Genomic DNA, 230686 nt, shown 5'->3' with positions numbered 1-230686 from the left:
CGCATAGGTCGCGACCGCAGCAGAGAGGACACGTCATGACACAGGCCCCGCACTATCCGATGTACATCGACGGCGAATGGGTCGATGCGGCAGAACGATTCGAGATCATCGATCCGGCCACCGATGAACTCGTCGCCACCACGGCAAAGGGCATCGTCGCCGATGCCGACCGCGCCGTTGCCGCGGCACTGCGCGCGCACCGGCGGGGCGACTGGCGCAACATGTCGCCCGACGAGCGCGCGGCGATCATGTCGCGCATCGTCGAACGTCTCAACGAGAAGATGGACGAACTGGTCGATCTGCACATCGCCGAGAACGGAGTCACCCGCAAACAAGCGATGGCTTTCCATGTCGGGTATTCGATCTCGCATCTTCAGTACTTCGCCGACCTTGCCCGCACATACGAGTTCGAGCACACCGGGCCCGTGCTGAGCTATCCGACCTCCGCGGTCGGGGTCGTCCGGCGCGAGCCGATCGGCGTCGTCGCCGGCATCGTGCCGTGGAATTTCCCGCTGCTGCTCGCGGTGTGGAAACTGGGCCCCGCCTTGGCAGCAGGCAACTGCATCGTCCTCAAGCCCGACGAGAAGACACCCCTCACCTTGCTCGAACTTGCCAAGGCAGCCGACGAAGCGGGCCTGCCCCCGGGTGTTCTCAACATCGTCACCGGCCCGGGCGAAACGGTCGGCGCTCGCCTCGCCGCGCACCCGGACGTGCGGAAGGTCGCGTTCACCGGCTCGACCGCAGTCGGCAAAGAGATCAGCAAACTCGCCGCGGAAAACGTCAAGAAAGTCACGCTCGAACTCGGCGGCAAGGGCCCGAACATCGTCCTCGCCGACGCCGATATCGAACAGGCCGTCGACGGTGCACTGTTCGCGTTCTGTCTCTACGCCGGCCAGGCGTGCGAATCAGGTACGCGCCTGCTGCTGCCGGAATCGCGCTACGACGAGTTCATGGACCGGTTGACCGCCCGTGCGGCGCAGATTCGCGTCGGCGACCCCAACGACTTCGATACCGACATGGGTCCGATCATCTCGAGCGAACAGAAACAACGCATCGAGCACTACATCGAGCTCGGTCAGAAGGAAGGCGCGACACTGGCGTTTGGCGGAAAGCCGCTCACCGGTGAACAATTCGAGCAGGGCAACTGGGTAGGTCCGACAATTCTGGGCGACGTCGACAACTCGATGACAGTTGCACAAGAGGAGATCTTCGGCCCGGTCCTCGTGGTCATCAAGTACAAGACCGTCGCCGAAGCGATTGCGATCGCCAACGACACCGAGTACGGACTGTCCGCGGGCGTGTGGAGCGTGGACATCGACGCAGCGCTGGATGTCGCACGGCAGATCGAATCCGGAACGGTGTGGATCAACGACTGGCATATGGTCAACGCCCTTTACCCGTTCGGTGGCTACAAGCAGAGCGGCAACGGCCGCGAACTCGGCCCGCACGCACTCGACGAATACACCGAGCAGAAATTCGTGCACATCGATCTCGCCCGTAAGCGAGAGAACAAGGTGTTCGACATGATGCTCCCTGAGTACGGAGAATGATCATGAAATCAGCATTGCTTCGGGAGTACGACGGCCCCCTGACCATAGAAGACGTCGAACCGAACGGCATACAGGCCGACGAAGTGTTGGTCCGAATCGTCGGCGTCGGGTTGTGCCACACCGATCTCACCGCAATCAAAGGTGATGTGCCACTTCCCCTTCCGGCCGTGATTGGCCATGAGGGCGCCGGCGTGATCGAGGCGGTGGGCGACGAGGTCACCACCCTTGCGGTCGGCGATCACGTGGTGCTCAGCTTCGATTCCTGTCGCGAGTGTGCGGCCTGCAAGTCGGGACATCCCGCGTACTGCCAACTGTTTGCCGCAATGAACTACTTCGGCACCCGTCTCGACGGAAGCCCGACGCTGCAGCAGGGGTCCGACGACGTCCACGGCAGTTGGTTCGGGCAATCGTCCTTTGGCACGCACGCGGTCGCGAGTGCCCGCAACGCGGTCAAGGTCGACAAGGACCTCCCGCTGGAACTGCTCGGACCGCTCGGGTGCGGCCTGCTCACCGGCGCCGGTGCGGTGCTCAACGTGCTGCGGCCGCAACCCGGCCAGAGCATCGGTGTGTGGGGACTCGGGACCGTCGGCCTCGCCGCCGTGATGGCGGCAAAGGCAGCCGGGTGCGAAACGATCGTCGCCGTCGACATGAACTTCGATCGTCTCGCGATCGCCAAAGAATTAGGTGCCACACACGTTTTCGATCCCACCGAGCACACCGACCTCGTATGGGAGATCAGTGAGCAAGTCGGCGGTCTCGACTACACCGTCGAAGCGGTAGGCCTGGGCTCTGTGATCCGGCAGGCGCTGGAAACACTGCGCTCCCCCGGCACTTGCGCCACGCTCGGCCTCCAAACGCTGGAGAACGAGATCACTGTCGACCAGGGTCACCTCCTGATCGGGCGGACCCTGACCGGTGTGATCGAAGGCGACGCCGACCCGCACACCTTCATCCCTGAACTGATCGAACTCTGGCGTGCGGGCAAGTTCCCGTTCGACAAACTGATCCAGACTTTCCCGCTGAACAAGATCAACGACGCCATCGACAGCTTCCGCTCGGGGCTGGTCGTCAAGCCCGTCCTACTCACTGTTGAGGAAACCAAATGAGCTCTAGCAGAAAAGAATTCATCGTCGACTTCTTCGCCCACGTCGACGCACTCGATTTCGAGTGGATGCAGGAAAATCTGACGACCGACTGCCGAATCGAGGCACCCGGCTTCAGTGAGACCGGAGGCGAGATTGTCGCCCTATGGATGGCGGGCTTCTTCGCCACATTCCCCGATCTCAAGCATCGGCCGCATCGCATCCTGGCGACCGACGCGGAGGCAGCACTCCTCGTGCACGTCACCGGTACGCACACCGAGGAACTCGGCTTGCCCAACGGCGACGTCGTCCCGCCCACCGGGCGGCCACTGGACATCACACTCGCCGAATTCTGGCAGTTCACCGACGGCAAAGTCAGTGAGTACCGAGTGGTCTACGACCAGGCCGACTTTCTCACCCAACTCGGCCTGCTCGACCTGCCGGCCTGACCTCAGTACCGAACTCTTGGAGCGACGAAATGACGACAACCGAGACCGCAGCATCTGCACTGGACATTCGTACCGTCCCGATCCGGGGCGGAGTCGAACTCGAAGTCGGCGAGATCGGCACCGGCGATCCGCTGGTCCTGGTCTGCGGCACCACCCAGGATCTCCGCTTGTGGGCTCCGCTGGTTCCGGCACTCAGCGCGTCTCGCCGCGTGATCCTCTACAACCACCGCGGTATCGGCGCCTCCACTCGCGGAGCCGGGACACTGAGCGTCCGCTCTCTCGCAGATGATCTCGATGCACTTCTGGAGGCCCTGGCGATCGAGCACGCCGATATCCTCGGTTGGTCCCTCGGCACCGCGGTGGCGCAAGAGCTAGTCCTCGCCCATCCTGACCGAGCGCGCTCGCTGGTGCTGGCCGCGACCTGGGGACGCACAACCCCGTTCCAGCAGGCTGTGATCACCGCGCTGGCCCACCCGTGGAGGACAGGAGACTGGGCAGCGGCACTAGCCGCAATGGCGATCTCATTCTCCGAAGAATTCGTCAATTCCCCTGGCTTCGCTCCGACGATGGCGGCGCTGGCTCCGCTGTTCCCGTCGACCGACGCCCAGATGTCGGCAGTCGTCGAACAATTCGACGCCGACCTGGCCCACGACACCCTCGACCGACTCGGCACCATCACAGTCCCCACGCTCGTGATCGCCGGTGAGAAGGATCTGCTCACCCCGCCGGCGGAGGGACAGACTGTCGCGAATGCAATCCCCGGTGCCCGCTTCGAATTGTTCACCGGACCGGGCGCCAGTCACGCGGTCATGCTCGAGCGGTCCGCGGAGTTCCTTGCGGTGGTCACCGGCTTCCTCGACGAGGTCCATGCCGGCCACTGAAATCAACCGCAAACGACTCCTGCCAGGATCACCTGTACCGACCCAGACGCCCGCTTCCCTCAACTCAGCAGCGCCCGGGACCGGGCGGCTCAATTGCCGCACTGAGATAACCCGCGGGACCAACGAATGGCGTTGTCACCAACGCGCACTTTCGATTTGACCAACCGTTGGGTCAAGGGGCGGATGAAAGACCTCGGACCTGTTCCATCCGAGGTCGATCACGCTTACTGCTGGCCGTTGAGCACGAGAATTTCGGGTGGTGCGGGTGGCGTGCGTTCATAGGCCACGGGTCGATTCAGTTCTCGCCACAGCCGTTCGGCATCGGACTCGCCGGGCGGCGGGACGAAGCCCTGCACCGTCCACATGTCGACCGGCGTCTGATTGATATGGACTTCCCATTCGTAACCCCTGTCCCTCGTATAGGGAATCAGCATGGCGTCGATTTGATTCATCCAGTACTCGCGCATCCATTCGCGGGAGTAGGTCCCAGCCGGTAGGCCTTCCACTACAGTGGTGTCGCTCATCTCGCGAGCGATCTGTTCGATTCGGAGGCGAATGAATTTTCCGGTCGCTACTCCCCCCATGAAGATATTCTTGGCCGGCAGGTCGTGATAGATCACGTCTACGTAAAAGCGGGGCAAGTGAACCGATTGATAGGCGTCGGTGATCGTCGTGGCGAGCGCTTCCTTGTCTTCGTCACTGAACGCACCTTCCGGCGCAAAGAATTCCCATAGTGGCATTTTTTTCCCTTTCCAGATCGAGACGATGATGTCTTTTCTTGATGCATCTCACTTTGAATTTGAGAGATGTAATAGCAAACCGCATTGAATGATGGCGACCATCCCGTTGCTCTTCCGCGAGACAACTCACCCAATTAGTGTTTTCAAATAATCGGCTCGCGGAACCGCCGTCGACGGTCAAGGACTGCCAGTCGATTATCTGAGCAGAGCACGAGGCCCTTGCTCGAACGCGTCCCGCTTCGTGTGTTTGGTGGCCGGACTGCTCCCTGTCCCCGAGGGGGCGAAGGCGTTCTCGGCTGTGACGATCTTCTAGTCCGGCATTTGTAGCTCCTACTGATTGATCAGTGCGGCAGGACTTTTTGCCGCAATGGCGATTGTTTCGGTGTGGTGATGGTCCGGCTGGGCGTTCGCGCCCGTGGCAGCGGAAGGTGGCTACGCCAGGGCGCGGACGAAGTGCTCGCGAGCAGCCTTTGACGACGTCTCGAATGCCGAGCCGGTGTAGACGTCGAAGTGGCCACAAGACAACACGACCAACTGCTTGGGCTCCAGCGCCCGTTCGTAGGCCTCGAACGCGAGTTCTGCATAGGCACTGATGTCTTGGTCAGCCACGATCATCAGCAACGGGGACGGTGAGATTCGATGGATTCCATCGCCTGGCTCGAACTCTATGATCCGCTCCAACGAACTGAGGGTCACCTCGTTGCGCCATGATGGAGCCCTGTCCTGAGCGGCTGTGGTGAAGAACTCCCAGGATTCGGCGCTGGACATCAGCGCGGGAGCCAGCGGATCGGCGGCGACGGCCGGCATGAGCGTGGGCTCCCCGCCGTGGAAGATGTTGCGTCGTTCGCTGTCCAGCTGGGTCCGCACCGTTGGCAGGAAGTCGGGACGAACGAGCCGCTTCAGCTGGCCAGATCCGCTGATGAACGGGACCTGGGCGACAACGGCGCGCACCCGACGATCGACCGCAGCCACGCTCAGCACCAGGCCGCCGCCATGGCTCGATCCCCAGATGCCGACACGGTCGGGGTCGACGTCTTCGCGCTCAGTCGCATACGTGATGGCGTGGCGAAGGTCGCGGGCCTGGACAATCGAATCGATGTGCTGGCGCGGAGCGCCGTCACTCGCGCCGAAATTTCGGTGGTCATAAACCAGAACATTCAGTCCCGCTCGGGAAAACGACTCGGCGTATTCGTCGAGATACATTTCCTTGACAGCGGACAGTCCATGAACCATCACTATTACTGGGGCCCGGGTATCAACCCCTTCGGCGGGATAGAACCACCCACGCAAAGTGACATTGTCCGCTGAGAATTCAATATCCTCACGAGGCATTAGCGATCCTTCCGTAATTCGTCTGCTAGGGCTAAAGCTAGTGGTGTGGAGGACATTCGTTAAGGGACGCTCATGCCCACTTCGGGTACACGTCCGCCGCATGCGGTTTGCCGTTCCCTCGGGGAACAAAAACCAACGACATCCGGTTCGCGGGTGCTCAACCCGTCAGCCGACGCACAATTCCCCACCACGGATCAAGTCAGGTGGTTTCCCCATTTCGAAAACCTTCGCAGCACGCCTTATTTGATCTACGCCGTAGGGGTTGCGCCCACAATGCGGAGGGATATTTCTGCGTAGCGCTGAGCGAGTAGGCCCGCATGCGAGTATGCGTTGGAGGGAAACCAACGGCTGACATCCACACCCAATGAAGTAATCGCGAGCACCGCAGCGTCTTTGTCCGTCGCCTGAAATTCACCGCTCAGCTCGCCAGCTTTGATGATGTCAGCGAATTCACCGGAAGTTGCGCGTCTGACGTCGGCAACCTCTTTGAAATGTTCAGGCGCGAGTGATCTCAGTTCATATTGCACGACTCTCGCGAGGGCATGATTCTCAGCGTGCCACCTTACATAGGCGGCGACGGTCGAACTCAATCTGGCAGTGGCCGAATCGGTAGGCGCATTCGCCTGCCTCACGACCTCCAACGCTGCCCGATGGCCTTCCAAACTGATGGCGAACAGCAACGATTCCTTGGTCTTGTAGTGGGGGTACACCGCTCCTGGACTTAGATCCAAGCTTGCCGCGATCTCCCGTGTGGTTGTCGTCCCGTATCCCTTGGCGGCGAAAAGATCGATCGCTGCAGCCAGGATGCGCGCGGCAGCCTTGGACGTTCCCGCACCGCTGACGAAATCGCGCACGGGCGTGCTCGGCATACCGGTGACATCGCGTCCAGGTGGGGTTGACATGCAGGCCACCCTACCGTAGAACTATGCGTACGCATAGTAAATATGCGTTCGCATATTTTCCATCGCCGTCACGCACAGCGCTGAACCCATCCGTCGCGCGACTGCAAGACCGGCCTAACAGGAGTCGACCTATGCCCCAAGCCGTCATCGTTTCAGTCGCCCGTTCGCCGATCGGTCGCGCCGTGAAAGGGTCTCTCAGACAGTTGCGCCCGGACGACCTCGCCGCGCAGATGGTGCAGGCGGCCCTCGACAAGGTGCCCGCCCTCGACCCGACCGACATCAACGACCTGATCCTGGGCTGCGGACTTCCGGGCGGTGAGCAGGGCTTCAATATGGGCCGCAACGTGGCCGTTCAGCTGGGCTATGACTTCATCCCAGGCACCACCATCACCCGGTACTGCTCATCGTCGCTGCAGACCACCCGGATGGCGCTGCATGCAATCAAGGCCGGCGAGGGTGACGTCTTCATCTCCGCCGGTGTGGAGACGGTGTCCCGGTTCGTCAAGGGCAGCTCCGACTCACTGCCCGACACCCAGAACCCGCTCTACGCGGACGCGCAGGCCCGCACCGAGAAGCTCGCGCAGGGTGGCCAGCAGTGGGTTGATCCGCGCGAGGACGGCCAAATGCCCGACACCTACATCGCGATGGGCCAGACCGCCGAGAACGTCGCCCAGATCACCGGCATCACGCGGGAAGAGCAGGACCGGTGGGCGGTCCGCTCGCAGAACCGGGCCGAGAAGGCCATCAACAGCGGCTTCTTCGCCCGGGAAATCACCCCGGTCACCCTGCCCGACGGGACAGTCGTGTCCACCGACGACGGCCCCCGCGCCGGCACCACCTACGAGGCGGTCAGCCAGCTGAAGCCGGTGTTCCGCCCGGACGGCACCGTCACCGCCGGTAACGCGTGCCCGCTCAACGACGGTGCCGCCGCACTGGTGATTATGTCCGACGCCAAGGCCAAGGAACTGGGGTTGACCCCGCTCGCCCGGATCGTGTCCACCGGGGTGTCCGGTCTGTCGCCGGAGATCATGGGACTCGGTCCGATCGAGGCCACGACACGAGCTCTGGCGATCGCCGGCCTGGGTATCGGTGACATCGACTTGTTCGAGATCAACGAGGCGTTCGCAGTCCAGGTGCTCGGCGCAGCGCGGGAGCTCGGGATCGACGAGGACACGCTGAATGTCTCCGGTGGCGCCATCGCTCTCGGTCACCCGTTCGGCATGACCGGTGCCCGCATCACCGCCACGCTGCTCAACAACCTGACCACCCACGACAAGCAGTTCGGCCTCGAAACCATGTGTGTCGGAGGCGGTATGGGCATGGCCATGGTCCTCGAACGCCTCAGCTGACAAGACCGACAGGAAACCCCAATGGGCAACATCACCTACGACTTCACCGGCAAATCGGTCATCGTCACCGGCGCCGCCCGCGGCATCGGCCTGGCCCTCGCCCGCCACTTCGCCGAGGCCAAGGCGACAGTGTTCATGGTGGACTTCGACAAGGACGAGCTCGACAAGGCCGCCCGCGAGGTCGGCGCCGTCGGCATCCCCGCCGACGTCAGCGACACCGGTGACGTCGAGAACGTTGTCTCCACCGTGATCGCCGAGACCGCGCGGGTGGACATTCTGATCAACAATGCCGGGATCCTGCGCGACAAGGTGCTGTGGAAGCTGACCGACGAGGACTGGGACCAGGTCCTGAATGTTCACGCGGGCGGCACATTTCGGTTCACTCGGGCATGTGTGCCGCACTTCCGGAGCCAGGAATTCGGGCGGGTCGTCAACATCACCTCCTACACCGGCCTGCACGGCAATCGCGGCCAGGCCAACTACGCCACCGCTAAGGCCGGGATCATCGGATTCACCAAGACCGCAGCGAAGGAACTCGCCGCCTTTGGGGTCACCGTGAATGCGATCTCCCCGAACGCCGCGACCCGGATGACCGCCTCCATCCCGAAGGAGAAGATCGCCGAAGTCACCGGTCCGATCTCACGGTTCGCTGATCCCGGCGAGATGGCCGACGCCGTCTGCTTCCTTGCGTCCGAGGAAGCCGGCTACGTCACCGGAGTAGTCCTCCCGGTCGACGGCGGCATCTCCATCTGAGCGAACCCACCTTCTGAACGGAACCGATCCTCATGACTGATGTACTTTCTCGCCGCGATCTCGATTTCCTGCTGTACGAGTGGCTCGACGTGGTCGCATTGACCGCGCGGAAACGATTCGCCGAACACTCGAAGGACACGTTCGACGCAGTCCTCGACCTCAGCGCGGACCTTGCGCACAAGCATTTCGCCCCCCACAACAAGACGGCCGACGCGAACGAGCCGACCATGCGCGCGGACGGCACGGTCGAGATGATCCCGCAGGTCAAAACGGCGCTCGACGCTTACGCGGCTGCCGGTTTGATCGCGGGATCATTCGACGAGAGCGTCGGCGGGATGCAGCTGCCCACGACGGTGGCGCGGGCGGCGATGGCCTGGTTTCAGGCGGCCAACGCCAGCACCTCGTCCTATCCGTTCCTGACGATCGCCAACGCGAATTTGCTCGCCGAGTACGGCACAGAGCAGCAGATCGACGACTATGTCCGTCCGATGATCGAGGGCCGCTGGTTCGGCACCATGTGCCTGTCCGAGCCGCAGGCCGGATCGTCGTTGGCGGACATCACCACCCGCGCGGTGCGTCAGGACGATGGCAGCTACCGGGTTACCGGAACCAAGATGTGGATTTCCGGCGGTGACCATGAGCTCACCGAGAATATTGTGCATCTGGTCCTGGCCAAGTCCGCCGGCGGCGGCCCCGGCGTCAAGGGCATCTCGCTGTTCATCGTTCCGAAGGTGCTGCCCGCCGCTGACGGCGGACTCGGCGACCGTAACGATGTGACCCTGGCAGGGCTCAACCACAAGATGGGCAACCGCGGCACCACCAACACCCTGCTCGCTTTCGGCGACGGCACCCACACCCCCGGTGGGAAATCGGGTGCTGTCGGTTTCCTGGTCGGTGAAGAACACCGCGGCCTGTTCTACATGTTCCGCATGATGAACGAAGCCCGGATCGGCGTCGGGTTCCTCGCAATCGCCCTTGGTTACGTGGGCTACCGCAAATCACTCGAATACGCAATGGTGCGGACGCAGGGCCGCCCACTTGGCGTCAATGACCCTGCCGCCCAACCGATTCCGATCATCGACCATCCCGACGTCCGCCGAATGCTGTTGGCGCAGAAGTCCTATGTCGAAGGCGCCCTTTCCTTGGGCTTGTACTGCGCTCGCTTGATGGACGAGCAGGAAACCGCAGAAGATACGGCCACCCGCGACCAGGCGATGTTGCTTCTCGACGTGCTGACCCCAATCGCGAAAAGCTGGCCATCGCAGTGGTGTCTCGAGGCGAACAACCTCGCGATCCAGGTGCACGGCGGTTACGGCTATACCCGCGACTACGACGTCGAACAGCACTACCGCGACAACCGATTGAATCCGATCCACGAGGGCACGCACGGGATCCAGGCGCTCGATCTACTTGGCCGTAAGGTCACCATGCACAACGGTGCCGGGCTGCAGTTACTCGGATCGAAGATTGCCGCGACAATCGCGCGGGGGCGGTCTCTCGGTGGCGATGCCACCGGTTACGCCGACGCCCTAGACACCGTCTGGAGCCGGATCGTCGACGTTACCGCCTGCTTGTGGGCGGCCGATGACGCGGCGGCGGCGCTGGCGAACGCGTCGGTCTATTTGGAAGCGTTCGGGCACACGGTTCTCGCGTGGATGTGGCTCGAGCAGCTCATCGCCACCGAAGGTAAGCGTGGTGACTTCTACGACGGAAAACGCATGGCAGCCCGCTACTTCTACACCCACGAGCTACCCAAGGTCGGCCCGCAACTCAATCTGTTGGCCAGCGGAGACCGGACCACTCTCGACATCAACCCCAGCTGGTTCTGACCCAGGAGGCATCACATGAGTGTGCTCGACAAATTTCGTCTCGACGGCCGCGTCGCCATTGTCACCGGCGCCTCGTCCGGGCTCGGTGTGGCCTTCGCTCAGGCCCTCGCCGAGGCCGGCGCGGACGTCGTCCTCGCGGCTCGTCGCGTCGACAAACTCGGCGACACAGCCGCACTTGTCCGCGCCACCGGCCGGCGGGCACTGCCCGTGTCCACCGACATCGCTGATCCGGATCAGTGCACCGCTCTCGTCGACGCGACAATGACCGAGTTCGGCCGTGTCGATATTCTCGTCAACAACGCCGGCGTCGCCACTGCCCACCCTGCCACCCGCGAAACCCCGGACCAGTTTCGTTCGGTGCTGGACATCAACCTGTCCGGCTCCTACTGGACCGCCCAAGCGTGCGGGAAGGTCATGCAACCTGGCAGTTCCATCGTCAACATTTCCAGTGTCCTCGGGATCACCACCGCCGGTCTGCCGCAGGCCGCATACAGTGCCAGTAAGGCCGGCATCGGGGGTTTGACCCGAGATCTCGCCCAACAGTGGGGAATCCGCAAGGGAATTCGCGTCAACGCACTCGCCCCGGGCTTCTTCGCCTCCGAGATGACCGACCAGTATCACGACGGCTACCTCGAGGGATTGGCCTCGCGGATGGTGCTCGGGCGCACAGGCGATCCCGCCGAGCTCGCCGCCACCCTCGTCTGGCTCGTGTCCGACGCCGCGGGCTACGTCACTGGACAGACTGTCGCGGTCGACGGCGGCGTCACCATCACTTGATAATTCCGCCGACCGCCGCACCGCCGAGCTCTTCACTCCTCGCGAAATCTAGCTTCGACATGGTTGGAGTGCCCGCCTGTACCAGCGACAAACTCGCGAGCACACGACCGAGCCGGCGGCCACCGGACGAACTAGAGATGCGGTCGTCGTCAGGGCACCACGACGGCCTCCTTGGCTCGCGCGGCGCCGGCGCGCTGCGTGACCCGCTGCATGGCGCCCATCAACGGATTCATCCGATCGTCGCCTCAACGACGCCGATCTTGGCCGACTCCGCGGCGATGATCAGGTCGCATGCCAGCGCGACCTCCAGGCCGCCGCCGACGCATACACCGTGCACCGACGCGAGGACCGAAGGGGCAGCTCCTCGAACGCCCGCAGGAGCACCGTGACGTCTTCGTCGGGGCGACCCCGTCTTATGCGGTCGCGAACAAGCTCAACATCAGCGCAGGCACAGAAGTGGCGCAGCGCGCTGCGCAGCACCGCTGCGCGAGCCTCGTGCGCCTGCGCCCATCGGATTCCTTCAAAGAGGCTCTCCATCAGCGCGAGGCCCAGGAAGTTGTGCGGGCGGATCTGCATGATCAGATGCGCGGCCTGTCCGTCCATCTCGTGGCGGCACGGCACGGGTGTCCTCGACGGGCAGCTGTTCGGGGCTCGTTGGCGGTGAGCCCGTCCTTGATGCGTGCGTAATCACGGCCCACCGCTTCTCTGCGTTGCAGCGGCCTCACCATCCGTTCGGCTAAGTGATCGTGATTCCGCCGTCGACGGCGACCGTCTGTCCGGTCACATATCCAGAGGCATCCGAAGCGAGCCAGATTGCGCTGGCCGCGAGCTCATCCGGATTACCGATCCGTCCCAGCACCATGCGTGGCGTCATGCGGTCGAGATAGCCGTCCGGATATTCGTCCGTCATCTCCGATTCGAAGAACCCGGGCGCAAGGGCATTGACCCGAATGCCTTTGCGAGTTCCCCACTGCTGCGCGAGGTCGCGGGTCAAACCGATCAGCCCGGCCTTGCTTGCCGAATAGGCGGCCTGCGGGAGGTTCGCAGTGGTCAGCCCGAGGGCGCTTGAGATGTTGACGATGGTGCTGCCCGGCCGCATCACCCTGGCGCAGGCCTGCGCGGCCCAATACGCGCCGTTTAAGTTGACGTCGATCACCTGGCGGAACTGCTCAGGTGCTTCGCGAGTGGCAGGAATTGCGGATGCGACGCCGGCATTGTTGATCAGGGTATCGATCTTGCCGAACTGCGTCATCGCAGCCTCGACCATGTGCTGCACCTGAGCGGGATCGGCGATGTCGGTCGGCACGCATAGCGCGGAGCGGCCGGCAGCCCGCACAATCGCCGCCGTCTGCTGCAGTCGGTCCGGCCGTCGGGCCGCAAGCACCACATCGGCGCCTGCCTCGGCGAATGCGCGGGCAAACGCCACACCGAGTCCTGCCGACGCGCCCGTCACCACCGCAACACGATCATCAAGCCTGAACCTGTCGAGAATCGCCACGGTCACACATCCCTTCGAGTTGCGGTCGCTGGTCTTCTGCCCTGCTGACTCGACGGCGGAGCAGATTCGAGTTCACGGAGGCTGTGTTCGAGATCGTCGAGAAGCCGTTGCAGATGAGGGATGCTGCGTCGGCAGCCGATCAACCCGAATTCGATATTGTCGGCATAGCTGACGACAGTGATGTTGACCGCATTACCCTCTGTCGGTATCGATACCGGATACCACCCGACTGCGCGGGCTCCGTTCCAATACAGGGTGCTGCGCGGTCCCGGGACATTGGAGATGACAAGGTTGAACGCTGGCCGCGCGCGACCGGCAAAGCCCGGCAGGAGATTTGCTGCCGTAGGCCCAGTCGCAGTGGCAAGCCCAAACAGGGAGATCTGCAGCGCGCTGCGGCCGGCCATCACGTTCTTGGCGGCCAGCATCGACGTGTGAATCCGGCGCAGCCGCTCATGCGGATCGTCGATGTCAGTTGCCAAGCTGCACAGCACCATCGTGACGGCGTTGCCGCCATCAGTGTCGCGATCCACCGGCAGCGCGACTGGTATGGCGGCGACCAAGGATTCCCCTGGAAGTGCGTCGGCGTCAAGCAGGTAACGACGCAACGCGCCTGAGCACATAGCGAGCAGAACGTCGTTGAGCGTCGCCCCGTGCGCCTTCCCGACCGCGCGCATGCGCTGGAAGGACCAGGACTGCGCGGCGTAACGTCGCGCTCCGCTCAACGGCACGTTAAGCATCGATTTAGGAGCCTGGAATGGCAAAGCGGTGTCATCCCTGCGCAGCCCGTCAGCAAGCAGGCGCGCCAGAGTCGGTGTCAGTCCAACGGCTTCACCGATGCTATGCAGCACGCTCGGTATCTCGCCGACCGCGTTCGCGAGCTGACGACCGATTGACCGTTTGACGGCGATCGACGACGGTGATCCCGCAGGATTCCGTTCGGCCCAGATCGGGGGTGGTAACGGTGCCGTCGGTTCAGCGGAGAGCATTTGCGATATCTGACGGGTGGAGTTGACGCCGTCCACCAGCGCATGGTGAACCTTGAAGTAAACCGCGAATCGGGAGTCGGCGAGGCCTTCAATGAGATGGAACTCCCACAGCGGTCGGTGCCGATCAAGCAACGTACCGTGGAGCCGCGAGACGAGAGTGAGCAGCTCTCGGGTACTGCCCGGCCGCGGTAGCGCGGAAAGCCGCACGTGATAATCCAGATCGACGTCTTGGTCGTCATACCAGCGCATCGCGCCTATTAGTGGACCCGGTGTTGCGGGCCGCCGGCGAAACAACGGACCAACCCGATCCCAGGTGAGCAGGCGCCGGTACAGGTCACCGACAAAGTCCGAACCTGCCCCGTCAGGCTGTTCGAATAGAAGTAACGCGCCCACATGCATTGGGTGTTCGCGTGTCTCGCTGATGAGGAACGCTGCGTCGAGGGGAGTGATTAACATTATCGTCCTTTGCTCTGCCAGGTGGAGGGGCCGACGGCGGGAAGTTCGGGGGTGATAAGTCCCATGGAAAGTCTCGTTTTGTTGAACGTTGTTGGATGCAGCGGTTATTCGGCGGGCATGGCCGATGTCGGCTCACGCTCTTTCTAGTTAGCCATTGGTTGGCCGCACGGCTCCTTGGTCTTGTCGATGTCCGTTAGCGTGGCCGGCGTCGGCGAGGTCGTGTGAGACCGTTGGCCCGCCACGAGTCGATCATCGAGAAGTTGGCCGACGTCGTTTGCATGTCGCGGGTTTCGTACAGGCGCGTCGCCTCGTCGAGCACAAGACGGTCAGCCGAGCGTGAGTCGTCCGTCGTTGCAGTCCGAATGATGCGCTTGGTCTAGGCGTGCGCCCGACCCACTGCGCTACGCCGTGATGTTCGCCGCTGACGCACCATTTCCCGCGCAGCATTATTGCGCCGATCGCTGAGAATTGCAGGGTCCGGTGGTTGCCGTGATACGGATACTTCGCCGTCATGGCGGAGACCAGCCCGTCGGCATCCTTTGCGACCTCTTATGCGGCCGCGAAATCGTTGATGTACGAGCGGGTCTGCGCAATCATCCGCTCGGTCGCGTAGTCGTCCCCGTAGGGCCTGGGGTGCCCGGCCACAATCATCCGAGGCTTGAGGCTCTCCACGACGTCGACCGTCTCGAGCCAGTCCTGCCACTCTGCCGGCGTAGACAATCCGAGCATCGCGTGGATTCGTTGTAGATGGAGTCGCCGGCCACCACGACACCGATTTCGGGTATGTGGACGATGGTTGTGGATGGACGTCAGCCTGCTTGACCTCGATGATATTCAGTGGCGAACCGTCGACGAATAGCGTGTAGCCGTCCATCGGTTCAGGCACCGGTCCAGCCGTTACGCACGGGTCGCCGAGCATCATCTTCGACTGCTCGGTCTGCATGTCCATGGTGTCCTTTATCGCCTCGATCACATGTGACAGCGCAACACATTTCGCACCAGGAAACCGCTCGAATTGACTTGACCAACCGTTGGGTCAATGGGCGTCTGAAAGACCTCGGACCTGTTCCATCCGAGGTCGATCACAATTACTACTGGCCGTTGTGCACGAGAATTTCAGGTGGTGCGGGTGGCGTGCGTTCATAGGCCACGGGTCGATTCAGTTCTCGCCACAGCCGTTCGGCATCAGACTCGCCAGGGGGAGGGACGAAGCCCTGCACTGTCCACATGTCCACGGGCGTCTGATTGATATGGACTTCCCATTCGTAACCTCTGTCCCTCGTATAGGGAATCAGCATGGCGTCGATTTGATTCATCCAGTACTCGCGCATCCATTCGCGGGAGTAGGTCCCAGCCGGCAGGCCTTCCACTACAGTGGTGTCGCTCATCTCGCGAGCGATCTGTTCGATTCGGAGTCGAATGAATTGTCCGGTCGCTACTCCCCCCATGTAGATGTTCTTGGGCGGCAGGTCGTGATAAATCACGTCTACGTAAAAGCGGGGCAGGTGAACCGATTGATAGGCGTCGGTGATCGTCGTGGCGAGCGCTTCCTTGTCTTCGTCACTGAACGCACCTTCCGGCGCAAAGAACTCCCAAAGTGGCATGGTTTTCCCTTTCAAGGTCGAGAAGATGATGTGTTTCCAATGCAGTTTTAATTCAAGAGATGCAACAGCGAACCGAATTAAATTTGGGCGAACATCGGGTTGTATTTCCGCGACACAACTCGCCCACTGTATTTTTCAGAACAATTGGCTCGTGAAACCGCCGTCGACGGTCAAAGAACTGCCGGTGATCATCGAAGCCTGGTCCGAAGTGAGGAACAAAGCCGCATCTGCGATGTCCTCTGGGGATATCAACCGTCCCTGCTTCTGGTCGATTATCTGAGCGAAACCGCCAGGGGCGAGACCCATGGTCGACTCCCAAACCGGGACTTCAGAGTCAATGAGCGGAGTATTGACATAGCCGGGCACCAGAGCGTTGACTCGGACATTCTGTGCTCTGAGTTCTCCTGCAGCGGTTGCGGTGAGGTTACGCACTGCCGCTTTCGACGCTCCATAAGCCGCTGCGAGAGGTGTGCCCCCGGTCCCCGAGATGGACGAGAGGGTGAGGATCGATCCGCCACCGGAATTCGCAATTGCCGCCGCGCTGTGCTTGATGGTCAGGAAGACACCGTCAAGGTTCACCGACATGGTCGATCGCCAAACATCAAGCGGCGTCTCCGCAATGGGATGCGATGCGCGGATTACTCCAGCGTTGGCGACCACGTGATGCAACGCGCTGTGCGCTTCGAGAGTGCGTTCTATCAGCGCAGAAACGTCCTGCTCGGAGGTCACGTCAGCCGGGATTGCGATCGCACCGGAGATGCGGGAAGCAACTGCCTCCGCGGCTCCGCGGTCTCGGTCGGAGACGATAACGCGAGCGCCTTCCTTCGCGAACCGGGCGGCGATCACAGCGCCGATTCCGCCGCCCGATCCAGTGACGATCACGACTTTATCTTCAAGGGTTGCGGACATGGCAACTCCCCTTTCTGTTCGACGATGTGGTGCCCGTTGTTGTCAAATCCGGTGCACCGACCTGAATGTTTGGATGATGTTTGGTTTGGCGCAGTTGATGATTGGCTTCCGCCCCGGCCGAGTCCGCGTGCTTCGGACCCGAGGCAGCGGCGGTGGCTACGCCAGGGCGCGGACGAAGTGCTCGCGAGCAGCCTTTGACGACGTCTCGAACGCCGAGCCGGTGTAGACGTCGAAGTGGCCACAAGACAGCGCGACCAACTGCTTGGGCTGCAGCGCCCGTTCGTAGGCCTCGAACGCGAGTTCTGCATAGGCACTGATGTCTTGGTCAGCCACGATCATCAGCAACGGGGACGGTGAGATTCGATGGATTCCATCGCCTGGCTCGAACTCTATGATCCGCTCCAACGAACTGAGGGTCACCTCGTTGCGCCATGATGGAGCCCTGTCCTGAGCGGCTGTGGTGAAGAACTCCCAGGATTCGGCGCTGGACATCAGCGCGGGAGCCAGCGGATCGGCGGCGACGGCCGGCATGAGCGTGGGCTCCCCGCCGTGGAAGATGTTGCGTCGTTCGCTGTCCAGTTGGGTCCGCACCGTGGGCAGGAAGTCGGGACGAACGAGCCGCTTCAGCTGGCCAGATCCGCTGATGAACGGGACTTGGGCGACAACGGCGCGCACCCGACGATCGACCGCAGCCACGCTCAGCACCAGGCCGCCGCCATGGCTCGATCCCCAGATGCCGACGCGGTCGGGGTCGACGTCTTCGCGCTCAGTCGCATACGTGATGGCGTGGCGAAGGTCGCGGGCCTGGACAATCGAATCGATGTGCTGGCGCGGAGCGCCGTCACTCGCGCCGAAATTTCGGTGGTCATAAACCAGAACATTCAGTCCCGCTCGGGAAAACGACTCGGCGTATTCGTCGAGATACATTTCCTTGACAGCGGACAGTCCATGAACCATCACTATTACTGGGGCCCGGGTATCAACCCCTTCGGCGGGATAGAACCACCCACGCAAAGTGACATTGTCCGCTGAGAATTCAATATCCTCACGAGGCATTAGCGATCCTTCCGTAATTCGTCTGCTAGGGCCAAAGCTAGTGGTGTGGAGGACATTCGTTAAGGGACGCTCATGCCCACTTCGGGTACACGTCCGCCGCATGCGGTTTGCAGTTCCCCCGGCGACGAAAAAGCGTCCATGGGATGCGCAACCTGTCAGCAGTCAGGTAATTCCTCAGCTTTCAGGGGTTGTCCGTCACGTAATTTCCTCACCTGCCGTCACGTAATTCCCACCGGCACATCGACGCCGACCGCATCGGCACGATCGAGTTCAGTTTTGGTGGCTACTGGTCGGCCCGAATGGCTGCGGTCGAACCCCGGTTGAAGTCGACGAGATCTCTGTACGACCACCTGCGACCCGGACGTCGAGGTCGCACACTGAACGGACCCGACAACTGCACCTCGGATGCGGCGAACCCTGCACGCACCGACAAATAGTTAGATGGTGAGGCGTTACGGCACTGACCAATGTCTGCGTTGGCGGTTCCCTCGAATGTCCCTGCGGCGTTCATCCCCTGAATATCATTGCCACACAACGAAATATCTGCATTGGCGACCTGGATCCGGCCTGCCCTGTCGCCATCGCCGAAGATCTCACCGCGCAGAGCCGCATCCCGGCGAGCCAACGGTCGTAGTCAGATCCCTTGCGCCGGTAGTACTCGAGCACCTCGGGATGCGGGAGGACCAAGAAGGTCTCCTCCTCGATCGCCGCCAGAGTGATGGCGGCGACGTTCTGGGGCTCCAGCACCCTGGCGGCCTTGGCCACGACGTTCGCCCCGAGCTGCGACGCCTCGTCGTCTGCGGCGAGCGCGTTGTGGTGGATGGCGGTGTTGACCCCCATCGGGCAGATGCAGCTCACCCGGACCCCCTGGTCTCCGTAGGTGACCGACAGCCACTCGCTGAAGCCGACGGCAGCGTGCTTGGTGATTGAGTACGGCCCGGCGGCAATTCGGGTGTCCGGCGTTGGCGAAGAACAGGTCCACTGGACCGAAGTTGGTCTCGGCGGTAGCGATGATCTCTTTCAGCACCTCGACCCGGGACGCATCCCCGGCCACCGCGATTCCGCCCACCGCGGCAGCGACCTGGCCAGTGCGCACGGGATCGAGATCCGCGACCACGACGTGAGCGCCCTGCTGCGCGAGTCCGGCAGCAAGGGCTGCCCCGATACCTCCGCCGCCACCGGTCACGATCGCGACTTTGCCCGATAGCTTCACGCCCGGCTCCCCGTCACCCGACGAGGCCCGACACACGGGCGACAGCCCGTCGAGCATCGGCGATGATCTTCCCAACGACGTCATCCACCGGGTCGACTTCGTGAATGAGCCCTTGCGTCTGGCCTGCCCACCACATGCCGTCCTCCATGTCACCCTGGTCCAACACCTTGGCCCTGCCACGGACACCTGATGCGAGTGCTGCGACATCGGCGAAGGTTGCGCCAGGACGGCTGCCGATTTCCGCGACTCGCTCAGATACGGAGTTCTTCGCCACTCGCGCGCTGTTCTTGAACTGACGAAACACCACGACCGTGTCCCGCTCCGTATTCGCCACGATCTGCGCCTTCACGTTCGGATGAATCGGAGCTTCAGTGGTCGCCATGAAACGGGTCCCCATGTTGACGGCATCGGCACCAAGGGCCAATGCGGCGGCGAGTCCTTCACCTGTGGCGATGCCGCCGCTGGCAATGACGGGGACCGAGAGTGCGCGCACCGCCGCTGGAATGAGGACCAGTCCGGGCACGTCATCCTCGCCCGGATGGCCAGCACACTCGAAGCCATCGATGCTGATCGCGTCGACACCCTTACGCTCCGCCGAAAGTGCGTGCCGCACAGATGTCGCCTTATGGATTACTTTCACCCCGGCCCCATGAAAGTCCGGTAGATGCGGCTCAGGGCTCGAGCGCCTACTCCGGCCGCCAACAGTGGGGGACTCTGATTGCGGTTCACCCCGGAGGACAGTCATCCGGGGTGAACCGAGCTTGCGGGGTCAGTCCCTACCGATCTCGCCACTGGTGATCGAAATCGGTCCTGGGCCGGCTACTTCCACTTGTCCGCTACGCGCTCGAGCCTTGCGGCAGAACGTCCGCCGCGGTAGTACCTGCGTCTCGTAGTTGGATCGCGCTCATGGCCGAGAATTGCAAGGTCCAGAGGTTTCCATGCCCCGGGTACTTCGCCGACATGATGCGCACCAGGTCCTCAGCATCGTTTGCAACCTCGTAGGCGGCCGCGAAATCATGGATGTAGGCACGTGTTTCGGCGATCATGGACTCGACGGCGTGGTCGTCGCCGTCGGGCCGGCGGTGGCCGGCGACGATCACCTTAGGTGCCAGCTTCTCCACCAGGTCCACAGTCTCGAGCCAGTCTTGCCATTCCTCTGGCGTCGACAGACCGAGCATCGGGTGGATCTCGTTGTAGATCGAGTCACCGGCAACGACGACATCGATCTGTGGGATGTGCACGATCGTCGTGGGATGGATGTCGGCCTGCTTCACCTCGACGATGTTGAGGGGCGAGCCGTCGACGTAGAGCGTTGTGTCGTCGATCGGGTCAGGGAGCGAATCACTGACGACGCAGGCGTCGCCGAACAGCATCCCCCACTGCTGTCGCTGCATTTCCATGGATTCCTTCATGGCTTCGACCACGTGGGGCAGCGCAACGCACTTCGCGTCCGGAAACCGCTCCATCAGAGGACCGATTCCCAGGTAGTGATCGGCGTGGGCGTGCGTCACGTAGATCGTCGTGAGTCGCTTCCCCGTGCGCTCGATCAGGTCCCCCAGGTCCCGGACGTCATCCTTCAAGTACTGGGCGTCGATGAGCACAGCTTCGGTCGGACCGCTGACGAGTGTCGCGGTGGTAGGTGAGAACTTGCCGCGGGGAATCTCAGGAAAGTCGCCTGCGGGGATCTCGGGCCAGCGACCGACGTACACGGTCGCTCGGATCGGCGAGGCGGCAGTTGCCGGCGGGCGGATATCGGTATTCATGATGTACCTCCAGGTTGGGTGTTTCGGTCTTGGGCATGCGGGTGGGGCGGCAGCACGAGTGGCTGCGTATCGGGCAAAGGTCTCCAGCAGGGACGGGTCGTCGATCGACCGTGCTTCGGCGACCGCGGCGACGTCGTTCCCTTGCAGGATTCGCTTGACCGGGACTTCGAGCTTCTTGCCAGTTCGGGTGTGCGGGATCGCCCTGACGACGATCACGTCGTCCGGCACGACTCGGGACGAGACCGCCTCGCGGATCCGCCGCAAAATGCGTTCGCGGAGCGCGTCATCGAGATCGGCGTGATCGGACAGCGCGACGAACAGCGGCATCCAGTACTCACCGTTCTCCTGCTCCGCGCCGATGACGAGGGCTTCCTCCACCTCTGGGAGTTCCTCGACGACGCGATAGATGTCGGCGGTTCCGAATCGGACACCGTTACGGTTCAGCGTGGAATCAGAGCGTCCGTGGACGATCACGGTGTTCCGTTCAGTGATGGTGATCCAGTCACCGTGCCGCCAAACGCCGGGGTAACTCTCGAAATAGGCCTCGCGGTACCGGACCCCGTCGCCGTCGTCCCAGAATCGGGTCGGCATGGACGGCATCGGCTGGGTGACCACCAGCTCCCCCACTGTGTCACGGAGGCTTCGGCCGTCGGCGCCCCAGGAGTCAAGGGCCACGCCCAGGTACGCGGATGTGATCTCCCCGGCCCGCACCGGCAGGATCGGCACGAAGCCCGCGAATCCGCTGGCGACATCGGTGCCCCCTGTCACCGACGCGAGCGGCACGTCGCGTCCGACGTGATCGGCGACCCAGGAGTGCTGCTCCGGAGGCACAACCGAGCCGGTGGCCCCGATGACTCTGAGCCGATGCAGATCGTGGTCGGCGCCGGGCGATCGGCCTGCTCGGGCACAGGCCTGGAGGTAGGCCGGGCTAGTACCCAGGACGGTGACCTCGTGCCGGGCTGCGAGAGCCCACAGCGCGTCGTCGGTCGGGTGCGACGGGCTTCCGTCATAGCAAACGATCGTGGCGCCGACGAGCAGTCCGCTCACGAGGGAATTCCAGACCATCCAGCTCGGCGAGGTGTACCACAGGTACGTATCCGACGGCCCTAGGTCGAGATGAAGAGCCAATGCTTTCAGGTGCTCGAGCACGATTCCGCCGTGTCCGTGAACAAACCCCTTCGGCTTCCCGGTCGTACCCGAGGAGAACAGGACCCAGAGTGGGTGGTCGAAACGCACGTGCGCGGGAGTCATTGCGACCCCATCCCCACTGACTGCATCCACCCACGGCGTGGTGCCTGCGGGAAGGCTCGTACCAGCGTGAAGTCGACCGACCACAAGCACCTCCCGCAGCGTCGGCATCCCAGCCTGGAGCGCTGGCAGCGCCGCGAGCCGGTCGACCTCACGCCCGCCGAAGCGGTAGCCGTCGGCCATAACGAGAACCACTGGTCCCAGCTGTCCGAGGCGGTCGATCACGGCTTCGGGTTGATAGTCCTGTCCGCAGCACGACCAGGTCGCTCCGACGCTCGCGGTGGCGAGGAAGGCGATTACCGCCTCGGCAACGTTGGGGAGGTAGCCGACCACACAGTCGCCCTCACCGACGCCCCGGTCGCGCAGCCAGCTCGACAGCGCGGACACCTGGCGGGCGAGTTCGGTCCAGGAAATCGTCCGCGGCCCAGGACCCCCCGGTTCGGAATCGTCGATGATCGCCGGGCGCGACGACTGGGCGTGGCTGAGCACTGTGTCCACATAATTGAGCCGCCTGCCGGGAAACCATTCGGCAAAGGGCATCTCCCGTGTTGCCAGCACCGGGCCGACGCCGGTCATGCGGACCCCGAAGTATTCCTTCAACGACGCCCAGAATTCCTCCGAACTGGTCACCGACCAGTCCCACAAGGCCTGGTAGGAGGTCGCTTCGAAGCGGCCAGTGGCTTGAAGCCAGTCGATGAAGTCGCTGATCCGGGCGCTGGCGATCCGTTCTGCCGACGGCGACCAAGCGACGTCCCCAGGTCCGATCGAACTCAACTCCAAAGTCGCGTCCATTCCGATATCCATATCTGCACCCTTCTTCACGCGTTGCTGGTCGGAACGGTCATCAGCAGCCGTGGCTTTCCCGGTACTCGCTCGGTGAGACGCCGTAGCAGCGGTGGAACTCCCGGCGAAGATGGCTGGCGTCGTAATAGCACCATCGGTTGGCGATGGTCGCGATCGTCATGTTGGAGTTCACTAGCTCCTCGCGCACCGCGGCCATACGCCGTGCACGCACTACCGCGCTCATGGTGTCCCCAGTCAGCGAGAAGGCCCGGTGAATGGTTCGTGTCGAAACGTTGTGGGTTGCAGCGAGATCCTCGATATGGATCGGACCGCTACGAAGATTTCGAGTGATCCAGTTGTCAATCTGTGCGCGCAAAGCAGCCAAAGCCGATCGACTGGTGACTGAACCGGTCTCTGCGCGGATGATGCCGGCAGTCAGTGCGACCAGCGCCCGGCGGGTCGCCTCGATCTCCGAGGGATGCATTGCTGGTAGCCCGCTCGAGACCTGGTCGAGGACCGTAAACAAGACGCCGACCAGCGGCCGGTCCTGCTCGAGCATGAGGCAGCCAGGAACGTTCGCGTCGCAGCCAGCTGCCAGAAGCGCGGCGCGCGGCAGGGTCAGTGTTATTTTCCTGACCCGCTTCTGTACCGGGACGCCGAAAGAAGGCCGCTCCTCGCGCCGTTCACCTGCGACGACCACGACGACCTCGCGCTCGGCGTCACGAGCGTTGCCGAGCGACAGCACGTTGTGCAGGGGTGGGCAGTCCCAGTCCGCCAGTTGGAGGTCGCCGATCTCGCGCGCATGCAAGCGGATGGCATTGCCCCGCCTCGTGCCGTGTGGCACCGTCGTGGGCCCCGAGCCACTGCGGACCGCAGTCTCCCAGCGGTCCTCGGACCCGGCCGCCACGAAGTCGAGAACATCGATTTCGGTGGCTGCGGTCACGGTCATCGGGGCCTCCCTGAGCAGTCGACTACGTTGGTGTGCCTGTACAGCCTGCTTGTGGACCGCCATCGGGGGCATTGTGTGAATCACGTATCTCATTACCTATTCGGGTTCCACGCCGACCCATTCCCCCGTCGAGGGCGCGAGGGCTAGGGTGGCTGCACAATGACGTCACGGTCGGCCAAGCAGTCGGACAACCTGCCCGCGGATCTGACGAGCTTCGTGGGCCGTCGATCCGAGGCAGGCGCGGTCCGGCAGCTCCTCTCCGCCGACCGGCTCGTAACTCTGACCGGCGTGGGCGGGGTCGGTAAGACCAGGCTCGCGCTGCGAGTGGCCCATGATCTTCGGCGAGCGTTCCCGGATGGGGTTTGCCTGGTCGAGCTGGCATCCTTGAAGGACCCGGACCTGCTCCCCCACACTGTGATAGACGCACTCGGAATTCGCGAGCAGTCGGCGAATGCTGCGTCGGTCCTCGCCGACTATTTGCGCTCCCGGCACACCTTGTTGGTCCTCGACAACTGCGAGCACATGCTCGTGGAAACCGCGACCCTGGTGGACCGGCTACTTCGGGCGGCGCCGAAACTGCGAATATTGGCCACGAGCAGGCAGGCGCTGATGATCGCGGGCGAGCACGTGTACCCGGTTCCAACGCTGCCTGTGCCGGATCTAGATGTGCGTCTCGCTCCTGGTGTGGCAACGCAATTCGCGGCCGTCAACCTGTTCGCGGCTCGGGCTGCTGCGGTGGTTCCCGGCTTCGAGATCAACCCTGACAACGAACAGGCGGTCATCAGGCTCTGCCAGCGGCTGGAGGGGATCCCGTTGGCGATCGAATTGGCAGCGGTCAGGTTGCGCGTACTCACGGTAGAGGAGCTTGCGGATCGGCTGGATAGTCGGTTCGAACTGCTCCGGGAAGGTAGTCGCAACTTGCCGGAGCGGCATCAGACGCTTCGGGCACTCATCGACTGGAGCTACGAGCTGTGCACTCCGGCGGAGCAGACCTTGTGGGCGCGCGCATCAGTGTTCGCTGGCGGGTTCGGTTTCGACGCGCTCGCGGCTGTCTGCGCGGACGAGTCTCTTGCCGAAGAGGTCATTCTCGACACGGTCGCCGGGCTCACCGACAAGTCGATCCTGATCCGAGGCGAGCATGGCGGGCGTGTCAGGTTCCGCATGTTGGAGACTATCCGGGAGTACGGCCAGGCCCGCCTACGAGAGTACGGCTCCGAAGCGAAAGTGCAGCGCACGCACAGAGATTGGTATTGGCGGCTGATCGAAAAGGCTGCCGCCGAGTGGTTCGGTCCCTCGCAGGAGGACTGGGCGGCCCTGCTCCGTGTGGAGCATCCGAACGTGCGCGCGGCGCTCGAGTTCTGCCTCGCGCGGCCAGAGGAGGTACGCGTCGGACTGCGTATGGTCGGCTTGCCCTGGTTTCTCTGGGTTGCGCTCGGCTTCATGACCGAAGGCCGCCTGTGGCTTGATCGGGCCTTGGCAATGGATCAAGAACCGAGTCTAGATCGGGTCTGGGCGCTGGGCACCGCCGCTGACATCGCTGTCTTCCAGGGCGATGAGGCTGCTGCGACTGCCCTGACCGACGCCGTCCACGATCTTGCGCGCCGACTGGGCGACCCAAAGGGCCTGGCTTACGCAACCCACATGCTCGGACTACGCGAACTGGGTACCGACCCGAGCGCTGCGATTCCACTGTTGGTTGAAGCGCTTGAGCGATATGGGCGCGTCGACGTGCCCGCCGACTACCCCAACAGCCTGCGGCCTGCACTGACCATGGCCTACATGGATTGCGGCGAGCTCGACAGAGCCGCCGCCATGGTCGAGGAGACGTGCGAGCAATGCAAGCAGGCCGGGGAACGATGGCTGTTGTCCTACACCATGTGGGCGAAGGGGGTGTTGAGTCTTCTGCAGGGCGAGCTCGAGCGGGCCGAAGCCAACTTGCGCGAGGCGCTCCAGCTCAAACGGTTCACCCAGGACAGTCTGGGCTTGGCCTTCATCCTGGACGCTCTCGCCTGGACAGCCGCTGCGAGCGGCGACTGCGAACGAGCCGCGGTGCTCCTCGGCGCATCGGACCAGGTCTGGCAGACCGTTGGCGTCCCGCTGTTCGGAGCGAAATACCTCCTCGCGCGGCGCGAGCACTTCGAAGGCGTGGCTCGCCAGGCGATGGGCAACGCTCGCTTCGACACCGCGTTTGCGCGCGGCGGCCAACTCATGGTGGAAGACATGGTGACCTTCGCACTTCGGGAGCGCCGCGCATCCTCGATCGAGCCCCGCCAGGTCGACAGCGTGCTCACAGCTCGAGAGCGCGAGGTCGCGAACCTGGTGGCTCAGGGAATGTCGAACAAGGACGTGGCAGCCAAGCTGGTCATCTCCCGACGTACGGTCGACGTCCACGTCGAGCACATCTTCGCGAAATTTGGGTTCAACTCCCGCACTCAGATCGCGACCTGGGTGGCACAACAGCGCGCGCTGGAATCGCAAGATCGGTAGAACTGCGTCGACTATCGCCGACACGCGTCGACGCCGACGAAGTCGGTCCTATTGCCGTGTGTGGCCGGTTGCGTACGAACGCCACCGTCGCCACCGCCCCCACCCCGAATGCCGCAGCAATGATCCAGAGCGAAGCGTGCACGCCCGAGGTGAACGCCGAACCGATTGCCGCGCTGTCGTTCTCACTGACATTTCCGTCGAGTGACCGCCCAGATGTCACCGCGCTTACGACATCCTCACGCACCGGCATCGCGACCCCGCGGGCGACGTATGACGCCATCGAATCAAAGAACACTCTTGGTGGCGGTTCACCCCGGAGATAGAACACCCGGGGTGAACCGAGCTTGGCGTCAGCGTCGGTTTTCGCCGAGCTGAGCAACATTGGCGCGTCATCGCGAAGCGGACAGCTTCCTTCGCGTTCACGCAATCGCGCGGCCGCGGAGCAAACGCAATGAATGTTCGTGCGCCTCAACGGCTAACGCGCTTTCGCGTGCCCTGTCGGCAGCGCTTTCGACAGCCAGGTGCTCGTGAAGGCGCGCCTTCGCCTCGAACCACGCCGCAAGCTGCTCGGAGTCAGCACAGCTGGCGGAACGGCTGATTGACAGGGCGGTCATTTCGATCAAGACGTTCATGCCGGGCCTAGCCCTCCGATCACCGATGCCACTCGAGGCCCGGCCGTTTCTGTTGGTTGCACTACCAACCTTCGCAATGTCGGCTCGCCGGCACATCCGTATATTCACGGGTCCGTATACGTGCATCGCAAAAACAAGTAGCTGCAGACTTCGCTCGGTCGACGGCCGAGCATCTAGCTAGCCAACCCAACAACAGCCCTGCCGCACGCCGCGACGAACGAGTGAAAGCCCGTCTTTCGACGACTGCCGCGCACACGGCGGACCGCACACCGGCTGCTGAAGGATCGGAACGACTCTGACCCGCCACATACGTTCCTCACCCCGACAGGTGGCGAGAAGAGCTCCGCGCATCGCGCTGCGGCGGTAGAGCCGAGGCCTGCTTGCGCGTGCTGTCGGCCGTCTGTGTCGACAGCGTTCTTGATTCATACGCGGAACTAGTGGCCGCCCCGAGCAGTTCGTGATCTGGGTGACCTGGACCCGGCCCGCCTTGTCGACGGCGCTACCGCGTCCCGAGTCTCCTGCCCAGCGTGGCTAGGACGCTCCGAGCGCGCAGTGGTCGATCGTCGATCGGATCGACCCGCCCGAGCCGCTGGCGTAGCTCTGGCGGTACTCGCCGGCTGAGAGCCCGAAGACCTCACGAAACTCTCGGCCGAGGTGGCTCGCGTCGTAGTAATGCCAACGGTGGGCGATCCTCTCGATCGTCAGGTTGGTATCGAGCAGGTCTTGGCGTACCGCGGCAAGCCGCTGCGCGCGGACGACCGACTTCATGGTGTCACCGGTGAGTGCGAAAGCCCGGTAGATGGTGCGGGTAGAGACACAGTGATCGGCCGCCAAATCTTCGAGGCGGATGGGTCCTTGCCTCAGTCGCTCTGCGATCGATTTATCCAACTGCGCCCGGAGCGCCGGGAGAGTGGACTGGTCGTTGACGTCGACCCCCTCCGATCGAATGATGCCCGCGATCAGCGCGATCACCGCCGTCCGTGTCGCTTCTCTTTCAGCGGCAATCATGTTGGGAAGTCCGGTCCACACCTGGTCCAGGAAGGTGTGGAAGATGTTGACCAAGGGACGATCTGGCCCCAGGGCGAGTGACTTGGGCATCTTGAGGCCGCTTCCCGCGGCCCTCAGAGCGGGACCAGGAAGCACCAGCGTTCGCTTTCGCAGACTCCGCCGCACGCTGAAGCTGCCTCTGCCCACCCCCTCACCGCTTGTGATGAGAAGCGCTCCCTGGCCGAATAGCGTGTCGGTACCGCCGAACGACTGACGTTCCTCACCGCCGTATCCCGCCATCACCACGACGACGTCGCGGTCCAGCTCTCCGTTCGCATTTCTTGGCAGGTATCCGTCCATCGCCGGGCAGTCCCAGTCCGTCAACAGCAGGTCCGCCAGGTCGGCCGACTGCACCTTCCCGGGCCCACAGTCCTCGCGTGAGAGCCGGATCTCCATCGGGCACAACCGTTCTCGCATTGCCTGTTCCCACAGCTCTTCGCGCTCGTCCAACAGTTGCTGCCGTCCGACGGCCTGGTCGACGGAGTACAACGCCGTCAAGGTTGTAGCCACTCCTTCGGGTCGAACAGCTGCCATAGCGGGCATGAAGGTGCTCCTTTATTCAACGGGCAGATGCGTGGGCCGAATCACAATGCGCTCTGGGTCGAGCATGACGCTGCGCTTGCTGCGACGCACGCGGGTATATACGTCTGTAGGTACCTGTTCGGGGCCCACACGCATCACCCACTCACGGACCCCTTGAGCGGTCAGGGTCAGTGGGCGTCGTTGGTCGATGCGAAACGCTGCGGTGCCAACCAGCTCACGATCTGCGCACGGGACGTGAAGCCCAGCTTGGTCAGGATGTGTTCCACATGTCCTTCGGCGGTGCGCGGCGAAATGAAGAGCCGTGCGGCGATCTCACCGTTTGTCAATCCGTCCGTCACCAGTTCGGCGACCTCACGCTGGCGCCGGGTAAGCGCGTTGGGGTCTGGCGCCGGTTCGGAACGGCCCGCGCCGGCCTGTTGCCGCTCGCCGAGGGGTTCGCGCAAGGCGAATGCCATCGCAGCGTTTCCGTCTAGTTCGCGTCCGCGATTGAACGCACTGTCGAACGCGTCGTTACCGATCGCCTTTCTGGCGGTGGCCTCGAATTGTCGGCGCCCGGCCTGGAGTTGGATTGATCCGAACAACGGCGCACCGACAGTCTCCCAGTGAGTATTGGCGACGCCCAGAATCACCGCTGCGCGTGTGCAGTCACCCTTCGCAACGGTGACCCAGCCAAGGAAGTCCAACGCCATCGCACGAAAGAAGTTGTCGTGGAAGGGCTGCCGGCTTCTCAGTGCATCAAGCAGAAGGATCTCTGCTTGCGTTTGTCGGCCACTCAGTAAGTCGAGGAAGGCGCGGACACATTTCGCATACGAGCGGAGCCAGCGTTCGCCTGCCCCGTCGCACAGCCGATCGAGTTCGTCGACCACGGCCGAGGCCTTGTCCAACTCGCCCAACAGCAGGTACGTGAGAGCAAGTGGAATGCGAACTGAGTTGGGGTAGTCCTGGGATACGTCGACGGCGGCGTAGCCTTCCAGGGCTTCGATGAAAAGTGGAATCCCGGCTGCGAGATCGCCAGTGAAGTTGCCCTGCATTCCGAGCAAGTGCTTCGCGTAGGCGCGAGCGGCATCGTCATCAAGTTCGACCGCAAGCCGATGAGCCTCCCCTAGAAGCGCTTTGGCTTCCGTATCCCCCTGGAGGGTTGCGATGTAACCGCAGGTTGCCAAGGCCCAGGCACGGTCATGGCTGGGCGTCTTGTCTGCGTCGAGGGCTCGTTCGATCCAGTGCCGACCCTCGGTCATGAATCCGAGAGCGATCCACATGAACCAAGGAAGGCTAGCTAAACGAAGGGCGACGACGCTCTCGCCTGCCTCCGTGAGGGAGTATTCGAGTGCGCCACGCAGGTTCGCGTGCTCGTGCTGAAGAACACTCGCCCAGTCCTCCTGCCGCGGGCCGAACCATTCGGCGGCGGCGTGCTCCACCAGTTGGAGGCACCAGTCTCTATGACGGCGGCGAAACACCGGTTCGGATCCGCTCTCACGCAACCGAGCGTGCCCGTACTCCCGAATGGTCTCGAGCATGCGGAAACGGACGCGTCCCCCATGCTCCTCGCGCACGAAGATCGACTTTTCGGTCAAGTCGGCAACCGTGTCGAGGACGGTCTCGAAGGGAATTTGTTCGTCGGCACAGACGGCTTCGAGGGCAGGGAGCCCGAAGCCGTTTGCGAAGACTGCCGCACGCGCCCACAATTCCTGCTCGCGCGCGGTACAGAGGTCGTAGCTCCAGTCGATCAGTGCTTTCAAGGTCTGGTGCCGTTTCGGTGCACTCCTGCTCCCAGCAAGAAGTAACTCGAACCTGCTGTCGAGCCGGTTGGCAAGGTCTGAGACGTCCAGCACGCGCAGCCTGACCGCGGCCAGCTCTATTGCGAGCGGGATGCCTTCCAGCCTGTGACAAAGGCGAATGACCGCCGCTTCGTTGGCGGGATTGATGGTGAAACCGGGCACTACCGACGAGGCTCGGTCCGCGAAAAGAGAAACTGCGGGAGAGCCGGTAGCCGTGCCGGGTGTATACGGAGCTTTCGGGTCTGGGATTGGGAGAGGCGGGACAAGATAAATGTGCTCGCCGGTGATCCGGAGGGCTTGCCGGCTGGTAATGAGAATCTTCAGTTCCGGTGCCATCTTGAGTAGAAGGTCAGTGAGGTCGGCGACAGCCTGCAGCAAGTGCTCGCAATTGTCGATGATCAGGAGCATCTGCCGACCGCGTAGATAGTCCGACAGGACGGTTGTGGGAGGCCTCGTGGATTGCTCCAGCAACTCGAGTGAATTCAACACGGTGTGCGGCAATAGTGCTGCATCCTTCAAGGCTGCCAGTTCGACCAGGCAGACCCCGTCTGCGAAGGCGCGGCGGACGTCGCTTGCCACCCGCAGCGCTAGCCGTGTCTTACCGACGCCACCTACGCCGACGAGACTCACCAGCCGCGCAGCCGATAGGAGTGTCCGTACCTCGGCAGCCTCCGTCCGGCGGCCGACGAAACTGGTCATCTCTGCTGGAACACCGGACGGTCTCTTCTCAGACCGTACTGCCATGACCCACTCCACTCGCACAGTCTCAGCAACGGCCAGGCCGGTCACGTTCCCCGCGTATTGTCGCGTCGACAACGCGGCTCACTGACGTGGCAGACCAGGCTGACGTGGCCTTCACAGTACTCGCCGCGAGCGCGTCCCCCGTGGCGACCCGACTCTGACGCGGTCAACGATTCCGGGTCGAACAAGGCAGCACGACCTTGGCTTCGAACGCGCGTTGAAGTTAGAGATGCTGGGCGCCGACGATCCGCAGGGCCATGTCTGCGTACCGGTCGGCAATGTCTTTAGGCTTCCACGCACCCTCCTCGCGATACCAGCGAGCCAGGTCGATGCCGAGCGAGAGCAGGGCGACGGAGGACACGCGGGCGTGCGGCGTTTCGAAATCACCGCTCGCGACACCGGACTCGACCAGTTCGCGGACTTCGGCGTCGATCTCCCTCCTGATTTTGCGGATCTCCACGAGGTGTACAGGGCTGAGCGCTGCGAGCTCGTAGTTGACGATCCGCGACTCCGTATGCCGCTCCGCGTGATGGACCGCAAAATCGTGGACCACGCGGCGCAATTTCTCGGCCGGGGTGCCGCCGACCGCGATGGCATTCCGCACCAGTGTGAGCGTCCGCTCATGACCGGCGCGAGAGATCATGTACAGCAACTCCTCTTTCGACCGGTGGTGCACATAGAGCGCGGCTGGGCTCATACCGGCCGCGGCGGCGATGTCGCGGGTCGTCGTGCCGTGGAAACCTTTCTCCGCGAAGGCGGCGATCGCAGCCACCATCAGGCGGGCCCGGGTCGCCTCTGCTCGCGAGGTAGCCGCCACCTCTCTGGTCTCCGTCATGGTCCGCCATCTTCTCACTCGACTGTGCGTGACGTGGCCGATGCCGGTCGGTGTCGACTCGTCTGCCATGGCTGTGGCTACTGGGCGTAGAGCTCCGCGATCTCCTCGGCGTACTTGACGTCGATGCTCCTGCGCTTGACCTTCATCGTGGGCGTGAGTACCTCGCTCCCCGGCAGCCACTCCTCGGCGACTACCTTGAACTTCTTGATCTGCTCGACGCGTGACAGCTGAGCGTTCGCACGTTCCACACCGGCCGCGACCTCGTCGATCGTGACGGGGTCGTCCACCGACCTCCCGGCGGCGCCATCGGGATCGAGCGTAATCAGCGCAACGTTGTACGGTCGGCCATCGCCGATACACACCGCCTGGCCAATCAAGGGGCTGGAAGACTTCAGCCAGGTCTCGATGTTGGCCGGTGACATGTTCTTGCCGGCCGAGTTGATGATGATCTCCTTCTTGCGGTCGACCAGCCGCACGTAACCCTCGTCATCGATCGTCCCGATGTCACCGGTATGCAGCCACCCCGCGGAATCGATTGCCTCGGCGGTCTGTTCGGGCTTGTTGCGATAGCCCCTCATGACCGTCGCGCCACGCACGAGCAACTCTCCGTCGTCAGCTATCTTGACCTCTAGGCCTGGGATCGGTAGTCCCACCGTGCCCACTCGTATGCGGTCTTGCGGGTTGACGGTCATGACGCAAGACGTCTCACTCATGGCCCAGATCTCGCAGATTGGGATCCCCGCGGCCGCGAAGAACTCGAACACGTCGCGAGGCGTGGGCGCCGCTCCGGTGAGGAACCACTCGGCCTGCTCCACTCCGAGCTTGCGGCGGATCTTCGAGCCGACGAACGCCTTGGCGACCTTTGCCTGTAGCTGACGAATCGGGCTCGCGGGCTGGCCCGCCTGTACGGCGCGGAAGTTCTTCATCCCGGTGTCGATTGCCCAGCGCATCAGCGTGCCGCGGGCGCCGGGCTCCGTTGCGATCTCTGCCTCCAGGCCCGCCTTCGCCTTCTCCCACATGCGCGGCACTGGCAGGAACACCGTCGGGCGAACCTGCTGCACGACCTCCATCACGTTGCGCGGGTCCGCACACGACGTGACGGTGAAGCCCCAGACCCCCAGCGGCGAATAGTGTCCGCTCCAACGATCACCGATATGCGCCGCGGGCAGGAACGAGACAGTGCGGCCGCCCGGCGTGACGGGCAACGCCTGCTGTAGGCCGCGGATCTTGCTCATCATGTTGCCGTGCTCGAGTTCCACACCCTTGGGTGAGCCGGTCGTGCCGGAGGTGTAGATCAACGTGAGGAGGTCGTCGGGCGCGACTGCCGACCAGGTTGCCTCGAAGTCGAACTGTGCGTCGCCGAGCGTCTCCACCTGATCGAGGCTGAGTACGCCGTCCGACTCGCCGTCGACAACCACGATGCGATCGATCGGCGTTCCGGCCTCGCGCACAGCCGTGAGGCGCTCGAGGAACGCCCGTTCGGTGATGACGATTCTGTTGCCGGCATCGGCGAAGACGTACTCGATCTGCCCCTGCGCCGACGTGTTGTAGACGGAGAACGCGACGGCACCCAAGTGCATGACAGCAAGGTCCACAATGTGGAACTCCGGCCGGTTCGTGAGCATGATGCCCACTGTGTCCCCGCGCTCGACGCCCAGCGCCGCGAGACCAGCCGCGACCCGCCGCACCCGCTCGGCGAGGGCGCCGTAGGTCAGCGACACGCTGCCATCGGGAGTCCGTACAGCAACCTGCTCCGCCCGGGCGGACGCGGTGATCTGGAAAGCCTCACACACTGTCTGCGCGTGCAGCGCACGATCGAACGCCTCGTCAGCGGCAGCAGTAGTGGTGGTGCTGGTGGCCTGCATGTGGTGCCTAACCTTCCTCGTCCGGTAGAGCGTTTTCTTTACCGTCAAAACCAGAACTCACCCCTGTAGAAGGTGTGACTCCACGCTCGCATGCACTTGACGTCGACTACATGTACAAACCCGCCAAGTTCCCGGACTCGCTCCCCCAGAAACAGTTCCGTGACGTCAGAGACCGAGGTCGCGGCCGATGATCTCTTTCATGATTTCGTTGGATCCGGCCCAGATCTTGGTGACCCGGGCGTCTTTCCATGCCTGTGCAACTCGGTACTCGTTCATATATCCGTAGCCGCCATGCAGTTGTAGGCAGGTGTCCAGAATTTTGTTTTGTATTTCCGCCGTCCACCATTTCGCTTTCGCGGCGTCGACCGCCGTGAGTTCACCGACTCTGTGCGCCTGTACCGCGGCGTCGACGTAACTTTGGGTGACGTCGATGGTGGTTGTAAGTTCAGCGAGAGTGAACTTGTTGTACTGAAATGACCCGATCGGTTGGCCGAAGGCTCGTCGCTGACTTACGTAATCGAGTGTTTCCTCGAAAATCTGGCGCGCATGCGCGAGATTGGATACTGCTGCGCCGATGCGTTCCTGGGGCAACATCGACATCATGTGTATGAAACCGCGATCAATCTCGCCTATCACGTTGGCCGCTGGTATGCGGACGTCGGTGAAGAAGAGTTCGGCGGTGTCCGCTTCGGGCTGGCCGACCTTATCTAGCTTGCGGCCACGTTCGAAACCTGGCGTTCCCGCCTCGACGCCGAACAGGGTTATTCCTTTGGCGCCTCTTTCCGGCGACGTCGATGCAGCGACAACAACGAGGTCGGCGTTGAAGCCATTGGTGATGAAGGTCTTGGCGCCGTTCAATATCCAGTCGGAACCGTCCGGTTTCGCTGTTGTCCTCAGTGCCGCAAGATCCGATCCACCTGAAGGCTCGGTCATTGCTATGGCGGTGAGCAATTCTCCCGAACAGAATTTCGGAAGCCACCGTTGCTTTTGCTCAGCGGTGCCTAGATCCACCAAGTACGGTGCCACGACGTCATAGTGAATACTGAACGACGACGCAAGCGCTGCAGTCGATCTGGCGAGTTGCTCGGTGAGAACCGTATTGAAGCGGTAGTCCGACGCCTCACTTCCCCCGTACTCCTCCGGCACCTCCAATCCGAGGAAATCTGCTTTTCCAGCTTCGAGCCAAATATCTCGATCGATGAATCGTTGCTCGACGATTTTTTCATGCCGTGGTTCGATATAACGTTCGAGAAATGAACGTACTGAACCTTCGAAAGCCTTATGATCATCGTCGAATAGCGTCCTGAACATTATTTTCCAATCCGAGCTGTGCAAAGTTCACGATGAGTAGAACGCGTCGACAAAATGGTCACAAGACGGCGAGGATGTCGTCGACTCGTTGCTTCGCATCGCCGAACAGCATCTGGCTGTTGTCCCGGAAGAACAATGGGTTCTGTACTCCGGCATAACCGGTGGCCATCGAACGCTTGAACACGATGACGTCCTTGGCATTCCACACCTCGAGCACCGGCATTCCGGCAATCGGGGAACTAGGGTCCTCGGCCGCGGCCGGGTTAACCGTGTCGTTGGCACCGATCACAAGAACGACGTCGGTGCTCGGCAGGTCGTCGTTGATTTCGTCCATCTCCAGCACGATGTCGTAGGGCACTTTGGCCTCTGCAAGCAGAACGTTCATGTGGCCGGGAAGCCGCCCGGCGACCGGATGGATGCCGAAGCGGACGTCGATACCCTTGGCCCGCAGCTTGGTAGTCAGATCAGCAACCGCGTATTGAGCCTGAGCGACCGCCATGCCGTAGCCGGGCGTGATGACAATCGACTGCGCGTCGGAGAGCAATTCCGCCACCGCATCGGCCTGAATCTCGCGGTGCTCACCGTAATCGACGTCCAACGACGGTCCGACCGCGCCGAAACCGCCGGCGATGACGGATATGAAGGAGCGGTTCATCGCCTTGCACATGATGTAGGACAGGTAGGCACCGGAAGAGCCGACCAGTGCGCCGACGATGATCAGCAGGTTGTTGTTGAGCAGGAACCCGGAAGCCGCCGCGGCCCAGCCCGAGTAGCTGTTGAGCATGGAGACGACGACCGGCATGTCGCCGCCACCGATGGATGCCACGAGGTGCCAGCCGAGAGCGAGCGCGACGATGGTGACGACGATCAACAACCACAGCTGCGGCTCGACGACAAACCACACGGTCAGGGCCGCGAAGGCAACCAGAGTGCCGACGTTGATCACGTTCTTGCCCGGCAACACCAGCGGGGCGGACTTCATCTTCGCCGAGAGCTTGAGATTGGCGACGATCGAGCCTGTGAAGGTGACCGCGCCGATAAACACGCCGATGAAGATCTCGGCACTGTGGATGCCGAGCAGGCCGCCCGCCTCGAGCACAGCCGCCTCGTGGCCGTGAGCATTGTTCTCGACGTGCAGGAAGCCGTTCCAGCCGACGAGCACGGCGGCCAGACCGACGAAACTGTGCAGCAAGGCGATCAGTTCGGGCATGCCCGTCATCTCGACACGGCGGGACAGGGTGATGCCGATTGCGGCGCCGAGGATCACTGCAACCACCAGCAGAACAGTTCCGAGGCTGTCGACACCGCCATCGAAGGCCAACGCGCTGGTCGCGACCAGCGCGACGGTCATTCCGAGGATGCCGAAGTAGTTGCCAAGTTTGGCGGACTCGTGGCGAGAGAGCCCCGCGAGTGTAAGCACGAAGAGCAGCGCTGCCACGAGATAGGCCGCAACCGATACAGAAGTTGTATTCATGTGCCGGTCAGCTCCTGGTGAACATGGCGAGCATGCGCCGCGTGACCGCGAACCCGCCGAAGATGTTGATGCTGGCCAGCAGCACTGCCACGAACGAGATGATCGTGACTACGGTGCCTCCGCTGCCGATCTGCAGCAGAGCGCCGACGACGATGATCCCGGAGATCGCATTGGTCACCGACATGAGCGGGGTGTGCAACGCGTGGTGCACGTGCCCGATCACGTAGTACCCGATCACGATCGCCAGCGCGAACACAGTCAGATTCAGCTGGAGCTGCCCCGGTGCGAGGCCGACCAGCAGAAACAGAACCGCAGCCGCTGCAGAGACCACACCGAGCCGCTTACCCGGGCTCATCGGCGCCTTCGGCTCGGCGGCAGGGCCGGTCGTCGCGGCCGATGCCTGCGGTACGGCCGAGACCTGCACGGGCGGCGGTGGCCAGGTCGACTCACCGTCTCGCACAACGGTGATGCCGCGCTGCACGACATCCTCGAAGTCGAGAACGAGCTCGCCGTTCCTGTCCGGCGTGAGCAGCTTGAGCAGGTTGACGATGTTGGTGCCGTACAACTGCGACGCCTGGGCGGCGAGTCGGCCTGCTAGATCCGTGTAGCCGAGGATTCGTACACCGTTGTCGGTGACAACGCGCTCGCCGGTCCGTGTCAATGCGGCGTTGCCGCCGTTGGCCGCTGCCATGTCGACAATCACCGAGCCGTTGCTCATTGCGGCAATGGTCTCCTCGGTGATCAGCTTCGGAGCCGGACGACCCGGGATGAGCGCTGTGGTGATGACGATGTCGGCCGCACGCGCCTCGGCGTCGTACAGCGCCGCGGTGGCGACCTCCTGCTCGGAAGTCATTTCCTTGGCGTAACCGTCGGAGCTGACCTCGGCGTCGAAGTCGACCTTCACGAACTCCGCGCCCATCGACGCGACTTGCTCGGCGACTTCGGGGCGTACGTCGAAAGCACGCACGATCGCGCCCATGGCGGAGGCGGCACCGATTGCGGCGAGTCCGGCGACGCCGGCACCGACGACGAAGACGCGCGCGGGCGGGATCTTGCCGGCCGCGGTGACCTGGCCGGTGAACATCCGGCCGAACTCGTGGGCGGCCTCCACGACGGCGCGGTATCCGGCGACGTTTGCCATGGAGGACAGCACGTCCATCGACTGTGCGCGTGAGATCCGCGGCACGGCGTCCATCGACAGCGCCGTGATCGGGCGCTGCGACAGGTCCGCGACGATCTCCGCATCCAGCCGCGGGTTGAGCATCGCGATCAGCGTGGCACCCGGCTTCAGGCGGTCACGCTGGGCGAGAGTCGGCGCGTTCACGCCGATGACGATGTCCGCCGCCAGCGCGTCGCCCAGCTCGGCGCCCGAACCGGCGTACGCGTCGTCGGTAAAGCCGGCCGGCTCGCCGGCACCGGACTGGATCACCACTTCGTAGCCGAGCTTCTGCAGCGCGGCGACGGTCGTCGGCGTCGCCGCCACCCGCGTCTCGCCCGCACGCGCTTCCTGGAGCACGCCGACGATCACTGCGCCTCCACCTTGAGCTCGAGGGTTCCGTCCAGCGGGGAACGCATTGCGTCGACGTTGGCTTTACGTGACATGGAACCAGGCCGGATTCATATCGAGCGTCGTTCGATCTCGAGTTGCCAGGAGGGCGAACTGCGGCACCGTCGCGGGTAGCTCGTACCGGAAGAAGTAGCGGGCAGCTTGGCGCTTTCCGGCGTAGAAATCGCCCTCCTTCTGTGCTGCCACTAGGAATTGCTCGAGCCAGATCCACGCGAGGACAACATGGCCCACCGCTTCGAGATAGATCGAGGAATTCGCGAGTGCCTCCGCCCGATCCGGGGCCTGGACCAGCGATCTGGTGACATCCCGAACCTGCTCGGTGGCCTCGTCGAGACGCTTGGCCAGTTCCGATGCTTCACCACCGGTGTGCCGCGCTCGGTCGACAGTGGACTGAATCGTCGAGACGAGCGCCTCAAGACCGGCGCCATCCTGCATGGACATCTTGCGTCCGAGCAGGTCGAGACCTTGGATGCCGTGTGTGCCCTCGTGGATCGGGTTGAGCCGGTTGTCCCGATAGAACTGTTCGACGTCGTAGTCCCGGGTGTATCCGTAGCCACCGAGGACTTGGATGGCGAGGTCGTTCGCTCGCAGGCACCACTGCGACGGCCAGCTCTTCGCAATGGGGGTGAGGACGTCGAGCAGCAGGGTCTTATAGTCCCGAATCTGCGGGTCCTCGGCAGTGTCGTGCTCGTCGACAAGTTTCGAGCAGTACAGCCCGAGTGCCAAAGCGCCTTCGACATAGGATTTTTGGGCGAGCAACATCCGTTTGACGTCGGCGTGGTCGATGATCGGAATCTGTTTGTCGGTGCGACCGGTCGCAGCTTGGCTTCGTCCCTGGGTGCGGGTTTGCGCATACTCCACTGATTGCAGGAAGCCGGCGTAGCCGAGCGCGGTGGCCAGAAATCCGACACCGATACGGGCCTCGTTCATCATGTGGAACATGTACGACAACCCACGGTGCGGCAGTCCGACGAGGTATCCGACGGCACCGGCGCGGCCGCCGGGCATGAAGCTGCCGTCACCGAAATTCAGCAGGGCGTTCGTGATGCCGCGATTGCCCATCTTGTGGTTGAGTCCGACCAGTGCCACATCGTTGCGTTCGTCCGGATTGCCTGCATCGTCGAGAAGGTACTTGGGCACAATGAAGAGTGAAATGCCCTTGACACCGGAGGGTCCGCCAGGGATTTTGGCCAAAACGAGGTGCACGATGTTGTCGCTGATCTCATGGTCTCCGCCCGAAATCCACATCTTCGTCCCGCTCAACCGGTAGCTTCCGTCCTCTTGCTCGATGGCCTTTGTGCTGATATCGGCGAGGGACGATCCGGCCTGCGGTTCCGAAAGGCACATGGTGCCGAAGAAGCGTCCCTCGAGCATGGGGCGGACGAACGCGTCGATCTGCTCCTGGCTGGCGTGCGCTACCAGCAGATTCGCGTTCGCGACTGTCAAGAAGGGGTACCCGGTGGTTCCGGCGTTCGCTGCTTGGAACCAGGCGATCGACGCGCGCATGACCGACGTCGGGAGCTGCATTCCGCCGAGGTCTTCGTCGAATGAACCGGCAAACAGTCCGGCCCGCGCGAACACCTCCAGGGCCTTCTTGGTTTCCGGGATGGTGATGACCTTCCCGTCAGGGCCTACCGTGGGCTCGGTTGCGTCCGCGGTTTTGTTGTGAGGGGCGAAATGCTTCGTGGCGATGTCGGCGCTCAGGGCGAGTACCGCGTCGAAGGTGTCGCGTGAATGTTCCTTGAAACGTCCACGGGTGGTTAGTGTCTCGATGTCGAGCCATTCGTACAGCAGGAACTCGAGGTCGCGTCGCGACAGTAGTAATGCGTCGGCGGCCATCAGTCGTACTCCTTCACTGCGGTCAGGCCCGCGTCCAGCAGCGGGTGGACCGTCTCGCCGATCCGGTCGAAGCCGTCGCCGACGGTCTGGCCGTGCAGATAGCGGTAGTGGATGCCCTCGAGGATCGCGGCGAGCTTGAACGCCGCAAGGCCGAGGTAGAAGCCGAAACCGGAAAGGTCACGGTCGCTGCCGCGCGAGTACCGCTCGATGACTGCGCGCTCGTCGAGGAAGCCGGGCGCAGTCGCCACGTTGCTGCCCTCATCTGCATCGAGACGGAAGTAGACGAGCATCAGCGCGAGGTCGGTCAGCGGGTCGCCGAGGGTAGCCATCTCCCAGTCCAGGACGGCGGTCACCTGGTCGGCGTCGTCGATCAAGACGTTGTCGAGCCGGAAGTCTCCGTGCACGATGCCGGCGGCAGACTCGGCCGGCACCGACTGCGCAAGCTTTCGGTGGAGCTCGTCGGCGGCGGGCAGATCCCTGGTGTGCGACGCGTCGAGCTGCTTCTTCCAGCGTCCGACCTGGCGACCGAGGAACCCCTGCGGGCGGCCGAAGTCCCCGAGACCGACCGACGTCGGCTCGACCGCGTGCAGTACGGCGAGCGTATCCACGAGGCGTTCGGAGATCGTGCGGGTCCGCTCGGGGCCGAGCAGTTCGAGCTCGGCCGCGGTCCGATACGGCGTACCGGCGCACCGCTCCATGACGTAGAAGTCCGCGCCCAGCACCGCGGAATCGGTGCACATGGCGAAGGTCCGCGGGACCGGCACCCCAGTGCTTTGAAGCGCCGACATGACACGGTGCTCGCGGGCCATGTCGTGGGCGGTCGCGAGCACATGACCGAGCGGCGGCCGCCGGACGATCCACTCGTGCGAGCCGTCGGTCACGACATACGTCAGGTTGGACCTCCCGCCCGCGATCAGGGTCGCACGTATTTCGTCGCCCGCCCCAGGGATATGGGCGGCGAACCACCGGCCGAGCACGTCGAGGTCCAGGTCGAGGCCCGGGGTCGCTTCTCCGGTCGTCATCACGGCACCACGACCGCGAGCATGTCGACGACGCAGGCCGGCTTGTCGCCGCCGTCGCGCTCGATCGTCACCCGGAGGCCGACTTGGTAGCCGGCCGTGTTCGGCGTGACCGAAGTCAGGTCCACGCCCGCTCGGACGCGCGACCCGACCGGCACCGGTGCGGGAAAGCGGAGCTTGTCTGCGCCGTAGTTCACGGCCATCGTGACGCCCTCGATCGTGTAAACCTGCCAGGTGAGCATCGGCACCAGGCTCAGCGTGAGAAAGCCGTGCGCGACGGTCGATCCGAACGGCCCCGCGGCCGCCTTCTCCGGGTCTACGTGGATCCACTGACGGTCACCTGTTGCCGCCGCGAAGGCGTCGATCTGGTCTTGGTCGATCGTGTGCCACTCGGAGTGACCGAGGTGCGTGCCGACGGCCTCTTCAAGCTCGGCGATGCCGTTGAAGACCCTCATGCCTTCGGCCCTCCCGCGAGGTAGAGCACCTGACCGGACACGAAGCCTGCGCCCTCGCTGGCGAAGAACGACACAGCGTGCGCGACGTCGGCCGGTCGGCCGCCGCGCCCGACCGGGATGTCCTTGATCACGACGGCTTTGAAGTCGTCGAACGACACGCCCATCCGCTGCGCGGTGGCCATGGTCATCTCGGTCTCGATGAACCCGGGCGCGATGGCGTTGGCGGTCACGCCGTACTTGCCGAGCTCGACCGCCACCGTCTTGGTGAAGCCCTGGATCCCGGCCTTGGCTGCGGCGTAGTTGGCCTGGCCGCGGTTGCCGAGCGCGGAGGTGCTCGACAGGTTCACGATGCGACCCCAGTTCGCCTTGGTCATGTAGCCCTGCACCGCACGGGTCATGAGGAAAGCACCACGCAGGTGCACGTTCATCACCGTGTCCCACTCGGTCGCGGTCATCTTGAAGAGCAGGTTGTCGCGGATGACGCCGGCGTTGTTGACCAGCACGGTCGGCTCGCCAAGCTCGGCGGCAACCCGCTCGACCGCGGCGCGGACCGCGTCTTCGTCGGCGACGTCGGCGCCGACCGCGAGTGCCCGGCCCCCCGCGGCCTCGATCTCCGCTACGACGGCCTTGCAGGCGACCTCGTCGAGGTCGAGGACGGCGACGGCCAAACCGTCGGCGGCCAGGCGCTGCGCGACGCCGGCGCCGATGCCGCGTGCCGCTCCGGTCACGATGGAGGTCCGGGTCGTTGTGACGGTCATGCGGTGACTCCTGTGGGGTGGGGTTTGAGGTGGGGCGCCAACTCGGCCACGGCGGCACGGGTCGACGGATGGTCGAGATGCAACAGCGCCTGCAGGCCTACTGCCCGCGCGCCGAGCACGTTGGGCTCGGCGTCGTCGATGAACAGCACCCGGTCGGCGGGCACGCCGAGTTTGTCGACTGCCAGTTCGTAGATGGCGGCGTGCGGTTTGCGCAGTCCCACCTCGCCGGAGATCACGACCGGATCGAACAGTTCGTCGATCTGTGCGCGCGGGTAGGTATTACCCCAGCTGTTGGAGAGCAGGCCGACCGCGAGACCGGCTTCGCGCAGGTCCTCGGCCAGTTCGAACATCGCCGAATCGGCGCGCATGCCGGCGAACAGCCGGCGGAGCATCCCGTCCGGCGTCACTGCGCGGCCGTCGACCGTCCGCAGCTCGGCGGCAAGCAGTGCTTCGAAGTCAGGGATGGTCAGCTCACCGGTCTCCAGCCGATGGACCGGCGTACCGTCCGCGACGTCGCGCGACAGCCACGCCCGCAACGTGCGCGAAAACGACTCGGGCTCGATCGCATCGGCGGCCAGCCAGGCGGCGATCGAGTGCTTCACCGGACTAGTAAGTACGCCGCCGTAGTCGAAGAGCACCGCATCGATCGTTTGCACTTGGTTCACTCCCCCGCGGCGGAGAGGCTGACGCCGCCATCGACGATGACGGTCTGCCCGGTGAGCCACGCAGCATCGTCGGAAAGCAGGAAGGCGACGACGCCGCCGATGTCCTCCGGCACGCCGAGCCGCCCGAGAGGGTATGCGGCGGTGACCTCGTCCTCGCGGCCCTCGTACAGCTTGGTGGCGAACCGTGTCTTCACCACCGCCGGAGCGACCCCGTTGATCCGGATGTCGGGGCCGAGCTCGACCGCCATCAACTCGGTGAGCGAATTCAGCATCGCCTTGCTGGCGCCGTAGAACCCGATGCCCGGCGCCGTACGGATGCTGGAAAGCGAGGAGACGTTGACGATTACGCCGCCATGCTCCTTCATCCAGGCCTTGTGCACCTGCTGGACCCACGAAACCGCGGCAATGCAGTTCACTTCGACGATCTTGCGAGCAGCCGACAAGTCGAGGTCGACGAGCGGCCCGTACACCGGGTTGATCCCAGTGTTGTTGACCAGGAAGTCGATGCTGCCGAAGGACTCGATCGCCTGCCGAACTACGTCGGCCTGGTGATCGGCGTCGTCGGCGCGGCCCGCGACGGCGAGCGCCACGTCCGGACCGCCGAGGTGGGCGACCGCGTCGTCCAACGCCTCCTTCTTGCGCGCAGTGATAACGACGCGGGCACCGTCGGCAACCAGCCGCTCGGCGATAGCGAGCCCGATACCCCGGCTCGCTCCGGTGACGATCGCGGTCTTGCCCTCGAAACGCTTGCTCATGTCTGTCCTCTCAGCTCAGTCGCTCGATGACCATGGCCATGCCCATACCGCCGCCGACACACATGGACTCGACGCCGAACTGCTTGTCGTGCCATCGCAGCGAGTTGATGAGCGTGGCCGCGATCCGGGCCCCGGTCATCCCGAACGGGTGACCGACGGCGATCGCACCGCCGTTGACGTTGAGCTTGTCCAGCGGGATACCGAGCTGCTGCGCGGATCCGAGCGCCTGGACCGCGAACGCCTCGTTGATCTCGAACAGGTCGATGTCGGCCAGGCCCATCCCTGCGTTGCGCAGTGCGGCGGGGATCGCCTCGACCGGGCCGAGGCCCATGATCTCGGGCGAGAGGCCGGTGACCGCGGTGGAGACGATCCGCGCCAGCGGCGTGAGCCCGAGCTCCTTGGCTTTCGTGTCGCTCATGACGACCAGCGCGGCGGCACCGTCGTTGAGCGGGCACGCGTTGGCCGCCGTCACCGTGCCGTCGGGTCGGAAAGCCGGCTTCAGCTTGCCGACTCCCTCCAGGGTGGTGCCGGGCCGCGGGCCGTCGTCGGCGGACACGACGCTTCCATCAGGCAGCGTGACCGGCACGATCTCGCGGGCCCAGAAGCCTTCCTCGACGCGTTGGCACGCCAGGTTCTGACTTCGCACAGCGAATTCGTCCTGCTCCTGACGTGACATGCCGAGGACCTGTGCGACGTTCTCCGCCGTCTGGCCCATCGCGATGTACAGGTCTGGGAGTTCCCCCGTGCTTCGAGGGTCGACCCAGGTCTGCGCGCCGCCGCCCGCGCGCTTGTCGGTCAGCGCCTGAGAATCTGCGAAGACCGGGTTCTGCCCCGCGGGATCGTCTGCCCAGCCGTTGCCGAACCGGCTCACCGTCTCGACGCCTACCGAGATGTAGGCGTCACCCTCGCCGGCCTTGATCGCATGGAAAGCCATCCGCGTGGTCTGCAGACTGCTCGAGCAATACCGATTGACGGTGACGCCCGGCAAGTGATCCATCCCGCTCAGAACGGCGACCGCACGGCCCAGATTGTTGCCCGACTCCCCCGCCGGCTGGCCCACGCCCAGAATCAGGTCGACCACTTCGGCCGGGTCGAGCTCGGGCACCTGGCGAAGGGCCGCCCGGACCATTTGAACAGCCAGCTCGTCGGGACGCATGTCTTTCAACGAGCCCTTGCCGGCCCGGCCGATCGGGGAGCGGGCGGTGGAGACGATGACGGCTTGGGGCATTGGTGAAGCCTCTCTTTGTGACTAAGCGCTTGCTTAATTTTGGGCACGGCGAGGTGAGCCCTCGCATTCGCTGCAATCTCAGGACGGGTCGGCGACGTGAATCATGCGTTTGCCGACGTTGGTCCCGTTGAGGACGCCAATAAGGCCCTCTGGCGCGTTCTCGAGACCTTCGAGGATGTCCTCCGTCACCGTCAGGGAGCCGTCCGCTAGCCAGCCCTGCAAAGCGTGGAGTCCCTCGTCGGAGCGATCGGAATAGTCGGTGTACAAGAAGCCCCGCATCGTGATGCTCTTCACGATCAGGACACCGGGGGTGCCACGAACGCCCCGCGAGGGGTTGGTCGTGTCGTACTGGGAGACGACGCCGCAGCACACGACGCGGCCGCGGTGGGCCATCACACTGAGTGCGGTGTCCAGCGTCACGCCGCCCACGTTGTCGAAAAAGACATCGATGCCATCGGGACAGGCGTCTTTCAGCGACTTGCGGAAATGGTCATCGCGATAGCTGACCGCCGCGTCGAACCCGAGCTCGTCGGTGAGCCACTTCTGTTTCTCTGGGCTGCCGCAGATGCCGACGACGCGACATCCCTGCAGCTTGGCAATCTGCCCCACGAGTGCGCCTGTAGCGCCGGCGGCCCCCGAGACGACGACGGTCTCCCCGGGCTTTGCCTGACCGACGTCGAGTAGGCCGAAATACGCAGTCAGGCCGGTGATGCCCAACACGCTGAGGTAGTAGGAAAGCTTCTCGGTGGGAACGAGCCGTTGCAGGTCGTCCGGTTCGACCACCGCGTAGTCCTGCCAGCCGAGATGTCCAGTGACGATGTCACCGACCGCGAAGTCGTCGCTGTGGCTCTCGACCACTTGACCGATAGCGAACGCCGGCATCGTGTCGCCGACCTGGATGGCACTGCGATACGTTGCGCCCTGGAACCACGCTCGTTGTGCGGCGTCGATAGAGATCCACAGCACCCGGCACTTGACCTGTCCATCAAGCACTTCCGGCAGATCGACGGTTTCCAGGTCAAAGTGCGAGGTCTCGAGATGCTCGGTGGGCATCGCCGCGACTCGCCACCTCCGGTTGGATGTAGTCACGAGACAACCACGCCATCGATTGCCGGTAGAAACTTCCGAAGGCCCTCGTAGTGCATGACCTTGAGGGTGTCGAGGTACTCGAAGACCTCGACGATTTTGCCGTCGCGTCCCCGCACTAGGAGCACGTACTCGTTCTCGTAGGTCTCGTCGGTCGCAGTGACGGTTGCGCGAGTAGTGAAGCGGGCGACGCTGAAATCACCCGCGCCGGACTCGTCGTGGATGTCGACCTTCATCCCCGCCGACTTGCTGTAGGGCCCGAGGGACACCTTGTTGAACCCGACCACGGCGTCCTTGCCGTCGTGGGTTCCGCCGATGCGGCCCAGGGTTACGGGCAGCGTCCAGCTGATGTCGTCGGCGTACAGTTGCTGCATCGCGGCGACATCGCCCAACGCGCGCGCCAAATCTCCTGCAAGCGTGCTCATGTGCGTTATTTCTCCTTATAGATGTGTTGGATTCGTCTGGTCCGCGCTTCCGGACCCTTCTCAGGCCGGTGCCGGGACCTTGTTTGACAAATGCTCGAGGAAGAACTCGCGTGCCGCGCCCGACGAGAGCTCGAACGAGTGACCTGTGTATGCGTCGAAGTGGCCGCCGGGGATCGAGACGTGACGTTTGGGTTCTGCCGCGGTGTCGTAGGCTTCCTTGGCCCAATCGGCCGGCGTCACGATGTTGTCGTCCTCGGCGATCACCATCAGCAGCGGTGTGGGAGCGACGAACTTGAGGAACTCGCCTGCCTCGTAGCCCAGCTCCGTCGAGCGCAGCGTGACCTCGTTGCGCCACGCTGTCCCCTCGTAGGCCGAGAAGAACGCGTAGGCATCGGGCGTCGGCATGACTGCCGGCTGCGTCGGGTCGGCGGTGACCACGGGGATCATCGCGGGCGCCTCTCCGCGGGCTCGTGCCAGGCGGTCGGCTGCCTGCCCGTCCCACGCCATCTGCCAGAACTCTTTCGGAACGTTCGTTTCGAAGGTGCGGCGCCCGGCGACCGCCGGGACCTGGCCGCACACGGCTTTGACGCGTCGGTCGATCGCCGCTACCACGAAGCTGTTGCCGCCCGCGTAACTCGAGCCCCATACTCCGATCCGGGAGGCGTCGACGTCGGGCCGGCTCTGCGCGTAGGTGATGGCGTGCTGGTAGTCGTGGATCTGGTCCCACGGATCGATCTCCAGCCGCGGCTTGCCCAGTGCCGCATCCGAGGCGCCGAATCCCCGGTTGTCGTAGACCACGCAGGCAAGACCCGCGGCGCTGAACGCGTCGGCGTAGGGCTCGAGGCCCATCTCCTTGGTGCACGAAAAGCCGTGCGTCATAACGACACAAGGCACTTCGCCGGATGCATTGTCAGGCTTGTAGAACCAGCCGCGCAGCGTCACACCCTCAGCGTCGAACTCGATGTCTTCGCGCATCGGTTTCTCCATTCAGTAAATGTCATGCAAATGCTTCGCCGGACCTCGAGGTCTCAATCACGTTGTTGCGTATGACGGGGCTGTCGCCGCCCGTGGGTCGTTGATTCCCTGTTCGTCACACTCAACCTATGAGCGGGCGCCGTCAGCGACGTAGGTCGAACCCGCCGAACATCGGTAAAGAATTGACAACCACCGGCCCGCAACAAGTTGACTGAAGTTCGGTTCGAGATCTCGAACCATTCGTCTTATTTCCGCGTCAGCCCAAGGCTCACTGGAACGGCGGCGACCGACACCACTGCAATCATCACTTCGACAGCGGTGAGCGCTCCGCCTTGCCCCCAACTGGTGCCGGCGAGAATCAGGAAGAGCGTGCCGACGGTCGCGGCGCCAAGCGAGAAGCACGTTTGCTGTGTGGTGATCAGAATCCCGCTACCGAGGCCGGCCTGCTCTTGCGGCACCTGCGCCATCACGATCCCGAACAACGGCATCATCACCAGCCCCGCGCCGAGCCCGATCACGAACATCGGAATCGCCGTAGTGAGCGGACCTACGTCGGGCCACCGCGCAGCGACGACGGCAGCACATGCCAGATAGCCGACGGCCTGGATCGCCCAGCCACGAGCGATGATGCTCGGACCGAACCGCTCCTGCAGTTTGGCGTTGTAGATCGACACGGCCATGCAGCTGATCGCGAGCGGAAGGTAAGTCATCCCGCCCTCCAGTGCAGTCATACCAGCTTCGCCCTGCGTGGCAATTGCGAAGACGAACATGAAGCCGCCGAATGTTGTGAAGAACGCGACGCCGATGATCAAACCGATCCGCATGCCGCGCAATCGAAGTACCGAAGGTGGAACCAATGCGGCCCTGCCCGAGTGCTCGGTCCGGCGTTGGTGCATTCCAAGAACGACGAGGAGCGGAATCACTGCGAGCAGCATTGCCCAGGTCCAGATCGGCCAGCCGAGTGCGCGGCCTTCCGTCAGTGGCAACAGCAGCATCACTAGGGTGGTGCCGAGCAAGAGCGCTCCGATGCCGTCGACCGGAAGGCGGACCGATGCTTTCGTTTCGGGAATCACTCGATAGGCAGCGATGAATACGACGACGCACACCGGAATGTTGACGAAAAAGACTGTGCGCCAACCGAGTCCAGCGATATCTGCCGACACCAATACGCCGCCCAAGATCTGACCGACCGCTGCACCGACGCCGCCCGCCGCCCCGAACATGCCCACCGCGCGGATTCGGCTCGCGCCGGTCAGCACGGCGGCAATAGTCGCGAGTACCTGGGGCGTCATCAATGCGGCAAGCGCGCCTTGGCCGACGCGGAAAGCCAACAGCATCAACACATTCGGAGCGAGGCCGCACAGCAGCGAAAAGATAGTGAACCCTGCCATGCCAACGAGGAACAGGCGCCGCCGACCGAACGCGTCACCCAGCCGACCGCCGACCACGACCAGCGTCGCGTTCGCAATTCCGTAGGTGCCGACTACGAGTTGCAAACCGGCTTTGGAAGCCTCGAGATCCGTGCCTATGGACGGCAGCGCGACGTTGATGACGAAAAACGAAAGAATCGGCACGAAGGCTCCGCCGATGAGCGTGATCACCGCGATGGTGGACAGCTCTGTCGGCAACTTCGCCGAGGTCGGGGCGTCGTTCGTCAGGTTTTGCGTCATGAGTCGAAAGCCTTTTCTGCTGTTGATCCTGTTAGTCTGCTTCGCGCGCGTCGAGAAGATCGCCGGTGAGCACGTACCGCTGGGAGTTGCCCCACCCCACGCGAAGCGGCCACCGTACCGAGCCGCCACCGAAGGGCGAAGATTCCGCGTTGCGCTTCGGGTTGGCCCGACTTCGTAGCTTGTTCCGCCACGATGATGTCCGCCGGCGCGCGCCAGTTTTGAGGTCAGCGCCTGCGCAGAACGCCTTTCCGTGCCCGAACAAGACAGCACATCGCAGCGCGTCGCTCGACTCGTAAGACGAGTACACCTCTCCCAGGCGGCCCAACAGACCCGGTGTCAGCGCATTCCGTTTAGCCGGCCGGTCGATGCGGATGAGTAGGACGCCCCCGTCCTTCTTCATGATTGCGCCGTCGCCAGCATCGAGGGACCGCTCTGCGTGCGCAGTGCACATCGTGGATGCTCCATGACGCGGTAGCCGGGCCGGTCCGCAGCGACCGGCGCCGTCGTCACCGAACGGGATCTGCCTCTGAGCTACTCCGCGTCGCGCGCCGCGAACGCAGCGAAGGCGGAGAACTCCAGCGTCCAAATTTGACCGTGGTATGGGAACTTCTCCGTCATGATGGCAGTCAGTTCCTTGGCGTCCTTCGCAACCCGGTACGCGGCTGCGAACTGCTGGATATAGGCGCGGGTCTCCGCGATCATGGTGTCGACCGCGTAATCGTCGCCATCAGGCCTGCGATGCCCGGCCACGAGCATGCGGGGGTTCAAACTCTCCACGAGGTCCACGGTCTCGAGCCAGTCCGACCATTCCTCCGGTGTGGAGAGCCCGAGCATCGGGTGGATCTCGTTATAAATGGCGTCACCGGCGATCACGAGGTCGATCTCGGGAACGTGCACGATCGTGGTGGGATGGACGTCGGCCTGCTTGACCTCGATGATCTTCAGCGGGGAGCCGTCGACGTAGAACGTGTCGCCCTCGAACGGGTCGGGAAGCGCGCCGTAGGGAACGCTGGTGTCGCCGAACATCATCTCCCACAGGTCGGCATATTCGGCCATGGCTCCTGGGATCGCCTCGACGACATGTGGCAGCGCGATGCACTTCGCTTCGGGGAACCGCTCCTTCAACGGACCAATGCCCAGGTAGTGATCAGGGTGCGCATGCGTGATGTAGATAGTGGTGAGGGCCTTTCCTGTGCGTTCGATCAGGTCACCGAGTTCTCGAACGTCGTCCTTGAGGTACTGGGCGTCGATGAGAACTGCCTCGGTCGGGCCGCTCACGATCGTGGAAGAGGAGGGCGGAAAAGTCCCGGTCTCTATCCCGGGATACGGAGCCCGGATCTCCGGCCACCGGCCGTTGAACACCGTTGCGCGGATCTTCGGTTTGGCCGGCGTCGACTCCGAGCTTGCGTCCAACGATTTGGCGTCAGTATCCACTGAGATTCCTCCAGGTTTCGGGGCGGGCTGCGATCTATTCCCAACGTATGAGCAGGGGACGTCGACGACGTAGGTCGAATTCGCCCAACACCGGTAAAGAAATGACACGAAACCGCAGACACGCACTGGGCACGCCGGTCGCAGAGTTGGCTACGGCCAACCGGAGGTCCTGAATACCCACTCACTACGCACGGCCTTCGCGCGCCGGTCGATCGCCGCGACCGCGAAGGCGTTGCCGGCCGCGTAGCTCGAAGCCCTACACCCCGCCGCATCCGAGGCACCCAATCCCCCGGTGGTCACAGACCACGCAAGCGAACCCCGCGGCGCTGCACACCTCAGCGAAGGGCTTCAGACCGATCTCCTTGGTGCACGAAAAGCCATGCGCCATGACCACGCACGGCACTTCACCGGACACGTCCTCAGGCTGGGCGAACCAGCCGCGCAGCGTCCACCCTCAGCATCGAACTCGATATCTTCGCGCATCGGCTTTTCAGTGAACAGCCTGGGGAATGCTCGGCCATCCTCAGGCCTTAGTGCAGGTTGGCGGTGTGGCGGTGCCTGTTTCAGCCAGTGGCCACCAGCACGTCGCTGATCAATTCCTCGAGTCGGCTGCCTGCCCGTCCCACGCCACCTGCCAGAACTCTTTCGGAACGTTCGTCTCGAAACGTACGGCGCCCTGCGAGCGCCGAGGCGTCGACGTCCGGCCGGCCCTGCTGTGGGTGTCGGTGTTGACCCCTCGGGCCAATGCAGCTCACCCGTTCGCTCCGGTCTCCGTAGGCGACCGACAGCCACTCGTGAAGCCGACGGGAGCGTGCTCGGTGAGCGAGAACGGCGCTTTGTCAATTTGGGCGAGCAGTCGGGCGGCCGAGGCCGTCGATATGAAGTATCCCGAAAGCCTATTCGTGATTTTGCGTCCGCCTGTCGGACAGAATGGGACAGAGCCACCGAAGACCAAGCGGCAGAACGAAACTGCGCTTCTCGAGTTCGGAGTCACCAATGGCACGACTCGTTCGTCGACGGGTGTTCGTGCTATCAGCGTCCGGGCACGTTTATGTCGAATAGAGGTCGTCGATCTGAGTGGCGTACTTTGTCGTGACATTCCTGCGTTTGACCTTCATCGTGGGTGTGAGCTCGTCACTTCCGGGCAGCCAATAATCGTCGAGCACCGTGAATTTCTTGATCTGCTCGACCCTCGAAAGTTGAGAGTTCGCAAGATCGACCCCGGCTGCCACCTCGGCGATAACGGCCGGATCACTTGCCGATCTCCCAGCAGCTGCGTCGGGGTCGAGGGTGATCAACGCGACGTTGTACAGCCGGCCGTCCCCGATACAGGCGACCTGACCGATCAGCGGGCTGCTCGACCGCAACCGTGACTCGATATTCGCTGGGGACATGTTCTTACCGGCTGCATTGATGATGATCTCCTTCTTGCGATCGACAATCCGCACGTAACCGTCCTCGTCGACCGTCCCGATGTCACCGGTATGGAGCCACCCGTCCGAATCGATCGCCTCAGCGGTCTGGCCGGGCTTATTCCGGTAGCCACGCATGACTGTCGCTCCACGGACGAGCATCTCCCCGTCCTCGGCGACTTTCACCTCGATTCCGGGCAGGGGTAGCCCCACCGTGCCCTCCCGGATGGCGTCGCGCGGATTGATGGTTATGGCAAGGGACGTTTCGCTCATGCCCCACACTTCGCAGATGGGGATACCGATTGCCGAGAAGAACTCGAACACTTCGCGTGGAGTCGGGGCCGATCCAGACAGGACCCAGTCGATTTTCTCCAAGCCCAGCATTCGACGGAACCGGTCACCGATGAGCGCGGCCGCGACCGATGCCTGAAGGTCGAAGATCATGCCGAGAGAACGGTTGTCGCGTGCGGCCTGTGTCTTCTTGATCCCGGTGTCGATGGCCCAGCGCAGCAGCGCGCGCCGTGCAGAGTTGGGGTCGGCCTCAAGCTGAGCCTCCAGTTTGGCCTTGGCTTTCTCCCAGATACGGGGCACTGGCTGGAACACCGTCGGGCGCACCTGTTCCACGACATCCAGAACCTCGCCGCCGACCGGATGTGGCGTGACTGTGAATCCCCAGATCATCAGAGCGCAATAGTGCGCACCCCACCGATCACCGATGTGCGCGGAGGGAAGGAACGAGACGAAGCGACCGCCCGGTGTGGTGGGCATTGCCTGTTGGAGCGCGCGAACTTGGCTCATCAGGTTGTGGTGAGTGAGTTCGACACCCTTGGGTGGGCCTGTGGTTCCAGAGGTGTAGATGAGTGTCAGGACGTCATCAGGACTGACCGCCGACCACGCTGCGTCGAAATCGAAGTCCGGGTCGCCGTGGGCTTCAATTTCCTCGAGGCTGAGCGTCCCCTCCGGTGCGCCGTCGACCACGACGATCATGTCGAGCGGAGTGCCGCCATCGCGCACGGCCACGACGCGGTCGACGAACGCTCGCTCGGTGATCACGATCCGGTTTCCGGCATCGCTGAACAAGTATTCGATCTGATTGTGTGCGGAGGTGTTGTAAATCGAGAACGGCAAGGCACCGAGGTGCATGGCCGCCAGGTCGACGATGTGAAATTCTGGCCGATTCGTGAGCATGATGCCGACGGTGTCGCCAGGCCGAACGCCCAGCGCTGCCAAGCCGGCCGTCAGGCGTCGGACTCGCTCCGAGAGCGCGGCGAACGTCAGTGAGATGTCTCCGTCGACAGTGCGCAGAGCGACTTGGTCGGCTCTCGCGGCGGCCGTGATCTGGAACGCCTCGCACAGGGTCGTGGCCTGTAATGCGCGAGTAAACGCCTCGCCGGGATTGTTGGCGACTTCGAGTACGTGCATGAGTGATTTCTGTCTCTCCGTGTTGTCGCTCGCTTCAGTAGCGAGCGATCCCTGCCATTTCACTGCCACAATGTCTTTCGTCTGCGACGCCGGCTACTGCTGAGAAGACGGGCCTCGCGAGATCCGCCGAGTTCCTCGACGGCCGTGCTGAGCGTGTCCGCATTTCGACCGAAGAACCGAGGGCCCGGGTCTCTGGGTGGCACAGAGACCCGGGCCGGGATGACAGAGCGTTAGTCAGACTGTGGGTCGCTAGGTATTCAGCCCCTGGGATCGACCAACCCCACGATCTGGCCATCCGCGTTAAGACCGACCGTTTCGGTCCAGTCGTACGGGGATGATTTGTTGTCGCTCATCCACCGCTTCTCCGCCGGTGAGCGGAACGGCGGCGGAGTGAACCCGTCGACCCTCCACAGCTCGGCCGGCATCTCCCCGATGCTTATTTCCCAATCGTGCCCGCGACCGTCGAGCCACGGTCTGATGGTCTCGGTCAGCAAGTCCATGATGAACTGCTGCATCACCTGGCCGTCTATCGCTCGTGCGATGTGTTCCACCTGGAGGCGAACAAAGTTGTCGACGGCCTCGCCACCCCTGAACGCGTTCCTTTTCTCCACCTCGTAGAAGAACACGTCGCAGTAGAAGGCCGGCATTTCTGCCGCGTAGCGAGCTGTGATGGCCTTCGCGAAGTCCTCCTTGTCCTGATCGGTGTAGGCCCCAACAGGGTGGTGGATTCTCCAAAACGGCATGACTATTTCTCCTTTTGATTGTGAAACGAGTGCTCACACTTTTGATGGCACGCCCGGATCGGACGAGACTTGTTAGTTCGACTGGGTCCGCCGTGGTGGACCCAGAGCTCAGACCGGTGCTGGGGCGACCTTCTGCGCCAGGTGCTCGAGGAACCATTCGCGTGCCGCGCCCGACGAGAGCTCGAACGGGTGACCGGTGTATGCGTCGAAATGGCCGCCGGGGATCGTGACGAGACGCTTGGGCTCGACCGCGGTCTCGTACGCCTCCTTGGCCCACTCGGCCGGCGTCACGATGGTGTCGCCCTCGGCAACCACCATCAGAAGCGGGGTTGGAGCAACGAACTTGAGAAACTCGCCTGGCTCGTAGCCCTGCTCCAACGAGCGCATCGTCACCTCGTTGCGCCACGCGGTCCCCTCGTAGGGAGAGAAGAACGCGTAGGCATCGGGTGTCGGCAGGGCTGCCGGCTGGGTGGGGTCCGCGGTGACTACAGGAATCATCGCGGGTGCCTCTCCTCGGGCTCTTGCAAGCCGATCGGCTGCCTGCCCGTCCCAGATTTCCTGCCAGAACTCCTTCGGAACGCCAGCCTCGAAGGTGCGCCGCATAGAAACTCCAGGCACCTGCCCGCACACGGCCTTGACGCGGCGGTCGATCGCCGCGACCACAAACGCGTTGCCGCCCGAGTAGCTCGAACCCCACACCCCGATGCGCGACGCGTCGACATCGGGCCGGCCCTGCGCGTAGGTGATCGCGTGCTGGCAGTCGTGGATCTGGTCCCACGGGTCGAGCTCCAGCCGCGGCTTACCCGGAGCCGTGTCCGAGGCACCGAACCCCCGGTGGTCATAGACCACGCAAGCGAACCCCGCGGCGGTGAACGCCTCGGCGAAGGGTTCGAGACCCATCTCCTTGGTACACGAGAACCCGTGCGTCAGGATGATGCACGGCACTTCGCCGGACGCGTCGTCAGGTTTGTAGAACCAGCCGCGTAGCGTCACTCCCTCAGCGTCGAACTCGATATCTTCGCGCATCGGCTTCTCCCTCAATGACTTTCGTGTGGATTGCTTGGTCAGGTTGGTAGGTGAGGCGGTGCCTGTTTCAGACAGTCGCGACCCGCGGGTCGTTGCTCAGTTCTTCGGCGTTGTACGGCGAGCTCCGGTTCTCCTCGAACCAGCGCCGCTCTGCCACGGAATGGGGAGCCGGCGGCACCATGCCGTCGATCTGCCAGGTTTCGAACGGCGCGGTTTCGACGTGGAACTCCACCTCGTAGCCGCGGTCGGCGATGTACGGCTTGAGTAAACCGTTGACCTTCTCGAAGTACCGCCGGAGGATCTCCTCGACAGTGATGCCCGCGAGGGCGGCGGCCCCCTCGTTCGTACGGGCGATGTGGACGACCTCGATTTGGACGAACTTGTCACGCGCCTCACCGCCGACGTAGAACGAGTCCGCCTTGATCTCGTGGAAGACCACTGAGGTGTAGAACCGCGGCAGCTCGAAGCCGAAATTCTCCCGCGCCCAGTCAGACGAGTAGATGTTGGTGATTTTGCTCGCCAGATCAGCCTTCTCTTCGGATGTGAACGCATTCTCTGGGGTGAACAGCTGCCACAGTGGCATCGGGTACTCCTTTTATTTGATGGGTGAATTAGTGCAGAACGGCTAGGTCGCCAGCACCGGCCCGAACGCTCGGCTGTATGAATTCGCCTCACGGATCGCGCCGAACCTCCAGGTTTCGACTTGGTCAGTCGCACGAGTAGACGTGTTGTCGGTCACATTCAACGTACGAGCGCAGGGCGTCGGCGACGTAGGTAGAACCTGCCGTACACCGGGAAAGAATTGACACGAACCCAGCGCGACGGCCAGGCACGCAAATCCCAGAGCTGTACCCCGGTCGACGGCAGTGCGCTGCCACGTGGGGCGCTCCGGATCGGGTTCACAATCGATCAAGAAGTCGTCTCGGTCTCATGGACCTGTAACCCAATCGGGTCAGGTACGACCGGCACGCCGCCGGGCAAAGGCGGTGGAGAGGGTGACCGCAACGAGCAGCGCCGCACCATTGAAGGTGGGCTCAACCCAGTCAGCAGCTCCAGACAGGACCAGGCCGTTGACGCTTACGGCAACGAAAAGGACGCCGAGCAGTGTGCCGAACACGTTGAAAGTTCCCGGACGGATTGCTGTCGCGCCGAGGAACGCCGCAGACAAAGCTGCGAGGGTGAATCCTGGCCCGACCTGCGGGTTCGCCGTGCCAGCACGGGCCAGCAGCAGGACGCCCGCAATGCCGGAAAGCGCTCCGGAGAGCACGAAGCTGGACAGGATCATCCGGGGCACGTTCAAACCCACCAGGCGCGCCGACGTCGGGCTGGCGCCCACGGAGGCGAGGTAGCGGCCATACGGCGTATGGCGCAGCAGGTAGTAGACGATAGCTGCGATCAGAGCCACCGCGTAGAGCGTTTGGGGCACGCCCAGTAGCCGTACCGTGCCGAAGTTGGTCAAGCTCTCGGGGATGCCCACACTGACCACCTGGTTCTCGGTGTACAGGCTCACCAGTCCGGCGACCAAGGTTGACGTGCCGAGCGTTGCTATCAGTGCATTGACGCCGCGGTAGGCCACGAGCCAGCCGTTGAACGTACCGACCACGGCGCCAACCAGAACGCCGACGGCCACCGCAACGGGTACTGGGAGCCCGTGCGTGGCGGCCGCTGTACCCGCTACGACGGAGGAGAGCCCGAGCACGGCTCCGACGGACAGGTCGAACTGGCCACAGGTGAGCGGCACGATCGAGGCAAGTGCCGCGACAGCGACGACCGACTCGCTGCCGAGAATATTGCGGATGTTTGCCAGCGAGGTGAACGTCTCGGCGGTCGATCCATACATCGAGAAGAACAAGCACAGGAGTGCCAGCATCGCGGCCAGCGCGTACCTCTCGACGAATGCCAGCAGTTCCGGACGCCGGCGCGGCGGCGCCGTACCCGCCTCGCTCCCGAGCGTGCGATTGGTCGTTGTGGTCATGTCTAGGTCTCCTTGATTAGGTACGACAGTTCGGTCAACCGGTGCGGGTCGAGGTCTGCGCCGTGGACCTCAACAGCGACGCGGCCTTCTCGGAGGACCACCGCTCGATCGGCCATGTGGGCCAACTCGTCGAAGTCCGACGTAACCAGTAGGACGGCGGTCCCTGCGGCGGCCGCTTGCCGGACGTGCTCGTAGATATCGGCACGAGCCTGGACGTCGACGCCCTGAGTCGGCTCGTCCAGCAGGAGCACGACAGGGTCGCGTCGCAACCACCGGGCAATGACGACCTTCTGCTGGTTGCCGCCCGACAGAGTCCCAGCGATCGGCAGATCACTTGCCGGCCGAACCCCGTAGGCACTGACCAATTGGCGGGCGTCGGCGCGCTCACGCCGGTGCTGGAGCCGTGCACGTGACCAATAGCGGGACACGACCGAGGCAGAGAAATTCTCACGCACCGATAGCGAGGCGAAAAGGCCTTCCGTGCCGCGGTCTTCCGGCACCAGAGCGATCCCAGCCTTCATGGCCCGCGCCGGGCGGGAGGGCCGGTAAGGCTTGCCCGCCAAGCGAATCCCGCCGGCGGTCACGGGCAGATCCCCGAAGATGGCCCGCAGCAGGGCAGTACGGCCAGAACCGAGCAGACCCGCGACGCCGAGAATCTCACCGCGGTGCAGATCCAGGTCGACTCCCCGCAACGGGCCGGCGGCGAGTCCGCGCACCGACATCACCACGTCCTGACCCACTGCTCCGTGCCGCTCGGGAAAAACCCCGTCCAGCTTGCGCCCGGCAATGAGTTCGACAAGCCCTTCCTCAGTCAGGTCGCACGTGTCCCGGGTCGTCACTTGGGCACCGTCGCGCAGCACGGTGACACGGTCCGCGAGCTCGAGTACCTCGGAAAGTCGGTGACTCACGTACACGATGGTTTGACCGGCGGCCGCATACTTGCGAAGCGCCGCAAGCAGGATTGCGACCTCCCCGGCGGGCAGTGACGCGGTGGGCTCGTCGAGGACCAGAACTCCGTCGTGCGCCCCTTCTTGGTCTTGCAGAGCGCGTGCGATGGCCAGCATCGTGCGGTCGGCCGGACGCAAAGCAGCGACCGGGGTGTCCGGCGACACTTCCAAGGAGAATCGCTCGAGGACCTCGGCGGTACGGCGCAGGGTTGCGGACCAGTCGATCCGGCCTCCGACGCCGCGGACGAAACCGCGACCGATGGCCAGGTTCTCCGCAACGGTGAGCGTGGGGAACACCGCGGGATCCTGGTGGACGAAGTGCAGCCCGGCGGAGCGCGCCACCGTCGGCGACCATTCGTCGGCCGACGAGGAGACGCCCTGTACCTGGATCCGCCCGCCGGGGTCCGCGTGGTAGACGCCGGCGAGGAGTTTGATCAGGGTCGACTTCCCCGAACCGTTACCGCCGAGGAGGGCGTGGACCTCGCCTCGTCGCACCTCGAGGTGGGCCGCTCGCAGGACCGTGGTTCCCGCGAACGTCTTGCTCAGTGCGGTGGTGCGCAGGACGACGTCCTGTGCACCACCGCGGACCTCGGTCAAGAGCCACTCCAGATGTTCTTATAGTGGGCTTGGTAGTCCACCTTGGGGTTGCCCTTGGCGTCGATGTTGCCGTCGTAGTACGTCGTCTTCGCGAGCAAGGGTCCGTCGCGATCGAGCGTCTGCAAACCAATGCCTGCGTCGACCTGCGGTTGCCCCTGGAGCAACCGGTTCACGCCGTCGACCGCAGCCCAACCCAACCAGTTCGCCGGAGAGCCGATGATGGAGTCCTGGCCCTTGTTGTCTCGCACGAAGCCGATGTTCGGGCTCAGACCCTCTCCGCCGGGCACCAGCAGGTCGTCGTTCCGGCCCGAAGCGATAACGGCCTGCGAGATGCCCAGGATCAGCGCACTGTCGTAAAGGCCGTACAAGACGTTCGCCTGGGGGTACCGGGTCAGCGCCGCCGCGGCCTTGGCCTGCAGGTTGCCGCTGATCAGATCGTTGAACGTGATGGGCACCTCGGCAACGATCGTGCAGCCGGAGCAGTCCTTGATTCGGGCTTCGAAACCCTTGCCGAGGTGCTTGGCGATGAGAGCGTCGTCCTGGGTGAACTCGATGATCTGGGCTTCACCATCGGTCTTGGCGATGACGTAGTCCGCGAGGCTGCGGATGAACGGGCCCTCGGCGTACTCCCCGAAGCTCATTCCCCCCTCGTAAGTGAGTTCGGCGTCGAACAAGGACTCGCCGCCACCCGCCAGCGCATCGTCGCAATCCATGGAGAAGATTCCGTAGATCTTTACGCCTGCCTGATGGGCCTCTTGCAGTGCGCTCTTGACGGCGACGCAGTCCACGGCGTCGAGAATGATCGCGTCCGCCTTGGCGGCGATCGCCGAGCGGATTCCACTCGCGAAGACGTCCGGGCTGCCCTTGCCATCGAACACGGTCATCTGCCAACCGATGACCTGACCGGCCTCCTGCGCTCCGGCTGCGGGCCTCGAACACCCCTCCGCCGCTTGGGAACAGGAGATGACCCAGACGTTCTTGCCCGCTTGCGGCTTCGGCGCGCTCGTTGGCAACGCACGGTCAGTGCCCTGCCGGTTCGCGGCTACGGCTGCCTTCGCCTCCGCGACCACCTCAGGAGCAGAGGTCCCGGCATTGGTGCCCGCGGATTCTCCGCAGGCGGACGCGAGAAACAACATCGTCCCTATCGCCAGTAACACGACCGCGTGCCGTCCCCGCTCAGCCGGCGAAGACCGGGGGTTAGCCGCCGCTCTGGACTGGACGAAATGTGTTCGCATACTCATGCTGGTTCTCCTCGTGCTCCTGGACGTGATCTGGCTGTGAGTTCGACTTGGTAGTTGCACGAGTGAACGTGCTCCCGGTCACACTCAAAGTACGAAGGTGAGATGTCCGTCACGTAGGTCGAACTCGCCTGAAACCGGTAAAAAAGACACGAAGCCCGGCTCAAGGGAAGGCGTCAGCAAGTCCCACGCTCGGCGCGGCGTGGGACCGGCGAGCCTACGGTCATAGTCAGATCCCTTGCGCCGGTACGGCTCTCGCGCAGCTAGGGATGCGGGAGGACCAAGCAGGCCTCTTCCTCGATCGCCGACAGATGATGGCGGCGACCTGCTGCAAGCTAGCTAGTTGGCGAAAAAAGATTCGCCGCGACCGGAGTTGGTCAGTAGGTCCGGTGCAGCGTCGGAGCGCTTCAGACCGAGTCGGAACCGCGTCGAAGATCGGGTGGCGCTGCTACCTCACAGGCGCCGAATGGGAACCCGGGCCCGTCACCCAGTCGTTGTAGAAGTCGGGCATCGTGGACGCCCGTCCTTGAAAGTCGGGCTTCCGCTTCTCCAAAAAGGCCGCCACGCCTTCCTTGCCATCGCCGACGCTGGTCCAGAACATGGCGAGCGAGTCGATCCGGTGCGCCTCGCTCGGGTGCGCCAAGGTGCCGTTGCGCCGAACCATCTGGCGACTCAGGGCAACCGCAACGGGCGAGCGCCCCCGAGTCCAAGAGTCGGCGACCGCTACGGCCTGAGTCATCAGGTCCTCGCCGGGGTGGACCTCGTCGACCAGCCCCACCGCGAGAGCCGCCTCGGCGTCGAGGATGTCGGCGCGCAGGACCAGGTCCAGCGCCGCAGACGGGCCGACGAGCCTGGGCAGGTACCACGTCGAACAGGCCTCCGGCACAATGCCGATCCGGCCGAAGACCAACCCGATTCGCGCGGAGGCGGACATCAGGCGACGGTCCATCGCCAGCGTCATCGTGGCGCCGATTCCTACGGCCGCGCCGTTGATGGCCGCGATAATTGGCTTGCGGCAGTCGTGAATGGCTAACGTGCAACGCCCACCTGTGTCGCGCACCGCGGCGATGGCCGGATCGTCGAGGTCGGCCATGTCGCCGAGGCCCGGGGTGAGCTCCTCGTCGAGCCCGAACACGTTCCCCTTACGGCTGAGGTCCATGCCAGCGCAGAACGCACGGTCCGCTCCGGTCACGATCACGGCGCGGACGGAGTCCTTGTCATTGACTGCGCGAAACGAGTGCTCGAGCTCCTCGGCCATCGTGACTGTGAACGCGTTCAGTTGCTCTGGTCGGTTCAATGTGATCGTCAAGATTCCATCGTTGAGATCGTGCCGGATCGTCTGGAACTCCATTTTCATTTCTCCTGGGATGCGGGTGTCGCATGCTGCCGAAAAGGCGCGGACTCGACGAGGACGGCCTGGCCGCGCCTCTGCGGGTTCAGGCGCGCACGAAATCGACGCCGGCGATGGTGGCGTCGGCCTCGAGCCCCTCGACGTGAAAGGCCGCGATGCCGTCGCGCTCTCCCGCGACGAAGTGCAGCTCGCCGCCGTCCAGGGCGATCCGGTCACCGTCGGCTTCGACGCCGAGGGCGGCTGCCCATGTGCTCGCCAGCATCCTCGGCTCGTGGGCAGTCAGGGTTGCTCCAGTAACTCGGAGCGGACCAATCTTGTTCGGCGCCTTCGCAATCCAATCCGGGCCGGCCCAGCGCCACGACTCCGGCTGCTCCATGCGGTCGACCGCGACGATCGCGCCAGGCACGTCGGCCGGGTGAAGATGGATGTCCGTATCGCCGTCGCGGTCTAGCTCGTAGATGACGCGCAAACCGAGCCGTTGGATTCGAGCGCGGGCGGCGGCGATGTCGTCGACCTGAAACATCGTCATGTAACCGCCGTCCCCGCCCAGCCGGTCGAGGTGGCGGCCGGCCGCCGTACCTTCTTCGACCGGCGAAATGACTTCGACGAACGTGTCACCGAGTGGCATGACGGCGTTTTGCAGGCCGAACTGGGCGACCTCCGGGTCGTTAAATGGATCACCGAGCGGAAGCGTCGCCCGCAGCGCGCCCACGACGCTATCGCGGTCGCGCGCCACGAGGACGGCCTGTCGGATGCGGGGCAAACGTGTTGGTGTCATTGGTGTTACGGGGCGCGGTGCCCGCCTGGCGGACCCGAATCCCATCCCCTTTCGATTCGTGCGTGCGGTTTCGCACATGGCTAACTGATGATGATGACGCTGGATCTCATACTTCGGCCGGCTCGACGTCCGCCGCTGTCTTGCCGGTCTCGCGGTACAGGAGTGCACCCCCGGCGGAGAACTGCAAGCTCCAGAGATTGCCGTGATAGGGGTACTTCGCGACCATGGTCGTCACCAGATCCTCGACGTCCTTGGCGACCTCATAGGCCGCGGCAAAGTCCTGAATGTAGGAACGCGTCTGGGCGATCATGGTTTCGACCGCGTAGTCATCGCCATCGGGCCTACGATGTCCCGCCACGATCATCCGCGGATTCAGGCTCTCCACCAGGGCCACGGTCTCGAGCCAGTCCGACCATTCCTCGGGCGTGGAAAGGCCGAGCATCGGATGGATTTCGTTGTAGATGGCGTCACCGGCAACCACGACATCGATCTCGGGCACGTGCACCACCGAGGTCGGATGGATGTCGGCTTGCTTGACCTCGATGATGTTCACCGGCGACCCATCGACGAAGAGGGTGTGTCCCTCGATCGGTTCGGGGAGCCGCGCTGACTTCACGCAGCTATCGCCGAAGAGCAGCTCCCACTGCCGCTCCATCAGCTCCATCGATTCCTTCATGGCTTCGATCACGTTGGGCATCGCCACACACTTTGCGCCCGGGAATCGCTCGAGAAGCGGACCGAACCCCAGGAAGTGATCGGGATGGGCGTGGGTGATGAAGATCGTCGTCAAAGACTTCCCGGTGCGCTCGATGAGATCCCCAAGCTCTCGCACGTCGTCCTTCAGGTACAGCGCATCGATCAGAATCGCCTCGGTCGGACCGCTGATCAGCGTCGCACTGGTGGGCGAAAAGGTACCGGTCGGCATCTCAGGCCAATCACCCACTGGGACGTCCGGCCACCGGCCGACATGGACCGTGGCGCGGATCGGCGGCGCGGCTACGGGCGATCGATTGTCAAGATTCATGATGTACGTACCTCCTGGTTTCGACTTGTAAGCTGCACGACTGAAACGTGCTGCCGGTCACACCAAACGTACGAAGATGCAGCGTCCGTCACGTAGGTCGAACCCGCCCAACCCCGGTAAAGAAAAGACACGGAGCCAGCGAGCTTCACTGAGGTCCTGGGACACCCCTGGGTGTACAACTCTTGGTCGAATGCGGCGCACACTAGCGCTGACCGGGTTGAAAATGACGTCGAGAATGCGCTGGTCTTCGCGCGGCACACTGAGCGAGGTTGCGACTGGGACCTAGTTCTTTACCCAGTCGGGTCCGCTGGCGTACGTCGCAGATCGCTGGTCCATTGACGAGCGCGCCTTCAGGAGAAGGCGGCCAGCTCATGCACTTTTCGCGCCTCGGATCTGGTAGTCCGAGGCGCGATGGGGTGCTGTGCCAGCACGGTGCTCAGCCGACGGCGACGGCCTCTCGCATCCGCGCGAGCTCGACTCGCGCAATGGTTCGCTTGTGAACCTCGTCAGGTCCATCCGCGAGCCGGAGGGTCCGCTGGTGCGCATAGAAACTCGCCAGTGGGAAGTCGTCCGTCACTCCCCCGCCGCCGTGAACCTGGATCGCGCGGTCGATGATTTTCAGAGCCATCTGGGGACCGGCGACTTTGATTGCGGCAATCTCGATGCGTGCCTTCCGATTGCCCACGGTGTCCATGAGCCAGGCCGTCTTGAGAGTGAGAAGGCGGACCATCTCGATTTCGATACGCGCCTCCGCAATCCAGTCCTGGATGTTCGAGCGATTGGCAATCGGCTCACCGAAGGTGACGCGACTCTGGGCCCGCTGGATCATCAAGTCGAGGGCGCGCTCGGCCATGCCGATGGAGCGCATGCAGTGGTGGATCCGTCCGGGACCAAGGCGCGCCTGGGCGATCGCGAAGCCATCGCCCTCACCTGACAGCAGAGCAGTGGCGGGGACACGGACGTCCTGAAAGTCGATCTCCGCATGTCCCTCGCGATCCATGTAACCGAAAACCGGCACGCCTCGGAGGATCGTGACCCCGGGAGTGTCGATCGGGACAACCATCATCGACTGCTGCCGGTGCGTCGGCGCCTCGAAGTCGGTCTTGCCCATGACGATGAGCACCTTGCAATTGGCGTGCAGAGCGTTCGAGGCGAACCATTTGCGGCCGTTGAGGACGTACTCGTCTCCGTCACGCACCATCGCAAGCTGGACGTTTGTGGCATCCGAGCTGGCCACCGCTGGTTCAGTCATGCAGAAGGCCGAAGCGATCTCCCCGGCGAGAAGCGGCTTCAGCCACTTCTCCTTGTGCTCCTCAGTGCCGAAGAGCTGCAGCACTTCCATGTTTCCTGTATCCGGCGCATTGCAGTTGCACGCCTCCGGGGCAAGCACTGGGCTGCGGCCCATGATCTCGGCGAGCGGCGCGTAGTCGAGGTTGCTGAGACCCGGGGACCCCCACGCCTCGTCCTGGTGCGGGTGGAAGAGGTTCCACAGACCACGCTTGCGCGCCTCGGTTTTGAGCTCCTCGAGGATTGGAGGATGGAAGTTGGGGTTGCCGGACTCAGCCATCTGTGCGGCGTACACCCCTTCCGCCGGGTAGATGTGCTCGTCCATGAAGGTGAGCAGCTCCTCCCGGTATTCCTTGCAGCGGTCCGAAAACTCGAACTCCATGTCAGTTCCTCATCTCATCGTTGGGCAAATTCGTGGTGTCCTGCTCGACGTCGTTCGTTCCAGCGGGTGCCCGTCTCGCGGGATCAAGTCCGGGCTGCGTCATGCTGTAAGCGGCGCATCCCGGCAAGCCAACGGTCGTAGTCAGATCCCTTGCGCCGGTAGTACTCGAGCACCTCGGGATGCGGGAGGACCAAGAAGGTCTCCTCTTCGATCGCAGCCAGAGTGATGGCGGCGACATCCTCGGGCTCCAGCACCCTGCCAGCCTTCGCCACGACGTTCGCCCCGAGCTGCGACGCCGCGTCGTCTGCGGCGAGCGCGTTGTGGTGGATGGCGGTGTTGACCCCCATCGGGCAGATGCAGCTCACCCGGACCCCCCGGTCTCCGTAGGTGACCGACAGCCACTCGCTGAAGCCGACCGCAGCATGCTTGGTAACCGAGTACGGCCCGGCGGCAATCTGGGTGAGCAGCCCGGCGGCCGAGGCCGTCGATACGAAGTATCCCGAGCCTCGTTCGATCCAGCCCGGCACCAGTAGGCGAGCCGCCCGTATGTGGGCAAGCAGATTGATGTCGAGGATGCGCTGCCACTCCTCATCGCTCTCCCCGATGCCAGCCTCCCCGCCGATCCCGGCGTTGGCGAAGAACAGGTCTACCGGACCGAAGTTGGCCTCGGCGGCAGTGATCATCTCCTTCAACACCTCGACCCGGGACGCATCCCCGGCTACCGCGATTCCGCCCACCGCGGCAGCGACCTGGCCAGTGCGCACGGGATCGAGATCCGCGACCACGACGTGAGCGCCCTGCTGCGCGAGTCCGGCAGCAAGGGCTGCCCCGATACCTCCGCCCCCGCCGGTCACGATCGCGACTTTGCCCGATAGCTTCACGCCCGGCTCCCCGTCACCCGACGAGGCCCGACACACGGGCGACAGCCCGTCGAGCATCGGCGATGATTTTCCTGACGACGTCATCCACCGGGTCGACTTCGTGAATGAGCCCTTGCGTCTGGCCTGCCCACCACATGCCGTCCTCCATGTCACCCTGGTCCAACACCTTGGCCCTGCCACGGACACCTGATGCGAGTGCTGCGACATCGGCGAAGGTTGCGCCAGGACGGCTGCCGATTTCCGCGACTCGCTCAGATACGGAGTTCTTCGCCACTCGCGCGCTGTTCTTGAACTGACGGAACACCACGACCGTGTCCCGCTCCGTATTCGCCACGATCTGCGCCTTCACGTTCGGATGAATCGGGGCTTCGTTGGTCGCCATGAAGCGGGTCCCCATGTTGACGGCATCGGCACCAAGGGCCAATGCGGCGGCGAGTCCTTCACCTGTGGCTATGCCGCCGCTGGCAATGACGGGGACTGAGAGTGCGCGCACCGCTGCAGGAATGAGGACCAGTCCGGGCACGTCATCCTCGCCCGGATGGCCAGCACACTCGAAGCCATCGATGCTGATCGCGTCGACACCCTTACGCTCCGCCGAAAGTGCGTGGCGCACAGAGGTCGCCTTATGGATTACTTTCACCCCGGCCCCATGAAAGTCCGGTAGATGCGGCTCGGGGCTCGAGCCGGCGGTCTCGACGACAGAGATGCCCGCTTCGATAATCGCGGCGCGGTACTCGTCGTAAGGAACCGGGTTGATGGTTGGCAGGATGGTGAGGTTGACCCCGAATGGCTTGTCCGTCAGCTCGCGCGTCCTGCGGATCTCCTCGATCAAGGCCTCAGGCGAGGGTTGGGTGAGCGCCGTGAGGAATCCGAGCGCACCGGCGTTCGCGACCGCGGAGATGAGCTGCGCGGTGCCCAGCCCAGTCATCCCGCCGCAGACAATAGGGTGCTCAACGCCGAACTGCTCAGTGAACCGGGTGCGGAACATCAGTTTCTCTTCTCTCTTTCCGGTGAACGCGTGAAATGCGCTCCAACCTTTTGGAAGCGGGACTCTGGTTGCGGTTCACCCCGGAGAAACAGTCATCCGGGGCGAACCGAGATCGCGCCATGTGCCTTCGACTTGTGTGCGGCGTCGTTCGTCGGGCACGTGGCTTAGCGTGGGTAAGCCACCGACCGACGCACGCGGTCGCTCGTTGGCGGAGCAGTCGCGGCGTGTCGGCGAGTGTCGGTATCCACGACGTACCTCCAGGTTGGGTGTGTTGGTGAGCGGAATCCGGGTGCGGCGGATCGATCCGCGACCGCTAGCTCAACGGTAGGAGCGCGTGATATCGAAGACCTAGGTTGAATGTGCCGGGCACTGGTACGCGATCGCCACACTTCCGCCGTCAGCGCGGAACGCCGGACTTTTCGTCGAGCGGCTCAGATCGCGGCGCTGGGGAAGTTTGTCCTGTGGCCGTGTGTGGCCGGTTGCGTACGAACGCCACCGTCGCCACCGCCCCCACACCGAATGCCGCAGCAATGATCCAGAGCGAAGCGTGCACACCCGAGGTGAACGCCGAACCGATTGCCGCGCTGACGTTCTCACTGAGATTTCCGTCGAGTGACCGCCCAGATGTCACCGCGCTGACAACATCCTCACGCACCGGCATCGCGACCCCGCGGGCGGTCAATTCGCTCGGCAAGTGTCCGATCAGAGTGCTGGTGAGCACCGCACCCAGCGTCGACGAGCCGAGGACCGACCCGATCTGACGAGCGGCGTTCACGGCGCCCGACGCCATGCCGGTGCGCGCGACATCGACGCTGACCATCGCGGCGGCCGTACTGGGCGCGGCAACCAGCCCGACGCCCGCACCGAAGAGCACGAACCAGAACCAGACTGCGCCGAAGTCCGTCGTTGCACTCTGAGTCAGCAGACCGAGGGCCGCGGCCGCTCCCATGAGAAGTCCACCCGCAAGCGGCAGGACGAAGCCGGTGAACCGCACCAACCGGCCAGCGACCGCCCCCACCACGACGTAGGCGCCGAACATCACGACCACCCGCACACCGGCACCGAGCGCATCGAGCTGCTGTGCCCGCTCGTAGAACAACACCTGCACTACTGCCAAGCCGGTGAAGCCGAACAAGGCGACGGCCGCGACGACACTGATGGTGGCGAACGACGCAGAACGGAAAAGTCGCACGTCGAGCATCGGCGTGTCCACCCGCAGTTCGACGACGACGAAAGCGACCAGCGCGGCAAGCGATACAGCCCAGGCGACGACGACACGCTCGTTGCTATAGCCCGCGCCGCCGCCCTCGATCAGCCCGTAAACCAGGGCAGCGATTGCGGCGGTCCCCAACAGCAAACCCGCCGGATCGAGTTGCGTCGCTGGCTGTTTCGACTCTGGAACCCCGCCGAAAGTGAATCCGAACGCTACAGCGCCGAGTACGACGGCCGGAATGAACGCGTAATTCCAGGCGAGGTGATCGAGCAGAATGCCCGACACTATCGGCCCCACCGCCAAGCCGATCCCCGACGACGCCGCCCAGAGCGTGATCAGCTCGGTGCGCCGATGCGGGTCAGGCGAAGACGCCGCAACGATAGCCAGGCTGTTGGGCAAAATCAGAGCGCCACCGACACCGGCGACGAGCTGTCCGGTGATGACCATGGAAAGGGAATCGGCAACGACGATCACCATGGCCCCCAGCGCGAGCACGACCGCGCCCAAGCGGAACAGCCGCCGGCGCCCGAACAGGTTGCCCAGCGTTCCGGCGGACAGCACCAACGCTGCCACCGCCAGTGTGTAGGCACTCGGCACCCAGACCAGAGTCGCAGGTGCGACGTGCAACGCACGACCAACTGCCCCGAGCGAAGACACCGACGCCGTGATCTGCAGAAACGTCACCATCGAGCCGATACACATCGCGATCACCGTGACGATCAGCCCTCGCTCGCCACCGTCTCGATTCGCTCGCGTAGATTCCACTTCACTCTCCTGACTTCTTATTTGACTAGTCAGATGAACGTATCGGCTGACTAGTCGTTTAACAAGTCAGCTGCTACAGTTCTCCTATGCCCGACCTCCTTCTCGACCGTGCCGAGTTGACTCTCACCAACTGCTCGATCGCCAACGCACTCGACGTGATCGGCAACCGGATCTGCTTGTTGCTGCTGCGTGAAGCGTTCCTGGGGACCCGCCGTTTCGACGACTTCGCCGAGCGCGTCGGGGTCTCGGAATCGGCCGCAGCCAAACGGCTCGCCGAACTGACCGCGGCCAACATTTTCGAGCGCCGGCCCTATCGCGAAGAGGGACAACGCGAACGGCACGAATACCGGTTGACCCAAAAAGGTGCCGAACTCCGAGTCGTGCTGTCGGCCCTGCGGGACTGGGGTGACCGATGGGAATCGGGCGAACCAGGTCCACCCCTTCACACCGTTCATCGCGGGTGTGACGCACCCGTGCACGCCGAACTGCGTTGCACCAAAGGACATCTCGTCCCCAGATCGGAGACTGCCCTGGCCCTCGGCCCAGCCCCCGACACCACCTACCCTTCGGCGGGACCAGCGGGCGGACTCCGATGAACCGGGAACGCGCGTACGCATGGGAGGACCCGATCGCGCTCGCCGCCGCCGCTAGGGTCAGCACCGGACTCGACTTCCTCACCCGAATCGGCAACGGAGAGTTGCCGATACCGCCGGTCAGCGCGACCACCGGCATCATGCCGATCGAGGTGGGAGACGGCTGGGCCATCTTCCAACTCGAGCCCGGCGAGTGGCACTACAACCCGATCGGCTCGGTTCACGGCGGCATCCTCTCCACCCTCGCCGACAGCGCTTTGGGATGCGCCGTCCATACGAAGCTCCCAGCCGGGACCGGCTATACGTCGCTGGACCTGACCATCAAGTTCACCCGAGCAGCCACTACCGACAGCGGGCTGCTTACCTGCGAAGGGCGCGTTGTGACGATCGGCCGACGCACCGCCACCGCCGAGGCAACAATCACCGACAGCAACGACAAGCTCATCGCCCACGCGGTCGCAACCTGCATGCTGCTGCCAATGGCGCCTTCGCCGCCTGCATGATGGTGGTAGGCGTGAGTCATGGTCTATCGCCGAGGAATCCGACGAGAGCTACCCGCCGGTGTCCACCGACCCTTAGCACGGCGTGCCGATCGCGAGTGCGATCCTGAGTGCCAAGCCCGACGAGGACGCGAAGGCGGACAGCGCACCGGTCGCCGACGCCACGAAGATCGCGGTGCATGCCATCCATTGAGCTGGCCGTGTGTGTGACGATTATGGAATGCGATTGGGATTGCATGCCCTAGGTATCGGTACCGGCGCTCAGCGAGGTGTGATCGACGCGGTCGCGGCTGCCGCCGAAAGCAACGGATTCGCGACGTTGTGGTCGGGCGAGCACGTGGTGATGGTGGACAAGTCAGCGTCGCGATACCCGTATGCAGACGACGGTCAGATCGCCGTGCCTGCTGTTGCGGACTGGCTCGACCCGATGATCGGTCTGAGTTTCGCGGCGGCGGCCACGAGCACAATCGGCATTGCGACCGGCGTGCTCCTGCTACCCGAGCACAACCCGGTGCTCGTCGCCAAGCAGGCCGCGACGCTCGATCGGATGAGCGGCGGCCGTCTGACGCTCGGCGTTGGCGTCGGCTGGTCCAAGGAAGAGTTCGACGCGCTCGGTGTTCCGTTCGCACGCCGCGGTGCCCGCACCGACGAGTACGTCGCCGCTATTCGAGCGCTGTGGTCTGACGATGTCGCGTCGTTCGATGGCGAGTTCGTCAGGTTCGACTCGGTGCGTGTCAATCCCAAGCCCGTCCGTGACCGACGCGTGCCGATCGTCGTCGGCGGCAACAGCGATGCCGCGCTGCGACGCGTCGCGGGCTGGGGAGACGGGTGGTACGGGTTCAATCTCGCCGGCGTCGACGAGGTCGGTGAGCGGATCGGGGTCCTGCGCGATCTGTGCCGCGAAAAGGCTCGCCACCTCAACGAGTTGCGGCTGGCCGTCGCGCTGCGCGAAGTCGAACCTAGCGACGTCGCCGCCCTAGCGGCATTGGGCGTCGACGAACTGGTGCTCGTCGAAGCACCACCGGAGGATCCCAGTGCAGCGGTCGAGTGGGTCGCGACCGTCGCGCGACTCTGGATGCCTGCCGTTCGCTAAGGATCGCGCGGACCACCGTGCTGCCATCCATCGGCAAGGCGGTGTTGGCGCGGGTGCCACCGACGCGGGAGCACCCGGCTTGGTCAAAGGTGATGATTCTCAGTTGGCGACGAGCGCTTGACCGTACACCTGTTGCCCGGCAAGGAAAGTCGCGCGGACCTCCAGGTTCTGAATGTCCTCCGGTGGGATGGTTCGCGGATCCGTCGCCAGGACGACCAGGTCGGCGTACTTGCCGACTTCGATCGATCCGATGATGTCGTCGGCGAATAGTTGCCAGGCCGCGTCGATGGTCTGGGCGCGGATCGCTTGATCGACGGTCAACCGCTGTTCGGGCGCGAGCACCCGACCGCTCGGAGCGGTGCGAGTCGTCGCGACGCTGATATTCCGCAGCGGCTCCTCCGGAGTCACCGGCGGGTCATTGTGCAGCGATATTTTCATTCCTGCAGCCACTGCCGAGCCCGTCGCCATCCACTGTGAGCCACGCTCTTCACCGAAAAGCCCGTCGACGAGAACGTCGCCCCAATAGTGGATCTGATCGACGAAGAAGCTGCAGGTAACCCCAAGCTTGACGGCGCGTTCGAGTTGGTCCGGTCGCATGGTCGAACAGTGTTCGAGCCGCAGTCGGTGATCGTCGCGCGGATGGCTCGCGAGCACTTCTTCGTATATATCGAGCACCGTGTCCACTCCGGCATCGCCCATGACATGGCACGCCATGGGCCATCCGAGCGGAAAATATGCAAATACGATCTCTCGGAGTTCCTCTGCGGTGTAGTTGGCGTGCCCGCATGAGCCAGGCGTGATCCCCATACTCCGCACTTCGGGGGTGTCGAGGTAAGGAAAAGACAGATCGATATTGCCGATCCACGGCGATCCGTCGAACCAGATTTTGATTCCCACCTGAGCTAGCATGTCGTCCCCGTTGACCGGAGCCATGTCGGTCTTCATCTCGTCATTGCAGATCTCGTAGGTGCGGAACCTAACGGTCAGCAAACCCGCGTCGTTCAGTCCGTTGAGCACCGGGTTGAACGTCGGAGTGAACGCCATTTCCGAACACGTCGTGAGCCCCGCCTTGTTCAAGCGGGCGCACTCGGCGAGAAACATCGCCGGGTATTCCTTCCCATCGCCGAGCACCGGCGCAAGGAGTGGGAAGATCGCACCTGACTCTTCGGCCTTGCCGTTGAGTTCACCATTGGCATCTCGACCGTAGAGTGCGCCCTTGGGATTGACCGTGTCTCGGGTCACGCCGGCACCCCGGGCGCTCGCGGAGTTGAAGTATGCCAAGTGCCCAGAGTTATGCAGGATGACGAGCGGTGTTTCCGGAGCCATCGAATCGAGCCACGCCAGCGTGACCTCCGGCAATCCAACCTGCAACAGTGGATCCCAGCCCTGCAAGTAGGCACCAGAAGCGCCTCGCTTGGCGACCTCGTTTGCGACCGCTGCGACCACATCGTCGGGACTTCGCATGGTGACCGGCCTAATGTCAGCCATACTGTCCGAAAGGACGAGGGCCTCCATGAGCGGATGTCCATGTGCCTCAATCAAACCCGGCATGACGCACGCGTCGCCGAGCTCATGCACTTGTGTGTTCGGACCGATCCAACTCTCCACGTCGGAGCGCTTCCCTACTGCGACGATCCGGCCGTCCGCGACTGCAAGGGCTTCAGCAGTGGGTTGCGAATCATCGACGGTCAGAACCGTGCCGATTATTACGAGATCAGCAGAAGACATCGCACCTCCAGAAATGGGCTCACCACAATCGTCGCAACGCGCTCAGATCCCGCCCCGGGCAGAAAGAGCAAATCGAGTATGCGCCTCGTGCTCCAGCAAGATCGTCTTTACTGCGAGCTTTCGCATCAACAATTTCGAAAGTCGCGGTAGTCACCTCAGCCGTCGTTGTCATTCACTCGCATCGCTAAGCCGAAATAGGCCGCGCAGCATGCTGTCTGTTACAGCATTTCCGATCAGCCGTGTCGTTTGCGATATTCCCGTTCGGCCCCCGGGTGCAGGGGGACGCTGCCGGTCATGACGAGTGATCGGGCGTCGAGAAATTGGCTCCCGATCGCCTGCCCGGGAACGAGAGCAGCCGACTGGTCGAGAAGCAGGCCCACCAGTGCCGCGACAACGCCGTCCGGCACCGCGGGGTGTGCCAACATCAGATTCGGAATTCCTACTGTCGTCACCTTCGCGTGTTTGCCGTACACGTCGGCGGGAATCGGCACCGACTCGTAGGCGGTGCCGAAAGAACTCCGCAGGTTCGCCACGACTTCACCCAGATCGAGCAAGCGGATGGCGGTACGAGCATCGGCAAACGCTGGAGTCGGTAGCCCGCCCGCCCACATCACGGCGTCGACCTCGTTGTTGGACAGGGCTTCTGCCGCAGAGCGCATCGACAACTGGACCTGCTGCACTGCACCGGGATCCCCCAAACCCGCTGCGTCGAAGATTCGTTGCGAAACCACGGCCGCACCGGACCCCGGGGCACCGATACTGACGCGCAAGCCCCGCAGATCCGCGACTGCCTCGATGGCCGAGTCCGCACGCACTGCGACCTGGAAGTAATTCTCGTAGACGCACCCGACCGCCGCCAGATTCGAACTCCGGTGGCTGTAGGCGGCGTCGATGAGCGTCATCGCCAGGTCAGCTCGCCCGGAATCCAATGCTTGGAGATTGTCGATGGAACCAGCGGTCGTGAGCGGAATAATCTCCGCTGCATCGGTTTTCGCGGCAGCGGCGGAGAGCAGGCCTGCAAACTCCCAAAAGAACCCGCCCACTTCGCCTGCTGCGAAACGTAGTTGCGGCGCCGGGGCCGATGCACAGGAACCCACCGCAGTAGCCCCGAGTGTCAACAAACAAGCCCGCAGCGTCGCTCTCCTGGAGAGCAACGCTGCGGGCTTGGCCATGTCAGTCACTGTAAGCGTGGCGTCCTACTGAAATGCTCGGCCCTGCTCGCGGTCGAGGACGGTCTCTGCCTTGTTCCGTAGAACGAAGATGTAGACCAACAGAGATATCCCGATCACGACCGTCACGTAGAAGATGAACCACGAAACATGGCCACCGCTCTTCGCCGCCTGGTAGATCAGCGGTGCGGTACCACCGAACGCAGAGTTGGCGAGCGCGTAACCGAGACCGACACCGAGTGCACGGACGTGCGAGGGGAACAACTCAGCCTTCACGATCGCATTGATCGAGGTGTAACCGGTCAGGATGACGTAACCGACGCATACCAGGGCGAGCGACTGGACCACCGAGGTTGCCGTCGGCAGGTATGTGATGAGCACGTACGTGTACAGCACGCCGCCGATTCCGAAGAAGACGAGGAGCGGCTTGCGACCCACCTTGTCGCTGATCAGTCCTCCGATGGGCTGCAGCAGCATAAGGAAGATCAAACCGAAGAGGTTGATCCATGTGCCGGTCATTCCCCGGTCGTCGTATGCGGTCTTGATCATCGAGGGCGCGTTGACACTGTAGGTGTAGAAAGCGATGGTGCCACCGGCCGTCACCAGGAAGCAGATCAGCAGCGCTCGCCAATATTTGCCGATGAGTTCTTTTATCGAACCGGAGGCTTGGTCGGCTCCGCTGCGTACGGCGTCGAGCTGATCCTTCGTCAGCGATTCGTCCATGCTGCGGCGCAGCCAGAACACAACTACCGCCGCGACGCCACCGATGAAGAAGGCTATGCGCCAACCGAATTCCTCGAGCTGCCCACGGTCGAGGAATACCTGCATCAGCAGCAGGGTCACCTGTGCGAGAACATGCCCGCCGATCAGGGTGACGTACTGGAACGACGAGAAGAAACCACGACGCTCGCGAGTGGCGGCCTCGGACATGTAAGTCGCCGATGCGCCGTATTCTCCACCGGTCGCGAAGCCCTGGACCAGACGGCTCAGGACGAGGATCACCGCCGCCCATACGCCGATGCTCTCCCGTCCGGGGGTGAGGGCGATGACCAGCGAACACGCGGCCATCAGGGAGACACTGAACGTCAGCGCTGCACGGCGCCCGTTGCGATCGGCGTAGCGGCCGAAGAACCACGATCCGACCGGCCGCATCAAGAAGGTGACGGCGAAGATGGCGTAGACGTAGAGCGTCGAATTCTTTTCCGCCGAGTCGAAGAACTGGTTCTCGAAGTACGTTGCGAAGACGGTGTAGACGTAGACGTCGTACCACTCGACAAGATTGCCCGACGACCCTCGCAGCGTGTTGAGCACTGCGCGACGAGTCGCAGCCGGCGAGGAGATAGTCGGAGGGGTTGGCGGCGATTCGGCTGTCGAGGTGGCCTCGTTGGCCATGGGTAGTCCTTCCAAAAGGGGCTGATGCGGGTTGCCGGACGGTGCGCAGCAACCGAAGCCCTCCTACTGTGACCGCCGGCACACCCCATAACCAAGCTGTTTCGGATTTCCTAACACTCCCTTAGGAAAGCGCGTCGGTCCTCGGCAGCTGGAGTTCGATCCGTAGTCCTGATGGTCGACGCCCACTGACCTGGAGACTTCCGCCTGCCCGCTCAGTCAGCGCGTGGACAATCGACAGACCGAGACCGGTGCCTGTGCCCGGGGCGCTCGCGGCCCGGTAGAACCGGTCGACGATGTTCGGCAGCTCCTCGGCGGGCACGCCGGGTCCGGTATCGGAAACGAAGATCGCGACCTCATGTTCGAGCGATCGGTAGCCGATCTCGACCTCCGCACCGGCACCGGCGTACTTGGTCGCGTTGCTCAGTAGCGCGTCGAGAATTCGGATCAGGTCGTCTTGCGGGAGTGCAGCGAGGTGGGTTTCATCGGACCCTGCGATCCTCGGGGTTATCCCGGCCACCGTCATTGCACTCGACCAGAATTCGACTCGCTCTGCTACCGCCGCGCCCACATCGCATCCGGCGGACTGGGTGTGGGCGGGTGTCTCGGCAGCGGCCAGGACAAGCAGATCTTCGACGATGGTAGTCAGCCGATCGACCTCCAGAGTCGTCTTCAAATGTGCCGAAGCTGCCGAGTCCGGCACCCTCATCCCTAGGATGTCAAGCCGAATCCGCAACGCTGCCAGCGGGTTACGGAGAGCGTGGGCCGTGTCGGCCACCAGCCGTCGCTGCGCGGTCGTTGCCGACTCGACGTCTTCTGCCATCGCGTCGAATGCGCCGGACAGTTCTCGAACCTCGGGCGGCCCGTCATATGCGGGCGGCTCGGGACTTCGAGACTCTTCGATCGACACCTGGTCGTGGAATTTGTCCCCGAACGTATGGACACGCGACGACAGTGCAGTCAGCGGACGAACCACCCAGCGCGACAACGCCGCGGCGATCACCGCAACGGTGACCAAAATCAGCAGGGCACTGCCAGCAATAACCATCCAGGCCAGCGCGACGTCCCTGCGTGCAGGACCGGTCGAAGCCGCAATCACCACGGCGCCGTCGACTTGCGTTCCGCCACCGACCGGTGCTGCAAACAACACCGAAGGCTGCGACCACGGCGTCAAACCCGAAGGGACGAAACCACGTTGGTTACGCAAAGCCCCCGCGATGGCCTGCTGCACGTCAGCTCGCTCGACGTTCAGGCCCGCCGAAGCACGGACAGCCCCGGTTCGGTCGACGATCGCTATCCCCTCGTCGTACAGGCTGTTGTAGCGCTGCACGGACTCTTGGATCCGAGGTATGCCGGATTCGTCCTCACGCGAACTCAACTCGGCGAAGAACGTTGCTGCCGCGGCACGGGTTTCGCTGAAACGCTGCACTCTTTCCCGTCCGACGAGAACTGCCAAGGGCACCGACAGCGCGAGCACGACAATGGTGGAGTAGATCATGAGCACCACCAGCACACGGCGTCGCACGTCAGGTAACCCAGCGGTAGCCGAAGCCGCGGATGGTCACGATGGTGCCCGGTCGGTCGAGTTTCGAGCGCAGCGCCGTCATGTGCACGTCCAGGGTCCGCGAAATTGCGACGTATGCGTCACCCCAAATTGCGTCCATCAACTGCTCCCGACTGACTGCTTCACCACGCCGGGTGACCAGATTAGCCAGCAGCTCGAATTCCTTGGTTGTCAGCGCCGCACGCCGCCCGTTCACTTCTACGCTGCGGCCGACGAGATCGACGACGATATCGCCGAGCACGAGCTTGTCGGCAGCGGAATCGCTCGTCGTATGGCGACGCCGGGCGGCAACCTGGAGTCGCGCGTGTAACTCCCCAAGTCGAGCTGGTTTGACGACGTAGTCGTCCGCGCCGCCGCGTAATGCCCGGACCACCGAGCGCTCGTCGTCCCGGGCGGTCAGCACCACCACCGGAACCGAACTCAAGGTCCGTAGTTTGCGCAGGACCTCGAGGCCGTCCATGTCCGGCAATCCGAGATCCAGTAGTACGACGTCCATCTCGTGGTGCCCGAGCAGAACATCGGTGCCGCGGCGCATACGGACAGGCTCATGCCCCACCTCGGTCAACGCATCCACTAGCGCGTCCCCGACGCCGTCGTCGTCTTCCACCACCGCTATGCGCATCGGTCTCGAGTCACCTCGCATGGGTCAATGACTACCGGGGCGAGCACGGCGGTACCGGTTACCGGCCGCCTACGACACGCAGCTGTCCGAACGATTGATTACACCACCTGCAGCTCCCGTCGACGTAGTGGTGACCGTCTTCACGTTCGCACTCGTCGGATGCGCATCCGCTGCTGCACGTGAGCATTTGGCCACATCGACACCGCTCACCGTCACAGCCCGGGTGGTCCCGCTCCAGCAGATCGTCTTGCCGAGCGTCGCCACTCTTCTGTTGCCGCCCTCCCGCTGATCGTGCGTCCGCTACCAATCTGCCCAAAAACTCATCCAGCGTGGCGATCGAGGAATCGATCGATGACCGCCATGACGTCGGCCGTGATGGCGTGACCGGTATTCGGAACAACCGACAGCTCGCCATTCGGCAAGGCGCGAAACGTGGCTACCCCGTCCTCGGCCGTGCAGAAGTCGTCGCGGTCACCAAACACGACCAACGTCGGGACAGTGATCGACCGAAGGTCGTCATAGGCGTAGCCGGGCCAATGGGCAGTTCGTTCGAAGGCCTGCCTCAAGTACTCGCGCCAGTGCCCTGTCCCTTGTGCGCCGTCTTGGTCCGCGACCATCATGTCGAAGAACGAACCCATCCCCGACGTTTCGAAGAACAGTGCGGCCGCATCGGGATCGCCGGACGTTGCATCCGGAGCGCCGCCAAGCATCTGCCGCATTATGGGGAACGAGTGCGAGTCCGGGTTGAGCAGATCGTGGCCTGCATCGTTGACGATCGCTCGCACCGAACCTGGGTGGCGAATCCCGACAACCGTCGCCGTCGTTCCGCCTTCGCTGAACCCACACACCGTCGGCCGGTCCAGATCGAGCTCGCCGATCAAGGCGGCGACGTCGTCGGCCAGGGTCGAGAACGAGACCGATCCACCCCGATGAATTGTCCGCCCACTACCGCGAGTGTCAGGGGCGATGACGCGGAAACGCTCGGCCAGCGACGGCAGGAACGACCCGAACGATATGGGTGTCCGATCCCATAAAGGATTTGTGGAGACCAAACCACCGTGAAGAAGGACGACTGGTTCGCCCGCACCTATTTCGGTGTAGTGAATGTCGATCCCGTTCGCGCGAACATAGTGCGCTGCAACGTCCGTCGTAGTCATGACGCCACCGCGTAGCCGACTGAAAGCGCGCCCATGGGTTTCGGCGTCGCCGCCTGATAGAACTGGTCGAGTTCCTTGATCACAAATCCCGCGTCTGTGAGTAGTTGAGGAATGTTGCGCGTGAGATGGCAACCGCCGAAGATCGCTTTCTCCATTGGATCGAGCCGACGTTGCCACCGTTGCACGCCTTCGTCCGGAGCGTGGCCGTGCTCGGCGAAGTGCAGTGCACCATCGGGTTTCAGCACGCGACGGAGTTCGAGCAAGGCCGACGCGACGTCCGGAATGGTGCACATTGTCCAGGTCGACAGTGCGCAATCGAAGGACGCGTCAGCGAAGGGCAGTTTCTGTCCGTCGAGTCCGGCCCGCTCGATGGGAACAGGCGAATCGGCAATTCGCTTCGACGCGAGATTCCACGCGACATCGGAGGGTTCGACGGCACTCACCTGTTCGACCTCCGATCCGTAGAACACGATGTTGTGGCCCGACCCGAATCCGATTTCGACGACACGCCCGCGCAAGCCTCTGCACGCTTTGTCTCGAATAGGACGAGTGTCCTTTGTCCCACAGGCAACATCGATCAGTCGAGGTAATAGTTGCGAACTGTAGATACCCATCGCGAGACTCCTTGCGCCGCATGCCGGTTTGGTTCGGAATCGACATTACGAGTGCTTCGTTGTCGCCACATGAGGCGTTAACCCCATTTATTCGCCCGACTACTCGGGCAGTAGTCCGTTCTGCATTGCGAAGAGCCCCGCGGCGGCGCGACTGTTCGCATCGATCTTTGTGTAGACGTGCTCGACATGGTTACCAACGGTCTTCTTCGAAATCACAAGCTCGTCGGCGATCTGCTTGTTCGACAATCCGCGGGCGACGAGCCTGAGCACTTCGATTTCACGGGCCGTAAGCCCAGCAGGACCCTCGATTCGGCGTCGTGTGCGATGTCCCGCGGCCCCGAGCACGGCCTCGACTGCATCCGGGTCGAATCGACCTGCCGCAGTCTCAGCTCGCAGGTTCTGTGCGGCCAATTCCGGGGTCATTGCCGATCGATGCGGGCGAGGTTCACACATCGCCTGATAGGAATCGGCAGCCGCGAGAATGCGCGCGTGGGTCGAGATCGCCGATCCCGCAAGTCCGCGCGGGTAACCAGAGCCGTCCATGCGCTCTCGGAATTGTGCCGCAACTCTGCCCAGCGGCGCGAGAACGTCCGAACGCGCGAGCATTCGCTCGGTCAGATACGGATGCATGCGGACCCGCTCCCACTCACCCATCCCGAGTGGACCGGCCTTGTCCCAGATCGCGTTGGAAATGCCGAGACGGCCGAACCCGCTGATGAGCCCTGCCCGGAATAGCGACCGAACATCATCGGAAGGCACCCCGAGTCGTTCGCCCGCATTCGATGCGAGTTCGGCAACCGCCCGCGAATGGCCAAGTGTGTAAGGCGATTTCAAATCGACGAAGTCAGCGATCGCGACAAGCGTGCTGTCGAACTGCTCCGGTGACAGCACGACGGCAAGTGCCGGCTCGGATTCGATGACCGAATCCCATGTGTGGACCGTGTCCAGTCCAGACGAGATATGTTCTCCCGCTGTGCAAATCAACCTCGACAGCGCTGGGTCGAACTGCTTCCCACCGCGCCTGTTTGCCATTTCGGTCGCCGCTGCGAGGCCACCGGTGCGCAAGGCGACCTCGATGAATTCCGCGATCTGCACAATTCGCGCTTCGATCGGAATCTGCTCGCCCGCAAGGTCGCCGGGTGTTCCGCGGCCGTCCCACTGCTCGTAGCACGCACCGAGCGCGTTGATTACGCTGGCAGGCAACGACAATCGCTGAGCAAAGACCTGGGCCAACTGGGCATGATGGCTGATCATGGCACTGATTTCACGTGCACCCGATACTGCGAATTCCAGGCCGACGCGGATCCGTTGCAGCGGAGGATTCCCAGCCCCTATTAGTCGCAACCCGGCCGCGACCTCGCGCAGGGTGCCGATCTCGTGGTCGTACTTGCCCGATTTGAGCGCGATATCGTCCCCGAACCATTTCGCCTGCTCATGAGCATCCGTGTGACAGCCCACGTTGACCAGCAACGACGAATAATAGACCGCCGCACGATCGGTCTCGTCCAGTCCCATCCGCTCGGCCAACGCGAGCGCGATCAGCGTTTGACGCAAGACATGCTCCATCGGCTGCCCGAATCCGAGATCGATTCCGAGGGACAACGCGGCAACCAATTCGGCAAGACGAACGCCGCCATGCTTCACAGTCACGTGCCAAGCCTATCGGCGACGCATTGCACCGAGGCGGCATTAGGCGGACGATTGAGCAGGTCGGGGACGGTACCGAGGAGACACCATGTCCACCCTGACGTCACGCAACTTCGACTCCCCCGACGAAACCCGCACACCGGACAAAACCAGGATCGACGTTGTCGATCTCGGCGGCCCGAAGGCGGCGCGCTTGACCGCACAACCGGGTTGGCGGTGGTCGGAATGCATCAAACCCGTTGTCGGCGGAGACAGCTGCCAGACGCGGCACCTCGGAGTGGTCGTCTCCGGGCGCATCCACGTAGCGCATGAGGACGGAACCGAGGCTGAGGTCGGTTCTGGCGACGCTTATGCCATCGAACCTGGTCACGACGCGTGGGTGGTTGGCGATGAGCCGTTCGTCGCCTATGAGTTCGATACGACCGCAGCTAGCACGTATGCGCGTCCGTCCTAGCGGGCGGGTGCGAGCCTGTGCCAGCACCTGATTCGTAGGCGGACTGCATCGCTGCATAGTCGAACGTGCCCCGGCGCGCGATGTGGCTTGTTCTGAAGGCGCGTCGCGTAATAAATCGCGGCCCAACTGGGTATTCGAACCATGTGACTCGCACCGGGCCCCTCCGAATACTCCCGCCTATGTTTCCAAGCTCGCACTCGGTCGTCGTTCCTTCGCGGGATCGGCCGGATCGCCCAGTCCCGCGGCCTGCCCGAAGCGGCTGTTACAGAAGAGCGCGGTTGAGGAAACAGCCTCGCGGTGACCGACGATCCGAGTGCCGCGCTGTCGCATTTGGTTATTGGAAGCTGCAGAGTTCGATCATCGTGGCGACGTAATGTCCGGCAAACCCGAGGTGGACCTGGACATCAGGTCGCCGACTATGGGGGTCGAGGAAGAGTTTCACATCGTCGACGCCACCACTCGACGATTAGCCCCGCGTGCGCCGGAGTTGTTGAGCGGACTTCCTGAGGGCTACGTCGCGGAGCTGCAACGGTGTGTCATCGAAATAAACACCGGTGTATCCGACAGCCTCGAATCGTTGCGTGCAGATCTGCAGAACCGCAGGTCGGTGCTGGTAGAGGCTGCGTCGAGGCTCGGACTCAGCATTGTCGCTGCGGGCGCCGTTCCATTGTCGGTACCTGCGGAGATGCTGGTGACGCCGACCGCGCGGTATCGTCGCATGCTCGCCGACTACCAACTGCTCGCGCGCGAACAGCTGATATGCGGCACTCAGGTGCACGTCGGTGTCGCCGATCGTGACGAGGCCGTCGCGGTGGCCGGTCGAGTTGCACCTGATTTGCCGATCCTGCTGGCACTGAGTACCAGCTCACCGTTCTGGGCGGACGGATCCGACACCGGCTATTCGAGCGCTCGTACCTTGATCTGGCAGCGCTGGCCGACGACCGGTCTTGCTGCCCCTGCGCAGACGGCCGCGGAATACGACGCGTTGGTTGACGACTTGGTCTCCAGTGGGGTGATAGCCGATGCGGGAATGGTGTATTTCGATGTTCGGCCGTCCAACTCTGCGCCGACGGTCGAACTACGGGTATGTGACAGTTGCCCTTTGGTCGACACCATCGTGTTGGTTGCAGGACTATTTCGCGCGCTGGTCACCCGTGAACTCGCTGCGCTACGCGCTGGAATCCCGCCGCGCGGCCTCACTCCCCCGCTAGGTCGCGCAGCTCTCTGGCGTGCGGCTCGCTCCGGCTTGGAGGGTGACCTCGTCGACCTGACCGGTCCGGTCAGCCGACCGGCGTCCGAGGTCGTGTGGCAGCTGGTCCACTCGGTACGACCGCAGCTCGAGGCTGCCGGCGATTGGGACGTGGTATCGGAACTGACAAGGCAGGCGCTTCAGGCTGGCACATCGGCAGCACGACAAAGGACGGCTCTGCGTCGCCGCGGCCGATTGACCGACGTCGTCGACCAGCTGATCGCCGAGACAGCCGGACGGGCGCCGAGTCCTCCTTCCGCGAGCGAGAAGGACCGCACGCTGCTGGTTGGGTATCACCCCACATCGTCCGGCGATTCCGCCGGCTTCGACGAGGCGATCGATCATGCGGGCAACCCTCGGCCCGCGTACCGGGAGCTTCTTGCCGCGATCGCCCGGCTCGACGTTCCCGCGCTGCGCGAGCGAGAGAACAACATCGAACATGAGCAGCGTGCCGAGGGCATCATGTTTCGCGTTTCCGGACAGGACCGCGCCCAAGTCTTTCCGATCGATCTGGTCCCGCGCATCATCTCCGCGAACGAATGGAGCCATATCGCGCACGGCGTCGAGCAGCGGGTCAGGGCGCTCGATGCATTTTTGCGCGACGTCTACACCGAGCAGGCAATCGTGTCCGACGGCGTCGTCCCGCTCCAAGCACTCGATCGGGCGTCCGGGTTTCGCTCTACCGGTCGACTCGTAGGAAACGCCCTGCGCGCTCATGTCGCGGGAGTCGATCTGGTCTGCGATCGTGCCGGGAATTGGCTGGTGCTGGAAGACAATCTGCGTGTTCCATCGGGCGTTGCCTATGCAATCGCCAATCGTCGCCTGCTCTGCGAGCATGCCCCGGAACTGGCTTCTCCTGCCGACGTTGCCGACTTGGGCCACGTGGCGGAGATGCTGCGGGAGACATTGCGCGCGGCGGCACCGTTGCATAGCCAGGACAATCCTGAAGTGATTCTGCTCAGCGCCGGCTGGGAAGACTCGGCGTGGTACGAACATTCCTTTCTCGCCGATCAGATGGGGATCGAGGTAGTGCGACCGTCGGATCTATCGGTCCGCGACGGAAAGTTGTTCCGCCACCGCAATTCCGAAGCCATCGCTGTCGACGTCGTCTACGCCCGCATGGACGAGGACATGCTGCTCTCGACCTCGGATCACTCGGGTGCGCCACTGCGACAGGGCATTCGTGAGGCACTCGTGTCGAAGAAGTTGTCGATCGTCAACGCGCTTGGCAACGGCATCGGCGACGACAAGGCAATCTATCCATATGTGCCCGACATGATTGCGTACTACCTGGGTGAAGAGTCGGTGCTCGAGCAAGTACGCACGTGGATATGTGCCGAACGCGACCAACGCGACTACGTCCTCGACCATCTCGGCGATCTGGTCGTCAAGCCGGTCGACGGTCTGGGAGGACGGGGTGTCGTCATCGGACCCGATGCGAGTGACGCGGCCATCGAAGAACGTCGACGTGAGCTGCTGACTCAACCGGAACGCTTTGTCGCACAAGAAATGATCGCGCTGTCCACGCATCCGACGTTCGAAGGAGACGGGTTGTATCCCCATCACGTCGACTTACGGGCCTTTGTTCATCTGCGCCCCAGTACGACCGGGCCTGTTGCCCATGTGGTGCCTGCCGCTCTGACCCGGGTCGCGGCGCGAGGCACGCGCATCGTCAACTCCGCATCGGGCGGTGGGAGCAAAGACACCTGGATCATGAGGGAGTAACGCATGTGCGGAATCTGTGGCGAATTGCGCTGGGACGGCGGGGCAGCCGACGTTGCGGCGGTCGACAGGATGACCGGCGCAATGTCAACGCGCGGACCGGATTCGGCAGGAATCGTTGCCCACGGCCGGGTCGCTTTCGGGCATCGGCGACTGGCGATCATCGACCTGTCCAGTCGCGGCTGCCAGCCGATGGTCGACAGCGACCTCGGCCTCACTCTCGTATTCAACGGCTGCATCTACAACTACAAGGAGCTTCGAAAGGCCCTGGAAGGCTTCGGGTATCGCTTCTTTTCCAATGCAGACAGCGAAGTCGTCATCAAGGCGTTTCATCGCTGGGGATCCCGATGCGTGGAGCGTTTCAAGGGAATGTTCGCATTCGCCATAGCCGATCGCGATTCTGGTGTGGTGACGCTCGCTCGCGACCGACTCGGAATCAAACCGCTATATCTCGCCGAATCGGCGGGGCGACTGCGCTTCGCCTCGACCTTGCGTGCTTTGTTGGACGCGGGTGGTGTCGACACCGAAATCGATCGGCGAGCGCTGCATCACTACCTGAGCTTTCACTCCGTCGTACCCGCGCCGCTGACGATGTATCGCGGTATCCGCAAGCTGCCGCCGGCAACAGTGCGAGTGTTCCAAGCCGACGGCACCGCCACCGACACCGTGTATTGGACGCCGGACTTCAGCCGAAACCCCGCGCACGCCGCCTGGACCGCGGTGGACTGGCAAGAAGCGATGATGGACTCCCTTCGCACGGCCGTGTCGAGGCGGATGGTTGCCGACGTAGGGGTCGGTGTGCTGCTGTCCGGTGGCATCGACTCGAGCATTGTCGTTGCCCTGCTCGCCGAGCAGGGCCAGCGCGACCTCGCGACCTTCAGCATCGGGTTCGATTCTGCCAGCGGCGAATCCGGCGACGAGTATCCCTATTCGGATCTGGTTGCCAAGACTTTCGACACCGACCACCACCGTATCCATATCGAGTCCGAGCGTCTGCTGCCGGCAGTGCCGAAAACGATTGCGGCAATGAGCGAACCGATGGTCAGCCATGACTGTGTGGCGTTCTACCTGCTTTCCGAAGAGGTCAGCAAATCGGTCAAAGTCGTGCAGTCCGGTCAAGGCGCAGACGAAATCCTCGCCGGCTACGACTGGTACCCGCCACTGGCCAACGTCGCCCGAGAACAGACGACCGAGGCTTATGCGAAGGTCTTCTTCGACCGCACACATGCCGACGTGCTGGCCATACTGCAGCCGGAATACGCGCTCGATTACGACGCGAGCTGGGCGTTCGCCGCACAGCATCAGGCCGCTGCCGGCGCCGAGACTGCAGTCGATGCCGCGTTGCGACTCGACACCACGGTCATGCTCGTCGATGACCCGGTCAAACGGGTCGACACGATGACCATGGCGTGGGGTTTGGAAGCACGCGTGCCGTTTCTTGATCATGAATTCGTCGAACTTGTTGCGTCATGTCCGCCGGAACTGAAACTGGCATCCGGAGGTAAAGGCGTCCTGAAGGACGCGTCGCGTGGATTGCTGCCCTCCGAAGTAATCGATCGGACCAAGGGATACTTTCCTGTGCCCGGGATCCGTCACCTGCACGGGCCAGTACTCGACATGGTCTACGACGCACTCACCAACGAGAGTGCGCGAAACCGCGGACTCTATCGAGCTGACACCGTGACGGCGTTGTTGTCGGCTCCCAACGACACACGCACAACCCTTGGCGCTAACGAACTGTGGCAACTCGCGGTATTGGAAATGTGGCTCCAAAGTACGGAGGTGACCTGAGCGGTGGTCGAGGACCGCGCTACCTACGGCGCGTCGCTGTCACCCGATGCGACGGCATTTGCCCACATCGTCGACGACGGTGGGTATCCCCGTGCGGTCCAACGGTTTCTGCGAGGGTGGCGCGCAAGTTCGTCTCGAGACGTCGAACTCCCCGTCGACGGTCCGGTCACGCGGATCATTCATTCGGCCGACGGGCATTGGCTCGCTTGCCAAGTCGCACCAGGGGGTGGGAACCGGTCGCAGATCTGGGTCGTCACAACCGATCCCGACGACCGTGCTGCGCGCCGGATCGACCCCGCCGAGAACGGCACGGCTGAGCTGATCGGCTGGGACGGAACTCTCGTTGCCGTCACCGTCACCGGCGAAGACGGAGTCGGGCATTCCTGCCTCATCGACCCAGCAACCCGCGACACCACAGTGCTCGACCGTCGGTCCGGCGGACATCTCGTCGATGCCTGGGCCGGCTCGGCGTTGATCCGGATCGGACCCCGCGGCTATCGCGAACTCAACCTCCTTCGGGGCTCGACCGAAATAGGTCTATTGCCATGGGATCCCGGATCCACCACCGACGCTGGAGTCATCCTCGACGACCACGCCGTCCGGAGGATAAAGCACGCCGACGGCGGCAATACCTGGCGCTTCTACCGCCCCTCACGCTCATACGGATTCGGAAGTGCCGAAGGATATGTGCGTGCGATGGTTCGCAGCGACAACGGCTGCGAATATGCTCGACTGCTGGAGGTGACCGTGAGCCAGGACGGGGTCTCGTACCACGTCGTGGCCGAGCGCCCCGACTGCGATCTGGACGAGTTCGCCGTCAGCGACGACCTGAGCACCGTTGCACTGCTGTGGAATAGGCACGGCTACAGCGAATTACAAATTCTCGAATTAATCGACGAAACCCTGGAAGATCCGATTCCGCTACCGGGACTGGTAGCCAGCGAACTCAGCATCAGCGCAGGCGGCTCCATGATCGCGCTGACCGTCCAGGCTCCCGGACAGCCCCGAACGGTCGAATTGGTCGATCCCCGATCGCGCACCTGGGAGCCGATCGAACGGGCCCCGAACCGCTTCGCGGGATCGTCGCATCCATCGCTGGTCACCATCGAGGCGCGTGACGGCACCGTCTTGCATTCGTGGTTGTACGAACCCATCGACCGAACTGACCGTGCCGGGGCGCTGGTGTATCTGCACGGCGGCCCCGAAGGTCAGGAACGACCTGGATACAGCGAACTCTTCCCACCGCTGCTCGCCGCTGGCATCACGGTGCTCGCCCCGAACGTTCGCGGTTCGGGCGGATTCGGCAAGACCTTCGTCCACGCCGACGACAAAGAACGTCGATTTGCCGCCATCGACGACGTAGCCGATTGCGTGCAATTCTTGATCGACAACTCCTACGCCGACGCCCACCGAATCGGCTGCGCCGGTTGGTCTTACGGCGGATACCTCACCCTCGCCGCCCTGACATTCCATCCAAATCTGTTCGCCGCGGGCGTCAGTATTTGCGGAATGAGTGATCTCGAAAACTTCTACCACCACACCGAACCGTGGATCGCCGCCGCCGCATACCCCAAGTACGGCCATCCCATCCACGATCGGGCTCTGCTCGAACAGCTATCTCCCCTACGCAGGATCAGCTCACTGTCTGCGCCGTTGCTTGTCGTCCACGGTGCCCACGACACCAACGTCCCCGTCAACGAATCCGAACAACTCGTCGCAGCGGTCCGCGACCTCGGCGGAATCGTCGACTACATCATGTTCCCCGACGAAGGTCACCACATCGTGAAACCTTCCAATCGGGCGAAGCTGAGCGCAGCGGTCACCGACTGGCTCTCGGCCGCCTTCGAGTGAATCGAATTGCCACAGAACTGACACGTCGCCCGATAACGTGATCTTCGGGAGGTGCGGCGACGATGGACATCGACGACGACCAGGTGATCGACTGGCGGCGAGACCTGCACACTCACCCCGAGCTCGCCTTCGACGAACACCGAACGACGAAAACTGTCCGCACGCATCTCGAGCAGCTCGGCCTCACTCCCACCGTCTTGCCGCACGGCACCGGCCTCTGGTGCGACATCGGACCCGACGATGGTGCGCGCGTTGGCCTTCGAGCCGACCTGGACGCACTCCCCCTTACGGAGACGACCGGGCTTCCATTCGCGTCGACGAACCCCGGCGTGACACACGCGTGTGGCCACGACGCCCACGCGGCTATGTTGCTGGGAGCGGCGACCGTAATTGCCGGATCGGAACGGCCGCCGCCGGTCCGGCTGATATTTCAGCCCGCAGAGGAGACCATCCCAGGGGGCGCACTGAAGGTGATCGAAGCTGGTGGCTTGACAGGCGTATCGAAAATCTTTGCGTTGCATTGTGATCCACATCTAGAAGTCGGAAAGCTCGCGACTCGCGTCGGACCGATCACCTCGTCGAACGCCTCGGTCACGGTGCGACTGACCTCCTCAGGCGGCCACACTGCGCGCCCCCACCTGACCGGCGACCTCATCCATGCCACAGCGGTACTGATTACTGGCTTGGCGTCGGTGTTGGATCGTCGATTGGATGCCCGCACGGCGACGGTGCTGACCTGGGGCAAAGTCGCCGCCGGCAACGTAGGGAACTCAGTGCCCGAATCCGGTGAGCTCGTCGGCACCTTGCGCAGTGCGTCACACGAGACGTGGAAGACGCTGGAGTCACTTGTTCGAAATACCATCGAACAACTGCTCGCACCATACGACGTACCGCACGAGGTCATCTATCAGCAAGGCGTTCCACCGGTCACGAACAGCCCCGAATGCGCCGCCGAGCTGCGAACCGCGATCGAGTCGGTCGTCGGCGCCGGAAATTTAGTGGAGGCCCAACAATCCAGTGGCGGTGAGGATTTCGGCTGGTACCTCGAACATATCCCCGGCGCCATGGCACGCCTCGGAGTCTGGGACGGGACGAGCCCGGTTCAAGACCTACATCAACCGAACTTTCTACTCGACGAACGTTGTCTGGCCTACGGTGTTCGCACACTCGTCGCTCTCGCCGATGCTGGACGACATTCGAATGCCGTATAACCGCTCGTTGTCAGCCTGACTGTCGCCGGCCGGGCAGGACTTACCCGACGCGGCGACGGATGCGGTTTAGGGCATCTGAACTGGGGGAACCCTATCTGCAGTGCAGCCACCTTGGCTCGCACACAAGGAAGAGGTCGTCATGATCGTGCTCGGTATCGTTCTGCTGCTGGTCGGTTTCGTGGCCAAAATATCGATCTTGTGGACGATCGGAATCGTTCTCATCGTAGTTGGTTTGGTACTGGTTCTACTCGGCCGGACCGGTCGACCAGTAGGCGGGCGAGCCCACTACTTCTAAAAACCGCCCCGCTGCGCGGCGGGACCAAAACTCAGTCTCGGCCATCCGTGTGGCCTCCGGCGTCGACGGCGAGCGCGCGCAGCGTCTGCGACTCCGGGCGCCCCACGGAGTGCTCCATGACTTGCCCTGACGGGTCGGAATCGGTGGCCATTCGACGCATCTCGACCCAAAAAAGAACGACGATCATCAGCACGCCGAGCACAGCGAGGACAGGGATGGCTGCAACGAGCACAAATAGCTCCACGTCGCTGCCTCCTGATCAGTAGGTCGTCCCTTCGATTACATATCGGCTCCGCCACAACGGAAATAGACTGAGACCAACGCCACGGTGCTGTCGACAACCATCGAAGAGGCCGAGGAAATGAACGCGTCGCATCCTGTGGCCTCCTGCAGTAGGGCATGCGGTATTAGGACGCGGTGTCGCCGTCGTCTGCGTGCCAGCCAGCGAACCTTAGCGTCGAGCTAGTCAGCGAGGTTGCTCCGTTGGCGATCCCGCCGCCGAGCACATGGCCGCGGCTCGAGCGCGCGCGAGCTCGCTTTGTGATGGACACGCCATCGAATCAGCAGGTACGCCGCGATGCTGTCTGGTTGGTCACCGGCGGGGGCTTCGGTGGCGGCGCTATCGCCGTCTCCGTTGGCGGTGGTTCTGGTGGCGGCGCGATAGTCGTCGGGACAGTCGGCGGCGGATTGGGCGGCGGCGGATTGGTCGGCGGTGGTGGCATCGGCGGCGGCGCGATATATGTGTCGAACGTCGTCGTCGGTGTCGGTGGCGGCTCGATCACGGTGATCGGCACCGTCGTGGTCGTGGTGGTGGTCGTCGTCGTTGTCGTCTCCACGGAAGCTGGCGGTGGCTCGACAGAAGCTGGCGGTGGCTCGACGGGGACTTGTGGCGGGCTCCCGGGGGCTAGAGGTGCATCTACTGTCGTCAGTGGCGCGAGCGATGCATTCATTGGTGTCGGGATCGGGGCCGGCACAACGGTTCCGTTGGTCGATGTCGTCGCAGACGTCGCCGCTTGCGCAACCAAATCGCATTCTTCATCTGCTGCGACATCCTTCGAGTTCACCTCCTCGTTGCTAGAGCAGCCCGCGACGATACCGAGCAACGCGATCGCGCCAACAAGCGCGGGAACGCGGCGCCGACGACTCTTCCGCGGCCTCGGGCGTTCACGCAGCGGGCCCATCGCCAGGACCAGCAATAGGACGATGATGACAGTCCCAACAGCGCTCACGCGAGAATGAAAGCACGCCGACCGGCACTTCCGGTCACGATCGACAACAAGAGTGCATCTTCGATAACGGACGACTCGCCCCCGAATAGGCCCGGTCGATTAGCAATAAGGTGCACCTCCACCGAGGTGTCGTGAGCTACTTTCGTGCCGTGTCGAATTCGAAGGCGACTGCGCAGGTCGCCGTCATCTCCGGTCCCGGCGTGATCACCAACCCATGATCGGCAAGCGCAGGAAATGGCGCGCCTCATCGAACGGGTCCATGGGCAAAACAAACCCCAAAACGCCCAACATCATTGTGGTGCTATATGAATTGTGACTTCCGGGGCTCCGCCGTCGGCCACCACCCGCAATCGTGAGTCATTGGCTGCCGAGACCACGCGGCCGCCCTGGACGGTCGCTGCGTAGCCGGCTGAGTAGTTCCGAGCAGGGACGAAGACCACCGTTTCGAGGTCTTTGGTGAAATCTCCGCCACCTGCTCGAGAGTTGGCGTACACGAAGTCGAACACCCTCGCGTCGGGGTCGTAGCTCCATCGCAACGGCGTGCCGGCAACGGCTTGCGGATAGGGGCGGACCAGCGCATTCCAGATCGCGGTCTGCACGTTGTTGCCGGTCAACGGCTGTCCGGGGTCGAGCACGAGCCCCTGCTCCCGCGGGCTGGCGACGCCGACTCCGGGCGGGATGGGGAACGGCGCGTTGTTGGCGTAGGCCCAGTAGATCGGCGATGCCATCGCCCGGTCCGCGGCAGCCATCAGGTTGGTGACCAAGGATGCGTCGGTAGTGGCACCGAGTTCGGTCATCAGCAAAGCATCCGTGGTGCGCTCGGAGTGCGCGTCCGCGTTATGCAGCGGCTTATCGAGATCCTTGGTGTCGTAATCGTGGAACGAAAGCCCCACGAGCGGATCGTCGAGCGGGCCTACGCGCGTGTCTGCTCCGGCGTCGAACAGTACCCACGGCTCGTACCATACGAAGTGCGAACGATCCGCCATGCGGATGGCTTGCAACATCTTTCGCGAAAACGGGGTCAAGACGTTCGCATCCAACTCAGGGCAGGCCTGCTCGCATTGTTTCCACGGTGATCCCGGGAAGGGTTCGTTCATCAGCTCGTAGCCGAGCAGTCCAGGCGTATCGCGGAAGCGTTCGGCGATGTGCCTCCACGCCGCGGCGTAGCGGTCCTGCAACCCCACCCCGCCCGGCCCCGGCTTGTTGGCCCAAAAGTTGTCGTAGGCCCGCTGCAAGCCTGCGTTGGTTGCATAGTCCAGCGGGAAAGCCTTGAGCGGCTCGATTGGCAGATCGTCGGTCAGCGTCGCCCAGGCTGGTGCGCCGTCGCCGTTGAACGCCACCCCGTAGCCGTCCTGGTGCATGTCCAGCAGCGAGGTGATGCCCGCGGCGTGGAGCATGCTCACCGTGGCGGCGATGCTATCGAGGTAGGCGTCGTTGTACTGGCCGGCGGAAGGCTCGAGACCGGCCCACAGCACGCCGACACGAACCGCGTTGATACCCTCTCGCACCAGCAACGCAACATCGTCGTCGCCGAAGCCGACCCCGGCCGGGTCGTACGGCGGCAGCTTGTTCACCATGTTCACGCCGTGAAAGGTGACGACCCGACCGACATCGTCGGTGATCCAGCGGCCGGCGTGCCCGTAGGGTTGAGGCTGTGCGGAGTCTGATCCACACGCCGTTACGAAGAGCATTAGCAGGAGCGCCGCAAAAGTGGCGGCAAGCACCCGCAAATCCTGTCGCGTCGAGATCATGTGTCCGCTGTCTCCACTTGTCTCCACTGGGTTTGCGGCGCTTGCGTGTCGATTCAGGACGATCCTGTCAACGAGCCACGTACTCGCGCGGGAAATTCGACAAACTGGCCTTCCCGCCCCATTGCGCCAACGATCGGTGCATCCCGACACTTAAAGTGTCGCCATGGCGCACGTAGCCGAACCGCCTGACGATCGGGCGATCCAGGTCGCGTTTCTGGCCCGACTGGGATCCGCGATGCTTGGTGCCGACTATCCCGTTACCGTCGTGCGACGTGCGCTGATCCGAATCTCTGCCCAGTACGGCACCACGTGCCCGCTGCTGGTACTGCCGAATTTCATCCAGGTGGGCGATGGCGCTCAGACCAAGGTCGCGAACCGCGACCGTCCATTGCGTTATGACCAAACGTTTCCTGTGGGAGAGCTCGTCCATAAGGCCGAGCGGGGGCTGATCACGGCCGCGGACGGTATCGCCGAACTCGATCGCATCCGGGCGATGCCCAAGCGCTTCCCTGCCTGGGTCGGTGTGTCAGGGTGTGGCGTGCAGAGCGCCGCCTACGCGCTGATTCTGCAACCCACACCTGCGGCATTGATCGCAGCGACCGGCTTCGGGCTCCTCGTGGGCGTGCTCGAATTGATCACCGGCAACAATGACGGAGTGCGGCAACTGCTCCCTGTGTTGAGCGCGTTTGTCGTTACGTACTTGGCGTTCAGCCTCGGCCGATTGCTGCACATGGGGCACGAGAGCCTGCGTGTCTTAATTCCACCGCTGATCCTGTTCCTGCCGGGAGTGGCGATCACCTTGGCGGTGATCGAAGCTTCCACCGGGCAAATGGTTTCCGGTGCCGCGCGACTGATGACGGGACTCTTGAATCTGGCTCAACTCGCGCTAGGTATCGTGCTCGCGATCCAAGTGCTGGGTTTGTCCTCGTTCGAGCTGACCGACGCTGCTCGCAATACCTTCGGACCGTGGGCGCCGTGGCTCGGCGTCGCCGTCTATGCGGTAGGCATGGTGCTGTATCTAGGACCGCCACCGGGGTTCGCACCATGGCTGGTACTTGTCCTGTTCGTGACGTACGGGGCGCAGGTCGCAACGGCCGGGGCGGTCGGCGGATATGTCAGTGGATTCGGCGGGGGCCTCGTGCTGATGATCTGCGCGCTCGCGTTGGGCCGCCTTCCAATGACGCCGGCCACCCAAGTGGTGTTGGCGCCAGGATTCTGGCTGCTGGTCCCGAGCTCGGTAGGCTTGATCGGCATCGCCGAACTCGCAGGCGGGTCAGGTGGGGACGCCGTCACCGTGATGCTCGTGTCGATTATGTCGATCGCGCTCGGATTTCAGATCGGTATGGCGATCTGGAGCATATTTCCGCACCGTGAGAGTTGGGTCGAAGACAGCAGTTCCTGACCAGTATCAGGTGGTCGGTGAACCCAGCCAGGTCAAAGCGGCAACAGTCAGCGCTTCGACTCCCGTCGTGATGGTGGGTTCGATGACCGGGGCGAAATAAGCCGAATGATTGCTCGGCGGTGAGACGCCCAAGCTGACGTCGTCGGCAAAGACCTTTGGGTCCGTGCCACCCCAGAACCAGAAGACCAAAGGCACTTCGATGGCGTTGCCGAACTCAGCGACATCTTCGCTGCCGGACGCCGGTGGAATAGGCCGGACGCGATCCGCCCCGAAGTGTGCTTCGAAAGCGCCGATGGTCTTGACGGTGGCGGCTGGATCGTTCACCGTGACCGGGGCCTGAACGTACCAGTCGAACTCGGGGTCCTTCGGCGCGTTGCTCGCGAGCGCTTCGGCGCGAATGATCCGCTCGACCGCCGCCCGGACGGTATCGCGAACCTCGTGCGAGTATGTCCGGCAGCTGATGCCGAGTCGGGCGGACTCGGGGATGACGTTGGGCGCGTTACCGGCCTGGACGACGCCGACGGTAACGACAGCCTGCTCCCGTGACGCCACCTCGCGCGAGATGATCGCCTCGAGTCGCATCACTGTGGCCGCCGCCATCAGCACCGGATCGACCGACCGCTCAGGCATCGAGCCGTGAGCGCCGCGGCCGTGCAGGGTCACCCAGACGTAGTCCGCAGCCGCCATCACCGGCCCCGAGCCGTGCCCGATCATTCCAGAGGGCAGGGGCGCAACGTGTTGGCCGAGGATGATCGACGGCTTCGGAAAACGGTCGAAGATGCCGTCGGCGAGCATTGCCTTAGCGCCCTCGCAGGTCTCCTCCCCAGGCTGAAACACCCCCAGCACGGTTCCCGACCACTGCTCGCGTGCGTCCGAAAGCAGATGCAACGCACCGACCAGACAGGTGACGTGCATGTCATGCCCGCACGCATGCATCACCGGCACGGTGTTGCCGGACGGGTCGATTGCGGTTTTCGTACTCGCATAGGGCAGGCCGGTCTGCTCTGCGACCGGCAGCGCATCCATGTCCGCGCGTAACATAACGACAGGGCCAGGGCCGTTGTCGAGAACGGCGACTACCCCTGTGCCGCCGACGTTTTCGGTGATTTCACAGCCCGTACCTGCCAAAGCGGCAACTACCAGTCGCGCCGTCGCATGCTCCTGCATCGATAGCTCGGGGTCGCTGTGCACTTCCATGTACAACTCAGCAAGTCGCTGGGCCAAATCGGCCCCGAGTTCTGGCTTCATAGCAACGCACCTTACCTGTCGGACGTTGCCGATACGTGATTCATGTCACTTTTCTGCACCGCGTGAGCTACCCTCCTGCCATGTCGATTCGCACCTGATGGCGGCGGACCGCGGAGCGATGAGGTCGCGATTCACGTTGCGCTGAAACGATATTGGGAGTTCGCATCGTTGAGCGAACGGCAGTTCACGAAAGGTGGTGACCGGGAATGGCGCGTGATTCGTCGAACGACCACAGGAGCACCGAGAGGTGCGCCGACGTCATCTTCATCGGCGGGCCGGTCGTGACGGTAGCGCCGGGAGCGCCAGAGGCCGAAGCACTAGCGGTTACAGGCGGAAGGATCAGCGCGGTCGGATCGACGTCCGACGTGATGCAGTTGAAGCAGGCCCGCACGGAGGTGGTCGATCTGGAGGGGCGGGCAATATTGCCAGCCTTTGTCGAGGCACATGGTCATCCGTTCGAAATGGGCCTGTCGCTTGCGCCGCCAGCTGTCGACGTCCGCCCGTTCATCGTGCCGACGGCCGCGCGAGTCTGGCAGAAAATCAGCGATGCGGCAAAGGCGACGCCGAAGGGCACGGAGATACTGGCGAATGGCATCGACCCTCTGTTGCAGACGGATCTGCAGCTACCCACCCGATCACAGTTGGATGTACTGGTACCCGACAATCCCATCGTCATCGTTTCGAACAGCGGGCATGCCGCGTATGCCAATACCGCGGCGTTCGAGCTGGCAGGCATCACCAAGGACACGCCGAAGCCGACGGGAGCGCAGTTTGTGCACGGTGCCGACGGCGAGCTGACCGGGGAGGTGCTCGAGCAGGCTGCAATCATGAGGTTGACCGTGCCCTTTCTGAAAGTTGTTGCCGCGCACGCACACACCAATGTTCGATGGGCCTACGATCAGCTGGCTCAGGCCGGCATCGCCACCGCCAGCGAGCACGCATACGAGGCTGGCCCGCAGCACGCGTTGTTGACAAAGCTCGCGCAGGAACCGGACTGCCCGTTGCGAATCCGGGCCTATGAGATCGGTACGCCGGAGCTGGCGAATGATCCTGCAAACGCGGCAAGCAAGCGGCCCGGAGCGGACGAGTTGTTCGCCAAGATCGGGATGAAGCTGTGGGCCGACGGCTCACCCTGGCAAGGCAATATCTTTACGACGTTCCCGTATCTCACCGACGCGACGACGGCCCGGATGGGCCTGGGCCCGCACCATCACGGTGGCATGAACTACACGCCGGAGCAGGTCAGCGAACTGGCGTCGGCGTTCGTCGAGCAGGGCTGGCAGCTGTCGTGTCACGTGCACGGCGACGCAGCAGTCGACGTCGTCCTCGACGCCTACGAAAAGGCAGATGCGTCCCCAGCCCTGCGGTCGCGGGTCGAGCACGTCGGCGCGATGCGGCCGGACCAGTTCGAACGAGCGGCGAAACTAGGCGTCACGCCAAGCTTTTTCATGGAGCACGTCTATTACTGGGGCGACGTGCTGATCGACGAGCTGTTCGGACCTGACCATGGCGCACAATGGATGTCGGCTCAGTCGGCCTTGGACGCTGGCCTGCGCATCTCCTTTCACAATGACGGCACCGTCACGCCGCCGAACCCGATCGGAAACATCGCCACCGCAGTGACTCGAGTCGCCAAAGGCAGCGGCCGCGTGCTAGCCCCGGAGCAGCGCATTGGCATCGACGCGGCCATCAAGGCGGCGACGATCGACGCTGCGTGGCAACTGCATCTCGACTCGGATATCGGCAGCTTGGAAACCGGCAAGTCTGCCGATCTTGTTGTGCTCTCGGCCAATCCGCGAACCACTCCCCCGGAGAAACTGCGCGACCTACAGGTCGAGGCAACCTTCCTCATGGGACGACAGACATACGGGGAGAAGCTCGTCTAGTTCCCGGTAGTTTTCGCTCGAACAAGCCCAGAGGAGGCGTGAATGCGGACGATCGCCATCGTTTGCGTCGGCGTGCTGTCTGCCGCATTCGCCGTTGCCGGACCCGCCACCGCCGATCCACCCAGTTTCACGAGCCAGGTCCTGTCCCTGTCGGTTCACGTCGGTCCCGGCGGTGCTACCCAGTGCACAGTCGAGGGTGAGCTGTTCGTACCGAGCGGCGTGGGCCCCGACAACCGAGCGCCTGCGCTGTTGACTACCAACGGATTCGGCGGTTCGTACCACGACCAAGTCGGCGCTGCGCAGATGTTCGCCAGAAATGGCTACGTCACGCTTGCATATTCCGGCCTCGGGTTCGGTGGATCCGAATGCAAGATCTCGCTCGACGATCCGCTGTACGACGGCGCCGCAGCCGCACAACTGGTGAGCTTTCTCGGGGGACAAAGTGGCATCGCGTTCACCGACACCGCTCTGAAAAGTCCGCTACCAGCTCTCGACATGGTTCGCATCGACCCCGTGGACCATAACGGGGTGCCGGCTCAATATGACCCGCGGGTCGGGATGTTCGGCGGATCCTACGGCGGCGGAATACAGTTGTCCGCTGCCTCGATCGACGCGCGTATCGACACGATCATCCCGATGATCACGTGGAACGACCTCAGCTATTCACTAGCCCCGAACGGAACCTCTACCACCGTCGGAGTCAGCTCAGCAGTCTCGGGGGCCGCCAAGTTCCTGTTCGCATCGCTGCTGTTCGTCGACGGTGTCGACAACCCCGGCGTTACGGGATACCTCGGCGACCCCGCACGAGGGGCGGAATGCCCGAATTACGTGGCCTTCATGTGCGGAGCAATCGCCCAAGCCCTGATGACGGGTGAACTCGACCCTGACAACACCGTCCGCTTGCGACATGCGTCGACGGCGACGTTTTCCGAACGAATCAACATCCCTGTCCTGCTGGCCCAGGGGCAGCAAGACACCCTCTTCACCCTCAACGAGGCGGCTGCGACGTACGAAGCACTGCAGGCGCGAGGCGTCGAGGTGAAAATGATCTGGCACTCGTGGGGGCATAGCCACTTCGCCCCCGCACCTGGCGAGTTCAGCGTCAAGGGCCCGCTGGATCCTACGACGCAATACGAGTCAGGCCGCATGCTGGACTGGTTCGACCACTACCTGAAAGACAGCGGGGTCGACACCGGCCCACCGTTCGCATATTTCCGAAACTGGGTGCCGTACACAGGAAATGCTGCACCCGCGTACGCGTCGAGCAGCAGCTTTCCGGTCGGTAACAACCGCGCATTCGAGTTATCCGGCGATGGACGACTGGTCGACGACGCCGCGACTGCTGTGCCCGGTGCACGCACGTTTGTCACCGGGCCGTTGGGTTTGCCGACCGGAATCGAACCGCTGAACATCGAACCGAGCGGCAACATTCCAACCGCCCAGATTCCTGGCACCGAGGCCAGCTGGACCACAGCACCCATGACGGTGCCGATGGACGTAGTCGGCATTCCCAAGGTCACATTACGAGTGCAATCACCAGGCGCCCCAGTTATTTTCGCCAAGCTATACGACGTCGCACCCGACGGGAAAGCAACCTTGATCAATGGGCTCATAACTCCGGTTCGGATTCCCGATCCGGCAGCGCCAGTCCCGATCACACTGGCAGGCATCGTGCACAGTTTCGATGTGGGCCACTCGTTGCGGCTCGCCCTCACCGGCGGCGATATCAGCTTCCGAGGCGGGCTCACGCCGGTGCCGGTGACTATTTTCGCGGAGGGGTCGGAGCCACTGACCCTCCCAGTCGTCGGCTAGTTCCGCGATCGCTATTGCAGGGCTCGCACTGTGAATGCGGGTGACTATCGCCGACCACGATCGAGCCCCGTATGGAATGTCATTCGTCTGGCCGTGATCTTCGAGATCTCGGCCCCTTGCGCGAAGAATATGCCACAATTCGTAGCGATTTCATCGAGTTCATCGAACCTGTTGGCTGTGTCCCCGCCCCAAACCGTAGGACTTGATTGTGAACCGTCGCATCCTCGCCGCTGCCTTCGCATTCCTGGTCACATTGCTGATGGCTGCCTGCTCCGGCTCCGACAGCTCCTCCGCCGCGTCTTCGACGACGCAGTCGACAGCGACAAAAACTACAGCACCGGCTGCGACGGAAACGACGGACGAATTCGGCAATCCGGTACCTGCGGGAGATCTGTGCCGATTCCTCACGGAAGCCGACTTCCAGTCTCTAGCAAGCAGTTTCGATGGCGGGTTGACCGGGCTCACGGACGGCAAACCCTGGAACATCGGCGGTCATCCCGGCTGCGATTACAGCCTCGCGACAATCGCGTTCGGCGTCGAGGCGTCTTCTGCGTATGAATTGATCGCGGGGCTGGGGTCGGAGGCTCACTATCGAGCAGACACCGGAGAACTTCTCGTCCGGAAAGACAATTACTGGTTCGACATGAATTGTCACGCGTGCAAACACGACCAAACGAAGGCGACACTGGTTCAGCTGGCAACCACCGTCGTCGGCCATGTCCAATCGAACTCATCGCCATCGCCGGCGACCACAACACCTTCTAACGCCGGCACCACGACAACGGCGCCCGCCGCCGACTCATCGTTGTACATCGACGGTCAATCATTCGGCACCGGCGCCGCCACATGCGCGCAAACAACGTCGACCGTCACACTGACCGGCACCACACACGGGAACGTTGACGTTCTCACGGTCTATCGCCAAGACGGAGGCGTCACGATCACCGTTACCGCAGGCGAATACACCGTTATTCACATCGATCCGGCGGCAACGACAACCAATGACGATGGCATTGCCGACGTCCGGAAAGACGCTACGCGAACCTCGATCTCGGGAGCCGGACGTGAGCCTGGGCGAACCGGGCGCACCGGCATCCCGTTCGAGCTCGTGATCGCCTGCCCGGCATCACGATAACCCGCGGCAGCAAAGCACTGGCCCGCCCGGCGGTTCGCGGACCCGCGGCAGGATTCGTTCGTCGAGGGCATCGATCGATCGCTCGACCAACTCGAAGGTAGAGCGAACAGTGTGTGGATTCTGGTCAGTCGCTTCCTGAAGGAGGTGGATAGGCCGCTCGTGCCTGGATTTACCGCTCGAGCAGTCCGTTATTCCATTTGACGGAGGTGGCGTTCGAAACGTCGGGACAATCGATGCGTACGTTGTAGTCCCCGTCTGGTGCACCGGCGAAATCGATGGTCACGGAGTTGGCCCCGAAGTTCGACGACAAGGATCTCGACAGGTGCGTCGGTCCTTCAGCGACCATGTAGCAGACCCCCGAGGGGGGATTGACGCCGGTGACCACCGCCCGCAACAAACTTCCGTCCGTGCTGAACGAAGCGTAGCCCGCTGCTTCAGCCGTGGCCGGCAAAAAGAGCGGCAGCGCTGCGACCGCGGCTACACCGATGATCACCCGGAGATTGGTACGCAGGGTGCCGACATGACGTGAGCGCCGGCCAGCAACTGCGTGGAGGATCCGTCGTCGCATGTTCGTACTTCTCCTGCGTTGTTCTGGGTGTCTGCCTCTGGTATCTCGGTCTCGCGGAGGTGCGTTAACCTCGTGCTTTCATGTGGCCGAGCGAATTCTGGAATCGCGGATTTTCGAAGAATCGATCAGCTTCTTGTGCCAGGGAAACAACGTCAATCGCCCACCTCTCCCGACAAGAACCGAGGACATCGTCGACCGCGCAGATAAGAAAGTCTGAATTCAGACCCGCTCGATGCGGCTGAACGGCAGGCGTCTCCGGCCGATCCGACAACGGGCGGCCTCGCAGTTAGGAGCTCACGCCAGGCTTGAACTTCCGTGCGACGTAGAACTCTCGGCCGACAGCCGTCGACTTCGCGCTCGCTTGCTTGAAGACCTCGCTACCGAACCACCGCAGAGCTCGATCAAGTTCTTCCACATGGGTCTGAACAAGGACCGCGCGGGGGTCGTCGATATCACGGTAGATAGGCCCATCGATCATCCCATACTCGCGTCGGCGCTCGGCGTTGCTTCGGTGGACCTCCAACCAGGTGTCGAAGTCATCAACGTCGACGCGAGCGATCAACTCAGTCACGCCGATACCTCCGATCCTTAAAACAAATCATCATGAAGGATGACTTACAGCTCGGTAATTGCGGTGCAGTGAAAGCGTATCCGGCGCAACGAAATGTCGCGATGGCGAAATTCGCAGATGCGATGCTTCACGGTCTTCACACGGCGGTTCGTAGCTACCGGTGCGGGCTTTTGACGATTCCGTCGAATATCACGGCGAGTAGGGGTCAGGTCTCGATCATGGACCCGTACCACCGGCTGCTCCTCGGTCATCGCCCGGCATGCGCGGCGAGCACGACACTCCACTCTCATAGGGTGGCGAACCGGCACCCTCTGGCGTAACTATCGCCATGAGCATGCGCGCGGCCGTACAGTCGGCGCAGCCGGATCCGGACTCGTCGGCTGCCTCATCTGCGCGGGCGCGTGTGTCGCGAGAGTGCCGTGCGGCTACGCCGACGCCAGCAGCTCTCGAACAGGCGGAGCGATGAAGAGTTCCGCAGACGCGATGCGGCGCGCGGCGCGGTGCAAGGTGATTCCACCGATCTGCCCGTCCGCCATCATGGTGATGTCGACGGGGACCACGCCGGCCGCGGTACCGATACGCAGCGTGTTCTTCTTTTTCCGAGCTGAGGCCGCGTTGAAGACCACCGAGTCGGCGACCGTTGCTGCGGCTGCTACTGCGACTGCGGCGGTCAGTCCGATGGCGGGGTGAGGGGCCATCATGGAGATCATTCGGACCGTGATGTCGTAGTCAGCCGCGGAAACCACGGCGCCGGCGGTGGTGACGTAATCTTCTGGGCTACCGACGATTCCGATCTTGGGTATCGCGTGCGAGACCGGATCACCGGGGCCGCACAGGCCCATTCGGAGCGCGGCGAGTCGGCGCAGCGATACCAGCGCGGGCAAGACCGTGGAGATTTGCTCCAGCGAGTCGGTCGGCACGATACCGAGATCGGTGTCGCGGGCATCGATCAGCACGGCAGGGGCGCCGGCCGAGATCAGCGTCGCCGGGTAGCTGGACGCTCCGAGGATGAGGTGGTCGATCGGGTTGCCGGTGGGCAACAGCGTCCGGTCTCGGCTCACGGGGGCGTTGAAGGTCAGATCCACCGGAACACCGGGCGCGGCGGCTCCGGGGACGATGGCGTCGCCGTCGAAGGGGACGTGGCCGCCCGGGGTTGCGATCTCGGCGGTCAGGACGGCCCCGGTGTTTTCGTTGCGCATCCGCACCCTGGTCGAGTCCGGGTGTGCGGTGACAAGTCCGGCCTGGATGGCGTAGAGGCCGATGGCGGTGGCGCAGTTGCCGCAGTTGCTGCCCCATTCGACTGAGCGATCGGCAATTGCCACCTGCGCGAAGAGGTAGTCGATGTCGACGTCGTCATGCACCGAGCGACGAACGATCGCGGCCTTCGAGGTGGTCGAGCTGCCGCCACCGATGCCGTCGAGCTGCCTGGGATCGCCCGAGCCGAAGGCTGCAGCGAGGATAGTGTCCAGACTGCCGACGGTGCCGATCAGCGGATCGATGTCGACGGCGTTGAAAAGCCAGCATTTGCTGGTACCGCCGCGCATCCAGGTTCCTCGGATGGTGAACATGTGTGTGCACCTCTCTTGCCTGACCGGGATCGTCCGGGAGGCGTTTGGTTCGTCGCTTATTCAAGGGTGCCGCGGCAGCGGCTGTAGGACAATTACGAATTGCTGCGAGTGACCGTCGCTGTGCTTAACGCTTCCGCGGCGATCAACCTGCGAGTGAGGGCACCAGGACCATCACGGTCCAGCACAGGGCCGGCGCGAGCGCCACAACGATGCCGGCGTTGATGATCAGTTGCCGGTAGAAAGCGCGACGCTCGATGCCTTGGGCGTTGGCGAGAACGAGAGCACCGTTGGTCGAGAACGGCGAGACGTCGACCACGGTGGCTGAGATGGCCAGGGCGGCGACGACTCCGACTACCGGCAGAGCGCTGGTTTCCAGCAGCGGAAGTGCGAGCGGAATGATCGCAGCGAGAAGGGCTGTGGAGGAAGCGAAGGCGGAGGTGACACCGATGACGTAGCAGAGAACCAAGGCCACCAGGAGCGGCGCGCCGATGGTGATTGCCAGGTGAGCGAGGTGATCGATGGTGCCGATCTCTTCGAGAACGGAGATGTAGGTGACCATTCCGGCGACAAGCAGGACGGTGGACCAGCTGATACCGGCGATGGCGTCGTTCTGACCTTTGAGGTCGGTGAAGGCCAGGAGCGCACCGGCGGCGATCGCGATGAAGCTGATGGGCAAGTGGAAGACCAACACCAGCACCAGCAGAGCGCCTATCAGCACCAATGTCAGTTTTTGCACTGCTGTCACGATCGTTGTCGGGGATTGGACCTCAACCACCTCGGTGCGCGGGCGGGTGAGCAGCGTCGTCGACGAGCCCGAACCACCCGCACCGCCGTGGTAGCTGCTTGGCGTGTGCAGCGGCCTGCTGAAGGGTTGGCCGTCCGTGGCCGCAGCCAGCGCCGATCCGGTCGCGGTGTACTCGAGGTTGCGCATGCGGGCCAGCAGTGAGTAGCCGAGGACGGTCAGGATCGAAAGCAGCAAATTGATGCCGTAGCTGGCGAAGAACAGCATCCACGGATTGATCGAGAGCCCATTCTTTTCTACAAGGTCATGGACAAGTACCCCAGACACCGATATCGGCGAGAACGCGCCGGCATGCGCGCCGTTGATCGTCATGATGCCCATCACCAGCGGACTCATCCGCGCCTTGGCCGCGAACGACATCGCCGCCGGGGAAATGAGCGCGACTGCAGCCGGGCTGAACGTGCCCAGTGCGGTGAGGATCGACGCGGAGAAGAAGAACACCCACGGCACGACGGTCACGCGACCGTGAACTGCGCGAATACACGCGTTCACCAGAAGGTCGATCGTCCCGTTCTTCTTGGCCATGCCGAAGAAGTAGGTGACTCCGATGATCGTCAGCACGATCGAGCTCGGGAACGACGCCAAGATCTCTTTGTCGTCGTATCCCAGCACCAGTGCACCGACCGCAAACGCACCGATGAATCCGAGGATTCCGATGTTGATCGGCACGATGCTGGCGATGACGAACATCGCGACCAGGGCTATCAAGGGGAGAATTTCTACCATGCTCATGGTGGCAGTCCTTGCCTTTCGAAGTGATGCGAGATGTCGCCCAGCTTGTGGACTTCATCTCCGGGGTCACGTCGGCCGGAAGGGCCGTTGTGGATCACGCCCACGTCGTCCGATCAACGTTATGCCGATCACACTATGGCCCGCATCACTTCAGAACAATCACGATTTGCTAGCCTGACGTTTAGGTGCACTTAACGCAGAATCGAGGCTCGCGACGAATGACAACACCTACCTTCGATGTCGTCACACTGTTCGTGCTGCTCGATATCGCTGAGGCCGGATCGCTGACCGCCGGGGCCGACCGAGCGAACATGACGGCCTCTGCGGCCTCCCAGCGGATCACCAAACTCGAGCAATCGATCAAGCAGCCCGTGCTCGTCCGCTTGCCCCGTGGTGTGGAACTCACCGAAGCCGGCCAGGTGCTCGTTGCGCGAGCACGATTGTTCCGACGGGAAATGCGTGCTGCCCGTGGCGATCTCGATGCCCTCCGAGGCCTTCACCAAGGGACTGTGCGGTTGGGTTCCTTCCCGACCGCCAGCGCGTCGATCCTGTCGGACGCGCTGAAGGAGTATCACCTGCGGTGGCCCGACATCGACGTTCGCGTCCGTTCTGCGACGCGGCCACAGTTGTTGGAAATGCTTCACTCGAGCGAAATCGAGATGGCGATCCTGTGGAGCTATTCCTGGACCGAAGAGACCGAGCGCTCACTCACTCTGGAACCTCTGATGCAAGACCCGACCATGCTCCTCATCCCCGCCGACCGGGACATCGGCACTGACGGAGCATGGCTCAGCGCATTGCGATCGCAACGGTGGATCATCCGCAGCGCCGATCACCCTGCGGCCGAAGTGCTGTATCGGAGTTGCCGCGCTGCTGGTTTCGATCCTGACGTGGTCTATGAAGGCCACGACTACCAGGAAATTCAGGCCATGGTCGCTGCCGGCGTCGGAGTAGCCATGGTGCCACGGCTGTCCATCGCTCAACATCGCCCGGATGTACGCGCAGTCGCATTCAACAAAGCCGACGACGTCCCGACTCGGTCGATTTACATTGCGACTCTCACCCGCCGCGCCTACACCCCCGCCATGCGCGCAGTGGCCCGAGCTCTGCACACCGCAGTACCAACACCGGAGAACGCCATGCCGACCCACGACGCATAAGTACTCCGGTCAAGAGTCCAGAATGGCGCTGCCGAAACTGTCCTCACCAAGTCGAACTAATTCGACTGTCCCGCCGAGAACGGAGTGTGTTGGCCCGTTCCAGTTGACCCAGCACCATTTCCGCGCGCCAGTTTCGGAGCGCTAGCAGAAGTGTCCGTGGTCATAGCGGTTTCGTGCGCTCTGCTCACGTTGCCGCGGCGTTCAGCAGCGGCACACTGTCGATTGCCACGACATGGACCGGGCAAGCTGACCATCTGCCACCACAACCAGTGCTTCAGTCGGTGCCGTCCTGAACCGGGTAGTGGATGATGACGGCACCGCCGGTGGCGTAATTGGCGACATCGGCGGCCACCCGCTGGCCCTGCGGCGACTCCCGCGCCGCGGCCATCGCGGCGGCGTCAGCGTATTCGGCTTCGAAAACCGCGAAATACGGCGCTTCCCCCTTGGGCGTCGCCACGTCGAAGCTGTAGCGCCACGCAAGCAGGCCGGGCATCTTCATGACCAGTGGAAGGTGCTTGGTCACGTAGTAGTCGCGGAAGTGGTCGGGGTCGGCGGGCTTCCGATAAAGGACCACAAACTTATGCATGACGACCTCCGTCCAGCGACGAGACCGCAGAATCAGGATCTGGTTGAGGACGGAGCAGGTTTCGAGAAGCGCGTGGAAGTCGGTGTCCGACAACCACAGCGGGAGGTCGCCGGCGAAAGCGTTGATTCGTCATATCCGCAGGTTAGGGCTCGATTTGCGGTCGAGGAAAAGACCTGTCCGGCATAGACTCAGAACGGATCGTTATCAATCGACGGGGAGGGCACGTGGCGCCGGATACGGTGAGCCTGCAGTACTTCCTGGTGCTGGCGCAGGAGTTGAACTTCACCCGCGCGGCCGCACGGATCGGTATCGCACAGCCCGCACTCAGCGCCCGGATGCGCCGATTGGAGGCGGAACTCGGTACGAGCCTGCTGATTCGCAACACGCGTAGCGTCGTATTGACCACGGCCGGTGCGGCTTTGGCGGAATCCGCGCCAGCCGCGCTCGCCGCGCTGGACCGGGCATGGGACACCGCCCGGAATGCGGGTGCCGGTGAATTGGGCACGCTGCGCATCGGATACAGCCTCAGCACGGGTGCCGAGACGGTACCGGCCTTGGTGGACAGGCTGATTCGCGGTAACAGCGGACTCGAGGTCGTCGCGGTCCCGATGGCGACGCCAGACATCTCCCCCTCGGTCGCCGACGGTCGCATCGATGCTGGGATCACCCGCGGTGAACAGCCGGGCCGTGGCGTGCGCCGGTTCCTGCTGCGGAGTGAGCGCATCGGGGTGCAGTTGGCGCAGCACCATCCGTTGGCCGAACACCCGGAGATCGAGATTGCCGACGCGGCCGCGTATCCGCTGCGACTCCCGGACCGTGCGGCCAACCCCGTGATTCATGATGAGCTGTCCGCACTGTTCCGAGACACCCGACCACATCCCCGATTCCACACGCCCGCAGTCTCTTTCGACATGTCTCAGGGCGATCTGCGCGACGGGGTCACCCTCGCTCCGACAGGAGAGGCCGCGGTCACGGCAGCACCGGCCGGTCTCACCTGGCGACCGCTGCGGGGCGCGCCCAGCCTGACGATTCATATGGTCCTCCCACGCGAGCAGCTGCCACTCCACCGCCGCATCCGTGCCGTCGCCAAAACCCTGGCGCACGAACTGCACTGGCTGCCGGACTGACGCGCACGAGATCAAGCGATACGAACATCTGCGGTGGCTTGGCAGATCGCGAGGTCGACGACTTGGCAGCAACCGATCAGCGGCTCGAGGTGCTTTATGCCGGCATAGCGCCAAGGCTATGGAGGTCGTCCAACCTTCCCGTCCCGACCGCGACCGTTCCTCATCCAGATGGCGGAAGATGGGCCGCGAGGACGAGAACCGCAACTCTGTTAGAGCGATTCAGGGAATGCTCATGGTGAACAGCTGGACGATCGGTGATGTGTCGATCACGCAAGTCGTCGAAATAACGGCCGAGGTCGGCCTACTCGACGGGATCATCGCGGAAGCCACTCCCGAGGCGGTGAAAGACGTCGCGTGGCTGTACCCGGACTACGCAACCGAGAACGGCCAGACACTGTGGAGTGTGCACACCTATGTCGTCGATACAGGTTCAGCCGTCGTCCTGGTCGACACTGGCTGCGGCAACCACAAGGACCTGCCTCTGATCCCCGCGTGGGGTGGCATGAACACCGACTATCTGGCACGGCTCGCCGGGGCGGGCTACGTACCGGAACAGATCGACTACGTCGTCGCCACTCATCTGCACCTCGACCACGTGGGATGGAATACGGTCCTCCGGGATGGTCGTTGGGAACCAACATTTCCGAACGCTCGATATACGTTCGTCGAGGATGAATTCGACTACCACAAGGAACTTACCCATGGTGGGACGAACTCTGCTGTCGACGAACACGCCGTTGACCATGCTGGGCCTGATCCGGACATTCATCGGCAGACGCGGCTCGTGTTCGAACAATCGATCCAACCATGTGTCGATGCGGGCCTCGTCGACCTGGTTCCAACGAATCATGTTGTCTGCGAGGGTGTCCGGTACACTTCGACGCCCGGACATACGAAGGCTCACCACAGCATCACGATCGAATCGAGCGGGGAGGTCGGCTTCATCACCGGCGACTTCGTTCACCACCCCATTCAGATCGCACGCCCGTCGTGGAGCTCGGCCGGCGATTGGGACCGGGGGCTCTCGGCCGAGGGACGCCAGGAGTTTCTCGAGTCGGTAGCCGACACTGGCGTACGGGTGTTCGGAACACATTTCGCCGGACACAGCGTCGGTCGAATAGTGCGCGACCGTGACGGGTACAAGTTCGTCGTTGCTTGATCCGCCGCTCGCGATCATCGCCAAACTCGACGCAGGCGCGTAAGGTCGCGAGCACCGTCCTAGACCCCGCCGGCTTGTTCGATCCCCTACATGCCGAGCGAACGGATAAGGGTCATGGATGTGGCAGCGAAGGTGTTCAGGCAGCTACGTCAACGCGCCGAGCCCTCCCCCACACCTGGTCCCGAGATACCGATCCACCACGACTCCGGTTCGTCGAATACGGCCGCGGCCCGGGGAATCGCTGTTATCGCAGCGACCTCGTCGGCGACGGTCGCGGTGGCCACACTCGCCGTCACACAATCAACGTTCGCCGCAGCGGCGATCGGAGTACTTGGTGGTGCGGGGGTAATCCTCGCCGCGCTCATGATCGGATCCGGAACGTGAGCGGCAAACCCCAGGAGCTCTACGTGACTTTGAAGAAGAGCGCTGCGCCTGACCCTGCTCGTTTGTCCTCACGCGTTTATCAATGCGGGTGCGGGGGTGTACTTTTCGCGACGAATCCGACGCGCTGACATTCGCTTCCGTTTGAAAGCCTTGACGCCGGCATCGACCATCGCCGGTGGTCCGCAAAGGTAGCCCGAGTAATTGCGGCAGGAATCGAAATCCGCGAGCATGGCGTCGCCGACGTAGCCGGTGCGACCACTCCAGTGTTCGCGACTGACGCAGGGAACGTATCTGACACCGGAGTAGTTGCGTGCGAGCGATTCCCAGAATTCCACGTCATAGAGGTCCGCAGACCGACGAACACCGTGGTAGAGGTGAATCTCCCGTTGTGGATTCACGGTCAGTGCATGCAGGGCGATCGATTTGAGTGGTGCCAACCCGGTGCCGCCGGCGAGCAGAATCATCCCGGTCTCGTCGTCATCGTCGTCGTACACGAAATCACCCCATGGTCCGGTCAGGTTTATCGCATCTCCGGCCGTGAGGGAGTCGAAAATCCACGCGTCGGTTGCCAACCCGCCGGGTTGACGTCGGATGTGGAACTCGAGAACGTTCGATTGACTCGGCGGGTTTGCCATCGAGTACTGGCGAACGTCATTCGTGCCGGGGATTGCAAGTTCGACGTACTGACCCGCCGAGAACTCCAGCGGCTCGTCGATGCCGACCGAGATGGTCAGCGTGTCGGTGGCAGTGGTCTGCATCTGGAGCACCGTCGCTGTCATGTCCCTCAGGAGATGCCCTGTGCTGCTTGGCTTGTCAGCAGCCGGAACCGCTATGACGACGTCCGAAGTAGGTACGGACTGGCACGTCAGCACGAACCCTTCCTCTTGTTCCTGATACGACAGCACGCTGTCGGGAGTCGGCGGATGCGCGACCGTGCCGGACAGAACCTTCACCTTGCAGGTTCCGCAGGTTCCCTGGTTGCACGAGTTCGGAATCCACTCACCGCGACGTAGGAAAGCGTCCAACATCTTCTGCTCGGGGTGGCATGGAATCTGTTTGTTTGCAACGCTTTTGACGTCGACCGTGAAGGCGAATTGCTCGACCATGGTCAGACCTCCCAGTTTGCATGCAGGGACGTCGGACCGCGGAATCCCCAGCCCCAGAACTCGACGTCGCTGCTGGTGTCCCGTTCGAGGTTCGGGATCGTGTCGAGCAGTTCTTCGACGCCGATTCTGCATACATGATTGGCGAAATAGATACCGGCGCACGCATGGTTCCCGGCGCCGAATGCGAGGTGCGGCAACGGTGGCCGAGTGATGTCGAACGCCGTCGGCGCCTCGAACACAGCGGTGTCGTGGTTCGCCGATCCGTAGGACATCAGAACTACCGAGCCTTCGGGTAGGTGAACGCCGGCAACCTCCACGTCCTTCGTGCTCACTCGCGCGGTGGCGGACCAAATCGGCGATGTCCACCGCATTCCCTCCGATATCGCGCGCGGGATCAACGCTGGCTCGTCGACCACGGATTCGAATTGCTCCGGCCGGGTGAACAGCCCGACCAGCGTCGACGCCATGGCATGGCCTGGTTCCTGCATGGCACCGAGGAGGTAGACGTAGAGAGTCGGATAGATGTAGTCGCGTCCGCGTGTCTGCCCCTCGGGCATCCCGTCGTGCAACCAGTGCGAGATAGCGCTGTCGTCGGGATTGTCGATCCAGTTGTCGATCATCGGATCCACGATCGATCGGATCTCAGCCTTCGCTTCGTCGCCTTCGTCGAACCCCGCGGGATTCGTGAACTCACCGTTCTCATCGACACCGGCATTGGTGAACGAATGCGACAACTTGTGGAACCACTCGCGCAGCTTGTCGGAGTTCACGCTCTGCAGACCCAACAGGTCGCCGAGCGCGCGCACACTCACCGGCTCGCAGTACTGGCTCACCAACTCGGCATGTCCGTCGTTGTCGAAAGCTTCGAGGTATCGGCGCGCGATAGGCCGGACCAAACCCTCGATCCATCGGTCTACCTCTTGGGGTTGCAGCGCTGGGTCGACCATCGATCGCAAGTCGTCGTGAATCGGGCCGTTCACGCCGATGACGGCAGGGTGGCCGAACGTCCGGCCGCCCGCTTTGGTGATGATGGCCTCGAAGTCGGGGCTCGTTGCGATCGACCGGCAGATATCGGTGGTGCTCGCAACGTAGGAACCGAGCACCGGGACGTAGGCCAACGGCGCCTCGGCGCGCAGGCGCTCGTAGATCGGGTACGGGTTGCGCTCGAGTTCGGTCATCGTAATGTCGTCGATCCAAGACGTCGTGAGTGTCATGTCGAACCTCCTAGGGGCTGTGCTCAGGTCGCTGAGCAGGGCAATGTGTGGAGACGAACGTAGGAGCTGCGCGGCAGCAGATCGACACCGATTACGCGACGGATGTACCGATTGCGCGGTTGATTGTGATCGGCAACTCAATTTCGCCCGTGCAACCCTGGACAAGACGGGTTCGATGCCAAAGCATCGAACTCAGTCGACAATCGAAGCTTCGCGGAGTGAACACACGATGTCTGTTGGAACGCGCATCACCGGCACCCAGAATTGGGAAGCCGCGCATCGCGCTGTCGAGGACGTCTACTTTCCGCACGAGCTCGTCGCGCTCGATTCGCCGGATCAGGTCGACCTGACGTTGCGGACCGTGGAACTCGGTCCGGTGACCATCGGCCGTCTGAACTGGGGAACCGACGTCTCGATCGCGTGCGAGTATCCCGGCGCGTACGAAGTCAACATTCCGCTGACCGGTCGGCTGCATGCCGACGTCGGCGGGCACGAAGTTGTTTCGCTGCCAGGGCAAGCGACTGTTTTCCATACGGGCCGACCGTCGGTGATCACCCGATGGACCGCGGACTGTCACGTCATCGGCGTGAAGTTCGATGCCGAACATCTCGAGCGCGAAGCAGACCGCGTTCATTCGACGATCGTGCGGTCGCGGCTGCGTCTTCCCGACCAGGTCGACATCACCAACTCCGCAGAGAGCAGCTGGTTCACCCTGGTGCGTGCGTTGTCTGCACAGCTGCGTGAGCCGTCGAACCTTCTTGCCAACCCGCTCGTCGGTCCCCAATTGGCCAGCGCCGTCACGACCGCCTTCATCTTGGCGGTCACGCCTGAGGACGCGAATGCACAGGCGCTCCGACCTCGGCTGGTCAAACGGGTACTGGACGCACTCCACGACGACCCGGCTCGTGCGTGGACTCTTGCCGACATGGCCTGCATCGCCGGGACCAGCGTCCGTCGCCTCCAGGAAGGCTTCGCGCAGTACATGGAGGTCAGTCCCACCGCTGCCCTGCTGGACATCCGGCTGAATCGCGCCCACGACGATCTCGCGCGCGGTGCTGGTTCGGTCGCCGATATCTCAGCTCGATGGGGCTTCAGCAGTTCGAGCCGGTTCGCTGCCGCATACAAACGTCGATACGGCACGTCTCCATCGGAAGTGCGCAGAGGACTCGTCAGCTGACCCACGGTCGCGCAGCTTCTTCAGTTCGCGCGACTCGACCACCAGGACATCTCGACTTTGCGCGCAGTCCTCATGCGCGACGAGTCCGTCCGCGTCGATCCCGAGATCGCGAAAATTCTCGACGCCCCGTTCTGATGAACGTTGAGTGCGCCCGGACGTCTGGACCGGTGCTGACGCACGACGCCAACAAGCGTTTCGACAAGGCCACACCGGGTAGGCAGTCGATGTAAGACGCGATTGTCAGTATCAAGAGAAAATCACAACGAGATCAGGAGACTATTCCGAGATTTCACAAGGGCTGGACCGAATGTGGCCGTCACGACGGAACAGCTGGCGGACAAGATCGTCGAGATCTTGACCGTCACACCCACGTCGAGAAGGAATGCAAATAACCCGGGGTACGCGAGTTGCGCCGGGGTAGAAGGCTACGTCCTCGAATCTTTTGTGACCCAAGCTAATCGGCCCAACACGGCGGCGAAATTGCACCATGATCAAATTGCAACCAGATTTCGCCCGGTATTGAACTAGGGTTTGGAGTGCAAATGGTTGTCGCGGTCATCCTCGCCCACTGCCGGGGAGGGTATGCAGTACTGGATGGTTGCAATGGCGACACGATGTCGCTGTTCAGGGTGGCTCTTCGACCGATCAAGAGGAGTAACACATGCACCTACGAAAGTTCACCAGTCCCATCTTGTTCGTCGTCGCGGCGATGACTATCGGGGCCGCCACCTCGCATGCCGATCCTGCAGCGCGCGACGTCAATTACGAACTCAAACTCGTCGATCAGACGATTGTGACGACTATCGACGCCGGCAATTTTGCGATCAGCAATGACGGCGCGAATGCCGAACTGATCGACGACGCGGGAGCCGTTCTGCTCACAATGCCGTTGAGCTTCACCCTCGATCACGTCGCGCATCCCTACGCGCACGAGGTCAAGAATGACGGCAAGGTGCTCGAGCTGACGCCCATTCTCGATCCGGCGACTCTCGCGCCTTCCGTACTGCGGCCCGCTGCCTCTCTGCTGGAAAACCAGCGCGCGATGACGGCGTTCTCGACCCAACTGGGAATCGCGTCGCAGATCGGCGCTCTCACCGGTCTGGTTGTCGGTGCCATTGTCGGTTGCCTTTTCGGCCTGCCGCTGTTCGGCGTCGGATGCATCCCCGGCATCGCCGCGGGGGCTGGGCTCGGTGCAGTCATCGGCACCATCGCCGCCGGCGGACCAACGTTGATCGGAGCTGGCATGGACCTGCTGGACACGCTCAACGCTCCCCCGGGCACCACGAAGTGGAATTACGCGGAACCTCGGTAGACGCGGCCGGCCGCGGAAGACATTGGTCCTCCGCGGCTAGGACTGCGGTCCCTCGATTCGGGGCGGCCTGTCATCGCACCATTGTGTGAAACAGGAGGTGCCCGATGACGATTACGCCCACAGCGGTTCCGGAGCCCATGCTCGCGGCAATGCGCAATCTGGCACGAACTCATCGTGAGCACGAGAAGTACTACGGCCGCGCCCCGCTACGTTCTGCCGCCGATGTTCAGGAGATGTCGGTCGCGTTGAAAGCGCTCGCGGACCAGTGGCTCGGCGCGACTGCGACGCAAAACCCCGTACAGGTCGCGTTTGCTGGAGCGGACGATCTCAACGCACCCGGGCTCGTCGCTGGCACGGGGATTCTCTTCATGGAGAGCGAGGGCAAGCCGGCGGAAATTCGCAGGCTCGAGCGCGACCTCGAAGCGATCGCCACCGACAACGAACAGACGGGCGCGTGGCTGAGCGCCGCGATGGAGAAGTCGTGGCTGGCGGCCGGTGCACTGACTGGCTACCCGGAGCTGGCCGACCTGCTCGGTGAGCGTCACCGGATCGTCGTCAACGACTGGCAATCAGCACACCTTCTGCAACTCGTTTCGCGTCTGCTGCGCCGTGCCCTCGACGTGCTACGCCTGGTCGACTTCACACCCGCAGCTTTGCGTGCCGATCTGAGCGGTGAGCGGTACAGCGCGCTGTACCTCTACTCGGCGGCCGAACTGCTCGACCGTGCGGCAGATCTGATCGCCGAGTCTGCGCTGCTTGTGCACGACAACGAACGGCGGTGGCGGGTCTTCCTGCATCGCGTGGATGCGCTCGCGCAATCAACGGCCTCGGACCCATCGAGTTCGCGCTGATTCGACGCCACAGGAGTCGGTGATCGCGTGGGAGACGAGCACGTCGTTGAGTGAGTGCGTCTTGTACGCAATCCAGCCGTTTCCCAGCCCGATACACGCTGCGCCGAGGAGGATGGCCGTCCACCTGCCGCGCGGTGCGCCGCCTTCCTGCAGCGGGATGATGTGCCAAGCCGTGAAACCGACTGCGGGCAACAACCATCCGAGGACCGGGTCGTCCGGGTAGATCGTCACTGGCAGCCCACGCCACAGCACCTCTTCGGCAAGCGCGTTCGTGGTACCGACACCGACCGCTGTGACGATGGCCGACGGCCCGGCTCGGCGAACGTGCGGCACTAACTGTGTGGTGATCGCGCCGGCAGGCGGCACGAGTAGGGCTGCCCACGCCAGTGACTTCGGGTCAGGCAGCGAGGTAGTTCTGACCTGCCAGAGCGGCGCCAGGCGGCGAGGTCCGGCGACGACTGCAGCGAGCCCCCAACAGGTCGCCCAGTAGATCGCGAACCCGGCTTGGTAACCGCGGGCTGGTCCGAACCGCCGCGCCGTGACCTGGAAGATCGGATGCATACACAGTGGTACGGCTATCGGAATCGACGTGGTGAGTACCCGACGCCAGCGCGGCGCAGCCATTGGTGAAGCGGCCATCCACAATTTTGGCGCGGTCAGGCAGCGACTTTCGTCGCTTTGCGCAACTGGAATGCCGTCATCGCTTCGACCAGGCCGAGCGCGACGAGGGCGGCGCCGCCGAGGATGGCCAGGATGACCGTCGACTCGAAGGGGGCGTCGATCAAGACGATGCCGGCGAGCACGTTGAGCACACCGATCACGATCTGCCAACCGCGGATGGGCATGGAGTCGTCACTGACCGCTGCGATGACGAGGGTGATGCCTCGGAATATCCAGCCGATCCCGATCCACAAGGCCAGCAACAAGATTGACTGCAGCAGGCTGCGGAAGCAGAAAAGGCCGACGACGATCGACAACGCGCCGCTGATGAAGGCGAGCACACGGACAGATCCATTGACATGCGTGCCGAACGCGAACGCCAGTTGCATCACTCCGCTCACAAGCAGGTACACACCGAAGATCACAGCCGCGACCGCAATCGTGACGTCAGGCCAGGCAAGGACCATGACTCCGAGGATGAAGCTGATCGCAGCCGAGACGAACATGGACTGCCAGGCACTCTTGGCGAGTTGCTCGACCGGCTGGAAGGCTGTGGAACTCATGGCTGCGCTCCTATGAACTCGGCGGATCGAAATTTCGACGCGTAGATCAAGAGCATTGTCGCGCACAGGTATCGACGTTCGGGACGTTTCGACGGGCAAGCTCGGCCCATGGAGGCACAGGACACCGAACTGGCACAGCGATGGGCGTAGCGTCGGTACCAAATGAGCTTGTTTCGTCGTGATTGTCGGTGAGGTGAATTTTGCGTAGGTCCGCGGTTGTGGTCGCAGGGTTGCTGCTCGTCGCGGGGTGCGGGAGTGAGCAGCCGGCCCAGGTGGCAGCGCCGACGACGTCACCGCCTGGTGTTGTCACGACGACGACCACCGCCAGTCCCGAAACTGAAAAAGAGGTTGCGCCAACCGATTCCGGGGCGAGGCTGTCGGAGCATTCGAAGGGCGCCGCCCTCATCGTCACCGCTGTCCGAATCGGTCGTCATGACACTTTCGACCGTGTCGTCTACGAATTCGGCGGCAAGGGCGTGCCGGGCTCGAAGGTCCGTTACGTCGACAAGGTCGCGACTCAGGGCAAAGGCGACGACGTGCCGGTCGCGGGCGAGTCGATACTCCACGTGTTCATCAGCGGTGTGGTGTATCCGGAACCGGGCGGCGTCAAGCAATACAACGGCCCAGACCCACTGGTTGAGCCGACAGCGCGTGTCGTCACGGAAGTGCACATGCTGGGCACTTTCGAAGGCGACACTCAGTCGGCAATCGGGACTCGCACCGACAAACCCGGATTCCGCGTGACGGTCCTCGACAACCCGACTCGCCTGGTCATCGACATCGCCTCTGGCTGAGCCGAGCCGGTGGCGCGGTGTGCGGCCGCCGCAGAGAGCAGGGCGATCAGCAGGGTTTCGTTGTGGATCAGCAGCACCGCGAACGCGATCAGGTAGCGGTCCACGCACTGGCGGGAATCGGACCCCACGCCCGCGCTTACCTGCTCGATGACGAGGTGTTGCCGCGTGCGGGGGCAGTCTCGGAACCACCATCGACGATGCGGCGTGCGATGGCGCTGACCGGCGTGTTGCTGTCCTGCGACAGTTTGGTCAGCAATTCGAATGCGCGCACGGCATCGATTCCGAACCGCTCCATCAACATTCCTTTCGCCTGGCCGATGACGTCGCGACCGGCCAGTGCTGAATGGAACTGTCTCTGGCGGTTGGCGGCGATCAGCGCGACCGAGGCGTGCGTGGCCAGCATCGCTGCGATCGCCTCGGATTCAGCGCCGAATTTTCCAGCAGAGCGGCTGAACAAGTTCAATGCGCCGGTGCCCGATTGATGGTTGTACAGCTGGAACGACATCATCCGTTGCACGCCCGCGTCGACAGCCGCTGCAGCAAACTGCGGCCACCGCGTATCGGTCGCCAAATCAGGGCAGCGGATCACCGGATCCGCCAGCGCGGCGTCGAGGCACGGACCCTGCTGGAAGCGTTTCTGAGCGTCGTCGAGTTGTGTCGCAACGTTGGAGGTAGGCGCCAGCGATTGAAATTGCCCGTCGGTGATCATGAGTACGTCTGCGAAGTCGACGCCATCGATGAGTTCGACCGCTGCACCAGTCACCTTGGTCAGCGTTTCCTCGATCGGCGCAGGCTCGACGAACGAGGCCAGTAGCTCCGACATCGCTGTCCGGAGCACACCGTGATAGTCGGGCTCTGAAATTTCGACCTCGCTCATGTCCGTACCCTGCCCGATCGAACGATCGCCCGTGCATTATCGCGCGAACTCCCCCGCCGATCCACGCCGTGGTGCGCCTCGTTCCTCAAACTATTGCGTTCGCGCGGACTAAGCTCCGCAGTGGAGTGGCGACCTGGTTGGACGGAGACACTTGCAGTGGACGAGGGAAGCCCGTTCGGCCATCGGATGCAGGAGATGCAATTCGGCCGCTACCTACTCCGCGACTTGCTCGGCCGAGGCGGGATGGGACAGGTGTACCAGGCGTACGACACCGCCACTCGTCGAGACGTTGCGTTCAAGGTTCTTCCCGAACACGCCGCCAACGATCCGGATTTCCGTCGACGATTCGAGCGTGAGGCATATTCCGCGGCCGGAGTCACCGACCCCCATATCGTTCCCATCTACGATTTCGGCGAAATCGGCGGGCGCCTCTATCTGGCGATGCAGCTGATCAAAGGCACTGACCTCGCCACAATGCTCACGAAGGGCGGCGCCCTCGAACCGGCGTTGGCCGTCGCCATCATCGAACAAATCGGCGCCGCGCTCGACGCCGCACACACCGCAGGTCTGATTCACCGCGATGTCAAACCATCCAACATCCTGCTCACCGACAAACATTTTGCCTACCTCATCGACTTCGGAATCGCACACGCTCTCGGCAGCACGTCGCTCACGGCCACCGGTGCAGCGGTCGGCACGTTCGCCTACATGGCGCCGGAACGCCTCACCGCAGGAGTGGTCGACGCTCGCGCGGACATCTACGCCCTCACCTGCGTCTTGCATGAATGTCTTACGGGCACACACCCATTCCCAGGCAACAGCGTCGAACGGCAGATCGCGGGTCACCTGGGCGAACTACCACCCAATCCCAGTCAGCTCAGGCCGGGCATTCCCACTGCCTTCGACGAAGTCATCGCACGGGGCATGGCGAAGAACCCCGACCACCGCTATCGCACTGCCGGCGACCTTGCCCGCGCCGCGCGCGCCGCTCTCGAGAGCCCAGCGCAACCACAACAACCGACGCGTCGAATATCAGAGGTACACACGATCTTCCGCGGTGACCAACCGCCGTGGACCGCGCCGCCCGCACCCACTGCACGCGCGGAAAATCCGCGGCGACGAAAGCTGATCCTGCTCGTCGCGCTCGTTCTGGTCGCCGTCGTGGGCGTCGGAGCAATTCTCTGGAAAGTGTTGCCGGAGAACGACACTACCGCGACTGCACCGACACAGGTCGTCGTGCCGTTTGCCGGTCTCAAAGACCCCGGCGGTGTGGCGGTGCACACCAACGGAGATGTATTCGTCGCCGACACCAGCAACAACAGGGTGCTTCGACTCGCGGCAGGCTCGTCGACGCAGACCGAGCTGCCCTTCTCCGGCTTGAACCACCCGTGGGCGGTTGCGGTGAACTCGAGCGGCGACGTCTTCGTGACGGATACCTACAACAACCGAGTGTTGCGGCTGCCCGCAGGCTCGTCCACGCAGACCGAAATTCCCTTCACCGGTCTCACCTTCCCTATTTTCGTGGCGGTGAATTCGACCGGCGATGTGTACGTGACGGAGGAGCGCGGTGGTCGTGTGGTCGTACTGTCGGCGAAGTCGGCGACGCAGACCGAACTACCGTTTCGCGCACTGAGCCAACCCGCCGGAGTCGCAGTGTCGGCGGCCGGGGACGTCTACGTCGTCGACAACGGAAACAACCGTGTTCTGCAGTTGACTGCCGGATCGGACAGCCAGACCGAACTCGCCTTCACAGGCCTGTCATCACCCGTCGGCGTGGCTGTCGACAACACCGGCGACGTGTACCTGACAGACAACCGCAATCTGCGAGTGCTGAAACTGGCGGCCGGATCGAATGTGCAGACGACAGTACCGTTTTCCGGTCTCCTCAATCCAAAACTGGTTGCGCTGACCGCCTCTGGCAGCGTGCTCGTCACCGACGCGGACCGTGTGCTCGAACTGCGCAGCCAATAGCTCGAGATCGGCGCACTCGGCGGGGTTGTCTTCAGAACACAAATTCGTCGCACGAAGTGGACCCACCGAGCGCGCCCGGGTTCTAACGTCATGGGGTGACGAAAAGCCTGGATGAGCCGAACCCACGTCACGCCAGCGGCGCGGAAGGCTACGTCGCCCTGATCGCCGCTCGGCTGAACGACCGCGTGATGGAGGTCAGTTCGATCGTCCGGGTCACGCTCGAGGAGCAGATCCCGGAGTTGCGCGGCGACGCCCGCACCATCGAGCTGCTCGGCGCCAGTGTCGAGGGAAACGTCGACACGATTCTGCACGCACTGCGGCACGATATCGCCGTCGAGCGGATCACTCCCCCAGCCGCCGCGCTCGAGTACGCGCGCCGCCTCGCCCAGCACGGCGTGCCGGTGATCGCGCTCGTGCGGGCCTACCGGCTCGGCCAGCGTCGGCTGACCGAATTGGTCTTCGACGAATTGCACAGCATCGAAATGGAAGCGATGACGCGAGTCTCGGTCATCGAATCCGTCACGACTGTGCTGTTCGCCTACATCGACTGGATCTCCCAGCAAGTCGTCGCGGTGTACGAGGAGGAGCGCGAGCGTTGGTTGGAGAGCCAGAACAGCCTGCGCGCCTTGCGCGTTCGGCAAGTCCTCGCCGGCCGCACGATCGACGTCGACACCGCGATCGCGGCAATCCGCTATCCACTGCGGTGGCACCACGTTGCCCTGGTCATGTGGTATCCGGACAGCGAAGCGGACAACGACGAATTGTCCCGGCTGCAACGGTTCGTCCGCGATCTCGGCACTGCTGTGCGTTGCGACGCGAGCCCGCTGTTCGTCGCGGCCGACCAGACGAGCGGCTGGGCATGGTTGCCGTACAAGTCCGAGCCGGTCGGTGTCACCGCGAAGGTCCGCGATTTCGTTGCTGGTCGTCCGGATACGCCGAGCCTCGGGGTCGGCGGGGTCGGCGCCGACGTCGACGGCTTCCGGCTGTCCCATACCCAATCTCTACAAGCCCGCGCGGTGGCTATGGCTCGCGGCGCGGCGCCTGCAACGGTGGTTGCGGCGACTGACCCCGGACTGTCGATCGCCGCGCTGCTCGGCGGCAACATCCCGGCAGCTCGCGACTGGGTAGCCAAGGTGCTCGGTCCGCTGGCGACGGACAGCCCGAACGACGCTCGCCTGCGGGAAACGTTGCGAGTGTTTCTCCGCACCGGTTCCAGCTACGTGGCGGCTGCGCCGGAACTCGACCTGCACTCCAACTCGGTCAAGTACAGAGTTGGCAGGGCGGTCGTCCGGCGCGGGCGCCCGATCGACGACGACCGACTCGAGGTCGAACTGGCGTTGCTCGTCTGCTTCTGGTTCGGATCTGCGGTGCTTCCGCGCAACCGCGCGTGACCGTCAACCCCGCGAGCCAGCGGTGGCATCGAACAGCAGACGGGTCAGCCCGAGTTCTGCACAGAGCGCAGCGGCAGGAGCGAGTTCGGACTCCGCTTCGCCGCTACGGTCGGCGGCCGAGAGTGCGGCAGCAAGCAACAGCCTCGCGCGCAACGCTGCCAACGGCCTACGTGAACTGTCGATGCCATCGGCCAAGGTTCGCGCCCGGTCGCACGCCTGCCGAAGTCGATCCGGTTCCCGGCTTGCGAGGAGCAGCCGGATTGCCGAGTCTTCGTCGGTCTCCGCAACGATCGTGTCGATTCCGTTGTCGTGCACAAGCGTTCGGGATCCGCGCAGGCGTTCTTCGTCCCGCGCGGGGACCTCGAAACCCAGTGCAATGAGCTCGTTGAGCAGGCGGGCATACAGGCGGGGCAAGTCGAGGCGGCGCGCAACGGCCATGCCGTCGGCAAGCCGCTTCGCAGCGGTGTCGCGATCGCCTTGCGCGGCCTTCACTCGCGCTCCGGTCGCGTACCGAGCGATCATGAAATCGACGCCACCGCCGCCCTCGGAGCCGAGCTCGTAGCTTTCCTCCGCCAGCACCGACGCCTCGGCTAACTCCCCTTTCCAATACAGCACTTCGGCGAGCACACCGGCTGCGAGCCGCGCGGCATGCGAGTGGGGTCCGACGGTGGCGACCGACAGGTCCAGCGCCTCGCGGTAGGCGTAGACGGCCGCCGGCAGGTCGAGTTGTTCGCGGGCGGCGAGGCCGGCGAAACAGTGACTGTAAATGGTGGCGAACGGACCCATCAGTTCGTTGTACGGCGTCGCCCACGCTGGCCAACGGCGGGCGGATTCGAAGTCGAACCGGGCAAAGGCGGCGAACGATGCGATATTTCCTGCCGCACCGGCCACCCTGGGAGTGAAGGAATTCGGCCGTTCCAGTGCGTCGTGAAGCAGTTCGTCCAGTCGGTCGCTGCGATCGGCGAACGCCTCGGCGACCGCCTCGACGACGTTGCCCTCCGCGCGTAGGTCCGCGTGCTCGGCGTCGGTGAGAACCGCTTTGTCCAGCGCAATCACGAACCTGTTCAACGCCGCGTGCATCGGAGCCGGGCGCTGCAGCAGGACATTCACCCAGGCGAGCAACAACTGAATACGCGGACGCGAGGCAATCAACCGCGCGGGCAGCTTCGCAAGGACGGCGTGCAGAGCGGTCAATTGCGAACGCTCGAGCAGGTAGGCCTCGTCCTGCTCGACGAGATCGACTGCCCGGTCAGGATTGCCTGCGGCGAGCGCGTGATCGACTGCCTCGTTCAGCTGGTGGTGAGCCGCAAACCATGCCGATGCCCGGTAGTGCAGCCCCTCCACCAACTCGGGTCGATCGCGTTCGAGTCGTCGGCGCAAATAGTCGGCGAACAGGGCGTGATACCGAAACCACTCGCGACTGCCGTCGATCTTGTGCAGAAACAGACCCCGACTTTCGATCTCGTCGAGAAGCGCCTGGCCGCGATCCACGTCGGCAAGCTCAGCAGCGAGTTCAGCGCAGATCCGTGGCGTGATCGAAGTCGCAAGCAGGAACTCGAGCAAGTTCGGCTCGAGCGTGTCGATGACGTTCTCTGCGAGGAACTCCCCCACATCGGCATGGCCCGATACGCGGTCGACCAGCTGCGCGGGATCCTCGCCAGCTCGCAGCGACAGGGTCGCCAGCTGTAGTCCCGCGACCCAGCCGTCGGTCGCGTCGTTCAATGCCGCCACGCTGGAATCCGATAGCCCCAGCCCGCCGATATCGACCAGCAGTGCCCGCGCCTCGCTTCGATCGAAACGCATTGCATCAGCGTCGATATCGATGATGTCGGCACTGATTCGCAAACGACTCAGCGAAAGTCCAGAGTTCGTCGTGCTCGTCACGACGATAGGCAGGTGATGACACCCGTGGTCCAGCAGATATCGCAGCGCAGCTCTGGTGGATTCGTCCCGCACGTAGTGCCAGTCGTCGAGCACGATGACGATGCGGTCGTCGCGGGCGTGTAGGTCGTTGATCAGCGCGGTCAGCACATACCGAGCGGGATCGTCGGGTTCGGCGTCGAGCACCTGCTCGAGCTCGTCGGCCAGTTCGGGACGTAGATTGCGGATCGCCTCGATCAGATGCTCGAGGAACCACACCAGATTGCTGTCGTCCTCATCGACGGTGAGCCACACGACCTCGACGCCGCCGCTCGTCAGTTCGTCTCGCCACTGCGCCGCGAGCGTCGTTTTGCCGAAACCGCTTGGTGCATGCATCAACGTCAGCCGCTTGAATCGTTCGGCGCGCAACAGGTCCAGCAGGCGCGTGCGCGCGACCAACGAGCGGGTCCGAGTCGGCGGTTGATACTTCGTCGTCGGCGTCGGCGGTGCCGTCGTTCGTCGCTGCGGGGTGGCGGTGGGCGACGGCCCCAGTGCGCCCAATTGCGAGTCCGACTCGGTCGGAAGCGCCATTTCGTCGACCGGCACACCGCTGTCGCGTTGGGCTGCGGCGAGCTCGCGACCGAAGGCTGCGGCCGTCTCGGGTCGGTCCGCCGGCTGGACCGACATCGCACGCTCGATCAGCGCACACACGGAGGCGGGCAGGCCAGCCGCCCGTAGGTCCGGCACTGGGTGGGCCGCGACTCGCATGAAATGAGCGACCACCCGCTCACCACTGCGACGCTCGAAGGCGGCGTGCCCCGAGAGTGCACAGAACAACGTCGCGCCGAGACCGTACACATCGGACGCAACCGTCGGCGCCGCACCGTCCACGACTTCGGGCGCCGTGAAGCCCGGCGACCCGGTCAGCACGTCGGGTCCGGTCTCGAACCCACCGACGATCCGGGCGATTCCGAAATCCGTCAGCTGCGGTTCGCCGTAGTCGGTCAGCAGCACGTTGCCCGGTTTGACGTCGCGGTGGACGGTGCCGGCTCGATGCGCGGCCTCGAGCGCACCGGCCAGTTTCACGCCGAGCCGCAACGTCTCGCGCCAACCGAGCGGTCCGCTGTCCCTGATCTGGGATTCGAGGGAACCGCGCGCGTGGTACGGCATCACCAGGTACGGATGCCCGCGGTTGGTGGTCCCGACCTGGAAGACGGGGACGATGTGCGGGTGACCGGACAGTCGGCCCATCGCGCGTTGCTCGCGGATGAAACGTTGCAGACTTTCCGCGTCGAGATCCGCCGTCAAGACTTTGACGGCGACGATCCGATCGAGTTCGGGCTGGTCGCAGCGAAAGACGACGCCGTAGCCGCCTCGACCGACCTCCTCGGCATTCTCGAAGCCGTCGAGATTCAGCTCGGTTGCGATGTCCACAGCGCGCCTGCGCTGCGTCCGCAACAGTTCGGATTCGGCCATCGCCTGGCTCGATTCTGAGACGCCGGGAACGAACGTGGGGTCGGGAAGCGCCTCTAGTCGAGGATAGCTCCGTTGCACAACGTTAGGGGTGTGGCGCAGCGCAGCCAATAGTCGCGGGCGCCAGAGTCGGGGCGTCGTGTTTGTCTCGCGGAGACAACCGTGCTGACCAGAACTCGGCTTTTGTCTCGGGGAGCCAAGAGTCCGCCCAGAGTTTGTCGTTCGCGACGGTGTGGTGCCGGTCACGTATTTCTACGGTTGCCACGTCCCGTTCGAGACCACCAAGCCCAGGACCGCACCTATGCACCTTTCCGAACTGCCGGACTTTCGAAGCCGACACAATCCCGACGCACCCTGCGTGGCCGACGACGACGCCGCGCTGACCAATGCGCAGTTCGCCGATGCTGTGCGACGAACCGCGGGCGCATTCCACGCCCATGGCGTATCAGCTGGCGACGTGGTCGCCGTCATGCTGCCCAACAACGTCTCCCTCGTCGTATCGCTTTTCGCCGCATGGCGTTTGGGCGCGGCAGTGACACCGATCAATCCGTCGCTGGTCGGCGCCGAGATCGCGTACCAGAGTTCGGACGCCGCAGCGCGGCTGCTCATCACCGACCAAGAAGGCGACTTCGGCGGCACTGTGCTCACGCCGAGCGAGCTCACCGCTGCCGAGCCCACCGACATCGCCGCAGCACCATCCGACGACGCGCTCGCACTGCTGATCTACACGAGCGGCACGACCGGTCGCCCGAAGGGCGTCATGCTGGACCATTCGAATCTGAATGCCATGTGCGCCATGGTGATCGAAGCGTTCAGCCTCACCGCGACCGACCGCAGCCTGTTGGTCCTGCCGCTGTTCCACGTGAACGGAATCGTCGTCAGCACGTTGTCGCCGTTGCTCGTGGGAGGAAGCGCGACAATCGTAGGCCGGTTCAGCCCGAAGACGTTCTTCGATCGTGTCGAACGTTGCAAAGCAACCTATTTCTCTGCGGTTCCCACCATCTACACGATGCTTGCCGCCCTCCCGGCCGACGTACCATCCGACACGTCCGCAGTGCGATTCGCTGTCTGCGGCGCCGCACCGGCCAGCGTCGAGTTGCTCGAGAAGTTCGAAAGTCGTTACGGCATCACGATCGTCGAGGGCTACGGACTGTCCGAGGGAACCTGCGCGAGCACGATCAACCCGCTCGAAGGTCCACGCAAAGCCGGCACGGTCGGTCTCCCACTACCGGGCCAGACGATCCGTATCGCGGATGCGGACGGTGCACCGGTCCCGGCAGGCGAGGCTGGCGAGGTCCTGATCCAAGGCCCGAATGTCATGCGCGGCTACCTGAATCGACCGGACGAGACCGCTAAGACGATCGTCGACGGCTGGCTCCACACCGGCGACGTCGGCCGCCTCGATCCCGACGGCTATCTCATGCTGGTGGATCGCGCCAAAAACATGATCATCCGCGGCGGCGAGAACATCTACCCCAAAGAAATCGAGAGTGTCGTCTACCAATTGCCGGAGATCGCGGAGGCGGCCGTTGTCGGGCGCAGCAGCGCGGTCTATGGCGAGGAGCCGGTCCTGTTCGTGGCGTTGCATTCCGGCGCGACCCTCACCGCCGAGGAGATCTTCGCCCACACCCGGCAGCACCTGTCGAAATACAAACTGCCCGTTGACATCACCGTTGTCGATGAGCTTCCGAAGAATGCCGTCGGCAAGCTCGACAAGCCGTCGCTGCGGCGTTCGCTGGCTGCCTCTGCTGTCAGCGCTTGACTCCCCCAACCATCCGAAAACCGAAATAGGAGACAGTGCCATGGGTTTCACCCAACCGGAATTTCCCGCTGTGGATCCGGACGAATTCGTCAAGATGCCGTTGATGCAGCGCATGCGCATCAACGCCACGGACTGGGCCGAAAATGGATTCGGCTCGCCGTACATGTTGCACGTGATCTACATCGTGAAGATCGTCGTGCTCTATTCGATCATCGGCATCACGATTGCGAACGCGACATCGGGGCTCCCCGCGTTCTGGCACGTCACCGAATGGTGGAACGAGCCGATCGTCTACCAGAAGGCCATCGTGTGGACGGTGCTCCTGGAATCGTTGAACCTGGCGGGATCGTGGGGTCCGTTGGCAGGCAAGCTGAAGCCGATGACCGGCGGAATCCTGTTCTGGGCCAAGCTGAACACGATCCGAATGCGACCGTGGAAGTGGGTGCCGGGAACGAACGGCGACCGTCGGACGTGGTTCGACATCACGCTCTACTTCGCATTCCTGGCGAGCCTCGTGGCGGCGTTGGTCGCCCCAGGTGTACCTAGTGACTCGCTGTCGGCGGCGCTGCCCGACAACACATCCGGACTGGTGAGCCCGGTGCTGCTGATCGCACCGATCGTATTGCTGATTCTGAACGGCCTGCGGGACAAGGTGATCTTCCTCGGTGCCCGCGGTGAGCAGTATCTGCCTGCAATGATCTTCTTCGCCATCTTCCCGTTCGTGAACATGATCATCGCGCTGAAGCTGCTGATCGTGGTGGTGTGGGTCGGCGCCGGATTCTCCAAATTCGGCAAGCACTTCTCCAACGTCGTGTCTCCGATGGTGTCCAACAGCCCATCCATGCCGTTCAAGGCCATCAAGCGCAAGTTCTACCGCGACTTCCCGCGCGACCTGCGCCCGTCCTGGGTTGCGCACGTGATGGCGCACGTCGGCGGCACGATCCCGGAGATCGTCGTCCCGTTGGTCCTGTTCTTCTCCACCAACATCTATGTGACGATCGCTGGCGCGCTGTTCATGGTCATGTTCCACACGTTCATCATTTCGACGTTCCCGCTGGCAGTGCCGTTGGAATGGAACGTCTTGTTCGCATACGCCAGCGTGTTTCTGTTCATCGGCTTCCCGAACAGCGAAGGTTTCGCACCGTGGGACATGTCGCCTGCGTGGCTTGGCCTTGTCGTCATCGCCGCATTGATGTTCTTCCCGGTGCTGGGCAACCTTCGCCCGGACAAGGTTTCGTTCCTGCCGTCGATGCGTCAGTACGCCGGCAACTGGGCTTCGGCTGTATGGTCGTTCGCTCCCGGTACCGAGGACAAGCTCAACCGCGTCACCAAGTCTGCCAAGAATCAGATCGACCAGTTCATCGAAGCCGGCATGCCCAAGAACCTGGCCGAACTCCATTTGCAACGCACCATCGGCTGGCGCACCCTGCACAGCCAGGCCCGCGGCTTGTTCTCGCTCCTGCTGGCCCGAGTCCCCGACATCGACAGCCGCGACGTCCGGGAAGCCGAGTTCCTGTGCAACTCCATCCTGGGCTTCAACTTCGGCGACGGCCACATGCACAACGAAGAATTCGTCCATGCCGTGCAAGACGAGGCCCAATTCGCACCAGGTGAGTGCATCATTGCGTGGGTGGAGTCGGAGGCGTTCCTCAGCGGTGTCCAGCACTACAAGCTGATCGACGCGGCTCTCGGCGTCATCGAGACCGGCACCTGGAAGGTCGCCGACGCGGTCGAGGAGCAGCCGTGGCTGCCCAACGGCCCGATTCCGTTGCACGTCACGTGGTCTCGGACCAAGTCGGTCGCGGCGCAAGACGAATTCGGCGTGGTGGCGTAGAAATGAGCACCGCAATCGTGGTGGGCGGCGGGCCCAACGGACTCGCCGCCGCGCTATCCCTGGCCGCCGAGGGCGTGCAGGTCACTGTGCTGGAGGCCGCCGACGAGGTCGGCGGCGGTGCCCGCAGCAGCGAGGCCATCGTGCCCGGTCTGCTGCACGACCACTGCTCGGCGATCCACCCAATGGCCGTCGGATCGCAGTTCCTCAACGGGCTCGGACTCGACCGGTACGGACTGCGGTGGCGCTTGCCCGAAATCGACTGTGTTCATCCGCTCGACGGCGGCAGCGCGGGCGTGCTGCACCGCTCGGTAGAACAGACCGCAGCGGGACTCGGCGCGGACGGATCGCGGTGGCGGCGGGCGTTCGCCCGCCCCGCAGCCCGATTCGACGCGATCAGCGAGGACATCATGCGGCCGCTGCTGCGGTTCCCGCATCACCCGCTGACGCTGGCCCGGTTCGGTGCACCCACCGTGCTTCCCGGGTCCGCGTTCGCGCGATTGTTCTCCACCGACGAAGGCCGGGCGTTGTTCGGAGGTGTTGCGGCACACGCCTTCCGGCCGCTGCACTATCCGTTGACCTCGGCCGTCGGGCTGGGCATCATCACCGCCGGGCACCGGCACGGTTGGGCGGTGGCTGAGGGCGGATCGCAGTCGATCACCAACGCGATGGTGGCGCTGCTCGGCGATCTCGGCGGCAAGATCGAAACAGGTATCCGGGTCGAGTCGGCATCGCAGCTACCGCCGGCCGATATCACCATGTTCGATCTCGCGCCGTCCGCGGTCGCGGGGATCCTCGGCGATCAGTTGCCTCGTCGAGTCTCGCGCGCTTTCACGAAGTTCCGGCGTGGTCCAGGGGCGTTCAAGGTCGACTTCGCTGTCGAGGGCGGCGTGCCATGGACGAACCCCGATGCCCGACGGGCAGGCACGGTGCACCTGGCCGGGACCTACTCCGAACTGGCCGCGACCGAGCGCGAGATCCACGCCGGGCGCATGCCGGAGCGACCCTTCGTGCTGGTCGGTCAGCAGTATCTGGCCGACCCGCAACGATCGGTCGGTAACGTGCACCCGCTGTGGACCTACGCCCATGTGCCGCACGGCTATACCGGCGACGCCACCGAAGCAATCATTTCCCAGATCGAACGCTTCGCCCCCGGCTTCCGAGATCGCATTATGGGGCATACGGTCCGCTCGACTACCGAGATGGCCGCTTACAACCCGAACTACGTCGGCGGCGACATCATGACCGGCGCCAAAGACATCCGCCAATTGGTCTTCGGACCACGGATGACGCTCTCCCCCTACAGTGTTGGCGTTCGCGGCATGTACATCTGTTCTGCCGCAACACCACCCGGACCCGGCGCGCACGGTATGTGCGGAGCCAACGCCGCACAGCTGGCACTTCGAGCGATCAGCCCGGACCGTCGGGATGGGTGAGATCGTAGGCGCGAGAAACCTTCTGGGGGACGACCATGCGCCACGCGTCGACGACGAACTCGCGGGCCTCGGTGGGGTCCAATGCCGACAGGTCCGCGTGGACCCAGTTGAACCGCAGGTCCGACGCCGATGGCATCGAGAACTTGTTCGGCTCACTGGCGACGAGCGCCGCACGCTCCTCCTTGGGGAACGCGAAGCCCATCACGCTCTCGTCGAGCGAGAACGCCACATAGACGATCTGCCCGACGCGGAATTTCAACCTGCCGCGCACGTACACCTGGTACGAGCGCTCCAACTCGCTGCCCAGCCGCCGAACGTCGTCGATCACCGCCATGCTCGGTCCCCTCACCGCTCGAGAGTCGCACCTACTCTCGATCCTATTTTGCAGCGAGCGTGATCAGTCGGTTCAATGTCATCGACAAAGGAGTCGCATGGCCTATTTCGAACGAATCGATGACCGCTCCTTCACGCCTTCATTGGACACCGAAGGCGCATGGAATCTCACGGAGCAGCACATCGCTCCCGCGTTGGGGCTACTCACCCACCTCGTCGAGCGTCATTGCGACGAGCGCGGCGACGATTTCGCCATCGCACGACTCTGTTTCGACATCCTGGGACCACTACCGATCGAACCGTTCGAGGCTGACGTTCGCGTTGTGCGGTCAGGACGGACGGTCGAGTTGATGGAAGCGAGCATCTCCCACAATCTGCGCACAGTAGTGGTTGTGCGGGCGTGGCTGCTGAAGCCACATGCCACGGAAAGCCTTGCCGCAACAGCGCTGCCGCGCATCGCTTCCCCGCTCGACATGGCGCCGTGGGACCCCACCACCGTGTGGCGCGGTGCGTTCATCAAGTCCGTGAATGTCCGACGCACCGCCGACGGTCCAGGCCGGGCGGCGTACTGGCTGCGCACGCAGCACGCACTGCTCGAAGGTGAACCGGTCAGCACGCTGGCTCGCGCGGCGGGTCTGTTCGATGTCGCCAACGGTATGGCGGTGCGGGTCAACCCGACTGAAGTCGCTTTTCCCAATGTCGACTTGACGGTTCACCTGTTCGGAATGCCTCGCAGCGAGTGGCTCGGGTTCGACACGTCAGTGTCGTTCGGATCCAACGGACTGGGCTTGACCAGCACCGTCATTCACGACGAGGCCGACGGACCGATCGGAGTCATCGCCCAAGCGCTCACGATTCGACCCTGAACCGCAGCGCCGAGATCACAACGTTTCTGCGCGCCGAGGTCACACCGTGGAACAGTGGTTCCCATCAGTACCGCACGCTCAGAGGAGTTCCATGGCGTCATCGCAACCGACCATCTTCGTCTTGTTCGGGGCTACCGGCGACCTCGCCAAGCGGATGGTGCTGCCGGCCTTCTATCAGCTGGCTCAGCACGGATTGATGCCGGATTCGTGGATGCTGGTCGGCAACGGTAGAGGCGACCTTGCCCACGAGGACTTCCAGACGAGAGTTCGCGCAGCGCTCGAAGAATTCGGTGGTGAACCGGTCGACGAGGCGCTCTGGTCGGACTTCTCGACGCATCTGCGCTTCGCCGGTGGCGGATTCGACGCGGACGACCCCGCATCGATGCTCGGGGTCTTGAAAGAAGCGCATGAGGTTCTGGGCAAGGACGCGCAATACATCCACTACCTGGCAATTCCCCCTGTTGCCTTCGAGTCGATCACGAAGGGCCTTGCCGCACACCAACTGTTGGACGGTGCGCGGGTGGTCTACGAGAAGCCGTACGGCTCCAGCCCGGAATCGTTCAAGGAGCTCGACGCGCTGGTGTTGTCGGTGATGAAGGAGGAGCAGGTCTACCGGATCGATCATTTCCTCGGCAAAGAAGCGACCCAGAACCTGCACGTGCTGCGCTTCGCCAATCGGATGACACATGAGATCTGGAATCACGAGCACGTAGAGCAGGTGCAGATCGACGTTCCCGAAACGCTCGACGTGGCGGACCGAGCCGCCTTCTACGACGCAACGGGGGCGCTGCGCGACATGGTCGTGACCCACTTGTTCCAGGTCGCCGCCGAAGTTGCGATGGAGCCACCCATCGACTTCTCAGCCGAGAACTTGCAGGACGCAAGAGAATCCGTGCTCTCGGCTTTCCGTCCCCTAGCTCCCGAGGACGTCGTGCTCGGCCAGGCCGCCGGCTATCGGGACCTCCCCGAGGTGGCGAAGGACTCGACCACCGATACCTATGCGGCAGTTCGGCTCTGGGTGGACACCGACCGTTGGCGGGGCGTGCCTTTCCTGTTGCGCAGCGGCAAGTATCTGGCATCGAGCGGCCAGCGGGTGACTCTTCTGATCAAGAAACCGCATGGCCCGCTGAAGAACATTCCAGGCGCGGGCACTGTGCTCAGTTTCAACATGCAAGGCTCCGGGGCGATCGCGCAGTCGGCCGTGCTCAAAAATCCCGGGGCTGGAATGGATCTTGTCGAGCAGAACATCCGGCTCGGCCTCGACGACGTTGTCGGCGGCGATCCGTTGCCGCCCTATGTGTCGCTGATCCACGACGTGACCATCGGCGACCGGTCACTGTTCACCACGAGCACGGGTCTCGGTCACGCGTGGAATGCCGTCGCAACGATCGTGGACAATCCGCCGACGCCGCTGCCTTACCAACCGGGCTCCCATGGTCCGGCCGCGGGTTCGTCACTGCCGGGTCCACACGGGTGGTTCCTCGACGCCGAAACGACGAGTTGACCGGGTCGGCTACTCGATCTGCTCGAGGTGTTGCGAGTACCACAGCGCGGTCGTGGCGATGTCGGCGTTCACCAGCGGGAGATACTGCCCGTCGTCGCCCCAGCCGAGAGCCTGCAGCGTGACGCGGAGGTCGCGCTCGAAGCAGATCGGATCGCGAATGTGCCACCGGTACATACCGAACCGCTGCTCCGATTCGTAGATCTGATCGCGCGGCAGCACTTGATGGAGTCCGAGGTAGGCAGTCGAGTAGGTCTGGTACCGGCCCTCGATATCGAAGTTCCATGCACCGCCGAAGTAGTCTTCGGTGCCCGTACCGCAGATGGTCGGGTAGTCGGTGTCGCCGTCGAGGAAGAACTTCATTTCCCCTTCCCCCCACCACCGTGGCGCGCGAGGCGCGATCGCCAAGTACGTGCCCACATACCGGCCGTGTGCGTGAACACCGTCGACGATCGTGTGTATCGCAGGACTGCCGAGAGGATTGCTGCGCCGCCATTGCGCGTGGAGGTAGCCGGCAGAATCCGGCACGTTCTGTTCGTCGTAGGTGGCCTGGTAGTACACCGGGACCGACCGATCGCCGGAATTGTGCAACGTCACTCGCGCGTGCTCGCGAAAGGGCATGGGCCAGTAGCTGTTCAATCCGCCGGCCGGAGCAACCACCACCATGTCGGAATCCAGCAAGGCGAGCTCGTCCCAGCCGTTGCAAAAGAAGTCGCCTAGGGGCACGTCGATCGACGGATCCTGCTCCCCGTCCCAATACGCCCGCAGAGTCAGGAGCCGCAACATGGACCGGTCGGTCGTCAGCCAGAGGTGTCGCAACACGCCCGGTCCGTCGACATTCACCAGCGCAATCGTCTCCCCGGCCGGCAGATCTATCGAGGGCGAGACCTTCCACCCGATTCCCAACTCACGCGCAGCGTGCGCGCCGGTCCCGGACGTGGCCCGCCCGCCCGCACCGCGCGAGCCCGTCGGATTCTCCGGGCTGATCGAACGGGTCCTGGCTTCGTTGAGCTGCCAAATCTCTTGCATCGATCGGATTCTCGCACGCCACCAATCGGCTCGTCAGCGGTCGACGCGATTGTCGCCACATAGGATGGACGAGTCGTCGCGATCTGAAAGGCTTGGCATGAACAAGATCAGATGGTCGAGCATCGGTGCGGTCGCGGCGGTTCTACTGCTGGTCAGCGGCTGTGGATCGGACACACCGACCACAGGTTCGCCGGTCGCGGGCACGCCGCTCATCGAGCCGGTCACGATTTCGGTTCCGGCGTCGACGCAGCCGCCGTTGAACCCGGCAATGCCGATCGTCGTGAACGTCGACGGCGGCACCCTCATCAAGGTCGCTGTGACGACGGCCGACGCCGAAAACAAAACCGTGAACGGCGATTTCGCGTCCGATCACGCGTCGTGGACGACCAAGGACCCACTGGCCTATGGCACGACGTACACGATCGCCGTCGAGGCTGCGAACGACGTGATGGTGAGTGCGCAGCAGACATTCACGGTCACTACGGTGTCGCCGGCCCAGACTGCGTACGCAAACGTCGTCCCTGCGCCCGAAGTTGTGGCGGGCATCGGGATCGGTGTCGGCCAGCCGATGGTCTTTCAATTCACCGCCCCGGTCGCAAACAGGGCCGAGATCGAGAAGCACCTCAAAGTGACGACCGAACCGGCGCAGCAGGGTGCTTGGTACTGGACCGACGATTCGAACGTTCACTATCGCGCGGAGCACTACTGGCAACCCGGCACCAAAATCCATATCGAAGCCGACGTCTTCGGACTCGACCTCGGCAACGGCGTGTTCGGCGCGGAAAACAATTCGGCTGATTACACAGTGCACGACTCGTGGGTGGCCAAAGCCGACGGCAGCACCGAGCTACTGACCGTCTTCCACAACGGCAATCAGGTGAATTCGATGCCGATGAGTCTGGGCTCGCCCGGCCATCCCTCGCACGAAGGTCCGCACGTGGTCTCCGCCAGGCAAGACAGCATCGTCATGGATTCGTGCACATACGGCGTGTGCCAAGGCGATCCCAACTACTACCGGGAAAAAGTAGACCTGGACCTGCGGATCTCGAACGACGGAGAGTTCGTGCATTCGGCGCCGTGGTCGGTCGGCGACCAGGGCAGCAGCAACGTCTCACATGGCTGCGTGAATCTCGCGCCCGCCAACGCTCAATGGATGTTCGACCACTTCAACATCGGCGACGTCGTCGAAATCACCAACTCCGGCGGTCCGACTCTTCCTGTGTGGGATACCTACGGCGACTGGAGTGTCCCGTGGTCGCAGTGGCAGGCAGGCAACTCGAACAGCTAGACGCTCGCGCCTCCGTCGACGACGAGGTCGTGGCCGACCATGAACCCCGCCTCGGGTGAGGCAAGCCAGAGGACTGCCGCGGCGATTTCGTCGAGACTGCCGACTCGTCCTATCGGGATGGACGAGCGCAGGCGACCAGCGCGGTCGGCGGGGCTTTCGCCCGGCCGGAGCGACATAGCTGTGTCGGCGGGGCCGGGGCTGATGGCATTGATCCGGATGCCGGCGCCGATGTTCTCGATCGCAGCGGTACGAGTCAAAGCACTGATCGCCGCTTTCGTTGCGACGTAGGCGCCCATCCCCGGTCGAGTCATGTGTGCGCCCAAGTTCGACGCCGTATTGACGATGACACCGCCGCCGTTGGCTCGCATGTGCGCGATTTCGTACTTCATGCTGAGCCACACCCCGGTGAGGTTGGTCGAGAGGGTGGTGGTCCAATCGCGCTCGTCGATGTCGGCCACCGTGCCCGTAGTGACGATGCCCGCGTTGTTGAAGGCGATATCCAAGCCCCCGTGCCGGACGACGACGGTGTCGATGGCCCGCGCGAGGTCGTCCGCGTTGGTGACATCCGCGGCGATTGCGCTCGCTGTGCCGCCGGAGGCTTCGATGAGCGCGACGGTGTCGTCCAGCGACGGCTTGCGTCGCCCGAGCACCGCGACGGTGGCGCCTTCGGCGGCAAACGCGCGGGCCGTCGCCCGTCCGATGCCTGAGCCGCCGCCGGTCACGAGGACGGACTTACCCGTGAATCGCGTTGTCATTGGCCACCACTCCCCCTAGGTACGATTGTCGTCGTACCTAGCGTACCTAAGCGAGAGGTAGCGGATGCCGGACGAACAAGGACACCCCGAGATCACCGAGATGGATCTCGGCACGGTCCTCGCCGCTCTCGCCGATCCGTTGCGGCGCCAGGTCGTGACCACGCTGATCGGCGAACCGGACGGGACCGAACGCACCTGCGCGTCCTTCGAGCTCGGGGTATCGAAATCGAGCCTGACCTACCATTTTCGCGTACTCAGAGAGGCCGGTCTGGTCACTCAAATCGACTACGGCAACAGCCGCAAGGTCAGACTCCGCCGCAAGGACCTCGAAGCACGCTTTCCAGGCATGCTCGGACTTCTAGCCAATGAGACACAGGCTCGGCGCGAACCTCGCCCACAATGAACCATGTGACTGACGAGATGCAAGGGCGAGTGGTCGGCCCACCACCGGGAACGCCGTACCACCGACTCGCGTTGACAGCTCTGCACCGCTGGTGGCGGCCACCTTTGGGCACGGCCGTGGTCGTAGTCGGCTATATCCTCGTCGGTTCGGTGCTCACCCAGGCCGCGCGTTCGGACTTCGGCGACGTCCTGTGGTTTCGTGAGCCGCTCGTCGACCTTGCGCTGCAACTGCTCGCGCTAGCCGCGTTGATCCCCTTGGTTTTCTTCGCCGCACGGGTGATTCAACGTCGGCCGATCGGGACCTTGTCCTCTGTTCTGGGCAGACTCCGCTGGCGATGGCTGCTCGCCTGCCTGGGCGTAGCGATTGTTGTGCCAACGGTCCTCGGCGGGGTGTTGTGGCTGCTTCCCGAAGGACGCGCCAGCGAACTGCTCGGACACGAGTTCGCCGGATGGCATCGCCTGTTGCTGGCGTCGGTCGTCCTTCTGCTCATCGTCCCGATCCAGGCCGCGGCCGAAGAATTCGCCTTCCGGGGCTGGTTTGTGCAGTCGTTCGGCGCGTACCTTCGTTCGCCGTGGCCTGGGATCGCCGCCGCCAGCGTGATATTCGCGATCGCTCATGGGTTCGGAACGGGTTGGGGTTTCGTCAATCTCCTGCTGTGGGGAGTCGTCCTCGGATGGTTGACCATCCGAACAGGCGGACTCGAAGCTGCGATCGTGTTTCACGTTGCCACCAACACGCCGTTCTTTCTCGCGCGAGCCGCCACCGGACTCGCCGATACCCAGTCGGTGACGGATGTGGCGACGATCAGCGCTGCATACTCCGACTGGCAGATCCTTGTGGCGCAACAGCTTTCGCTGGCCTTGTACGCGATTGGGGTCGTTCTTGTTTCTCGTCGTATGAAACCCGCCCGCGTGAGCGGCTCGCACGGCGAGGATAAGGTCCATGACCGAACCTAACGACCCATCAAAGACCCATCGACTGTTCCCGCTTGTACTCGTCGCGGCCGCGTGCTGCGTAGCGGCATGCGGATCCAGTGACAACTCGAGCGAGAGCAAGATCAGTGACGCGAGCGCGGCGGCGTCCGCGCCCGCGTCGTCTGCGAGCACCGCCGTAATCGACGCCTGTGCATTGATTCCGGCTGCGGACATCACTGCTCTACTCGGCACATCGGTACCGGGAAAGCCCACGTCAACCACGCCCGGCACAGGGGCTTGCATGTGGGAAAACCAGGACACGTACGAATCGGTGACACTGGAGATCGGCAGTCCCGGAACCGCGCCGAACAACACGCTGCCATCTACCGACCCTGGATTCCCCGACGGCAGCACCCCAGGCCCCGACGGCATGCGGTATCTCGGCAGCCGCCAGGTCGAATTTCCGGCAGGCAACAGATCCAACACGGTGCAGGTAGCAGTACTCAAAATCTCCAGCGATGAGGCGAACGCCGCCGCAGTCGACCTCGCAAGAAAGGTCGGACCGAAGGTCCCCAGTTAGGGAGCGTCGACGCGCACAGCTGTGGTCGCGAGGGTGGAGTACTCCATCGTGAAATGTCCACCCATTGCATCGATGGCCGTGCCGACAGCGTCGAGGATCTCGGCCAGTTGGCCTTGACCCAGTTGGGTCAGGCCACCGGTGGTGGGTAGCAGGTCAAGCCACTGGTCGCGGGTGTAGCGCTGCGTCCAATCGAACTGCCAGTGTTCGGCGTGGTCGAACTGTCCGGTGTCCCGGATTCGTTCGGCGAACTTCGCATATCCATCCCGGTAGACGTCGAGCGGACGTCGTGCAGGCAGGTCACCGAAGGGCGAGTTAGGCACCACCTTCCGGTAGGCGTCGGCGAACGGCTGGGCCACTTCGATGGGCGGCTCGAAGACGTGCCCGAAGATCGCCAATCTCCCGCCAGAGCTGAGCACCTGGGCAGCCTTGCGTGGACCGGCGACCGGATCGACCCAGTGCCAGGATTGAGCGGCGATGACCGCGCCGAACGTCCGACCGGCCGGCTGCCATTCTTCGAACGTTGCTCCCTCGACGCGCAGGCCCTTGGCTCGCGCGAAGTCGACCATTCGCGGATCCGGCTCGATGCCGAGCACCGCACAGCCCGCGGCCTCGAACTGCCGCGCTGCGATGCCGGAACCACAACCGACGTCGAGCACGTCAGGCCCAGGGCTCGCGGCGACGATTCGCGCTACCAACTCATCCGGGTAGCGGGGGCGGGCTCGGTCGTATCGGCGCGCGTCCGTGCCGAACGATTCCGCGATCGAACGCGCTTCACTCGACCCATTTCCACGCAAAGCCGGCATGCGCCCACATTAGTCGGCACACGCTGACCAGACGGTTCGCAGACCGCGACCCCGGACCGGCCCGACAGCGCCCGCAATCGATCGGTTTGTGGCGACGGCGGTCGCCGACGTGGTGGACCGGTCAGGGAAATCATTAAGCCCCACAACCAGATTCGTCGCGTCCAGCGAAGCGCTGGCTGCGAGCGTGGAGTTGCTCGCGGCGGCGCGGATCTACGTTCACCCGTTGCGCGTCGCCGCGGCAATGCGCGAGTACGCGATGGTCCATCACTGCTCGCCACAACGGTGGAATCATCGCGAACACAATCATCGTGGCGTAGCCGGCAGGAAGTTGCGGGGCGTCATCGAAGCTGCGCAGAGTCTGGTATCGCCGACCGGGGTTGGCGTGGTGGTCGCTGTGCCGCTGCAAGTGGAACAAGAACGCGTTGGTCAGTAGTCGGTCACTGTTCCAACTGTGCTGCGGACTGCATCGCTCATGGCGACCGTTCGGCAGTACACGCCGACGAAGGCCGTAGTGCTCGATGTAGTTCGTCGTTTCGAGCATGGTGAAAGCGACGACCGCCTGCACGACCAGATAGGGCGCGATCGACCATCCGAAAATCGCAATGAGAGTCGAGAACAGCAGCACACTGAGGGCCCATGCCTGCAGGACATCGTTGTGCACGGTGAAAGGCGTTCGTCCACGATAAGCGAGCCTGTTGCGTTCGAGCGTCCAGGCCGAACGCAAGCCTCCGACGATGCTGCGCGGCAAGAACTTCCACAGACTTTCGCCGAATCGTGCCGACGCGGGATCCGCCCACGTCGCGACGTTCACGTGGTGACCGCGGTTGTGCTCGGTGTAGAAATGCCCGTAAGCCGACGGCGCCAACGCCACCTTCGCCAGCAAGCGTTCGAGCTTTTCGACGCGATGCCCCAGCTCGTGGGCGGCGTTGATCCCGATGCCGCTGACGAGGCCCACCGTGACTGCCAAGCCAATGCTGTCAACCACACTCAGCCCTCCGCTCGACCACATGTGAGCAGCAACGACCAGCCCCACCAGCATCACCGGCAGAAAGAGGTACGTGCACCACCGGTAGAACCGGTCCTGCGAGAGCATGGCGTACATCTCGTCAGGCGGATTCGAACCGTCCGCTCCAACCACCGCGTCAAGGATCGGCACCACGCCGAATACCAGGATCGGCCCGAACCACCAGAACACCGTCATCCCGGTATGCAGCACCAATTGCGAAGGAAGCAATGCCGTCGCCGGTGCAAGCGGGCTGAGCATCCACAGATAACGTTTCCGGTCACGCCACACCGACGTGCCGTCGCCACCGCCTGTCGGGGACGCCCCGGCGGCTGCGCTGTTCATGACAATTCCCCATTCGTTTCGGCGACAATTCGGTCGACGGATTCGACGGGGTCTAGGTCGGTAACCGTTAACTCTACGCGGCGCCAACCCGGCACGGCGCACGTTGTAGGCGAGGACGCCACGCTGGTCACCGTAGCGATTTCGGATGCAGACAGACCTGTCTGACCGTGATAGTTTTGAACCACTGTCGGAGATTAAATTCCCGCCGCCCCAGACCCTGGCGCCTTCTCGATTCAGCCACCTGGGATTCCACATGCGCAGCGATCGCGTCCCACTCCCCACCGCTTCTTCGTCCATGCGCATTGCCGCCGGGGTCACAGTGATCAAGGTGACCGGTGCAGTCGACCTCGCCAATGCGAAGGACTTCAACACTCAGCTGATGTGGCAGGTCCGCGCCGGCGAACGCACCGTTGTCCTGGACCTTTCGGAGATGACCTTCCTCGGGTTGGCCGGTCTCGATGCGTTGATCGGCGCCCAAGCCGCCGCGTGCTTCACCGGGCGCCGCGTACTCATGGTTGCCGGGACCCTGTGCGTCAACCGCGTTCTCGAGGTGACCGGACTTTCCTCAGCCCTGAATCCCTACCCGACCCTGGCAGCCGCGCTCGCCGATGTCGGAAAGCCGAAGCTGGAACTGGTTCGATGACGACGTGCCCGGCACCTACAGCCGGGAGAGCAGTTCGGCCTTCTTCGCCGAGAATTCGTCGTCGCTGAGGATTCCACGAGCATGCAGTCCGGCAAGGGCTTCGATCGAGCTGATGATCGAATCTGCCGAGATACCCGATTCGGGCGCCGCCCGCTCGGTCGGAGCCGCAGGCGTTGGCGCTTCAGCGGTGGGTTCGACAGCGGTGGGTTCGACAGCGGTGGGTTCGACTACGGGCAAACTCGACACCGAGAACGTTCCGACCTGACTGGAGAACTGCAGGCTGCTCGGCCCACTCCCCTGCTGCTGTGACACGCCGCCGATGGAGTGCTCGAGCGTGTCGTACACCGTCACACGGCCCGCGGAGGAAATCGCGAGGCGCCGAGCGCGAGGAAAGTACGCGTAGCGAGTCTCGTTCTGGCCACCGCTCGAGCTGGGCACACCCAACTCCTCCGGCCACCAACGATCACCCGAGAACCCCGCGTCACGCGCGGCATCCGCCGTCCGTGGTGTAGGCATCGACGACCACAGCGTCGCCAACTCGTTGCACAACGCGTCAACTCGCGCCTTGAGCCCATGGTCGAACATGTTGCCCACCATGGTCATTCCACCCAGCATCCACTGCCCACTGCCACCCAGTTCCGGTATGGAGAACTGCGCCATCCTTCCGCCGCCTCTGCCCACGGCGAAGAAGAGGCTCTGCACAGAATCGAGCGACAGACCGTACCGCTCCGCGACAGATTTCAGCGCCTGGTCGACCTCTGGCGGATACCGATGCTCCATGAAAACAACCTCCCACAACGTCTCGCGGACCGGCTACCCGAATTTTGGTCACGACAATCAGGCACTGTCGATCTGTCGCTGGGCGAGTTCGCCGAGCCTGACGATGCCGCGCGCGAGTTGACCGGCGAACTGCACCGGGTCGGCGCCGGTGCGGTCCTGCAGATTTCCCGTCATCCACAACGACGCGAACCCGTGTGAGAGTGCCCAGCCGGCGACCACCGCACCGGTGACGTCTTCCCCCGGCTTGGCGGAGAGGCTGATGCGGGCACTGCCGTCGAGGATCGCGAAAGCCGCATCGCGAGCTTCGATCAGGTCGGGATCGTCCGCACGGTAGAGGTCGGCACGAAACATCACTTCGAAGTGGCCAGGATGCGTCAGTGCGAACATGACGTACGCCATCCCGCCTTGCAGAAACCCCTCCGGCCCGGTCGCCGCGGGGCCGATGGCGTCGGCGGCCAGACGGAAACCTTCGGTCGCGACCGCTGTGAACAGCCCCGACTTGTCGCCGAACTGGTACGCCAGCGCGGAATGTGCGACGCCTGCGCGTCGTGCGATTTCGCGCATGCTCACTCCCGCAGCGCCAACGCGCTGCACCTCCGCCACCGCAGCCTCGATTGCTGCCTCTCGCAGATTGCCGTGATGGTAGGGCCGTTTGCTCGCCGTCATCCCCGGATCATAGCGCGGATCTGACCATTGATAAGTTTGCAGAATCGGTGCAGACTGACCAGTGGTAAGTTCTTCGCTGGAGGGACGCACGATGGAACATTTCGACGTCGCGATTGTCGGAGCACGCTGCGCCGGGTCGCCGTTCGCCGTCTTGCTGGCGCGGCGTGGGCTACGCGTGTGCGTGCTGGACAAGGCGCACTTTCCGTCGGACACGCCCTCGACCCATGTGATCCAGCCGTGTGGTGTCGGCATTCTCGACCGCATCGGCGTGCTCGACACCGTCCTCGCGTCCGGTGCGCCCAAAATCGACCGGTTCACCCTGGTCAATGACGACGTCCGTATCGACGGTGCGCTGGACCAAGCAGTGTTCACCCAGCCAGGACTGTGCGTTCGGCGAGGCACGCTCGACTCGGTACTGGTCGAGGCGGCGGGCACGGCGGGCGCGGACGTACGCACCGGGACAAAGATGACCGGTCTTCTCGTCGAGGACGGGCGAGTTGTCGGCGTCGATACCGAGGGTGGCCCGATCGGCGCTCGTCTCGTCGTCGGCGCGGACGGTCGTCATTCGAGCGTCGCAGCCGCAGTCGGTGCGGCGGAATACGACGTTCGCCCGCCTGGCCGGATGCCGGCGTGGGCGTATTTCGAAGGGGTAGGTGACCGGGAAGGCAGGCTTCGGCTCGGTCGCCGTGGCGCTCTAGCCTTTCTTGCCAGTCCCACCGATTCCGGTCTGTACATGGCAGGCATCGCAGTCGACTGGGCACAACGCGCCGAGTTCCACTCCAACCGGAACGCCGCATTCCGCGCTGGGATCGCCGGCTGGTCCGAGCTTGCCGACCTGCTCGGCGATGCACGACGCGTCGGACCGATTCGGGTGATGAACGACTGGCACAGCTACTTCCGGCAGTCCGCCGGCGCCGGGTGGGCACTGCTCGGCGACGCCGGACATTTCAAAGATTTCACGCCGGCCCAGGGCATCGCCGACGCTCTGCGGCAGGCCGAGCGCCTCGCCGAAGACCTGCCCGACGACCTTGCCGATACCGCTGCTGTCGACGCCGCGACCCAGCGTTGGTGGCGCTGGCGCGACAAAGACGCGTATCCGATGTATTTGTTTGCATCCGACATGGGCGCCCCGGGCACGACGACCCCGCTGGTCAACCGCATTCTGCGTGACATCGCCACCGACCCCGAGGCCACGACGCGTCTGCTTCGGCTGCTGAACCACGAATTGCTGCCAGCGCAATTGCTCAACCCCCGACGTCTCGTCCTCGCTGCTTGGCGCGCCCTGCGGGATCGGCCCGACCTCTGGCGCGCGACCGGCAGCGAAATCGCCTCCGCGGTCCGCGACGGTGCGAAGCGCCGACCCGCGCCGTCTTTGACCGCTAGTGCGGAGACGGCGGTGGTTCGTGCTCTCGACCGGTGACGCTGGGTGAGGCGATCGGTCGGCCGCGGAAGCAGCTCACCGTGTACGGGAAGTCGGCTGTCAGGACGTAGTGGTACATCTCGACCGATTGACCGTTGACATTAACGGTGCTCGTAATCCCATGGCATTCATCGAGATCGCGCGTGGTCAGGACGTTTTCGGCATCGATTTTCGCGCCAGTGATGGGGTGCCCGTCGAGGGCGTAGCCGAGCACCTCGGTGGTCGAAGCGGTCGGCATGCAGGGGCTGCCCGTGTGGTAGTGGTACGTGCTCGTCAGCTCGGGGTGACCGTCGCAGTCGTCCTGCACCTCCCAAGCACCGGCATCGCGCCCAGTCGCGTCGAGCGCGGTGTAGAGGACAACGCCCGACAACATGACGCCGACCTCGTGGCCGACGCATTGCGGCTCGCCGTAGCTCGGGGCCACAGGGAGCACGTACGTCAGGTTTTGCTCGTCGATCTCGTTGGGATTCTGGTCGTAGGAAAAGGCCACGTCGGTCGGGCTGATCGGGAATACCCCCGTGGTGTGAAACCGGGGAATGTCGTTCGTGGTGATGATGTGCGAGTGCCCCACCGTTTCGGAAAACTCGGCGTCCTCGTGATGTACGTGGCCTTCCACGTGCACTTTCTTGCTCGGGTCGTACCACTGACGGTCTGCACTGAACCACGGACCTGGAACGTTCGCACCAATCGGCGGTGCAGTCGTCAAGGCGTGCGCGTACTTCGGGCAAACGTAAACATATCCAGCGCGAGCCTGGTCGAGAACATATTTGTTGTCACCGACCGGCAGTAGACCGTCTTTGTACAGATTTCCGTACTTGACGGTCGTATCGAGCGTGAGCCGAGGAGTCGCCGCAGAATTCACCACAGCGGTATCCGATTCGGAGCGCAGTCCCGAGCAGGCTGTCAAGACCACCGACGCTGTGACCGCGAGCGTGAGCAGCACTCGGGGTCGTCGCAGCCGGATCCAGTGGTGCGTCAGCACAGGTTGCAGTATTCCCTACCTACCTGTGGAGACGTGAAGAACTTCGTACGTGGTCCTGTTGTGTCGGTTATGACGAGGCCTCGTTGTTACCGCTGTTCGACGGCAGCCGGGAACGAAGCCAATCGACGAGGTCCGTCGCGCTTCGGGTCTGCATCCACACCCGACCCGGGCCGGTGAACTCGGTGACGATGCCACCTCCACCGAGAATCGTCGACTTCCAACCACCCGCCTTGCGAATGCGGTACTGCACCGACTCGTCGAACGCGACAACGTGACCGGACTCGAGCGTGATGGGTTCGCCAGGGGCCAGTGTGAACGACCGGATTGCGCCGTAGCTCGACAGCAGGATGTCGCCGTTTCCGCTGCACCGCAGCAGGACCAAACCCGCGCCACTGAAAAGGCCTTTGCTCCCGCCCCATTTCGAGTCGACGTCGACGGTCGGATCGGAGGCCAGCCAACAGCCGGACTGCACGAGCAGCGCCGTTCCGCCGGCGACAGACGTCTGAACCAGGTCGCCGGGGAGCGTGCCTGCAACCCCGACGAGTCCCCCGCGTTGGCTGGTGAAGTCGTTGACGAAGAAACTCGCCCCTCCCAGAGAGCGGCGTAGCCCTTTCAAGAAGCCACCACTCGTCGACGTCGTGGTCGAGACATCGCCCCGCATCATCGCCATCGCGCCTGCCTCGACCCGCACCGATCCACCTGGCGGAACAGCGATTTCGGCGAATGCGAACGCAGGTCCGCAACTGATTTCCGTCTGCATGGTGACCTCTCGAGGATCGTGGCTTCGTTACAACCCTAGGACGATCTTGCCTGTCGCAGTACGGCTTTCGAGGGAATCGAGCGCAGCCGCTGCCTGGTCGAGCGGGAACACCACTGGATCCGGCGCCGACAGCGCACCGCTTTCCAGGAGCGCGCGGATCTCCTTCCACTGTTCAGCCAGGAACGTTGGGTCCCCGCGCACCCACTCACCCCAGCCGACGCCGACGACCTCGACGTTGTTCAACAGCAATCGATTGACCTTGACGGTCGGAATCTCGCCTCCCGTGAACCCGATGACGAGCAACCGCCCGCCGCGACCGAGCGAACGGACGCTGTCGGTGAATCGGTCGCCGCCGACCGGGTCGATCACGATGTCGACCCCTGCCGCACCTGTGAGGTTCTTGACCGCCGCAAGCCAACCGTCGACCAAGACGACGTCGGTCGCACCAGCCGCCCGCGCGACGTCACCCTTCTCCGGTGTGCTGACCACGCCGATCGTCCTACCGGCGCCGAGCGCGCGGGCCATGCGCAACGCTGACGTACCGACTCCGCCCGCCGCGCCGTGAACGAGGACCGTTTCGCCCCCACGTAGGCGTCCGCGCTCACGAAGGGCGAAGTGCGCGGTGAAATCGTTGGTCAGCAGTCCGGCGCCCTGCTCCAACGAGACGTTGGCGGGTAAAGGAAACACCAGACCAGGGAGCAACGCGACGACTTCGGCTGCGCCACCACCGAATACCGCGAGTCCGAGCACGCGGTCACCCGGCGAAACACCCGCATCGGCAGGCGCCGACCGGACCACTCCAGCGACCTCGCTCCCGACGACGAACGGAAGCGGCGGCTTCAGCTGGTACTTCCCACGAGTCAACAGCACATCGGGATAGGTGATTCCAGCTGCTGCCACATCGACGATCACCACGGCGTCGTCCGCCGACGGCTCATCGATTTCGACCAGCTCGACAGCACTCGGTCCGTCCAAACGCTTTACCTGAATCGCGCGCACAACGCCTCCGTGGATTGCTGTCGATGTATCGAACACCGACTGTAGCGAGCTGTGCTGCCGCAAATTCCCTTGCCCGAAGTAACGACCTCCCCTAACGTCACGACGGCAAACCACACCGCCCGAGGAGTCGAAACACCATGGAACCCGTCATCGAACGCGAGATCAGATCGTCGTTCGTCAACTGCTCGAAGGGCGATGCCAAGCGGTTACGCGTGCCTCGTGACTTGGACGAGCGGCCGTGGGACGACCTCGACTTCCTCGGCTGGACGGAACCGTCCCTGCCTGGCCGCTGCTACCTGGTGGCGCCCCAGGACGGTCGTCTGGTCGGGGTTGCCCTGCGCCACGAAACCGGCGGATTCGGCAAAGCGCAAATGTGCGCAATCTGCACGACCACGCACACCGGCGGCGGCGTTGTCCTGATGACGGCCTCGAAGGCCGGCGAGTCCGGGCGGCGTGGCAACTCGGTCGGCACCTATATGTGCGCGGACCTCGCCTGCTCGCTGTACGCGCGTGGACGAAAGCAGCCTGCAATGGGAAATCGCTATCGCGAGGATCTCAGTCCAGAAGAGAAGGTCGCGCGGCTGCGCACCAACCTGAATGCGTTCATCGCACGGCTCTACAACTGAGGATGCGCAGCAGCGTGGTGATCTAGGACACTCCGCCGGATGCGGTGTTTTTCAACTGGTCTGGTTGGGTAGTCGAGGACGAGTGTGCGCACTGGGCGACCACGGGGACAAGGGATGTGGCCGTATGCGTGATTTTGTGTGTCGACACTGTGGGCAGCAATTGACGTTCGAGAACTCGGTGTGTTTGAACTGCCGTAGTTTTGTGCGGTTCCACCTACCGACTCGGACGATGCTCGCCCTCGACAATTCCGACAACACTGTGCTCGAGGGTGAGACTCAATGGCGAAGTTGCGCCAATCTCAAAGTGGCGCGGTGCAATTGGCTGGTCGAGGTGGAGTCGGACGAACCGTTGTGTGAGTCGTGCCGGTTGACTCGAACCCGCCCGTCGGACAACGACATCGACGGCATGACGGCATTCGCCGATGCCGAGACCAACAAGCGTCGGGTCATTCTCGAACTCACTGAACTCGGGCTGCCTATCACGGGGCGCGACCAGGATCCGACAGGCGGACTGGCATTCGATCTGCTGTCGAGCGTGCAGGAAAACGTGATCACCGGTCACGACAACGGTCTCATCACGCTCGACCTCGCCGAGGGCGACGATGTGCACAGGGAACGACTTCGCGTCTCGATGGCCGAGCCGTACCGCACGCTGGTCGGGCATTTTCGCCACGAGATCGGGCACTACTACCAGACCGTTCTCGTCGGCGACGGCGAGCATCGTGCGCGATTCGAAAAGCTCTTCGGGAACCCCGACGACGACTACCAAGCCGCCTTGGACCGCCACTACTCCGAGGGCGCGCCCGCCGGCTGGGAGTCGGACTACGTTTCCTCCTACGCGACAATGCATCCCGCCGAAGACTGGGCCGAGACCTTCGCGCACTACCTGCATATCCGGGACACACTGGACACGTCAGCCGCCTTCGGGATGGCGCCAGCGGCGTCGACCCTCGAATCCCCACTGCCGGGCGAGATCGGTTTCACCCGCATCATCGACTGGTGGCTGCCGCTGTCGTGGTCGTTGAACCAGATCAACCGTTCGATGGGCCACCAGGACCTTTACCCGTTCGTCCTCGCACCGAACGTGTTGGAGAAGATGCGCTTCGTCCACGACCTGGTCGTCCCAGCCGGCTGACACGGCGCCGAGTTAGTGTCGGTGGGTGCTCTCTGATCCAGGCGGTTCGTTCGGTGCAGCGGTCGAGGTGCTGCGGATCCCGTTGACGGGCTACTGCTATCGCATGCTCGGTTCGGGGTTCGAAGCCGAAGACGCTGTGCAGGCGACGTTCGAAAGAGCGTGGCGCAGCCGCGCGGATTTCGACGAAGGTCGGGCCAGCGTACGGACCTGGCTGTTCGCAATTGCCACCAACATTTGCCTGGACATGCTGCGTAGCTCGCAGCGTCGAGCCCGCGCCATGGACTTCTCGGACGCATCGGCTCCAGGACCCAATGTGGGCACACCCCTGCCGGACGAGTCGTGGATCCTGCCGGTACCCGATGCTCGCGCGGTCCCGACCAGCGCCGACCCTGCCGAGATCGTGACCCAACGCGAAACGATCCGGTTCGCCTTTGTCGCTGCGCTGCAACAGCTTCCGCCACGCCAACGTGCTGCACTGATCCTTGTCGACGTCTTCCGACTGACCGCCGTAGAAGTTGCGGCTCTGCTCGACACGAGCCAGGCATCGGTCAACAGCGCCCTCCAGCGCGCGCGGGCAACGATCAATTCGACCTCGGCCGGCCAAGGGTCGAGCTACGACCCCCTCGACCCTCATCACGCGGCACTGCTTGCGCGCTACTGCGACGCCTTCGAGCGCTACGACATCGATGGCATGGTCTCAGTCATGCGCGACGACGTGACGATGTCGATGCCACCTCTGCCGTGGTGGATTCAAGGCCGCGAGCAGATCCGTCGAGCGCTGAGTGCGGCCGATCGTCCATGCGAGGGCGCACGACTGGTGCCGACCAGCGCGAACGGCTCGCCGGCGTTCGCTCAATACCGGCCGGTCGGCCCTGGCGAACGAGACGAACCGTTTGCGCTGACCGTTCTCGATATCGCTGACGGGCTCATCTCCGACATCACGACTTTCCTCGACGCCGAGCGACTGTTCCCATTGTTCGATCTTCCCGACCGATGATTTTCGGCACGCTGCGTCGTATCAACTAGCAACGGATGCGAAGGAGATTGCTATGCGAATTGGTGTAATCGGGACCGGGAAGGTCGGTGCCACTCTCGGCGACGCACTGGGTCGGGCAGGCCACGAGGTGAAACTGGGTTCGCGCCACCCGGGCGACTCCGTCGGCGGCCCGCCGCTCGTCGACGTCGCCGCCGCGCTCGCCGCCGCCGACGTCGTGCTGCTCGCTGTGCCGCCCGGTGCGCTCGGCGAGTTGTTGGCCGAACACGCCAAATCCCTTGCAGGCAAGCTGATTATCGATGCAACCAACCAGTTCGGCGGAGCGAGCGCCAACGCATCGGTCCAGGTGGCGGCCGCGGTGCCGACAGCCCGCTACGCCCGAGTGTTCAACACCCTCGGCTGGGAGAACTTCGCAGAGCCGATCTTCGACGGCGAGCCTGCCGACTTGTTCTTCTCCTGCCGCGCGGCCGATCGGCCGGTGCTCGAAGAATTGATCAGCGCGGTCGGGCTACGACCTGCCTACCTCGGCGAGGACAAACAGGACGTCGTCGACGGCGCGCTGTTGCTGTGGTTCTCGCTCGTGCAGGCCAACGGCGGAAACCGCCGGATCGCCTTTCGGGTCCTACAGAAATAGCGGAGGAGAACACCTATGGAATCGAGCGACGCAGACCGAGGCCCTACCTTCGACGGCATCCGGATCGGCCGACCCGCGACCGGCGCCCTGATCGACGCCGGCTACCGCACCATCGCAGATTTGCCCGCCGACCTGCGCGAGCTCTCCAGCCTGCATGGAGTCGGTCCGCGGGCGATAAAGCTGATCACCGAGGCTCGCAGCGCCTGAGGGCAGCGGCATTCGTGATTCCGCGATCACAACTAAACTCACGGCGATCGTGTGGTGGACCGGGAGGATGAACGATGAAAATGACCGCGCTCATGGCCGCCACGACCGGCGTGCTTGCGCCCGCCATTTTCGTAGTCGCCCTGATGAATGCTGGTGATACCTATCAGGAAAGTTCGGTCGATCGCGGCTACACCTGCGACGCGACCGCGTGCTACTGGCCGAACGGCGAGCGAGTGATCAACGCGGACCGTTGCGGAGTTCGTTGCGGCGAGCCGCCAACGTCAGGCGACAAGCAGTCCGACTGGAACGACTGCATTGCAGCCAAACCCCTCGAAGTTTGCCGCGAGGAACTCAACTGATCACGCTAGGCTCCTCAGCCATGCCAGCATTTGCACAGACCCGTACCACCACCATCAAGGCCGATGCCCCGACGGTTCACGCGATTCTCAACGACTTCCACGAGTGGGGAAAGTGGTCGCCGTGGGAGGCGCTCGACCCAGAGCTGAAGCGCACGTTCACCGGCAACGACAAGGGCGTCGGCGCCAAGTACGCGTGGGTTGGCAACAAGAAGGTCGGCAGCGGAAACATGGAGATCACGGGCTCCACGCCGAGCCGCGTCGACATCGACTTGGAGTTCATCACTCCGTTCAAAGCGAAGAACAAGACGATCTTCGAACTCTCGCCTGCCGACGGCGGGACCAGGCTCTCGTGGACGATGAGCGGCGACCGCAACATCCTGATGACCGTCCTCGGAAAGCTGTACTTCGACAAGGCGATCTTGAAGGACTTCGACAAGGGCTTGGCATCGATCAAGGAGATCGCCGAAGCCTGAGGCCGCCCACTATTTCTTCGGCGGCGCAATCACCTTCATAGCCAGTTTCAGCATCGGAGAAGGCACCTTGTCCTTCGCCGACAGCAACATCTGGCCGGCGCGGGTACGCGCTGGGGTGCCGCGCCCGAAGGTACGATCGAGAGACCATCCACTCGGGCCGAGATCGACGTGCAGCGGCGGAGTGCCCTCCGCCGCGCCGAGTGCTTGGCCGATCACTACCCGCTGAATCTCGCTTGTCCCTTCGAAGATGGTGTACAACTTGGCATCTCGATACCACTTCTCGACTGGATTATCGCTGATGTAGCCCCATCCCCCACAGGTCTGTATCGCTTGTTCGGTCGCGCGAACCGCAACCTCGCTGGCGGCGAGCTTCGACATCGACCCCTCGCCACGGCGGAAGTCGACGCCGTTTGCGGCCATCCACGCGGCACGCCACGTCAGCAACCGCGCGGCGTCGATCTGCATGGCGATGTCCGCAAGCGGGAACGACACTCCTTGATTACGAATGATGGGCGCGCCGAACGCTTCACGCTCGTTGGCGTACTCGGTCGCGAATTCCAATGCGGCACGCGCGATTCCGATTGCTTGCGCGGCAACCATGGGACGGGTCTGCTCGAACGTGCCGAGTGTGCTCGATCCCTTGCTGCCGCTGCCGCCGTTCTTCTGCGCCTCCCTGACCCGATCGAACCGCCGCGCCAACTTCTCCTCCCCGCCGAGGAGGTTCTCCCCCGGAATCCGGCAACCGTTGAATCGCAACTCGGCGGTGTGCGATGCCCGGCACCCGAGCTTGTCGAGCTTGCGAACTAGCTCGAGTCCGGGCGTTCCACCTGGAACGACGAACAACCCTTGCCCTCGGTGGCCCAATTCAGGGTCGACGACGGCGTTGACGACGTGGACGTTCGCTATGCCGCCGTTGCCGATCCACATCTTGTGCCCGTCGATGATCCAGTCGTCGCCGTCTCTGCGCGCGGTAGTCCGGAGGTTGCGCACATCGCTGCCGCCTTGCGGCTCGGAGATCGCCAAGGCGGCGAGCTTGAGATCTCCTGGCGTCCCGAAACATTCGGGTGCCCAACGCAGCATCTGTTCGGGAGTCGCGGCCTGGCCGATCGACGACAAGGCCAACGCGGGCATCACGATGGCCAAGCCGATTCCCGCGCACCCCCAGAACAGCTCTTCCATGAACACCGGCAGCGACAGTCCTGTCGGGTCGCCGATCAGATCGCGATAGAAGAGTGGACTGTAGAAACCTCGTTCCGCCGCCTCTTCGAGAACGGGCCACGGGAACTCTTGGTTTCGGTCATATTCCGCTGCAACCGGTCTTACAACGTTCTCGGCGAAATCGTGTGTACGCGCGACGAGATCTTGCTGCGCCGGCGTGAGGGTCAGATCGAAGGGCATGTACACGAATGCCCTCTCGCCGCGCGCAGGAAACCCCCTGAATTGCCGAAGTCAGTTTATGGTTTTCGTGGTTCGTCATCATCGGACTCGTCGAGTAGGTATTCGCCGGGGTGGTGGTAGTGGTTGATCCGCGGTTTCTGTTGCGGGTCGATGTGTTTGGGCGGGATTTAGAGGGTCCGTCCGGGGTAGCGGTGCCCGGGTGGGGCGACGATGGTTTTCCAGTCGGTGTCGTTGACCCCGACGAGCGGGTGGTGGATCGGGCAGGCGAAGGTGAGTTCGTCGACGTTGGTGAGTCCGTGTTGGGCTTCCCATTCTCGGCAGTGATGACATTCGCAGTGGCTGGCCGGGCGCGAACACCCCGGGAAGGTGCAGCCTTTGTGTTGAGCGAAGATCACGATCCGTTGATCGGGTTGCGCGAGACGTTCGCTGCGGCCGAGGTAGAGCGGGCGACCGTCGTCGTCGAAGATCGCCAGGTAGTGATGGGCGTGGGCGGCGACGCGGATGGCGTCGCGCATCGGCAGCAGGGATCCGGTGTGGGTGGTGGCGTTGCCGGCGGCTTCTTCCAGCTCCTTCAAGGTCATGGTCACCACGACGGTGACCGGCAAGCCGCGGTGTTGGCCGAGTTGTCCGGAGGCGAGCATCGCCCGCGACATCGCTTTCAGCGCGTCGTGTTGGCGTTGCCCGGTCGATCTTGTGTCGCGTTTGGCGGCGTCGTCGGACGGGTCACCGTCGACGATGGGGGTGTCGTCGTCGGGGTTGCACATGCCGGGTTTGGCCCATTTGGCGAACACCGCCTCCAGATACGCCCGAAATTCCGGATCGGCGCAGAACGACCCTTTTGTCATCTTGTCCGGACCCTGTCTACCCAGATCGAACGAGCGGCGGCGGGCGCGGTCCCTCTCGTCGTCGAGGGTGCCGTCGGGGTTGAGGTGGGCCAGCATGCGGTTGGCTGCGGCGCGGAGTTCGTCGGGTCGTAGCGTGCGTGCCAGTGTCGCCAACGCGGCTTCGGCCTGCTCGCGGGTGTCGATGTCGATCGTGTGCGGGAGACTCTTGAAGAAGTCGCGGATGACCTTGATGTGCGGGTCGCCGATCTGACCGGCTTTCTGCCCGGCGGCGGTTTCGGTGTAGATCGGGTCCAGGGGTTGGCCGGTGATCGCTTGGCGTGGTCCGAGTTCGTCGGCGAGGTGAGTGCGGGTACGCGCGTCGCCGGGGGTGATGCGCAAGGCGTCGCTGAGGACCCAGGTGAGGTTGCCGTTGCCGAGTTCGCGGTAGACCCATTGTTGTTGGTGGGCGATCAGGGTGTGTCCCACGGAGGGGATCATCCGCGCCACAGTTTCCAGGCGTTGCAACACGGTGACGCGTTCGGGGTTGGACAACACCTCGAAGTTCAGATCATGGAGTGCGGTGGCGGCGTTTTCGAGCGCGGTGAGGGCGGCGTCGACGGTGGTGTCGGCTACTCCGGTCGCGGTCGCAAGCATGTTCGTAGTGTATCGGGACCCACTGACACGTTTCGGTGAGCGATCAACGGCACCAACGGTTTTCGTGACTGGTGTGACTGGACGGGTTGCTGTCTCCGGAGTGTCGGAAGTGACCGACCCTCCATCGCATCGATGTCACACCCAGCCGGTTAGATCGACTGGCTGCGACATTGATGCCGCACGGCCTGCAGTCACACCAGTCTTGGCCCAGGCTTCGTTGCTGGCGTGACCCGGTGGGTTGCTGTCTCCAGAGGGTCGGAAGTGGTCAGCAATCAATCGAACCTAGCGACCCACCGCTCACGGCCACTGTTCCCGCGAGAGCAAGAAGGAATACGACACTCCAGGTCCGGGTTGGACCGTTCATGCGCCTTTCCGTACTGGACCTTGCCCCCGTCAGCCGGACCGAAACGATTGCTGAATCGTTCACCGGCAGCGTCGCGCTGGCGCGGGCGGCGGAAGCTGCAGGGTACGAACGGGTTTGGTATGCAGAGCACCACAACATGCCGACCATTGCGTCCAGTGCGACGGCAGTGCTGATCGCGCATATTGCGGCGCACACGTCGACGATCCGGCTCGGCGCCGGCGGTGTGATGCTGCCGAACCATTCGCCTCTGGTGATCGCTGAACAATTCGGAACTCTTGCGACGCTGCATCCCGGCCGGATCGATCTCGGCCTCGGCCGTGCGCCAGGCACCGATCAGCGAACGTTTCGAGCCATGCGCCGCGACGTCCGCGCCAGCGACCAATTTCCTCAGGACGTTCTCGAACTTCAGGCGTATCTCGCGGGCCGGTCGGCGGTCGAAGGGGTCCAGGCATTCCCCGGTGCGGGCACGAACGTGCCGCTCTATATCCTCGGCTCGTCGATGTTCGGCGCCTCGCTCGCCGCGCAGCTTGGTCTCCCCTACGCGTTCGCCTCGCACTTCGCACCCGACCTGCTTCTCGACGCCGTCGCTGCGTACCGTGCCAATTTTCGTCCGAGCGAACAACTTTCGGAGCCCTATGTCATCGCCGCGTTCAATGCGACCGTGGCGCCGACTCACGCCGAGGCTGACGAGATCTTCGCCGCGGTGCGTCGTTCGCGGGTCCGGTCCTTCCTCTTGCGTGGTGTCGCACAAGCCGAGTCGTTCACCGACGACGAACTGGATGCAGTCGCGACCACGCCGCAGGGGCGCCAGGTCTTGGCGATGATGCGACGGTCCGTCGTCGGAACCGCAGACGATGCGATTGCCGCGATCACCGAGTTCGCCGCCGAAGCCGATGCTGACGAAGTCATGCTCGCTTTCCATGGCCGTAGGGCTGTCGAGCGGGTCCGCGCGCTCGAATTGGTCGCCGATGCCCGGGAACGCCTCGCGGCGTAAGCGCCTGCGCTGACCAGCCGCCTACGCTGATCGCGTGCTGCTACAGACCCTGAACCTCGTCGGCATTGCGGTATTTGCCGCGTCCGGAGCGCTCGTCGGCGTCAACAAGCGGCTGGACATCTTCGGAATCTGTGTGGTGGGAGCGACGACGGGCATCGGCGGCGGGATCTTGCGTGACCTGCTGCTGGGCATTCATCCCCCGACATCGTTGGATCGCTGGCCGAGCATCACCGTCGCTGTAGCGACATCGATCGTCGTGTCGTTCGCACATCCCGCGTTGAGCAAAGTCTGGAATGCCGTCATCCTTTTCGACGCGTTCGGTATGGGGTTGTTCGCGACCGGCGGCGCCAGCATTGCTCTCGATCACGGTTCCAGCGCATTGGGCGCCGTTCTGGTCGGCGCGACCACTGCTCTCGGCGGCGGTGTATTGCGCGACATGCTCGTCAACGAAGTACCGCTGCTCCTGCATCGAGATCTCTACGCGGTTCCGGCTCTGCTGGGCGCCGCCGTCACGGTCGTGGGCGACGCGCTTGACGTTCCTGCCGGCGCGGCGGTCATCGCGGGAACGATTCTCGCGACCGGCCTACGGTTGCTGGCCCTTTGGCGGAGCTGGCACTTACCCAGAGCGATCGGCCAGAATTAAGCCGCGATCACGGGCGGCTTGACCGATGTGCCTACCGGTCGGGCTGGCTAGCCGTATTCTTCGCTTGGCTCAGAACCTCAGTGCGGAGGGTCGATGCATGCGCATAACTCGTTTGATCGGCAACTTGGTGGTGCTCGCGGTCGTGTGCGCCGGGTGCGGCAGTACCGACGACACCACCAAAGATGCCCTGCCTGCATCTCGAATTGATTCGGCCACAACGTTTTTGAAGCAGTTCGTCGCAGACGGCAAGGCGCCCGGCGTGTTGATTCAGGTCTCGACTCCCGACGGGACGTGGACCCACGCGGTCGGCGACGCATCGACGGCACCGACCGCCGGCGCTCCGCAGCCGATCGATCCGGCAATGCAGCATCGGATCGGGAGCATTACAAAGACCTTCACGACCACACTCATCTTGAAGTTGGTTCAGGAAGGCAAGCTAAAACTCGACGACCCGATAGCGAAATACGTAGAAGGCGTGCCCGCGGGCGACCGAATCACAATTCGCATGCTCGGCAACATGACTGCGGGACTGTCGGAATACTTGGGAAATCCGGAGTTTCGTGCGGCATTCTTCGCCGATCCTGCCCGGGCATGGGAGCCGCAAGAACTGCTTGCGTACTCGTACGCGATGGGACCGGAGTACTCGCCGGGCACCAGCGCGACCTATTCGAACGCGAACACGGTCCTGCTGGGATTGGCCGTGGAGAAGATCGAAGGCAAACCATTCGAGGACGTGCTGAAGGAAAAGATTCTGCGTCCCAACAATCTTTCCCACACGGTGTGGCCGCATGATGGGAACTTCTCGGCTCCGCACGTGTTCGGCTACACGTCGCTGGATCCGAGCAATCCGATCGTCGACTCGACGAATTGGAGCCCGTCCCAGGCCTACTCCGCCGGCCAGCTGATTTCCACGCTCGACGACCTCACCCTCTGGGTGAAGTTGCTCGCCAAAGGAACGCTGCTCAACATCGACCTGCAGCGCGAACGCCTTCGTTGGGACCCGATCGGTGACAACACCGACAACTACCACTACGACTTCGGAATCGAAGACACAACAGGGTGGCTCGGGCACAACGGTGGAATCCCCGGCTACATGTCCTACGCCGTCTACCATCCCGCGATCGACTCGTCGATCGTCGTATTCATCAACAGCGACAAGGTGATCGACGGAGAGCCGCCGGTGAATCCTTTACTTCGTGATGTCAGTGCAATCTTGTTCCCCGACAACCCCGTCAAAGTCGAGGTCGTCAAGTAGCGCCGTGGGATCTCTAGGCTGAGCCCATGACAGCGACGAACGATCTGGTCCTTCTCGAGAGCCACGACAGCATCCGCACGATCAGGCTGAATGCGCCCGAGCGAAGAAACGCGTTGGATCGCGCCCTATTGGGTGAGCTTGCGAATGCGATCGCAGCAGTAGCGGCCGATCGCGATGCGCGGGCGTTGATCGTCACCGGTGCCGGCAAGGCTTTCTGCGCGGGCGCCAATCTCGAGAGTCTGTTCGGTGATGTCACCAGGCCGATCGGCGTGCTGCGGGACAACCTCAAGGGCGTCTACGGATCCTTCCTCGGCATCCGCGACCTGAACATCCCGACGATCGCGGCGGTCCAGGGCGCGGCCATCGGCGCCGGCCTCAACATCGCGCTCGCCTGTGACATCGTGGTCGCTGGACCGTACGCCGCATTCGGACCGACATTCGCCGACATCGGCCTGCATCCCGGCGGCGGTTGCTCGTACTTTCTGACCGAGCGGATCGGCGCTGCACAGGCGACCGCGGCACTGCTCATGGGCGACGTGATCAGCGCCGAGGACGCATTCCGTCTCGGGCTGGCCACTATGACGGCGACCGAGCCTGAGGCGAAGGCACGCGAGCTTGCCGAGAAGTTCGCGACGCGCGGCGCGGAACTCAACGCGAACATCAAGCGGTCGGTCCGGATCGCCACCACCTCCGACCTCGCGACGTCGGTCGATTTCGAATCGTGGGCGCAGGCATCGTCGCTGAGCAGCGAGGCATTCCGCGAGTTCGTCGCCAACTTTCGTAAACGCTAGCTCGGCGACGCTCGATGCATCCACGTCCTTAGCGAGGAGAATGGTCGACATGCGCGATCTGGTCCACAAAAGGGGTCATTTCGTATATGCATGATTGAGCACCACGCGCGGACAGGAGATCTGGTGAAGAAGATCGTGTACTGCTGTGACGGGACATGGGGCAAGAAACGCCGCTCCAACACCAACGTCTACCGGCTGTACACAGTGCTCAAGCGCACGAATACGCAGATGGTGATCTACGACAAAGGCGTCGGCACCTCCGGCTCGTGGATCCGCCGCATGCAGGGCGGGGCGTTCGGCGCTGGGCTCAACAAGGGCGTGAAGCGCGGCTACCGCAAGATCGCCGAGGTCTACGACCCAGGCGACGAGCTGTACCTGTTCGGCTTCAGCCGAGGCGCGTTCACGGCACGCAGCATCGCCGGGATGATCGCGTTCTGCGGCCTGCCGACGGTCGACAAGAGTCGCAACATCATTTCGATGGCGTTCAAGGGCTATCGCGCCCGTACGACCGAGCGGAAATGGCACCCCCCCGCGGCCGCAGAGTTCGTCGATCCGGGCATCATGATGATCGGCGTCTGGGAAACCGTTGGCACGCTGGGTATTCCAGCTGCGCTGCTCGATCGGCACGACGACGAGAAGTGGGGGTTCCACGATACGAACCTGCACGAGGACGTGCTCAACGCCTACCACGCCTTGGCATTGGACGAGCGACGACGGCAGTTCACTCCGTCGCTGTGGCACGCCCGAGCAGAAGGACTCCACCAAGTATGGTTCGCGGGCGACCACACCGATGTGGGTGGCGGTATCTCGCTCGACCCGCGCAAACGCTTTCACAAGCCAAAGCACCAGCTTTCCGATATCCCGTTCGCGTGGATGTTGTCCAAAGCGGCCGGCCACGGCCTGGAGATCAGGACCAAATCGAAGGACTATCGCGCGCTACCCCAGCCGACCGAGGCTGCGCTCGACAAGATCGGCCGCACCTGGAATCCGCTGTGGGGACGGGCAAAACCACGCGTGGTCGACCCGGGGTCCATCGTCGCGAACTCCGTCGACGTGCGCGTCAACCTGGATCCGGAGTACAACCCGCCGCTGACCATCACGTCCGCGGGGAGTCGTCGGCTCGCCGACGAGACCTACCAAGTCGAGTTGGTGGTACGAAGTTCGGCGAGTCCAACCCGGCCGATTTCACGTCGGACCAGCCGAGTGAAAGCCCAACGAAAGCCATAGTGAGATGCTTGAGGCCGCCGTCACAAAACGGCGACGAAAATCGGACCCCACAAGTGACGCCGGGAGAACAACAATGAGTGCCGAGCAGCCGACCATCATCTACACGCTGACCGACGAGGCGCCCTTTCTCGCGACAGCTGCCTTCCTACCGATCATTCGCACCTTTGCCGAACCTGCCGGCATCTCGATCGAGACCAGCGACATTTCGCTCGCGGCGCGAATCCTGGCGGAGTTTCCCGATCGGCTGACCGACGAGCAAAAAGTGCCGAACAATCTGGACGAACTCGGTCGGCTGACGCAGTTGCCCGAAACCAACATCATCAAGCTGCCCAACATCAGCGCATCCGTGCCGCAGTTGCGGGCAGCCATCAAGGAACTGCAGGAAAAGGGCTACGACGTTCCGGACCTGCCGGAGAACCCGACCACCGACGAAGAGAAAGACATCCGCACGCGCTACGGCAGGTGCCTGGGCAGCGCGGTGAACCCGGTGCTGCGCGAAGGCAACTCGGACCGTCGGGCACCCAAAGCGGTCAAGGAATACGTGCGCAAGCACCCGCACTCCATGGGCGAGTGGTCCATGGCGTCACGGTCGCATGTCGCGCACATGAAGCACGGCGACTTCTACCACGGCGAGAAGTCGATGACGCTGGACCGCGCACGCGACCTGAAGATGGAGCTGCGGACCAAGAGCGGCGAAACGATCGTGCTCAAGCCCGAGGTGTCGATGGGTGAGGGCGACGTCATCGACAGCATGTTCATGAGCCGCAAGGCGTTGCTCGAGTTCTACGAAGAGCAGATGGAGGATGCGCGCAAGACCGGCGTGATGTTCTCGCTGCACGTCAAGGCAACGATGATGAAAGTCTCGCACCCCATCGTCTTCGGCCACGCGGTCCGGACGTTCTACAAGGACGCCTTCGCCAAGCACCAAGAACTGTTCGACGAGCTGGGCGTGAACGTGAACAACGGCATGGCCAACCTCTACGAGAAGATCGAGACGTTGCCGTCGTCGCTGCGCGACGAGATCACCGAAGACCTGCACAAGTGCCACGAGCATCGGCCCGAGCTCGCCATGGTCGATTCGAGCAAAGGCATTTCGAACTTCCACTCCCCCAGTGACGTGATCGTCGACGCCTCGATGCCTGCGATGATCCGCGCGGGCGGCAAGATGTACGGCGCCGACGGACGCACCAAGGACGCCAAGGCTGTGATGCCGGAGTCGACCTTCGCCCGCATCTACCAGGAGATCATCAACTTCTGTAAGACGAACGGCGCGTTCGACCCTGCCACGATGGGCACCGTGCCGAACGTCGGCCTCATGGCACAGAAGGCCGAGGAATACGGCAGCCACGACAAGACGTTCGAAGTTCCCGAAGACGGCGACGCCAACATCGTCGATATCGCCACCGGCGAAGTCCTGCTGACTCAGCAGGTGGAAGCCGGCGACATCTGGCGCATGTGCACCGTCAAGGACGCCCCGATCCGCGACTGGGTGAAGCTGGCCGTCACTCGCGCACGTGAGTCCGGCATGCCGGTCCTGTTCTGGCTGGACCCGTACCGCCCGCACGAGAACGAGCTGATCAAGAAGGTCCGCCTGTACCTGAAGGACCACGACACGGCTGGCCTGGACATCCAGATCATGTCGCAGGTGCGGTCCATGCGATACACGCTGGAACGTCTCATCCGCGGGCTGGACACCATTTCCGCTACCGGCAACATTCTTCGCGACTATCTCACCGACCTGTTCCCGATCTTGGAACTCGGCACCAGCGCAAAGATGCTGTCCATCGTGCCTCTGATGGCAGGGGGCGGTCTGTACGAGACGGGCGCGGGCGGTTCGGCACCGAAGCACGTCAAGCAGCTGACCGAAGAGAACCACCTACGCTGGGACTCGCTCGGTGAATTCCTCGCGCTGGCAGTCAGTTTGGAAGATCTCGGTCGCAAGACCGACAACCCGCAGGCGACGATCCTGGCCAAGACGCTCGACGCCGCCACCGGCAAGCTGCTCGAAAACAACAAGAACCCGTCACGCAAGACGGGCGAACTCGACAACCGCGGCAGCCAGTTCTACCTCGCCCTGTATTGGGCGACAGAGCTTGCCAACCAGACCGACGACCCGGACCTGGCGAAGCAGTTCGCCGGACTTGCCGAGACGTTGGCCGCGAACGAGGACAAGATCGTCGCGGAACTCGCCGAGGTCCAAGGCGAGCCGGTCGACATCGGCGGTTACTACGCGGCAGATCTCGACAAGCTGGCCGACGTGATGCGGCCGAGCAAGACGTTCAACGACGCACTCGCTGCTGTCAACAACTAACTAATTGCTCACCCTCGTGAGTCTTTTGGGAGTCCCTGGACTCCTAAAAGACTCACAAGGGGTGCGCTTCGGTGACGACGCAGATCAGGCGACCGCAACTCGCCGTGGCGCTGGTGTGAGGCTTGCGTCACCCAGACCGAGGTGGTCACGCAACGTTGTCCCGGTGTAGTCGGTGCGGAACAGGCCACGCCGCTGCAGTTCTGGTACGACGAGGTCGACGAAGTCGTCGAACGTTCCTGGCGCCTGTGCGGCGGAGAGGATGTAGCCGTCGGCTTCACCGCCGTTGAATCCGTCTTCGATCTGGTCGGCAATCTGGGCGGGCGTGCCAACGAACTGCGGGAGCAGAACGCCTTGTGCGTACAGCTTTCCGATGTCGCGCAGCGTGAGGTTGTCGTTCACGCTGAGTCGTCGCGCGACGTCGAACAGCCCCTGCGTACCCGGCACGAGTATGTCTTCTACCGGCGCGTCCAGGTCGTACTGCGAGAAGTCATGGTCTGTGTGCACCGACAGCGTGATCAGGCCTGAGATCGGGTCTGCGAGTTCGTTGTGGAACGCTTGCTTCTCCCGCGCAATCGACTCGGTCTCGCCGATGAACGGGACGAAAGACGGGAAGATGTTGACGTCGTCAGGGTTACGCCCGAAGTTCGACGCGCGGGACTTCACGTCGTCGTAGTACGCCCGTCGACCCTCAGGAGTGGGATCGATCTCGAAGATCGCTTCAGCCCAGCGGGCGGCGAAATCCTTACCGATGCTGGACGATCCGGCTTGAATGAGGACCGGCCGGCTCTGCGGTGAATGCGGCACCGTCAACGGCCCGCGGGACTTGAACCACGTCCCATCGTGGTCGACAGTGCGGACCTTGTCAGGATCGGCAAAGATGCCAGTCTCCTTGTCCTGCACGAGGGCATCACGGTCCCAACTCCCCCACAGCTTCAGCGCGACCTCGACGAATTCGTGTGCGCGTTCGTAGCGCTCGTCGTGACCGAGGTGGTTGTCGAGACCAAAATTCTGCGCCTCCGCTTGATTCAGCGATGTGACGATGTTCCACGCGGACCGTCCACGCGAGAGGTGATCCAGCGTCGCGAAAATCCGGGCCACCTCGTAAGGATGAAAGTACGTAGTGGACTTGGTTATCGCGACGCCGATCTTCTCGGTGACGTTCACCAGGCTTGCCGCGACGAGCGACGGGTCGATCGTCGCCGAAGCCTGGGTACCACTGCTCAGCGGCACGCGAATGTCGTTGCCGTAGCGCACCGGAGTGGCAAGCAGGTCCGCGAAGAACAAGAAGTCGAACTTGCCACGTTCGAGCGTCTGCGCGACGCGGCGGTAATAGTCCGGGCCGAGGTAGTCGGTCTCCGATCCTGGGTGCCGCCATGCCGCGTGCGAGTGCGTGACGTGCGAGGCGATCAGAAATCCAGCCAGGTGTAGTTCACGCGCCACAGTAAATCCTTGGTGTGTCGAAAGTTTCGGCCCCGCAAGGGGCGACCGCATTCCCAGCGGGTCCTTCCACCTTCGACCGCAAATTCGACGTTGTCAGCGGTTACATCCACGCTGATATTTAGTCGAATAGAGTTACACGATGAGCGACATCCTCACCCGCTACCTGGAGCGGATCGGGCATCGTCACGCGGCTCCCACCGAGGCCGAACTCGCAGCCCTCGTGACGAAGCAACTCGCGGCAATTCCGTTCGAGAACCTGGACCCACTCTGCGGTGTCGGTGTCGCCGACCTGAGTCCGGACGCGCTGGCCGACAAGATCGTCGACCGCAAACGCGGCGGCTTTTGCTACGAACTCAACGGGCTGTTCCGGTACGTCCTCGACCAGCTGGGTTACGACGTCGTCGGGTACTCCGGCCGGGTCGTTTGGGGTGACACCACGGGCATCGCGCCGCCACGGACGCATTACGTTCTGCAGGTCACCGTTCCCGATACCGGCCGGATGTTCCTCGTCGATGTCGGCTTCGGCACGCACACCCCGCCCGCTCCGATGCTGTTCGAGAACGACAGCATTGTGCAAACGCCGCACGCCGACTACCACCTCGTCGAGGCAGACGACGAACTCACTCTCAACATGCAACGAAGTAGCGGAGACAAACCCATCTATTACTTCGACCGAGTGGTGCCGGAAGAGATCGATCTGCAGGTCGGGAGTTGGTACGCCTCAACCTATCCCGGCTTTCCGTTCGTCGGAACGATCGTTGCGGGAATCGTCACCCCGACCGCCAAATGGGCGCTCGGCGGTAGGACGCTCAACGAATACCGTCCGGGCGAACCAGTCCGCCGAACGGAACTCGGGTCCGCCGCCGACGTCGTTCGCGTACTGACCGAAACCTTCGACATCGACACCGCCCGAATCCCTGGACTCACCGAGCATGTGGAAGCAGCCCTCGAACGGCTCTGACTACCGCCTCGGATTGGGCCCCAGATAGGGCTGTGGCGGCGCGGGCGGTTGGTATTGCGTGCGTGGCCAGGGCGTGAGACGAGGTAGCCACCCCGGCACGTGGCGCCGGTATTCGTCGTATTCGGCACCGAATTGCTCGCGCAGCGTCGGCTGCTCATAGACGGTCACGAAAGTGACGAAAGCCAGCGCTATTACGCCGGCATAGACGAGTAGCGACGGGCGCGCGAGGATGAGCGCCTGCCCGAGAATCGTCGACACGACGGCGACGTACATCGGATTGCGGACGAACCGATATGCCCCGCCGACGACGAGTTTCTCGGTCGGCGCGACGGGCGCCGGTGTACCGATCCCCTCGACGACGAATCGACCGAAAGCATGCAACAGCAACGGAACCCCTGCAACGACGAGAGCCCACCCGGCGACCGTCCACGGCACTGGATAGTGACCGGACTCTGCAACCTCCCACCGAGTGATCAGCCACGGCACCGCCCCTGCCACCATCGCGGGCGCGACCGCGAAGAACACCGCACTCCCGACTGCCGCTTGGCCCCTATTCATCTGACCCCTCCAACCAACGACAACAAGTGTTGACTTAGTTGGGAATCTACTCTCGTCGCTCGCGAAGTCAACAGTTGTTGGCATACCGTGGTCACTCATGACGAGACGGTCCGACGAGACCAAGGCAGCGATCCTCGCGGCAGCGCGATCGCAATTCGCGGCCAACGGCTTTCGCGGCACCACCATCCGCGCGATCGCTGCCGACGCCGCGATAGATCCAGCAATGGTCATGCGTTATTTTGGCAACAAGGACGGCCTGTTCGCCGCGGCCGTCGACACGGACCTGTTGCTGCCCGACCTCGTCGGCGTCGCGCGATCGAAGCTCGGCGAGACGCTCGTCGCGCACTTCATCGACCGCTGGGAAGGTGATCCCGGCGAAGTCATGTTGACGTTGCTGCGGTCCGCCGTGTCCGACGACGCGGCCGCCGATCGGATGCGGACTATCTTTGCGACGCAACTACTTCCAACCGTCGCATCAGCTGTCGACGACCCGACCACTGCACCGCATCGCGCAGGTTTGATCGCGACTCAAATGCTTGGTTTGGCCCTGAGCCGCCACCTGCTCCGGCTGCCACCGGTGGCCGAAGCGAGTCGGGACGAGTTGGTGCGCCAGATCGGACCGACCGTGCAGCGGTATCTACGCCACCCCTTGTGAGGTCAGGTCGTCGTGATCAGTCCCCCGCCGATGACGAAATCGGCGAGCCCTGACGCTATGCGGGCAAGATCCGACTTCCCGCGCGAATGGCGTTGCGCTTGAGCCGGTCTGCGAAGCGACCGACGGTCGACTCGATCGTCCCGTGCCGTACAGGTGGTTCATACGCGATGGGATCGCCGGTGTGCAATGTTCCCGCCTGCTCGACGTCCGCGTAGATCCCGAAACAACGGTCTGCGTGGCGGGAGATCGTTCGCACCACGCTCGGATCGGACCCGAGTCCGTATTGCGGTTGTTCGCGCAACGGCATCGAGCAACGGATCGTAGGGATTTCGACTCTGATCGCTGCGTCCGGAGATCGCAGGACGCCGCCCAACCAGGCCTGCTCGAGCAAACCGCGTACGTCGCCGGTGTCGATGACGATGTTGGGTCGGAATCGCCGGACGTCGAAGTCGCCGTTGGGTTCGTGCTCTGCCATTGCCGCGAGGCTCGAGCTCGTAATCACGTGGATCGGATACGCGTCAGCAAAAATGCCGATCGGCGTGGCGTAGACCGCCAGCTCGGCGAGTTTGCGGACCGGAAACATCGACAGGTCCGGCAGGTCGTCATCGTCGCCGAGGTCGAATTGTCGACGTATGTCGCGCTTCGACGTCAAGAAGGTTCGGTAGGCCGACTTGTCGGTGATCGGCGGCAACGGCACCAGCGCGACGGCCGAGCCGATCAGCTCGCTCAGTTTCGCGTTCAACTGCTCGCGGTCGTGGGTCGTGACCTCCGACCCGTCCGGAAAGGTGACCGCGACATCCGCGATGTCCCCCGGCCCCACCCCCTGCGGCGGCTCGGCGAGGAAACGTGCCGAGCAGCCAAGGAGCAGCGGCAGCCGACGTGCGGTGGTAACAACTCCGAGTTCGAGGTCGCGGACCGCCCACAGCCGGTCCGCATGGAATGCGCGCTTGTCGACGACGGTCTCGGTCAGCTGCTCGCCGCCCATCGACTTGACCGGGTAACGCCACAGCTGCGAAATCGTCCCTACGGTCATGAGTTCAACCTACTCACCAGGCGAGCCACGTGCCCTGTTCAACCTTTTGGAGTGCAGGGACATTGCGTTCCACGCATTTGGTGAACGAGCCGTCGAACGCATCGCGGACTCCCTCGATATGGACCTTGACCAGAGTGCAATCGACGAGCCCGGTCAGGTAGGGATGCCTGCGAATCGAACAACCGTCACGCGTAAAACTTCTCCCGCGTGAGCAAGTTCAGGTCGGCTTTCCTACGAAAGTTCTGGCGGCCAGCGCTCACTGTTGGTACACTGAACATATGTTCGATATCGGGGGATCGTTTCTCACACAGTCCATTTCACTGCTCGACCACATGACCACCGCGTCTGTGGCGGAGAACAAAGCCGCCCACGCCAAGATCACCGCCGCCGGGCACTTCTGGTCGGACTGGATCGAACGCGACGCCGAACTCGCCACCGGCACCATCATCGACTGCGGCAACAACGCCCTCGCCGAAATGGCCGTCCGCCTCGGCGTCTCCAAAACCACCGCCGAAACCTTCGCCGGCGTCGGCATGGATTTGCGGTTGCGACTCCCTCGGGTGAATGCCGCCTTCGCCGCCGGTGAACTCGACTACCCCCGCGTCGCCCGGATCTGCCGCGCCACCACCGGATTCACCCACGACACCCTCGACAAAGCCGAAGAAGAGATCCTCGCCGACGCCCTACACATGTCGCCCGGACCATTGGCCCGCGCCATCGACAAAACCTTGATCCGGACCAGCCCCGACGAATACGCCACCCTCCGCAAAGAACAACAACAGTTCCGTCGGGTGCGCCGCCGTCGAGGCGACGCCCTCTCGGTCATCGAAGCCCACGTCAACCCCGACGAAGCCGAAGCCGTGCTGCAACGGCTCACCGAAATCGCCGACACCGTCTGCACACACGACACCCGCGGACGCGACTACCGCATGGCCGACGCGTTCATGGCCCTCATGCACGGCGAAACCCACCTCGACTGCTCCTGCGGACGCGACGACTGCGCTGTCGCCGGTCAACCACGCAGCGACAAACGCCGCACACCCCTCGTCCAAGTGACCGTGGATATCGCCACCCTGCTCGGACTGCTCTCCAACCCCGCCTACCTCGACGGTCACGGACCGATCGACCCCGACCTCGCTCGCACCCTCGCCGACGACGGCACCTGGCAAGTGATGCTCACCGAATGCCTGCACCTCGCCGAAGAACACGGCCTCATCGAACGGGAACCCACCACCCAATTCGTCGCCCGCGGCGGGCGCCACAACGCTGGCATTATTCCCGAACCCGCAGCTGTGCAACCAGATCCGGTCGTGCCAGCAGCAACCCCACCGCCGGCGGTCCAGCGACACATCCCAGTCCACGTCGGCCGCGTCCAAGGACCCACCAGCCTGCGACTACCGAAAACCGCGTTCATCTACCGACCCAACGCCGAAACAACAGCCCTGGTCCGCGCCCGCGACCAGCACTGCCGCTTCCCCGGCTGCAATGTGCCCGCAGCCAAATGCCAACTCGACCACATCGAAGAATTCGACCAAACCAACCCACCCGACGGCGGACTCACCCTCCCAGAAAACCTGCAATGCCTCTGCCAACTCCACCACACCCTCAAAACCCTCAAACTATGGCGCGCAGAAGCACTACCCGGCAGCCGAATCCGCTGGACCAGCAGCCACGGCGAACACTTCATCACCACACCGGGCGGCAGAACCACCGCCGTCCCACCAGCACACCTCAAACCGAAACTCACCATCACCCGAAACCCAGAACTACCAGCACCACCAACCACACAACCGGAAGAACCAGCGCCCTTCTGACGGTGGTGAGATCCTGAACTTTCCGAGGAAAGGAAGCCACATGCCTATCGACAACCCGATGGGAACGATCGTGGTCGAACGCGTCATCGCGGCACCACCGGCAGCGGTGTTCGATATCGTCACCGACTCGAACAACCTGAAGTTCGCGGCTCTCGTCCTGCGAGTGAAGCGAATCGAAGAAGGTCGCAGCGGCGGATGGAGTGTGGGCGCCGTGCGCGAGGTCATCGGCGCGGGCGCATGGTTCCGTGAGGAGATCACCGTCGTCGATCGGCCCCACACCTTCGGGTACCAAATCCTGAAGGCGGTTCCGCCGATAACCCATTTCGGCGGAACGATCGAAGTCACGCCGGCACCAGGGGGTTCCCGCGTCGTGTGGCGCTCCAGCTACGACATTGCCCTCCTCGCCGGCGGCAAGGTGACGGCCGCGCTCGCCCAACGGATCCTGCAACTTGCATTCGGCCAGGTTCTCGACACAAGCGCGAAGAAGTTGGCGGCGGCCGCATCCCGGAGCTAGCGCGCAACGTCAAGAATTGCCGCGCGACAATTCCGCCCACAGGTCCGGATCCTCGCTCTTCAGCCGCGCTCGGGCTTTGATGCGGTAACGCCAGATTTGGACGAGCCCGAGCGACCACAGGACGTACTGGAAGCTCATCGCCCAGCGAAATGCGTTGGGCGAGTATTCGGTACTCGCACCCGGTGTTCGCCAGTCGAGGATCAGCCCGATCGCAATCACCAACACAAGACTGGCGTAGAAGCCGCCCTGATTGATGATTCCGGTCGCGCTGGCCAGGCGGTTGGGTGGATTCGACGTCCGCCCCAGATCGAAGCCGATCATCGACGCCGGACCGCCGACTCCGGTGACCACCACGAGGAGAACAAGCAGCCACAGCGGCGCGTTGCCTGGCCACGACAAGACGACCGTCCATACGACGACGATCGCGGACACGATGCCGAGCACGATCGTCGACCGATGCCACGGCCGGACAGTGATCCGCCAGCCCAGGACCGGTCCCGCGCTGATCACTGCCACCACCATGATGGTCAGCAGCAGACCCGCGACCTCTTTGCTCGTGCCTTCCCCGCGGACGAAGAACGGATAGCCCCACAGCAAACCGAGGGTCGTTGCGCTGAACTGGGTCGAGAAGTGCATCCAGAATCCCAGCCGAGTTCCCGGGTGCTCCCACGACATTGCGAGACTGCGGCGAATTTCGGCCGGTGTCAGCGACGGACCGCGCAACGACCGCGACCCTGGCGCGTCATGGACGACGACGAGCAGCGCGATGATGAGCACGATGCCGAGCGACGCCGCGAACAGATACGCCTTGGTCCAGCCCAGATGACCGAGCGCGAACGTCATCGGGATGGCCGCGATGATCGCGCCAGCCTGGCCGATGACGCCGGTCAGCTGCGTGACCAGCGGAATCCGACGCGGACCGAACCACGAATTGACCAGCCGCAGAACGCAAATGAACGTCATCGCATCGCCCATGCCCACGAACACTCGCGCGACCAGTGCAGGAATGTAGCTGTCGGCGAAGGCGAAACCGGTCTGCGCCAGCGTGAGCAGCACAGCTCCCACGAGCAGCACGTTGCGCGGACCGAATCGGTCGACCAAAAGGCCGACCGGAATTTGCATCAGCGCGTAGACCAGCAACTGCAGCATGGTGAACGTCGCGAGTTGAGCGGCGTTGATATCGAACCGATCGGTCGCGGCTAATCCCGCAACAGCGAGCGAGGATCGGTGGAACACCGCCAGCAGGTAGACGAGGACCCCGACAATCCAGATGCCGATTGCCTGGTTCAGTCGCCGTTCCGCAGGCTCGGTCACCACCTCAGTGTAGGAACCCCGGAATGTCGGTCTCGTTCGCTACCGTCGATGTATGAGCACGGCGCACGTGCACGACGATACCGATCTCGATCCCGACGACCTGCTGTCGGTGGGCGAAGTCTCCAGACGCACTGGCGTCGCGGTGTCTGCGCTGCACTACTACGAGAGTCTCGGCTTGATCGCCGCCCAACGGACGTCGACGAATCAACGCCGTTTCCCGCGGCACATGATCAGGCGAGTCAGTCTCGTCGTCATCGCAAAACGGCTCGGCATTCCCCTCACCACGGTGAGCGACTTGCTCGCGCCGTTACCGATGGACCGCATGCCCACTCGCCGCGAATGGCAACGAATCTCGCGGGCGTGGAAGACAACCCTCGAAGAACGGCGGCGCACAATCGAGTCGCTGGAAGCAGAACTCGTCGGTTGCATCGGCTGCGGATGCCTGTCGATGAAGGCGTGCCGCTTGCTCAACCCGGAGGACCAACTCGGCGAACAAGGTCCAGGTGCGCATCGTGTCGAGTGACAAACCCCTTGACCTCAAGTCAACTCGAGGACTTAGCGTCGCTGGTATGACGCAGACGACGCTTGACGCAGCAGAGCATTCGGGTACGTGGGGCGAACTCGTCACCGGCAAATATGCGCCGGTCGCCGCGGTGCTCGCCGGTGGCGTGCTGCTCGAAGCGAGCAACGTGTACATCACCACGAGCCTGCTGCCCACCATCGTCGGCGATATCGGCGGCGAGCAGTACTACGCGTGGACGATGACGTCATTTCTCGTCGCCTCGATCATCACGGCCATGCTGGTCAGCCGCATTCTCACCAAGTACGGCTCGGTGACGGCCTACGTCAGCGCCTTCGGCCTTTTCGCCGCAGGATCGTTGATCTCCGCGTTGAGCCCCAACATGTTTGCGCTACTGGCCGGTCGTGCCGTGCAAGGCCTTGGCGGCGGTCTGCTTGCCGGCCTTGGTTACGCGCTGATTCAGCGCGCTCTCCCCCAACGGCTTTGGGCGCGCGGGGCCGCACTGCTGTCGGCGATGTGGGGTGTCGGCAACGTCCTCGGACCGCTCACCGGTGGCTTGTTCGCTCAATTCGATTCCTGGCGTGGCGCATTCGGCCTTCTCGTTGCGACGTCCGCCATTCTGATCCTACTCACGGTGCGGGTCATTCCGCGGACGACGAAAGCGCAGCCGACGGGCGCGGTCCCCGCCGGTTCGCTGTTCCTCCTGACCGTCGCGGTCGCATCGGTGAGCGTCGCAAGCATTGTCCCCCATGGCTTCTGGACGATTGCGACCATCGCAGTAGGGATCTTGACCGCCGTATGGTTCATCGACCACGACCGTCGCGCGCACGGTGCCGTGTTGCCTGCCGTGACGTTTCAGCGTGGGTCGAGGTTGCCGTGGGTGTACCTCACCGTCGGCGGGCTCGCGTTCGGGATCGGCATCGAGGCGTTCATTCCTTTCTTCGGCCAGGAGATCGGTGGGCTCGCACCACTCACGGCAGGCTTCCTCGGTGCCTCGCTATCGCTCGGTTGGTCGTTGTCACAGATAGTCAGCGCGACCGCGACCAGCCGGAACACAGTGCGCCGCTTGACCACCGCTGGACCGCTCGTCCTAGGAGTGGGTCTCGTGTTCTACGGCGCACTCACCGTGACGACGCCGGGCATGTGGATGATCATCGGCTGGTTCTTCGCACTGTTCGCCGCAGGCAGCGGCATCGGAATCGCCTTCCCGCACCTCACGGTCACCGCGCTCGGCACTAGCGGCAGTGAGGAAGAAGGCGCGAAAGCAGCGTCAGGCATCAACACCGTCTTCATCATCGCCAGCGCGTTCAGTGCCGCGCTCGCCGGGGTTCTCGTCAATCTCGGTGCCGACGTTGTGAATTCGGCTCACCTGCTGCTGTTCACATTCGCAGTCGCCGCAGTGGTCGGGGTATTCCCGGCCATGAGGGCCGCACTCAGTCGCGCTTGACCGGCGCGTGGAGTGCGACGAGCTCGGCCATATGCCGGCTGGTGCGTTCGAGCGGCGCGGTCGAATGGGTAGCAAGCGACACGACCACTGCACCCTCGATTGCGGAAATGATCGTCGTGGCAAGGGACTTTGCAGTGTCCGCCTCGACGTCCTCGCGCTCCAGCCGGGCCGCGAGAATCTGCTCCCAGTCTGTGAACACTTCGCCGGCAGCGTCGGCGGCCTCGGCCGATTCGGACCTGCCGAGCGCGGCAGCGACAATCGGGCATCCGGCAGTGAAGTCGCTGGCAAGGACGAACTGCTTCCACCACTCGACGAATGCGGCGAGCGCATCGTCGGCGCTGGGATTCGCGACACTCTCGACGAAGGTCGACATGGCTCGCCCGGCGACCCGGGTTGCCTCGGCAACGAGTTCGGACTTCCCGCCCGGGAAATTGAGGTAGATGGTCCGCCTCGAGATCCCGCTGTTTTCCAGCAGCTGCGCGACCCCGGTTCCCGCGACGCCGTTTCGTCGCACGAGGTCGATCGTGCTTTGAATAAGTCTGTCTCGTGCCGCCACCTGCACCACTTTACCTTCGATTAAACCGATCGGTGTACTAGCGCGGGACCGAGCCACCGCCGAACCAACGTCCGGACCTCGTCGTCGGAGCGAGGCGGGTCGGCGGGATACTCGAGAAACGACACCATGAGTCGCATGATGATCTCGGCGAGCGACTCGAGGTCTCCCCCGCGGACCCCGATCGAATCCCAATCGACAGGCATACGGCCCAACATTTGCGCGCCGTACGACATCGCCTGCGACGACGTCACTCCTCGGCTGAAGACCTCGTTCTCCCCCGCCTGGATCAGCAGACCGATGTAGGGCTCGGTCGGAATCGCGTTCAACGAGAACACAATCGACTCGGCAACGGCCTCCTCGGCGCTCGTGACGTGGGCGAGATGCGCCTCCATCCGCGCCAGAAACTGCTCGGTGCCCGCTTCCGCGACAGCTGCGAGCAAGTCCGGCAAACCAGGAAAGTATCGGTACACCGTTTGACGAGTGATCCCCAACTCGGTCGCAACGGCAGCGATGTTCACCTTCGTCGGTCCGAGTCGATCGACGCAACGCGTGGCTGCGTCGACGATGCGTTTGCGCGCATCGTCCTCGTCTCGGGGCAGGTCGCCGTTCCAGCCGCGAGTTCTCACGCCGGGATCATCGCACGACGTCGAGGGAACAGGGCTACAGCGACGCACGCAACGGATGCGACGAAACACAACAACGTGTACGGCCCGTTGCCGATCGGTGTGCCGTCGAGGGTGATGCCGTCACGAGCCCCGATGAACGCCGGCAACGCGCTTACCCACAGAATGCCGAGAACAACGAGGTACACGGCCGGATAGATCCGCACGAACGCGTCGACCGGTTCCGATTCGGTGGGAACAGGCTGGTCCAGCCACTGCCGGACCAAAATCGTCCCGCCGACCACCCACAACAACGCCAGCTCGATGGCCAGCACGATCGCTTGACCAGTCGTGTTGGGATCGTCGCCGCCGAATGGGGCGGTGGGCAATCCGGCGATCGGCATCGCCAGCGGCGCCAATGCGCCCGCAATCACGATGCGCAGAACCAGCGACCACGCCGGCAAGCGCCTGCCGCGCCAGACCGGCTGGCCGACCAGCTTCACGACCAGAAACGTGATCGCGCCGAACGACACCGATGCGAACAACACGACGCTGTTCATCGGGACAGCCGCCATGAGCGGATGGTTCACCTTGTTGTCGAGGTTCCACGCCCACCACTTCAGCTGCGGACCGAGCTGATCGAAGACCTCGTAGAACACTTGGCACACCAACGCCACGCAGACCGCGCCGACGAAGGCGCCCCTGCGGGCGAAGACGCCGAGCACCCGAACCAGCTCGTAGGCAAGCTGGCTGAGCACCGGATAGATCGCCACGATGTAGAGCGGGAGCCGGTCGTACATGAACTGCACCGTGAATACGTTGTGCGCAAAAATGAACCCGAATTGGTCCTCCAGGCCGAACCACTCCGGGAAGTACAACGGCGGTTCGACGACGAACAGGTACACCAGCGATGCGAACCACAGCGCGAGATTCGTCGGATCTCCGTCACGACGCAGCCGTCGCAGCGCATGAACCAACGCGAATATCGCACCACCGATGATCAGCACCTCGAGCACCGGCATCGTCCAGTTCGCCAGATCGGCGGGATTCCGGACCGTGAGCACCGGGTTCACGTCATGGCAGGAGAAGCCCAACGACGCCGTAATGCGCTCTGCCGCGGCGTCACACGTCGCTGTCATGCCGACGCACTCAAGGTGTAGTCCGTCGCAGGTGGATCGAGCTGCAGGTCGAAGCTCCTCGGCATCTTCTGCCGTCCGAGCATCAGCTTGACCTTGTAGCGCAGAAGACCGGCGAGCACGCGCGGGTTCCTGGCCATCTCCATCATCGACTCGTCGAGATTGAAGACGCGAGCGAAATGATCTTCGACGACGTCGTCCTCGCGTCCGGCGGCCGTGATGAGGTTGAATACCGGCCACACCATCGCCGCGGAGACTTTGCGCCGCAGCGGTGACGCAATCTCGGTGCCGGTCGCGTGTTCGTACCCTTGGTCGCGGGCGATCGCGAGCATCCACGGCACGCGCAGCGACTTACGTTGCTCCTCGAGAAAGCGGTGAAGGAAGGACCGGTCGAGCTGTCGGGTGCCACTCAGTTGCTCGGCCAAGATGAGCGCCGACCGCGCGGCCGAACTCATCCCCTGGCCATAGAACGGGTTGAACGCGCAGATCGAATCGCCGATCGCGATCAGGCCGAGTGGCGGATTGTCCACCAAGTCGTACCGGCGCCACTTGTTGCCGGTCGAGCGCGTGAGGTGCACCTCGGAGAGCTGTTCACATTTCTGCATCGCGGCCGCGAACACCGGGGTGCGGATCCGTTGTGCCGCTTCGAGAAACGTGTCGGTCTTCTTCGGCAACTCCAAGCCCCAGGCGCCCATGCACGCGATTGCGCGGTCACCCTCGATCGGGAAGAAGTTGACCAAATAGTCGAATTCCTCGGGATGTTCGCCCTTGGCCTGGTTGGGCATGATCGCCAAGTGCTGCCACCACCAACTGTCGGGCCGCTCTTCGACCGGCGGAAGTTGGTACCACAGCGACGAATAGGCAACTTTGGCGTCGAGCGAACGCACCGGCGGTTCCGGCCAGCCCGCCGCAGCCAGCCACGCCGGGACCGACGAGCCTCTACCCATCGCATCGATGACCAGATCGGACGAAATCGATTGTTCGCCTTGGCCATCCACGAAGCGGACGCCAGTGACGCGGCCCAGCTTCTGCGAGGTCTCGATCCCTCGAACTACGATGTCCTCGCGGATCGTCACGTTGTCCAGCTTGCGCACCATGTCTCGCAAGACTCGCTCGATCAGGATTCGCGAACCGTAGATCATCGTCATAGAACCCGATTTTCGCGGCGCCCAACCGACCGCCTCGCAATACGCAGCGTCCCGCGAGGGGTTCAACATGCGGCCGCCTGCCGCGAGGAGTGCCGCCTCGTAACCCGGGAACAACACCTCGATCGCGCGCCGACCGGAGTTCAACAGGAAGTGCGGGTGTTTGCTCTGCGGCACGCCTCGACGATGCTGCGCATCCGCCGGCAGCGAATCCCGCTCGAGCACGATCACCTCGTCGAAGTGCGATGCGACGGCGCCTGCGGCGCACAACCCCGCGACACTGCCGCCCAAGATGACAACGCGACTTCCGATCGTCATTGATCCGCCTTCCGGTCATACATTTGTTTCGTGAGTGTATGACCAACAGCCCGCCTCATGTCAATAGACGCTCCGATTGACACGACGCTTTCGTGCATGTCACCCTAGAAACTAGAACACGTTCTAGTTTGTGCGGCAACTACTGAGGTGAGTGTCCTGACCAGCTTTCTGCAAGACCTCCAGGATCACTGGTACCTGTATGCGTCGATGCCGATCATCGCGGCAGTCATCGGGTACGTGACCAAGCTGGCGGCTGTCGAAATGATGTTCCGCCCATTGGAATTCAAGGGCATCAAGCCATTTCTCGGTTGGCAGGGCATCGTTCCGCGAGGTGTCGAACGCATCGCGACGATCGCTGTGAATCTGCTGATGGGCAGAATCCTCAACCCGCAGGAGATCATCGACCGCATCGACGTCGACGACATGATGGCAAAGCTCGACGTACCTATGCGCGAGATGATCACCGATTTGACCGAAGCGGTGTTCGAAGAGACCCGCCCCGGGCTGTGGGGAGTCATTCCGCCGCCTGCGAAGTCCCTCATGCTCGGCCGACTGGGCGACAGCATGCCCGCGACCGTCGAACGCATGCTGGGCGAAATGCGCGAGAAGGTCGACGACGTCCTCGACATCCGCGCTCTCGCCATCAATGCGCTGACCCGCGACAAGGCGTTGACGGTCCGGCTGTTCCGCACGACCGGGAAGGCGGAACTGAGGTTCATCTGCAACGTCGGCATACCGTTCGGGTTCGCCATCGGCGTGGTCCAGGTGTTCGCTTACGCCCTCACGCATTCGCCGTGGATCATGCCGTTGTTCGGTGCGATCACCGGTCTTGTCACCGACTATCTGGCGCTGCAGATGATCTTTCGGCCGGTCAAGCCGCGTCGCATCTTCGGCTACACCTGGCAAGGCGTGTTCCACAAGCGGCGCGACGAGGTGACGCGCGATTACGCCCAGATCGTGGCCGCCGAAATTCTGACGCCGGAAAACATGCTCGAAGCAATGCTCACCGGACCCAAGTCGGATCGATTCCTTGCCCTGATCGCCCATGAGGTGGACCGGGCGGTCGACGACCAATCCGGAATCGCAAAGCCTGTGGTGACCCTCATCGGCGGATTTCCCTACCAACGCATCAAGCGCAGAGTGGCGGACCTGGTGATCGAGCGGATCAAGACCCGGGGCGTCGAGATGAGCAACCTCGCGGATGGCGTAGTCGACCTACCCAGCTTCCTCGGCGAGAAGATGGCGACGATGACGAACGAAGAATACGAGGAACTGTTACGCCCCGCATTCAAGCAGGACGAATGGAAGATCATCGTTGTCGGAGCCGTGCTCGGCTTCCTCGTCGGCGAGCTTCAGCTCCACCTTGTGTTGGGAGCCTGAACCGTTTACAGCCGATGTACATCGTCGGTCGTTAGTGTTACGCAATGGACCGAACTGCGCGGCAGCGTGTGATCGCCGCCGCGATCCCGGCTCCCGCGTTGACCAACCGGGACGTGATGGGTCGCACGACAGCAGGGTTTTTCCTCGTCATCGGCGTGGCTGGCATCATCTTCGGATCGGCAATGCCGGCGCCAGATTCGAACAAGTTGATCATTGTCGGCGGCTCGGCCTTTTCGATCGTCATGGGAATCGGCGTCCACATTCTGCGATCGCGATTGACAACTAACGCGCATCTGGCGTTCGTCGGCCTCTCGATCGTCGTGGTGACTGTGTTGATCGGGCAGGCACCGACCGTTGCGGGCGATGTCGCCATCGCATCCATCTACACATGCATCACGTGTCACGCCGCACTCGCTTTCAGCTGGCCGAAAGCAACCGTCCTCATCACGACGGTAGTCATTTTCTGCCTTGTCGTCGGAATGCTCGACGACGACATGCCCTGGTGGGCGGCGGTTCTGCCTGCGACCGCAGCCGGCCTCGTCGGGGCATCGGTGACAGCGCTCAACATTGTCGCGAGAGAAGCGGTGTTCGACCCCTTGACCGGGCTTCTGAACCGCCGCGGGCTCGACAATGTGCTCTACGTGGAAATGGAGAAGGCAGCGACTTCCGGGCAGTCGTTGGCGCTTGTGCTTTTCGATTTGGACCGTTTCAAATCGATCAACGACCACCTCGGACACACCGCTGGGGACCAGCTACTGAAACAAGTCGCGGAGGCGTGGCTGAACATCCTCAAACCCGGCCGGCTCCTCTCCCGCTACGGCGGCGACGAATTCGCCCTGTTGCTTCCGAACACCTCCGAGACGGAAGCAGCACTGATCGCAGATCAGCTTCGATCGGCCGCCTCCACGGACTGCTCCGCCGGGATCACCAGTTGGCGGCGCGGGGACTCCGCGTCGCTGATCATCGGCCGCGCCGATATCGCGCTGTACCGGGCCAAGAACGCTGGCCGCGGTCGCGTCGTAGTCGAGTCCGCAGAACGGCCGGCGATCGTCGACTCACTCCGTCACGCCATCGAAACCCGCGCTCTCGCTGTATTTTTCCAGCCGATCGTCCGGATATCCGATCGCGGCACTGCCGAAGCGGTGGCCGTCGAGGCCCTGGTGCGGTGGCCCGCCACGCTGCACCCAGACATCACACCGGAAGGGCTGGTACGACTCGCCGAAGACAACGACCTCATTTCCGACCTGGGCCGGCTCGTACTCGACCTCGCCTGTACCCAGGCTCACCAGCTGCAGGCGAACATCGCGCGACCGCTCGACCTCCACGTCAACGTCTCTGGCCCCGAGCTCAACGGTCATGCCTACGCCGACATCGTCGCCGCGATACTTGCCCGAACCGGTTGGCCCGCAGAACGACTCGTGCTCGAAGTGACCGAAACCGACCTTGCCGCCGATTCTCGCGACGCGACGCGACTCCTCGCGCAGTTGCGCGACATGGGAATTCGGATCGCCGTCGACGATTTCGGCAGCGGCTACTCCACTTTGAGCAGGGTTGCGACACTGCCGTGCGACATCCTCAAGGTCGACGGCGCGATCATTGCCGATACCGAGGCGGCGCACCCACTGCTGAATGCGATCACCGCCATCGCGGCAGCATTCGACCTCGAGGTCATTGTGGAAGGCGTCGAAACACGAGAACAAGCCGCTCTGGTCGCCGGCCACGGCATCGACCTGTCTCAGGGCTACTTCTATGCACGCCCGCAACCAGCACTCGAACTGCGCCTGCTGTGACGCGCGATCTCGACCACTTCCATATCCTTGGTTCGTGACCGACACGAAAGCCGACCTTCTGCTGACCGCGCTCGTCGAATACTGGCGGCAGCAGCTGACCAGCGATTCGTTGACGGCGCTGATCGAGCGCGAAGTCGATGCAACGCTCGCCGACGCCGCGAAGTTGACGTTGAACCAAGCGGTCACTGCCGAGCAGATCACTGCAGTCGCACAGAAATACGCCGCGAATTGGCGGATCGACGGATCCATCCCCGAACTTGCCGGTGAGATGGCTCGCCGCTTGTACGGGCACAGCGTTCACGGTCGCGAGCCGTTGCGTCTCTTGCTCGACGAACGGCAGTTCGAGGAGCTGACAGCCTCGCTCACCGGCTTGCCTGCCTTCGGACGATTCGTCGACAGGCTGGCCGAAAGTCCGCTGGCGACAAGTTGGGCGTCGTGGCTGGTCCACCGCGTCGCAGCAGACGTGATCGCCGACAACCGGCGGGTCGCCGAGAAGGTCCCCGGTGTGGCCGAGGTGATCGAAGCGGGCGCCCAAATCCTCGAGCGAATCGCACCCGGCGCCGGACGACAGGCCGATCTGCGGTTGCAGGAGCTATCCGAACGGCTGGTTCGCTACGTTCAGGCAAAAGCCCGCGCCTCGGCAAACACCGACGAACCCAGCCCGCTCGTCGACGCGACCGTCGACCTGTGGCAGCGACACTCCGACGAGCCGATCAGCTCGTTCGGCGACCTGGTCTCGGCCGACGATATCGAGGACCTGCTGGTCCTGATCTTCGAGTTCTGGTTCAGCTTCCGCAAAACGGAGTACTTTCGCGAGCTCTTGGCCGAAGGCGTCGGCTATTTCTTCGAGAAGTATGGGGAGACGAGTCTGGCCGAGTTGCTCGAAGACATCGGCGTCGGGCGCGACGACATTCTCGAAGAGGCGAACCGTTTTGCACCGCCGCTTCTCGAACTCGTGGTGGCGAACGGAATGTTCGAGGACGCCGTCCGACGCACCCATACGGACTTCTTCAATTCCCCGGCCGTGCAACAGATACTCGACTGATCCGCATTCGGATCACCCACCGTTAGACTTCGCATCGAGCTCTGGCCATCCAACGCTGTATGGAAGTGGAATTGTGGACATGATTGCGAGCGGTCCATTCCTCGATTGGGAGGAAATGACCGGCCTGTCGAAATTCTGGGTCGACATGATCAGCATCCCGCTCGTGAGCGTGATCGCAGGCGTAATTACCAACTGGACAGGCGTTTTCATGCTGTTCACGCCGGTGCAGTTTCGTGGCTTCTACCTTCCGGGCTTGAAAACGATCTTCCCGTTCCTCCCCCGTCGCGTGCAGGTTCTGCCGCTGTGGGCACCCGGCGGAATCATCGGTTACCAGGGCTTCATTCCTGCACGTGCGGAAAAACTGGCCTGCTTCGCCGTCGACAAAGCGATCATGAAGATCGGCAACGTCAAAGACATGTACCTCCAGTTCGAGCCGGAACAACTGGCAGGCCACATCACGGAGATCGTGAAAGAGGATCTACCGAGTTTGGTCGCCGACGTGATGGAACGCGAACACCCGCAGTTGTGGCGCGACATGACGCCGGGAGTACGGGAAACTCTCGTCAAGACGATCGAAGACCAAATGCCCGCAATCACCACTCGTGCGCTCGACAAAGTCGGCGAGAACGTCGAGCAGATGGTCGACGTCCGGCTCATGGCCATTCGATTCCTGTCCGACAATCCGACGATCATGAAAGACCTCATCTGGCGCGTCGCCGCCCCCGAGCTGAAATTCATGATTCGGATCGGACTGCTCGGCCTACCGTTCGGCGTCATCTTCGCCCTGGTCATCTACTACTGGCATCAGGTGCCGATCGTCAGCGCAATCCCTACCTGGGTCGTCGTGCTTGTCGGTGCTGCCCTGATCGGCGTCACGGTGAACTACCTCGCCGTGAAGATCGTCTTCGAGCCCGCAGAACCACAGCCGCGCTACAAATACCCGTGGAAGCAGGCCAAGCTCGCCAAACGGCAGGGCAAGGCCGCGGCCGATTTCGGTCAGGTCCTCGCGACGGACGTGCTCACCATCCCCAACATCGCAGACGAACTGATGAACGGTCCGCGCGGCGACCGAACACGTGGATTCGTCGAAGATCTGGTCTCCCACGAAATCGGCCACATTCTCGGGCCGATGAAGTCGATGGTTCGAGTTGCGATCGGTCCCAAGGAATTCGACGCCCTCAGTGCCGGTTCGGCGCGCGCCACATTCGACTTCGCGCCCACGCTCACCGAGGACAAGGAATTCACGGATGCGCAGGCTGCCAAGATCGAACGATTCGCGACGCAGAAACTTGCCGAGCTACCACCGGACCAATTCATGGACATGATCTACTCGGTGATCGAGCAAGACGCGTGGTTGTTGTACGTCCACGGCGCAGTGTTGGGTCTTGGCGTGGGCGCCGCGCACCTCGTTCTGTTCGGAGCATGACATGAGCGAAAAAGATGAAGACTCAGGCCTTTCCGTCGGCGACATCGCCAAGATGGGCGCGAACGTCGCCGACCCCTTGGGGATTGCGCGCCTGACGGCGGCGTCGTTGCTTCGAGCCGTGAACGTCATCACCAAAGGTTCGGTCGACAACGCCAGTGACGTGGCAAGCCAGTTCGCGACCGGCGTCCCAGTCTCGGAGATCTTGGATTCGCAGATCGAACAGGTCCGTGCTGCGGCGATGAGTGCGCTCGGAGTCGAAGAGGAGACGCAGTCTCGATCGCAAGGCGCACCGCGCGGACTCAAACGGCGAGGCGACGAGCTGTTGTATCGCTCGTGGAGCGCTGCCGCGCAAGCCAATCGCGAACATCCGGCCTTCGACCACATCCTGAGCGAGCTCACACCGGATGAGGCTCGCATTCTGCGGTTCCTCGCTGTTGCCGGTGCACAACCGTCGATCGACATCCGGACGAATACATTGTTCGGAATCGGTTCGCAGAGGATCGCCGCCGGTATTTCCTTCGTCGCCGACATGGCAGGCTGCGCCTGGCCCGATCGTGCCAAGCACTACCTCGGCAACCTGAACAGGCTTGGGCTGGTCCGGTTTTCGGACGAGCCGGTGGTGGATTTTCGTCGCTACTACTTGATCGAAGCGCACCCCGAAGCGGTCGCTGCGATGCACCGAGTGAAACGAGCCATCTCGGTGTACCGCAGCATCTATCTCTCGGTCTTCGGAATGCAGTTCTGCGAAGAAGCATTCACACTCGAAGGCTACGACGCCGGTGGCTGGGCCCACCGCGACCGCGGCGACCTGTACTGGGGTAAGGGTCCTCGCCTGCCGTGACCGAACACAGGCCGTAGCCGAAGGAGCCGATCATCACCGCCGCAATTGTCGTCGCGTTGGTTGTTGCGGCACTGATCGGCGTCCCGGTGCTCGTGTGGATGCGGACGCGCCGCGAACTGACGACGCCGGCCGAGCGTGCCGTTCATGCCACGCTGCATACCGCTTCCCTTGCCGCACATCCGCTTCGACGTGGCCTCGACCAGCAATCGGCCGAAGAAGCTGCGCCGCACCTTCGCCTCCTGACCGGTGCAGATGCGCTGGGCATAGCCTCGGACGACGGCGATCTGCTCGCCTGGAATGGTCCGTATCCGGAACTCGCAGAACGCTTTACCGAGCTCGCCCGCCAATCTGCCGTCGACGGGCGACGTGCGCTCGTGTCGAACCCAGGGTCCGGCGCGATCGCATTGGTCGCGCAACCTTTGGTCGTCGAAGATGCCGGGGTTGTCGGAGTTCTCGGCGTGGTCACGAATACCTCGCCGGGACCCGGGATGCTCAGTGCGATCACCGAAGTCGCTCGCTACGCCAGCAGCCAGATCGAGCTGGCTGAACTGGATGCCTCGCGCGCCCGACTCGATCGGGCCGAGGTGCGAGCGTTGCGCGCGCAGATCAGTCCGCACTTCATCTACAACGCACTCAACACGATCGCGTCGTTCGTCCGCACCGACCCGGATCGCGCGCGGGAGCTCATCCTCGAATTCGCGGACTTCACCCGCTACTCCTTCCGGACCGCAGGCGAATTCACCGTCCTCGCCGACGAGCTACGCAACATCGACCGCTATCTCACTCTGGAGCGAGCCCGATTCGGGTCTGCGTTGCAGTGCAAGATCCAGGTCGCGCCCGAGGTGCTCAACGTCGTGTTGCCGTTTCTCGCGCTGCAACCGCTCGTCGAAAACGCCGTCCGGCACGGGCTTGCGGGCAAGACCGGAACGGTGACCGTCACAGCCGAGGATGCGGGCACCGACTGCGTCGTCAGCGTCGAAGACGACGGCGTCGGCATGGACCCGGAAGTGTTGCGATCGGGCGCGCTCGACGCTGTCGAAGGTGGCGAGTCCGCACACGTTGGCCTGGCGAACGTCGACGACCGACTCCGCGCCGCGTTCGGCAACGACTACGGACTCGTTGTTGATACGGCACCGGGCGCAGGAACCAAGGTGAGCATGCGGGTCCCGAAGTTTCGGGCAGGCATCGCAGCGGCGCCTCCGCGACCTACGATGGACCCGTTGTGACCCAGATCTCGCACCTGACCGTCCTTGCCGTCGACGACGAGAAGCCCGCTCTCGACGAGCTGGCGTTCCTGCTGCGCGCGCAGGCAGGTGTCGGCGAGATTCATACTGCGGGCGATTCGACGACTGCGCTGCGGCTGCTGCGGTCGCAGAAGATCGACGCGATATTTCTTGACATCAACATGCCCGGACTCGACGGGCTGGAGCTGGCAGGCATCATTTCCGACTTCGCCGAGCCACCTGCCGTCGTGTTCGTGACGGCACACGACGACCGCGCCGTTGCTGCATTCGAACTGGGCGCCGTCGACTACCTGCTCAAGCCGCTGCGCGAGGAACGGCTTGCGGAGTCGGTCCGTCGAATCGTCGCAGCACGCACGAAGCCGACCGCCCAAGCAGCGCCCCCACCCGACGACGTCATCCCCGTCGAACACGGCGGAGTGACGAGGATGGTGCAGCGCCGTTGCGTCAGCTGGGTCGAGGCGGAAGGTGACTATGCACGGCTGCACACCGACACCGGCTCGCATCTCGTCCGGATACCGTTGTCTGCGTTGGAGGCTCGCTGGTCCGACGCCGGGTTCTTGCGCGTCCATCGGTCCTACCTCGTCGCCCTGGCGGCGGTGACCGGCATCCGGACCAGCGGCAACGGAACGATGGTGGCGTTGCGCGCCAACGGAAAGTCCCCCGCAGTCGAACTACCGGTCAGCCGCAGACACACCCGAGCGCTCAAGGACCGGCTCATTCGCGGTCCGCTACAGAGTCGGTCGACACGGTGACCGCGCCAGGCCAGCCGCCGCCGCGCCAACGGGTCGTGCTGGCTCAGCGCCGCGGGGCCCGCACGGTCCGTACGCGGGTGGAAGTGCAGGAACACACCGCAATCGGTGATGCGCTCGTGCGCGGACTGGTCCGGGCGCAACTCGCACTCGCCCTACGGCTGGCTGTCCTGACGGTCGTCGTGCTGTGCGCAATACCGTTGCTCGGCATCGCGTTTCCAGCGCTGGGTTCGGCGACCGTGCTCGGGGTGCGGTTGCCGTGGTTGCTCCTCGGCCTGACGGCGTATCCGTTGCTCTACGGAGTCGGCAGGGTGTACGTCACACTCGCCGAGCGCAACGAACACGATTTCGCCGAGCTGGTCGACGACTGACATGGACCACCATCCGGTACCCGCACTGACCGTGCTCGCCCTGGTGTTCGCGGCCGTCGCGACGGTCGCGATCGGCGTGTACGGAGTCCGGCTCGCGCGGACGACGTCGGACTTTCTCGTCGCCTCCCGCAGCGTCGGCGCACGGTGGAATGCCGCCGCGATATCGGGCGAATACCTCTCCGCTGCCTCATTTCTGGGCGTCGCCGGCCTCATCGCCAAATACGGTGCCGACGCACTCTGGTACCCAGTCGGCTTCACAGCCGGGTACCTCGGGCTACTGCTGTTCGTTGCTGCTCCCCTGCGCCGGTCGGGTGCGTACACGGTCCCCGACTTCGCCGAATTCCGGCTCCATTCGACACGACTGCGCAAGTTGGCAACGCTCATCGTCGTCCTGGTTTGTGGCCTGTATCTGATTCCCCAGTTCCACGGCGCCGGATTGACCTTGAATATCGTGCTCGGCGTACCGCATTGGGTGGGCGCTGCCCTCGTCGGCATCATCGTCATTGCCAACGTGGTGGGTGGCGGCATGCGCTCGATCACGTTCGTCCAGGCATTCCAATATTGGCTCAAGCTCACCGCAGTGGCCATCCCCGCGGTTGTCCTGATGTTTCATTTCTTCGCCGACGACCGCGAGCTCGGTTCCCCTGCCCCACCCACGCTCTCGGAGCGAACGACAGTCGATATCACCGTCGACGTGATCGTCCAGGTCACCGGGCCCGAGGCTGTGACGGCGACCGGCACCGTCGACGGGACGACGGTGAACGGTCCGGTGGTTCTGGCTCCCGGCGAACACAAACTCTCGGCGGGCACGAAGCTGCTGCTGGAGGCAGGTTCGGCGGTGCCTGTGGTGTCGGGTGCTCCCGCGAACGGGTCCGACTGGCTCGCACCCGGCAACGGCTTCGGTGGTCCGCATCCGCAGTACCAGGTGTATTCGCTGATTCTGGCAACCTTCCTCGGCACCATGGGCCTGCCCCACGTGCTGGTCCGCTTCTATACCAATCCCGACGGAAGGGCGGCACGGGCAACCGCTTTGGCGGTCATCGGGCTGCTCGGCGTCTTCTATCTGTTCCCGACGTTGCTCGGCGTCTTCGCCCGGCTCTATGTCCCGCAACTGCTCATCACAGGAACCTCCGACGCTGCCGTCCTCCTGCTGCCGGGGTCGGTGTTGGCCGGGCTACCCGGCCAACTTCTGGCGGCGCTCGTCGCGGCGGGCGCTCTAGCTGCATTCCTCTCGACCTCATCGGGACTGCTCGTCAGCGTCGCGGGTGTGATCAGCACGGACGTGCTGCGCGGCCGAGTACGTGACTTCCGCATTGCCGCTGTGGCCGCAGGCTTGGTACCGCTCGCCTTATCGCTCACCGTTGCGTCGCTCGACGTATCCCGTTCGGTCGGTTTGGTTTTCGGTGTCGCAGCATCGACGTTGTGTCCACTGTTGGTGCTCGGAATCTGGTGGCGCGGACTTACCGCCGCGGGTGCCGCTACCGGGTTGATCACCGGCGGCGTCATCGCGGCGGGAGCAACGGTCGCGTCTCTGCTCGGCGGTGTATCCGACACGGTTTGGGGCGGGTGGCCTGCCGCGATTCTCGACTATCCGGCCGCCGTCAGCGTACCGGCCGCCTTCGCCTCGATGGTGCTGGTGAGCAAGCTGACCCGCGGTCAGTCCGCGCTGGACGTCAGCCGCATCTTCACTCGGCTGCACGCGCCGGAACGCCTGGGCATGGGCAGCGACCGCGAACAAGGGCTCCATTCTGCCTGACCGTTCGTCGCACGCAATCGACCGCTCGTCGCAAAGGTGAACAGCTCACCGCGTGATCGGTACCACACACTTCAACTGTGACGGCCATCTCAATAGCGTCCTCTCTATGACCACACCTGCCGTTCAGCCTCAGGTTGCGCCGCCGCCGCGCACACCGACCGCCCAGGACTTCATCGACATGCAAGCAAGTCCTGAATTCCAGGAACTACGAAGCCGGTTGCGCCGCTTCGTTTTCCCGATGACCGCCTTCTTCCTGCTGTGGTATGTCACCTTCGTCCTGCTCAGCACGTACGCGCACGACTTCATGTCGACGCGAGTTTTCGGCAACGTCAACCTCGGCTTGCTGCTCGGGCTCGGACAGTTCGTGACCACCTTCGCAATCACCGGAATCTACGTCCGATTCGCCAACCGTGAGCTCGATCCTCGGGCCGAAGCGATCCGTCACGAACTCGAAGGCACACAGTCATGAGCACTCTCGCCGCCGGCGGCGCAGTCGGCAATCCCGCTGCCAACATTGGCATCTTTGCGTTGTTCGTCGCGGTCACGATGGTGGTCGTCGTCCGGGCCAGTCGCAACAACAAGAGCGCCGCCGACTTCTTCACCGGCGGCCGCGGCTTCTCCGGCCCACAGAACGGCATCGCCATCGCAGGTGACTACCTTTCCGCGGCAAGCTTTCTCGGCATCGCAGGCGCCATCGCCGTCTACGGCTACGACGGCTTCCTCTACTCGATCGGCTTCCTGGTCGCCTGGCTCGTCGCACTGCTGCTCGTGGCCGAACTCTTGCGCAACACCGGCAAGTTCACGATGGCCGACGTGCTCAGCTTCCGGCTCAAGCAGCGTCCGGTCCGCACCGCGGCCGCGTTGTCGACCCTGATCGTGTCGCTGTTCTACCTGCTCGCGCAGATGGCAGGTGCCGGCGGACTCGTCGCTCTGTTGCTCAACATTTCGAGCCGCACCGGCCAGTCGATCGTCATCGCGGTCGTCGGCGTTCTGATGATCGTGTACGTCCTGGTCGGCGGCATGAAAGGCACCACCTGGGTGCAGATCATCAAAGCAGTCCTGCTCATTGCGGGCGCGGCATTCATGACGGTCCTCGTCTTGGCAAAGTTCGGCTTCAACGTGTCCGACATTCTCGGCTCCGCGCAGGAGACGGTATCGGGTTCCACCAATAAGGCCGCTGCAGCGCGCGACGTGCTCGAGCCCGGGGCGCAGTACGGCGGCAGCAACACCGCGAAGCTGAACTTCCTGTCCCTCGGTCTCGCACTGGTACTCGGCACCGCAGGCTTGCCCCACGTCCTGATGCGCTTCTACACGGTGCCGACCGCGAAGGAAGCCCGCAAGTCCGTGGTCTGGGCCATCGCATTGATCGGCGCGTTCTACTTGTTCACCCTGATCCTCGGCTACGGCGCAGCGGCCATCGTCGGACCCGACAAGATCCTTGCTGCGGCAGGTGGCCAGAACTCGGCAGCCCCACTGCTCGCGTTCGAACTCGGTGGCGTGATCCTGCTCGGCGTCATATCGGCAGTCGCCTTCGCGACGATCCTGGCAGTTGTTGCCGGACTGACGATTACCGCGTCCACCTCGTTTGCGCACGACATCTACGCCAGCGTGATCAAGAAGGGCAACGCGGACGAGAACGAGCAGGTCCGGGTATCGCGGATCACCGCCGTCGTCATCGGTGTCCTGGCGATCGGTCTCGGCATCCTCGCCAACGGTCAGAACATCGCGTTCCTCGTCGCACTCGCCTTCGCGGTCGCCGCGGCAGCGAATCTCCCGACGATCCTGTACTCGTTGTTCTGGAAGCGCTTCAACACCACCGGCGCACTGTGCAGCATGTACGGCGGCCTGATCTCGACCATCGTCCTGATCATCTTCTCCCCGGCCGTGTCCGGATCGAAGACCGCGATGATCCCCGGATCCGACTTCGCCTACTTCCCGCTGTCCAACCCAGGCATCGTCTCGATCCCCCTCGCCTTCGTCCTGGGCATCGTCGGCACGTTGCTCGCGAAGAACAAGGACAACACCGCCAAGGATGCCGAGATGGAAGTTCGGTCCCTCACCGGCGTCGGCGCCGAAAAGGCCACCGCACACTGACCCCCACCCCTCGTGAGTCTTTTAGGAGTCCAGGGACTCCTAAAAGACTCACGAGGGCCAACTTTGGAGAAATCGCACGATGACTGCAGTAACCGACCTTGACGTCTTCCCACCCAGCCCCGAGTTCGCGGCGACCGCCAACGCCGGACCTGAACTCGCCGCCGCTGCAGAGGCCGATCGACTCGGCTTCTGGGCCGACCAAGCAGCCCGACTGCACTGGCACGAGCCGTTCACCGAGGTCCTCGACTGGACCGACGCACCGGTCGCGAAATGGTTCGTCGGCGGCAAGCTCAACGTCGCCTACAACTGCGTCGACCGCCACGTCCTCGACGGTCACGGCGACCAGGTCGCCATCCACTGGGAAGGCGAACCCGGCGACTCACGCGACCTGACCTACAACGACCTGCTCGCCGAAGTCTCCAGGGCCGCAAACTACTTCACCGAACTCGGTCTGGAAGCCGGCGACCGCGTCGCCATCTACATGCCGATGATCCCCGAAGCCATCATCTCGATGCTGGCCTGCGCTCGCCTTGGCCTGACCCACTCGGTCGTCTTCGCCGGCTACTCCCCGACCGCGCTGCGCAGCCGGGTCGACGACGCCGAAGCCCGCCTCATCGTGACCACCGACGGTCAATGGCGACGTGGCAAATCCGCACCGCTGAAGGAAGCCGTCGACGGGGCATTGGCCGATGGTGAGCATTCGGTCGAGCATGTTCTGGTCGTGCGGCGCACGGGCATGGACGTCCCCTGGACCGAGAAGCGGGATGCGTGGTGGGACGACACCGTCGCGGTTGCCTCGCCCGAGCATGAGGCGCAGGCTTTCGATTCCGAGCATCCGTTGTTCATCCTCTACACCTCGGGCACGACGGGTAAGCCAAAGGGAATCGTCCACACCACGGGCGGCTACCTCACCCAGACGTCGTACACCCACCACTACGTCTTCGACCACAAAGCCGGTCAGGACGTCTACTGGTGCACCGCCGACATCGGCTGGGTCACCGGGCACTCCTACATCGTCTACGGACCGCTCAGCAACCGGACCACCCAAGTCGTCTACGAAGGCACCCCCAACTCACCGAACGAGCACCGCCACTGGGAGATCGTCGAAAAGTACGGCGTCACAATCTATTACACCGCACCCACCTTGGTCCGGACGTTCATGAAGTGGGGCCACGCCATCCCCGAGGCGCACAACCTGTCCTCGATCCGGCTGCTCGGCTCGGTCGGCGAACCGATCAACCCCGAAGCCTGGCGCTGGTACCGCAAACACATCGGCGCCGACAAAGCACCGATCGTCGACACCTGGTGGCAGACCGAAACCGGGGCAATCATGATGAGCCCACTGCCCGGCGTCACCGCTACCAAGCCGGGTGCCGCGATGGGGCCGCTGCCCGGAATTTCGGCGAAGGTCGTCGACGACGACGGCAACGACATCGCTCTCGGCGAGACCGAGGCAGTCGGCTACCTGGTGCTCGACCAGCCGTGGCCGGCCATGTTGCGCGGCATCTGGGGCGATATGGACCGTTACCGGGAGACCTACTGGGACCGCTACGCCGACCAGGGCTGGTACTTCGCCGGCGACGGCGCAAAAGTCGACGAGGACGACGCCTTCTGGGTCCTCGGCCGCGTCGACGACGTCATGAACGTATCCGGGCACCGAATCTCGACCTCGGAAGTCGAATCCGCGCTGGTCGGACACTACGGCGTCGCCGAAGCTGCCGTCGTCGGCGCATCGGACGACACCACCGGCCAAGGCATCGTCGCCTTCGTGATCCTGAAAGAAAGCGCCCATGGCGGCGACGCCGACCTAGTCGCCGAGCTCAAAGCTGAAGTCGCACGCGAAATCAGCCCGATCGCGAAACCCCGTGAGATTCACATCGTCCCGGAGCTACCGAAGACTCGCAGCGGCAAGATCATGCGGCGCTTGCTCCGCGACGTTGCCGAAGGTCGCGAACTGGGCGACACATCCACGTTGGTCGATCCGAAGGTATTCGAGGCGATCCGAAACAGCTGAACCCCCGTGCGCGCGTCTCACCCCTCCGGGGGTGAAATTCGCGCACGGTTCATCGCCAGCACGACCGTTCCGGCGACGAGCAGACCCACCGCGAGGACCAGGAACACTCGGTCGATCGCGGCTGCGCTGGAGAGGCTGTGCTTTTCGAGAATCTCGATGGACGACGAACTTACCGCGACGCCGACCCCGGCCATCGTGACGAGGAACGTGAGCGTGATGCCCGCGGCTTCCCCGGCACGGTCGGGGCGAACGACGGACTGTGTTGCGACAGTTGTAAACGCATACACCAGACCCATCGTGAATCCGCACAAGCTCAGGATTGGAACGTAAACGGGCCAGCTCGCAACGGAAGTCAGCGCTGCCAAAGCCACACCGGCCGCCACACAACCGATTCCCATGACCGTGATCGGTGGAAAGCGCGCGGCGAGCCAACCGGACAACGGTCCGCCGATTGCCGCGCCCGCCGACGGACCGAGGAAAACGATTCCGGCGGCAATAGGGTCGAGGGCACGTGCTTGCTGTAGATACAACGTCGAACCGAAAATAGTGACCGCATACGCGATATTGGCAATCGTGCCTGCAACGACGAGCACAGCGAATCGTGGATTGCGCGCGAGAGCAAAATCGACCAGCGGCCAGCGGACCCGGTTCTCAGCGACGACGAAGCCGGTCAGCAGCACCATCGTCACGACGAACAGCGCGATTGTCGATACCGACAGCCATCCCCACGTCGGCGCGCGATCGAAGACAAGGGTGAACGCCGCGATTCCCGTTGTGAGAAGCGCCAATCCGAGGATGTCGAGCCGACGTGGCGACTGTTCGTCCGACGATTCCGTGATGGCGATCGCGCCGATCACGATAGCGACGACCGTCAGCGGAACGTTCAACCAGAAGATCGCACGCCAACTGAGCGACTCGGTCAGTAGTCCGCCGACGAGCGGTCCGGCTGCGTTGCCGAGACCGGCTATGCCATAACACAATCCGATCGCATGACTCGCACGGACTGGCGGAAACGCGTTCGTGAGAACGCTCACCGACACCGGAAAGATCAACGCCGCACCGGCGCCCTGGACCACGCGACCGGCGATCAACAATTCGGCCGACGGCGCGAGGGCACAAAGGACAGACGCGAGACCGAAAAGCGCGTTGCCAACAAGCAGGACCCGGCGCCGACCGAACATGTCGCCGAGCCGACCACCCGGAACCATCAAGGCTCCGAGCGCGAGCATGTACGCGCTGATCACCCATTGCAGGTCGGTTGCGCTGGCCGACAAATCGTCGGACATACGCGGCACCGCGAGATTCATGGCGAAGTAGTCGATCTGCACGCAGAACAACGACGTCGAGACGGCCGCGATGATCAGCTTCGGATGCGCCGGACCTGTACTCGCCTCGACCATCGCCAGCTCCAAAAGCCATCAGATCTCGCCAATGTCTAGATCGACCAGCGTAGAAGAACCGTGCGCGAGTTTTACCCCTGTTGGGGTGAGACGCGCGCACGGGAATGGGGTGAACTCCCGATGCGGCGACCGCAGCGACCCGCCGACACTCGTCCAATGGAAACCACAACCGACAAGCTGCTGTCCGCGAGCGAGATTTCCAAGGCGGTTCAATCCGGCGCAATGTCTGCAGTCGACGTCGTTCGGACGCACCTGGACCGCATCGCCACCCTGGATCCGCAGCTGAACGCCTTTCAGTCCGTGCGCCGAGCGGCCGCACTGGTCGAGGCCGCCGCCATCGACCGTCACCCCCGTCGCAGCGAACTCCCCCTCGCCGGGGTTCCCGTCGCGATCAAGGACAACATCGCCGTCGCGGGCGAACAAATGCGGCACGGTTCCGCCGCCACCAGCACCGCGACCGCGCAGACCGACGATCCACTGGTGGCACGACTTCGCGCCGCAGGGTGCGTAGTCGTCGGGACCACACGGATGCCCGAGCTTGCTGCGTGGGCCTTCACTGCGTCGAAAGCCTTCGGTCCGACGCGCAATCCCTTGAATCCCCACCTGAATTCGGGCGGATCCACCGGTGGCGGCGCTGTTGCGGTAGCCACCGGGATGGCAGCCTTAGCGCTGGGCACCGACGGTGGTGGCTCGGTGCGGGTGCCGGCGGCGTACTGCGGAGTCGTCGGACTGAAGCCGACCAAGGACCGAATTCCGTTGCCGGGCGGTCAGGTCGAGCATTGGTGCGGCCTCACCGTCACCGGTCCGATCGCGCGGACGGCGGCCGATGCCGCAGCGGCCTTCGCGGTCCTGGCGGGCGACCCGCACCTCGCAGAGCTTTCCGAGCCGTCGACGAGACTGCGGATTGCCCGATCACTGCGTAGCCCCTCCCCTCTCGGCCAACCGGATGCCCACCAGAAGGCAGCGGTCGATGCTGCCGACGCCGCGCTGACCTCGTTGGGTTACGAGGTGACCAAGGCCGACCCGTCGTACCCGGCGACTCTGCTCAATCAGTGGGGACGTCGTTGGCTCGCGGGCATCGCAATCGAAGCCGAGCATCTCGGCCTCGACGAAGCCGACCTCGAGCCGCGGACCAGGCAGATGATCCGTCGCGGTCGACGAGTGCTCGAGTTCGGCGGCCCTCGACCGTCGGCGCAGCAGCGCTGGCACGACCGTGCGGCGAGCTTCTTCGACAACCACGACATCTTGGTCACGCCCGTCACCGCACGAGGCCCCGGTCTCGCAGGCGAACTCAGCGAAAAAGGGTACTTGGCAACATATCTCGCATCGGCGCGAGCGGTGCCGTTCACCCAGGCGTGGAACTTGGCCGGTTTTCCGGCTCTTGTCGTTCCGCTCGGCGAACGCGACGGACTACCGTTGGCCGTCCAATTGATCGGGGCACCGAACACCGAAAAGCAGCTTTTGACTGTTGCCGCCCAGCTGGATCAGGTCTGAACCAGGTCGTTCTCGATCGCGAACAGCGCGGCGGCGCCACGGGTCGAGACGCCGATCTTGGTGTAGATGTGCTGAATATGGTGGCCGGCCGTTTTCGGCGAGATGACCAGTTCCTGCGCGATCTGCCGGACAGTCCATCCCTGCACGGCCAACCGCAGCACCTGGACCTCGCGATCGGTCAACCCTGCCGGGTACTTACGCCGCTTCGTGGCAGTGCCGATATGGCCGGCAGCTTGCAGCACCCCGTCTGCCGCGCTTTCGTCGAGCAACCCTGCTTCGACCATCGCTCGCAGCTCGACCGCCGCCTGCGACGCCGACAGCGCCGGTCGATGCGCGCGATCCTCCGTCATCGCGTGATAGCAATCGGCGACGGCCACGATTCGCGCCGCGGGCGAAAGCCCGGACCCGCTTAGCCCCTTCGCATATCCGGATCCATCGAGCTTCTCGTGGTGACATGACGCTGCCGGGACGAGCGCGGCCAATCCGGTGCATCGCCGCAGAATCTGTTCGGTGAGCATCGGATGCAGCTGCACTCGGTCCATCTCGGACCTGGTGAGCGGTCCGGGCTTGTCCCAGATCGAGTTTGGAACCGCCGTCCGGCCGAAATCGTGCACCAGCGCCGCCCGACCAACCTCACGGACAGCGGCCGAATCGAGGCCCATATGTTCCGCCGCCGCGGCGGCGAGGGTGGCCACCCCTCGCGAGTGTCCGGCGGTGTAAGGCGATTTGAGGTCGATGAAGTCAGCGGCAACGAGGAGCGCATCATCGAGCGCCGACCCGCTCAGCACGCGCTGCGGTTCAGGCTCGGCTGCGAGCGCCTCGTCCCACGGATCTAGCTTGTCCAACTCGAAGAAGACGTCGGGTCCCAACGATGTCGACGCATCGACTACCTCGGGGTCGTAGACGCCGCCGCGTCGGCGCACGGTTGCGATCGCGTTGTCAGGCCCCTGGACCCGGGCAAGCACTTCGAGGTCCTGGCAGAGGTCGACGATACGCATCGGCAGCGGGATCGACGTTCCCTTGGCCCCATTCGGAAAGCCCCGGCCATTCCACCGTTCGAACGTGTAGCGCAACGACTTTCGCACCTCGTCCGACATCCGCAATCGCACGAGCAGCGCATCCGCGACTTCGCAACCGGTCTGGAAGTTCATCTGCATGTACGCCCGGCCGCCTGCGAGCATCGCGACGACGTCCTTCGCTCGCCGAACCCCCGAGTGAGCGCTGCCCGCGGTCCGCACGATCGCCGGGAGCACCTCGCGGGGATCGGTGAAATCGCTGACCAACGATTGCGACCGCAACGCGATCTCGTCGCCGAAGACGGCAGCAACTTCGTGTGCATGCCCGGTGCAGCCGAGATAGCGAAGCTGCGCAACCCAGTAGACGGTCTCTCGGTCGGCAGCGCTCAGACCGATAAATTCGGCGAGCCGCGCCGCGACCACACACGCGCGCAACCGCGAGCCGAGTGGTTGACCGAATGCATTGTCCTGCCCGAGCGCAAAGGCCGCGACAAGCTCGGCGAGCCGAACGTCCATCGAGTAGTCCTCGTCAGCTCAGAGGTCGGCGAAACATCCGACCGCGCCCACCAGCTGCGAAGCTTGCCGCTGCGAGAACGCCGGCGGCGATCCACAATATGAGGTTCATCGACCTATCCAACCGCAACGGGGCGGGCTGGTGATTGAATATGTCTCCCCGACACGAAGGTAGAGCGCATGATCCGATGTCGAACAGCAGCGTTGGCCGTGCTGGCAGCGATTGCATTCATGATGTTGGCCGGACCCACAGCATCCGCGGGCGGAGCGCAGCTCGACCTTGTCGACTTGTCGACCAGGACCTCTGTGTCGTACCAGTCCCTGATTCCGAGCGTCCGATTCGGCAGCGACAACGAGCACGAAGCGCGCCCAGGGCTGTCACTCATGAAGCTATATCTGGCGGATTATTCGCTGCGCCGTGGCAATGCGTCGGACTGGGATCGAACCCTCGCCGAACAGATGATCCGGTTCTCCGACGACCGCGCCGCCGACCTGATCGACGCGGAATATCCCGGGGCGATCGACGCCGTCTCCAATGAATTCGGCCTCGACAGCACCTGGAGCAGTGGTTACTGGGGAACGTCGGTGACCAGTACGGCCGATGTCGCGAAGTTCCTCGCGGCGAAGCTCACCTCGGATGCGAAGTCACCGATCCTGTCGTGGATGTCCAACGCGGGCAAGGTCGCCGCCGACGGGACCGTGCAGGATTGGGGCACCGCTAACCTGCCCGGCGTCATCGGCACGAAGTGGGGATGGACAGACGGAAGCGAACCGGGGGACGAAGTCGCATCAGCGTCGTTCGGCCCCGGGTTCGTCATCGTCTCCATGACGTTCGGTTCAGCGCAGGACCAGAACGCCGATCTATGTGGCGCCCTGGCCGGTCCGCAGCTGGTGTGCTCCTTGCTTGCCTAGCCCTCGGAGATAATTGCGAGCACCTTATCGGAGGCGAAGAACGGCTCCAGGCGCTCACGGATCTGCGCGGCAAGCACGCCGTTCGCGATGAGTGCGTCGATAATCGACGGCGCGAATCGAGCACCTTCGTTGACCAAATCGTCACGGCTGAGACCGATTTGGTCGAGCAGCTCGCGAATGGTCTTGGTGCCGACCGTCTCGAAGAACGTATCGATGAAGGCGTCGACCAGCTCGAGGGTGTACTCCTCGTTCCGCGCTGACTTGGCCAATTCGTATACGAGCCCAGTGATTTCGCGGTTCTCTTCCTCGGACCCGTACTTGCGCAGCTCGCTGACCGGTTCGTTCGCGTGGAGGTCCCAGACCTGGAGTGCTGCGTCCTCGACCGGCGCGTTCTTGATCAAGTCGCGGACCGCGCTCTCGGTCTGCTGCAGCGCGAATTGCGCGCTCTTGCCTGCCATCGCGTCCAGTTGGCCCTTGCCCACCTTCGCCGCGGTTGAGGCAACCCTGTCGCCGACCGAGAACAACGAGCTCATCCCGGGCACCCGTTCGACCTTTTTCCTGTTCTCCGCGAGGATGTCGCCGACGATGCTGCCGACGAAACTCGACGCGAGCTGAGCCACCAATGGACTCTCCGTCAATCGGTCGAAAACCCGATTCTGCGCAGTCGACATATGGAGAACAGCGGAGACGAGCGCCTGGAACTTGTCGCGGTCGATGACATCGCCGAGGTTGTGTTCCGAGGCCGCGTCCAAGTTGTAGAACGTGTCGGCAAACGGTCCGACCAGCGTCTCGACCAGCGCGCTGGCACCTACCTGGTCCACCCCGATGCGCGCGGTGACCTTCACATCTGCGGGATCGACGACGTCACCGAGTTTGAGGGTGTCCGCCGCTGCGAGGACCAAGTCGATCTCTCGCACGACAACCTCGTCGAAACGATCGGTTACTTCGGCCAGCACGTGCTCGACGAGCGCGTCGAGCAGCTTGTCCGCAACCGCCTTTGGATTCTCGCTCATTCGCTTTGCAACCCTTTCGAAGGACAACGGTGTACTGCCTGAACTTTCGCACATGCGCGATTCCCATGTTCGCCGACATGGTCGCGGATGGGACAGGCGGTCCTGGAGGTTGCGGAACAGCGACGTCAGGCAGGCTCGAACGATGCCAACAACTGCTCGAGCGCAGCCTGATCGGGTCCGATGAACGGGTCGGCGTGCGGTGCCGAGGCGAGCATTGCCAAGAATTCGGTCGTGCGTTCGTGCGCCGGCGGCAAGTGGGTGCTGAGCAGCCACCTGGGCTGCAAGGCAGCGAGGGCCGACACCGTGGCGAGGAACTTCGTCTCGTCCACGACTTGCACCCACGGACTGTCCACGCTCGCCCATAGATGTTGGGCTGCCCGCACGTCGTTCGGCGACGAGTAGCCGACGTCGTCGGCGATGGCGAGATCGGCACTCGGCATCGGTGCTCCGAAGCAGTCGGAGGTGAAGCATGCCTCGCTGCTCTCGTCGTAGAACCCGACGGTGCTCGGATTGTCGAACAGCGGTGGGCGGAACGCTGTCAGTCGCCGGTCTCCGACATCGAGCGATTGGCCTGGGTTCAGCAGATAGACACGGTTCATCGGCAGCGGTCGTTCGGTCGACATGATGCCAACGCCGGCGAAGGTGGTGACGACCCGCGCGTTCGGTGCGGCGTCGAGCAAGTCGAACAACGATCCCGTGTGATCCCGGTCGGGATGGGTGAGCCAGATCCATTCGATGTCCTCGACGTCGACGACCGAGCCGAGCGCGTCCATGAATCCGCGGCCGGGCAGGCTGAGGCCTGTATCGACGACGACTGGCTCGGTTGCGTGCAGTACGAACGCATTCACCGGAAGATGGCCGATGCCAGGTACTTCCATTTCATCGGCGAGGACCGTGATATCGCGTGCGATTCGATTGATACGCATCGTCGTTCCTTTCGTCGACATCGACGGTATCGACGGCCACCGCACCCGCGACATTCCATAAACCTGGTATTTCCGCAGGTACGGCATGGTCGTACCGTGAGATTCATGAGCGCGGACTCGATTCAGCGCGCGACCGAGAAGATTGCGCAGATATGTGCGCAGCCGCGCGACATCGTGACGATGTGGCATGACACGTCGGCTGTCGTCGCAGGCGTGGTGCCCTACTTTCAAACGCCATGCTGGTACACCGTCGACCCGGCGTCGTTACTGATGACCAGCCATTTCCACCACGGACTCGCCGAATTCCCTGGCGAGTGGCTCGCGGCCGAGTACTACGAGGACGATGCGCAATCCATTCCCGATGTCATGCGTTCGCCGCTGGGGATTTCGACATTGCACGAAGTGACCGGCGGCGACCCCACGAACAGTCCGCGGTGGCAACGGAACATGACCATGGGCGGTGACCAGGAACTGATTGCGCGACTGCGGACGCGCAACGGCGAAGTGTGGGGCGCGCTGAGCCTCTACCGCGAACCCGGTCGGCCCCTGTTCACCGAGTCGGAGAAGAACTTCCTCGCCGCGGTTGCGCCGTGCCTCGCAGATGGTGCTCGCCGCGCGCTGCTCTTCGGCCAGGCCGAGGAGCCCGAATATGCAGACTCACCGGGTTTGCTTGTGCTGAATGAGAATTGGGACATCGAGTCGGCGACGCCTGGTGTAGCGCGATGGATGGCCGACATACCGGGCGGAGATTGGGACCGCGGCGAATTGCCTGCCGCCGTAACCACGCTCGCTGGTAGGACCCTGCGCTTGGCTGAGGACCGCAATCGGGCGGGCGAGGTGGCGTTGTCCCGCGTCCTGTCGCGGTCGGGCGCATGGGTTGTGCTGCACGGTGCCTGCCTCAATTCGACCGGGCAGCGACGGATCGCGGTCATCGTCGAGCCGGCGCACCCGAGCCGCATCTATCCGTTGCTGATGTCTGCCTATGGGCTGACCGAGCGCGAAAAGGAAGTCACCCGGCTCGTCCTGCAAGGTGCGTCGACTACTCAGATCTCGAACGACTTGACCGTTTCGGCGCACACGGTCCAGCAACACCTGAAGAGCATCTTCGACAAAACCGGCGTCCGCAGCCGCCGCGACCTGGTCGGCAAGGTGTTCTTCGCCCACTACGAGCCGCGATTTCGCGACAACGAAAAGCGTGCGCAGGCGGACAAAGCGCTTCGCGGCGGACCTTGGTCTGACTGAGCGGAGCGCTCACGACGCGATCATCGGCGCCGCACCGACGTAGCGACCGTTGTCGAGACAGTCCAGCATGAATGCGGCGACGTCGCCGGTGGTGACGGTGCTCCACGGACCGATCTTCAGTCTGCCCGTACGCAGGTGACCAGTTGGGTCGCCGGCGACGACACGTGGCGCTCGAACGATGGTCCAGTCCAGATCACTTTCCGCGACAGCCGTTGCCATCACGGCCGCGTGGTGCACGATCGCCGGTCCGACCGTCTTCATGATCGGGCCGATGAGGCGCTTTCCGACGTTGCGAGGATCGCCGTCCATGTGCAAATGAAAGCCCTGCATGATCACGATGCGCCGGACGCTATGGCGCGCCATCGAATCCATGATCGCGGCTGTCCCGATGCTGAGGCTCTCCGGTCCACGAAAGCCACCCAATGAGCTGAGCACAGCGTCGGTCCCGGCAACAACGCCGTCGACTGCGGCGGCATCACATGCGTCGCCTTCGGTAACGGACAAGAATGGCGACCGAGCCGTCAACTTCTCCGGTGAGCGAACGAGAATCCGCACATCGTGCCCCGCCGCAAGGGCTGAATCGAGCAACACGCTACCGACGGTGCCCGTCACGCCGAACATTGCAATTTTCATGCAAGAAAGGTAAATCGCGCCACCGAGCCGCGATATACCACAAATCTGGAACGACCGTCAGTGGCAGGGAAGGCCGAGCAAATGCCTGCCGTCGTGCATGAGTTCATGCAGATACAGGCCACTACGCGACAATGCGCCTTGATCGAAACCGACCAAGTACAAAGTCAGGAGCGCGAGTAGGACTGCGCCGACCAGCATGAGCATCGAACCGATGGACTCGGTAGCGCGGCTCGGCGAGGCAACGAATGCCATGGATCCTCCTGGGAGCAATTGCGATAATTAGCAGATCGAAATAGCCCTGACGACGAGGCTCAGCGTACTCTGCCGATTCATTCTTGATCAACAGATCAATTACTTCCTGTCGGGCTAAAGTGCATCATGATCGCGGTCCGGCAGTGGCTAATGTCCGTTGGTACTGCATTGGGTGGCTGGCTCCGAAGAGCGAGCTATCTTCAGAAATGGCTCGCCCTTGGCACCGCGATCGGCATCATCGCCGGACTTGGCGCTGCCGTGTTCTTCGCGACCCTCACCGCGTCGACGCATCTGTTTCTCGAAACGCTCGGTGGCTATACGCCGCCCGCACCCATCGGCGACGGTGGTGCGAAGGGCAGCGGCGAGTTCACCCGACCTTGGGCCATACCGCTGGTCGTCGCGCTCGGTGGATTGCTTTCGGGCATCATCGTTTTCACCTGGGCGCCCGAAGCAGAAGGTCACGGGACCGACGCAGCTATCGAGGCGGTCAACAAAAACCCGCGAATGATTCGGATGCGCGCCGTCTTCGTCAAACTCGTCGCCTCCGCGATCACGATCGGGTCGGGCGGTTCCGCGGGACGGGAAGGACCGACAGCGCAGATCTCGGCAGGGTTCGGCTCCTTGCTCGCTCGCACCCTGGACCTCACCCCGAAGGACGGCCGAATCGCCGTTGCGGTCGGTATCGGGTCCGGGATCGGGGCAATCTTCGGCGCTCCGGTCGGCGGCGCATTGCTCTGTGGTGCAATCGTTTACAAGGACGACTTCGAATTCGAGGCCATCATTCCCGGCCTCTTCACCTCGATCGTCAGCTATACGGTCTACGGGGCGTTCCTGGGATTCGACCCGCTTTTCGGTTCCGCCGCAAGCACATACAAGTTCGACGAGCCGCTGCAACTCGTGTGGTTCGCCATCATCGGAATCTGCGCAGGCCTGATCGGTCTGCTCTTCGCGAAGACCTTCTACTTCACGGTCGACATCACCCGTCGCCTCCCCGGTAGCCGCATGGTGAAGCCCGCGATCGGCGGCCTGCTGGTCGGTTTGCTCGCGCTGGGTATCCCGGAAATCCTTGGTAGCGGCTACGGCTGGGTGCAGAACGGTCTGGACCGCGACGGCCTGCTGGCGATGCCGCTGTGGGTGATCTTGATTTTGCCGGTGGCGAAGATCCTTGCCACATCGCTGTCGATCGGTACCGGCGGATCCGGTGGAATCTTCGGTCCGGGTCTAGTGATCGGCGCATTCACCGGCGCCGCAATCTGGCGAATACTCGAACCGTTCGCACCTGCCGTGCCGGACAGTCCGGCGCCGTTCGTCATCGTCGGCATGATGGCGTGTTTCGGGAGTATCGCCCGAGTGCCGCTCGCCGTCATGCTGATGGTTGCCGAGATGACCAGCAGCATCACGATCCTCGCGCCCGCCATGGCCGCGGTCGGGCTGTCCTACCTCATCGTCAGACGGTCGGGCGAGACGATCTACCGCGCCCAGGCACAGAACCGGGAAGAAGCGCGGTCCGCGCGGTTGCGCGCCGGGCTGCCATTGTTGGGTCGTGCGTCGGTGGTCGACGCGATGTCGGCACCCAAGCTCGTGCTCCGCGGCGACCTGCCGATCGGCGAAGCCTTGGAACAGCTGCGGTCGGCGGCGGTTCCCGGCGCGCCCGTGGTCGACGCGCAATCGCGATTCGTCGGGTCCGCGTACAGCGACCAACTCAGCGGCGGACCGATGGGCATCGCCGTATCGCGAAGGGTCGAGGCGGGCGCGCCGACCGTTGCCGATGACGCCAAACTCGACGACGCACTCGATGCACTGCACGGCACCCACCGCTGGTTGACGGTGTTGGATGCCAAGCGAGAGGTCCGTGGGATCGTCGGCGTTCGCGAAATCGTGCACGCCTACCGGGTAGCCGCGGAAGCCGACGTGCACCGATTCTCCCGGATATCGGCACACGCCGACCTTGTCGATGTACAGGTCGACGCAGGCTCGGCGCTCGTCGGGAAGGCTCTGGGCGACAACACGCTTCCCAACGACGTCATCGTCGTGTCGATCACCCGCGGCGACAGCGTGCTCGCCGGCGCTGCGGGAAGCAACTTCCAGAGCGGCGACGTGGTGACGCTGCTCGGGGAACCCGCAGAGCTCGACCACGTCAAAGCGCTTCTCGCACCTACGCGCTAGCTCCAGATACGCAGAAATCCCCGCACAGCCGACCCTTTGAGGCCAGCTGTACGGGGATTACCGCTAGAGCGTCAGGCTCCGATTGCCGGGGCGATCGTGCCGTACCAGGACTCGTGCAAGCGATCCTGCCAGTGGTTCCACCAGTGGATACCGACCGGAGTGACGTTGACCTGAACCTTGGCGCCTGCGAGCTGCACCGCGGGGATGAAGGTCTGCGAGCTGATGCCTGCGGCAGTTTCCAACGGAACGAGCTGTGCGAACCGGACCGGATCGAAGCTCCTGCTGGCCGGGTTGACCGATGCGTCGGTCGGAGCCGGTGCGCCGAGGCCTGCCGAAACGTACACAGCCTTGCCACGCAACGCGCCGACGTTCAGCAACGGATCGTTACGGAGCCAGTCGCCACCGGGCCAGATGCCCCACATGTTGGCAGCATTGCCGCCCATTTCGCCGACCGAGATCTGAATGCCCTGCGCAAAGCCCGGGCTGCTCGCCGTCGGGTATCCGCTGTAGGACGCGACGGCCTTGTAGAAGTCCGGCCGGTGCGTCGCCAGGTTCAGCGCCGACGTTCCACTCATCGACAGTCCTGCGATGGCGTTGTTCACGCCGTCACTGTTGAACTGCGACTTCATGTAGGCCGGGAGCTCGTTCGTCAGGAACGTCTCCCACCTGACGTGCCCGAGCCTCGGGTCGTCACGCTGCCAGTCGGAGTAGAACGTGCCGCCGCCACCGAACGGAATGGCGACGTTGACGTGCTTGCCTGCAAAGAAGCTCACGACGTCGGTGTTGATCAGCCAGCCACTGTCGTTGTCTGGGGCCCGTAGACCGTCCAACAGGTAGAAGGTCGGGGCGGGGCCTCCACCTGCAGCCTTCAGGACCATCACTGGAATGTCTTTGTTCATCGCCGCGGAATGCACATATACCAAGGAGGTATCAGCCTGTGCTGTTCCGACGCCGGGCACTGTGACTACGCACAGCGCCGCGATCATGGCGAAAACACTGGTCAAGAGAGTTCTTACGCGACGATTCACCGCGGTCCTACCTTCGGTTTATTCTAAAGCGGGTCCCGAGATCGTAACAGCCGGATAACCGTTCGGTCTCCTCAAACGCCGGTTAACTCTTGCGAGGTAACGCTTTCGCATACGCGATTCCGCGATTTACCCAGGTCAGCAAGTCGGCGTCGTCTTGCACCGCTTCTGCATCGACTCGCAGCCAGCCGAGCATCTCGCGTCCCCGCATCACCATCGGCTCGACCTGGCCGGCTCTGAGCAGCTCAGGCGCGCTATCGGGATCCACCCGGACCATCAGCCCGCCCTTGCCACTCGCGCTGACGGCCATGTTCCCGCCGATCAGAAACGCCAGCCCGCCGAACATTCGCTTCTCGTCGACGCCCCGCTCCGACGCGACAATTTCTCGAATCCGATCGGCCAGTTCCGCGTCGTATGTCACAGCAGCATTATTGCGCCGCGCCGCTGCGGTTGAACCGGTCGGGCGCGGTGTTCGTTCTCCAAAGAGCGGTCCCATCGATACGCAGCCCGAACGAGGAGCGACCAGCCATGCAACACCTCGAACACAATCCCCAGCGCAACGACACCGCGGAATTCCCGCGCCGGACGATCGTCGCCGGCATCGGCGTTGCCGCCGCCACACTGGCTGCCGCCAGCGCGTTGTCGAACAATGCACGTGCGTCGGCAGCACCCGCTACCAGCAAGGATCCGAAAAGCGCCCCTGCGACCGTGAACGCCGGCGACATCCCGGTCGGTGGCGGCGCCGTCCTTGGCGACGTCGTCGTCACCCAGCCCAGCAGCGGCGATTTCCGCGGTTTCTCAGCAACGTGTCCACATGCCGGGTGCAATGTGTCCGACGTCTCCGGCGGCACCATCAACTGTCCGTGCCATGGCAGCAAGTTCAATCTCGACGGATCGGTCCGCGTCGGTCCGGCGTCTGCCCCGCTCGCACCGAGGAGCGTGTCGGTTCAAGGCGACTCGGTGGTGATCGGCTGAGCTAACGTTCGCGGTATGAATCGAGGATTCCGCATCCGCAGAGCCATCGCGCGCGCCGCGCTGCGCGTCGCACGTTGGAAGACCGTTGGCACGGTGCCGCAGAAGGGAATCCTCGTCGGCGCGCCGCATACGTCGAACTGGGACTGGGTGGCCACCATCGCCATGTGCTGGAGCAGCCGCGTGCAGCCGACCGTGCTCATCAAGAAGGAATTCTTCAAGGGTCCGTTCGCTCCCCTGCTCCGAGCTACCGGTGGGGTGCCGCTCGATCGAGCCAACCCTGGCGAGACCATCCGCGCGTTGCTGGAGACCGCGAAAGGCAACGAATCGTTCCTGTTGTGCATCGCCGCCGAGGGCACCCGGACCAAGACCGAGTTTTGGAAGTCCGGCTTCTACCGGATCTCCCAGCAGACCGGCTTGCCGATTTCACTCGGTTTCATCGACGGGGCGACGAAAACGGTCGGCGTGGGGCCGACGTTCACCCCGACCGGTGACATCGGTGCAGACATGAACCTCGTTCGCGAGTTCTATTCCGACAAGCTCGGCATCAATCCCGAGAACCGCACCGAGCCCCGGTTGCGCGAGGAGTCGAGCAGCTAGTCGTTCACGGCGCGGTCTTCGACCAGCCGCAGCACGTTGGCGCGAGCCGCGGATCGCTCGGTGAGCCATACGACCAAGCACAGGTCCGAGAGCTCGAGGGTCTCGTACTCGAATTCCACATTCCCGTTGCGCGGGTGCGCGATTCGCAAGACACCACCGGTCTTGTCGTCGACGAGATGCTCCTCCCAGCGCCGCGCGAACTCGGGAAACTGTTGTAGCTCTTCGATTGTTCGATTCAATTCGGAATCGTTCGGCCATCGAACCGTTGCCGCGCGCAGTCGGGAAGTGTACGAATCCGCCACTTCTGCCCAGTTGCGGATCATCTTGGGCGCCGTCGGAGCCGCAAACGTGTGCCACGCAAGGTTGCGCCGAGCCGACTCGTCCAGCAGTCCGAGTGGCGTGGCGAATTTCTCCCAATGCTCGTTCCAGCCAACGACATCGAGATTTCGCCCGATCACGAAGGCCGCTGTGTCGACGGAATACAAAATCGCCTCGACCGCGGGCGACAGCTTTTCGTCCGCCGGGGTATCGCCAGGGCAGGCGCTCTTGTTGTCACTCGTGATCGCGAGCCAGCCGAAGTGCTTGCGCTCGGCATCGTCCAGCTGCAACGTGTCGGCCAACGCTCCGATGATCGAGACCGACGGATTACTGTCGCGGCCCTGCTCGAGCCGAGCCAGATAGTCGACGCTCACACCCGCGAGCGCGGCGACCTCTTCGCGGCGCAGTCCGGGCGTGCGGCGTCTCCCGGAATCCGGCAAGCCCACGTCGCCCGGATTCAACCGCGCGCGCCGGGAGATCAGAAACTGACCGAATTCGGACTTCGCCATGGTTCCATCGTCCCCCGAACAGCACCGTTTAGCCTCGCCCTGTCAGTGCCATGATCAAGCCGGTCTGGTTGCATCGCGCCGACGCGGCCAACGTTGTCGGCATGACACTTTCAACCGACTCCACCACAGCCGCCCTCGCCGCAGGCTCCTGGGCCCTGGATACAGCGCACTCGTCGGTCGGCTTCACCGTCCGGCACCTCGGGATCGCGAAGGTCCGCGGCGGCTTCACCCGATTCGAGACGACGTTCGTCATCGACGAGACCGGTGCCGCCGACATCGGCGCCGTTATCCACCTCGACTCGTTCGACACCGGCAACGCCCAGCGTGACGAGCACGTTCGCACCGCCGACTTCCTCGACGTCGCACACCGCCCGACCATCACGTTCCGCGCCCTCGGACCCGTCCAGGTAGCCCCGAACTTCACGGTCCAGGGCGAAGTGACTCTCGGCGCGAAGACGGCACCGGTCACCCTCGACGTCGAATGGGGCGGCGTGCAAGCGTTCGGACCGTCCGGCGAACGGCACGCCGGGTTCTCCGCGGTAGGCAAAATCAAGCGCAGCGACTTCGATGTCGGTCCGCAGATCCCCGGAATGCTGAGCGACGCGGTCCAGGTGGAGCTCGAGATCCAGCTCATCGAGCCGCAGTAGCGGTCCTGGCAGGGTGGCAAAAGTCCAGCCCTCTAGCCCCTGACGTCGTCGGTCCGGTTGCAAGACGCTTGTAGCAACCGGACCGAGACCGAAGGAGCCTGGAGATGTCGTTTCGACGCCTCGCCGCCGCAATTCCCGCGGCCGCATTGATTTCGTGTGCCGCAGCGTCGAACGCGTCGGCTGAACCTGTGTACGGCGACAACGCCGCGTGGGTCGTCTCGCAGTACCTGCAAGGACGACTGTATGGAACCGATATCCCGGACTATCCCTACGTGTGCCCGGCGGACCTGACATGGAAGCTGTCCGGCACCGCCTCGACCGAGCCGCCGTTCTACAGCAAGCAGCACGACTTCCTAGATATAAGGACGTTCAACCCGAACACCATCCGGACCATGACCGGGCACGGCTCGCCGGCGGGTTACGCATTCGTCAACGTCGACGTCGACGGGTACGAACGCAGCGAAGCACGGACCTTCGAACTCGCGAGCACGCAGCAGGGGTATTGCATCGGCAATCTCCGCTGACAACCGTGCGTGATTTTCACCCCTGTGGGGGTGAGACGCGCGCACGGGCGTGGTAGGTATGTGCGAGGAAGGGGGCGACGACCTTGGACGCCAGACGAATCCTGATTCCCATTTTCCGTGCAATCGAAGACGGCGCGGGACGAGTGCTGACCCTTCTCGACGCCGAACCGAGCCGCGACGCGTTGTTGACGCGACGCGGCCCGTCGGCGGTCGGCACCCGTCTCGAAGAGCTACGCAAGGACCTGCTCGCCAGCACGCCCCGGCCCAGCGACACCGACGAGGACTAGGTCACCGGTCCGCGCGGCGTACCACGGCCTCAACCGTCACGGACACGTACCGGCCGATCAGGAATCGGGGCACCTTCAGGCCGAAGGCGCAGCGATCGAGCGTGGCGGTTGCGATCATCCGATCGCCATCGACCGACACGTCGAATTCGAGGGGCACCTGCTGCCCGCGTACCTGCGCTTCGCCGGCGACCTGCAGGCCTGACTCGGTCCGCACGATGTCGCGTGCGACGAACGTCATCATCGGGTAGTTGTCCAGATCGAGGAAGTTCGGCTTGCGAAGGTCCTTGTCGCGGCGCTTGTTTCCCGTGTCGATGGCGGACAGTTCGATCGTCCCTGCTGCGCGTTCGGCGTAGCCGTCCGGGCCGATCGAGATTTGTCCGCTGCCGATGGGCACGGAGCCTTTCACGATGAACCCGAGCTTTCGGACGGTGAAGGTTGCGGAACTGTGCGCCGTGTCGACCATCCACAGGCCACCCGCGAGGGTGTTCTGGCGGTTCGACGAAATGGCGTTGGTGGTCATTGGTTCTCCCAGTGAGTCGTTCATGCGATGTGACGCAAGTGTGGGTTCGAAACGACCTGGCCGGATCAGTGTCATTACGTAGGTGCAGTACTGAATTCGAGCCGAGTTGCGCGAGCGGTACCCAACCGCACAAAGTCTTGGAACTGTTCGATCGGGTGGGATTTCGCTCGGATTCCGAGTGGAAATCCACCGTCTTGTGGCTGGATATCCGGCAGCAGCGAGGTCCGTCGTCCCGTGCGTGAGTTTGGCCCCCAGAGGGGCCAAACTCACGCACAGTTGGGGTGTAAATCCATGTCGGAGTCATCGTGGATACTGCTCGTTATGCAGGCACCGTTTGTGGGCCGTCATGCGGAGTCCGCACGCCTACACGCGGCGCTCGCCTCGGCCGCAAATGGATCAGGCCGATTGGTTCTCATCAGCGGTCCCGCCGGAATCGGCAAATCCGAGTTGACGTCGCAACTGGTCGAGTCCGCGTCCACCGTGCGGACCGGTCAGGGCTACGCCGTCGACGACCCAGGCATGCCGCCCCTATGGCCGTGGCACAAGGTCGCGCGCGACCTGCCCGAAATCCGGGAGGCGCTGACGGCTGGGACGCGGTTCGAACTATTCGACGCGGTCGCCGCCGAACTCGAATCACTGTGCGCCACAACCGGCGTGCTCATCGTCCTGGAAGACCTGCACTGGGCAGACAGCACCTCGCTGGCGTTGTTGCGACACATCGCTCGCGAACTACGCCGGTTGCCGATCCTCGTCATCGCCACCTACCGCTCCCCTGCCGGGCCGGCCCTCGCCGAACATCTGCCGGATTTGCTGAGAAGCCCACACGCGCAGTCGATTTCGTTGTCCGGTTTGACCGCTGTCGAGGTGCGCGAGTTGCTGGCAAACTCGTCGACGGTGCCAGTCGACACGGCGGCCGAACTGCAGGTCCGAACCGGCGGAAACCCGCTGTACCTTCGATTGCTGATCGAATCAGGAGCAGATCCGGCAGCAAACCCCGAACTTCGTAGCCTCGTCACCGCCCAGATCGACAGGCTCGACGCGGACACACGCGACGCTCTCCGCGCCGCCAGCGTCCTCGGCGAGCGATTCGATCCAACGATGTTGCCGCACATGCTGAATGCGGAAGTATCGCTCGACCGCGCGACCTTCGAAGGAATCGTTCGTCGGATCGATGTGCGGTCGATGGCTTTCTCGCACGCGCTCATCCGCGACGCCGTGTATGCGGAGCTTGCTCCGTCGATCAGTACCGTGCTACATCGTCGCGCCGCGGAGGCACTGGCCGAAGCCGCCGCGGTCGACACGACGCTGGCCGGGATCGTCGCAGGTCACTGGCAGCGAGCCGCCGGACCCGACGCCGCACGACACGCGGCCCGATGGGCGCTGGTCGCGGCACAGGTTGCGATGACGGCGGCTGCGTACGACGAGGCAGCGGCAGTGCTGGAATCGGCGCTCGAGACCTCCCCCGCCGAGGTCGATCCTGCGATGGTCGCTCAACTGACCGTCGAGCTCGCGCGTGCGGAGTTTGCCGCAGGCCGAATCGCCGACAGTCTCGAGCACTGCATTCGCGCTGCCGATATCGCGGACCGCGCGGCACTGCCGGAACTCGCTGCTGCGGCTGCGCTCGTCGTGCACGGCGTCGATTCACCCCACATCGTCGGGACAGTCGATCGACTTCGGTCGCGTGCGCTCGGGATGCTGCCTGCCGACGCTCATGCGTTGCGCGCGCGGCTGCTCGCACATCGTGCGCGATCCGCGGCAGACGCGGGCAACTGCATCTCGGCGCGCGAGATCTCCGCCAAAGCACTGGAACTTGCTGAGAAGAGCCAGGATTCGGATGCCATCCTCGATGGCATCCATGCTCGCCATTTCACGCTGTCTGCACCGCAGTTCGTCGACGAACGTCGTATTCTCGCCGACCGCGCCGTCACGGTCGGAGCGCGCGCCGAGCAGCCGCTGGCGCAACTCTGGGGCCACATCTGGAATGTCGACGCCGGTTTCCAACTCGGCGACATCGCGTTGGTGGACAACTCCTTAGCGGAGATCGAACACGTCGCGCAGTCGAGGAAACTTGCCGTCGCCTGGTGGCATCTGCACCGGCTACGCGCGGCGCGGGCGGCGCTGGTCGGCGAGCTCGCCATCGCCGACGAGCACGCCGCGAAAGCGCAGGCCGTCGCCGAGAAGATCGGCGATCAGTCGATGATCTCGCTCCTCCAGGCTTACATCTCGCAAAAGCGCGCCCTCGACGGGAGTATCGCGCCCGCAGAACTGGAGTCGTACCTAGCGCCACTGCGGAAGGCGCCCCCGATTCCGATCGCACGAATTGCCGTGCCGATGTTCTACGCACTCGCCGGTGATCTCGACGAGGCTCGCGCCGGGTTCGAGGAGTTTCGGCATCTGCCTGCCGTCCTCGAAATCGGGCCGCGGTGGGCAGGCGTGCTGCATCAAATAGGTGTGGTCGCCGAATTGGTCGGCGACGCCGAAGCGGCCGAATCGGTGTACCAACTGTTCCGCGAGATCGAAAGCCCGTACCTCGGAGACGGCACGGGCGCAGTCTTCCCTGGTGGTTCGACGGCGGGTGTTCTCGGCAAGCTCGCGTTTACCGCCGGCCACCTCGATGCTGCCGTCGAACACTTCCGGCTCGCCGTCGACGTCGACGGTCGCATCGGGTCCCGTCCGTTCGTCGCGCTGAGTCGGGTCGGGCTCGCCCGTGCCTTGCTCGCCCGCGCCGCTCCCGGCGATATCCGCGAGGCGCGGCCGCTGGCGGACCAAGCAGCACGCGAATTTCGGCGACTCGGCCTGTCGGGCAGGCTTCGAGAGGCAGATTCGTTGGCCGCCGAACTCGGTCGGGCCGCGCGGACGCCCAACCCCCTCACCACGCGCGAGCGCGAGGTCGCCGAACTGGTCGCAGACGGTATGGCCAACCGCCAGATTGCTGCCGAATTGGTGCTGTCGGAGCGCACGGTGGAGACCCATGTTCGTAGCATTCTGGCCAAATTAGGACTGACCAATCGCACGCTGATCGCAGCGTGGGCGCTGGAACAGAGGCAGACATGATCTTGATTTCGGGTGCAAGTATCGCCGGACCGACCCTCGCATTCTGGTTGCGCCGCTTCGGCTTTGCCGTCACGGTCGTCGAGAAGTCGCCCGCACTGCGGCCCGGCGGCCAGGCAGTCGATTTGCGCGGCGTGGCCCGAACGCTCGCCGTTCGGATGGGGCTCGACGATCAGATCCGCAACGCAGCGACCAATACCCTCGGCTTCTCGATCGTGGACGCCGATCGCAACGAGCTGTCCTCGATGCGACCGGAAGATCACGGTGGCGACGGGCAGATCGCCGAGATCGAAATTCTGCGCGGGGACCTCTCCCGCGTGCTCTACGACGCGACCAGCGGCGACGTGGAGTACCTCTTCGGCGACCGGATCACCCGGCTATCCGAGCAAGCCGAAGGCGTCGTCGTCGATTTCGCGAGCGGGGCCCAACGCACCTTCGACCTCGTGATCGGCGCCGATGGTCTGCACTCGGCAGTCCGCGCGCAAATCTTCGGCGCCGAGACCGATTTCGTCCACCACCTCGGGACCTACCTCGCGTTCTGGACGGTACCCAACCATCTCGGCCTGCAAGATTGGGCGCTCGCCTACAACGAGGCGGACCGGTCGGCGGGGATTCGTCCGGTCCACGGGAATACCGAAGCGATCGTGTACTTCTCGTTCCAGTCCGACGCTATCGAGTACGACTACCGCGACGTCGAACAACAAAAGCAATTCGTCCGCGAGCACACAGCTGGAATGGGTTGGGAAGTAGCAAGATTGGTTGCCCAGCTCGACGACTCCCCCGACTTCTACTTCGATTCCTGCAGCCAGGTCAAGCTCGATTCGTGGTCACGCGGCAGGATCGGGCTCCTCGGCGACGCGGCATTCTGTCCGTCACCGCTGACTGGTCAGGGCACAGGCCTCGCAATGGTGGGCGCCTACGTCCTCGCCGGCGAACTTGCTGCTGCCGATGGGAATTACGCCGCGGGACTGGCGAACTACGAGGCGCGGATGCGCGATTGGGTGCTGCGGACCCACGAACTGGCAGACGGCGGCGAAAATATCGTCGCGGTAGCCAACGGTTTCGAGCTGCCCGAGTACTGACCGGCTTTATGCTCGGGCGGTGACACTCATCGACGCCGAGTGCGTCGCACGTCTGCAGTCCGCGCTCACGGATCGAGTCCACCTGCCGGACACGGATGGATACCGATCATCGTTGGGAAGAATCTTCTTTCCCGATGCGTCTCGACGACACCCAGCCTGCGTAGTGACGCCATTGTCGGTCGACGACGTCGCCACCACCATGGCCATCGCAGCTGAATCCGGAAGCCCTGTCACCGTCCGCGGCGGCGGGCTCAGCTCGAATTGCGTCGCCGACGACGCGGTACTGCTCGACTTGTCTGCACATCTTAATTTCGCTCGTGCCCAAGGTGATCGGGTCATCATGGGCGGCGGCGCCAGAGTCGGGTCGATGCTCGACGCGCTGGCGCCGAGCGGACGCGTCGTTCCCGTCGGCATCGTCGGTCACGCAGGGATCGGGCTCGCCACCCGCGGCGGCGTCGGGTATCTGACACGCAGCGTCGGTCTCACGCTCGACCACCTGGTCGAGGTCGAACTGGTGCTTCCGTCAGGCGACGTCGTCAAGCTGTCGGACGCAAGCACCGGTGCCGAAGCCGATCTGTGGTGGGCGGTGCGTGGGTCCGCGCCTGCGTTCGGTGTCGTGACGGCCGCGATGCTGCGCACGCACGAATTGGGTCCGATGTGGGTCGATCGCATGGTGCTCAACCTCGACGCACTCGAGACGTACTTCCGCATCGCACCGGAACAGCCGCGCGACACGACGATCGGCGCGGTCCTTGGCTTTTCCGAGCTATCGCCTGGCGAGCCCGTTTTCTTCGTCTTCACCGCGTGCAGGAGCCAGGACGACGCGGCAATCGCGCGGGCACGGTCGGCCGCGTCCGCTATCGCTGCGGGTTCGAAGAGCGCTCCGCTCTACCGATCGGAAATGTCGGGTCGCTATCTCGCCGAGCTTCCCGAATTCGCCATTCCCGGACGCGGCGGTGCAGAGCCTCCGCCGATTCCCCTGCCAGAACCGGGTGAGGAACGGGGATCGTTCTTCGGCAAGTCCGTATTCGTCGGTCCGACGTTGGATTCCGCCGTCGCAGATGCACTCGACGCGCAGATCCGATCGGCGCCCACGCCTGCCTGTCGCATCGATTTCCAGCACACCGGCGGTGCCATCGCGGATGTCGCTGACGGCGACACCGCATTTTGGGGGCGGTCGAGCGAGTGGAACATACCGTTGAACGCGATCTGGTCCGAAGGCGACGACGGCGACGCGTGTATCGGTTGGGCGCGTGACACATTGGCCGCGCTCGCGAGCCACACGGTCGGCACCTACAGTGTCGAGGTGCGGCCAGGATTTCCGGAAACCGAGGCCGAAATCGCGGCGGCGTACGGCGGCAACCTCGAGCGCTTGCGGTTGTTGCGCTCGCAAACCGACCCGGAAAATGTGCTCGGCAACTATCCACTCTGATAGGGCAGATAACCGACCTCAAGTTTTTTCCGCGCGACGGTCATCGGCAGGTGATTGAAGGGTAAATTCTGCGTCATGACGCCGGACGACCTAATCGCCGAGGACGGCGAAATCAATTTGCACGCCGAATTCGTCACAATCCGTCGCTGACATGTCCGCGACAGAAACCGTGGGGCCCAAGCCTTCCTCCGCGACCGTGGTCATCACAGAGCACTTGCGACCGGGCCGGGAGGCCGAGTTTCGAAAATGGCAGCACGGCGTCGACGAAGCCGCGGCATCGTTTACCGGATTCCTCGACACGGAAGTCATTCCTCCGCTGGATGCTCAGACCGAATGGTCTGTAGTTTATCGGTTCGACGGCACAGCCAACCTGAAACGGTGGCTGGACAGCGATACCCGCCGGACCCTGCTCGAAAGCGGCGCCGATCTGTTCGAAAAGCCGCAATCGCAGGCCGTCCTCCCAGACAAGAACGACGAAGTAGTGACCGTCGTCGTTTCGCATAAAGTCGCTGCGGACCGCGAAGATGATTTCCTCGCCTGGCAACAACGGATCAGCCAGATGGAAAAGGCATTTCCTGGTTTCCGCACATCGGAATTGCATCGACCAATCCCTGGCGTCCAAAACGAGTGGACGATCGTCAACAGCTTCGCTTCGATCGAGGATTTGAATCGTTGGCTCGATTCGCCGGAGCGGGCCGCGATCCTCGCCGAAGGCGCGGATTTCAGCGATTTCGACCTACAACGCGTCGCCACCCCCTATGGGTCGTGGTTCCCGTCGAGCTCCGGAGCGCAAGCCGGTCCCCCGGACTGGAAAACGTCGCTCGCAGTCCTCTGCGGTCTCTATCCGCTCGTAGTGCTCCTCACCCTTGGTCTCACCGAACTCTGGCCCGGAGCGCAGCTGTGGATCAGCTTGCTTGTCGGCAACATCCTGTCGGTGAGCCTGCTGACGTGGGTCGTCATGCCGATCGTCACGCGAGCGCTCGCGTTCTGGCTCGAACCACAGGAGCGCGCAGGCCGCCGAAACGATCTGATCGGGCTCGCCGCGACCGTGATTTTCATCGTGTTCGCCGCGACACTGTTCTATCTGGTGACGCGGGTCGTGTGGCATCTGCCCTGATGATTGTTCTTTCGAGCAAGGAGCGCAATGGATCTCGGGACTATCACCAGCGTCGTCAGCGCCCGCAGTCGAGCTGATCTGTCGATTCTCGGCGCGGACACCCAAGTGCTCGCCGGGGGCACGTGGCTCTTTTCCGAGCCCCAGGACCACCTGACCACTCTGGTCGATTTGTCGACCTTGGGTTGGCCGCCGTTGACGTCGACCGCGCACGGTCTGGAGGTCGCCGCCACGTGCACCTTGGCCGAGCTCGCACATGCCGACCACCCCGCGGCTGCGCTGTTTCGCCAATGCTGCTCGGCGCTGCTGGCATCGGAAAAGATCTGGAACACAGCAACTGTCGGCGGAAATTTGAGCCTTTCGCTACCCGCAGGCGCGATGGTTTCATTGATGGCTGCGCTCGACGCCACGTTGACGGTCTGGGCGGCAAACGGTGACGACTACGAGATCGGCGTCACCGAGTTCGTCACCGGCGTCAACGCCAACGTCATGCAACCTGGAGATGTGTTGCGCAGCATCATGATTCCCACGGATTCACTGGACAGCCGCACCGCGTTCCGCAAAGTTGCCCTTGCACCCCTCGGCCGTTCGGGGTCGGTGGTCATCGGCAGACTGGCACCGAACGGTGAGTTCGTCATCACCATCACGGCAGCCACCACAAAGCCTGTGCAGCTTCGATTCGATGCGCTGCCCACGGCAGCCGACGTGGCCGCAAAGGTGGCCGAGATCGACGTGTGGTTCGACGACCCGCATGGCAAACCCGACTGGCGCAGACACGTGAGTGGCGTTCTTGCACAGGAAGTCCTGGAGGAGCTGCGATGAAGGTCGAGGTCAACGGCGAACAAGTCGACACCGAGCCGCGTGCCGGGCAATGTTTGCGCACACTGCTGCGCGAGCAGGGTCATTTCGAGGTGAAGAAGGGTTGCGACGCCGGCGACTGCGGAGCCTGCTCGGTGTTGGTCGACGGTAAGCCGGTGCACTCGTGCGTGTTTCCCGCCGTTCGCGCGGCGGGCGCGTCGGTGACGACGGTCGCCGGACTCGGCACACCCGAGGATTTACATCCCCTCGCGAAGCAATTCGTCGATGCGGCCGGGTTCCAATGCGGCTTCTGCACAGCGGGAATGATCGTCACGACGTCCACGTTCGACGACGCCGACCTCGACAACCTGCCACAACGCCTCAAGGGAAACATCTGCCGTTGTACGGGATACCGCTCGATCGAGGACGCCCTACGTGGCGTCGTCAACATCGAGGCACCCATCGATGGGAAAGCCTGCGGTCAATCGCTGGCTGCTCCGGCAGGTCGGCGCGTCGTCTCGGGCCGTGAGCCGTACACGCTGGACACAGCAATCGAAGGGCTGCTCCATATCGCCGTGCTGGGCAGTCCCCATGCGCACGCGAAGATCGTCTCGATCGACACGTCGGCAGCCGAGGCGCTCGATGGCGTCGAGTGTGTGTTCACCTACCTCGACAGCCCTGACGTGCTGTTCTCCACCGCACGTCACGAAATGCGGGCCGCCGATCCCGACGACACACGCATCTTCGATCGGACACTGCGGTTCAAAGGCCAGCGTGTTGCAGCGGTGGTCGCGGACAGCCGCAGCAAAGCCGAGGAGGGCTGCCGACGCATCGTCGTCGAATACGAGGCTCTCCCTGCGGTTTTCGATCCCGAGTCCGCCCGGACTCCCGGTGCGCCCTTGCTGCACGGCGATAAGGGCCCGGAGAGCCGGATCGTCGACCCCACGCGAAATGTCGTCGGCGCGGTACACGGCGAGGTCGGCAGCATCGAGGCCGGGCTCGCAGCGGCAGACAAGGTGGTGCGCGGCTCCTGGCAGACGCAGCGAATCGCCCACGCGCATCTCGAGACACATTGCACGATCGGATGGCGCGACGACGACGGCCGGCTCGTCCTGCGCACCAGTTCGCAAGTGCCGTATCTCGTTCGCGACGAGCTGTGCCACATCTTCGGTCTCGAACCTGAAAACGTGCGCGTGTTCACCGCCCGCGTGGGCGGCGGCTTCGGCGGCAAGCAGGAACTGCTGACCGAGGATCTCGTCACGCTCGCCGTGCTCCGGACCGGACGCCCGGTTCAGCTCGAGTACACGCGCACAGACGAATTCACCGTCGTACCCTGCCGGCATCCGATGCGGGTCGAGGTCATTGCAGGTGCAACGGCAGACGGGAAGCTGACGGCGCTGGCGATCGACGTGCTGTCAGACGCGGGGGCGTACGGCAACCACAGTCCGGGCGTGCTGTTTCACGCTGTCGGAGAATCGATCTCGGTCTATCGTTCGCCCAACAAGCGGGTCGACGCTGAGGCTGTATATACCAACAACATTCCCTCCGGCGCGTTCCGCGGCTACGGCCTCGGCCAGGTGATCTTCGCGGTCGATTCCGCGATCGACGACCTGGCCCGCGAACTCGGGATCGATCCGTTCGAGATGCGACGCCTGAATGTGGTGGTTCCCGGCGACCTGTTCGTCGACGCTCACGTCGACACCGGCGATCTGATGTTCGGCAGCTACGGCCTCGATCAGTGTCTCGACTTGGCCGAAGCTGCGCTGCGCAGAGGCAACGGCGTGGCGGCGCCCGAGGGTGACCAATGGCGAACCGGCGAGGGCATGGCCATCTCGATGATCGGCACGCTACCGCCGTTCGGGCACCTGTCGGATACGTCGGTCTCGCTGCGTCCGGACGGTAGCTACGACGTCGAGGTCGGGACCTCGGAGTTCGGCAACGGCACGACTACGGTCCATACCCAACTCGCCGCGACAGCGTTAGGCACGGGTCCGGACCGGATACGAATTCGCCAGTCCGACACCGACGGTGCCAAGTACGACACCGGGGCCTTCGGGTCCGCCGGAACGACTGTCGCAGGCAAGTCGCTGAACCTGTCCGCCAACGCGCTACGGGAACAGATCCTCGAAGTGGCCGCGAAGATTTCGGGGGCGTCCGAGCCCGGAGTCCTCGGCCGCGACGGTGTTCAGTGCGGTGATCAGTTGGTCACCTTCGAGGAATTGCTCGACGCCGCAGGTGGTTCACTGATCGCGCGCGATCATCAGTCGGGCACGCCCCGATCGGTGGCGTTCAACGTCCACGCCACACGCGTCGCCGTGAACGTCGACACCGGCCAGGTGCGAATTCTGCAATCGGTTCAGGCGGTCGACGCCGGGACCGTGATGAATCCACAACAACTCACCGGCCAGGTGGAAGGTGGTGTGGCGCAAGGTATCGGCAGTTCACTGTACGAGGAGATCCAGCTCGACGGCGCCGGCTCGGTGATCACGAAAACGCTTCGGCACTACCATCTCCCGCAATTCGCCGACGTTCCTCACACCGAGGTCTACTTCGCCGACACCTTCGACAGCCTCGGTCCGCTCGGTGCGAAGTCGATGAGTGAATCGCCGTACAACCCGGTAGCGCCGTCCATCGCGAACGCGATCCGAGATGCGGTCGGCGTTCGGATCTACCAGATGCCGATGTCGGCGGACCGAGTATGGGCGGCGATCAACGCGGCACGTCAAGGTCACGACCAGTAGCGAGGTCACCGCATTCGACGGTCGTGACCTCGTTCCCGGCGAGATAGTCGCGCGCACCTTTGTCGCCGTCCGCCGCGACGCGGACCGCCGCCCAATGCGCCCGACCGATCAGCACCGGGTGGCCCGGCTCGCCGCCGAACGTCGCCCTGGCGAGAACGTTTCCGTCGATCGGCGTTGCGGTCAGAACGCGGTGCACGACAGCGCTTCCCACATCCGGCAGGTCGACGAGCAGTATCAACGCGGCGTCGGTGTCCGACGGGTCGAGTGCAGCCAGCCCCGCACGTAGCGACTCCCCCATCCCCGCTTCCCACCCCGGCGCGGTCACGATCGTCGCGTCCACGTCGGCAGCGTCGACATGCGCGGCGCCGACGACGACGGTCACCGAATCGCAGCCACCATCACGTAGCGCCCGGACCGCCGCGTGCACGAACGTTTCACCGGATGCGTGCCGCAGCAAAGCTTTCGGTTGTCCCATCCGGCGTCCTGCGCCCGCAGCGAGGACGAGGCCGGCCACCGCAGTCACTGATGGATCCGGCCCAGCGTCGTGCCGAGTCGCTGTGTGCTGCCACCCCACTGTGCGGCGATGATCTCGGCGGCAATCGAAACCGCAGTCTCGGCGGGCGTGCGAGCACCCAGGTCCAAGCCGATCGGCGAAGCGAGCGCGGCCAATTCGCGATCGTCGAGGCCGAGTTCGCGCAGTTGGGCAATTCTGTCGTCGTGGGTCCGGCGCGACCCCATCGCGCCTACGTAGCCGAGTTGTGCGCGCAACGCCGTCGCCAGTACCGGTATGTCGAACTTCGGATCGTGCGTCAACACCGTGACGACAGTCCGGTCGTCGACGCGGCCTGCCTCGACCTCGGCTTCCAGATATTTGTGCGGCCATGCGACGACTACCTCGTCGGCCTCTGGAAAGCGTTGCGCCGTAGTAAAAACTGCGCGGGCATCACAGACGGTCACGCGATAGCCCAAGAAGCTGCCTTGCCGCGCCATAGCCCGCGCGAAATCGGTTGCACCGAAGATCAGCATCCGTCGCGGCGGCTCCAACACGTTGACGAAAACGGACATTCCGTCGCCGAGCCGTTCGCCCTCGGGTCCGTAGGTCAATGTCGCGCTGCGACCGCCGGCAAGCAGTCCTCGCGCATCGTCGACGATGGCGGCGTCGGCGCGAGCGGAGCCGATCGATCCGGCAGCATCGTGCGGCCACACGACAAGTCGCGCACCCACTCTCGCGGGATCAGGGTGCGCGATCACCGTCGCCGTCGCGACCGGCCTGTCCTCCGCGACCGACGACACGAAATCGTCGAGCGCGGGGAAATCTGCGGGGGTGATCCGCTCGACGAACACCTCGATGGTGCCGCCGCACGACAAACCCGCAGCGAACGCGTCGTCGTCGGACACCCCGTACCGTTCCAAAACCGGTATGCCGTCGTTGATTACGCGCTGCGCAAGTTCGTAGACCGCGCCTTCGACGCACCCGCCCGAGATGCTGCCGGTGACCGTGCCCGCGGCCGAGACCACCATGGCGGCCCCGACCGCGCGGGGTGCGGACAAGTACGCTCCGACGACGGTGGCCATGCCTACCGTCTCACCCGCCGACCAGCGGTGATGCAGCTCTTCGAGAACGTCGCGCATGTCTACATCAGAGCAGACTTTCAGTCCTCAGCGATGACCAACGTGACAGGAATGTTCCCACGGGTCGCATTGGAGTACGGGCAGACCTGGTGCGCCTTCTCGGCGAGGGCGCGCGCTTCGTCCGCAGACACGTGCGGAAGCGAGATTTCCAGCGTGACCTCGAGACCGAATCCGCCGGATCCGTTGGGGCCGATGCCGACCTGTGCGCCGACTGCCGAATCGTCGATGTTCGCCTTTTCGCGCTTGCCGACCAACCGCAGCGCGCTATGGAAGCACGCCGAGTAGCCGGCGGCAAAGAGCTGCTCGGGGTTGGTGCCTTCACCGCTGCCACCCATTTCTTTTGGTGCCGCGAGGACGACGTCGATCTTTCCGTCGGTGGTGCGTGCGTGGCCATTGCGTCCGTCGCCGGTGGCGAGTGCTTCTGCGGTGTAAAGGATGGTCATCTGTCGTCTCCTTGGTTTTGGAATTCAGTTTTGGAATTCAGTGAATTGGTCAGCTGCACGAGGGTTTCGCGCAGATTTTCGATTTCGCTGACCGGCAAGCCGGAACAGCGAGCGATCCGATGCGGGATGCCACTCGCTTTCGCTTGTAGCGCCCGTCCTTGATCGGTGAGATGTATCGCGACCCTGCGCTCGTCCGCGGAGAGCCGTTTGCGCTCGACCAGGCCGAGTGCACTGAGCCTTTTGAGCAATGGCGACAGCGTCCCGCTGTCGAGCGCCAGCTCGTCGCCCAACTCGCCGACGCCGCGACCGTCCCGTTCCCACAGCACCAACAAGACCAGGTATTGCGGATAGGTAAGGCCGAGTTCGTCGAGCATCGGGCGGTAGACCGACGTCATCGCCCGCGATGCGGCATACAGCGCGAAGCACACCTGCCGGTCGAGTGCGAGGTCGTTGGTCATGAGAGAAATCTAGCACACAATTAGATTGTGCACAATTTAATTGATTGCTGTGGTGCTAGCTACACCGCTTGCACGAGCAAGCAGTCTTGTTTAGGGTTGGGAGTTGGCACACTCAATGTAGAGCGGCTCATACGTGCCACCGATGAATCGTCTTGTCCGCCAACGATGCCACAGCTGGCAAGGCGTATACGAAGGCACACGCTGTAGACCGAGCGGAGTTGCCAGCTTCACCCAAGCCCCTTAAAAGGAGAGCCAGCATGACTGAAACCACCAAGCCGATCGAGGCTGCTCGCAAGCCGCTGTACGCCACCGTCGGCGTCGGCGAAGCTGCCGTCCAGACCCTCTCCGACGTTGCCGTCGAGGCACGCGCCCGCGTCACCACCCTGACCGCCGATGTCCAGGAACAGTTCGAGGCACTCCGTGAGCGGTTCACCGGCCTGCAGTCGTCGCTGCCCGACGATGTTGCCGAACTGCGCACCAAGCTGACCGCCGAAGAGCTGCGCAAGATCGCCGACGAGTACCGCACCATCGCCATCGATCGCTACTCCGAGTTCGCTGAGCGCGGCGAAGGTGCCATCGAGCGCCTGCGCACCCGCCCGGCCATCGAAGAGCGCATCGAGAAGGCCGAGGACCTCTACACGAAGGCCGTCGAGGCCGCCGAAGAGGCACTCGGCACGGTTTCCGAGCGCACCCGCACCATCGGCGAACAGGCAGCGAAGCTTGCCAACCGCGTTGCCGGTCGGGCCGAAGACACCGCCGACGCCGCTGCTGACAAGGTCGACGCAGCCACCGAAGCGCTGCCGACTGTCTAAATAAAGACGAAAGCCGCCCCATGCAGGATCTGCACGGGGCGGCTTTTGCTATCCCTGGCTGCGGCGCGCTGCGTCGAACGGTGTCCGATCGAAGATGAATCGACTGTGGGTGATCTTGCCGTCGACGACGGTGACGCACTCGGCCCCAGGAGCGTGCGGAACCGGGAAGGTCTGGGCCTCGTAGATCCCCACGGCCGTCTTCTCGTCGCCGAACGATGCGAACGGCTTGACGCCGGTGAGAATCCGGGAAAATGGTTCCAGGAAATTGCGATATGCGGCGGCACCGTCGAGCCGGCCCGCAGGCGCGTCGCACACGATGTCGTCGGCGATATATGTCATCGCCGTATCCATGTCTTTACTTGTCCAGGCGTCGAAATGGGCTCGCCAAATCTTCAGGGCTGCGTTCTCGTGTTGTGTCATGCCAATACATACCGAGGCAGGGCCCGAAACTCATCGCCCTGATTACTCGCGCGGTAGCGGGAGCTCGACATGCCACAGGCGCATGCCTGGCTGCAAAATCCACAACCTGGCCGTCATCACACGGATGAGCCGGAGCGTCCCGCTGATCAACACGAAGGCAAGCGGCAGCTCGCCACACACGGCGGCAATCACCGATATCCACACGTCGTCGGCCGCCGCGGTCGTGATGTCGAACCAGGCATCGCAGATCAGCAGCACGCCCGTCGCGAACGCAGTCAGAACGAGCAATTGCCGTCGGAGCAGGCCGAGGACCACCGTGGTGGCCATCATTGCCAGCAGCAACAAGTCGAACCCGACCCAGGTCAGCGTCCAGTTCTGCGCAACGTAGGTGTTCGGCAAGGTGGCGACCAGGTAGACGATCCAGGGAATCAGTGCAACCGTTCCGAAGACCATCATTCCGAGTCGGACACGGCGATTTCGCTTGATTGCACCGGTCGGGATCAGCTCGGCAACCGGGCGGGCCAACCGCTCGATGAGTTCACGCCGTTCCGACGGCGTCATGACCAAGATTTGCTCGTCGGTGAGTTCGATCCCCTGCATACACATCACGGTAGGCCGACCGGCTAGGTCCATACAATGGCGGGAATGGACGATGCTTTTTCGCTCGTAATTCCATTGTTGTGGTTGGCCTGGGTTATTTACTGGCTGGCGTTGGCACGAGGCAACAAAGACAATTCACGCAAAGAACCCATCGCATCCCGGCTCGGTCATATTGTCCCGCTCGCGATCGGCGGCTACCTGTTGTTCTCCGACGCAGTGCCCAATTGGCTTCTCCGTTCACCGATCTTTCCGGGCAATTGGGTGACCGATTCGATTGGGCTCGCCTGCGTCGTAGTCGGTCTGGGTTTCACGGTTTGGGCTCGCGAACACCTCGGCCGGAATTGGAGCGGCACGGTGACCGTGAAAGTCGGTCACGAGCTGGTCCGCAGCGGTCCGTATGGCCTGGTCCGGCACCCGATCTACACCGGCCTGCTCCTCGCGTTCATCGGCAGTGCGGTCGCTCGTGACGAATGGCGAGCAGTCGTCGCACTGGTGATCATCTTCGGTGCGCTCTGGCGGAAGTTCCGGCTGGAGGAGAAATGGATGAGTGAACAATTCGGTGCGGACTACGACAACTACCGCCAGGAAGTGCCTGCCCTTGTCCCCCAATATCGACGGTCCAGCTAGCGCTCCCCTGAATGCACGAAGGCTCTGCATCGGTTGGTGGTCCGATGCAGAGCCTTGGGTTATGTAGTTGTGTTATGCCGCTTGCGGATTCGCGCGGCCATGCGCCGCGATGGGTCTTCGCAACGGATCGATCCTGGCGGGCGGGATGAACCAAGGGTGCCGGTCTCGGCCCATCACGACCTCCCATTCACTGTGGTGGATCAGGCGGTGGTGGAACCGGCACAGCAGCACGAGGTTGTCCAAATCCGTCGCCCCGCCATCGATCCAATGCTGAATATGGTGCGCGTCGCACCACGCCGCCGGTCTCCCGCAGCCCCGGAACGCACACCCACCATCACGCGCGACCAGGGCGCGGCGGAGCTTACGATTCGCCGTCCGCACACTCCGGCCCAGATTCAATGGCGATCCGTTCTCATCCATCACGATCGGATGCACCACACTGTCGCAGGCAATACGCCGCGCCGACTCGATGCTCATCGCACCCATCCACGGCATCCGCCCCACACTCGTTTTGCCGAACAGATCGAAGAAGTAGGCATTGTCCGGCTTGTCCGACACCGCCTCCGTCGCGGGTTCTTGACCTGCTAAATCATTGGCCTGAATATGCAGATGCAGGTGCGGACGCTCCCCACCGTCGTCGGGACTGGCACCGGAGTCGAGGTAGCGACGCAGAATCTCGGTGAACCCGTCCGCCCGCCGCTGCGCCGGAGTCCGGTTGTCTGGACCCGCTTCGTCGGTGGGGCGTGGCGTCGACAGTGGTGACAATGCCGCGAGCAGCATTTCTCCGGTTTCGGCGTCGAAGTCGCCTTTGACTGCCATTCGCCCGTTGAGTGTGGTGGAGGCGTAGAACTCGTTGCGGTCGGTGTCCTCACTGGCCGGGGTGTCGTCGGTATCGAAGGTTTCTCGCAACCGGGCGATATGCACGCGCAGTTCGCGTAGGTCCCCGCCGTGGGCGGCGTCGAGCAGAAACGTCCGCACCGAGTCCACCGCCTCCACCGGCATCCCGGGTGGCGGTTTTTCCAGGAACGCCACGATCAACCGGGCCGCGTCGGCGGTGATCAACTTCGCCTGATATGCCGCGGCGATATCGGGGTGGGCATCCAATGCGACCCCGAGTCTGAGGATCCGGTTCGACTCCCCCGGCGACAGTGACGTCCGGTTCGCCAACCAGGTCGCCGTCGAGGTGGCTCCGAGTCCACCGGGCACACCGTGTTTGTCGAGTTCGGCGACCAACGCGACCCGCAACGCCTCCAACGAGTGGATCGCCCCGGACAGTTCCGGGAGCACGGTCATGAGTTCGGTCGTGGAGTAGCGCCACGGCTCGACTGTGTCGAGCGTGTCGATCACTTCGAGAACCTCCCCCAACCCCATGCCACCTATTTTACGTAGCACGTATGTACGAGTCAAAGGTTATTTGTGCAGCTAGATACGGCTATCAACCCCGCTCCAACTGTGCGTGAATTTGACCCCTAGAGGGGTAAGACTCACGCACGGTTACGAGACGTCCCCGCGACCTAGTCTCGCGTGAGCGCTTCCAGCCGACCGGCTTTGCGAGCTTGGGCAAGCCCACGCCGAGCCATGAAACCGTTGGCCAGCAGCAGGACCGTTTTGTTCGGGGGCGCCTTGAAGCCGGCTTCGGTGTGGGGTGAGTACAGCGCCTCGGTGCCATCGACCTCTAGCCATCCGGTGTTCTGGCGCGATTCCAGTCCGATCAGCTTGGCTCGATACGCGTGCGCGAGCAGCCCCGCCCGCCGACCACCTTGCGGCACCCCAGCCGGGACGCGAAGGCGGATGCCATCGGGGGTCGCGGCGGTGACGTCGACCGGCAACACGGCAGGAAAACCGTCGGCCTGGCGATACCCGAGCAGTCGATACGGCAGTTTGGCCGCGCGTTCGCCATTCTTGACGGCGTCCACGCGTGGGGCCGTCCCCTTCTTCGGTGGCGTTTGCGGAACCGCCTGATCGGCAGACAGCGGGGTGCCGTACACCTTCGGCCGGCCGGTCGCAGCGAGATCGAGCCACTCGACAACGCGAGTGACCGCTACGGTCACCACGACGCGGTCGGCGTAGTACGCGCTCAGCCAGCGGTCCCAGAAGGCGCCGCGCTGCGGCGGTCCCATGAACGGCACGACTCGTTCGCCGATCTCCTCCAGCAACTGTTGGTTCGGCGCTGGGTCGAAGGACGCAACCCCTTGCACGAGTATGTACCGCTGGTTGTGTCGATCGCCGATGCCATGCTCGCGAGTGTGGTACGCCAGTGCCACCTTCGGTTGGGCCTTCATTCGGTCGAGTTTGCGTCCGAAGCCGAGCGATGTCGTGAAGCCGACTGTCCCCCGCTCTCGGTCACGCAGCCCGACCGGCGCCACCGCGGTCACCACCGCACCGCCCGCGGGCGTCACATAAGCGACGCCACACGTAAGGTCGCCGCCCAAAACGTCGTCTACCTCGTCCGACCACACCACAGGCATGTCGCGAGCCTAAGAGTGTCGGGCATACATGTAAACGGGTTCGCCGCAGTCTGTGCAACGATCAGTAGATGGCGGCAGAGCGGACGGTGGGCGAGTGATCACCGCACGGTCATGACCGGCATCGATCCGATCATCAGTGCCTTCCACGAGGCGATGTCCGCCAGCACGAGCACGTGGTGTTCGGCGTGTGTACGCGTCCTCGACATCGACGCTGCTGCGGTCGTGATGATTCCCGCGTCGGGCCACCCCGAGGTGTTCTGTTCGAGCGACGCCACCGCGGCCGACGTCGAGGACATTCAAATCATGCTCGGCCAAGGTCCGGCGTTCGCTGCCCATGATGCGGGTCACCCGATCCTCGTTCCCGATGTGGCCGTGCGCGATTCGCGTTGGCCGATATTTCCGACAGCAATGGCAGAGCGGCCACATGCAGCCCGCGTCGGCGCAATGTTTTCGCTGCCGTTGCAGGTGGGTGCCATCCGCGTCGGTGTGCTCGACCTGTTCCGTAAGGCGCACGGGCCGTTGGAGACACTGCAATACTCCGCTGCGCTTCGTGTCGCCGAAACGGTCACCGTCGCGCTGTTGGGTTCGGCAACACGAGTTGGTGCGGACGGGACCGGCAGCCTCATCCTCAACCGAATGATCAACCAGGCGACAGGCATGTTGATCGCTCAACTCGGAGTCGGTCCCCAGGAGGCATACTTGCGATTGCGAGCTCATGCCTACTCGGTGAATCGTCCAGTTTCAGAAATTGCAGGCGACATCGTCGATCGGCGACTACGTCTGGACGGGCCGCATGACGAGGCGGACCATCGATGATGAAGGGTCGCAAGGGAGATCGCTCATGACTGCACGCGAAGAACAGCTCACCAGCGCCTTCATCCGGTTGGCTGACACGATGGTCGAGGACTACGACCTCGTCGAACTGCTTCAACAACTCGTCGACGGTTGCATCGTCGTGGTCGATTCAGGCTCGGCTGGAGTCCTTCTCGACGACCAGCGCGGCGCACTCCAAGTCCTTGCATCAAGCTCCGAGCAGATCCGGCTCCTGGAGTTGTTCCAGATTCAAGCCGACAGCGGTCCGTGCGTGGAAGCGTTTCGGAGCGGGGTGGCGGTCCTGGTTCCCGATCTAGCGGCCGAAGCCGCGCGCTGGCCCGAGTTCTCGCGCGCCGCCGCCGAACTGGGCGTCGCCTCGGTCCACGCGTTGCCGCTCCGGCTGCGCGCCCACATCATCGGCGCGATCGGCCTCTTCGGCACCGAAATCGGCCCGATCGAGCCGACGGACCTTCGTGCCGCCCAAGCACTTGCCGATATGGCCGCGATCGGCATCCTCCACCAGCGTGCTCTCCAGCAGAGCGAAATCCTCAACGAGCAGCTGCAGCATGCGTTGAACAGCCGTGTGATCATCGAACAAGCCAAAGGAGTTCTCGCCGGTCACGCGCTGGTGACCATGGACACGGCTTTCGGACTGTTGCGTTCGTACGCGCGCACGAACAATCTTCGTCTCGTCGCAGTCGCCCGCGGGGTCGTCGACGGCACAATTACGGCAAGCGCGGTGTTGTCCCAGAAATAGCTGGGCGTCGACCGCGCGGTTTGCGGTTTTCGCTTGCGATCCCTTTTTTGCGACAACAATCCCAAGTGGATTCGGTTGAACGCTGAAAGGGAAGGGCACACGAAGTGACGCAGCCTTGGTACGTGGTCGGGATCGACAACGGCGGCACTAAGAACAACAGCACTGTCATGGATCCGGAAGGCAACTTCCTGACCGACAAGATGATCGAAAGTCCGAGTGTCGTGCTCGAGGGTCCGACCGCGGCGGTCGAGGCGCTGGCGCAGTCGATGAACAACGTCCTGGAGCTCACCGGTATCTCGATCGACTCGATCCGAGCGGTCGGTCTCGACACGCCAGGTCCGGCCAGTGCCGACGGCGTCATCTCATCCAAGGGCTCGACGAACTTCTCGACGCCTGAATGGCGGGGCTTTGACATCCGCACCGCGTTGGAGAAGCGCATCGGGATCCCAGTCGTCTACACCAACGACGCGAATGCTGCCGCGCTCTACGCCCACCACAAACACTTCGGCGATGCCGCGATGCAGAATTCGTCCGTGTCCGCGATCATCGGCACCGGGCTCGGCGGCGGACTCGTCGAGGCCGGGCAAGTCATCACCGGTCAAGCAGGCATGGCCGGTGAACTCGGGCACGTCTTCATTCCGATGGACGGTCTACTCGACGAAGGCCAACCCACCCCGCGCTGTAATTGCGGCTTCGACGCCGACGCGGAAAGCGTCGCGTCGCTGACCGGCATTCAGAACAATCTGTTGCCGTATTGGCTCACCCAGTATCCGGACCACCCGCTCCACCAAGTCGAAGGCGCGAAGGACCGCGCAAAGCAGGTCCGTACGTTGGCCGAACAAGGCGACCCGCTCGGTCGAAAGATCTTCGAACAGCAGGCCATCGCCATCGGCAGGCTGTTCACCCTGGCCGCCAATTTCACCGATCCGAAGGCCTACTTCATCGGTGGTGGCGTGGTCGAGACCGAGCCGGAATTCCGCGAATGGTTCATCCAGACCGTTCGCGACAACACTCACCTGCGCGACGAACAATCGAAGTCCGCTGTCGTCGCAACCGTGCCGGACCTCGACATGGCAGGCGCACGCGGATCGGCGCTTGCAGCGTCCGCTTTCGCTACTTCGCCCTAGTCGCTATTGCGCGGACCGTACCGCTCTTCGTACGCGCGGTGAATATGCGCGTCTCGCTCCCGACCGAGCTTCTCGACGAGGTTGGGATCGAGGCCGTGCTGGGAGAGCCGGTGGCGTCGGTACACCTTGCTCAACGCGACCGCGAAATACACGAACGGGATGAGGATCGGCAGGGTCATGCTCGCCCGCACATCCCAGGTGGTCGGGATGAACAACAGCGGGACGAGCAGGATGATGCACGGGATCGTGGCGCGCACGATCATCCGTCGCCCCGCGCCTTTGCCGGCTAGGTCGTTGGCTACCCAGTCGCGCATCGAAGGCGGCAACGTGCGCCCATAGCTGTATGCGATGTACTGCAAAAGACCGGGACGTGGCGTGTCGCTGCTCATATTGATGACGATCGTAGCTTCTCTGCGACATCCGACGCCCCGACGGTGATAGACAGATCAATATGCCCCCACCACCGGATTGGAAGCGAAGGACTCTCCTTCTTCGCGTCCGGTATTCGGCGGGTTTGATTAGCGCGTACGGGATCGGTGCAGGCCTCGTGTTCTGCGTCATCGTCCTGCTCGGTCGCACCAACGCCTACGAGCAGCCGCGGCTCGTCACGACCGGCAACATCCTCGTGATGATCGCGCTGCTAGGTGTCAGCCTGATCATCGCAGCCATCTGTACGACGCGGTTCGTCCTTCCCGCACTGCGCTGGTACGCGCGCGAAGAACCGCCGACACCCGAGCAGCAACGCGCGGCCCTCGATATCACCTCGCGGCAGACGCTCGTGCATCTGTCGTTGTGGGTGGCGAGCGGGCTCGTGGTCCTCCTCGTCAATCTCGACGAAGGCGGCAGAACCGTCACGATCATCGGGCTGGCTGTCTTGTTCGGCGGTGCTGCGATGGCGTGTCTGGGCTACCTCGTCACCGAAGCCACTCTGCGGCCGATCATCGCGGCGGCGATGATCGCTTCTCCCCCGCAACGACGCGCCCCCGGCGTCATGCAGCGACTCGTCATCACCTGGGCTCTCTGCACCGCCATCCCGGTCACGGCGATCGGCGCGATCGTCGTCGATCGCCACCTCAAATGGGTGATAAGACCGGACACTCCGATCGAGACACCGATTCTCATCCTCGCGTTCGTCGCAATCGCCGCAGGCTTGTACGGGACAGTCCTCGTCTCGTGGTCGGTCTCCGATCCGGTGCGAGAGGTCGGCGTCGCGATGGGCGAGGTCGAGCGTGGCAACACCGAAGTCAGCGTGAGCGTGCACGACTCCTCGGAGATCGGCCGACTCCAGATGGGCTTCAATCGGATGGTCACCACGATTGCCGAACGTGAACGGCTCCGCGATCTCTTCGACCGCCACGTTGGCCACGATGTGGCGAGCCGCGCAATCGAGCAGGACGAGCGCCTCGGCGGCGACGTCGCGAACGTTGCGGTGCTGTTCATCGACTTGGCCGGGTCGACCGCGTTTGCGGCGACGCGGCCACCCACCGAAGTCGCCGAACTACTCAACGACTTTTTCCACATCGTGGTGACCGCCGTGGACCAGCATCGCGGGTACATCAACAAGTTCGGCGGCGATGCCGCGCTCGCGGTGTACGGCGCTCCCGTTCCGATCGATGATCCCGCAGGCGAGGCGCTGGCGACTGCTCGGGAACTGCGGGCGTCATTGCGGTCGCTGAAGTCGGTCGACTTCGGGATCGGGGTCTCCTACGGTCCGGTGTTCGCCGGCGATATCGGCGCCGAGCATCGCTACGAATACACCGTCATCGGTGATCCCGTGAACGAGGCGGCACGCCTGACCGAACTTGCGAAATCACGCGTCGGACGAATCCTCGCCGCCGAGCAGGCTGTGTCGGCCGCCTCGGCCGCCGAGGCCGAACGATGGAAGCGGCGCGGCAAGATCACATTGCGCGGACGCGGCGCCCGAACGGTTCTTTTCGAGCCGAAAGACCGCGCCTAGTTCTGGTCCCATAGGGCCGGATGAACGTGATAGACACCTCGTAGCCCCTTGAGCTCGACGTCTCGTGCCGGCCCGAATCCGATGTCGGGTTCGTCGACGAGCGCCGCGCGCACAGCATCGCTGACCAGCACCTCGCCGCCGTTGGCCTCTGCGGCTACCCGAGCGGTCAGGGCGACGTTGAGACCGAACAGATCGTCACCACGCCGGACCGCTTCCCCGACGTGAATGCCGACGCGCACCCGGATCGCACCGTCGGACAATTGCCGCTGGACCTCGATCCCACACCGCACAGCCTGGACCGGCTCGGCGAACGCGACCATGAACCCGTCGCCCTGGGTCTTGATGACGTGGCCTCGGTGCAGCTCGATTCGATTGCGCACCACCCGGTCGTGGCGTTCGAGCAACTTCACCCACGCCTTGTCACCCAACTGCTCGTTGAGTGCCGTCGACCCCTCGATGTCGGAGAAGAAGATCGTCACGGTGCCGTCCCGCGCTGCAAGTTGGGCCAGGTCCGGCCGCTCGATCTGCGCCCAGCCGGCCAGAACGTCGACGGAGCTGAGCAGCGCGCGGCTGATGCCCTTCTCGCGCACCAGATTCGCGGTGTCCCACACCGCTCGGACCGCGTCTCGACTGGTGCGAAGCCAGCGCCGATCCCGTCCCGAGACCAACTGGCGCTGCAGGCTCTGCACCTGCCGCTTGCTGCGAATCAGCAGGGCTGCGAGCACGACCAGGCCGCACGCCTCGACAAAGGCAACACCTCCGAGCACCGTCTCGACCACGTGCGTCATGGTGCCAGACCGAATGACACAATCGTCGTGATGACGAAAACACGTGTGGCGCTGGCCCTTGGCAGCGGCGGGGCGCGGGGATACGCCCATATCGGGGTTATCGAGGAGCTTGTCGACCGCGGCTACGACATTGTCGGTATCTCGGGCTCGTCCATGGGCGCCCTGATCGGCGGTCTCTACGCCGCGGACGCACTCGACGACTTCTCGCTGTGGGCAAGCGGATTGACCCAGCGCGATGTGCTGCGGTTGCTCGATGTGGCGCTGACCGCGCCGACAGTCGTCCGCGCGGAGCGGATCTTCGACATCGTGCGCAATCTTGTCGGCGAGACGGTCATCGAGGACCTCCGCATCCCGTTCACTGCGGTGGCGACCGATCTCATCGCCGGGCGATCGGTGTGGTTTCAGCGCGGATCGCTCGTCGCAGCGATGCGTGCGTCGATCGCGATCCCGGGCTTCATCTCGCCGCACGAGGTCGATGGGCGACTGCTTGCCGACGGTGGCATTCTCGACCCGTTGCCCGTCGTTCCGGTCGTCGCGGTGCCGGCCGATCTCATCATCGCGGTCGATGTCGGTGGCGAAGACCCGGGCGACTTCCACGGCACCTCCGAACCAGGTCCCGTCGATGAGCTGATCGATAGATTCCGGCGTAGCACCAACCAACTTCTCGAAAGCGATCCGGTGCGGTCGGTACTCAATCGATTCGGCGCCCTGACACCGGATTCCGATGAAGCCGAGGAAGAATCCGCCGAGGAGAACGAGCCGACTCCGCGGATCCTGCCGAAGCTGGGGCAGTTCGAGATCATGAATCGCTCGCTCGACCTGATGCAAGCTGCGCTCAAACGCCACCAATTGGCCGCATACCCACCGGATGTGCTGATCGAGGTGCCCCGGACGTCGGCGCGAGTTCTGGAGTTCCATCGAGCCGAAGAACTCGTCCTGCTTGGCCGCGAACTGACCGCAACCGCGCTTGATCAACTCGTACCGCCGTTGCTGGCGAAATAGTTGGCTAATGTGACCGACGTGGGCGAACCCCAAACCATCACCGATCCGTTGACTCGTGCCGCGATATTTCTGGTGGTCACGATCGACGAGGGCGGCGAGGACGTCGTCCGCGACGTGCTCGCAGACGTCTCCGGCCTAGAGCGCTCGGTCGGCTTCCGCCTGCCAGGCACAGCCTTGACCTGCACGACGAGCATCGGCTCGGCCGCGTGGGACCGGCTGTTCGACGGACCGAAACCGGTTGAATTGCACACACTCCCGGAGTTCGTCGGCGAGCGGCACGCGGCACCGTCCACCCCCGGTGATCTGTTGTTCCATATCAAGGCCGAGTCGATGGACGCCTGTTTCGAGCTCGGGGCCAAGATTGCGGACCGGCTGAGTGGAGCGGTCACGATCGTCGACGAGACCGTCGGCTTCCGCTATTTCGAGCAGCGCGACCTGCTCGGCTTCGTCGACGGGACCGAAAATCCGACCGGACAAGGCGCTGTCGCCGCCGCGTTGGTCGGCGATAAGGACCCGGACTTCGCCGGCGGCAGTTACGTCATCGTCCAGAAGTACTTGCACGACATGGCTTCCTGGAAAGAACTGTCCACCGAAGCTCAGGAGCACGTCATCGGCCGGACGAAGCTCGACGATTTCGAGTTGTCCGACGAAGACAAGCCGCTCGACTCACATGTCGCGATGGCGTCTGTCGTCGAAGCCGACGGCACCGAACGACAGATCGTGCGCGCGAACATGCCGTTCGGGAGCATTCAGGCCGGTGAGTTCGGCACCTACTTCATCGGCTACGCGGCGTCGCCCGAGGTCACCGAGACGATGCTGCGACGGATGTTTCTCGGCGCGGGCGACGCCGCGCACGACCGCATTCTGGACTTCTCGACCGCCGTCACCGGCACCTTGTTCTTCGCGCCGACCATCGACTTCCTCGACGATCTACCGCCACCGCCGATCGTGGCGTCAGCGGAGGCCCCACCCCGGCAGTCCAACGGTTCGCTCGAAATCGGCAGTCTGAAACGAAGGGAGTCTCAATGACCGTGTCAAGCCGCAGCTGTGAGTCGAGCTGGGACTTCCGAGGTGAATTCCCGTCTGTCGCGGAGCAGGGCCCAGAGGACGTCGACGAGCCGGCGGGCGAGGGCGAGGAG

General features: G+C 63.5%; 209 protein-coding genes and 6 pseudogenes (1 of these 215 cut by a window edge). 102 read left to right on the top strand and 113 right to left on the bottom strand.

Features of this window, described 5'->3' with window-relative positions; genetic code table 11:
* The 5 genes in view from FGL95_RS25580 to FGL95_RS25560 are tightly spaced (at most 29 nt apart) and all read left to right on the top strand, a layout consistent with a single transcriptional unit that may run on beyond the window.
* On the top strand, positions 1-7 hold the final stretch of the coding sequence (locus FGL95_RS25580; RefSeq protein WP_169592596.1) for an SCP2 sterol-binding domain-containing protein. It extends 398 nt beyond the left edge of the window; the window shows 7 of its 405 coding nt (coding positions 399-405); the start codon falls outside the window, past its left edge; its stop codon occupies positions 5-7.
* A 28-nt stretch (positions 8-35) separates the two neighbouring features.
* The gene (locus FGL95_RS25575) at positions 36-1550 is read left to right on the top strand and encodes an aldehyde dehydrogenase family protein (RefSeq protein WP_169592593.1); all 1515 of its coding nucleotides are present in this window, start codon (positions 36-38) and stop codon (positions 1548-1550) included.
* A 2-nt stretch (positions 1551-1552) separates the two neighbouring features.
* A complete protein-coding gene (locus FGL95_RS25570) occupies positions 1553-2656 on the top strand; it encodes an NAD(P)-dependent alcohol dehydrogenase (protein ID WP_169592590.1) in 1104 nt (367 codons plus the stop codon).
* Positions 2653-3081, top strand: a complete 429-nt coding sequence (locus tag FGL95_RS25565) for an ester cyclase (RefSeq protein WP_169592588.1) — start codon at positions 2653-2655, stop codon at positions 3079-3081. Before FGL95_RS25570 ends, FGL95_RS25565 begins: the two co-directional genes overlap by 4 nt.
* Before the next feature lie 29 nt (positions 3082-3110).
* Positions 3111-3962 (top strand): alpha/beta fold hydrolase, encoded by an 852-nt coding sequence (locus FGL95_RS25560; RefSeq protein ID WP_169592586.1) that lies wholly within the window; start codon positions 3111-3113, stop codon positions 3960-3962.
* Between the two features lie 224 nt (positions 3963-4186).
* On the opposite strand, the gene FGL95_RS25555 is transcribed toward FGL95_RS25560, so the two are convergent.
* The 3 genes from FGL95_RS25555 to FGL95_RS25545 form a co-directional block, all read right to left on the bottom strand.
* Positions 4187-4702: a tautomerase family protein gene (locus FGL95_RS25555; RefSeq protein WP_169592583.1), complete on the bottom strand. Its 516-nt coding sequence runs from the start codon at positions 4700-4702 to the stop codon at positions 4187-4189.
* Between the two features lie 432 nt (positions 4703-5134).
* On the bottom strand, positions 5135-6034 hold the full coding sequence (locus tag FGL95_RS25550; RefSeq protein WP_169592581.1) for an alpha/beta hydrolase: 900 nt from the start codon (positions 6032-6034) through the stop codon (positions 5135-5137).
* 248 nt (positions 6035-6282) lie between these two features.
* Entirely contained in the window at positions 6283-6903 is a 621-nt protein-coding gene (locus FGL95_RS25545) for a TetR/AcrR family transcriptional regulator (RefSeq protein WP_169592716.1), read from the bottom strand.
* Between the two features lie 164 nt (positions 6904-7067).
* Here FGL95_RS25545 and FGL95_RS25540 point away from each other — a divergent pair, with 164 nt between their 5' ends.
* Genes FGL95_RS25540 through FGL95_RS25525 form a run of 4 tightly spaced genes read left to right on the top strand, consistent with a single transcriptional unit; the run spans position 7068 to position 11644 of the window.
* Positions 7068-8285, top strand: coding sequence for an acetyl-CoA C-acetyltransferase (locus tag FGL95_RS25540; protein ID WP_169592578.1), 1218 nt, complete (start codon positions 7068-7070; stop codon positions 8283-8285).
* A 21-nt stretch (positions 8286-8306) separates the two neighbouring features.
* Positions 8307-9038: an SDR family NAD(P)-dependent oxidoreductase gene (locus FGL95_RS25535; RefSeq protein WP_169592576.1), complete on the top strand. Its 732-nt coding sequence runs from the start codon at positions 8307-8309 to the stop codon at positions 9036-9038.
* 32 nt (positions 9039-9070) lie between these two features.
* Positions 9071-10867, top strand: coding sequence for an acyl-CoA dehydrogenase (locus FGL95_RS25530; RefSeq protein WP_169592574.1), 1797 nt, complete (start codon positions 9071-9073; stop codon positions 10865-10867).
* 15 nt (positions 10868-10882) lie between these two features.
* Positions 10883-11644: an SDR family NAD(P)-dependent oxidoreductase gene (locus FGL95_RS25525; RefSeq protein WP_169592572.1), complete on the top strand. Its 762-nt coding sequence runs from the start codon at positions 10883-10885 to the stop codon at positions 11642-11644.
* A 229-nt stretch (positions 11645-11873) separates the two neighbouring features.
* On the opposite strand, the gene FGL95_RS33020 is transcribed toward FGL95_RS25525, so the two are convergent.
* Positions 11874-11981 carry an enoyl-CoA hydratase-related protein gene (locus FGL95_RS33020; RefSeq protein WP_169592569.1) on the bottom strand — a complete coding sequence of 36 codons (108 nt, stop codon included), beginning with the start codon at positions 11979-11981 and terminating at the stop codon, positions 11874-11876.
* Here FGL95_RS33020 and FGL95_RS25515 point away from each other — a divergent pair.
* Positions 11936-12331 (top strand): hypothetical protein, encoded by a 396-nt coding sequence (locus FGL95_RS25515; RefSeq protein ID WP_169592084.1) that lies wholly within the window; start codon positions 11936-11938, stop codon positions 12329-12331. The two genes, FGL95_RS33020 and FGL95_RS25515, sit on opposite strands and share 46 nt — an antisense overlap.
* A 49-nt stretch (positions 12332-12380) precedes the next feature.
* Here FGL95_RS25515 and FGL95_RS25510 read toward each other — a convergent pair whose 3' ends face one another.
* From FGL95_RS25510 to FGL95_RS25460, 11 genes and pseudogenes are all read right to left on the bottom strand, one after another.
* Positions 12381-13142 (bottom strand): glucose 1-dehydrogenase, encoded by a 762-nt coding sequence (locus FGL95_RS25510; RefSeq protein ID WP_169592567.1) that lies wholly within the window; start codon positions 13140-13142, stop codon positions 12381-12383.
* A 2-nt stretch (positions 13143-13144) separates the two neighbouring features.
* Positions 13145-14587 (bottom strand): wax ester/triacylglycerol synthase family O-acyltransferase, encoded by a 1443-nt coding sequence (locus tag FGL95_RS25505; protein WP_169592713.1) that lies wholly within the window; start codon positions 14585-14587, stop codon positions 13145-13147.
* A gap of 435 nt (positions 14588-15022) precedes the next feature.
* Positions 15023-15596 (bottom strand): annotated as a pseudogene (locus tag FGL95_RS32495) (MBL fold metallo-hydrolase); the annotation flags it as partial.
* A gap of 79 nt (positions 15597-15675) precedes the next feature.
* Complete coding sequence (locus FGL95_RS25495) at positions 15676-16203, bottom strand: tautomerase family protein (RefSeq protein ID WP_240963289.1); 528 nt, start codon at positions 16201-16203, stop codon at positions 15676-15678.
* A 120-nt stretch (positions 16204-16323) separates the two neighbouring features.
* Positions 16324-17097: an SDR family oxidoreductase gene (locus tag FGL95_RS25490; RefSeq protein WP_169592564.1), complete on the bottom strand. Its 774-nt coding sequence runs from the start codon at positions 17095-17097 to the stop codon at positions 16324-16326.
* Positions 17098-17253: 156 nt separating this feature from the next.
* Positions 17254-18153 carry an alpha/beta hydrolase gene (locus FGL95_RS25485; protein ID WP_169592562.1) on the bottom strand — a complete coding sequence of 300 codons (900 nt, stop codon included), beginning with the start codon at positions 18151-18153 and terminating at the stop codon, positions 17254-17256.
* Positions 18154-18660: 507 nt separating this feature from the next.
* Positions 18661-19366: pseudogene (locus FGL95_RS25480) on the bottom strand (SDR family NAD(P)-dependent oxidoreductase).
* A 13-nt stretch (positions 19367-19379) separates the two neighbouring features.
* Positions 19380-20048, bottom strand: a pseudogene (locus FGL95_RS25475) (NAD(P)H-dependent flavin oxidoreductase); the annotation flags it as partial.
* A 154-nt stretch (positions 20049-20202) separates the two neighbouring features.
* Positions 20203-21129, bottom strand: a complete 927-nt coding sequence (locus FGL95_RS32490; protein ID WP_169592708.1) for an MBL fold metallo-hydrolase — start codon at positions 21127-21129, stop codon at positions 20203-20205.
* A gap of 39 nt (positions 21130-21168) precedes the next feature.
* A pseudogene (locus FGL95_RS25465) lies at positions 21169-23181 on the bottom strand (acetoacetate--CoA ligase); the annotation flags it as partial.
* 40 nt (positions 23182-23221) lie between these two features.
* Positions 23222-24109, bottom strand: a complete 888-nt coding sequence (locus tag FGL95_RS25460; RefSeq protein WP_169592559.1) for an AraC family transcriptional regulator — start codon at positions 24107-24109, stop codon at positions 23222-23224.
* Between the two features lie 159 nt (positions 24110-24268).
* Here FGL95_RS25460 and FGL95_RS25455 point away from each other — a divergent pair, with 159 nt between their 5' ends.
* On the top strand, positions 24269-26596 hold the full coding sequence (locus FGL95_RS25455) for an ATP-binding protein (RefSeq protein WP_169592558.1): 2328 nt from the start codon (positions 24269-24271) through the stop codon (positions 26594-26596).
* A gap of 419 nt (positions 26597-27015) precedes the next feature.
* Here the strand turns inward: FGL95_RS25455 and FGL95_RS25450 are convergent, their stop codons facing one another.
* The 36 genes and pseudogenes from FGL95_RS25450 to FGL95_RS25280 form a co-directional block, all read right to left on the bottom strand.
* Complete coding sequence (locus FGL95_RS25450) at positions 27016-27228, bottom strand: hypothetical protein (protein WP_169592555.1); 213 nt, start codon at positions 27226-27228, stop codon at positions 27016-27018.
* Positions 27229-27759: 531 nt separating this feature from the next.
* Positions 27760-28818: an AraC family transcriptional regulator gene (locus FGL95_RS25445; protein ID WP_169592552.1), complete on the bottom strand. Its 1059-nt coding sequence runs from the start codon at positions 28816-28818 to the stop codon at positions 27760-27762.
* Between the two features lie 167 nt (positions 28819-28985).
* Positions 28986-31340 carry an ATP-binding protein gene (locus FGL95_RS25440; protein ID WP_169592550.1) on the bottom strand — a complete coding sequence of 785 codons (2355 nt, stop codon included), beginning with the start codon at positions 31338-31340 and terminating at the stop codon, positions 28986-28988.
* A 220-nt stretch (positions 31341-31560) separates the two neighbouring features.
* Positions 31561-32172: a TetR/AcrR family transcriptional regulator gene (locus tag FGL95_RS25435; protein WP_169592548.1), complete on the bottom strand. Its 612-nt coding sequence runs from the start codon at positions 32170-32172 to the stop codon at positions 31561-31563.
* 77 nt (positions 32173-32249) lie between these two features.
* Positions 32250-34037, bottom strand: coding sequence for an AMP-dependent synthetase/ligase (locus tag FGL95_RS25430; RefSeq protein WP_169592546.1), 1788 nt, complete (start codon positions 34035-34037; stop codon positions 32250-32252).
* 165 nt (positions 34038-34202) lie between these two features.
* Complete coding sequence (locus FGL95_RS25425) at positions 34203-35348, bottom strand: acyl-CoA dehydrogenase family protein (protein ID WP_169592544.1); 1146 nt, start codon at positions 35346-35348, stop codon at positions 34203-34205.
* Positions 35349-35406: 58 nt separating this feature from the next.
* Complete coding sequence (gene pntB, locus FGL95_RS25420; protein ID WP_169592541.1) at positions 35407-36822, bottom strand: Re/Si-specific NAD(P)(+) transhydrogenase subunit beta; 1416 nt, start codon at positions 36820-36822, stop codon at positions 35407-35409.
* A gap of 7 nt (positions 36823-36829) precedes the next feature.
* Entirely contained in the window at positions 36830-38350 is a 1521-nt protein-coding gene (locus FGL95_RS25415) for a Re/Si-specific NAD(P)(+) transhydrogenase subunit alpha (protein ID WP_169592540.1), read from the bottom strand.
* A gap of 63 nt (positions 38351-38413) precedes the next feature.
* On the bottom strand, positions 38414-40228 hold the full coding sequence (locus FGL95_RS25410) for an acyl-CoA dehydrogenase (RefSeq protein WP_169592537.1): 1815 nt from the start codon (positions 40226-40228) through the stop codon (positions 38414-38416).
* On the bottom strand, positions 40228-41250 hold the full coding sequence (locus tag FGL95_RS25405; RefSeq protein ID WP_169592535.1) for a phosphotransferase family protein: 1023 nt from the start codon (positions 41248-41250) through the stop codon (positions 40228-40230). Before FGL95_RS25405 ends, FGL95_RS25410 begins: the two co-directional genes overlap by 1 nt.
* Positions 41250-41702, bottom strand: a complete 453-nt coding sequence (locus tag FGL95_RS25400) for a MaoC family dehydratase (protein WP_169592532.1) — start codon at positions 41700-41702, stop codon at positions 41250-41252. Before FGL95_RS25400 ends, FGL95_RS25405 begins: the two co-directional genes overlap by 1 nt.
* Positions 41699-42460 carry an SDR family oxidoreductase gene (locus FGL95_RS25395; protein WP_169592530.1) on the bottom strand — a complete coding sequence of 254 codons (762 nt, stop codon included), beginning with the start codon at positions 42458-42460 and terminating at the stop codon, positions 41699-41701. Before FGL95_RS25395 ends, FGL95_RS25400 begins: the two co-directional genes overlap by 4 nt.
* Positions 42457-43116, bottom strand: a complete 660-nt coding sequence (locus tag FGL95_RS33015) for an HAD-IA family hydrolase (protein WP_169592527.1) — start codon at positions 43114-43116, stop codon at positions 42457-42459. Before FGL95_RS33015 ends, FGL95_RS25395 begins: the two co-directional genes overlap by 4 nt.
* Before the next feature lie 5 nt (positions 43117-43121).
* Entirely contained in the window at positions 43122-43880 is a 759-nt protein-coding gene (locus FGL95_RS25385) for an SDR family oxidoreductase (protein WP_169592524.1), read from the bottom strand.
* A 10-nt stretch (positions 43881-43890) separates the two neighbouring features.
* The gene (locus FGL95_RS25380; protein WP_169592521.1) at positions 43891-45108 is read right to left on the bottom strand and encodes an acetyl-CoA C-acetyltransferase; all 1218 of its coding nucleotides are present in this window, start codon (positions 45106-45108) and stop codon (positions 43891-43893) included.
* A 78-nt stretch (positions 45109-45186) separates the two neighbouring features.
* On the bottom strand, positions 45187-46197 hold the full coding sequence (locus FGL95_RS33010) for a zinc-binding dehydrogenase (RefSeq protein WP_169592520.1): 1011 nt from the start codon (positions 46195-46197) through the stop codon (positions 45187-45189).
* Complete coding sequence (locus tag FGL95_RS25370; RefSeq protein WP_169592517.1) at positions 46194-46619, bottom strand: nuclear transport factor 2 family protein; 426 nt, start codon at positions 46617-46619, stop codon at positions 46194-46196. Before FGL95_RS25370 ends, FGL95_RS33010 begins: the two co-directional genes overlap by 4 nt.
* Positions 46620-46679: 60 nt before the next feature.
* Positions 46680-47594 (bottom strand): alpha/beta hydrolase, encoded by a 915-nt coding sequence (locus FGL95_RS25365; RefSeq protein WP_169592515.1) that lies wholly within the window; start codon positions 47592-47594, stop codon positions 46680-46682.
* A gap of 245 nt (positions 47595-47839) precedes the next feature.
* Positions 47840-49264 carry an MFS transporter gene (locus FGL95_RS25360; RefSeq protein WP_169592512.1) on the bottom strand — a complete coding sequence of 475 codons (1425 nt, stop codon included), beginning with the start codon at positions 49262-49264 and terminating at the stop codon, positions 47840-47842.
* Positions 49265-49295: 31 nt separating this feature from the next.
* Entirely contained in the window at positions 49296-49715 is a 420-nt protein-coding gene (locus FGL95_RS25355; protein WP_169592511.1) for an enoyl-CoA hydratase-related protein, read from the bottom strand.
* A gap of 80 nt (positions 49716-49795) precedes the next feature.
* Positions 49796-50698: an MBL fold metallo-hydrolase gene (locus tag FGL95_RS25350; protein WP_169592507.1), complete on the bottom strand. Its 903-nt coding sequence runs from the start codon at positions 50696-50698 to the stop codon at positions 49796-49798.
* Positions 50699-51429: 731 nt separating this feature from the next.
* Positions 51430-51596: pseudogene (locus tag FGL95_RS32480) on the bottom strand (dehydrogenase); the annotation flags it as partial.
* Positions 51597-51747: 151 nt separating this feature from the next.
* Positions 51748-53532 (bottom strand): AMP-dependent synthetase/ligase, encoded by a 1785-nt coding sequence (locus FGL95_RS25345; RefSeq protein ID WP_169592504.1) that lies wholly within the window; start codon positions 53530-53532, stop codon positions 51748-51750.
* Between the two features lie 257 nt (positions 53533-53789).
* On the bottom strand, positions 53790-54275 hold the full coding sequence (locus FGL95_RS25340; RefSeq protein ID WP_169592501.1) for a tautomerase family protein: 486 nt from the start codon (positions 54273-54275) through the stop codon (positions 53790-53792).
* A gap of 108 nt (positions 54276-54383) precedes the next feature.
* On the bottom strand, positions 54384-55301 hold the full coding sequence (locus FGL95_RS25335) for an alpha/beta hydrolase (RefSeq protein ID WP_169592499.1): 918 nt from the start codon (positions 55299-55301) through the stop codon (positions 54384-54386).
* Between the two features lie 67 nt (positions 55302-55368).
* Positions 55369-55884, bottom strand: coding sequence for a tautomerase family protein (locus FGL95_RS25330; protein ID WP_169592495.1), 516 nt, complete (start codon positions 55882-55884; stop codon positions 55369-55371).
* 369 nt (positions 55885-56253) lie between these two features.
* The gene (locus FGL95_RS25325) at positions 56254-57276 is read right to left on the bottom strand and encodes an ABC transporter permease (protein ID WP_169592492.1); all 1023 of its coding nucleotides are present in this window, start codon (positions 57274-57276) and stop codon (positions 56254-56256) included.
* Between the two features lie 2 nt (positions 57277-57278).
* Positions 57279-58820 (bottom strand): sugar ABC transporter ATP-binding protein, encoded by a 1542-nt coding sequence (locus FGL95_RS25320; RefSeq protein ID WP_206072302.1) that lies wholly within the window; start codon positions 58818-58820, stop codon positions 57279-57281.
* Complete coding sequence (locus tag FGL95_RS25315) at positions 58817-60061, bottom strand: sugar ABC transporter substrate-binding protein (RefSeq protein WP_169592489.1); 1245 nt, start codon at positions 60059-60061, stop codon at positions 58817-58819. Before FGL95_RS25315 ends, FGL95_RS25320 begins: the two co-directional genes overlap by 4 nt.
* Positions 60062-60506: 445 nt before the next feature.
* Complete coding sequence (locus FGL95_RS25310) at positions 60507-61409, bottom strand: crotonase/enoyl-CoA hydratase family protein (RefSeq protein ID WP_169592487.1); 903 nt, start codon at positions 61407-61409, stop codon at positions 60507-60509.
* Between the two features lie 85 nt (positions 61410-61494).
* Positions 61495-62187, bottom strand: coding sequence for a VOC family protein (locus FGL95_RS25305; RefSeq protein WP_169592484.1), 693 nt, complete (start codon positions 62185-62187; stop codon positions 61495-61497).
* 106 nt (positions 62188-62293) lie between these two features.
* Complete coding sequence (locus FGL95_RS25300; protein ID WP_169592483.1) at positions 62294-63211, bottom strand: MBL fold metallo-hydrolase; 918 nt, start codon at positions 63209-63211, stop codon at positions 62294-62296.
* Between the two features lie 436 nt (positions 63212-63647).
* Complete coding sequence (locus tag FGL95_RS25295) at positions 63648-64880, bottom strand: acyl-CoA dehydrogenase family protein (protein WP_169592480.1); 1233 nt, start codon at positions 64878-64880, stop codon at positions 63648-63650.
* Between the two features lie 83 nt (positions 64881-64963).
* On the bottom strand, positions 64964-65761 hold the full coding sequence (locus FGL95_RS25290) for an SDR family NAD(P)-dependent oxidoreductase (RefSeq protein WP_169592478.1): 798 nt from the start codon (positions 65759-65761) through the stop codon (positions 64964-64966).
* Positions 65762-65774: 13 nt separating this feature from the next.
* A complete protein-coding gene (locus FGL95_RS25285; protein ID WP_169592475.1) occupies positions 65775-66749 on the bottom strand; it encodes an NAD(P)H-dependent flavin oxidoreductase in 975 nt (324 codons plus the stop codon).
* A gap of 397 nt (positions 66750-67146) precedes the next feature.
* Entirely contained in the window at positions 67147-68727 is a 1581-nt protein-coding gene (locus FGL95_RS25280) for an MFS transporter (RefSeq protein ID WP_169592472.1), read from the bottom strand.
* Positions 68728-68813: 86 nt separating this feature from the next.
* Here FGL95_RS25280 and FGL95_RS25275 point away from each other — a divergent pair, with 86 nt between their 5' ends.
* The 3 genes from FGL95_RS25275 to FGL95_RS25265 all read left to right on the top strand — a co-directional run bounded on the left by FGL95_RS25275 (position 68814) and on the right by FGL95_RS25265 (position 70913).
* Positions 68814-69323, top strand: coding sequence for a winged helix-turn-helix transcriptional regulator (locus tag FGL95_RS25275; protein ID WP_169592471.1), 510 nt, complete (start codon positions 68814-68816; stop codon positions 69321-69323).
* Positions 69320-69823, top strand: coding sequence for a PaaI family thioesterase (locus tag FGL95_RS25270; protein ID WP_169592468.1), 504 nt, complete (start codon positions 69320-69322; stop codon positions 69821-69823). Before FGL95_RS25275 ends, FGL95_RS25270 begins: the two co-directional genes overlap by 4 nt.
* Before the next feature lie 217 nt (positions 69824-70040).
* Positions 70041-70913 carry an LLM class F420-dependent oxidoreductase gene (locus FGL95_RS25265; protein ID WP_169592467.1) on the top strand — a complete coding sequence of 291 codons (873 nt, stop codon included), beginning with the start codon at positions 70041-70043 and terminating at the stop codon, positions 70911-70913.
* Between the two features lie 99 nt (positions 70914-71012).
* On the opposite strand, the gene FGL95_RS25260 is transcribed toward FGL95_RS25265, so the two are convergent.
* The 5 genes from FGL95_RS25260 to FGL95_RS25240 all read right to left on the bottom strand — a co-directional run bounded on the left by FGL95_RS25260 (position 71013) and on the right by FGL95_RS25240 (position 77385).
* On the bottom strand, positions 71013-72641 hold the full coding sequence (locus FGL95_RS25260) for an amidohydrolase (protein ID WP_169592464.1): 1629 nt from the start codon (positions 72639-72641) through the stop codon (positions 71013-71015).
* Between the two features lie 233 nt (positions 72642-72874).
* On the bottom strand, positions 72875-73813 hold the full coding sequence (locus FGL95_RS25255; protein ID WP_206072300.1) for a TAXI family TRAP transporter solute-binding subunit: 939 nt from the start codon (positions 73811-73813) through the stop codon (positions 72875-72877).
* A 24-nt stretch (positions 73814-73837) separates the two neighbouring features.
* Positions 73838-75202, bottom strand: a complete 1365-nt coding sequence (locus FGL95_RS25250) for an MFS transporter (RefSeq protein WP_169592462.1) — start codon at positions 75200-75202, stop codon at positions 73838-73840.
* A 121-nt stretch (positions 75203-75323) separates the two neighbouring features.
* Entirely contained in the window at positions 75324-76724 is a 1401-nt protein-coding gene (locus FGL95_RS25245) for a sensor histidine kinase (protein ID WP_338080016.1), read from the bottom strand.
* Between the two features lies 1 nt (position 76725).
* A complete protein-coding gene (locus FGL95_RS25240) occupies positions 76726-77385 on the bottom strand; it encodes a response regulator transcription factor (protein ID WP_169592459.1) in 660 nt (219 codons plus the stop codon).
* Between the two features lie 127 nt (positions 77386-77512).
* On the opposite strand from FGL95_RS25240, the gene FGL95_RS25235 reads away from it, so the two are divergent.
* Positions 77513-77674 carry a hypothetical protein gene (locus FGL95_RS25235; protein WP_169592456.1) on the top strand — a complete coding sequence of 54 codons (162 nt, stop codon included), beginning with the start codon at positions 77513-77515 and terminating at the stop codon, positions 77672-77674.
* Between the two features lie 31 nt (positions 77675-77705).
* Here FGL95_RS25235 and FGL95_RS25230 read toward each other — a convergent pair whose 3' ends face one another.
* From FGL95_RS25230 to FGL95_RS25220, 3 genes are all read right to left on the bottom strand, one after another.
* Positions 77706-78542, bottom strand: coding sequence for an alpha/beta fold hydrolase (locus FGL95_RS25230; RefSeq protein WP_169592454.1), 837 nt, complete (start codon positions 78540-78542; stop codon positions 77706-77708).
* The gene (locus tag FGL95_RS25225) at positions 78539-79156 is read right to left on the bottom strand and encodes a class I SAM-dependent methyltransferase (protein ID WP_169592451.1); all 618 of its coding nucleotides are present in this window, start codon (positions 79154-79156) and stop codon (positions 78539-78541) included. Before FGL95_RS25225 ends, FGL95_RS25230 begins: the two co-directional genes overlap by 4 nt.
* Before the next feature lie 99 nt (positions 79157-79255).
* Positions 79256-80806, bottom strand: coding sequence for an HD domain-containing phosphohydrolase (locus FGL95_RS25220; protein WP_338080015.1), 1551 nt, complete (start codon positions 80804-80806; stop codon positions 79256-79258).
* Between the two features lie 85 nt (positions 80807-80891).
* Between FGL95_RS25220 and FGL95_RS25215 the strand changes: the two genes are divergently transcribed.
* The 6 genes from FGL95_RS25215 (at position 80892) to FGL95_RS25190 (ending at position 89376) form a co-directional block, all read left to right on the top strand.
* Positions 80892-81257 carry a cupin domain-containing protein gene (locus FGL95_RS25215; protein ID WP_169592450.1) on the top strand — a complete coding sequence of 122 codons (366 nt, stop codon included), beginning with the start codon at positions 80892-80894 and terminating at the stop codon, positions 81255-81257.
* Between the two features lie 373 nt (positions 81258-81630).
* Positions 81631-84231 carry a carboxylate--amine ligase/circularly permuted type 2 ATP-grasp protein gene (locus FGL95_RS25210; RefSeq protein WP_240963288.1) on the top strand — a complete coding sequence of 867 codons (2601 nt, stop codon included), beginning with the start codon at positions 81631-81633 and terminating at the stop codon, positions 84229-84231.
* Between the two features lie 3 nt (positions 84232-84234).
* Positions 84235-86019 carry an N-acetylglutaminylglutamine amidotransferase gene (locus tag FGL95_RS25205; protein WP_169592447.1) on the top strand — a complete coding sequence of 595 codons (1785 nt, stop codon included), beginning with the start codon at positions 84235-84237 and terminating at the stop codon, positions 86017-86019.
* Between the two features lie 3 nt (positions 86020-86022).
* Positions 86023-87870 carry an alpha/beta fold hydrolase gene (locus tag FGL95_RS25200; protein WP_169592444.1) on the top strand — a complete coding sequence of 616 codons (1848 nt, stop codon included), beginning with the start codon at positions 86023-86025 and terminating at the stop codon, positions 87868-87870.
* A gap of 62 nt (positions 87871-87932) precedes the next feature.
* Positions 87933-89081, top strand: coding sequence for an amidohydrolase (locus FGL95_RS25195; protein WP_169592442.1), 1149 nt, complete (start codon positions 87933-87935; stop codon positions 89079-89081).
* A 139-nt stretch (positions 89082-89220) separates the two neighbouring features.
* On the top strand, positions 89221-89376 hold the full coding sequence (locus FGL95_RS25190) for a DUF6131 family protein (protein ID WP_240963301.1): 156 nt from the start codon (positions 89221-89223) through the stop codon (positions 89374-89376).
* Positions 89377-89407: 31 nt separating this feature from the next.
* Here FGL95_RS25190 and FGL95_RS25185 read toward each other — a convergent pair whose 3' ends face one another.
* The gene (locus FGL95_RS25185) at positions 89408-89620 is read right to left on the bottom strand and encodes a hypothetical protein (RefSeq protein WP_169592439.1); all 213 of its coding nucleotides are present in this window, start codon (positions 89618-89620) and stop codon (positions 89408-89410) included.
* A 299-nt stretch (positions 89621-89919) separates the two neighbouring features.
* Here FGL95_RS25185 and FGL95_RS25180 point away from each other — a divergent pair, with 299 nt between their 5' ends.
* Entirely contained in the window at positions 89920-90615 is a 696-nt protein-coding gene (locus tag FGL95_RS25180) for a hypothetical protein (RefSeq protein WP_169592437.1), read from the top strand.
* A gap of 280 nt (positions 90616-90895) precedes the next feature.
* Here the strand turns inward: FGL95_RS25180 and FGL95_RS25175 are convergent, their stop codons facing one another.
* On the bottom strand, positions 90896-92356 hold the full coding sequence (locus FGL95_RS25175; protein WP_169592434.1) for a cellulase family glycosylhydrolase: 1461 nt from the start codon (positions 92354-92356) through the stop codon (positions 90896-90898).
* Between the two features lie 163 nt (positions 92357-92519).
* Between FGL95_RS25175 and FGL95_RS25170 the strand changes: the two genes are divergently transcribed.
* Positions 92520-93758 carry a threonine/serine exporter family protein gene (locus tag FGL95_RS25170; protein WP_169592431.1) on the top strand — a complete coding sequence of 413 codons (1239 nt, stop codon included), beginning with the start codon at positions 92520-92522 and terminating at the stop codon, positions 93756-93758.
* A 6-nt stretch (positions 93759-93764) separates the two neighbouring features.
* On the opposite strand, the gene FGL95_RS25165 is transcribed toward FGL95_RS25170, so the two are convergent.
* Positions 93765-95006 (bottom strand): amidohydrolase, encoded by a 1242-nt coding sequence (locus tag FGL95_RS25165; protein WP_169592428.1) that lies wholly within the window; start codon positions 95004-95006, stop codon positions 93765-93767.
* Positions 95007-95212: 206 nt separating this feature from the next.
* On the opposite strand from FGL95_RS25165, the gene FGL95_RS25160 reads away from it, so the two are divergent.
* The 3 genes from FGL95_RS25160 to FGL95_RS25150 all read left to right on the top strand — a co-directional run bounded on the left by FGL95_RS25160 (position 95213) and on the right by FGL95_RS25150 (position 99839).
* Positions 95213-96892, top strand: a complete 1680-nt coding sequence (locus FGL95_RS25160) for an amidohydrolase family protein (protein ID WP_169592426.1) — start codon at positions 95213-95215, stop codon at positions 96890-96892.
* Between the two features lie 42 nt (positions 96893-96934).
* Positions 96935-98704, top strand: a complete 1770-nt coding sequence (locus FGL95_RS25155; protein WP_169592423.1) for a CocE/NonD family hydrolase — start codon at positions 96935-96937, stop codon at positions 98702-98704.
* A 208-nt stretch (positions 98705-98912) separates the two neighbouring features.
* Positions 98913-99839, top strand: coding sequence for a hypothetical protein (locus tag FGL95_RS25150; protein WP_169592420.1), 927 nt, complete (start codon positions 98913-98915; stop codon positions 99837-99839).
* A 169-nt stretch (positions 99840-100008) separates the two neighbouring features.
* Here the strand turns inward: FGL95_RS25150 and FGL95_RS25145 are convergent, their stop codons facing one another.
* The 4 genes from FGL95_RS25145 to FGL95_RS25130 form a co-directional block, all read right to left on the bottom strand.
* Positions 100009-100332: a hypothetical protein gene (locus tag FGL95_RS25145; RefSeq protein ID WP_169592418.1), complete on the bottom strand. Its 324-nt coding sequence runs from the start codon at positions 100330-100332 to the stop codon at positions 100009-100011.
* A 361-nt stretch (positions 100333-100693) separates the two neighbouring features.
* Complete coding sequence (locus FGL95_RS25140) at positions 100694-100978, bottom strand: hypothetical protein (RefSeq protein ID WP_169592415.1); 285 nt, start codon at positions 100976-100978, stop codon at positions 100694-100696.
* A 425-nt stretch (positions 100979-101403) separates the two neighbouring features.
* Positions 101404-102546: a PrpF domain-containing protein gene (locus FGL95_RS25135; protein ID WP_169592413.1), complete on the bottom strand. Its 1143-nt coding sequence runs from the start codon at positions 102544-102546 to the stop codon at positions 101404-101406.
* 142 nt (positions 102547-102688) lie between these two features.
* Positions 102689-104080 carry an SLC13 family permease gene (locus FGL95_RS25130; protein WP_169592410.1) on the bottom strand — a complete coding sequence of 464 codons (1392 nt, stop codon included), beginning with the start codon at positions 104078-104080 and terminating at the stop codon, positions 102689-102691.
* 218 nt (positions 104081-104298) lie between these two features.
* Between FGL95_RS25130 and FGL95_RS25125 the strand changes: the two genes are divergently transcribed.
* A complete protein-coding gene (locus tag FGL95_RS25125; protein WP_169592408.1) occupies positions 104299-105240 on the top strand; it encodes a LysR family transcriptional regulator in 942 nt (313 codons plus the stop codon).
* A 274-nt stretch (positions 105241-105514) separates the two neighbouring features.
* Here the strand turns inward: FGL95_RS25125 and FGL95_RS25120 are convergent, their stop codons facing one another.
* Positions 105515-105826, bottom strand: a complete 312-nt coding sequence (locus FGL95_RS25120) for an EthD family reductase (protein ID WP_169592405.1) — start codon at positions 105824-105826, stop codon at positions 105515-105517.
* Positions 105827-106050: 224 nt separating this feature from the next.
* On the opposite strand from FGL95_RS25120, the gene FGL95_RS25115 reads away from it, so the two are divergent.
* The 3 genes from FGL95_RS25115 (at position 106051) to FGL95_RS25105 (ending at position 108496) form a co-directional block, all read left to right on the top strand.
* Positions 106051-106953 (top strand): LysR substrate-binding domain-containing protein, encoded by a 903-nt coding sequence (locus FGL95_RS25115; protein WP_169592403.1) that lies wholly within the window; start codon positions 106051-106053, stop codon positions 106951-106953.
* 232 nt (positions 106954-107185) lie between these two features.
* Positions 107186-108112: an MBL fold metallo-hydrolase gene (locus tag FGL95_RS25110; protein ID WP_169592400.1), complete on the top strand. Its 927-nt coding sequence runs from the start codon at positions 107186-107188 to the stop codon at positions 108110-108112.
* Between the two features lie 114 nt (positions 108113-108226).
* Positions 108227-108496 (top strand): hypothetical protein, encoded by a 270-nt coding sequence (locus tag FGL95_RS25105; RefSeq protein WP_169592397.1) that lies wholly within the window; start codon positions 108227-108229, stop codon positions 108494-108496.
* 68 nt (positions 108497-108564) lie between these two features.
* Here the strand turns inward: FGL95_RS25105 and FGL95_RS25100 are convergent, their stop codons facing one another.
* On the bottom strand, positions 108565-109602 hold the full coding sequence (locus tag FGL95_RS25100; protein WP_169592395.1) for a 2Fe-2S iron-sulfur cluster-binding protein: 1038 nt from the start codon (positions 109600-109602) through the stop codon (positions 108565-108567).
* A gap of 2 nt (positions 109603-109604) precedes the next feature.
* Positions 109605-110816 (bottom strand): cytochrome P450, encoded by a 1212-nt coding sequence (locus tag FGL95_RS25095; protein ID WP_169592392.1) that lies wholly within the window; start codon positions 110814-110816, stop codon positions 109605-109607.
* 229 nt (positions 110817-111045) lie between these two features.
* On the opposite strand from FGL95_RS25095, the gene FGL95_RS25090 reads away from it, so the two are divergent.
* The 3 genes from FGL95_RS25090 (at position 111046) to FGL95_RS25080 (ending at position 114156) form a co-directional block, all read left to right on the top strand.
* Positions 111046-111993 (top strand): AraC family transcriptional regulator, encoded by a 948-nt coding sequence (locus FGL95_RS25090; RefSeq protein WP_169592389.1) that lies wholly within the window; start codon positions 111046-111048, stop codon positions 111991-111993.
* Between the two features lie 661 nt (positions 111994-112654).
* Positions 112655-113305, top strand: coding sequence for a DUF8020 domain-containing protein (locus FGL95_RS25085; RefSeq protein ID WP_169592387.1), 651 nt, complete (start codon positions 112655-112657; stop codon positions 113303-113305).
* 104 nt (positions 113306-113409) lie between these two features.
* A complete protein-coding gene (locus FGL95_RS25080) occupies positions 113410-114156 on the top strand; it encodes a hypothetical protein (protein WP_169592384.1) in 747 nt (248 codons plus the stop codon).
* On the opposite strand, the gene FGL95_RS25075 is transcribed toward FGL95_RS25080, so the two are convergent.
* Both FGL95_RS25075 and FGL95_RS25070 read right to left on the bottom strand, forming a co-directional pair.
* Entirely contained in the window at positions 114124-114795 is a 672-nt protein-coding gene (locus FGL95_RS25075; RefSeq protein ID WP_169592381.1) for a CPBP family intramembrane glutamic endopeptidase, read from the bottom strand. The genes FGL95_RS25080 and FGL95_RS25075 overlap by 33 nt on opposite strands.
* 17 nt (positions 114796-114812) lie before the next feature.
* Positions 114813-115379: an HdeD family acid-resistance protein gene (locus tag FGL95_RS25070; protein ID WP_169592379.1), complete on the bottom strand. Its 567-nt coding sequence runs from the start codon at positions 115377-115379 to the stop codon at positions 114813-114815.
* Positions 115380-115597: 218 nt separating this feature from the next.
* Here FGL95_RS25070 and FGL95_RS25065 point away from each other — a divergent pair, with 218 nt between their 5' ends.
* A complete protein-coding gene (locus FGL95_RS25065) occupies positions 115598-116173 on the top strand; it encodes an AMIN-like domain-containing (lipo)protein (protein ID WP_169592376.1) in 576 nt (191 codons plus the stop codon).
* 136 nt (positions 116174-116309) lie between these two features.
* Here FGL95_RS25065 and FGL95_RS25060 read toward each other — a convergent pair whose 3' ends face one another.
* Positions 116310-117050 carry a GAF and ANTAR domain-containing protein gene (locus FGL95_RS25060; RefSeq protein ID WP_240963287.1) on the bottom strand — a complete coding sequence of 247 codons (741 nt, stop codon included), beginning with the start codon at positions 117048-117050 and terminating at the stop codon, positions 116310-116312.
* 156 nt (positions 117051-117206) lie between these two features.
* Between FGL95_RS25060 and FGL95_RS25055 the strand changes: the two genes are divergently transcribed.
* Positions 117207-119021: a serine/threonine-protein kinase PknD gene (locus FGL95_RS25055; RefSeq protein WP_420838086.1), complete on the top strand. Its 1815-nt coding sequence runs from the start codon at positions 117207-117209 to the stop codon at positions 119019-119021.
* A 107-nt stretch (positions 119022-119128) separates the two neighbouring features.
* A complete protein-coding gene (locus tag FGL95_RS25050; protein ID WP_420838089.1) occupies positions 119129-120412 on the top strand; it encodes a PucR family transcriptional regulator in 1284 nt (427 codons plus the stop codon).
* Between the two features lie 3 nt (positions 120413-120415).
* On the opposite strand, the gene FGL95_RS25045 is transcribed toward FGL95_RS25050, so the two are convergent.
* Positions 120416-123748 carry a serine/threonine-protein kinase gene (locus tag FGL95_RS25045; RefSeq protein ID WP_169592373.1) on the bottom strand — a complete coding sequence of 1111 codons (3333 nt, stop codon included), beginning with the start codon at positions 123746-123748 and terminating at the stop codon, positions 120416-120418.
* A 298-nt stretch (positions 123749-124046) separates the two neighbouring features.
* Here FGL95_RS25045 and FGL95_RS25040 point away from each other — a divergent pair, with 298 nt between their 5' ends.
* Genes FGL95_RS25040 through FGL95_RS25030 form a run of 3 tightly spaced genes read left to right on the top strand, consistent with a single transcriptional unit; the run spans position 124047 to position 128774 of the window.
* Complete coding sequence (locus FGL95_RS25040) at positions 124047-125507, top strand: class I adenylate-forming enzyme family protein (RefSeq protein WP_169592371.1); 1461 nt, start codon at positions 124047-124049, stop codon at positions 125505-125507.
* A gap of 40 nt (positions 125508-125547) precedes the next feature.
* Complete coding sequence (locus FGL95_RS25035) at positions 125548-127341, top strand: DUF3556 domain-containing protein (RefSeq protein ID WP_169592368.1); 1794 nt, start codon at positions 125548-125550, stop codon at positions 127339-127341.
* A 2-nt stretch (positions 127342-127343) separates the two neighbouring features.
* On the top strand, positions 127344-128774 hold the full coding sequence (locus tag FGL95_RS25030; protein ID WP_169592365.1) for a phytoene desaturase family protein: 1431 nt from the start codon (positions 127344-127346) through the stop codon (positions 128772-128774).
* Here FGL95_RS25030 and FGL95_RS25025 read toward each other — a convergent pair.
* Positions 128749-129108: an MmcQ/YjbR family DNA-binding protein gene (locus tag FGL95_RS25025; RefSeq protein WP_169592682.1), complete on the bottom strand. Its 360-nt coding sequence runs from the start codon at positions 129106-129108 to the stop codon at positions 128749-128751. The genes FGL95_RS25030 and FGL95_RS25025 overlap by 26 nt on opposite strands.
* A gap of 97 nt (positions 129109-129205) precedes the next feature.
* Between FGL95_RS25025 and FGL95_RS25020 the strand changes: the two genes are divergently transcribed.
* Positions 129206-129973: a thioesterase family protein gene (locus tag FGL95_RS25020; protein WP_169592362.1), complete on the top strand. Its 768-nt coding sequence runs from the start codon at positions 129206-129208 to the stop codon at positions 129971-129973.
* Between the two features lie 91 nt (positions 129974-130064).
* Positions 130065-131477: a glucose-6-phosphate dehydrogenase gene (locus FGL95_RS25015; protein ID WP_169592359.1), complete on the top strand. Its 1413-nt coding sequence runs from the start codon at positions 130065-130067 to the stop codon at positions 131475-131477.
* 9 nt (positions 131478-131486) lie between these two features.
* Here the strand turns inward: FGL95_RS25015 and FGL95_RS25010 are convergent, their stop codons facing one another.
* Entirely contained in the window at positions 131487-132503 is a 1017-nt protein-coding gene (locus tag FGL95_RS25010) for a glycoside hydrolase family 172 protein (protein ID WP_169592358.1), read from the bottom strand.
* Positions 132504-132600: 97 nt separating this feature from the next.
* Here FGL95_RS25010 and FGL95_RS25005 point away from each other — a divergent pair, with 97 nt between their 5' ends.
* The gene (locus FGL95_RS25005; RefSeq protein WP_169592355.1) at positions 132601-133791 is read left to right on the top strand and encodes a L,D-transpeptidase; all 1191 of its coding nucleotides are present in this window, start codon (positions 132601-132603) and stop codon (positions 133789-133791) included.
* On the opposite strand, the gene FGL95_RS25000 is transcribed toward FGL95_RS25005, so the two are convergent.
* Positions 133788-134546 (bottom strand): SDR family NAD(P)-dependent oxidoreductase, encoded by a 759-nt coding sequence (locus tag FGL95_RS25000; RefSeq protein WP_169592352.1) that lies wholly within the window; start codon positions 134544-134546, stop codon positions 133788-133790. The genes FGL95_RS25005 and FGL95_RS25000 overlap by 4 nt on opposite strands.
* A 64-nt stretch (positions 134547-134610) precedes the next feature.
* Here FGL95_RS25000 and FGL95_RS24995 point away from each other — a divergent pair, with 64 nt between their 5' ends.
* Genes FGL95_RS24995 through FGL95_RS24985 form a run of 3 tightly spaced genes read left to right on the top strand, consistent with a single transcriptional unit; the run spans position 134611 to position 136443 of the window.
* Positions 134611-134949 carry an ArsR/SmtB family transcription factor gene (locus FGL95_RS24995; protein WP_169592350.1) on the top strand — a complete coding sequence of 113 codons (339 nt, stop codon included), beginning with the start codon at positions 134611-134613 and terminating at the stop codon, positions 134947-134949.
* Between the two features lie 5 nt (positions 134950-134954).
* Positions 134955-135905: a CPBP family glutamic-type intramembrane protease gene (locus FGL95_RS24990; protein WP_169592346.1), complete on the top strand. Its 951-nt coding sequence runs from the start codon at positions 134955-134957 to the stop codon at positions 135903-135905.
* Positions 135892-136443, top strand: a complete 552-nt coding sequence (locus FGL95_RS24985) for a hypothetical protein (RefSeq protein WP_169592343.1) — start codon at positions 135892-135894, stop codon at positions 136441-136443. The genes FGL95_RS24990 and FGL95_RS24985 overlap by 14 nt, the downstream gene beginning before the upstream one ends.
* Here the strand turns inward: FGL95_RS24985 and FGL95_RS24980 are convergent.
* Both FGL95_RS24980 and FGL95_RS24975 read right to left on the bottom strand, forming a co-directional pair.
* Positions 136440-137246 carry a class I SAM-dependent methyltransferase gene (locus tag FGL95_RS24980; RefSeq protein WP_169592340.1) on the bottom strand — a complete coding sequence of 269 codons (807 nt, stop codon included), beginning with the start codon at positions 137244-137246 and terminating at the stop codon, positions 136440-136442. The two genes, FGL95_RS24985 and FGL95_RS24980, sit on opposite strands and share 4 nt — an antisense overlap.
* 133 nt (positions 137247-137379) lie before the next feature.
* Complete coding sequence (locus FGL95_RS24975) at positions 137380-138594, bottom strand: alkane 1-monooxygenase (RefSeq protein ID WP_240963286.1); 1215 nt, start codon at positions 138592-138594, stop codon at positions 137380-137382.
* A 253-nt stretch (positions 138595-138847) separates the two neighbouring features.
* On the opposite strand from FGL95_RS24975, the gene FGL95_RS24970 reads away from it, so the two are divergent.
* On the top strand, positions 138848-139237 hold the full coding sequence (locus FGL95_RS24970) for an STAS domain-containing protein (protein WP_169592337.1): 390 nt from the start codon (positions 138848-138850) through the stop codon (positions 139235-139237).
* 15 nt (positions 139238-139252) lie between these two features.
* Here the strand turns inward: FGL95_RS24970 and FGL95_RS24965 are convergent, their stop codons facing one another.
* Together FGL95_RS24965 and FGL95_RS24960 are read right to left on the bottom strand one after the other, a co-directional pair.
* Positions 139253-140017, bottom strand: a complete 765-nt coding sequence (locus FGL95_RS24965; protein WP_169592335.1) for an SHOCT domain-containing protein — start codon at positions 140015-140017, stop codon at positions 139253-139255.
* Between the two features lie 57 nt (positions 140018-140074).
* Complete coding sequence (locus FGL95_RS24960) at positions 140075-140683, bottom strand: TetR/AcrR family transcriptional regulator (RefSeq protein ID WP_169592332.1); 609 nt, start codon at positions 140681-140683, stop codon at positions 140075-140077.
* A 91-nt stretch (positions 140684-140774) separates the two neighbouring features.
* On the opposite strand from FGL95_RS24960, the gene FGL95_RS24955 reads away from it, so the two are divergent.
* Complete coding sequence (locus tag FGL95_RS24955) at positions 140775-142103, top strand: NAD(P)/FAD-dependent oxidoreductase (protein ID WP_169592329.1); 1329 nt, start codon at positions 140775-140777, stop codon at positions 142101-142103.
* Here FGL95_RS24955 and FGL95_RS24950 read toward each other — a convergent pair.
* From FGL95_RS24950 to FGL95_RS24940, 3 genes are all read right to left on the bottom strand, one after another.
* Positions 142063-143046 carry a YHYH protein gene (locus FGL95_RS24950; protein ID WP_420838088.1) on the bottom strand — a complete coding sequence of 328 codons (984 nt, stop codon included), beginning with the start codon at positions 143044-143046 and terminating at the stop codon, positions 142063-142065. The two genes, FGL95_RS24955 and FGL95_RS24950, sit on opposite strands and share 41 nt — an antisense overlap.
* 106 nt (positions 143047-143152) lie before the next feature.
* Complete coding sequence (locus FGL95_RS24945; protein WP_169592327.1) at positions 143153-143845, bottom strand: TIGR00266 family protein; 693 nt, start codon at positions 143843-143845, stop codon at positions 143153-143155.
* A 27-nt stretch (positions 143846-143872) separates the two neighbouring features.
* Positions 143873-144844, bottom strand: a complete 972-nt coding sequence (locus tag FGL95_RS24940) for a zinc-binding dehydrogenase (protein WP_169592324.1) — start codon at positions 144842-144844, stop codon at positions 143873-143875.
* A gap of 137 nt (positions 144845-144981) precedes the next feature.
* On the opposite strand from FGL95_RS24940, the gene FGL95_RS24935 reads away from it, so the two are divergent.
* The 7 genes from FGL95_RS24935 to FGL95_RS24905 all read left to right on the top strand — a co-directional run bounded on the left by FGL95_RS24935 (position 144982) and on the right by FGL95_RS24905 (position 149272).
* The gene (locus FGL95_RS24935) at positions 144982-145470 is read left to right on the top strand and encodes an FBP domain-containing protein (protein ID WP_169592321.1); all 489 of its coding nucleotides are present in this window, start codon (positions 144982-144984) and stop codon (positions 145468-145470) included.
* A 124-nt stretch (positions 145471-145594) separates the two neighbouring features.
* Positions 145595-146605: a zinc-binding metallopeptidase family protein gene (locus tag FGL95_RS24930; protein ID WP_169592319.1), complete on the top strand. Its 1011-nt coding sequence runs from the start codon at positions 145595-145597 to the stop codon at positions 146603-146605.
* 25 nt (positions 146606-146630) lie between these two features.
* Entirely contained in the window at positions 146631-147602 is a 972-nt protein-coding gene (locus FGL95_RS24925; protein ID WP_169592316.1) for an RNA polymerase subunit sigma-70, read from the top strand.
* Positions 147517-148233, top strand: coding sequence for an NADPH-dependent F420 reductase (locus FGL95_RS24920; RefSeq protein ID WP_338080020.1), 717 nt, complete (start codon positions 147517-147519; stop codon positions 148231-148233). Before FGL95_RS24925 ends, FGL95_RS24920 begins: the two co-directional genes overlap by 86 nt.
* Before the next feature lie 15 nt (positions 148234-148248).
* Positions 148249-148440 carry a helix-hairpin-helix domain-containing protein gene (locus tag FGL95_RS24915; RefSeq protein ID WP_169592311.1) on the top strand — a complete coding sequence of 64 codons (192 nt, stop codon included), beginning with the start codon at positions 148249-148251 and terminating at the stop codon, positions 148438-148440.
* A 74-nt stretch (positions 148441-148514) separates the two neighbouring features.
* Positions 148515-148799 (top strand): hypothetical protein, encoded by a 285-nt coding sequence (locus FGL95_RS24910; protein ID WP_169592308.1) that lies wholly within the window; start codon positions 148515-148517, stop codon positions 148797-148799.
* 20 nt (positions 148800-148819) lie between these two features.
* Positions 148820-149272 (top strand): SRPBCC family protein, encoded by a 453-nt coding sequence (locus FGL95_RS24905; RefSeq protein ID WP_169592305.1) that lies wholly within the window; start codon positions 148820-148822, stop codon positions 149270-149272.
* Between the two features lie 9 nt (positions 149273-149281).
* Here FGL95_RS24905 and FGL95_RS24900 read toward each other — a convergent pair whose 3' ends face one another.
* Together FGL95_RS24900 and FGL95_RS24895 are read right to left on the bottom strand one after the other, a co-directional pair.
* Entirely contained in the window at positions 149282-150670 is a 1389-nt protein-coding gene (locus FGL95_RS24900) for an acyl-CoA dehydrogenase family protein (protein WP_169592302.1), read from the bottom strand.
* Positions 150671-150837: 167 nt separating this feature from the next.
* Positions 150838-152148: an HNH endonuclease signature motif containing protein gene (locus FGL95_RS24895; protein ID WP_240963285.1), complete on the bottom strand. Its 1311-nt coding sequence runs from the start codon at positions 152146-152148 to the stop codon at positions 150838-150840.
* A gap of 362 nt (positions 152149-152510) precedes the next feature.
* On the opposite strand from FGL95_RS24895, the gene FGL95_RS24890 reads away from it, so the two are divergent.
* The 6 genes from FGL95_RS24890 to FGL95_RS24865 all read left to right on the top strand — a co-directional run bounded on the left by FGL95_RS24890 (position 152511) and on the right by FGL95_RS24865 (position 159733).
* Entirely contained in the window at positions 152511-153506 is a 996-nt protein-coding gene (locus tag FGL95_RS24890) for an LLM class flavin-dependent oxidoreductase (RefSeq protein ID WP_169592299.1), read from the top strand.
* 34 nt (positions 153507-153540) lie between these two features.
* Positions 153541-154149 (top strand): TRIC cation channel family protein, encoded by a 609-nt coding sequence (locus FGL95_RS24885; RefSeq protein ID WP_169592296.1) that lies wholly within the window; start codon positions 153541-153543, stop codon positions 154147-154149.
* Between the two features lie 97 nt (positions 154150-154246).
* The gene (locus tag FGL95_RS24880) at positions 154247-155404 is read left to right on the top strand and encodes a serine hydrolase domain-containing protein (RefSeq protein ID WP_169592293.1); all 1158 of its coding nucleotides are present in this window, start codon (positions 154247-154249) and stop codon (positions 155402-155404) included.
* Positions 155405-155430: 26 nt separating this feature from the next.
* Positions 155431-156195 (top strand): enoyl-CoA hydratase, encoded by a 765-nt coding sequence (locus FGL95_RS24875; RefSeq protein WP_169592291.1) that lies wholly within the window; start codon positions 155431-155433, stop codon positions 156193-156195.
* A 123-nt stretch (positions 156196-156318) separates the two neighbouring features.
* Complete coding sequence (locus FGL95_RS24870) at positions 156319-157422, top strand: DUF2235 domain-containing protein (protein WP_338080012.1); 1104 nt, start codon at positions 156319-156321, stop codon at positions 157420-157422.
* A 73-nt stretch (positions 157423-157495) separates the two neighbouring features.
* Positions 157496-159733 carry an NADP-dependent isocitrate dehydrogenase gene (locus FGL95_RS24865; RefSeq protein WP_169592286.1) on the top strand — a complete coding sequence of 746 codons (2238 nt, stop codon included), beginning with the start codon at positions 157496-157498 and terminating at the stop codon, positions 159731-159733.
* Between the two features lie 84 nt (positions 159734-159817).
* Here the strand turns inward: FGL95_RS24865 and FGL95_RS24860 are convergent, their stop codons facing one another.
* On the bottom strand, positions 159818-161173 hold the full coding sequence (locus FGL95_RS24860; protein WP_169592283.1) for an NtaA/DmoA family FMN-dependent monooxygenase: 1356 nt from the start codon (positions 161171-161173) through the stop codon (positions 159818-159820).
* Positions 161174-161312: 139 nt separating this feature from the next.
* Here FGL95_RS24860 and FGL95_RS24855 point away from each other — a divergent pair, with 139 nt between their 5' ends.
* A complete protein-coding gene (locus FGL95_RS24855; protein WP_169592280.1) occupies positions 161313-162134 on the top strand; it encodes an arylamine N-acetyltransferase family protein in 822 nt (273 codons plus the stop codon).
* Here the strand turns inward: FGL95_RS24855 and FGL95_RS24850 are convergent, their stop codons facing one another.
* Positions 162135-162692: a methyltransferase family protein gene (locus FGL95_RS24850; protein WP_169592277.1), complete on the bottom strand. Its 558-nt coding sequence runs from the start codon at positions 162690-162692 to the stop codon at positions 162135-162137. It abuts the gene before it with no gap.
* Between the two features lie 97 nt (positions 162693-162789).
* Between FGL95_RS24850 and FGL95_RS24845 the strand changes: the two genes are divergently transcribed.
* Positions 162790-163347 carry a TetR/AcrR family transcriptional regulator gene (locus tag FGL95_RS24845; RefSeq protein WP_169592274.1) on the top strand — a complete coding sequence of 186 codons (558 nt, stop codon included), beginning with the start codon at positions 162790-162792 and terminating at the stop codon, positions 163345-163347.
* Positions 163348-163402: 55 nt separating this feature from the next.
* Here FGL95_RS24845 and FGL95_RS24840 read toward each other — a convergent pair whose 3' ends face one another.
* The gene (locus FGL95_RS24840; RefSeq protein WP_169592272.1) at positions 163403-164380 is read right to left on the bottom strand and encodes an MOSC domain-containing protein; all 978 of its coding nucleotides are present in this window, start codon (positions 164378-164380) and stop codon (positions 163403-163405) included.
* Between the two features lie 278 nt (positions 164381-164658).
* On the opposite strand from FGL95_RS24840, the gene FGL95_RS24835 reads away from it, so the two are divergent.
* Both FGL95_RS24835 and FGL95_RS24830 read left to right on the top strand, forming a co-directional pair.
* Positions 164659-166194 (top strand): HNH endonuclease signature motif containing protein, encoded by a 1536-nt coding sequence (locus FGL95_RS24835; protein WP_169592268.1) that lies wholly within the window; start codon positions 164659-164661, stop codon positions 166192-166194.
* A 40-nt stretch (positions 166195-166234) separates the two neighbouring features.
* Positions 166235-166708 (top strand): SRPBCC family protein, encoded by a 474-nt coding sequence (locus FGL95_RS24830; protein WP_169592264.1) that lies wholly within the window; start codon positions 166235-166237, stop codon positions 166706-166708.
* A gap of 9 nt (positions 166709-166717) precedes the next feature.
* Here the strand turns inward: FGL95_RS24830 and FGL95_RS24825 are convergent, their stop codons facing one another.
* Positions 166718-168022 carry an MFS transporter gene (locus tag FGL95_RS24825; RefSeq protein ID WP_169592261.1) on the bottom strand — a complete coding sequence of 435 codons (1305 nt, stop codon included), beginning with the start codon at positions 168020-168022 and terminating at the stop codon, positions 166718-166720.
* Positions 168023-168074: 52 nt separating this feature from the next.
* Between FGL95_RS24825 and soxR the strand changes: the two genes are divergently transcribed.
* Both soxR and FGL95_RS24815 read left to right on the top strand, forming a co-directional pair.
* Positions 168075-168545 carry a redox-sensitive transcriptional activator SoxR gene (gene soxR / locus FGL95_RS24820; protein WP_169592258.1) on the top strand — a complete coding sequence of 157 codons (471 nt, stop codon included), beginning with the start codon at positions 168075-168077 and terminating at the stop codon, positions 168543-168545.
* A 46-nt stretch (positions 168546-168591) separates the two neighbouring features.
* Positions 168592-169989 carry an MFS transporter gene (locus FGL95_RS24815; RefSeq protein ID WP_169592255.1) on the top strand — a complete coding sequence of 466 codons (1398 nt, stop codon included), beginning with the start codon at positions 168592-168594 and terminating at the stop codon, positions 169987-169989.
* Here FGL95_RS24815 and FGL95_RS24810 read toward each other — a convergent pair.
* From FGL95_RS24810 to FGL95_RS24795, 4 genes are read right to left on the bottom strand one after another with little or no spacing between them, the layout of a single operon-like run.
* Positions 169976-170545 carry an LmrA/YxaF family transcription factor gene (locus FGL95_RS24810; RefSeq protein ID WP_169592251.1) on the bottom strand — a complete coding sequence of 190 codons (570 nt, stop codon included), beginning with the start codon at positions 170543-170545 and terminating at the stop codon, positions 169976-169978. The two genes, FGL95_RS24815 and FGL95_RS24810, sit on opposite strands and share 14 nt — an antisense overlap.
* A 20-nt stretch (positions 170546-170565) precedes the next feature.
* Positions 170566-171171: a TetR family transcriptional regulator gene (locus FGL95_RS24805; RefSeq protein ID WP_169592248.1), complete on the bottom strand. Its 606-nt coding sequence runs from the start codon at positions 171169-171171 to the stop codon at positions 170566-170568.
* Complete coding sequence (locus FGL95_RS24800; RefSeq protein WP_169592245.1) at positions 171168-172286, bottom strand: hypothetical protein; 1119 nt, start codon at positions 172284-172286, stop codon at positions 171168-171170. Before FGL95_RS24800 ends, FGL95_RS24805 begins: the two co-directional genes overlap by 4 nt.
* Positions 172283-173746, bottom strand: a complete 1464-nt coding sequence (locus FGL95_RS24795) for an FAD-dependent oxidoreductase (RefSeq protein WP_169592242.1) — start codon at positions 173744-173746, stop codon at positions 172283-172285. Before FGL95_RS24795 ends, FGL95_RS24800 begins: the two co-directional genes overlap by 4 nt.
* A gap of 147 nt (positions 173747-173893) precedes the next feature.
* On the opposite strand from FGL95_RS24795, the gene FGL95_RS24790 reads away from it, so the two are divergent.
* The 12 genes from FGL95_RS24790 (at position 173894) to acs (ending at position 188456) form a co-directional block, all read left to right on the top strand.
* The gene (locus FGL95_RS24790; RefSeq protein ID WP_169592239.1) at positions 173894-175126 is read left to right on the top strand and encodes a DUF445 domain-containing protein; all 1233 of its coding nucleotides are present in this window, start codon (positions 173894-173896) and stop codon (positions 175124-175126) included.
* A 44-nt stretch (positions 175127-175170) separates the two neighbouring features.
* Positions 175171-176916 (top strand): putative bifunctional diguanylate cyclase/phosphodiesterase, encoded by a 1746-nt coding sequence (locus FGL95_RS24785; protein ID WP_169592236.1) that lies wholly within the window; start codon positions 175171-175173, stop codon positions 176914-176916.
* 34 nt (positions 176917-176950) lie between these two features.
* Entirely contained in the window at positions 176951-177961 is a 1011-nt protein-coding gene (locus tag FGL95_RS24780; protein WP_169592233.1) for a hypothetical protein, read from the top strand.
* A 79-nt stretch (positions 177962-178040) separates the two neighbouring features.
* Complete coding sequence (locus FGL95_RS24775; RefSeq protein ID WP_206072297.1) at positions 178041-179387, top strand: DUF445 domain-containing protein; 1347 nt, start codon at positions 178041-178043, stop codon at positions 179385-179387.
* Between the two features lies 1 nt (position 179388).
* Positions 179389-180228, top strand: coding sequence for an Abi-alpha family protein (locus FGL95_RS24770; RefSeq protein WP_240963284.1), 840 nt, complete (start codon positions 179389-179391; stop codon positions 180226-180228).
* A 98-nt stretch (positions 180229-180326) separates the two neighbouring features.
* Complete coding sequence (locus FGL95_RS24765) at positions 180327-181454, top strand: sensor histidine kinase (RefSeq protein WP_169592672.1); 1128 nt, start codon at positions 180327-180329, stop codon at positions 181452-181454.
* Positions 181451-182224, top strand: coding sequence for a response regulator (locus FGL95_RS24760; RefSeq protein ID WP_169592227.1), 774 nt, complete (start codon positions 181451-181453; stop codon positions 182222-182224). Before FGL95_RS24765 ends, FGL95_RS24760 begins: the two co-directional genes overlap by 4 nt.
* On the top strand, positions 182221-182592 hold the full coding sequence (locus FGL95_RS24755) for a hypothetical protein (RefSeq protein ID WP_169592223.1): 372 nt from the start codon (positions 182221-182223) through the stop codon (positions 182590-182592). Before FGL95_RS24760 ends, FGL95_RS24755 begins: the two co-directional genes overlap by 4 nt.
* 1 nt (position 182593) lies before the next feature.
* Positions 182594-184348 (top strand): sodium/solute symporter, encoded by a 1755-nt coding sequence (locus FGL95_RS24750; RefSeq protein WP_169592220.1) that lies wholly within the window; start codon positions 182594-182596, stop codon positions 184346-184348.
* A 106-nt stretch (positions 184349-184454) separates the two neighbouring features.
* Positions 184455-184817, top strand: coding sequence for a DUF485 domain-containing protein (locus FGL95_RS24745; RefSeq protein ID WP_169592217.1), 363 nt, complete (start codon positions 184455-184457; stop codon positions 184815-184817).
* The gene (locus FGL95_RS24740; RefSeq protein ID WP_169592214.1) at positions 184814-186442 is read left to right on the top strand and encodes a solute symporter family protein; all 1629 of its coding nucleotides are present in this window, start codon (positions 184814-184816) and stop codon (positions 186440-186442) included. The genes FGL95_RS24745 and FGL95_RS24740 overlap by 4 nt, the downstream gene beginning before the upstream one ends.
* Before the next feature lie 79 nt (positions 186443-186521).
* Positions 186522-188456, top strand: a complete 1935-nt coding sequence (gene acs, locus FGL95_RS24735) for an acetate--CoA ligase (protein ID WP_169592211.1) — start codon at positions 186522-186524, stop codon at positions 188454-188456.
* Positions 188457-188473: 17 nt separating this feature from the next.
* Here acs and FGL95_RS24730 read toward each other — a convergent pair whose 3' ends face one another.
* Positions 188474-189856 (bottom strand): MFS transporter, encoded by a 1383-nt coding sequence (locus FGL95_RS24730; RefSeq protein WP_169592208.1) that lies wholly within the window; start codon positions 189854-189856, stop codon positions 188474-188476.
* A gap of 156 nt (positions 189857-190012) precedes the next feature.
* Here FGL95_RS24730 and FGL95_RS24725 point away from each other — a divergent pair, with 156 nt between their 5' ends.
* Positions 190013-191350, top strand: a complete 1338-nt coding sequence (locus FGL95_RS24725) for an amidase (RefSeq protein WP_169592204.1) — start codon at positions 190013-190015, stop codon at positions 191348-191350.
* On the opposite strand, the gene FGL95_RS24720 is transcribed toward FGL95_RS24725, so the two are convergent.
* Entirely contained in the window at positions 191341-192882 is a 1542-nt protein-coding gene (locus tag FGL95_RS24720; protein WP_169592202.1) for an HD domain-containing phosphohydrolase, read from the bottom strand. The two genes, FGL95_RS24725 and FGL95_RS24720, sit on opposite strands and share 10 nt — an antisense overlap.
* A gap of 177 nt (positions 192883-193059) precedes the next feature.
* Here FGL95_RS24720 and FGL95_RS24715 point away from each other — a divergent pair, with 177 nt between their 5' ends.
* A complete protein-coding gene (locus FGL95_RS24715) occupies positions 193060-193791 on the top strand; it encodes a serine hydrolase (RefSeq protein ID WP_169592199.1) in 732 nt (243 codons plus the stop codon).
* Here FGL95_RS24715 and FGL95_RS24710 read toward each other — a convergent pair.
* Positions 193788-194804, bottom strand: a complete 1017-nt coding sequence (locus FGL95_RS24710) for a hypothetical protein (protein WP_169592196.1) — start codon at positions 194802-194804, stop codon at positions 193788-193790. The two genes, FGL95_RS24715 and FGL95_RS24710, sit on opposite strands and share 4 nt — an antisense overlap.
* Before the next feature lie 125 nt (positions 194805-194929).
* Positions 194930-195730, bottom strand: coding sequence for an MBL fold metallo-hydrolase (locus FGL95_RS24705; RefSeq protein ID WP_169592193.1), 801 nt, complete (start codon positions 195728-195730; stop codon positions 194930-194932).
* A 105-nt stretch (positions 195731-195835) separates the two neighbouring features.
* Between FGL95_RS24705 and FGL95_RS24700 the strand changes: the two genes are divergently transcribed.
* Entirely contained in the window at positions 195836-196972 is a 1137-nt protein-coding gene (locus tag FGL95_RS24700) for a helix-turn-helix transcriptional regulator (RefSeq protein WP_206072296.1), read from the top strand.
* A gap of 9 nt (positions 196973-196981) precedes the next feature.
* Here the strand turns inward: FGL95_RS24700 and FGL95_RS24695 are convergent, their stop codons facing one another.
* Positions 196982-197605: an NAD(P)-dependent oxidoreductase gene (locus FGL95_RS24695; RefSeq protein WP_169592190.1), complete on the bottom strand. Its 624-nt coding sequence runs from the start codon at positions 197603-197605 to the stop codon at positions 196982-196984.
* Between the two features lie 57 nt (positions 197606-197662).
* Positions 197663-197857, bottom strand: a complete 195-nt coding sequence (locus FGL95_RS24690) for a CbtB domain-containing protein (RefSeq protein ID WP_169592187.1) — start codon at positions 197855-197857, stop codon at positions 197663-197665.
* 126 nt (positions 197858-197983) lie between these two features.
* Between FGL95_RS24690 and FGL95_RS24685 the strand changes: the two are divergent.
* Together FGL95_RS24685 and FGL95_RS32475 are read left to right on the top strand one after the other, a co-directional pair.
* Positions 197984-199369 (top strand): annotated as a pseudogene (locus tag FGL95_RS24685) (chloride channel protein); the annotation flags it as partial.
* 51 nt (positions 199370-199420) lie between these two features.
* Positions 199421-200023 (top strand): TrkA C-terminal domain-containing protein, encoded by a 603-nt coding sequence (locus FGL95_RS32475; RefSeq protein ID WP_338080019.1) that lies wholly within the window; start codon positions 199421-199423, stop codon positions 200021-200023.
* Between the two features lie 71 nt (positions 200024-200094).
* On the opposite strand, the gene FGL95_RS24680 is transcribed toward FGL95_RS32475, so the two are convergent.
* Positions 200095-201009, bottom strand: a complete 915-nt coding sequence (locus tag FGL95_RS24680; protein WP_169592181.1) for an alpha/beta hydrolase — start codon at positions 201007-201009, stop codon at positions 200095-200097.
* A 124-nt stretch (positions 201010-201133) separates the two neighbouring features.
* Positions 201134-201469 (bottom strand): TfoX/Sxy family protein, encoded by a 336-nt coding sequence (locus tag FGL95_RS24675; protein ID WP_169592179.1) that lies wholly within the window; start codon positions 201467-201469, stop codon positions 201134-201136.
* Positions 201470-201576: 107 nt separating this feature from the next.
* On the opposite strand from FGL95_RS24675, the gene FGL95_RS24670 reads away from it, so the two are divergent.
* Together FGL95_RS24670 and FGL95_RS24665 are read left to right on the top strand one after the other, a co-directional pair.
* Positions 201577-202023: a QcrA and Rieske domain-containing protein gene (locus FGL95_RS24670; protein WP_169592175.1), complete on the top strand. Its 447-nt coding sequence runs from the start codon at positions 201577-201579 to the stop codon at positions 202021-202023.
* Between the two features lie 15 nt (positions 202024-202038).
* Positions 202039-202620, top strand: coding sequence for a 1-acyl-sn-glycerol-3-phosphate acyltransferase (locus FGL95_RS24665; RefSeq protein ID WP_169592172.1), 582 nt, complete (start codon positions 202039-202041; stop codon positions 202618-202620).
* Here FGL95_RS24665 and FGL95_RS24660 read toward each other — a convergent pair.
* A complete protein-coding gene (locus FGL95_RS24660; protein WP_169592169.1) occupies positions 202617-203447 on the bottom strand; it encodes a helix-turn-helix transcriptional regulator in 831 nt (276 codons plus the stop codon). The genes FGL95_RS24665 and FGL95_RS24660 overlap by 4 nt on opposite strands.
* A 101-nt stretch (positions 203448-203548) precedes the next feature.
* Here FGL95_RS24660 and FGL95_RS24655 point away from each other — a divergent pair, with 101 nt between their 5' ends.
* The 3 genes from FGL95_RS24655 (at position 203549) to FGL95_RS24645 (ending at position 204905) form a co-directional block, all read left to right on the top strand.
* The gene (locus FGL95_RS24655; RefSeq protein ID WP_169592166.1) at positions 203549-204094 is read left to right on the top strand and encodes a YceI family protein; all 546 of its coding nucleotides are present in this window, start codon (positions 203549-203551) and stop codon (positions 204092-204094) included.
* A 104-nt stretch (positions 204095-204198) separates the two neighbouring features.
* Positions 204199-204618, top strand: a complete 420-nt coding sequence (locus tag FGL95_RS24650; protein WP_169592163.1) for a hypothetical protein — start codon at positions 204199-204201, stop codon at positions 204616-204618.
* Positions 204619-204701: 83 nt separating this feature from the next.
* Positions 204702-204905, top strand: a complete 204-nt coding sequence (locus FGL95_RS24645) for a hypothetical protein (RefSeq protein WP_169592160.1) — start codon at positions 204702-204704, stop codon at positions 204903-204905.
* A 1-nt stretch (position 204906) separates the two neighbouring features.
* Here the strand turns inward: FGL95_RS24645 and FGL95_RS24640 are convergent, their stop codons facing one another.
* A complete protein-coding gene (locus FGL95_RS24640) occupies positions 204907-205425 on the bottom strand; it encodes a YceI family protein (RefSeq protein ID WP_169592157.1) in 519 nt (172 codons plus the stop codon).
* Positions 205426-205746: 321 nt separating this feature from the next.
* On the opposite strand from FGL95_RS24640, the gene FGL95_RS24635 reads away from it, so the two are divergent.
* From FGL95_RS24635 to FGL95_RS24610, 6 genes are all read left to right on the top strand, one after another.
* On the top strand, positions 205747-208479 hold the full coding sequence (locus tag FGL95_RS24635) for an ATP-binding protein (protein ID WP_169592154.1): 2733 nt from the start codon (positions 205747-205749) through the stop codon (positions 208477-208479).
* Complete coding sequence (locus FGL95_RS24630; protein WP_169592150.1) at positions 208476-209558, top strand: FAD-dependent monooxygenase; 1083 nt, start codon at positions 208476-208478, stop codon at positions 209556-209558. Before FGL95_RS24635 ends, FGL95_RS24630 begins: the two co-directional genes overlap by 4 nt.
* A 19-nt stretch (positions 209559-209577) precedes the next feature.
* Positions 209578-210990 (top strand): FAD-binding protein, encoded by a 1413-nt coding sequence (locus tag FGL95_RS24625; RefSeq protein ID WP_169592147.1) that lies wholly within the window; start codon positions 209578-209580, stop codon positions 210988-210990.
* Between the two features lie 151 nt (positions 210991-211141).
* Complete coding sequence (locus tag FGL95_RS24620) at positions 211142-212107, top strand: antibiotic biosynthesis monooxygenase (protein WP_169592144.1); 966 nt, start codon at positions 211142-211144, stop codon at positions 212105-212107.
* Between the two features lie 27 nt (positions 212108-212134).
* On the top strand, positions 212135-212926 hold the full coding sequence (locus FGL95_RS24615) for an FAD binding domain-containing protein (protein WP_169592141.1): 792 nt from the start codon (positions 212135-212137) through the stop codon (positions 212924-212926).
* Positions 212923-215643, top strand: coding sequence for a molybdopterin-dependent oxidoreductase (locus FGL95_RS24610; RefSeq protein WP_169592138.1), 2721 nt, complete (start codon positions 212923-212925; stop codon positions 215641-215643). Before FGL95_RS24615 ends, FGL95_RS24610 begins: the two co-directional genes overlap by 4 nt.
* Here the strand turns inward: FGL95_RS24610 and FGL95_RS24605 are convergent.
* Genes FGL95_RS24605 through FGL95_RS24590 form a run of 4 tightly spaced genes read right to left on the bottom strand, consistent with a single transcriptional unit; the run spans position 215612 to position 218176 of the window.
* A complete protein-coding gene (locus tag FGL95_RS24605; RefSeq protein ID WP_169592135.1) occupies positions 215612-216166 on the bottom strand; it encodes an NTP transferase domain-containing protein in 555 nt (184 codons plus the stop codon). The two genes, FGL95_RS24610 and FGL95_RS24605, sit on opposite strands and share 32 nt — an antisense overlap.
* A complete protein-coding gene (locus FGL95_RS24600) occupies positions 216163-217275 on the bottom strand; it encodes an XdhC family protein (RefSeq protein WP_169592132.1) in 1113 nt (370 codons plus the stop codon). The genes FGL95_RS24605 and FGL95_RS24600 overlap by 4 nt, the downstream gene beginning before the upstream one ends.
* A gap of 20 nt (positions 217276-217295) precedes the next feature.
* Complete coding sequence (locus FGL95_RS24595; RefSeq protein WP_169592129.1) at positions 217296-217718, bottom strand: organic hydroperoxide resistance protein; 423 nt, start codon at positions 217716-217718, stop codon at positions 217296-217298.
* Complete coding sequence (locus tag FGL95_RS24590; RefSeq protein WP_169592127.1) at positions 217715-218176, bottom strand: MarR family winged helix-turn-helix transcriptional regulator; 462 nt, start codon at positions 218174-218176, stop codon at positions 217715-217717. The genes FGL95_RS24595 and FGL95_RS24590 overlap by 4 nt, the downstream gene beginning before the upstream one ends.
* A 257-nt stretch (positions 218177-218433) precedes the next feature.
* On the opposite strand from FGL95_RS24590, the gene FGL95_RS24585 reads away from it, so the two are divergent.
* A complete protein-coding gene (locus FGL95_RS24585; protein WP_169592125.1) occupies positions 218434-218988 on the top strand; it encodes a heparin-binding hemagglutinin in 555 nt (184 codons plus the stop codon).
* A gap of 48 nt (positions 218989-219036) precedes the next feature.
* On the opposite strand, the gene FGL95_RS24580 is transcribed toward FGL95_RS24585, so the two are convergent.
* Together FGL95_RS24580 and FGL95_RS24575 are read right to left on the bottom strand one after the other, a co-directional pair.
* Complete coding sequence (locus FGL95_RS24580; RefSeq protein ID WP_169592122.1) at positions 219037-219408, bottom strand: nuclear transport factor 2 family protein; 372 nt, start codon at positions 219406-219408, stop codon at positions 219037-219039.
* Between the two features lie 42 nt (positions 219409-219450).
* Entirely contained in the window at positions 219451-220008 is a 558-nt protein-coding gene (locus FGL95_RS24575) for a hypothetical protein (RefSeq protein WP_169592119.1), read from the bottom strand.
* A 45-nt stretch (positions 220009-220053) separates the two neighbouring features.
* Between FGL95_RS24575 and FGL95_RS24570 the strand changes: the two genes are divergently transcribed.
* Positions 220054-220635 carry a methyltransferase family protein gene (locus tag FGL95_RS24570; RefSeq protein WP_169592116.1) on the top strand — a complete coding sequence of 194 codons (582 nt, stop codon included), beginning with the start codon at positions 220054-220056 and terminating at the stop codon, positions 220633-220635.
* A 72-nt stretch (positions 220636-220707) separates the two neighbouring features.
* Here the strand turns inward: FGL95_RS24570 and FGL95_RS24565 are convergent, their stop codons facing one another.
* Positions 220708-222006: an HNH endonuclease signature motif containing protein gene (locus FGL95_RS24565; RefSeq protein WP_169592114.1), complete on the bottom strand. Its 1299-nt coding sequence runs from the start codon at positions 222004-222006 to the stop codon at positions 220708-220710.
* Between the two features lie 143 nt (positions 222007-222149).
* Positions 222150-223103 carry a pyridoxamine 5'-phosphate oxidase family protein gene (locus tag FGL95_RS24560; protein WP_169592110.1) on the bottom strand — a complete coding sequence of 318 codons (954 nt, stop codon included), beginning with the start codon at positions 223101-223103 and terminating at the stop codon, positions 222150-222152.
* A 111-nt stretch (positions 223104-223214) separates the two neighbouring features.
* Here FGL95_RS24560 and FGL95_RS24555 point away from each other — a divergent pair, with 111 nt between their 5' ends.
* The 3 genes from FGL95_RS24555 to FGL95_RS24545 all read left to right on the top strand — a co-directional run bounded on the left by FGL95_RS24555 (position 223215) and on the right by FGL95_RS24545 (position 225800).
* Positions 223215-223919: an ANTAR domain-containing protein gene (locus tag FGL95_RS24555; protein WP_169592107.1), complete on the top strand. Its 705-nt coding sequence runs from the start codon at positions 223215-223217 to the stop codon at positions 223917-223919.
* A 25-nt stretch (positions 223920-223944) separates the two neighbouring features.
* Positions 223945-224673 (top strand): GAF and ANTAR domain-containing protein, encoded by a 729-nt coding sequence (locus FGL95_RS24550; RefSeq protein ID WP_169592104.1) that lies wholly within the window; start codon positions 223945-223947, stop codon positions 224671-224673.
* Between the two features lie 104 nt (positions 224674-224777).
* A complete protein-coding gene (locus FGL95_RS24545) occupies positions 224778-225800 on the top strand; it encodes an ROK family protein (RefSeq protein WP_169592101.1) in 1023 nt (340 codons plus the stop codon).
* Here FGL95_RS24545 and FGL95_RS24540 read toward each other — a convergent pair.
* Positions 225797-226189 (bottom strand): DUF5313 domain-containing protein, encoded by a 393-nt coding sequence (locus tag FGL95_RS24540; protein ID WP_169592098.1) that lies wholly within the window; start codon positions 226187-226189, stop codon positions 225797-225799. The two genes, FGL95_RS24545 and FGL95_RS24540, sit on opposite strands and share 4 nt — an antisense overlap.
* Positions 226190-226314: 125 nt before the next feature.
* Here FGL95_RS24540 and FGL95_RS24535 point away from each other — a divergent pair, with 125 nt between their 5' ends.
* Positions 226315-227757 (top strand): adenylate/guanylate cyclase domain-containing protein, encoded by a 1443-nt coding sequence (locus tag FGL95_RS24535; protein ID WP_240963282.1) that lies wholly within the window; start codon positions 226315-226317, stop codon positions 227755-227757.
* Here FGL95_RS24535 and FGL95_RS24530 read toward each other — a convergent pair.
* Positions 227754-228545 (bottom strand): adenylate/guanylate cyclase domain-containing protein, encoded by a 792-nt coding sequence (locus FGL95_RS24530; RefSeq protein WP_169592092.1) that lies wholly within the window; start codon positions 228543-228545, stop codon positions 227754-227756. The two genes, FGL95_RS24535 and FGL95_RS24530, sit on opposite strands and share 4 nt — an antisense overlap.
* A gap of 30 nt (positions 228546-228575) precedes the next feature.
* On the opposite strand from FGL95_RS24530, the gene FGL95_RS24525 reads away from it, so the two are divergent.
* Together FGL95_RS24525 and FGL95_RS24520 are read left to right on the top strand one after the other, a co-directional pair.
* Positions 228576-229547: a patatin-like phospholipase family protein gene (locus tag FGL95_RS24525; RefSeq protein WP_169592089.1), complete on the top strand. Its 972-nt coding sequence runs from the start codon at positions 228576-228578 to the stop codon at positions 229545-229547.
* A gap of 18 nt (positions 229548-229565) precedes the next feature.
* Positions 229566-230576: a Dyp-type peroxidase gene (locus tag FGL95_RS24520; protein WP_169592087.1), complete on the top strand. Its 1011-nt coding sequence runs from the start codon at positions 229566-229568 to the stop codon at positions 230574-230576.
* The last annotated feature ends 110 nt before the right edge of the window (positions 230577-230686 follow it).

The sequence above is a fragment of the Antrihabitans stalactiti genome, assembly GCF_012932915.1.
GTDB lineage: Bacteria > Actinomycetota > Actinomycetes > Mycobacteriales > Mycobacteriaceae > Antrihabitans > Antrihabitans stalactiti.
This window is presented reverse-complemented; position numbering and strand designations above follow the sequence as displayed.

Bases quoted from the DNA above. Each gene is read 5' to 3' on its own strand.
- FGL95_RS25575 (WP_169592593.1), top strand. From the start codon at position 36: ATGACACAGGCCCCGCACTATCCGATGTACATCGACGGCGAATGGGTC.
- FGL95_RS25570 (WP_169592590.1), top strand. From the start codon at position 1,553: ATGAAATCAGCATTGCTTCGGGAGTACGACGGCCCCCTGACCATAGAA.
- FGL95_RS25565 (WP_169592588.1), top strand. From the start codon at position 2,653: ATGAGCTCTAGCAGAAAAGAATTCATCGTCGACTTCTTCGCCCACGTC.
- FGL95_RS25560 (WP_169592586.1), top strand. From the start codon at position 3,111: ATGACGACAACCGAGACCGCAGCATCTGCACTGGACATTCGTACCGTC.
- FGL95_RS25555 (WP_169592583.1), bottom strand. From the start codon at position 4,702: ATGCCACTATGGGAATTCTTTGCGCCGGAAGGTGCGTTCAGTGACGAA.
- FGL95_RS25550 (WP_169592581.1), bottom strand. From the start codon at position 6,034: ATGCCTCGTGAGGATATTGAATTCTCAGCGGACAATGTCACTTTGCGT.
- FGL95_RS25545 (WP_169592716.1), bottom strand. From the start codon at position 6,903: ATGCCGAGCACGCCCGTGCGCGATTTCGTCAGCGGTGCGGGAACGTCC.
- FGL95_RS25540 (WP_169592578.1), top strand. From the start codon at position 7,068: ATGCCCCAAGCCGTCATCGTTTCAGTCGCCCGTTCGCCGATCGGTCGC.
- FGL95_RS25535 (WP_169592576.1), top strand. From the start codon at position 8,307: ATGGGCAACATCACCTACGACTTCACCGGCAAATCGGTCATCGTCACC.
- FGL95_RS25530 (WP_169592574.1), top strand. From the start codon at position 9,071: ATGACTGATGTACTTTCTCGCCGCGATCTCGATTTCCTGCTGTACGAG.
- FGL95_RS25525 (WP_169592572.1), top strand. From the start codon at position 10,883: ATGAGTGTGCTCGACAAATTTCGTCTCGACGGCCGCGTCGCCATTGTC.
- FGL95_RS25515 (WP_169592084.1), top strand. From the start codon at position 11,936: ATGCCAGCGCGACCTCCAGGCCGCCGCCGACGCATACACCGTGCACCG.
- FGL95_RS25490 (WP_169592564.1), bottom strand. From the start codon at position 17,097: ATGTCCGCAACCCTTGAAGATAAAGTCGTGATCGTCACTGGATCGGGC.
- FGL95_RS25485 (WP_169592562.1), bottom strand. From the start codon at position 18,153: ATGCCTCGTGAGGATATTGAATTCTCAGCGGACAATGTCACTTTGCGT.
- FGL95_RS32490 (WP_169592708.1), bottom strand. From the start codon at position 21,129: ATGAATACCGATATCCGCCCGCCGGCAACTGCCGCCTCGCCGATCCGA.
- FGL95_RS25460 (WP_169592559.1), bottom strand. From the start codon at position 24,109: ATGACCGTGACCGCAGCCACCGAAATCGATGTTCTCGACTTCGTGGCG.
- FGL95_RS25455 (WP_169592558.1), top strand. From the start codon at position 24,269: ATGACGTCACGGTCGGCCAAGCAGTCGGACAACCTGCCCGCGGATCTG.
- FGL95_RS25450 (WP_169592555.1), bottom strand. From the start codon at position 27,228: ATGAACGTCTTGATCGAAATGACCGCCCTGTCAATCAGCCGTTCCGCC.
- FGL95_RS25445 (WP_169592552.1), bottom strand. From the start codon at position 28,818: ATGCCCGCTATGGCAGCTGTTCGACCCGAAGGAGTGGCTACAACCTTG.
- FGL95_RS25440 (WP_169592550.1), bottom strand. From the start codon at position 31,340: ATGGCAGTACGGTCTGAGAAGAGACCGTCCGGTGTTCCAGCAGAGATG.
- FGL95_RS25435 (WP_169592548.1), bottom strand. From the start codon at position 32,172: ATGACGGAGACCAGAGAGGTGGCGGCTACCTCGCGAGCAGAGGCGACC.
- FGL95_RS25430 (WP_169592546.1), bottom strand. From the start codon at position 34,037: ATGCAGGCCACCAGCACCACCACTACTGCTGCCGCTGACGAGGCGTTC.
- FGL95_RS25425 (WP_169592544.1), bottom strand. From the start codon at position 35,348: ATGTTCAGGACGCTATTCGACGATGATCATAAGGCTTTCGAAGGTTCA.
- pntB (WP_169592541.1), bottom strand. From the start codon at position 36,822: ATGAATACAACTTCTGTATCGGTTGCGGCCTATCTCGTGGCAGCGCTG.
- FGL95_RS25410 (WP_169592537.1), bottom strand. From the start codon at position 40,228: ATGGCCGCCGACGCATTACTACTGTCGCGACGCGACCTCGAGTTCCTG.
- FGL95_RS25405 (WP_169592535.1), bottom strand. From the start codon at position 41,250: ATGACGACCGGAGAAGCGACCCCGGGCCTCGACCTGGACCTCGACGTG.
- FGL95_RS25400 (WP_169592532.1), bottom strand. From the start codon at position 41,702: ATGAGGGTCTTCAACGGCATCGCCGAGCTTGAAGAGGCCGTCGGCACG.
- FGL95_RS25395 (WP_169592530.1), bottom strand. From the start codon at position 42,460: ATGACCGTCACAACGACCCGGACCTCCATCGTGACCGGAGCGGCACGC.
- FGL95_RS25385 (WP_169592524.1), bottom strand. From the start codon at position 43,880: ATGAGCAAGCGTTTCGAGGGCAAGACCGCGATCGTCACCGGAGCGAGC.
- FGL95_RS25380 (WP_169592521.1), bottom strand. From the start codon at position 45,108: ATGCCCCAAGCCGTCATCGTCTCCACCGCCCGCTCCCCGATCGGCCGG.
- FGL95_RS25370 (WP_169592517.1), bottom strand. From the start codon at position 46,619: ATGAGCACGCTTGCAGGAGATTTGGCGCGCGCGTTGGGCGATGTCGCC.
- FGL95_RS25365 (WP_169592515.1), bottom strand. From the start codon at position 47,594: ATGCGCGAAGACATCGAGTTCGACGCTGAGGGTGTGACGCTGCGCGGC.
- FGL95_RS25360 (WP_169592512.1), bottom strand. From the start codon at position 49,264: ATGACGCAAAACCTGACGAACGACGCCCCGACCTCGGCGAAGTTGCCG.
- FGL95_RS25355 (WP_169592511.1), bottom strand. From the start codon at position 49,715: ATGTGCACTGCGCACGCAGAGCGGTCCCTCGATGCTGGCGACGGCGCA.
- FGL95_RS25345 (WP_169592504.1), bottom strand. From the start codon at position 53,532: ATGCACGTACTCGAAGTCGCCAACAATCCCGGCGAGGCGTTTACTCGC.
- FGL95_RS25340 (WP_169592501.1), bottom strand. From the start codon at position 54,275: ATGCCGTTTTGGAGAATCCACCACCCTGTTGGGGCCTACACCGATCAG.
- FGL95_RS25335 (WP_169592499.1), bottom strand. From the start codon at position 55,301: ATGCGCGAAGATATCGAGTTCGACGCTGAGGGAGTGACGCTACGCGGC.
- FGL95_RS25330 (WP_169592495.1), bottom strand. From the start codon at position 55,884: ATGCCACTGTGGCAGCTGTTCACCCCAGAGAATGCGTTCACATCCGAA.
- FGL95_RS25325 (WP_169592492.1), bottom strand. From the start codon at position 57,276: ATGACCACAACGACCAATCGCACGCTCGGGAGCGAGGCGGGTACGGCG.
- FGL95_RS25315 (WP_169592489.1), bottom strand. From the start codon at position 60,061: ATGAGTATGCGAACACATTTCGTCCAGTCCAGAGCGGCGGCTAACCCC.
- FGL95_RS25310 (WP_169592487.1), bottom strand. From the start codon at position 61,409: ATGGAGTTCCAGACGATCCGGCACGATCTCAACGATGGAATCTTGACG.
- FGL95_RS25305 (WP_169592484.1), bottom strand. From the start codon at position 62,187: ATGACACCAACACGTTTGCCCCGCATCCGACAGGCCGTCCTCGTGGCG.
- FGL95_RS25300 (WP_169592483.1), bottom strand. From the start codon at position 63,211: ATGAATCTTGACAATCGATCGCCCGTAGCCGCGCCGCCGATCCGCGCC.
- FGL95_RS25295 (WP_169592480.1), bottom strand. From the start codon at position 64,880: ATGGAGTTCGAGTTTTCGGACCGCTGCAAGGAATACCGGGAGGAGCTG.
- FGL95_RS25285 (WP_169592475.1), bottom strand. From the start codon at position 66,749: ATGTTCCGCACCCGGTTCACTGAGCAGTTCGGCGTTGAGCACCCTATT.
- FGL95_RS25275 (WP_169592471.1), top strand. From the start codon at position 68,814: ATGCCCGACCTCCTTCTCGACCGTGCCGAGTTGACTCTCACCAACTGC.
- FGL95_RS25270 (WP_169592468.1), top strand. From the start codon at position 69,320: ATGAACCGGGAACGCGCGTACGCATGGGAGGACCCGATCGCGCTCGCC.
- FGL95_RS25265 (WP_169592467.1), top strand. From the start codon at position 70,041: ATGCGATTGGGATTGCATGCCCTAGGTATCGGTACCGGCGCTCAGCGA.
- FGL95_RS25260 (WP_169592464.1), bottom strand. From the start codon at position 72,641: ATGTCTTCTGCTGATCTCGTAATAATCGGCACGGTTCTGACCGTCGAT.
- FGL95_RS25255 (WP_206072300.1), bottom strand. From the start codon at position 73,813: ATGGCCAAGCCCGCAGCGTTGCTCTCCAGGAGAGCGACGCTGCGGGCT.
- FGL95_RS25250 (WP_169592462.1), bottom strand. From the start codon at position 75,202: ATGGCCAACGAGGCCACCTCGACAGCCGAATCGCCGCCAACCCCTCCG.
- FGL95_RS25240 (WP_169592459.1), bottom strand. From the start codon at position 77,385: ATGCGCATAGCGGTGGTGGAAGACGACGACGGCGTCGGGGACGCGCTA.
- FGL95_RS25230 (WP_169592454.1), bottom strand. From the start codon at position 78,542: ATGACTACGACGGACGTTGCAGCGCACTATGTTCGCGCGAACGGGATC.
- FGL95_RS25225 (WP_169592451.1), bottom strand. From the start codon at position 79,156: ATGGGTATCTACAGTTCGCAACTATTACCTCGACTGATCGATGTTGCC.
- FGL95_RS25215 (WP_169592450.1), top strand. From the start codon at position 80,892: ATGTCCACCCTGACGTCACGCAACTTCGACTCCCCCGACGAAACCCGC.
- FGL95_RS25210 (WP_240963288.1), top strand. From the start codon at position 81,631: ATGTCCGGCAAACCCGAGGTGGACCTGGACATCAGGTCGCCGACTATG.
- FGL95_RS25205 (WP_169592447.1), top strand. From the start codon at position 84,235: ATGTGCGGAATCTGTGGCGAATTGCGCTGGGACGGCGGGGCAGCCGAC.
- FGL95_RS25195 (WP_169592442.1), top strand. From the start codon at position 87,933: ATGGACATCGACGACGACCAGGTGATCGACTGGCGGCGAGACCTGCAC.
- FGL95_RS25190 (WP_240963301.1), top strand. From the start codon at position 89,221: ATGATCGTGCTCGGTATCGTTCTGCTGCTGGTCGGTTTCGTGGCCAAA.
- FGL95_RS25180 (WP_169592437.1), top strand. From the start codon at position 89,920: ATGGACACGCCATCGAATCAGCAGGTACGCCGCGATGCTGTCTGGTTG.
- FGL95_RS25175 (WP_169592434.1), bottom strand. From the start codon at position 92,356: ATGATCTCGACGCGACAGGATTTGCGGGTGCTTGCCGCCACTTTTGCG.
- FGL95_RS25170 (WP_169592431.1), top strand. From the start codon at position 92,520: ATGGCGCACGTAGCCGAACCGCCTGACGATCGGGCGATCCAGGTCGCG.
- FGL95_RS25165 (WP_169592428.1), bottom strand. From the start codon at position 95,006: ATGAAGCCAGAACTCGGGGCCGATTTGGCCCAGCGACTTGCTGAGTTG.
- FGL95_RS25160 (WP_169592426.1), top strand. From the start codon at position 95,213: ATGGCGCGTGATTCGTCGAACGACCACAGGAGCACCGAGAGGTGCGCC.
- FGL95_RS25155 (WP_169592423.1), top strand. From the start codon at position 96,935: ATGCGGACGATCGCCATCGTTTGCGTCGGCGTGCTGTCTGCCGCATTC.
- FGL95_RS25135 (WP_169592413.1), bottom strand. From the start codon at position 102,546: ATGTTCACCATCCGAGGAACCTGGATGCGCGGCGGTACCAGCAAATGC.
- FGL95_RS25130 (WP_169592410.1), bottom strand. From the start codon at position 104,080: ATGAGCATGGTAGAAATTCTCCCCTTGATAGCCCTGGTCGCGATGTTC.
- FGL95_RS25125 (WP_169592408.1), top strand. From the start codon at position 104,299: ATGACAACACCTACCTTCGATGTCGTCACACTGTTCGTGCTGCTCGAT.
- FGL95_RS25120 (WP_169592405.1), bottom strand. From the start codon at position 105,826: ATGCATAAGTTTGTGGTCCTTTATCGGAAGCCCGCCGACCCCGACCAC.
- FGL95_RS25110 (WP_169592400.1), top strand. From the start codon at position 107,186: ATGGTGAACAGCTGGACGATCGGTGATGTGTCGATCACGCAAGTCGTC.
- FGL95_RS25105 (WP_169592397.1), top strand. From the start codon at position 108,227: ATGGATGTGGCAGCGAAGGTGTTCAGGCAGCTACGTCAACGCGCCGAG.
- FGL95_RS25100 (WP_169592395.1), bottom strand. From the start codon at position 109,602: ATGGTCGAGCAATTCGCCTTCACGGTCGACGTCAAAAGCGTTGCAAAC.
- FGL95_RS25095 (WP_169592392.1), bottom strand. From the start codon at position 110,816: ATGACACTCACGACGTCTTGGATCGACGACATTACGATGACCGAACTC.
- FGL95_RS25090 (WP_169592389.1), top strand. From the start codon at position 111,046: ATGTCTGTTGGAACGCGCATCACCGGCACCCAGAATTGGGAAGCCGCG.
- FGL95_RS25085 (WP_169592387.1), top strand. From the start codon at position 112,655: ATGCACCTACGAAAGTTCACCAGTCCCATCTTGTTCGTCGTCGCGGCG.
- FGL95_RS25080 (WP_169592384.1), top strand. From the start codon at position 113,410: ATGACGATTACGCCCACAGCGGTTCCGGAGCCCATGCTCGCGGCAATG.
- FGL95_RS25075 (WP_169592381.1), bottom strand. From the start codon at position 114,795: ATGGCCGCTTCACCAATGGCTGCGCCGCGCTGGCGTCGGGTACTCACC.
- FGL95_RS25070 (WP_169592379.1), bottom strand. From the start codon at position 115,379: ATGAGTTCCACAGCCTTCCAGCCGGTCGAGCAACTCGCCAAGAGTGCC.
- FGL95_RS25060 (WP_240963287.1), bottom strand. From the start codon at position 117,050: ATGAGCGAGGTCGAAATTTCAGAGCCCGACTATCACGGTGTGCTCCGG.
- FGL95_RS25045 (WP_169592373.1), bottom strand. From the start codon at position 123,748: ATGGCCGAATCCGAACTGTTGCGGACGCAGCGCAGGCGCGCTGTGGAC.
- FGL95_RS25040 (WP_169592371.1), top strand. From the start codon at position 124,047: ATGCACCTTTCCGAACTGCCGGACTTTCGAAGCCGACACAATCCCGAC.
- FGL95_RS25035 (WP_169592368.1), top strand. From the start codon at position 125,548: ATGGGTTTCACCCAACCGGAATTTCCCGCTGTGGATCCGGACGAATTC.
- FGL95_RS25030 (WP_169592365.1), top strand. From the start codon at position 127,344: ATGAGCACCGCAATCGTGGTGGGCGGCGGGCCCAACGGACTCGCCGCC.
- FGL95_RS25025 (WP_169592682.1), bottom strand. From the start codon at position 129,108: ATGGCGGTGATCGACGACGTTCGGCGGCTGGGCAGCGAGTTGGAGCGC.
- FGL95_RS25020 (WP_169592362.1), top strand. From the start codon at position 129,206: ATGGCCTATTTCGAACGAATCGATGACCGCTCCTTCACGCCTTCATTG.
- FGL95_RS25015 (WP_169592359.1), top strand. From the start codon at position 130,065: ATGGCGTCATCGCAACCGACCATCTTCGTCTTGTTCGGGGCTACCGGC.
- FGL95_RS25010 (WP_169592358.1), bottom strand. From the start codon at position 132,503: ATGCAAGAGATTTGGCAGCTCAACGAAGCCAGGACCCGTTCGATCAGC.
- FGL95_RS25005 (WP_169592355.1), top strand. From the start codon at position 132,601: ATGAACAAGATCAGATGGTCGAGCATCGGTGCGGTCGCGGCGGTTCTA.
- FGL95_RS25000 (WP_169592352.1), bottom strand. From the start codon at position 134,546: ATGACAACGCGATTCACGGGTAAGTCCGTCCTCGTGACCGGCGGCGGC.
- FGL95_RS24995 (WP_169592350.1), top strand. From the start codon at position 134,611: ATGCCGGACGAACAAGGACACCCCGAGATCACCGAGATGGATCTCGGC.
- FGL95_RS24985 (WP_169592343.1), top strand. From the start codon at position 135,892: ATGACCGAACCTAACGACCCATCAAAGACCCATCGACTGTTCCCGCTT.
- FGL95_RS24980 (WP_169592340.1), bottom strand. From the start codon at position 137,246: ATGCCGGCTTTGCGTGGAAATGGGTCGAGTGAAGCGCGTTCGATCGCG.
- FGL95_RS24975 (WP_240963286.1), bottom strand. From the start codon at position 138,594: ATGAACAGCGCAGCCGCCGGGGCGTCCCCGACAGGCGGTGGCGACGGC.
- FGL95_RS24970 (WP_169592337.1), top strand. From the start codon at position 138,848: ATGCGCAGCGATCGCGTCCCACTCCCCACCGCTTCTTCGTCCATGCGC.
- FGL95_RS24965 (WP_169592335.1), bottom strand. From the start codon at position 140,017: ATGGAGCATCGGTATCCGCCAGAGGTCGACCAGGCGCTGAAATCTGTC.
- FGL95_RS24960 (WP_169592332.1), bottom strand. From the start codon at position 140,683: ATGACGGCGAGCAAACGGCCCTACCATCACGGCAATCTGCGAGAGGCA.
- FGL95_RS24955 (WP_169592329.1), top strand. From the start codon at position 140,775: ATGGAACATTTCGACGTCGCGATTGTCGGAGCACGCTGCGCCGGGTCG.
- FGL95_RS24945 (WP_169592327.1), bottom strand. From the start codon at position 143,845: ATGCAGACGGAAATCAGTTGCGGACCTGCGTTCGCATTCGCCGAAATC.
- FGL95_RS24935 (WP_169592321.1), top strand. From the start codon at position 144,982: ATGGAACCCGTCATCGAACGCGAGATCAGATCGTCGTTCGTCAACTGC.
- FGL95_RS24930 (WP_169592319.1), top strand. From the start codon at position 145,595: ATGCGTGATTTTGTGTGTCGACACTGTGGGCAGCAATTGACGTTCGAG.
- FGL95_RS24915 (WP_169592311.1), top strand. From the start codon at position 148,249: ATGGAATCGAGCGACGCAGACCGAGGCCCTACCTTCGACGGCATCCGG.
- FGL95_RS24910 (WP_169592308.1), top strand. From the start codon at position 148,515: ATGAAAATGACCGCGCTCATGGCCGCCACGACCGGCGTGCTTGCGCCC.
- FGL95_RS24905 (WP_169592305.1), top strand. From the start codon at position 148,820: ATGCCAGCATTTGCACAGACCCGTACCACCACCATCAAGGCCGATGCC.
- FGL95_RS24900 (WP_169592302.1), bottom strand. From the start codon at position 150,670: ATGCCCTTCGATCTGACCCTCACGCCGGCGCAGCAAGATCTCGTCGCG.
- FGL95_RS24895 (WP_240963285.1), bottom strand. From the start codon at position 152,148: ATGCTTGCGACCGCGACCGGAGTAGCCGACACCACCGTCGACGCCGCC.
- FGL95_RS24890 (WP_169592299.1), top strand. From the start codon at position 152,511: ATGCGCCTTTCCGTACTGGACCTTGCCCCCGTCAGCCGGACCGAAACG.
- FGL95_RS24880 (WP_169592293.1), top strand. From the start codon at position 154,247: ATGCGCATAACTCGTTTGATCGGCAACTTGGTGGTGCTCGCGGTCGTG.
- FGL95_RS24875 (WP_169592291.1), top strand. From the start codon at position 155,431: ATGACAGCGACGAACGATCTGGTCCTTCTCGAGAGCCACGACAGCATC.
- FGL95_RS24865 (WP_169592286.1), top strand. From the start codon at position 157,496: ATGAGTGCCGAGCAGCCGACCATCATCTACACGCTGACCGACGAGGCG.
- FGL95_RS24855 (WP_169592280.1), top strand. From the start codon at position 161,313: ATGAGCGACATCCTCACCCGCTACCTGGAGCGGATCGGGCATCGTCAC.
- FGL95_RS24850 (WP_169592277.1), bottom strand. From the start codon at position 162,692: ATGAATAGGGGCCAAGCGGCAGTCGGGAGTGCGGTGTTCTTCGCGGTC.
- FGL95_RS24845 (WP_169592274.1), top strand. From the start codon at position 162,790: ATGACGAGACGGTCCGACGAGACCAAGGCAGCGATCCTCGCGGCAGCG.
- FGL95_RS24840 (WP_169592272.1), bottom strand. From the start codon at position 164,380: ATGACCGTAGGGACGATTTCGCAGCTGTGGCGTTACCCGGTCAAGTCG.
- FGL95_RS24835 (WP_169592268.1), top strand. From the start codon at position 164,659: ATGTTCGATATCGGGGGATCGTTTCTCACACAGTCCATTTCACTGCTC.
- FGL95_RS24830 (WP_169592264.1), top strand. From the start codon at position 166,235: ATGCCTATCGACAACCCGATGGGAACGATCGTGGTCGAACGCGTCATC.
- soxR (WP_169592258.1), top strand. From the start codon at position 168,075: ATGAGCACGGCGCACGTGCACGACGATACCGATCTCGATCCCGACGAC.
- FGL95_RS24815 (WP_169592255.1), top strand. From the start codon at position 168,592: ATGACGCAGACGACGCTTGACGCAGCAGAGCATTCGGGTACGTGGGGC.
- FGL95_RS24800 (WP_169592245.1), bottom strand. From the start codon at position 172,286: ATGACAGCGACGTGTGACGCCGCGGCAGAGCGCATTACGGCGTCGTTG.
- FGL95_RS24795 (WP_169592242.1), bottom strand. From the start codon at position 173,746: ATGACGATCGGAAGTCGCGTTGTCATCTTGGGCGGCAGTGTCGCGGGG.
- FGL95_RS24785 (WP_169592236.1), top strand. From the start codon at position 175,171: ATGGACCGAACTGCGCGGCAGCGTGTGATCGCCGCCGCGATCCCGGCT.
- FGL95_RS24775 (WP_206072297.1), top strand. From the start codon at position 178,041: ATGATTGCGAGCGGTCCATTCCTCGATTGGGAGGAAATGACCGGCCTG.
- FGL95_RS24770 (WP_240963284.1), top strand. From the start codon at position 179,389: ATGAGCGAAAAAGATGAAGACTCAGGCCTTTCCGTCGGCGACATCGCC.
- FGL95_RS24765 (WP_169592672.1), top strand. From the start codon at position 180,327: ATGCGGACGCGCCGCGAACTGACGACGCCGGCCGAGCGTGCCGTTCAT.
- FGL95_RS24750 (WP_169592220.1), top strand. From the start codon at position 182,594: ATGGACCACCATCCGGTACCCGCACTGACCGTGCTCGCCCTGGTGTTC.
- FGL95_RS24745 (WP_169592217.1), top strand. From the start codon at position 184,455: ATGACCACACCTGCCGTTCAGCCTCAGGTTGCGCCGCCGCCGCGCACA.
- FGL95_RS24740 (WP_169592214.1), top strand. From the start codon at position 184,814: ATGAGCACTCTCGCCGCCGGCGGCGCAGTCGGCAATCCCGCTGCCAAC.
- acs (WP_169592211.1), top strand. From the start codon at position 186,522: ATGACTGCAGTAACCGACCTTGACGTCTTCCCACCCAGCCCCGAGTTC.
- FGL95_RS24730 (WP_169592208.1), bottom strand. From the start codon at position 189,856: ATGGTCGAGGCGAGTACAGGTCCGGCGCATCCGAAGCTGATCATCGCG.
- FGL95_RS24725 (WP_169592204.1), top strand. From the start codon at position 190,013: ATGGAAACCACAACCGACAAGCTGCTGTCCGCGAGCGAGATTTCCAAG.
- FGL95_RS24720 (WP_169592202.1), bottom strand. From the start codon at position 192,882: ATGGACGTTCGGCTCGCCGAGCTTGTCGCGGCCTTTGCGCTCGGGCAG.
- FGL95_RS24715 (WP_169592199.1), top strand. From the start codon at position 193,060: ATGATCCGATGTCGAACAGCAGCGTTGGCCGTGCTGGCAGCGATTGCA.
- FGL95_RS24710 (WP_169592196.1), bottom strand. From the start codon at position 194,804: ATGAGCGAGAATCCAAAGGCGGTTGCGGACAAGCTGCTCGACGCGCTC.
- FGL95_RS24705 (WP_169592193.1), bottom strand. From the start codon at position 195,730: ATGCGTATCAATCGAATCGCACGCGATATCACGGTCCTCGCCGATGAA.
- FGL95_RS24700 (WP_206072296.1), top strand. From the start codon at position 195,836: ATGAGCGCGGACTCGATTCAGCGCGCGACCGAGAAGATTGCGCAGATA.
- FGL95_RS24695 (WP_169592190.1), bottom strand. From the start codon at position 197,605: ATGAAAATTGCAATGTTCGGCGTGACGGGCACCGTCGGTAGCGTGTTG.
- FGL95_RS24690 (WP_169592187.1), bottom strand. From the start codon at position 197,857: ATGGCATTCGTTGCCTCGCCGAGCCGCGCTACCGAGTCCATCGGTTCG.
- FGL95_RS32475 (WP_338080019.1), top strand. From the start codon at position 199,421: ATGTCGGCACCCAAGCTCGTGCTCCGCGGCGACCTGCCGATCGGCGAA.
- FGL95_RS24680 (WP_169592181.1), bottom strand. From the start codon at position 201,009: ATGATCGCGGCGCTGTGCGTAGTCACAGTGCCCGGCGTCGGAACAGCA.
- FGL95_RS24670 (WP_169592175.1), top strand. From the start codon at position 201,577: ATGCAACACCTCGAACACAATCCCCAGCGCAACGACACCGCGGAATTC.
- FGL95_RS24665 (WP_169592172.1), top strand. From the start codon at position 202,039: ATGAATCGAGGATTCCGCATCCGCAGAGCCATCGCGCGCGCCGCGCTG.
- FGL95_RS24660 (WP_169592169.1), bottom strand. From the start codon at position 203,447: ATGGCGAAGTCCGAATTCGGTCAGTTTCTGATCTCCCGGCGCGCGCGG.
- FGL95_RS24655 (WP_169592166.1), top strand. From the start codon at position 203,549: ATGACACTTTCAACCGACTCCACCACAGCCGCCCTCGCCGCAGGCTCC.
- FGL95_RS24650 (WP_169592163.1), top strand. From the start codon at position 204,199: ATGTCGTTTCGACGCCTCGCCGCCGCAATTCCCGCGGCCGCATTGATT.
- FGL95_RS24640 (WP_169592157.1), bottom strand. From the start codon at position 205,425: ATGACCACCAACGCCATTTCGTCGAACCGCCAGAACACCCTCGCGGGT.
- FGL95_RS24635 (WP_169592154.1), top strand. From the start codon at position 205,747: ATGCAGGCACCGTTTGTGGGCCGTCATGCGGAGTCCGCACGCCTACAC.
- FGL95_RS24630 (WP_169592150.1), top strand. From the start codon at position 208,476: ATGATCTTGATTTCGGGTGCAAGTATCGCCGGACCGACCCTCGCATTC.
- FGL95_RS24620 (WP_169592144.1), top strand. From the start codon at position 211,142: ATGTCCGCGACAGAAACCGTGGGGCCCAAGCCTTCCTCCGCGACCGTG.
- FGL95_RS24615 (WP_169592141.1), top strand. From the start codon at position 212,135: ATGGATCTCGGGACTATCACCAGCGTCGTCAGCGCCCGCAGTCGAGCT.
- FGL95_RS24610 (WP_169592138.1), top strand. From the start codon at position 212,923: ATGAAGGTCGAGGTCAACGGCGAACAAGTCGACACCGAGCCGCGTGCC.
- FGL95_RS24600 (WP_169592132.1), bottom strand. From the start codon at position 217,275: ATGCGCGACGTTCTCGAAGAGCTGCATCACCGCTGGTCGGCGGGTGAG.
- FGL95_RS24595 (WP_169592129.1), bottom strand. From the start codon at position 217,718: ATGACCATCCTTTACACCGCAGAAGCACTCGCCACCGGCGACGGACGC.
- FGL95_RS24590 (WP_169592127.1), bottom strand. From the start codon at position 218,176: ATGACCAACGACCTCGCACTCGACCGGCAGGTGTGCTTCGCGCTGTAT.
- FGL95_RS24585 (WP_169592125.1), top strand. From the start codon at position 218,434: ATGACTGAAACCACCAAGCCGATCGAGGCTGCTCGCAAGCCGCTGTAC.
- FGL95_RS24580 (WP_169592122.1), bottom strand. From the start codon at position 219,408: ATGACACAACACGAGAACGCAGCCCTGAAGATTTGGCGAGCCCATTTC.
- FGL95_RS24575 (WP_169592119.1), bottom strand. From the start codon at position 220,008: ATGCAGGGGATCGAACTCACCGACGAGCAAATCTTGGTCATGACGCCG.
- FGL95_RS24570 (WP_169592116.1), top strand. From the start codon at position 220,054: ATGGACGATGCTTTTTCGCTCGTAATTCCATTGTTGTGGTTGGCCTGG.
- FGL95_RS24565 (WP_169592114.1), bottom strand. From the start codon at position 222,006: ATGGGGTTGGGGGAGGTTCTCGAAGTGATCGACACGCTCGACACAGTC.
- FGL95_RS24560 (WP_169592110.1), bottom strand. From the start codon at position 223,103: ATGCCTGTGGTGTGGTCGGACGAGGTAGACGACGTTTTGGGCGGCGAC.
- FGL95_RS24555 (WP_169592107.1), top strand. From the start codon at position 223,215: ATGACCGGCATCGATCCGATCATCAGTGCCTTCCACGAGGCGATGTCC.
- FGL95_RS24550 (WP_169592104.1), top strand. From the start codon at position 223,945: ATGACTGCACGCGAAGAACAGCTCACCAGCGCCTTCATCCGGTTGGCT.
- FGL95_RS24540 (WP_169592098.1), bottom strand. From the start codon at position 226,189: ATGAGCAGCGACACGCCACGTCCCGGTCTTTTGCAGTACATCGCATAC.
- FGL95_RS24530 (WP_169592092.1), bottom strand. From the start codon at position 228,545: ATGACGCACGTGGTCGAGACGGTGCTCGGAGGTGTTGCCTTTGTCGAG.
- FGL95_RS24525 (WP_169592089.1), top strand. From the start codon at position 228,576: ATGACGAAAACACGTGTGGCGCTGGCCCTTGGCAGCGGCGGGGCGCGG.